The sequence below is a fragment of the Hydrocarboniphaga effusa AP103 genome (genome assembly GCF_000271305.1).
Taxonomy (GTDB): Bacteria; Pseudomonadota; Gammaproteobacteria; order Nevskiales; family Nevskiaceae; genus Hydrocarboniphaga; species Hydrocarboniphaga effusa.
On record NZ_AKGD01000003.1, the window covers coordinates 173,015 to 403,700 of the forward strand.

Consider the following 230,686-nt stretch of genomic DNA (forward strand, 5'->3'; position numbering starts at 1 on the left):
CCAATGAGAAGGACCCGGTGCCGTTGACGCAAGGCAAGGGCCTGTTCCTGTACTACCTCTCGAAGATCATCGCGCCGACGCGTACCGCTGGCACCATGATTCTGGTGAACGAAAGTGCAGGTACTGGCGCGACTGGTCGCGCCGCGTGGCTCTACGCACCAGCGCTCAAGCGCATTCGCCGTGCTCCGGCGGTTTGCTGCGACAACCCGTACGAAGGCACCGACGGTCAGCAGTTCTATGACCAGGTCGATATGTTCAATGGCGTGCTTGAGCGCTACACCTGGAAGCTGGTCGGCAAGCGCGAAATGATCGTGCCGTACAACAACTTCAAGGCCTCCCGCACCAAGTACGCGGAACTCGCCAAGCCGAACCATCTGAACACCGACGTGCCGCGTTACGAGTATCACCGCGTCTGGGTGGTCGAAGCTACGCTGCGTCCTGGCGAGCGTCACACCTACGCCAAGCGCGTGTTCTACATCGATGAAGATTCCTGGAGCGTGTTGATGGTCGACTGCTACGACGGCCAAGGCAAGCTGTACAACTTCCAGGAAGGTATGGCGGCACCGCAGGCCAACGTGCTCACGCACTTTACGGTTCCGGAAATCATCTATCACTTCGATTCCGGTCGTTACTTCGTAACGGCCCTGCAGGCCGAAGGTGCGCCGAACGACTACAGCGTGCGTTACCCCGAAGGCTTCTTCTCGGATAACGCTGTTCAGCAGCGCGCCTCGAAGTAAGAGCTCCCTCGAGATGGCTACGGGCTGACCTCTGTCAGCCCGTAGCACCTATCTGGAATCGCCCATGCACAGTGACTCCCGCGGCTGGTTCTCGACGTTATTCGTCAAGATCACCGAGCCTCTGATTTTCTCGAAGCGCCCCCTCACGCTCACCGTGATCGCGCTCATGACCCTGCTTCTGGGCCATCAGGCGTCGCAGCTCCAGCTGGACTCCGGCTATGAGAAGCAGTTGCCCAAAGATCATCCCTACATTCAAGTCCTGAAAGAGCATCAGCAGCAGTTCGGCGGCGGTAACTCCGTCCTGCTGGCCGTCTCACAGAAAGATCCCGCCAAGACGGTCTATGACGGATCGTTCCTCGACACCCTCAAGTCAGCGACCGACGCCGTGTTCTTCCTTCCGGGCGTCGACCGGACTCGTGTGAGCTCGCTGTTTACCCCCAACACCCGCTTCCTCGAAGTCGTCGAAGGCGGCTTCCGCGGCGGCAATGTCATCCCATCGGGATTCACGCCCTCCGGAGAATCGCTCGCGATCGTTCGCGACAATGTCGCCAAGGCGAGCATCGTGGGCCGCCTGGTGTCCAACGATCAGCGCTCTGCGATGGTCGTCGCCGAACTCGTCGACATCAACCCGCGAACCCAGGAGCAGTTGGACTACATCAAGACCGCGCACTTGTTCGAAGACATTCGTTCGCGCTTCACACGCGATACTCTTTATGAGCTCAGTCTCAAAGAAGATCATCCGCCGTTGAAGGCAGGCACGATCATCGCGCGCACTTACGAAGATCCTCGCGGGCTTCTGTTCCGCTTCAAACCGGTGGCCGGTTCGGCGACTGCAGACGATGGGGAAACCGTTGAAGGCCGTTACTTCGGCAGTTCGCTCGACGTCGCGTCCAAACCCAATCCCGACTACAACGCCAATGTCGATGTGCAGATCATCGGCTTTGCGAAGGTCATCGGCGACGTGGCGGATGCCTCGTTCGAAGTGGTGGGTTTCTTCGGTTTGACGGTCTTCCTGGTTTGGCTCGTGCTGAGCTGGTACATGGGCTCGTTCATCATCGCCCTGTATCCGCTGTCCTGCGGTCTGCTTGCCGTCATCTGGGAGCTCGGCATCCTGCACCTAGCCGGCTACGGGCTCGATCCCTTCGCGATTCTGGTCCCGTTCCTGGTACTGGCGATCAGCGTTTCGCACGGCATTCAGATCACCAGCTTCTGGCTGCTCGAAGTCGCCGACCATGGCCTGTCGAGCTTCGATGCCTCGCGGGCGACGTATCGCCGACTCGTCATTCCGGGCATCACCGCCCTGATCACCAACATCATCGGCTTCGGCACGATTCTGCTTATCCCGATCGGCATCGTGCAGGAAATGGCGATCAACGCCATGTTCGGTTTGGTCGCTGTGGTGGTGTGCAAGAAGATTCTACTGCCGTGTCTGCTGTCCTACGCCAAGATCGGCAACCCGGAGCGCTTCCGTCGCTATCAGAACGACCGCGATCGCAAGCTAAAGCCGGTGTGGTGGCACCTGTCGGTGCTGACGCTCAAGCCAGCGGCCGTCACCGTGCTGTTGCTGGCAGCAACCACTTGGGCCGGTGCCTGGTGGATTGCCCGCGATCTGCAGATCGGCGAGCTGCACGAAGGCGTGCCGGCACTGCGCCCCGACTCGCGCTACAACACCGACTCGGCCTTCATCGCCGCCAATTATTCGATCGGTGTCGACATCCTGCAGGTCTACGGCCGCACTCAGAAGGACGGCTGCATCGACTACGACGTGATGAATCGCATCAACCGCTTCGGTTGGTTCCTTCAGAACACGCCGGGCGTCGTATCGACCGCCTCGATGGCCCAGCTCGATCAAGTCGTCTGGGGCAAGTACAACGAAAGCAATCCGCGATGGACGCAGCTACCGCGATCACCTGATGGCCTGGTGCTGGCGGGTCAGCAATTCACCACATCGACGGGTTTGCTCAACGAAGACTGTAGTGTGATGCCGACGTATGTCTTCACCAAGGATCACCGCGCGACCACGATCGATGGCGTGATTGCGGCGATCAACCGCTTCAACGCTGATGCCAAGCCCGACGATCCCGTGCGGTTCGAGCTAGCGGGCGGCAATGTCGGCGTGCTCGCGGCGACCAACGACGTCATCAAGAAAACCGAGTTCACGGTGCTGTTCTGGCTTTACTTGGCGATCATCGTGTGCGTGGCTGCCTCCTTCCGTGGCTTGGCGGGCGTGATCTGTGTGGTCGTGCCCCTGGCGGCTGTGTCCGTGTTCACTTACGCGATCATGGTCTTCCTCGGCATCGGTCAAACTGTCGCGACGCTACCCGTAGCGGCCTTTGCGGCAGGTATCGGCGTCGACTACGGTATCTACATCTACTCCGTGCTCGAGGAGAACGTGCAGTCGAAGGGCATGTCGATGCGCGAGGCTTACGCCGACACGCTGCATCAGACCGGCAAGGCGGTGGTAGTGACCGCGCTGGCGCTGTCGGCGAGCGTCGCGACCTGGATGTTGTCTGGCCTGCAGTTCCAGATCGACATGGGCATCCTGCTGACGATCATGTTTCTCGCCAATGCCGCGGCGGCCCTGCTGATGCTGCCGGCGTTCTCGACGTTCCTCATCAAGCGCAGCACGCCCAAGTCGACGGAGGTCTACGCCTCATGAAACGCATTCTTTTGGTCAGTCTGATTGCCTTGCCGGCATTGTCTTCGACCTACGCTTGGGGAGTCGAGAGTGCGGCACAGCCTCCGAAGGGGGCGGGGGTTGTGCCGGCACTTCAGGTGGCGCACGCCGAACGCGGCCTGCTGCTGGACGTGGCTCAAGCGGGCAATCATGTCATCGCCATCGGCGGGTTCGGCTCGATCCTGCAGTCAACCGACGGCGCCAACTGGAAGCAAATCAACAGCCCAGTGGATGTAGCGCTGACCTCAATTCGCTTCGCCGACGAGCGCAATGGCTGGGCTGTCGGTCACGACGCCGTCATCCTGCATACCACGGATGGTGGAGCCACCTGGAAGCTCCAGAGCCGCGAGCCCGATCTGTACTCGCCCCTGTTCTCGATTGAGGTGATCAACAGCAACCAGGCCATCGCAGTCGGTGCGTTCGGCACAATCAAGCAAACGCAAGATGCAGGCGCCACCTGGACCGATGTAATGGCACCCGCGATCTCGGACGACAAGCTGCATCTCAACGCGATCACCAAGCTCAACGGTGGCAGCTTCGCGGTGGCCGGTGAGCGCGGGCTGCTGGGTTGGTCGGCCGACGGCGTCGCATGGAAGCGCGTCGAAAGCCCCTATGAAGGCTCGTTCTTCGGAATCGTTCCGTGGGGAGACAAGGGCGCGATCGCATATGGCATGCGCGGAAACGTCTACGTCGCGACCGATGCATCGACGGGGCCGTGGAAGAAGATCGAAACCGGCACCACGTCCAGCTTCTTCGGCAGCCAGCTGCTGCCGACCGGTGCCTTGATGCTAATGGGCAGCGACGGCCATGTTGCGATTCTGTCCAAGGACCTGAGCGTGTCGCGCTGGCCCGCGAAGACTGAAAAGTCGCCGAGCGGAACTGTCACCGGCGGTACGGTGTTGGCGGGCAAGGTCGTGTTGGTGGGCGACGTCGGCGCCTACAGCGCGACCTTGCGCTGAGCGGCGCCAGATGCATCTGACGGCTGATTCCATGCCTACGCGGAATCAGCCGTCGTATCCGTTTTCATCGTGGGATGTGCAGGTTCATTAGAGGAGACATCATGGCCATTCAAGAACTCGATTCAACCGAAGCCAAAGCCGTGTCGGGCGGCTTGATCCCGGTGGTCGATGGTTTGCTGAACTCGCTGACACCATTGCTGCAAACCCCGCTGGTCAACGGCCTCATCAACACCGGGATGGGCATGCTGAGCGGCCTCGTCAAAACGCTCTACAGCGGGTTGATTGTCAAACTCAAACGCAACTGAGATCACGCCCGCTGTTGACGCTCGCGGCGCGGGTCGGAAAGCCCGCCGCGAGTCCTGCCAGTCGCTGCAGATTGGCCGCCGATATAAACGCCAATGACGAGCTCCTCCTTGTCGTGGTCGGCGGTTCCTTTTTTCTGCCTGGACTGCATGGGATCATGCGGCGATCCTGAAAGATCGCCAGGAGCGGGAATAGTCGTATGGCCCTATACCGCAAGGCGGCGCTGGAGGCTCAGGCCGCGAACCCATACGGCAAGGTTCTGCTGACGCAACCCGCGTCGATGCTCTTTCCGACACTGTGCTGCGTCGTGTTCGCTGCTGCGTTAATTGCGTTTCTGGCCTTTGGTAGTTTCACGCGACATCAAACCGCACGAGGCCATCTGGAGCCTGCTTCCGGGCTCGCGAAAGTGTTCTCGCCTCATGCGGGCCTGGTCGTCGAACAGCGCGTGCAGGAAGGCCAATCCGTTGCCAAAGGCGACGTGCTGTTCGTTGTGTCCAGCGACTACGCCCCGGGCACCAACGGCTTCAAACCGCCGCGCAACGGTACTGACTACAGCGTGTCGAAAGTAGCCGAGCTGCGCGGTCAGCGGGTGCTGCTGGATGAGCAGATCGCGAGTCAACGAGCAAGGCTGAGCTTGAGCCGCCAATCCGTCGATACCTATCGCGACCTGCTACGTAAACACTATGTGTCGGCCGAGCAGTTGCAGGCGAAGCAGGCCGATCTGCTTGAGCAGGAAGGCCGGCTCAAGGCCCTGGATCGGGAGCGCTTGGCCTTGTCCCGCGCGCTCGCCGAGCAGTTCGTCTCCATCACCGCCACACAATCCGGAACCGTCACGGCCTTGTCGGTGGCGAACGGCCAGCACGTAGACCCGGCGCGACCGTTGCTCAGCATCGTGCCGCAGGACTCGCCCCTGCAGGTCAGTCTCTACGCGCCGAGTCGTGCGGTGGGCTTTGTGGCTGCCGGCGACGGCGTTCTGCTGCGCTTCGATGCCTACCCGTATCAGAAATTCGGACAGTACGGCGGCGTGGTGTCCTGGGTCTCCCGTACCGCGTTGTCGCCGCGCGAGATCGGCGCCTTGGGCGTCAGCCCGGAGTCGGTCGAACCGCTCTACGAGATTCGGGTGCAGCCCGACGCGCAGACCGTTCGAGCCTATGGCGCAACACACCCGTTGCAACCGGGCATGGCGGTGGAAGCCGACATCCGCATCGAGCGACGCCGCCTCTACGAGTGGATCCTGGATCCGCTCTACGCGCTGACGCGCAGTACCTGACGCCGATGCTCGATCACCTGTCGTTCGCGTTCGGGCAGCGTCTGCCGATGATGCTGCAGACCGAAGCGGCCGAATGTGGCTTGGCCTGCATCGGGATGATCGTGAGCTATCACGGCATGCGTTTCGACCTCTACACGCTTCGGCAGCGCTTCTCGATTTCGTTGAAGGGCACCACCTTGCACACCCTGGCCCAGCTGGCCGAGAGCCTGGGGATGATCGCGCGCCCGGTGAAACTCGAGCTGGATGATGTGCGCCAGTTGCGAACGCCCTGCGTGCTGCATTGGAACTTCAATCACTTCGTCGTGCTGAAGGCCTGCGATGCGCGCGGCGCGACGATCCACGACCCGGCCTTCGGCGTTCGTCGTCTCGGCTGGAAGGAGTTGTCGGATTCCTTCACCGGAGTCGCGCTGGAGCTGTGGCCCGGGTCGCGCTTCGAGCGGATCGCAACGCCACCCGCGATCCGCTTGCGCCAATTGATCGGGCCGGTCGTCGGACTGTACCGCGCACTGGGACAAACGCTGCTGTTGGCAGTGGGCGTGGAGGTTTTCGCGATCACCGCGCCGCTATTGCTGCAATGGGTCGCGGACTTCGTCCTGGTGTCCTGGGACAGAGCGCTACTGAACCTGCTGGTGATCGGATTCGCGCTGCATTTGTTCATGCAGCAGTTCATCGTCTTCGTTCGCGGATGGCTGCTGATGATCCTCGGTACGACCTTGAAGATGCAGTGGCACGCGAATGTGTTTTCCCACTTGTTGCGGCTGCCGCTGCCGTTCTTCGAGAAGCGCTATCTGGGCGACATCGTGTCGCGATTCGGATCCATCGAAACGATCCAGAAGACGCTCACGACGTCGCTGCTCGAAGCGATCCTCGATGGCCTCATGGCGGGGCTGACGCTGGTCTTGATGTTCGTGTACAGCCCGCGCCTGGGCGCAATCGCGCTCGGCACGATGGTTCTCTACGCAATCGGCCGCTGGCTCTGGTTTGCGCCGCTGCGCCACGCGACCGAAGAGCAGATCGTGCATGCCGCCAAGCAGCAGAGTCACTTCCTGGAGACGATGCGCGGAATCCGCACGATCAAGCTCTTTCAGCGGCAGCCCGAACGCCAGTCGGCCTGGCTGGGACTGCTCGTCGATCAGACCAATGCGGAGCTGCGCGCCAACAAGATCGCGATGGTCTACCACGCCTTCAACGGCGTGCTGTTCGGCATCGAGCACCTGGCCGTCATTTGGCTCGGCGCACATCTGGTGATGGAACAGCACTTCACGATCGGCATGCTGCTCGCGTTCCTCGCCTACAAGAGTCAATTCGATCTGCGCGTCAGCTCGCTGATCGACAAGGTCGTCGAGCTGCGCATGCTTGGGCTGCAGGGCGAGCGCCTGGCCGATATCGTGCTGACCCCGACCGAAGCGGATCACGGCACCGCCACTCAAATCGATAGGGTGTCTCTGCGAGCCCCGTCGATCGAAGTTCGGGGACTGCGGCTGCGCTACTCCGATGCCGATCCGTACGTGTTAGATGGCTTGTCGCTGTCCATCACCGCAGGAGAATGCGTGGCAGTCGTCGGCCCCTCTGGCTGCGGCAAGACCTCGCTGCTCAACGTATTGCGGGGCCTGATTCCGGCCACCGAAGGTCAGGTGCTCATTGGCGGTCGATCCCTGGAGCAACTCGGCCTGAATTCTTTGCGGCAGATGACCGCGTCAGTTCTGCAGGACGATGCGCTGTTCGCCGGCTCCATCGCGGACAACATCGCGTTCTTCGATCGGCACCCCGACCGCGAGCGCATTGAGCACTGCGCCCAGCTCGCGGCGATCGACGAGGAGATTAGCGCGATGCCGATGGCCTACGGCACGATGATCGGTGACATGGGCGCGGCGCTCTCGGGCGGTCAGAAGCAACGCCTGCTCCTCGCCAGGGCGCTTTATAAACAGCCGCGCATCCTGATCCTCGACGAGGCGACGAGCCATTTGGATCTGGCCTGCGAAGAACGCGTCAACCAAGCGATTGCGCAACTGCGCATGACGCGCATCATCGCGGCGCATCGACCGCAAACAATCGCCTCAGCCGATCGCATCATTCGTATCGAAGACGGCAAAGCCTTCGAGGCCGCGGCTGACGCGGAGAGCGAATCGTCCGCCGGTAGACCTTCGGCGTGAAGCGCCTCGGCCACTTCCAATTGCCAGTGACGCTGTGCCTGTGCCTGACCACAGCAAGCGCGCCGGCCCAGCCGACCACATCGAGCACACCTGCCGCACCATCACGCCGGGCTGAAGACCTCCCCGAAAGCCCCGACGCATTGGAGCTGGCGACCAGCCGATGCGGCCGCCCGGGGAGCGATTCGCCGCTGACCTTGCTGGACGCCACACGCAGGGCGCTCTGCGCCAATCCACGCACACGGCAGGCCTGGGCCAGTATCGAAGCGCAAAGGGCTGCTCTGGGGGCTCAGAAGGCCGAATACTGGCCCACGGTGACCGCCGGCGCGGCACTCGGTCGCGTCACGGCGGATTCGAGGTTCCCGGACAACGCGGACTTCAACTCCTCGTTCAGCGGCACGAGCAACGAGCTGCGGCTCGACGTGAACTGGCTGCTGTTCGATTTCGGGGTGCGGAATGCCAGCGTGAGCTACGAAGCCGGGCTACTGACTGCGGCAACCGCATCGCTCGAACGGGCCGTGCAAACGGTCTTCCTGGAGACGGCGGAAACCTACTTTGAGGCACAGGCGGCCTTCGCCGCTTTGAACTCGGCCACGCAAGCCGAACAGCTGGCACGCGAAGTCTTCGAGGTCGTCCAGACCAAGGTCGGCGCTGGAGTGGGGCTGGAATCGGACCGACTGCAGGCGCGCACCGCATGGGCGCAAGCCTCACTCGATCGGGTCAGCGCCGAACGCCGCTCCCGTGCGGCCCTCGGCGTGCTTGCCGTTGCCCTGCATTTTCGACCGAACGTGAGCCTGATCCTGGCGCCACTGCCATCGAACATCGTCCAGACGGCAGAAGCGCTTCCTGAAATTGAAGCCCTGATTGGACGAGCCTTGAATGCCAACCCCGGAGTCTTGGCGGCCAGGGCCCGGCTGGAGGCGGCGCGACGGGCAGAGCGGGTCGCGCAGGCCGCAGGACGTCCGAGAATCTCACTTGTCGCGGTGGGCGTGCGCAGCGACACGCCGGTGGATCGGGTTGCGACAAGACAGACGATCGAAACCACCAGCGTGGGGGTTCAGCTGAGCGTTCCGATCTTCGATGGTCATCGCCGGCGCTCGCGCATCCAACAATCGCATGCGGAGGCGCTCGATCGGGATGCCGAGCTGTTCTCGGCCAGCCGGCAGGTCGAACGAGACGTTTGGGACAGTTACGTAGGCATTCGTAGCAACTGGGATGAACTCGCGGTTTGCCGGGAACTGGTTGACGCCGCCGACGCGTCCTACGCGCTCGCGCTCGGACGCTACAAGAGCGGGGTCGGCACCATCCTGGAATTGATGTCCGCACAAGCCAGCCTCGCATCGGCGCGCACGCAGCAATCCGATGCGATCTCGCGAGAACAGTTGATGCGAGTACGCCTCGCGGCGGCGCTCGGCGTGATTGACTCGACACCGTAGCGAGCGTCGCAGAACGCGATCGACAATCTGGGGCACAAGCCCAGCTGCAGCAAGAAAAAACCAATCAAAGGGTAGGTGAGAACCGTGTCACCCTTGGCTACATTCGGACCCCAAGGCGCAATCGACAGGTCGTTCCGACCGCTCATCTCGTGACCTGAATCGTTCGAAGACCGCGAATAGCGGTGTTCGAGAGCATCCGATTGAGTTGGCGCCCGGGCCGAAGCCGGCTCGAACCATCGTCCACGCATCGCTCAGAGATCAGATAGTCCCGAATGGCAAGCTACAGTGCACCCGTATCAGAAATTCGCTTCGTCCTCGACGACGTTCTCGACATCGGTCGACTCAATGCGCTGCCGGCCTTCGCTGACGTCGGCCTCGATACGATTCATGGTGCGATCGAAGAGGCCGCCAAGCTGCTCGAAGAGCAGCTGGCTCCGCTGCATCGCAGTTCCGATCAAGGCTGCACCTGGGCCTACGGCGAGGTGCGAACGCCGACCGGCTATCGTGAGTTCTACGAGCGCTTTCAGCAGGGCGGATGGATCGGCATTTCGCAAAGCCCCGAGTACGGCGGCTCCGGCTTCCCCTACGTGGTCGGCAAGGTCATCGAGGAGATGACCTGCTCGGCCAATGTCTCGTTCGCGCTGTATCCGACCTTGACCACGGGCTGCTACGAAGCCATCGAGTCCTGCGGAGACGAAGAGCAGCATCGTCTCTATTGCACCAAGCTCGCGACCGGCGAGTGGGGCGGCACCATGTGCCTCACCGAACCCCAAGCCGGATCGGACGTAGGCGCCATCAAGACGCGCGCGCTGCCCGAAGCCGACGGTTCGTATCGGATCGACGGCAACAAGATTTTCATCAGCTCGGGCGAACACGATCTGACCGAGAACATCATTCATCTGGTGTTGGCGCGGCTGCCCGACGCCCCACCGGGTGTGCGGGGCCTGTCCACCTTCGTAGTGCCCAAGTTCCTCGTCAACGCCGACGGAACACCTGGAGAACGCAATTCAGTTCGGTGCGTGTCCATCGAGCACAAGATGGGCCTGCACGGCTCGGCGACCTGTTCGCTGGCCTTCGAAGCGGCCAAAGGATGGCTGGTCGGCAAGCCCGGTCACGGCATTCAGAACATGTTCGTGATGATGAACTTCGCGCGCATCGGTGTCGGCATCCAAGGCCTCGGCCAATGTGAGCTCGCCACCCAGAACGCCATCCGCTACGCCCGTGATCGCAAGCAGGGCAAGTCAGAATCCGGCAGCGAGCTGATCGTGGATCATCCCGATGTGCGCCGCATGCTGTTGCACATGAAGGCCATCACGGAAGGGGCGCGCGTGCTGGCATACGAGACCGCCACCTACGTCGATATCGCGCGCAATCATCCGGATCCCGCCGTGCGCGAAGAAGCCCAGGATTGGGTGGAGCTGGGAACGCCGCTGACCAAGTCTTTCTGCACCGACAGCGGTTTCGATCTCGCGTCGATGGCCCTCCAGGTCTATGGCGGTCACGGCTACGTGCAGGAGCATGGCATCGAGCAAATTGTTCGCGATGCCAAGATCTTCTGCATCTACGAAGGCACCAACGGCATCCAGGCACTCGACCTTGTGCGCCGCAAGCTGACCCTGCGTGAAGGCCGATTGCCGTCACGGTTTATCTCCGCCGTCCGCGGCGAGCTCGAAAGCAGCGAGGACTCGGTTTCATCGGATCGCCCCTGTCCACCGCGCTGGAAGCCCTGGAACACGCCACAACGGAAATTCAGAAGCTCGGCCTGCAAGGTGCGACCGACACCGCGTTTGGTAGCGCCGACTACTTGCGCGCGTTCTCGCTGACCTGGCTCGGATACAACTGGCTGCGCATGGCGAAGGCCGCCAGCAAGCAGCCGCAGAGCCTAATGGCGCAAGCCAAGCTCGCCACCGCCAAATACTTCGCAAGCCGCGTGCTGACGAGCGTTCCATCGCTCTGCGCCAACGCCACGATTCCGGCGGCGTCGTTGATGGCGCTGCCGGCCGAAGCGCTTTGAAACCCAACCGAAACGCATGCCGATTGCACAGCCCATGCGTTCGACGAGGTTGCACATAACGAAATCGCAGCGGTGCTGCACCCCAGCCCCAGCTGCCGTGCCTGAGGAGAGCCACTATGCGCAAGAGTGGAGCGGGTCCAAATGGACGTAAGAAAGCCAGTCAACCGGACGACAAGAAGGAAGTTCGCGAACTCATACGCGAGCGAGCACAAACGGATTGGTCGGTTCGCGGCGCCAACCCAGAGTTCATGAAGCGCATCGAGCCCTTCATCGATTTCACGCTGGACCGCTATTTCCAAGTCGAAACCAGCGGCTGGGAGCGCCTGCCGAGCGGGCCGTGTTTGCTGGCTGGCGTGCACTCAGGCACCTGGCTGACGATGGATGCCTGGTCGTTCGTGCTGTCGTGGTGGCGCCAGTTCGGCACCGACCGAATCCTGCATGGCACCGCACACGACGCTCTGATGGCCTTTCCTGGCGTCGGGCCGTTCTTCCGCAACGTCGGGGTCATTCCGGCCTCGCGTGAGCCCGTCACGGCCGCGTTGGCGGCGGGCAATAGTGTGATCGTCTGGCCGGGCGGCGAAGTCGATGCCATGCGCAGCTGGCGCCGCCGCAACGAAGTCGTTCTCGGCGGTCGCCGCGGCTTCGTCAAACAGGCGATCGCATCTGGCGTGCCGATCGTTCCGGTGGCCACCATCGGCGGGGCCAACACCGTCTTCGTGCTGTCCGAAGGTCGTTGGCTCGCCAAGCTGCTGCAGCTCAAGAAACGCGTGCGTTCGGAGAACGCCCCGATCGTTGCAGGACTTCCGTTCGGCATCTGGGTCGAGCTGCTGCCGTCGCACATTCCACTGCCGGCAAAAATCGTCAATGAAATCCTCGAGCCGATTCCGGTGAGCACCGATCCGAAGGCGATCGAAGACTGCGCCTACATTGACGAGATCTACGGCAAGGTCGAGCGTGCGATCCAAACTGGCGTCAATCGGCTGGCAGCGGGACGCGGCAAGTGGGTGCGCGGCCGATGACGGCATGCGGAAACCTCGAGCCGGGAGGTCTGCGCCGCTTGTCGCTTGTCGATGCGGCGTTCATCAATCTCGAACGCCGCGAGACGCCGATGCACGTCGCGGGCTTGATGATCTACGAGCTGCCGCCCGATGCCGCACCGGACTTCATCAAAAACCTGGTTCGTCGGTTCAGATCGCCAGTCAAACTGGGGGCTCCTTGGAATCAGGTACTGGCCAAGGCGCCGCTGTCGCGACTCGCACCCGCGATGACGGCCGTCTCTCAGATCGACTTCGACTACCACGTGCGCCATTCGGCGTTGCCGGCCCCCGGCGGCGAGCGCGAGCTCGGTGAACTGATCTCGAACTTGCATGGGGTCTGGCTCGATCGGTCCCGCCCACTGTGGACCTGCCACATCGTCGAAGGCCTGGAGCACGGCCGTTTCGCGATCTATCTGAAGATCCACCATGCGCTCGCCGACGGCGTGCGCTGCATGCGGTTCGTGGAAGCCTGTCACGCCATGACACCGGACCAAGCGATCCGCGCACCGTGGGACGGCACCCCCACGACCAAACGCAAGCCGTGCGCACCTGCCGATCCTGCGATGACGCCAAGGTTGGGATTAGGCGATGTCGCGGCCGCCGTCAGACATACGGCGACCTCGATGCGCTGGTCACGCGATCACGATCCTGAGCTCATCAGACCGTTCTCGGCGCCGCGCTCCAAACTCAACGGATACGTCACCAACGCGCGACGCGTGGCGACGCAGCAGCTGGAAATCGATCGACTCAAGCGCATCGCCAAGCACGCCGGGGTGTCTTCAAACGACGTCTACCTCAGCGTCATCGGAGCGGCCTTGCGCGCCCATCTGAGTGCGCAGGACGGATTGCCCGATCGCAGTCTGATCGCCGCTGTGCCCTTCAGCTTGCGACAACTCGGAGACGATGCGAACGGCAATCAGGTGGCCTTCAGCTGGGCCACCTTGGCTACCGACATCGACGAGCCGGCGGTCCGGCTGAATCGCGTTCACGCATCGACGTTCGCGGCCAAGCGTCACATCGAGGCGATGCCGGCACCGTTGCGTCCCTTGCTCACCGCAGCACTGGCGGCACCGGCCACGCTGGCCGGCGCCGCCGGTCTCACCCAGTGGTTGCCGCCGCCGATGAACCTGGTGGTCTCGAACGTTCCGGGACCCGCCTCGACGCTCTACCTCGGCGGCGCTCGCCTGGAGGCGCTGTACCCGGTCTCCATTCCGATGCAAGGCCAGGTTCTGAACATCACCGGCGTGAGCTACGGCCGGCATCTGAATGTGGGCTTCACGGGCAGCCGCGATGCACTGCCGCATCTGCAACGCCTCGCCTTGTTGTCCCGCACCGCGTTGGACGAGCTCGAACGCGCCTACGAAAACTAGAGACCCAGCACGGGAGGAGCAACGCATGATCCAAGACAACCAGTACCGCATGTCCACCGTTGCGCAGTTTGTCGGGAATGAACTCGGCGTAAGCGATTGGGTCGAGGTCGGCCAAGATCGCATCAACACCTTCGCCGACTGCACCGGCGATCACCAGTGGATTCACACTGACGTCGAGCGTTGCCATCGCGAAAGCCCGTTCGGGGCGCCAATCGCGCACGGGTTTCTGAGCCTGTCGATGCTGGCCAAGCTGTTGTTCGATGTCGGCGTCGTGCCGAGCGACGCCGGTCGCGCCATCAACGCGGGACTCAGCGAAGTCCGGTTTCGCGCGCCGGTGCGCGCGAACAGTCGCATTCGAGCACGCGTGAAACTGGAGTCCGCTGCACCGAAGTCCGAGGGCCGACTGCTGTTGCAGGTCTCCGCAGTGCTCGAGATCGAGAACGAGAAGGAACCGGCGCTACAAGCGCAGATCGCCGTCATGTTGTTGCCGTAGGAGGTGCCATGACCGACTCCACCGAACGGCTGGGCGCCCACAGTGCCGAAGCGATCCTGGGTCACAATCCCATCGTCGGCTTTCGCGCTCGCGATGTGCTTCGAGAAGGCATGCGAACCCTCCGGGTCGCCGCCGCGCAACCCTACCTGACCGTCAAAACCGTCGGCCATTTCGCGCAGGAGATGCGCAAGGTTCTGGCCGGCGCATCGAAACTCGAACCATCACCGCGAGACCGGCGCTTCTCGGATGCCGCGTGGAAGAGCGATTCGCGGTATCGCCATTGGCTCCAAAGCTGGCTCGCACTCGAGAAGTCCTTGGCGGAATGGGTGGAGGGCCAAGACCTCAAGCCGCACAGTCGAGCGCGGCTCGAATTCATGTTGTCGCTGCTGACCGATGCGATGGCCCCATCGAACTTTCCGTGGCAGCCTGAAGCCGTACGCCGCTTTCGTGACAGCGGCGGCCTGAGCGCGTTCGAAGGCCTGCGCAATCTGGCGCGCGACCTTCGCGAGAACAAAGGCTTGCCGGCGCAGGTCGACAAGCGCTCGTTCAAGGTCGGTGGCAATCTCGCGACCACCGCTGGCGACGTGGTGCTCCAGACAGAGGTGATGGAGCTGATCCAGTACCGGCCGACGACGCCTCAGGTACATGAGATTCCGGTGCTCATCGTGCCGCCGCAGATCAACAAGTTCTACATCTTCGATCTGACGTCGGAGAAGAGCGTGGTGCGCGGCCTGCTGGATGCCGGCCTGCAAGTGTTCATCGTCAGTTGGCGAAACCCCACGACCGCCTGCGCTGAATGGGGCTTGGCCGAATACGCGGCCGCGATCGACATGTCGATCGCCACGATCTGACAGCTGGCGCACTCGGCGCGCGTAAACCTGATGGGCGCCTGCGCAGGAGGCATCACGCTTGCCGCCTACGTCGCCGCACGGGCCGCGGCGCGCGATCTTCGCGTCAACACCCTGACGCTGCTGGTGAGTGTGCTCGATGTCGGTGAACTCGGCGAAACGCCATTGGGCCTGTTCGCAACGCCCAGTGCGATCGAAGCCGCACGTAAGAAATCCGCAAGGGCTGGTGTACTCGACGGACGGGCAATGGCGGCTGCTTTCGCTTGGTTACAATGACCTGATCTGGAACTACTGGATCAACAACGTGCTGCTCGGCAATGCGCCGCCGGCCTTCGACATCCTGTACTGGAACAACGACTACACCCGCCTGCCGGCGCAGTTGCACAGCGAATTCATGGATGTCTTCTTAAACAATTCGCTGAGCCAGAATGGCGCGCTGCGCCTGCATGGCGTGCCGGTCGATCTTCGTAGGATCACCTGCGACAGCTACGTGCTGGGCGGCACCACCGACCACATCACCCCGTGGAAGGCCTGCTATCGCAACACCCAACTGTTCGGCGGCAATCGCAGCTTCGTACTGGCCAACGCCGGACACATGCAAAGCATCCTGAGTCCGCCCGGCAGCAAGAAGGCCGAGTTCTGGACCGGCGGCACGCTCACGGAAACGGCGGATGCCTGGCGAGCGTCAGCGGAGCACCACGGCGGAAGCTGGTGGCCGCACTGGCATGGCTGGCTGCACGAACGATCCGGCACCTTGCGTGCAGCCCCCTCTTCATCTGGGAATGAGGACTATCCCGTTCTCTATAACGCACCAGGACGATACGTCTACGAATGAGCTCCGCTCGCCCCGAAAGAATCAAGAGCATTCGCCCCCTGCGCGCGCGCCTGGATCGTCATGCCGCGCCGGTCTCCAGCGGCGCGATCGAAGTCGGTTACCTGCATGTCGACGGTGTGCGTCTGCGTTACGCGCGCTCCGAGGGCACGGGCGATCCGATTCTGATGTGCAACGGCATCGGGGCGAATTTCGAGCTCTTAATGCCCTTCGTCGAAGCGCTCAAGGGACGTCGCATCGTACTGTTCGACGTGCCCGGATGCGGACAATCCGAGGCAAGCCTGTTCTGGCCGACCCTGAGGCGTTATGCGAATTTCGCGGTGGGCCTGCTGGATGCGCTCGGGCATTCCGGCGCCTTCAGCGTGGCGGGCGTTTCCTGGGGCGGCGGATTGGCCCAGCAGATTGCCCGCGATTATCCGGATCGCGTGCAGCATCTGATCCTGATGGCGACAAGTCCCGGCATCCTGATGGTGCCGGGCCGACTCTCGGCACTGCTGTTGATGATGTCGCCGATTCGCTACTTCTCGCCGCGATTCATGGCACGCAATGCGAGCACCATCTACGGTGGTGAAATGCAGGGTCATCTCGGCCGTGCGGCGCGCTACGCCTCGAAGGCTCGGCCACCAGCAGTCCACGCCTATTTTCAGCAGCTCTACGCGATCTTTCGCTTCACCAGCCTGCCGTGGCTCCACAAGCTCAAATGCCCGGCGCTGATTCTGTGCGGCGACGACGACCCGCTGATCCGTCCGTCCAACGCCTACATCCTCGCCGCATTGCTTCGCGACGCGCGCCTGCATTTCATCCGCGGTGGTGGGCACCTGTTTCTCGACATGCAGGCGGACGAAACCGCTCGGGTCATCGAACAGTTTCTCGTCGAGAAAACTCCAGGCGCCAAGCGATGACAGCGCAACCCGGGCTGCGCGCGAGTCACACTCACTGGCAAGCTAACGTCGGGCTCGTCGTGTCTCGCGCCAGTTCGACGAAAGACCGAAGCGCCCGATGAATGATTCACCGGAGCTCCGCGACATCGTCTACACCGGCTTGCAGCGCGCCGGCATCGATGTGTCGGCCGTCAGCCAGCGATTGCGGTACGAAGTCGCGCCGGGCGTCGAGCTTCAAACTCGATTCCCGCATGCCCAGCAGCCGGATTTTTGGCTGGCGGTGGAATCGATCGCTGGCGACGGTGATATCGGGCTGCACATCTGTCCGTACATGCCCGAGCTTCGAGCCGGCGTGTTGGCTTACGTCATGCTGAGCTGTCCGACCTACGCGGACGGATTCGACCTCTTTTGCAGGTCCTCGCGCTTGCTGTCCGATGCACTACAGCTCTCGATTCGCCGTTCGTCTCGCGACGCAGAGTTGTTGCTGCAGTCGACCGACGTCAGCGCACCGCAGATGCGCCACACCGAAATCTGCATGACGTTCGCGTTGGTTCGATTCTTTCGCCACGTCACAGACGGCGCGTTCAAACCGACCTCGGTTTCCTTGAGTTGCACGCAGCGTGCGCCGCTAAGGCACTACGAATCGGTGTTCGATTGCAAGGTCAGTTTCGGGGCAGAGCGCAGCACGATCGAATTTGAACGCGCGCTGCTCGATCGGATGTCGCCCCATCACATCGCTGAACTGTGGAAAGCGCATCGCAAGGAAATCGACAAGCGACTCCTTAAGTTGCATCGCGCGGATCTCGAAGAGCGAGTCCGGCAAGTCCTGGTGGCCTATCTCCCGCATCGACGCTGCAGCTTCGACCAACTCGCTGCCGAACTGCAGATTCCCAATCGCACCTTGCGCCTGAGGCTCGATGCGCTCGGCACCACCTTCTCTGATCTCCAGGAAGGCGAGTGCCTGCGCATCGCCAAGCGCATGCTCCGACGTGAGCGCAGCCGCCTGGAGGATGTCGCCGAAGCGGCGGGTTATTCGGAGCTGTCCGCCTTGTGTCGCGCGTTCAAGCGAAAGACCGGGCTCACACCCTCCGAGTACCGGGTGACCCGTGGAACCTACTGATACCGAGTCGCATCGCATCAATCGAAATGGCGACACGCAGAGACAACGGAGCACTGAATGAACATGATGTCGTCCCCCCCCTCGCGTCGCAAGCTGCGCTTCTGCCCAATCAGGACATACAACACATCTGCAATGACACACTGAAAACCTGCTCAGCCAATACTTCGAAAGGTGAAAGCCATGAGCGTTGTGATGGCCTCAATCCTGAAGCCTATCTGCGATACGTTCTCGAACGCATCGCAGATCACAGCACCAACAAGCTCGATGAGTTGCTGCCTTGGAATGTCGCCGATCAGATTGCACAACAGGTGAGTTTAAGGCGCTTAAAAATGCGATCACCTATTCGCCGACCGCAGTACCTGTTGGGTGTGGTTGAAGATTTCGCTCATTGCCGCAATGCGTCCGCGCAGTTCGCCGGCGAGTCCTAGCGCTTCGGCAGTCGCTCGACGTTCCTTTTCAATTGCCAGGTCGAGTGCGTCAGCGCGCTCCAGGGCGATTTTACGCTCCGCGTCCATCCGCGTCACAGCTTTGAGTGCGCGTTTTTCCGAGTCGCGCGAGGCGACCAACTCTCGGGCGAGTTCGTCGAGCTGCTTCTCATAGTCGCCGCCTTCCGACAGCGCGGCGTCACGTTCGGCTTCAGCATCGAGAATCCGATCTTGGCAAGCCGCTTCGATGGCTGCGATCCGCTCATCCGCAAGCCGCCCGGCAGCTGCCCAAGCGTTGAGGTTGGCAGCTTGAAACGCGTTAAGCACTTCTGCGGGAATGGTGGCGGCGATGCCTTCGGCCTTGCGACGCGATTCGCGCCAAGCGCGCAGGGCGGGGCAGATGTCCCGCAGGCTGCCATAGCCAATCTGGGCACGGACGGATTCGGCCGTGACTTTCCGGCCCTCGGCGACGATCTTGTCTGCTGCCGCCGGCACCAGATGGTTCCAGTCACTCATGGTTGGATTCCTTGGTAAGGATTACCGGTAATACCGGCATTACCAGCATCAATTCGAGGAAGGCGCTGGTCCTAGCCTGCATCTCGCGTCTCTGCGATTTGAGCGCTGCTATGGGCAAATCGATGCGCAGCAGTCGATGTGTCGATGCGCTTCTGTTCCGGAGAAAGTAGAGACGCGAGGTCGCGGCGGTTGTGGCTTGCTGCGCTCCACTGATCCAGCGTTGCCACGATTTCGGCGATGACGTAACGCGGAATTTTTCGAGCGCTGAACGGCGTGGCGAGATGGTCGAAAACGGCGCGCAAGCCGGTTGCCAATCGAAGATCGCGCAACTCCAGCCAGCGCAGGTGCGGCGCCAACAGCTCGATCGTCACCATCTCGTGACGAACTGCTAACGCGTACATCGGGCGGCGAACCTCTCCGACTGAGCGAAGCTTTCCGAGGTCGTGAAATAGATAACCCAGCTGCGCGAGATGCGGGGACCAAGCATCATCGGGAGCCAGGAAGCGCGCTGCTTCGGTAGCCAAGTCCAGCAACTCAGTGCTGTGGGCCAGCAGACCGCCGACAAACGCATGGTGATGCTGCACGCTGCCGCGGCACTTCAGGAACGGAATGCCAACCATTGGATCAAGCAGTGCCTCACGCAGAAATCCATTGAGCGGCGAAGGCAGCTCGCTTTCCAAGCGGGCCAAGCGGTCGAACGCGGGCAGTACGGCTTCCGGGCAACGGTGCCGCGGCAGCAGCGATGTGGCGCGTTCCACTTCATGGCTCGCCAGCCCTGCAAGGCACTGCACTTTCAGCTGAGGCTTGTTATCGAAAATCTGGACGCAAGCCAACACCGAGACGGGACAGGGTAGGGGCGGGATCACAACCGAATCGCGCGTCTCTGGCCACACGAAGGCCGTAACACGCCCGGTGGCATCTTCCAATGTGAGCTGAAGGCGCAACTGACCGCTACTGCCTTCTCTCTCCGAATATTCGGTTAGCAAGTAAGTGCCGTGGCCCGTCATCCCGGCCTTCAGGGGAAGTGTCGCAACGGTCCCGAGTTCAACGGTCTCGATCACCACGGCTGTGAGGCCTCGACCTGTGCCAGCAGACTCTCAAGCTGATGAGCCAGCTTGATTGTAGTCTCCGCGCTGCTCATCGACTCGGCGCAGCTGGGATCGGCCAGCTGCGCTTCGATCCAATCAACCAAGGCCTCCGCATTGGTGCGGCAATGATTGCTTGTGAGCCAGGGCACGAGATTCACGCCGTGTGGGAAGATGCCGTAAACGCGAGCCAGCTCCGAAGCCAGATGGCGAGCGAACTGCATACGAGCGACGTCTTCCAGTTCCATTTCAAGCTGGGCAAGGAGCTGCTCGTGAGTGAGCAAGCGCAGCGCTTCGGGACGAATGTCAGGAAGCATTCGACACCTCGGGATGCAGGGCGCCGGTGACGAACCGGTCGAAAGCCGAGCCGTCGCGGCGCGTGAGATTGGGCACGAAGCGCGAATAGGTCTTGAACAGCATCATCGTGTTGGCGTGGCCCAGCTGACGGGCGACCCACTCCGGGTTTTCGCCAGCAGCCAGCCACAGCGTCGCGCAGGTGTGGCGAGTTTGGTACGGCCGGCGCTTTTCGTAGCCCAGGAAACTTAGTAGTGGATACCAGACACGGTTGGTGAAATTGTCCGTGTCGATCGCTTCACCCTCGCGATTGCAGAACACGAGATCTTTGTCGCCCGTCGCCTTCTTCTGGGCGAGCAGGGAGTCGTACACCGGCTGGCTCATCTCGATTTCGCGTTGAGAGCCGTCAGTCTTGGTGTACTCCGCATCGCCGCGGACGATCGTTTCGCGGATCAGGATCTGCCGGCGCTCGAAGTCGATGTACTTCCACTTCAGGCCATTGATCTCACCGGTGCGCATACCGGTGAAGAAGCGGACGACCAAGTAGCTGCGATAATCCGCCCGAACCGTCTCAAGAATCTTGCGCACTTGATCCATCGTGAAGGGATGGATATCTACCCGCTGCTGCTTGAGTCGCTTGATCTTGTCGATGGGGTTGACGAAGTTATAGCGCTCAGCCGCTTCCGCCAGGATCTGGCCCAGGAGCTGAATCACGCGGTTGATCGTCTTGGCAGCCAGCGTGGTGTTGCCGTTGCGGCCTTTGGCTTGAGCCAATAACGCACGGAACTGCAAGATGTCTGACTTGCTGATCTCTCCGACCGGCTTTTCGCCAAAGGCCGGGATCAGGTGCCCGTTAACCGTCGATTCCACCGTCGCAAGATGCGAGCGGCGCCAGGACGGCTTGAACTCGGTCATCCAGGTCGGGGCGAAGTCGCGGAACAGCGGGGTCGGCGGTTTGGCGTCGATCGGAGGGATCGGCGCCTTCTCAAGCTTGGCTGTGAAGCGTTCCGACATGGCGCTGCCGGGGAACTGCCGGGCGTAGTCGAAGTTGCCGGTTGCGATGGCTGCTTCGATGGTGCCAAGCACCTTCTGCATCAGTTTCCGGTTCGCCGGGGTGTCCGCCAACTTGGTGTACTCGCGGCAGCGCACCCCCTGGTAGCGGAAATCGAAAAACAAGGCGTCGTTGCGAGAGTTGATACTACCCACGGCAAACACCTCCGTTCGCCATGGGGATCGAGATGGGGCTTAGTCCCGCATTTGCGAGCATGTCCTGTTCGATGGCTTCCCAGATATAAAGAATCTTTCGGCCGCCGAAGGGGCGGATGTAGTGCTTCCCCTCAAAAAGAACGGAATCTTTCAGCCGCTCCCTTATGGTGCGAGCGTCGTACTTGATGCGCCCGGAAAGCTCCTCGGTTGTCATATACGTCGTAGCCACTTACCCTCCTATGCAGCAGATCGGATGCATGTGTAGCGTAAAAACTACACGTGAAGCCAATTATATGCATCAAGAGATGCCTGTCAACTACATATGTAGCCGATAATAAACATGCCGATAAAATTCAAACTCAAGGAGCGGATCGCAGATAAGGAGTTCCGGGAGCGACGGGTGGTGCAATTGAAGGAGATCGCAGAGGCGACCGGGGTTCACAGGGTCACGCTCTCTAAGTTGGCTAATAACAAGGAGTACAACGTCGGCGTCGATACGATCGAAAAGCTGTGCGCGTACTTTCAATGCGGCATTGGAGAAATAGCTGAGTACGTTCCCGAGCGTTCCTGAAGGGGCGGGTGGTCTCAGTATCCGAAGGTCAATATTCGAGGGGCTGAAAAATCGATGGTCCCCGATAGTCTCGCCATGGTCTCAAGTTGGTCTCAGGCGGGTTTGGCGGACTTTAAAAAAGTTCTCGCTTATCTCGAAATGCCTCTATATACTCGCCGCCCCGGACGCCGCAGACGTGACCGGGGGAACTAAAGTTTCACCAGTTTCATCAAGGACGTAGCAAGTATTTCCTTGAAGCGGTGGTCTCTAGTCCTATATACTGATCGTCTGTCTGGTGCGGGGTGGAGCAGTCTGGCAGCTCGTCGGGCTCATAACCCGAAGGTCGTAGGTTCGAATCCTGCCCCCGCTACCAATTTTATCTGCGTTAGCAGTTGGACCAGGCCCCTCGAGGGCCTTTTTTGTTGCAAATGCGCTAAGGCGCACTGGAGGCTGTATTGCTGCGGGATCGACTGCAAGAATTGCTTGAGCCTGTGATCGAGGATCTGGGCTATGAGCTGGTGTTGTTGGAGTTCGCTCCTCAGACCGGCTCGGCATTGTTGCGTCTGTTCATCGACAGCGAAGAGGGCATCACGCTCGAGGATTGCGAAACCGTCAGCCGCGAGGTGGCCGGGGTACTCGACGTGAACGATCCGATCACCTCCGCCTATCAGCTCGAGGTGTCTTCTCCCGGCCTCGATCGGCCTCTCACCAAGCCGCAGCATTTTCTACGTTTTCTGGGTGAGGACGCACGCATTCAGCTGCTCGCCCCGCGCAATGGCCGCAAGCGTTTTTCCGGACGCATCGACGCGGCGACCGATTCCAGCGTGACTTTATTTACCGACCTTGGCGTCGTCGAGCTCGAGTATTCGACGATAGAACGAGCCCGACTGATCCCGGATTTCGATAAGGGGAAGCCGTGAACAAAAATATCCTGCTGATGGCAGACGTCGTTTCCAACGAGAAAGGCGTCGATAAGGACACCATCTTCGCGGCCTTGGAGGCTGCGCTGGCCTCGGCGACCAAGGAGCGCTACGGCGACGAAGCCGACGTGCGTGTTTCCATCGACCAGAACACCGGCGACTACGAGTCTTATCGTCGCTGGACCGTTTATGAAGACGACAGCGAAGACTTCGAGTTCCCCGAGCGTCAGATCAAGCTGACCTACGCGCGCAAGGACTATCCGAGCATCGAGCCCGGTGAAGTGATCGAGCAGAAGATCGAGTCGATCGATTTCGGCCGTATCGGCGCGCAGCGCGCCAAGCAGGTCATCGTGCAGAAGGTGCGCGAGGCCGAGCGTGCTCAAGTGGTCGAAGCCTACAAGCATCGCATCGGCGAACTGCTCACCGGTCTCGTCAAGCGCCTCGAGCGCGGTGCGGTGATCGTCGATCTCGGCGGCACCGCCGAGGCCATCATCCCTCGCGAGCACATGATTCCGCGTGAACCGGCGCGTCCGGGCGATCGCATTCGCGGTTACTTGTTCGAAGTCGGTCCGCAGGTGCGTGGCCCGCAGCTGTTCATGTCGCGTACGCTGCCGCAGTTTCTGATGGAACTGTTCAAGCTCGAAGTGCCCGAAATTGCGCAGGGGCTCATCGAGCTCAAGGGCGCGGCACGTGATCCGGGTCTGCGCGCGAAGATCGCGGTGCAAGCCAAGGACAAGCGCATCGATCCGGTTGGTGCTTGCGTCGGCATGCGCGGCTCCCGCGTGCAAAGCGTGAGCAACGAACTCGCTGGCGAACGTGTCGACATCGTGCCGTGGGATGAGAATCCCGCCCAGTTCGTCATCAACGCGATGGCGCCCGCCGAAGTCGAGAACGTGGTCATCGACGAAGATGCCCACAGCATGTCGATCGGCGTGATCGAAGAAAAGCTCGCGCAGGCGATCGGTCGCGGAGGGCAGAACGTGCGCCTGGCGTCCGAGCTCACCGGCTGGACGCTCAACGTGATGACGACGGGCGAGCTCGAATCCAAGAAGGATGAAGAGAACAAGGGCATCCTCGAAGTCTTCATGAAGGAGCTCGACGTCGACGAAGAACTCGCGGGCGTTCTCGTGGACGAAGGGTTCACGAGCCTCGAAGAAGTGGCTTATGTGCCACCCGAAGAGCTGCTGCAGATTGAAGAGTTCGACGAATCCATTGTCGAAGAACTGCGCAACCGGGCTCGCGACGTGCTGCTCACCAAAGCGATCGCCAAGGCCGAACAGGCTGCGTCGGTCAAGCCCGGAGACGATCTGCTGTCCGTCGATGGAATGGACGAAGAGACGGCTTACCGTCTCGCCGAGGCGGGCATCCTGACCGCCGAAAATCTTGCTGACCTGGCAACCGATGAACTGCTTGAAACCGTGGAGCTCGATGAAGCTCGCGCCCAGGCGCTCATCATGGCGGCCCGCCAGAAGCTCTACGCCTGATCGGAAACCGATAGGGCGCACACCACAAAACGAGTCGATTCATGTCCATGGTTACCGTTCAAGATTTCGCCGACGAGCTGAAGAGGCCGGTGGCTGAAATTCTGGCTCAGTTCAAGGAGGCCGGCGTCTCGGTCGAAAACGCTCGTTCGCAGATCAGCGCCTCCGACAAGGTCTCGCTGCTCAATTACCTGCGTACCAAGACGCGAGCGCCGGTGACGGCGCCTGCTGCGGCTCCGGCCAATCGCGGCTCGATCACGCTCAAGCGCAAGGAAACCACCGAGCTGCGTCTCGGCGGTGCTCGCGGTGCACCGGCCAAGACGGTCAGCATCGAAGTGCGCAAAAAGCGCACCTTCGTGAAGTCGGAGCTCGAAGAAACCACCGCGGCCGCAGCCAGTGCTGTCGCCCAGGCTGCCGAAGAAGCGGCCATCCTCGATGAGGAGGCTCAGGCGCTGCAGGCCGAGGCCGCCGAGCGCGCTCGCATCGAACTCGAGGAAGCCAAGGCCAAGGCGGCTGCCGAGGCCGAAGCCCTGCGCCTGCGCGAAGAAGCCAAACTTCAGGAGCAGGAGGCTGAGCTTGCGCGTCAGCGCGAAGCCGCCGAAGAAGCCGATCGTAAGCGCAAGGAGCACGAAGACCGGCTCAAGACCGATCCGATCTATCGCGCCAAGATGGACGCCGAGTCCGCCCGGCGCCGTGCGCAGGAAAACATCGCACGCGCTGCCGAAGCCGCGCGCCTGTTGCGCGAAAGCCCGCCCCCGGCGGCTCCGGCCACACCTGCTGTTGCGGCTGCTGCGGCCAAGAAGCCGCCTGCTGCTGCGGATACGCGCAGCAACGATCGTGATCGCGGTCGCGGCGGCCGTACCGAGCTGCATATCGCCGAAGGCAAGGGCGGCAAGCGCGACAAGAAGAAGCGCAAGCCCACTGGACAGGTGCGCGTGGAGAACGCGCACATGTTCGAGCGCCCGGTGGCGCCGATCGTGCGCGAAGTCGACGTACCCGAAGCCATCTCGGTCGGCGAACTCGCCAACCGCATGGCAGTGAAGGCGACCGAGCTGATCAAGATCATGATGAAGAACGGCATCATGGCCACGATCAACCAGACGCTCGATCAGGACACCGCGGCGCTGATGGTCGAGGAACTCGGCCACAAGGCGCGCTTGTCCAAGGCCACCGATGCCGAAGACAGCCTCGTGCAGGCCGTCGAAGGCGCCAAGCAGGATGGTCCGCAGGAGCAGCGCCCGCCGGTGGTCACGATCATGGGGCACGTCGATCACGGCAAGACTTCGCTGCTCGACTACATTCGCAAGACCCGTGTCGCCGCAGGCGAAGCCGGTGGCATCACGCAGCACATCGGCGCGTATCACGTGAAGACGGCCAAGGGCGTGGTCACGTTCCTCGATACGCCGGGCCACGCGGCATTCACGCGCATGCGTGCCCGCGGCGCGCAGATCACCGACATTGTCATTCTCGTCGTGGCTGCGGACGATAGCGTAATGCCGCAGACGCGCGAGGCCATCCAGCACGCCAAGGCCGCGGGTGCCCCGCTGGTCGTGGCCATCACCAAGATCGATAAGCACGATGCGAAGGCCGATCGCGTCAAGAACGATCTGCTCCAGGAAGAAGTGGTCGCCGAAGATTTCGGCGGCGACGTGCAGATGGTCGGCGTCTCGTCGGTCACCGGCCAGGGCATCGACGAGCTGCTCGACGCCGTTCTGCTGCAGGCCGAAGTGCTCGAGCTCAAGGCGCCGATCGATGTTCCGGCGCGCGGCAGCATCGTCGAGTCCTCGCTCGAAAAGGGCCGTGGCCCGGTGGCGACGGTTCTGGTTCGCGGCGGCACGCTGCGCCAGGGCGATGTGATCCTGACCGGCCCGCATTTCGGGCGCGTTCGCGCGATGTTCGACGAAGCCGGCCGTCCGGTGAAGGAAGCCGGTCCGTCGATTCCGGTCGCCGTGCTCGGTCTGTCGGGCGTGCCCGATGCGGGCGACGACGTGGTGGTGGTGGCGGATGAACGCAAGGCGCGCGAACTCGCGTTGCTGCGTGAGACCAAGCTGCGCGACCAGAAGCTCGCCGCCTCGCAGGCGGTGCGCATGGATCAGATCTTCGCGCAGATGGGCGATGGCAGCAGCGGCGACGCCAAGCAGCTCAATCTGATGATCAAGACCGACGTCCAGGGTTCGGCCGAAGCGCTCGCCGATGCGCTGCGCAAGCTGCCCAGCGCCGAGGTCAAGGTCAACGTCCTGGTGTCGAGCATCGGTGGCATCAGCGAGTCCGACGTCGATCTGGCGCTCGCGTCGAAGGCCATCATCATCGGCTTCAACGTGCGCGCGGATAGCCAGGCGCGCAAGCGCATCCAGGATTCGGGTGTCGACGTGCGCTACTACTCGATCATCTACGAGGTGATCGACGACGTCGCGGCAGCCATCGGCGGCTTGCTCGGAACCGAGACGCGCGAACAGATCGTCGGCATCGCCCAGGTGCGCGACGTGTTCCGCAGCTCGCTGCTCGGCAATATCGCTGGCTGCCTGGTCATCGAGGGCTCGGTGCAGAAGAGCCTGCCGATCCGCGTGCTGCGCAACCAGACCGTGATCTACGAAGGCGTGCTCGAATCGCTGCGTCGCTTCAAGGACGACGTCGCCAAGGTCGAGGCCGGTACCGAGTGCGGAATCGGCGTGAAGAACTACAACGATGTTAAACCGGGCGACCAGATCGAGTGCTTCCAGCGCGTCGAAGTACGTCGCACGGTGAAGGCGGAGGCCTGAGGCTTTGCCGAAGGACTACTCCCGCACTTCGCGAATCAATGTTCAGCTGCAGCGTGAGCTCGGTGAACTGATCCGTGACGAGCTGACCGATCCGCGCGTGACCAATACCACGGTCACGCGCGTCGATGCAGCGCCCGATCTGCGCAATGCTCGTGTTTTTATCAGCGTGATGGGTGACGACACGCGCGCAGAGCCTGCGGCCAAGGCGCTCAACCACGCGGCGGGCAAGTTGCGCTACGGACTTGGCGTGCGACTCAGCCTTCGGCACGTACCGCAGCTGCATTTCGTCGTCGATGCCCAGCTCGTGCAAGCGAGCAAGCTCAATTATCTGATCCGCGACGCGGTTCGCAACGACGAGGCGAATCACGCCTCGGAGCCCAAAGACGACGGCAAGCCGTCGGACGACCAGGGCGCATGACCCAGCGCGGTGAGCGTCGTCCGCCGCTGCGACCGGTGGACGGCATCGTGCTGCTCGACAAACCCTTGGGGCTCAGCTCCAACGATGCCCTGCAGCGCGTCAAGCGGCTGTTCCGCGCCGAAAAAGCGGGCCACACCGGCAGTCTCGATCCGCTCGCGACCGGGCTGCTGCCGATTTGCCTCGGTGAAGCCACCAAGCTGTGCGGCCTGTTGCTCGAGGGGGACAAGCACTATCGGGCCCGCGTCCACGTCGGAGCGAGCACGACCACGGGCGACGCCGAAGGCGATATCGAGCACCGATCCGATTGCAGCTCGCTCGACCGCTCGGCGCTGCTCGACGCGATCGAGCGTTTTCAGGGAGACATCGAGCAGATTCCGCCGATGTATTCCGCGCTCAAGCATCAGGGCAGGGCGCTCTACGAGCTGGCGAGAGAAGGCCAGACGGTCGCTCGCGAGCCTCGTCGCGTCACGATCCGCCGACTCGCTTTGCTGGAAGCCCGGCAGGACGAGATCGTCATCGAAGTGCTCTGCTCCAAGGGCACCTATATCCGCACGCTGGCCGAGGACCTGCTCGCGAGCGTCGGCCAGCGCGCACACCTGCTGGAATTGCGACGCCTCGGTGCAGCCCCATTCTCTGATCCGGCAGGCATGTTCACGCTCGATCGGCTCGGCGAGCTGGCCGAGCTCGGAATGCAGAGCCTCGATGGAATCCTGCTGCCGCCGGTTGCCGGCATCGCCGATTGGCCCCGAGTGCCGGCCGACGCCCCCGAGATCCAGCGGCTGAACAACGGTCAGCGTATTCGCCTGCAGGCTTCCGCCGCCCATGGGCGACTGGCGGTGCTGGACCTGTCGGGCAGGCTGCGCTTTCTTGGCCAGGTCGACGCCGCCGGTGTTTTCCACCCGGAGCGCCTGCTGCACGTTCGCGACTAGCCTGGGCGGCCGCGATTTACTTGTGACGCTCTTCGTAAGGGCGCTAGAATGGCGGACTTTAGTGCCGGAATCAGGCACGTCACACGACGCATCCGGGGTGCTTGAAAACTCCTGGAGCGTTCGTCTTTTGGAGCTTGTAAGCATGACCCTCAGTGTTGAACAAAAGCGTGAAGTGGTTGAGAAGTATGCTCGCGGCAAGGCCGATACCGGTTCGCCGGAAGTCCAGGTTGCCCTGATCTCCGCCCGTATCGCCGATCTGTCCGGCCACTTCGAGAAGCACTCGAAGGATCACCACTCCCGCCGTGGCCTGCTCAAGCTGGTCAATCAGCGCCGTAGCCTGCTCGACTACCTCAAGCGTAAGGACGAAGCGCGCTACACCAAGCTGATCGCCGATCTGGGCCTGCGCCGCTAAAGGCGCGCCAATCAATCAGCACCAGATGGGGTCATGAGGTGCTTGGAATCGAGGCCAAAAGCCGAGGTTCCAGGTACGGCATGACCCCATTGTCGTTGGCGCCGGCTGGCCCAACGGCTCCGAAACATTAAAAAAGCGAGCAAAAACATGGCAATTCATGCCACCCCAGCACCCGTTATCAAGAAGAGTTTCCAGTACGGCGACAAGACCGTTACGTTCGAGACCGGCCACATGGTTCGCCAGGCGACCGCCGCGGTCATCGTGTCGGTCGATCAGACCGTCGTTATGGTCACCGTCGTCGCCAAGAAGGAGGCCAAGGCCGGCCAGGACTTCTTCCCGCTGACGGTCGACTACATGGAGCGCACCTACGCAGGCGGCCGCATCCCGGGCGGTTTCTTCAAGCGTGAAGGCCGGCCGACCGAGAAGGAGACGCTGACCTCGCGCCTGATCGATCGCCCGGTCCGCCCGCTGTTCCCGGAAGGCTTCTACAACGAGATCCAGCTCGTCGCGACCGTGGTCTCGCTGAATCCGGAAGTCGATGGTGACATTCCGGCCATGCTCGGCGCCTCCGCCGCGCTCGCATTGTCGGGCGTTCCGTTCCAGGGCCCGATCGGCGCCGCCAAGGTCGGTTACGCCAACGGTCAGTACATTCTCAACCCGAGCAAAACGCAGCTGACGACCTCCCAGCTCGACCTCGTCGTCGCCGGCACTGCCGATGCGGTGATGATGGTGGAGTCCGAAGCCAAGGAACTCTCCGAAGACGTCATGCTCGGCGCCGTGCTCTACGGGCACACGCAGATGCAGGCCGCGATCAGGGCCATCAACGAACTCGTCGCCGAAGCCGGCCGCCCGCGCTGGAATTGGCAACCGACCGCCGAAGCCGCCGACCTCACCACTGCCATCGGCGCCTACGAGGCTCGCGTGGTCGACGCTTATGCGGTCACCGACAAGGGTGAGCGCTATGGCGCGCTCGACGCGATCCGCAAGGACGCCGTCGCCGCGCTGATCGCCGGCGAAGACGCCCGTTACGACGAAGGCAGTGTCAAGGACGCGTTCTTCAACCTCGAATCGCGCGTTGTGCGTAACCGCATCATCGACGGCCAGCCGCGTATCGACGGCCGTGACACGCGCACGGTTCGTCCGATTAGCATCGACGTCGGCGTGCTGCCGCGCACCCATGGTTCGGCGCTGTTCACGCGCGGCGAAACCCAGGTGCTCGCAGTGGCCACGCTCGGCACCGGCAAGGACGCGCAGCTCATCGACGCCGTCGGCGGCGAATATCGCGACACCTTCATGCTGCACTACAACTTCCCGCCGTACTCGGTGGGCGAAACGGGCCGCCTGAACGCGCCGAAGCGCCGCGAAATCGGCCACGGCCGCCTCGCCAAGCGCGGCGTCGCCGGCGTACTGCCGGACCTCGAGAAGGATTTCCCGTACGTCGTGCGCGTGGTGTCGGAAGTCACCGAATCGAACGGCTCGTCGTCGATGGCCTCGGTCTGCGGCTCCTGCTTGGCGCTGATGGACGCGGGCGTGCCGGTCAAGACGCCGGTCGCCGGCGTCGCCATGGGCCTGATCCTCGAAGGCAACCGCTACGCGGTGCTGACCGACATCCTCGGCGACGAAGACCATCTCGGCGATATGGATTTCAAGGTGGCCGGTTCGCGCAACGGCATCACCGCGCTGCAGATGGACATCAAGATCACCGGCGTCAATGGCGAGATCATGAAGCAGGCGCTGGCGCAGGCCCTCGAAGCGCGCCTGCACATCCTCGACCAGATGGATCAGGTGCTGCCAGCTCCGCGCAAGGAAATGTCGAACTGGGCGCCGCGCATCACCACGATCAAGATCCATCCGGACAAGATTCGCGAAGTCATCGGCAAGGGCGGCGTCACTATCCGCAGCATCACCGAGGAAACCGGCACCACGATCGACATCGACGACGACGGAACGGTCAAAGTCGCCGCAGTGGACAAGTCCGCTGCCGACGCCGCGATCGCCCGCATCCTGTCGCTCACGCGTGATGTCGAAGTCGGCACCATCTACGAGGGCAAGGTTGCCAAGCTCATGGACTTCGGCGCATTCGTCACGATCCTGCCGGGCAAGGATGGCTTGGTTCACATCTCACAGCTCGCCGACAAGCGCGTCGAGAAGGTGGAGGACGTGGTCAAGGAAGGTCAGGCTGTGCGCGTGAAGGTGCTCGAAGTGGACAAGCAGGGCCGCATTCGCCTGTCGATGAAGGCGGTTGATCTGGGCGAGTAAATTCGCCCTGCGGTTGCAAAAAAGCCCCGACGAGTTCGGGGCTTTTTTTTGGGTCTGCGTCGAATTCACATGGAATAGCGCATTGTGCGGCGCAACAAAATACACTGACGTACATGTCAATTAATACTTTCCGACTCAAGGATTTGCGCTCGCAATACCGCTCGTCGTCTAGGCCAATCCTGTCGGTAAAAATGCTTGCTTCACGTCGGGGGAGGGAGCAAAATCGTCTTAGCTTATCGCGGGGATTAACTAAACCAATGTGCCGGCACGACTGACACACCCGCAAAAAAGAACCCCCGGATTAACCGGGGGCAAGGTGCGAGAAAGGCGCTTGGCCTTTCTGGAGGAGACCCTAAACCCGGCAACGTCGCCCGATGTTGTCGGGTTTTTGCGTTGGGGCTTCGATAAGTTGAACTCTACGTACTAACTTACCTTTATGTCAATTAATTCGAGTTTGTCGGCTCGGGTTGATATTGATGCTGGAAATAAAGCACGGCCTGTGCCAAATCAATCCCCGGGCTTGGCTCTGCTCAGGTTTTTAAGAAATTCCTTTCGTACCGTGCGCCATATCGGCACTTGCCGGTCGGCAAGCTCCTTGAGCGCAGCCAGTGGCTGCTGCGCTTGGCCCAGCATCTGACGCAGTTGTTCGGTGAAATTGCCCTGCTGGTCGAGGAACAGCCGCATCGACAACTCAAGATAGCGACTGAAGCTGTTCTGCATCGGGTCGCCGTAGAAACGGATGATGAAAGTCAGCAGATCGCTCGTGAAGATCGGGTCGCCGCCTTCTTCTTGTTCCGCGATGACCTGCAGCAGAATGCTGCGCGTGATGTCCTCGTGGCTGCGCTTGTCCTCTACCTTGAAACGAACGCCTTGCAGCACGAGTTGGCGCACTTCTTCCAGGGTGATGTACCGGCTGATCTCGGTATCGTACAGCCGCCTGTTCGGGTACTTCTTGATGATTCGGATGTCGCTCATGGGCTCCACTGCTTATGTTGCAGTGCATTAAGGATAGCCCGCCGGGCCTCTCCTACAAAATGTTGATCACCAAGATGGGGCGCCGTGGGACGTTTTCGACGCGCCAGTGGGCCTGCGCCCAGGCGATCAGTTCGGGGACCTGCGCACGGCGCAGTGCCGGAGCGGGGGTCTGTCCGAGCAATTCGAGGCAGAGATGCAGGTTGCCCGCCGCGCTGGATTCCTCGATCGCACGCGCGTGATTCTGTTTGCTGAGCTTGCGATCGCCCGGGCTCGCCAATACCGGCAGGTGCCGGTAGTGCGGAACCTGCAATCTCAGCTGGTGCATGAGGTGAATCTGAAAAAAGGTAGAAGACAGCAGATCGGCACCACGAACAACCTCGGTGATCCGCTGCGCATGTTCGTCGACCGCGCAAGCAAGCTGATAGCCAAAAATGCCGTCGCGGCGGCGCACCACGAAGTCTCCGAGATCGATATCGAGCCGGCGACTCTGTGCTCCCTGGCTGGCATCGACGAACTGCAGGCTTTGATCGGGCATGCGCAGGCGCAGGGAACGGCCGTCGGGCGCCAGCTTCCGCTGTCGGCAGGCGCCGTTGTAGACCGCGCCGTCCGGGCCGGGCAGCGAGTTTTGCGCCAGAACAGCGCGTGTGCATTCGCAGGCGTAGACGAGTTCCCGGCGATCGAGCGAGTTCAGAGCGTCCGCATATTCGTCGCGATGCTCGCTCTGCCGTCTCGGCGCCTCATCCCAGAACAAGCCGTGAGCTTCCAGTTGCTTGAGGATGCGGGTTTCGGAGGCGGCATCGACCCGAGTGGTGTCGAGGTCGTCGATGCGCAGCAGCCAACTGCCGGCCTGGCGACGCGCCTCGAGGAAACTCGCAAGGGCGGTCAGCAAAGAGCCGAGATGCAGGGGGCCTGAAGGAGTAGGCGCGAAACGACCCCGGTATCGGGGCGCGGGCGAGCCGCTGAAAGGTGAGGCTTTGGTCATGAACGGCGAAAGTCGACGGCAAATATTCAGTCCGCTTCTTTACACTAGCGGATCAGAAAAATCTGACTTCACTCTCATGGACGTAAAGGTAGCCGACGATTCGGGCGTGCAAGCGCCCCGATCCCGGTCATTTATATGACGCTCCGGGCGCTGCTGCTCGACGTCGACGGTACCGTCGCCGACACCGAAACCTTCGGTCACCGGCCGGCTTACAACCGTGCTTTTCGCAAGCTGGGCCTCAAGTTTCGCTGGGGGCCGAAGCTCTATCGCAAGCTGCTGCTGCAGCCGGGAGGGCGTGAGCGCTTGCTCCATTATCTGCGGCGCTACACGCCGCAGCTCGGCGACCAGCAGGAGCGCTTCGACGAAGATCCGGGCCGCTGGATCGACGAGGTCCACGAACTCAAGAGCCGCTACTTCCGCAGCTATCTGCGCAAGGGGCGCGTGCCGATGCGTCCCGGTGTCGCCCGCCTGATTCGCGAAGCCAAGGCCTCCGGAATCAAGGTGGCGCTGGTGACCAATGCGAGTCCGGCCAGCCTCAAGGCCATGCTGCGTCATGGGCTCGACAAGAGCCTGTCCGAGCAGATCGACCTGATCGTCGGCAGTGGCGACGTCGCGCGCAAGAAGCCGGCGCCGGACAGTTACCTGCACGCGATGAACAAGCTCGGCCTGCAGCCCTGGCAATGCGTGGCGGTCGAGGATTCCGCGACCGGGCTCAAGGCGGCGACGGCGGCCGGCATTCCGACCATCATCACGCTGAACCCTAATACCGAAGCTGATGATTTTTCGCACGCGGCGCTCGTGCTCGATGGCCTAGGCGAACCCGACGCGCCCGCGACCGTGATCACCGGCCACCTACGACATCAGTACCTGACGCTCGAAGACATCGAGCGAATGCTCGAGGCCAGACTCAAGGCCGCCTGATCGCGGCCCTGTTCCGCAGCTCGTAATCGACGCGGCTTACTGCTTGATCCACTCACCTGGCGGCAGGATGACCGGCTCGGCCGGTTTCCAGCTGGCGGCTCTGTGCTCGGCGACCACGTTCGTGAAGATGCCGCCGCGCACGCCGAAATCGGCGGTCAGGCGGGCGAAGCGCGGCTGCATGAGCGTGACCAAGTCGTCGAGGATCTTGTTGGTCACGGCTTCGTGAAACGCACCCTGATCGCGGAAGGCCCAGATGTAGAGCTTGAGCGACTTGAGTTCCACGCAGAGCGATTCGGGAATGTATTCCAGGTACAGCGTCGCGAAATCCGGCTGGCCGGTCTTGGGGCAGAGGCAGGTGAATTCCGGAATCCGCATGCGGATCACGAAATCGCGGTCCGGGTTCGGATTGGGAAAGGTTTCGAGATCGGTGCTGGGCTTGGTGGTCATCGACAGGACCGGCGCGGCGGATGCGCCGTAGCAAAGATGGCCGCGTAATTTACACTATGGCCTTGGACGCCGAGGCCTGACCGGCGCCACAACCCGGACCCTCGAACTTCTTCTAAATGCGTCTATCCGGAATCAAGCTGGCCGGTTTCAAGTCTTTCGTCGATCCCACCCAGCTCCCGCTGCCTGCGAACCTGACCGGCGTCGTCGGTCCCAACGGCTGCGGCAAATCCAACATCATCGATGCGGTTCGCTGGGTGCTCGGCGAAGCCAGCCAGAAGCAGCTGCGCACGCAGGATTCCGAAGACGTCATCTTCAACGGCTCCAAATCGCGCAAGCCGGTCGGGCGCGCGATGGTGGAACTCACCTTCGACAACAGCGACGGCCAGATCACCGGCCCGTACGCGGCCTACAGCGAGATCGCGGTGCGCCGCGAACTGCTGCGCGACGGTAATTCGCAGTACTACCTGAACGGTCGCAAGTGCCTCAAGCGCGACGTCACCGACCTGTTCCTCGGTACCGGCCTGGGCGGCAAGAACCAGTACGCGATCATCGAGCAGGGCATGGTCTCGCGCATGGTCGAGGCCAAGCCCGAAGAGCTGCGTACCTGGCTCGAGGAGGCCGCCGGCATCTCCAAGTACAAGGAGCGCCGCAAGGAAACCGAGAGCCGCATCCGCCAGACGCGCGAAAACCTCTCGCGCCTGTCCGACCTGCGCGGTGAGCTGCAATCGCGCCTGGAGGTGCTGCGCAAGCAAGCGGCCAATGCCGAGAAGTACAAGGAATTCAAGCAGCAAGAGCGCGTTCTGAAAGCCGAGATCCTGGTTCTGCGCGAGCGCCTGCTGGTCGACCAGAGCCGCGGGCACGAACAGGGCATCGCCGATCTGGCGGCCGCGCTCGAAGCGCGTCGCGAAGCGCTGACCGAGGCCGAGGAAAAGCGCAGCCAATCCGAAGTCTTGCAGCGCGAACTTCAGGCCCGGCTTTCGGACGAGCAGACGCTCGTCTACGAAGCCGAAGCCAGGCTCGCGCGCCAGGAACAAGGGCTGCAGCACGCCCGCGAGCTCAAGAACCTCAAGCTGCGCGAGATCGAGCAGATCACGCGCCAGCTGTCCGATGTCGAGCGCCGTCGCCAGAGCGAACAGGCCCGGCTCGAAAGCCTGAACCGCGAGATCCAGTCGCTCGAAGCCCAGGCCGAGCAGGCCGAGCGCAACGTCGCCGAAACCCAGGAGCACCTCGTCCGCATCGAGGAAGAGGCGCAGGAACAGCAGCAGCGCTGGGACGAATTCCAGACGCGTTCGGAAGAGCCGCTGTTCCAGACCGAAGGCGAGCGCGTGCGCTTGCAGGGCCTCGAACGCGCGCAGTTCCAGATCGACGAGCGCGTGAAGCGCCTGGTCAACGAGCAAGGCGCGCTCAACGCCGGGCCGATCCAGATTTCGCTCGAAGAGGCCGATCTCGATCTCGAACAGCTGTCCGCCGAGCAGGCCGAACTGCAGGACCGCCTGCAGATTCTCGATCGCGATCTGCAGGTCCAGCGCGAGCAGCGCTCGGCGCTCGAAAGCTCGCTGCACGAGACGCGGCAGCTGCTGCAATCCGCGCGCGGCCGCCTGGCCTCGCTCGAAACCCTGCAACAGGCGGCGCTGCGCCAGGACGACGCCGATCTCGCCAACTGGCTGAAGTCGCGCGGCCATGCGCAGGTGCAGCGGCTCGCGCAGGTGCTCAATGTCGATTCGGGCTGGGAAGCGGCGGTCGAGCAGGTGCTCGAAGGCTGGTTGCAGGCGCCATTGCTCGGATTCGCTCCTGCGAGCTTCGAGGCGGCCAGCGAACTGCCCAAGACCGGCGCGGCGCTGATCTTCGATCGCGCGGCGACCGGGGGTAGGTAGTAGCCGGCCGGGCAGGGCTGGGTGCGTTATCCGCGTCGCGATTCCGATCGCAGCGGCGTGCTCGCGCGCGAACAGCTGCTCAAGCAGCTGCGCTCGCAGGTCGACGAACATCAGGAGCGCGTGAGCGAGGGCGAGCAGGCGCTGTCCGAACTGCGCGAGCGCCAGCAGAAGCAGGAATCCGAGCGCCGCGAACTCGCGCCGCGCTTCGAGGGCGTGCGCAGCCGGCATGCGCAGCGGCTGGCTTTTCGCCAGGCCCAGGCCGTGCGGCTCGAACAGACGCTCGGGCGCATCGAAGCGCTCGGCAAGGAAATCGACACGCTGCGTGCGCAGCGCGAGCAAGGCGCGATGGAACTCGAAGCGTCGCGCGCCAAGCTCAGCGAGCTCGAGGGAATTGCCCAGCGCCTGCGCGACGAGCGCATCCAGCTGCAGCAAAACCTCGCCAGGACGCGTGATTCCGCCAACCGGGCGCGTGCCGCGGTAACGCAGGCGCAGCAGTCGCGCAACCAGGTGCAGGTGGCGCTCGCCGGCAAGCGCAGCGCCGTCGGCGCGCTGAACCAGACGCTGCACGATCTGGCCGAAAGCCACGAGATCGTCGCCCACGAGCGCGAAGGCCGTCTGCGCGAGGCCGAGGAACTCGAAACGCCGCTCGAAGAACAATCCGGCGAACTCGAAGCCGCCCGGGCCGCCGTGCAGCAGGCGCGTGAATCGCAGCGCGCGGTGCGCGAAAAGCTCGCGGTCGCCGATGCGGCGATGCAGGCCGTGCACCAGGCGCTGCGCATGGCCGAGCAGAACAAGGACGCTTCGCAGGAAGCGCTGCAGCAGGCGCGGCTGGAGTTCGAAAACCTGCGCGCGCGTCGCGAAGGCCTGGATCAGCAGATCGCCGAGGCCTGCGAGGAAAGCGGCTTGGCGCGCGAGGCGATCGTCGCCGGCGTGACTGAGGACGCCAGGCTCGATGCTTGGGAAGAAAAACTCGCCTCGACCCTGCGCCGCATCGATCGCCTCGGCGCGATCAACCTCGCCGCGATTCAGGAGCTCGAAGAGGCCGACGCGCGCGAGAAGTATCTGTCCGACCAGAACGCCGACCTGACCGGCGCGCTCGACACGCTCGAAGAGGCGATCCGCAAGATCGACCTCGAAACCAAGGAGCGCTTCAAGCAGACCTTCGACCAGGTCAACGGCATCTTCATGGACCGCTTTCCGAAGCTGTTCGGCGGCGGCGAGGCTTATCTCGAACTCACCGGCGACGACCTGCTCGACACCGGCGTGCGCGTGATGGCGCGGCCGCCGGGCAAGCGCAATTCGTCGATCCAGATGCTGTCGGGCGGCGAGAAGGCGATGACCGCGGTGGCGCTGCTGCTCGCGCTGTTCCAGCTCAACCCGGCGCCGTTCTGCCTGATGGACGAAGTCGACGCCCCGCTCGACGATGCCAACGTGGTCCGTTTCTGCGGCATCGTCCGCGAAATGGCGCAAAATGTTCAGTTCATTATCATCACGCACAACAAGATCACGATGGAGCTCGCGGCGCATCTGCACGGCGTGACCATGCAGGAGCCGGGCGTATCGCGCCTGGTCAGTGTGGACGTGCAGCAGGCGGTCGATCTCGTCGGTGATGTCCCGCCGCGCCCGATCGCGGCCGAAATCCAACCGTTCCAGACCTGATGACGACCCTCCAGCAGCCAAGGACCAGCGCATGACCGCATTGCAGTGGGCATTGCTCATTCTGAGTGTCGCGATCGTCCTCGCGGTGGTGGTGATCAGCCGTCGCGAACGCCCGCAGCGTTCCTCGCGGCGCTCGTCGCGCTCATCGTCCGGAAGCCGTCGTGCCAGCGCACCGCCGCCGCCGCCGGCTCCGGTCGAGCAGGACGAGGTGCGCGAGCAGCTCGACATCTTCGATCCGCCGCGCTCCGAGCCGGTCGACGAAGAGCTGGAACCGGACGACGAGGTGGTGTCGGCTCCGCGCCCGTCCGCCGCGCCGCCGCGCCGCGCGCCCGAGCCGGTCGACGAACTGCCGCCCGAGCCGATTCCGGTGGCCAGCCCGCTCGCCTCGCCGCAGTACGACGAATACGGCGTCGGCCGTCCGCGCCGCCGTGTGATGCCCTCGCTCGAGTCCGAGCTGTCGCCGCCCGGCGCCACCGAACCCGCCGCCAACCCCGATGCGCCAATCGCGCCATGGCTCAAGACCAGCGCGCCGGCGACGCCGGTGGTTCCGCCGCCTCCGGCTCCGGTCGTGCCGCCACCGGCGGCGTCCAGGCCCGCGGCTCCGCGCATCGAGCCGAAGCCCGGGCCGCGCCTCGAGCCCAAGCCGGCGAGGCCGGCCGCCGCGGCGGTTCCGCAGAAGATCGTCTCGCTGCTGCTCGTCGAGCGCGATGGCGGGGCGATCGCCGGGACCAAACTGCATCCGGCGCTCAACGCGCAGGGCCTGCAGTTCGGCGCCAAGCAGATCTATCACCGGCTCGCGCGCAACGAGGCGGTGTTTTCGGTGGCCAGCCTGGTCAAGCCCGGCGTGCTGCTGCCCGAGGCGGCCGATCAGTTTTCGACGCGCGGCTTGCAGGTGTTCATGGTGCTGCCGGGTCCGGTGAAGCCGCTGACCGCGCTGCACGACATGCTCGCGACCACGCAGTCGCTCGCTCGCGCGCTCAACGCCGACGTGTTCGACGGCAGCAAGCAGCCGCTGAGCTCCGAGGCCATGCGCGCGCTGCAGGCCGATGTCGAGGAATGGGCGAAGACGGCTGGGCTTTAGAGGTCGGTGACGGTGGCCAGCGTCAAAAAACGCATCGCCGAGCTGCGGCAAGCGCTCGAAGAGCATAACTATCGCTATTACGTGCTCGACGATCCGAAGGTCTCGGACGCCGAGTACGATCGTCTGTTCGAAGCGCTGCGGAAGCTCGAATCCGAGCATCCCGAACTGCTCACGTCCGATTCGCCGACGCAGCGCGTCGGTGGCGCTCCGCGGCCCGGCTTCGAAGAGGTGCAGCACCGGCTGCCGATGCAATCGCTGCGCAAGTGTGCGGATGAAGGCGAGCTGCGCGATTTCGATCGCCGCGTGCGCGAGACGCTCAACGTGGAATTCGCGACCTACGCTGCCGAACCCAAGCTCGATGGCCTCGCGGTTTCGCTGACCTACGAAAATGGCGTGTTCATGCGCGGAGCCACGCGCGGCGACGGCACCACCGGCGAAGACATCACCGAAAACCTGCGCACGATCCGGCGCATTCCGCTGCGCCTGCGCGGCGACGCGCCGCCCGTGATCGAAGTGCGTGGCGAGGTCTACCTGCCGCTCGCGGGTTTCAAGCGCATGGTCGAGGAGGCCACGGCCAGCGGCGACAAGGTGCCGGTCAATCCGCGCAACGCCGCGGCCGGCAGCCTGCGTCAGCTCGACTCGCGCATCACCGCCAAAAGGCCGCTCGCGTTCTACGCTTACGGTGTCGGTTACAGCGAAGGCTGGAAGGCGCCGAAGCTGCATTCGCAGGCGCTCGAACAACTGCGCGGCTGGGGTTTTCCGGTTTCGGAGTACGTGAAGACGGTGCAGGGCGTCGAAGGCTGCATCGCGTTCTTCGAGGACATCGCACGCAAGCGCGCCAAGCTCGGCTTCGACATCGACGGCGTCGTCTTCAAGCTCGACGATCTCGCGGGACGTGAAGAACTCGGCAGCGTCTCGCGCGAACCGCGCTGGGCCTGCGCGTACAAGTTCGCGGCCGAAGAGGCGCAGACGCTGCTCGAGGGCATCGAATTCCAGGTCGGCCGCACCGGCGCGATCACGCCGGTCGCGCGGCTCAAACCGGTGTTCGTCGGCGGCGCCAACGTCAGCAACGCGACCCTGCACAACATGGACGAGGTCAGGCGCAAGGACGTGCGCGTGGGCGACACCGTGCTGGTCCGGCGCGCGGGTGACGTGATTCCCGAAGTGATCGGCGCGGTACTCGAAGACGATGCCGCTCGCGCCGCGCACCTGCAGCGCCCCGAACCCGAGATGCTCACGCAATGCCCGGTCTGCGGCGGCAAGGTCGAGCGTGTCGAAGGCGAGGTCGTCGCGCGCTGCGCGAACGGTTTGTCGTGTCGCGCGCAGCTGCATGGCGCCTTGATCCACTTCGTGTCGCGCAAGGCGATGGATGTCGAAAAGCTCGGCGAGAAACTGCTCGCGCAGCTGATCGACCAGAACATCGTCAGGTCGCCAGCCGACATCTACGACACGAGCAAGGTCAACGCCGATGTGCTGACCGATCTCGAGCGCATGGCCGAGAAGTCGGCGTCGAACGTGATCGCGGCGATCGAGGACAGCAAGAGCACCACGTTCCAGCGCTTTCTGTACGCGCTCGGCTGTCCGCAGGTCGGCGAAACCACGGCGCGCGATCTGGCTCGCCACTTCGGCACGCTGGACGCGCTTTACGCCGCGACCGAAGCCGACGCGCCGACCGAGCACGACGAGGCGCTCAAGGACAAGGACCGCTTCCCGCAGCTGCGCGCGGTGCCCGATGTCGGCCCGACCGTGGCCGCGCATGTGGTGCACTTCTTCAACGAGCCGCACAACCGCGAAGTGATCGCCAAGCTCGTCGAGGCGGGCGTGAACTGGCCGGCGCCGAAAGCGGCGGCGACGGGGAATCTGTCCGGCAAGACCTTCGTCATCACCGGCACGCTGCCGGGTGTTTCGCGCGAAGAAGCGTCCGCGCTGATCGAAGCCAACGGCGGCAAGGTGTCGGGCAGCGTGTCGAAGAACACCGACTTTCTGCTCGCGGGCGAGGCGGCCGGTTCCAAACTCGCCAAGGCCGAGAAGCTCGGCGTCGCCGTGCTCGATTGGGCGGCGCTGCAAAACCTCATCGAGAACGGCCTGTGATCGTGCAACCTCGCGCCCGTGCCGATGCATGGCCGGCGCGAGGCGTTTGCGGCAGAGTGCGGACATGATCGCCTGGTTCTCCCTGCTGAGTTCGATCGCGCGCATCGCCATTGCGGTCACGCTGACCTGGCTGTGCGCGCAGGCGCTGCCGATCTGGGATGCCTGGCAGGCCTTCGATGCGCTGCCCGATTACGACTACGCCCTGCAGGCCGATAGCCTGCGCAGCCAGCAGCGCTATTCCGAAGCCTTGCTCGTCGCCGAAGCCGGGCTTTCGGAGTCGAGCGACAGCTTTCGGCACGAACAGCTCGGTGAACTGCGCCAGCGCATCGTCGATGAGCGTGACGACTGGCGTCGCAGGCTCGCCGACGCCGGCCAGGGCGCCTTGACCGGAACCGGCAATACGCCCGAAGCGCTCGCGGGTGCGGTGGTCGCGGACCTGTTCGTGTTCGGCGACATTCGCGACCTGGTCGTGCAGGGCGGCAAGGGGCTGCAGGGGCAGGAGGTCGACGAGGTGATCGTCGGCCTGTCGGCGGTCGGCATCGCGCTGACCGCGGCGCCGGCTTTCGATCTGGGCACCGCGCTGCTCAAGTTCGCGCGCCGGGTCGGGGCGATGACCGATGCCTTCGCGCATCAGGTCGCGAGTCTTGCGCGCCAGGCGATGGGCAGCCGCAGCGTGCTGCCGCTTGCCGAAGTCGCCGAGGACGCGGCCAGGCTCGGCAAGCGCGCCGAGCCCGCGGCGACGATCGCGATCCTCAAGAACGTCGATGACGCCGCGGCCCTGAAGTCGGCAGCGCGCGTTTCGGAACAGCAGGGCGGCGCTTTCGCGCTCTGGGTCGGCGAGCGGCCCGCGATCGAACTCGCCCAGGCCGGCGCCGACGGCGAAGCCTGGCTGCTGCGCTCGGCGCGCAAGGGCAAGGCCGGCATCGAATACGCCGCGCGCGAACTGCCCGTGCTGGCCCGCACGCACCCGCTGCTCGGGCTAGCCAAGGGCATCTACAAAGGCAACGTCCCGCGCCTGCTCGACGAAGCGCTCAAGCGCCACACGCCGCAACTGCTCGGCTTCCTGTTCGGCTGGGTGGTGTTCGAGGGCTTGCTGCTGATGTGGCGGATCAACCGCTTCGACGATCCGGCGCCGGCGTCCAAGTCATCGTCCGACGACGAGGCCGCGCCGAGGACGCGTGCCGAGCCGTCGATGCGGGCCGAGTCGAATGCGCCTCCAACCCGGCCTTCGCGCAAAGAACCCAGCCTCTAGGCAGCTTCTGAGAACCAGCTCACGGCGATTGATCGGCGCGAATGTTAACTGTTGATCACGTCTCTGTCTTTGCGGCGTCCAGGTGTGAGCGGGTCGTTAGGCAGACGTCGTTTGGCAGAAGTGTTATTGGTTGCGCTGCCGATTGCCGATCAAATCTGACTTGGGGGAGTCGATGGATGCAGGTTCTTGGACGGCGCTGAGCGCCGAGCAGATTCAGTCCGTTCGTTTTGGTGGCGAGCGCGTTTATGCCGGGGCGCTTTCAGCGCTGACACCTGCGCTCAACGTCGGTGCCGGGGACGGTGCACGTATCCGCCGCTTGTTGCTGGCCCGATCACTCTTGCTGTCCGAGGGCATGGCGCCCGCACCGTACACGGCGGCCAGACAATGCGCCGCCACGCTCGGAGTGACCGAGCCCATCGAGATTTATCAGGCGGCCGGGGCGGAAAACGCGGCCATGCACCACTGCCAGTCCCCCGTGCTGCTTGAGATTCAAGGGCGCCTGCTGTCACTGCTCGACGACAAGACGCTCGCTGCGGTGATGGGGCACGAACTCGGACATTACCTCGCTCACGGAGTGCACCACCCGCATGCTGCAGCGGCGCATACGGCGCGTCGATTGTTGCTCAACGAGTCCACGCACGACGACGGGGTGCTGGATCAGGCGCGTCGCCTGAGCATGGCGATGGAGTTGACGGCGGATCGTTTCGGCTTGCTGGCCTGCCGCGATCTCGATGCTGCGCTGAGGCTCGAAATGGTGGTTGTCACCGGCTTGCCGGCCAGCGAGCTGACTTGGGATACCCAGGCTTATCTCGAGCAGAGCCGCAGCCTGATCGACAGCATGCTCAGCGATGGCGAAACCGCGCTCGGATACAGCCATCCGGAGCACAGCTTGCGGGCTTATGCGCTGTGGCTTTTCAGCGAGTCCGATCTTTACCGGCAGCTCACTGACGATGGGCCGGGAACCCGGCCCATCGCGGAAGTCGACGAGCAGCTCATGCGCGTGCTCGGGCATTCCGAAGTCGAATTCGGCAACGCCACTGTTTTCGAAGAACCGCAGATCGAAGTGCAGGAATGCGCGCTCGCGGCCTGCGTGCTGGTGGCCGCCGCCGACGGCGAAATCCACGATGCGGAAGTGCAGGCGATCGAGCGCGTGTTCGCGCATTTGTTGCCGGACTGGCGCGAGTTGCTAGACCCGGCCGAAGCGCTTGCGCGCTTCCAGCAACTGGCTCCGGTGCTGTACGCCACCGGGCCTCGAGCGCAGCGTTCGCTGTTTGCCTTGCTCACGCACGTTTTGGCGGCCGATGGCGAGTGCGCGCCCGAGGAGATCGATCAGATTCTCGCGATCGGTTCGGCGCTTGGGTGCATTGGCCTTTTTCGCAGCCTGTTGCCTTCGGTGCTTGCGGCTTCGACGCTGTCGGTCGATATCGTCACCGAGGAGCCGGTGCGGTCCATTCCAATGCCCGCCGAGGCCAGGCAGGCGCGAGCTGCGTTGAAGGTTTACCTCGATCGCGTCGTGCGCCGTGGTGGCGATACGGTAACCGTGCGGCGACTCATGCGCTTGATCGGGGCTCCGAAGAATTCGGAAGACGTGCGCCGGGAACTCGAAAGCGCGGCCCGTGAGGCTGGCTTGCTGATCCAGCCGGCGATCGGAGATGAGCTGGACGCACTGCTCAAGTTGCAACTTGTTGCGGGCCCAAGCGCGGAGGTCAAGCAGGCTCCTGTGCAGACCGAAGACCCTGGCAGCCCTGCCGCTCGCCTGCGCAGAGCCATCACCCGCATGCGCGACAAGCTCGTCTCGGGAGACGGTCGCAGCCCTTCGATCCGACTGAGGGTTCCACGAGCGGGGCGCGCCTTTGACCTGCATCAGCTGGAAGACGTTTCGAATGGGTTGGCCGAGCGAGCCTTGGAGTTCGTGACTTCTGGTGGTTCGATCGTGGTACTCGACGGCGCTGATGCCGATGCCCACGAAGGCTCGCACCGGGCCTTGAACTCGCTCGTTGCGCTCGATCGCGAGCGTCAGAGCCGAACCGAAGAAACCGGGGCGGACGAGCTTTATCTGGGTTATCCGTTCCTTACCGGAACCGTCAACGGCTATCTGTTGCGTGGCCCGCTGGTTCTGTATCCGGCCGTGATCCAGCGGGATCGCGGGCGAGTTCGCCTGGTGGCGACCGCCAACGAAACGCCGATCGCGAACCAAGCCTTGCTGCGGCTGTTGCTGCGGCAAAAGCAGATCCCGTTCCCCGAGACTCTCGTCGAAGAATGTGATGCCGCGGCGGAGAGCGGCCCGAAGATGGTCGTCGAAGTGCTCGATCGTCTAGGCATCAAGCTGGTTCCGACCTGGGGACAGCTGCTGCCTTTCAAGGACCGCAACCAGGAACTCAATGGCTGGATCGACGATCGCCTCGAAATCGAGGAGTGCGCGGTACTGGGGCTGTTCCCTCAGTCGAGCTCGGATTTGTTGCACGACTATGACGAGTTGCTGACTCATCTGCAGGAAGGCAAGTCGCCCGGTTCGCTGTTCGCATGCGCCGGCGAAGTGTTACCTGCCGAACTCAAGGCGTTGTTGCCGGCCGAACCGCATGCGCCGGTTCTGGATTCAGTTGGCAGCGCACCGATTCCGGCGATTCATGCCGATCCGGTGCAGCGCGCGGTGCTCGAAAAAGCGCGAGCGAGTCGGGCGCTGGTCATTGATGGCCCTCCGGGAACCGGCAAGAGTCAGGTGATCGTGAACCTGGTTGCCGATGCCTTGCTGCGTGGCGAAAAAGTGGCTGTGGTCTGCGAAAAGCGCGCCGCGCTCGACGTGGTCGTCAATCGTCTAGAAGCTCTGGATTTTCGCCATCTGCTGGCTCTGGTGCATGACGTTCACGAGGACCGTCGCTCACTTTATCAGCAGGTGGCGGCGCGCATCGAAGAAGAGATCCAGCGCCCACGGCCCTCGGTTTCGATCGAGGCGCTGCATGCCCAGCGGCTCGAGATCGAACGCGATCTGTCCACGTTTTCGGAACGTTTGCGTTGGAGCAAGTCTGGCGTTTCGCTCGGCCAGGCTTATGTCTATCGATCGAGCTTCGACGTGCCGGCGATGCCGCTCGATCTCGGCCTGGAGGAGATTCCGGCCGAGGCCATTGAAGCGTTTGCTTCTACGCTGCAGGCATTGGCTCCGTTCGCCGACTTGTGGCGGCCGGATTCGGTGTGGCTGGCGCCCGGCGATGAGCCCAAGCGCCCGAATCTCGACACTCTCGATTCGCGCCAATCGGCGATCTATCTCGAAGCCTTGCAGCAGGCACAGCGGAACCGGCAGAGCTTTGAAGAGGCCTGTGCAGCGGCCGACATGGCGCCGGATGCACACTCGCTCGTGCGGATCGGGGCGGCGAGAATCGGCATCGAGGCAGTGCTAGCGAGTGCAAAGCTTCGTGAAGCCGCGTCGGACTTTCGCGTTTTTGCGGATTTGCTGGGGGCTGTGGAATCGTCAGCCGAGGTGTTCGGCTCGGTCGAATCGACGCTGGAGTCCATGCGATCACTGGAGATTATCCTGGCGAACGCTGGGCTGGAATCGACGCGCGATACGCATCTCCTGCTCCGGCGCTCGCAGATGCCGCTGGAGCTGGCACGCGCAGCGCTCGCATCGGCCAGCACGCCGGTTGCGCGTAGCGCGCTGTCGGCTTGGTGCAAGAACGAGGATTCGTCCGCCATCACGCTCCAGATTCAGGCGCTGACGCAGGCCTGGCAGCAACACGAAGTTCATGTCCAGGGTTTTTCGACACCAGTGGATTGGAGCGATACCCCGCAGGCGATAGCTGCCGGTTCCGTGCTAGCCGCCACGAGCAGTAGTCCGCTGCGATTCTTCAAGCCGTCCTGGTGGAAGGCGAAGAAGCAATTCACGGAGCACTTGGCGCAGCAATGGCCTGAAAAGGCCGGTGCATCGCCAAGTGCCGATCTGTTCGATCAAATCGACAAGCGCCGCTCAGCCGCCAAGGGCTGGGTGACGATCAAATCGCTGGCTGCACTGATTTCGCATTCCTCAACGCCCGCCGACGCTACTGAGGCCAGCTTGGCAGTTCGGCAGATCGTGGCGGCTTGCGATCAGGCCGCTTTGATCGCGCAAGCCAAGATGGCGTTGCAAGGCCTGGGCTTGTGGCCGGCGCCGATGCTCGCCGTGGGGTGGGCCAGCTGGGGGCAGCGTGTCGAGGCTTGCCTTGCGGCATTGCCGGCGATCGCGGAGGCTGAAGAGCGCTATGTCGGTTTGCGCAAGCTGCTGCCGCGATCGGAATTGGCGATGAGCGTTCCGGCGCTCGAACAGGTGCAGCGCATCGCCAAGGGGGTGGTCGCGATCGCTTCGGAACGCATTGCTTTGCAGGCCGTGCGGTGCTGGCCCGAATCGACGCAGGAAGTCGCGGCGATCACCGCTTGGGATCGGCGGGTCAGCAGCTTGCTTGCCGTGCTTGCGGCTTCGGCCTCATTGAATGCCGTACTGAGTCCGGCTCAGGTGCTGTTGCCCTGGCTCGGCGCGGAGACATCCGCGGCGCAGTGGTCTTCTCGGGTCTCCGCTTGGCGGCAGCATGCGAGCCGGCTGGCCGAATCGGATCGCTTGCTGCTCGCTGCCCAGGCTCAGCATCGTTCGGCTCGCGGGCTGTTGGTCCAGCTTGCGCAAAGCGCCGATGTGACGCCGGGGCAATGGACGGAATCAGTGCTGAAGACCTGGGCCGCCGGTGTCGTCGCCGCGCTCGACCCGGTTCCGGACATCTCTTTGTCGGAACTGCTCGAACACGATGCGGAAAGCGAACACGCGGAGCGCTACCGCCGACACTCCGGTGAAGCGACCGACAAGATCGCTTCGCTGGTGCTCGCCAAGCAGGACGAAAACGGCTGGCTGCGTACGCCTGCGGCGGCCAAAGGTGCGCGGCGGACCGACGTGCAGGCGACCAAGGAAGCGATGCTCAAGGAGGCGCGCAAGCAGCGTGCGCTGCTGCCGTTGCGCACCTTCGTCCGCCGCTACGTCGGCCAGGGGCTGCTCGACGCGCTGCCGGTCTGGCTGCTGTCGCCAGAGACGATGGTGCAGCTGTTCCCGCGCGAAGCGTGTTTCGATGTCGTGATTCTCGACGAGGCTTCGCAATGCACGGTCGAAAACGGGCTGCCGGTCTTGATGCGGGCCAAGCGCGTGATCATCGCGGGCGACGAACGGCAAATGCCGCCGAGCAACTTCTTCAAGGCCACCAGCGACGACGAGGATTCCGTTGAAGCGCAGCAGGCTCCGCAGGACGTGCTGGACGCCGAGTCGTTGCTCGTGCTTGCACGCAGTCGCGTCGCACACGCCGGATTGGCCTGGCATTACCGCTGCCAGCAGGAGGAACTGATCGCATTCTCCAATCATGCGATCTATGGAGGCGGTCTCATGACGATTCCGTCCGTCATGAGCCGCAAAGCGCCCGCCGCTGTGTTCTGGCATGGCGTGCAGAACGCGCACTACGAGGAAGGTGTCAATCAGACCGAAGCGATCGCGGTGGTCGAACTGCTCAAGCGGCTCATGGAGCGGCTCAATCCTCCGACGATCGGAGTGGTGACGTTCAACCTCGCTCAGCGCAAGGTGATTCTCGACGCCATCGATCAGGTTCGTGCAGCGGATACGGCATTCGCGGCGTTGTACGACTCGCAGATGGCGCGCGAGCGCATCGACGAAAGACCGTTCGTGAAGAACCTCGAGAACGTGCAGGGAGACGAGCGCGACATCATCGTCTTTTCGCTCGGCCATGCGCCGCGCGAGCGCGTTAAGCGCAACGGCGGCAAGGAGCTTTATGTGCCTGCGCGCTTCGGTCCGGTTGGCCAGCGTGGTGGCGAACGCCGGCTCAACGTCGCGGTGTCACGGGCCAAGAAAGAGATTCACGTCGTTGCTTCGTTTGATCCCTCGATGCTCTCGGTGGCGACCAGCAAGAACGACGGGCCGCGCTTGTTCAAGGGTTTTCTGGAGTTCGCCAAAGCGATGGCGCTTGGGCATCGCAACGAAGCCGAGCGCGTGCTCGATCTCATGCGTGGGGCGCCGTTGAAGCGGTCGGCCCAGCTCGGGCTGGCCGAGTTGCCGATGTACGTTCCGCTCAAGGCTCAGCTGATGCTGGCGCTCGAACGAGAAGGCTTTCGCTGCGAACTCGATGTCGGCGCTTCGGGCTTTCGTGTGCCGCTGGCTCTGGTCAGTACCAGCGATCCGCACCGCTACTGCCTGGGATTGATGTTCATCGAAGGCGATCAGGCCGAAAGCCCGATTGAAGCCCACCTGCACGTGCCGGGTGTGCTGAATCAGCGTGGCTGGAAGCTCATGCGCATCAATGCGCGCGATTGGGGGCGGCAGCCGGCTGAGATCGTGCGGCGGATCAAGGCCGCGGCTACGGCCTGAAGCGGATAACGAAAGCCGGCCTGATCGGCCGGCTTTCGCACGAGAGCGGCTGGTGTCTCAGGTCACCACGTCCGGCGCCTTGCGCCCGGTGATCTCGCCGATCCTGATGAGCTGATCGGCGATCGCGGCCAGCGGGGCGAGCGCCTCGCCGGTCTTGTAGCCGAGCTTCTCCGCCGCCGTCTCGTAGCGCTCCAGGTACAGGCGCAGGGTCGCGCCCTTGGTGCCGGTGCCGGACAGGCGCAGGATCAGGCGCGCGGCCTCGCCGAAGACGATGCGGATGCCCTGCGACTTCGCCACGCTGCCGTCGACCGGGTCCTCGTAGCCGAATTCATCGGCCTGGCTGACGGTCCATTCGCCGAATTTCTGGCCGGCGAGCCGGGGCAGCGAGGCGATCAGCGTCTCCATGACCTGGTTGGCGACGGCGGTGGGCAGCTCGTCGTAGTCGTGGCGCGCGTAGTAATGGCGGCCGTACTGCTTCCAGTGGGCGTCGGCGATCTGCTGCATCGACAGACCGGTTTCGGCCAGCACGTTGAGCCAGGCGAGCACCGCCCAGACGCCGTCCTTCTCGCGCACGTGGTTGGAGCTGGTGCCGAAGCTCTCTTCGCCGCAGAGCGTGATGCGGCCCGAGTCGAGCAGGTTGGCGAAGAACTTCCAGCCGGTCGGCGTCTCGTAGCAGGCCAGGCCGCGACCCTTGGCGACCATGTCGAGCGCACGGCAGGTCGGCATCGAGCGGGCGACGCCGGCCAGGCCCTTCTTGTAGCCCGGCAGCTTGTCGAGGTGCGCGGCGAGCATCGCCAGCGAATCGCCCGGCGAGATGAAGATGCCGCGGCCGAGGATCATGTTGCGGTCGCCGTCGCCGTCCGAAGCGCCGCCGAGGTCGGGGGCGTGGTCCGAATACATCAGGTCGACCAGCGGCTTGGCGTAGATCAGGTTCGGGTCCGGGTGGCCGCCGCCGAAGTCTTCGAGCGGCGAAGCGTTCATTACGGATTTCTGCGGCGCCCCGAGCAGGTCGACGAAGATGCGCTGCGCGTACGGCCCGGTGACCGCGTGCATGGCGTCGAAGGCCAGCGAATGGCCTTTCTTGAACCAGTCGCGGATGCGGTCGAAGTCGAACAGGGTCTGCATCAGCGCGGCGTAGTCGTCCACGCAATCGACGACTTCGATGTCCATGTCGCCGAGTTTCTGGCTGCCGCGGCGATCGAGGTCGACCCAGACGTTCTCCTCGATCCGGTAGCGCGAGATGCTCTTGCTGGCCTCGTATATGCGGTTGGTCAGCGTCTCGCTGGCCTGACCACCGCCCGCGATGTTGAACTTGAGCCCAAAATCGCCGTCTTCGCCGGCCGGATTGTGGCTGGCGGTGAAAACGAGGCCGCCCGCGGCCCCGCTGATGCGGATCATGTGGCTCGACGCCGGGGTCGACAGAATGCCGCCCTGGCCGACGATGACCTTGGCGACGCCGTTGGCCGCGGCCATCGCGATCGCGGTCTGGATCGCCGTGCGGTTGTGGTAGCGGCCATCGCCGCCCATGACCAGGGTCTTGCCGCGCAGCGAGGTTTCGACGTCGAAGATCGACTGCAGAAAGTTTTCGAGATAGTGCGGCTGCTGGAACACCGCCACCTTCTTGCGAAGCCCCGCCGTGCCGGATTTCTGGTCGGAGAAAGGTTTTGTGGCGATTTCGCGAACGGGCATGGCGTTACGTGGTCCTATCGAAGTTGTGGGAGCGAGGCACTTTATTTCCAGTCACCTGACTCTAGCCCGCGTATGGGCCGACGGGAAGTTTGTTTTCCGCCTGTTGTGCCCTGAAGACGGTGCCCTTCTCCGCAATCGCCCCAGCCCTTGAATCAGCCCAGACAACCCTTATAGTCGGCCAATGCCTGCGATCTCTACTTCAAACCCTGCCGTCGTGGGTGGACAGACCCGGCGGCTCGCCCAGCTCCTCGACCTCTATGAGCGCAATTACAAGCTCATCGAGCGGCTGATTCCCGAGCTGGACCTGCCGTTCCAGGACGCGGTTTCGAACTCGAAGTCCGACCTGCCGCTGCATCTGTCGGTGCAGGAGCGCGATCGCTATACGGTCACGTTCAAGCTGACCTATGAGTTCATCGACGCCGACGGCGTGCGCCGCCACCCGGACATCTGGGTGCGCGTCTACCGCGACGCGGCAATGGCCGAGGCGCTCGAATGCAGCCACCGCCCGCCCTGGCAGGCCGAGGACGACGCCGATCCGAGCGCCTGGCGCTTCTTGAGCGAGCAGTGGAGGCGCAACCTCATGCTCGGCAAGTGGCTCGAATACCTGCTCGAGCACGGCCACGGCTTCACGCTGACCGCGCGTCCGCGCTCACGCTCGAAGTCCTCGGCGGCCTCGTCGGCGGCCTGAGCTTTGTCTTCCTCTCCCTCCGGGAGAGGCTGGGGTGAGGGATTCTGAGTACCAGCGACCCTGGGCGTTTCGGCGAATCCCTCATCCGGCGCTTGGCGCCACCTTCTCCGGGGGGAGAAGGCAAAAAACTAGAACTGCTGCCCCGACAGCCCGCGGCTGTCCGGCCCCAGCAGCCAGAGCAGCTGCGGCACCACCTTTTCGGGAAAATCGACCGGCGTCAGCGATTCGCTCGCGTAGCCCTTGCCGCGCAGCAGCGTGCGCATCGGCCCCGGGTGCCAGCTGTTGAAGCGCAGCCCGCTCGCCGACTGCGCCTCGTTGCCGAGCTCGAGCGCCCAGGTCTTGAACATCGCCTCACCGGCCGCCTTGGTCACGCCGTAGGCGCCCTGGTAGGGCTTGGGCGCACGACCGGCGTCGTCGGTCACGAACACCACCGATGCATCCTTCGAGGCTCGCAGCATCGGCAGGCACAGGCGCGTCAGCGTGTACGGGGCGGTCAGGTTGATCTGCAGCGTATCGAGCCAGTCACGCGGGGGCAGGTCTTCGAGCCGGATGAAGCTCTTGAAATGCGCGGCCGCGTGGACGATGCCGTCGAGACGGCCGAAGGTCTGCTCGATGGTCTGCGCGAGGTTCTCGTACTCGGCCCAGGTCGCGGTCATGAAATTGAGCGGCACGATCGCGGGCTGCGGGCCGCCGGTGGCTTCGAGCTCGTCGTAGAGCTTCTCGAGCTTGGGCACGGTGCGGCCGACCAGGATGACGGTCGCGCCGAGTCGGGCGAGGGCGAGCGAGGTGGCCGAGCCGAGGCCGCCGGTAGCCCCGGTGACGAGGATCACGCGGTCGCGAAAACTGTCGGGCTGCGGCGTGAAGCCGGCCGGAATGGCGTTGATGGACAAAGAAAAATCCTTAGGAAAGTAGGGCGCCGAGCTCGGCCACGGTGGCGGCGATCGCATCCGCGCCCCAGCGTTCGATCGGCGTGCCGGGGCTGATGTAGCCCCAGCCCGCGGCGATGCTGCGCATGCCGGCGGCCTTGGCCGCCTCGATGTCGCGCAGGTCGTCGCCGACGTAGACCGTGCGCCCGGCGGCCGCGCCGGTGCGCTGCAGCGCGAGATTGATCGAATCCGGCGCGGGCTTGGGCGCGGGTACGTGATCGGCGCTGATGACGCAGGCGGCGCGAGCGTAGAGCTGGAGCTCGCGCATCAGCGGGTCGGTCAGAAAGCTCGGCTTGTTCGTCACCACGCCCCAGCGCCGGCCGCGCAGCTCCTGGGCCAGCAGCATCTGGGCGATGCCCGGAAACGGCGCCGAACGCTGGGTCAGCCGGGCGCGGTAGTAGGCCAGGAAGGCGTCGCGCCGAACCGGGAATTCCGGGTGATCGGGCGTCAGCTCGAGCGCGACCTTGAGCAGCCCGCGCGCGCCGGCCGAGGCCACCGGCCGATACAGCACGTCGGCGAGCGGCGGCAGGCCGAGGTCGGCGCGAACCTGGTTGGCGGCGCCGCCGAGGTCCGGCGCGGTGTCGACGAGCGTGCCGTCGAGGTCGAACAGCACGAGGTCGAGATCGGCGATCGGCTTCATCAGGCGGGCTTGCGACAGTGCAGCAGGTAGTTCACGTCGATGTCGTCGCCGACGGTGGCCGACTTCAGCAGCGGGTTGTAGCGCAGGCCGCGCAGTTCGACGGCGGTGAGTCCGGCTTCGCGGCTCCAGGTTTCGAGTTCGGACGGCTTGATGAACTTGGCGTAGTCGTGGGTGCCGCGCGGAATCAGCCCGGCGACGAGTTCGGCGCCGACGATGGCGAGCGCATAGGCCTTGGGGTTGCGGTTGATGGTCGAGAACACCACGTCGCCGCCCGGCTTCACGAGCGTGGCGACGGCGCGGATCACCGAGGCCGGATCGGGCACGTGCTCGAGCATCTCGAGGCAGCAGACCAGGTCGAAAGCGCCCGGCATTTCGGCGGCCAGCGCTTCGGCCGCGATGCAGCGGTAGTCGGCCTTCACGCCCGATTCGAGCCCATGCAGCCGGCCGATTTCGAGCGAGGCCTCGGCCATGTCGATGCCGAGCGCACTCGCACCCTTGGCGGCGAGCGCTTCGGTGAGGATGCCGGCGCCGCAGCCGACGTCGAGCGCGCGCTTGCCGCGCAGGCCGCCCGCGACGCGCTCGATGTAGCGCACGCGCGCCGGATTGATGTGATGCAGGGCGGCCATCTCGCCGCGCGGATCCCACCAGCGCGAGGCGAGGGCGGAAAAGCGGCGGATTTCGCCTTCGTCGACGTTGCTCATGCGGCTATTGTCCCAGATGACAAGGGTCGGATGCATGGAGTCTGGAGAGAGGGGCAGGGGTGAGGGAGTGCGGCTGGATCGGATTGGCTCCGTCATCGACCTGCGCTCCCTCACCGGCGCTTCGCGCCGCCCTCTTCCGCAAGCGGGAGAGGGCAAGGCGTTTCAAGGGCGAATGATGTCGCGCCACTCGCGCGCCTTCGCCAGCAGCTCGTCTTCGACGAGCGTCTGCAGGCGGCCTTCGCTGAGCAACGCGCGGCCCGCGACGTAGACGTGGTCGACCTGCCGGCTGTTGACCGCGTAGGCCAGGTGCGAGAGCACGTTGTAGAGCGGCTGCGTGTTGACCGCGCTCATGTCGACGGCGATGAAATCGGCCGCCTTGCCGGGCTTCAGCGAGCCGATGGTGTCGTCCCAGCCGAGCGCGCGGGCGCCGTTGATCGTCGCGAGTTCGAGCGCGGTCGCGGCGGGCAGGGCGCGCGCGTCGCCGGCGACGGCCTTGGCGAGCAGGCTCGCGGTACGCAGTTCGCCGAACAAGTCGAGGTCGTTGTTGCTCGCCGCGCCGTCGGTGCCGATGCCGACATTGGCGCCGGCCTCGATCAGCCGATGCACCGGACAGAAGCCGCTCGCGAGCTTGAGGTTGGATTCCGGGCAGTGCGCGATGTGCACCTTGTACTGGCCGGCCTCGGCGATCTCCTCGTCGGTCAGCTGGGTCATGTGCACGGCGATCAGGTCGGGCCCGAGCAGGTCGAGTTCCTTGAGCCGCTGCCAGGGCCGCTTGCCGCTCTGCGCGACGGCCATTTCGACTTCGCCGGCGGTCTCGTGCACGTGCATGTGGATGCCGATGCCGAGTTCGGTCGCGTACTGGCGAATCTGCCGCAGCGGTTCGTCCGACACCGTGTACGGCGCGTGCGGGGCGAACACGGTTTTCACGAGCGCTTGGTTGCGCAGCCTGTCGTGCAGATCGAGCCCCTTGTGGATGTATTCGCCGGGCTGCGCCCAGGCGGTCGGGAAGTCGATGACGATGAGCCCGACGGCCGTGCGCATGCCGGCCGCGATCGCGGCCTCGGCGGTGGCCTCGGGGAAGAAATACATGTCCGAGAACGTGGTCTGGCCGCCGCGGATCATCTCGGCCATCGCCAGCCGCACGCCGTCGCCGCAGAACGCACGGTTCATGTGCTGGCCCTCGGCCGGCCAGATGTGCTGCTGCAGCCAGTCCATCAGCGGCAGATCGTCCGCCAGACCGCGCATCAGGCTCATCGCCGAATGCGTGTGCAGGTTCACCAGGCCGGGCATCACCGCGTGCCCGGGCAGGTCGAGCAGTTGCCTCGCCTTGTATTTCAGCCGCGCCTCGTCGGCCGGCAGGATCGAAACGATGCGGCCGTCGTGCACCGCCAGCGCATGATCGAGCAGCACGCTGCCGGCGGGCTCGATCGGCACCAGGTAGCCCGGGAGGACGAGAAGGTCGATGGATTCGACTTGGCCGACGATGTCAGGCGATTGCATGAGGTTCACGGGCTCGGAGGTAGAATGCGCCCCCAAATTCTAGCGATTCTGGCGACTGGTCTTTTACGGCTGGGCGCGGGCATCCAAGCTTAGGAAAACTTCATGACCGCGAGCAGTTCCGCGACGGGCATCCGCCCGATCATCTGGGCCGACGACCATCTGAAGCTCATCGACCAGCGCGTGCTGCCGAACGAAGAGCGCTGGGTCGACTGCCGCAGCGCCGCTGAAGTCGCCGACGCCATCCACGGCATGGCGGTGCGCGGCGCGCCGGCCATCGGCATCGCCGCCGCCTATGGCTTGGTGCTCGACGCGCTCGCCGGCCGCGACTACGAAGCCGCCGATCGCGTGCTGATGGAATCGCGCCCGACTGCGGTGAACCTGCGCTGGGCGCTGCTGCGCATGCGCGAGCTCAAGAGCCAGGGCGCCGACGCGAAGGCGCTGCTCGCCGAGGCGATCCGCATTCACGAAGAAGACCTCGCGCAAAACCTCGCGATGGGCGAAGCCGGCGCCGCGCTGCTGCCGCCGAATGCGGTCGTCATCACCCATTGCAACACCGGCGCACTCGCCACCGGCGGCCACGGCACCGCGCTCGGCGTGATCCGCAGCGCCTGGGCGCGGGGCCGGCTCTCGCAGGTCTACAACGGCGAAACGCGTCCGTGGCTGCAAGGCGCGCGACTGACCGCCTGGGAACTGCTCTACGAAAAGATTCCGGCGCGCCTGATCGCCGATGGCGCGGCCGCGCATCTGATGCAGCGCGAGAAGATCGATTGGGTCATCGTCGGTGCCGATCGCATCGCCGTGAACGGCGACACCGCGAACAAGATCGGAACCTATGCGCTGGCGGTCGCGGCCAGGCACCACGGCGTCAAGTTCATGGTCGTCGCCCCGAGCGGAACCTTCGACCTCAATTGCCCGAACGGCGCGGCGATTCCGATCGAGGAGCGCCCGCCGAACGAACTCACCGAATTCCGCGGCAGCCGTATCGCGCCGGAAGCCATGCAGGCCTGGAACCCGGTGTTCGACGTCACGCCCGCGAGCCTGATCGACGCGATCGTCTGCGAACGCGGCGTGATCGAGCAGCCGACCGAGCAGAAGATACGGGCGCTGTTGGGGTGAGCCGAAGCCCCTCACCCGGCGCTGTCGCGCCACGCGGGAGAGGGGACTGCATGAGTCCGCTGCGACTGTGGTGGAAGTTCAGCTGTTGATGTCCTCTCTCCGGTGTGCGGGAGAGAGTCCCTCGCGTTAGCGAGGGGAGAGAGGGGTTTTGGTCGCGCGGCTGGCGACGTCAACTGTCAACCAAGAGCCCCGCAAACTTCCTCAACGCCGCTCCCGCGCATACGGGTTGTAGTTGCGCGGCAGCGCTTCGCGAACCTCCGCACGCCGGGCCGCCATGCGCGCCCGGTCCTGTTGCGACAGGCTGTCGAGGCGCAGGCCGGCGTCGAGCTGGGCCAGCGCGCCGCCGTAGTCGCCGCGGTAGTAGAGGTAGTTCGCCATCTCGTAGCTCGCGGTGCCGGTGTCCTTCATGTCGCGCGCAGCGTTCGACAGCAGCCGGTAGGTTTCCATGCGCGTGCCGAACGATTGCTCGGTCGACAGCAGCAGCTGGCGCGCTTCGGCCGGCTTGCCGGCCTGGATCAGCGCCGAGGCGTAGCCGAGGATGGCCGGCGTGCTGCGCGGATAAAGCTCCTGCGCCTTCTTGGCGAGGGCCAGGCCTTCGGCCTGCTGGCCCGCGTAGAGCTTGAGCTCGCTCATGAGCAGCAGCAGGTTGACCTGCTTCGGGTTGGCGTCGAGCACCGGCTTGAGCACCGCGATGCCGCCCGGAAAGTCGCCGCTCTCGCGCAGCGACAGCGCAAGCCCGTAACGGTTGCCGGGCGTATCGCGGCCGGCCTTGAGTTCGGCGGTGTAGAGATCGATGCCGTCGGCCGGGCGGCCGAAGGTCAGCACGCGGGCGCGCTCGCGCATGAGCCCGTATTCGTAGGAGTTCTCGACCTTGCGCGTCTTCATCGAGGCCGCGCGGGCGCGCGCCTCGGAGATGCGCACGGTGTTGACCGGGTGGGTCAGCAGAATGTCCGGCACGCCCGAGCCGTAAAGGCGCGACTGCTGGGCCAGGCGCTGGAAGAAGCTCGCCATGCCTTCGGGGTCGAAGCCGGCTTCGTGCATGGTCTGGATGCCGATGCGATCGGCCTCGAGCTCGTTGGCGCGCGTGAAGTTGACCTGCTTCTGGTACAGCGAGCCCTGGCCGACGGCCAGCGCGGCAAGGATCACGTCGGGGTTCGCCGAGCCGGCGATGATCGCGGCCAGCACCGCGGCCCAGGTGGCGAAGGTTCCGACGCCGCCCTGGTCGGCCTGCGAGCGCGCGATGTGGCGCTGGATCACGTGCGTGAGTTCGTGGCCCATGACGCCGGCGACTTCGCTCTCGGTGGAGCTTGCGATCAGCAGGCCGGCGTTGAAGCCGATGTAGCCGCCGGGCATCGCGAACGCGTTGATGCGCGGATCCTTGACGACGAAGAACTCGACGTGCGGCGGCTTCTGCGCGGCCGCGGCGACCAGCCGGTAGCCGATCGTAGTCAGGTAATCGGTGAGTTCGGTGTCTTCGAGAATGTATTCGTACTGATACAGCTGCGACATCACGCTCGCGCCGATCTGGGCTTCCTGCGTCGGCGACAACGCGGCGTCGGCCGGTTCGCCCATCTGCGGCAGGTTCAGCGGCGGCTGGGCTCCGCTGCCGAGGCCGTCCGAGGGCACCGTGTCGATTATTTGCGCCGAGGCTGCGATCGAAACGGTCAACGCCGCGGCCAGGCCGGCGGATACGAGAGAGGCAATGGGGCGCATGCGCTAGCGGTTCGGGGCGGCCTGGGGTCGGTGAGATCGGTGGGTCCACCGTCTCTTATGGTAACGCCGCTTGGAAACCGGACGGAGCCCGAAGTTCGGTTCGCTGCAAAACTACTTACGACGGCTCACGAACCGTTGCGCGCAGCGCCCGCCGCGAGCGCCGCGAGTTCGGCGCCGGTGATGCGGAACATCGTCCAGTCGTCCAGTGGGCGCGCCCCGAGCCGGCGGTAGAAGCCGATCGCCGGCTCGTTCCAGTCGAGCACCGACCATTCGAAGCGCCCGCAGCCGCGCGCCACCGCCAGCGCCGCGACGCTCGCCAGCAGCGCCTTGCCGATGCCCTGGCCGCGAAACGCCGGGCGCACGAACAGGTCTTCGAGGTAGATGCCGGGCTTGGCCAGGAAGGTCGAGTAATTCGGGAAGAACAGCGCGAAGCCGGCCGGTTCGCCGCCGGAACGGGCGACGAGCACCTCGGCGGCGGGGCGTTCACCGAACAGACTCGCGCGCAAGGCGGCTTCGGTGGCGCTGACCTGGTCGGAGAGTTGCTCGTAGTCGGCCAGCTCGCGGATCAGGGCCAGGATCAGCGGCACGTCGTGCGCGGTCGCGGGCGCGATGGTCAGCGCTGCCGGGCCGCTCATGCTTGCCCGGCCCCGAGCTTGCGGCCGATCGGCCGGCCCATCGTCAGTGGCAGCGCCGGACGCAGCTCGGCGGCCCATTCGAGCGTGCCGCGCGGCGCGAGCAGGATCACCGTCGAGCCCATGTTGAAGCGGCCCATTTCGGCTCCGCGTTCGAGCCTGACGGGCTGCGCCGGCTGGTAGCGCGAAACGGTGTTGCCGCGCCGGTGCGGCGGGGTGACCAGACCGGACCAGACGGTTTCGATGGAGCCGACGAAGAAGGCCCCGACCAGCACCATCGCGAACGGCCCCAGCTCGGTATCGAAGATCGCGACCACGCGCTCGTTGCGCGCGAACAGGCGCGGCATGGCGCGCGCGGTGGCCGGGTTGACGCTGAACAGCCGCCCGGGCACGTAGACCCATTCGCGCAGCGTGCCGGCCAGCGGCATGTGCAGGCGGTGGTAGTTGTTCGGGGCCAGATAGATCGTGCAGAACTCGCCGTTCTCGAACGGCTTGGCCAGGTCATCGCCACCGAGCAGTTCGGCCGCCGTATAGCCCTGGCCCTTGGCCTGGAAGATGCGCCCGCCCTCGATGGTGCCGAACTGGCTCACGGCCCCATCGACCGGCGAAATCAGGGCCGACGGGTCTTCGTGCAGCGGCCGCGCGCCGGGCTTGAGCGCGCGCGTGAAGAACTCGTTGAAGCTACCGAAGCGCTCCACCTGCTCGATCTCGGCCTCGGCCAGGCTGATGCGGAAACGCGACATGAAGAAGCGGATGAACGCGTTCTTGAATGCCGGGTTGCGGATCCGCGTGATCTTGAAGATCAGCCAGGACAGGAAGCGCGTCGGCAGCACGCGCTGCAAAGCGGAGAACAGCAGGTCGCCGGTGCTGGCGTCGGTTGCGGCCATGATGGGAGCGGTGCCTTGAGTCGAAGCGGAGTCGGGAGGCTTAGTTGGAGCCGGGCGGCTGGTACTTGAGCACCTGCGGCGGGCGCACCGGGAACTTCACCACCGCGCTGGTGGTGTCGCAGCGCAGCTCGATCAGACTTTCGTCGCCACTCGCGAGCGGGCGCGAGGCCTGCATGAGCATCAGGTGATAGCTGCCCGGTTCGAGCCGCACGACCTGGCCGGGGTCGAGCGTCAGGGTCTCGACATGGCGCATGCGCGCCTGGCCGGCTTCGAGCGAGCTCAGGTGCAGCTCCACGCTGGCGAAATCCGGGCTGCTCGCGCCGGTGATCGTCAGCGGCGTCGTGCCCTTGTTGGAGAGTTGCGCGAAGCCGACCCTGGTCATCGCGCCCGGAGGCGCTTCGCGGATCCACGGGTCTTCGATTTTGAGGTTGGCGCAATTGGCCCAGGCGGCGGCCGGCAAGCCCAGTGCGAGCAGCGCGATCGAGGCGCGCCGGGTCGTGGTCATGATCATGTTGAGGAGCAGGGTCATGGCGAGCCTCCGGTGATGACTTTGGTCAGGTCGCGCGTGAGCGCGTCGATGCGGTGCGGAGGCAGGAAATATCCGGCCACCTGCGCCTGCGGATTGATCAGCACCAGCGCGGCCGAATGATCCATCGTGTAGGTCTCCGGCGTGCTGCCGGGCACCTTGGCGTAGACCAGGCTCAGGCTGCGCGTGAGCGAATCGAGATTATTGCCGCTGCCGGTCGCGCCGATGAATTCCGGGCTGAAGTAATGCGTGTAGAGGCCGAGCTTCTCGGGCGTGTCGCGCTCCGGATCCACCGAAACGAACACCACCTGCAGCGGGACCTTGGCTTCGTCGAGCTGGGCCTTGACCGCTTTGAGCACGGCGAGCGTGTTCGGACAGACGTCCGGGCAATAGGTGAAGCCGGTGAAGATCAGGCTCCACTGGCCCTTGAGCCGCGACTCGTCGAAGGCCTTGCCGCTGCTGTCGACGAGCTGGAACGGGGCGATCGTGCGCGGTTTTTCGAGCAGCGTGCCGGATTCGATTTCGACGGTGCGCGGGGCGAACGCGAACTGCGCCGCCACCAGGCCTGCCACGGCGGCCACCGCCGCGACCACGCCGATCAAGATGGATTTGGAAGCCGACATGAGGATCCTGAGTCGAGAAGCTGCGTCATCCCCGGTGGCTGCGGGCGCGTGGCCGTCGGGAACAGTTTAAAATTGCGGACTTACCCACCGTCCGTGACCTCTTTTGTCCGCCGATTATTCCATAGCGATGGTGCCCGCATGAGCCAGACCTCCGTTGGCGACGAGACGATCGCGCTCGAAACGGTGCGCGATCTCGTGCGCTGGGGCGCCAGCGAGTTCGCCCGACAAGGCCTGATTTTCGGCCACGGCACCGACAACGCGCTCGACGAGTCGTTTCACCTCGTGCTGCATGCGCTCAAGCTGCCGGCCGATCTGCCCACTCTGTATCTCGAATCGCGCGTCACCGCGAGCGAACGCGCCAGCGTCGTCGAGCTGCTGCGCAAGCGCGTCGAAACGCGCCAGCCGGCGGCCTATCTGATCGGCGAGATCCAGTTCTGCGGCCTGCCGTTCTACGTCGACGAGCGCGTGCTGGTGCCGCGTTCGCCGATCGCCGAACTCATCGAGGCCCAGTTCGAACCCTGGGTCACGCAGACGCCGACGCGCATCCTCGACCTTTGCACGGGCAGCGGCTGCATCGGCATCGCCTGCGCGGCGGCGATCGAGGACGCCGAGGTCGATCTCGTCGACATCGACGCGGGTGCGCTCGAAGTTGCCCAGCGCAATATCGACCGCCACGGACTCGGCGATCGCGTCAAGGCGATACGCTCCGACCTGTTCGCCGGTCTCGGCAAGCGCCAGTACGAGCTCATCGTCAGCAACCCGCCGTACGTGCCGACCGCCGAATGGCAGGCGCTGGGCCGCGAATTCCACCAGGAACCCAAGCTCGCGCTCGAAGCGGGCAGCGACGGCATGGACATCGTCGAGCGCATCCTGCGCGAGGCGCCGAAATACCTGTCGGCCAAGGGCCTGCTGATCTGCGAAGTCGGCGGCTCGGTGCCCGAGTTCGAAGCGCGCTGGCCCGACATTCCGGTGAGCTGGCCCGATTTCGAACGCGGCGGCGACGGCGTGTTCGCGATCTCCAGGGCCGACCTCGTCGGCTGGCTCAAGGGCCGCTGAGCGCGGATAAGGCCTTATGTATCAGCCGCGCCACTTCGAGGTTCGTGACCGTGAGGCGATGCTCGCGCTCGTTGCCGCGTATCCGCTGGCGACGCTGGTGATGTCCACGGACGATGGGCTGCAAGCCAATCACGTTCCGCTGTACGTACACATCGGCGAAGCCGGCGATCTGCAGCTGCACGGACACGTTGCGCGTGCCAATCCCCTGTGGCGCGATGGGCGTGCCGATCGCGAAGTGCTGGCCGTGTTCAATGGCCCGCAGGCCTACGTCACGCCGAGCTGGTATCCGAGCAAGCGCGAGCACGGCAAAGCGGTTCCGACCTGGAATTACAGCGTCGTTCATGCACACGGCTCGCTACGCGTGCACGACGACAGGCACTGGCTGCGCGCACAGGTCGATGAACTCACGAAGCGTCACGAACGAGCGCGCGATCCGGCCTGGTCGATCGACGACGCGCCGGCCGATTATCTCGACGCCATGCTGGGTGCCATCGTCGGCATCGAGCTGCGCGTGAGCCGGCTCGAAGGCAAGTTCAAGCTCAGCCAGAACCAACCGGCCGCCAACAAGGCCGGTGTGTTGGCCGGCCTGTCCGCCGAGGCCGCACCCCAAGCACGAGCCGTCGCCGACGCCATGCGCTCGATCACCCTGAATTCAACCTTGTCGTAGCCGAGATTGCGATGTCCGGAAACACGTTTGGCAAGTTGTTCTGCGTCACCAGCTTCGGCGAAAGCCACGGCCCTGCGATCGGCTGCGTCGTCGACGGCTGCCCGCCGGGGCTCGAACTGTCCGAAGCCGACATCCAGCCCGATCTCGATCGGCGCAAGCCCGGAACGAGCAAATACGTCACCCAGCGCAAGGAAGAGGACAAGGTCCGCATCCTGTCGGGTGTGTTCGAGGGCAGGACCACCGGCACGCCGATCGCGCTGCTGATCGAGAACACCGACCAGCGCAGCTACGACTACGCCAAGATTTCGCAGGTGTTCCGCCCGAATCACGCCGACTACGCCTATATCCAGAAGTACGGCATTCGCGATCATCGCGGCGGCGGGCGCAGCTCGGCGCGCGAGACCGCGGTGCGCGTGGCGGCTGGCGCCATCGCCAAGAAGCTGCTGCGCGAGAAGTTCGGCATCCGGGTGCGCGGCTATCTGTCGCAGATGGGCGATATCGAGATCGCGTTCAAGTCCTGGGACGAGATCGACCGGAACGCCTTCTTCGCGCCCGATGCCTCGCGCGTGCCGGAGCTCGAAGCGCTCATCGATACGCTGCGCAGCGAAGGCGATTCGATCGGTGCGCGCATCGAAGTGGTCGCGACCAACGTGCCGCCGGGCCTCGGCGAACCCGTGTTCGATCGGCTCGACGCCGATCTCGCGCACGCGCTCATGGGCATCAACGCGGTCAAGGGCGTCGAGATCGGGGATGGCATGAAGGTGGCCGCGATGCGCGGCACCGAGCATCGCGACGAGATGACGCCCGACGGCTTTCTGTCGAATCACTCGGGCGGCGTCGCTGGCGGCATCAGCACCGGCCAGGACATCGTCTGCGCGATCGCGATCAAGCCCACGTCGAGCATCACCACGCCGGGCAAGTCGATCGACAGCGAGGGCAAGGCCGTGGACATGCGCACGACCGGCCGGCACGACCCCTGCGTGGGCGTGCGCGCCACACCGATCGCCGAAGCGATGGTCGCGCTCGTGCTGGTCGATCACTGGCTGCGCAATCGTGCCCAGTGCGGCGACGTGGTGCCGGAAACGCCCCGCATCACCGGCTGATCGGAGCTCCACCCGAAACCGGCGAATCGACGACAGTGGCGGCGCGGCGAGGCCGCCGCTTCGAACCCGCCTTCAGCAGCGCGAACTCTGCGCCGAAAGCTCCGGACTGGTTCATGCCGTGCGGGCTTCAGGCGTACTGGCCGTCGGATCGCGGCGACTCCGCCTCGACGCCGAGGCCGGGCGGCAGACAGCTCTGTTCGATCGTGTCCTGAGGGTCTTCCGAGTTGCGCCGCGCGCTGGAGACTGTTGCAGTAGCCCGACGATCAAGGGACAAAACCTCGGGAGGGTTGCATGTCCGAATGGCATTTGCGCCCCGGCCGCCTGCGGCTGCGGGAACTGCGGCATCTGCTCAATGGCCAGGCGCGGCTGTCGATCGAGGCGGACGCCTGGGACGCCGTCGAAGCGTCCGCCTCGGCCGTGCAGGTGGCGGTCGCGCGCGGTGAGCCGGCGTACGGCATCAATACCGGCTTCGGCAAGCTCGCCAAGACCCACATCGCGGCCGACCAGCTTCGGCAGCTGCAGACCAACCTGGTGCGCTCGCATGCGGTCGGCACCGGTCCGCTGCTCGACGACGAGACCGTGCGGCTCATGCTCGTGCTCAAGGCCGCGAGCCTCGCGCGCGGCGCCTCGGGCGTGCGCAGGCTGGTCATCGAATCGCTGCTCGCGCTGTGCAACGCGGGCGTGCTGCCCTGCGTTCCGGCCAAGGGCTCGGTCGGCGCCTCGGGCGATCTGGCGCCGCTCGCGCACATGACGCTGGCGCTGATGGGCGAGGGCGAGGTGCGCGTCAACGGCGTGATCGGGCCGGCAGGCCAGGCTTTGCAGCGCGCCGGCATCAGCCCCTTGCAGCTCGAAGCCAAGGAAGGGCTCGCGCTGCTCAACGGAACCCAGGCGTCGACCGCGCTTGCGCTGCGCGGCCTGCTCGAAGCCGAAGACCTGTTCGCCGCCGCGGTGGTCGCCGGCTCCGTTTCGGTCGATGCGGCGCGCGGCTCCGATGCGCCGTTCGACGAGCGCATCCATCTCGTGCGCGGCCAGCCCGGGCAGATCGCGGTGGCGGCGGCGTATCGACGCCTGCTCGAAGGCAGCCAGATCCGGCGGTCGCACCTGGTCAACGACGATCGCGTGCAGGACCCGTACAGCCTGCGCTGCCAGCCGCAGGTCATGGGCGCCTGCCTCGATCTGCTGCACAACGCGGCGCGCACACTGACCATCGAGGCCAACGCGGTCAGCGACAACCCGCTGGTGTTCGTCAATGGCGCGGACTCCGAAGTGCTTTCGGGCGGCAACTTCCACGCCGAGCCGGTCGCGCTCGCGGCCGACACGCTGGCGCTCGCGATCGCCGAGATCGGGGCCTTGTCCGAGCGTCGCATCGCCCTGCTGATCGACGCGAGCCTGTCGGGCCTGCCACCGTTTCTCGTGCGCGAGCCCGGCCTGAACTCGGGCTTCATGATGGCGCACGTGACCGCCGCGGCGCTGGCGTCCGAGAACAAATCGCTCGCGCATCCGGCCAGCGTCGACAGCCTGCCGACTTCGGCGAACCAGGAGGATCACGTCAGCATGGCGACCTTCGCCGCAAGACGGCTGCTGGAGATGGCGGCGAACACGCGCGACATCGTCGGCATCGAGCTGCTCGCGGCCGTGCAGGGCATCGATCTCCACGCGCCGCTGCAAACCTCCGAGCCCCTGCAGCACGTGCGTGAAGCGGTCCGCGAGCGCGTCGCCTTCTACGATCGCGATCGCTACTTCGCTCCGGATATCGCGGCCGTGCGCGGCTTGCTGCTCGAGGAGGCGCTGACGCCGATGGTGTCGGAACTGCTGCCGAGCTGGGCGCCGGCCTGAGGCCCGCGGCGCTGCGGCCTCAGTGGAAGTCGCGGGAAAGCGACGGAATCTCGGACAGCAGGTAACTCACGTCGCGGAACTTCTCGACCATGACGTGGATGACGCCGCTGGTCGACTGCACTTCGCCGGTCACCACAGCGACGCGCGCGCCGAGCACTTCGGCGCGATGGTTCTCGACGAACTGCGGCCGCAGGATCAGGTTCACGCTGCCGGTTTCGTCTTCGATGGTCATGAACATCACGCCCTTGGCGGTCGGCGGCCGCTGGCGAAACATCACCATGCCGGCGACGCGCAGCTTGCTGCGGTCCTTGGCGTCGACGACATCCTTGGCGGTGCTCACCTTGCGCGTGCTCAGGCGCTCGCGCAGCAAGGCCAGCGGATGCTGGCGCAACGAAAGGCCCAGGCTGCGGTAGTCGTCGAGCACGTCTTCGCCGGGTGTCGGCGCGCGCAGATCGCCGGCGCCTTCGAGCTGCCGGTCCATGTGCAGCGCGGTATCGGTTTGATGCGCGGCGACGTTCCAGCGCGCCGCGTGACGATGACCACTGAGGCTTTCGAGCGCGCCGGCATTGGCGAGCACGAGCAGCTCGCGACGCGAAAGACCGGCCCTGCGCGCGAGATCGTCGGTGTTCTTGAACGCGCCCAGCCGGCGTGCGTCGGCGATGGAGGAGCTGGAAGTTTCCGACAGGCCTTCCACCTGCAGCAGGCCGAGCCGCAATGCGGGATGTTCGCTGCCTTCGACGCGTTCGAGCGTGCATTCGTAATGGCTGTGCTGCACGTCGACGGCGCGCACCTCGACGCCCGAACGCCGCGCTTCGGCAACCAGCATCGATGGCGGATAAAAACCCATCGGCTGGCTGTTGAGCAGCGAGCCGATGAAGGCCGCCGGGTGATGACACTTGAGATACGAGGACGCGTACGCGAGCAGCGCGAAGCTCGCCGAATGCGATTCGGGAAAGCCGTAGGAGCCGAAGCCGAGGATGCGTTGGTAGATTTCCTCCGCGAACTCGCGCGTGTACTGGCCCTGCCTGTTATTGAGCATGCCGTTGATGAGCTTCTCCTTGAGATGCTCGAGTCCGCCATGGCGCTTCCAGGCCGCCATCGAGCGGCGCATCTGATCGGCTTCTCCGGGCGTGAACTGCGCCGCGGTGATCGCGATCTGCATGACCTGCTCTTGAAAGATCGGCACGCCCAGCGTGCGCTGCAGAATGCCGTGCAGTTGCGACGGGTAGTAGCGATCGAAGTCGTTTTCAGGCGGCAGGCCCTGTTCCTTGCGCTGGCGCTGCTCCGCGCGCCGCTGCAGATACGGATGCACCATGCCGCCGGTGATCGGACCGGGGCGCACGATCGCGATCTGGATCACCAGATCATAAAAACTTTCCGGCAGCAGACGAGGCAGCATGCTTTGCTGCGCGCGCGATTCGATTTGAAACACGCCGATCGTCTTCGCCTGCCGGATCATCTCGTAGGTCGGCTCGTCGTCGCGCGGAATGTTCGCGACCGTGTAGCGCTTCGCCGGATCGAAGCCTTCGACGAGATCGAAGCATTTGCGCAGCGCCGTGAGCATGCCGAGCGCGAGTACGTCGACCTTGAGCAGGCCCAGCGATTCGAGATCGTCCTTGTCCCATTGAATGACCTGCCGGCCTGGCATCGCCGCGTTCTCGATCGGCACGAGCTCATCGAGCGGGCGCTGCGAAATCACGAAGCCGCCGACGTGCTGCGACAGGTGGCGCGGAAAGCCGGTGAGTTCCGAAGTCAGCCTGAGCCAATGCTGCAGGCGCGTTGCTTCGGGATCGAAGCCTTGTTCGACGAGGCGATTCGCGAGCTCTTCCTTCTTGTCCCACCAGGCCAGCGCCTTGCTGACGCGATCGATGTCCTCGGGCTCCATGCCGAGCGCGCGGCCGACATCGCGCAAGGCCGAACGCGTGCGATAGCTGATGACAGTCGCCGCAAGCGCACAGCGATGGCGTCCGTACTTTTTGAACACGTACTGGATGATTTCTTCGCGTCGCTCGTGCTCGAAATCGACATCGATGTCGGGTGGCTCGTTGCGCTCCTTCGACAGGAAGCGTTCGAACAGCAGCTGCTCTTCGGCCGGATTGACCGAGGTCACGCCCAGCGCATAGCAGACCGCCGAATTCGCCGCGCTGCCGCGACCCTGGCACAGAATGCCGCGCGCGTTGGCCTCGCGAACGATGTCCTCGACCGTCAGGAAGAAAGCTTCGTACTGCAGCTCGGCGATCAGCGCGAGCTCCTTGTCGATCTGATCGCGCACGGCGCGTGAGGCGCCCTGCGGCCAGCGTCGGCGCATGCCCCGTTCGGTCAGTGCGCGCAGATAGGACGTCGCGTCGTGGCCTTGCGGCACGAGTTCGGAGGGGTAGTCGTATCTGATCTGCTTGAGATCGAAGCGGCAGCGCCCGGCGATGCGCAGCGTCTCGTTGAGCATCGCCCGCGGATACAGCGTCAAAAGCTCGTCGAGGCTGCGCAAGCGCCGCTCCGCGTTCGGCAGCAGCGCCTTGCCGCATTCGGACACCGGCTTGCCGATGCGAACGGCGGTCAGCACGTCGTGCAGCATCTTGCGCGCGCGATCGTGGAACAGCACGCCGCCGGCGGCGACGCAACCTAGCCCGCTTGCTTGCGCCAGTTGCTGGCGATGCGCGAGCAGGGCTGCGTCGTCGGGGCCGCGATGCAGCTCGACGGCGAGCCAGGTTTGCGTGGTGCGCTCCGCGAGCCAGTGTCCGTGCTCGTTCGTGCTGTGCTCGTCGGCGAGCCAGAGCGCGAGGCAGCGATCGAGCGCATCGCAATCGCGCCGATGCAGTTCGTAGCGGCCCTTGGGCTGCGTTTGCCGGCCGCGCGTGATGAGCCGGCTGATCTGCGAATAGGCTTCGATATCGGGCGCGAGCAGCACGAACGACGGGCCGTCGCGCAAATGAAATTCGGCCCCGACGATCAGCGCGGGCTCCGGCGGCCATTGGCGATGCAGTTCATCGAGCGTGGAGGGAGTCGCTTCGCTGATGGCTTTTTCGCGTTGTTCCACGTAGGACCTGATCGCGTCGCGTGCCCGCACGATGCCGGCGAGCGAGCACTCGTCGGTGATCGCGATCGCCGCATAGCCGAGCCTGGCCGCGCGCGTGACGAGCTCATCCGCATGCGAGGCGCCGCGCTGAAAGCTGAAATTGCTCAGGCAGTGCAGTTCGGCATAGGCGGCGGGCGGGCTCATGACGCTATTGTCCGCCAGCCCGTTGCATCCGTGTGGCATGCGAAGCCGTATGATCGCGCGTCTTCAACACGTCGTCGGCCAGGCCGTCGACATCGACCGAGGTTCGCCATGGCTGTTTCCGCAATGTTGGGTGTGCGCCGCATCGCCGCGGCGGTTCTGCTGACCGGCTGCGTCGCGCTGCCGGCCTGGGCCAGCCTCGACATCGGCGCCGCCGCGCCGGATTTCACGACCGAGGCGTCGTTGAACGGCCAGCTGTTCACGTTCTCGCTTGCCGATGCGCTCAAGCAGGGGCCGGTGGTGGTGTATTTCTACCCGGCGGCGTTCACCAAGGGCTGCAACATCGAGGCGCGCAAGTTCGCCGAGGCGATCGACCAGTTCAAGGCGCTCGGAGCGCAGGTGATCGGGGTTTCGAAGGACAACATCGAGACGCTGCACAAGTTCGCGGCGAGCCCGAGCGAATGCAACGGCAAGTTCGCGGTGGCGGCCGACCCCGGGCTCAAGATCGCGGAGAGTTACGACGCGACCTTGCTGGTGTACCCGGGGCATGCGGATCGCACGTCGTATGTGATCACGCCGGATGGGAAGGTGCTGTATGCCTATTCGGCCTTGAGTCCGGACAAGCATGTCGAGAATACCTTGAAGGCCTTGCGGGAGTGGAAGGCGGCGCAGACGCGGGGGTGATTCGGTTGCGGGGCTTTTATTGCTGCTGCTGCAGCTGAGCGCTGAGGGTTTTGGCCTTCCCGGCCGGGGGTTACTTTCTTTTCTTTTTGCTCCCCGGCCGGGGGTTACTCACACTGCTTGGACTAGGCACACTGCCGAAGAGCGCTCCCTCACCCGGCGCTGACGCGCCACCCTCTCCCGCGCGCGGGAGAGGGGACAGCAAGCCGCAGCTGCGATCTGTTTTTGCTTTGCCGTTTGCCTTCCCGGCTTCCCTTGTGACGCATCGAGCATCGCCCGGCGAGGTCAAAAGTTCTTGGCGAAGAGCTGGCTCATCGCGAAGCTAACGAACACCGATCTCGCCCCCGGCATCACCAAACTCCAAGCCCTGCAAATACCACTTCCCATCGCGCCGATCCTGATAAACCCACAGGCTTTCACCATCGGCACCGGCGCTGCGGTAGTAATCGCGCTCCACCGGATCACCATCCCACCATCCGCCACTGATGCGCTCGGGCGCCGCCAATGGCGTACGCGGCGTCCACGGACGCGGATGCCGCAGCAGCCATAAGGGTCTCGGCGGCAAGGCATTCGCAGCGGCCGGTTTGAGCGATCCGTCCGGCGACCAGGCCCGCTCGGGCCGATGATCGTCGGCCAGCCCGGGCTGCCAGATCGCGGTATCGCCCAGGCGTGCGCGCAGCCGGTCGATCAGCCCGTTCCAGGCTTCGCCTCCACTGCTTTCGTCATCGTCGAACAAGCCGGCCTGCGGCGGCGCGAGCGCGGCGAAGCGGTCGGCGCTCAGGCGCAGTTCGGTGGCGGCGGCGCTCGGACCGCGTGCGGTCCAGCGTTCGCGCAACAGGCGGTGGAAGATGGCCGCGCTCTGCGTCGGCGCGGTGGTGCGCAGCACGAAGCGTTCGCCTTCGCTGCGTCGGCGCGCGAGCGTCAGCGTGAGCTGGCTCGTAGTGACCTGGCGGGCGCGCAAATAGGCCTCGAATTCGTCGAACAGCCGGCGCAGCGGAAACAGCAGGGCCTGCCAGTCGTCGATCTCGGCATCGAGGTCGAAGCGGCGCCGGTAACGTGCCGGCGGCACGAACCACGGACGCGGATCGGGCAACTGGCCGAACAGGCGCTGCAGGGCGCGCGGGAACTCCTGGCCCAGACGCGCCGCGAGCGCGGAAGCGCCGTGGCGACGCACGTCGGCGAGCGTCTGGTGGCCCGAGCCGGCGAGCACCGATTCGGCGGCCAGCGGCCAGCGCAGCATCGGGATCGGCAGCGGCGACAACTGCCGCGTCCAGTCGCCATCGCCATCGCCATCGCCATCGTCGTCATCGGTGATCGGCGCAAGCCCGGCGCGTGCGGCGACCGCGGCGGCTTCGAAGCTCGGCGCGATGCCGATGCGCGTGCTGTAAGGCAGCGGCGCGAGCAGCGCTTGCGCCCGAGCCATCAGCCCGTCGATGCCACCGAACAGTTTCAGGCTCGGGCCGACATCGACGCTGACCGCGAGCCAGGGCGTGTCGAACAGCCCGCGCGGGGCTTCGCTGACGATGGCGATGCGATCGCCGAGCCCGTAGGCGGCGAAGGCCACGGCCTGCAGCGCCGCGGCTTCGGCCGCGGGGTCGCGCGGCAGTACGCGCAGATCGGGAAAGCGCGCCTGCACGCTGCCGAGCGCTTCGCCGAGGCCGATGCGCGCCTGCGTGCCGCCGACCACCCAGCGCCGCGAGCCGTGCTGGGCGTAGACGACGCTGCGGCTCGCGTCCGCGTTCAAGGCTTCGAGCGGCAGCTGCGGCAGCTGGATGCAAAGCCAGAGGCTCATGCGGCCTGCCCGGCGAGCTTGAGACTCTGGCCGCTGCGTCCGCCGCGGGCCTTGAGGATGTCGATGCGCGGTCCGCCGGCTTCGGGCCGCAGGCCCAGGCGCAGGGCCGAGACCGAAGGCTGCTGGTGCGCACCGGGCGGACGCAGCAACAGGCCCAGCGGACCGCTGCCGGCCTGCTCGGCCGCGAGCTGCAGACGGCGCTGGACGCGCTCGTCGGCCGCCTCGCACCAGCCCACCACGGCGCCGAGCGCGCTGCTGCGCAGCAGCTGTTCGATGGCCCAGACGCCGTCGGCGGCCGACTCGGGCTGCACGATCCAGCAGCACTCGAGCGCGATGCCCGCGCCGGCGAGCGCGGGTGCATACGGCAGATGCGGCGGGGCGACCAGGGCGATGCGCTTTCCGGCCTGGCTCAGGCGCACGAGTGCCGGCAGCAGCAGTTTCCATTCACCGACGCCCGGCCGCGGCAGCAGGATTTCGCTGATCGCCCCGCGCGGCCAGCCGCCGCCGGGAAGCAGCGCATCGAGCGCCGCATGGCCGGTGGGCTCGGCCGAGATGCGCTGCGCCTTGTGTCCGAGCCAGAGGTCGGAGCGCTGCAGCAGGCTGTCGGGAAGCGGACGCAGGGGCACGGCAGAGAGACGGACGGCGACCGCGAAGGGTCATGGACGGATACGGTAGCGCCGCCGGCGCGCGGCGCAAACCGAGGCATACGCAGCTTCGGCGGAAGTGTCGGAATCGCTTCGGAAATTAGTTCGGAGTCGAGCCGAAGTGCTTGATCCGGCTCGCGTTTGTGATTTTTTGTTGGAAAGCGTCCGAAAAATCCGGGAGGGCTGGCTTGCGGCGCGTAGGGCCTGCGCTTGCCGTCGCACCGCCAGCTTGTTGACGCCCGCCCATCACCCGGCGGCGACAACACTTCGTCACCTTCGCCGCGGTGACAAAAAACCGCTGCTGAAGGGCGGCGAATCGCCCGCCAAGCCCTGGAACGGCGGTTGCACCTGCCGCCCGCCCGAAGGAATCGGTCCTTCGTGGCGGACACAACGGGTGTTGCCACGCGTATGAAGATCAAACGATTCCAGGCCACCACCATGCGCGAGGCGATGCGCCTGGTGCGCGAGGAGCAGGGGGGCGATGCGGTCATCCTGTCGAGTCGCCGCGTGCCGGGCGGCGTCGAGGTGGTGGCGGCGACCGATTACGACGCCGCGCTCATGCACAGCGCCGCGCGCCAGCGCAGCCAGGCCAGCCCCGACGGCGATCCGCCGCCGCCCGCGACGCAGGCGGTTCCGCCGGCGCTGCGCCCGAAGACGCAAGTCGTGGCCTCGCACCTCACCCCGCAGGCCTCGCACGCCGAAAGCCAGCCGCCGGCGATGCAGGCCGAGGCGCAGGCTCCGGCGCCGCAGAACTCCCCTGCCACCGCGATGGCGGCCGCCGCCGGCATCGAAGCCGCCGAGCAGCTCAACCGCGAAATCCAGACGCTGCGCTCGCTGCTCGAAGAGCAGCTCGCCGGCCTGCGCTGGGGCGACATGCAGAAGCATCGCCCGCGTCAGGCCGCCGCGCTGCGCGCGCTCGCCAACCTCGGGCTCGAACCTGAGCTCGCGCGCTCGATCGCCGAAGAACTGCCCGAAGGCTCCGACCCGGAGCGCGCCCGCTTCCTGCCGCTGGGCCTGCTGTCGCGCCGGCTCGCGGTCGATGCGAGCGATCCGGTCATGCAGGGCGGGCTGATCGCGCTCGTCGGCCCGACCGGCGTCGGCAAGACCACCACCATCGCCAAGCTCGCGGCGCGCTATGCGAGCGAGCACGGCGTGCGCGAGATCGCGCTCGTCACCACCGACCAATACCGCATCGGCGCTCAGGAGCAGCTGTTCACGTATGGCCGCCTGCTCGGCGTGCCGGTGCATGCGGTGACGGCGCAGGACACGCTGGCCGCGGTGCTGGCGCGCGTGGCCGATCGCGGCCTGGTGCTGATCGACACCGCCGGGCTTTCGCAGCGCGACAAGGCGCTCGCCGCGCAGAGCCAGCAGCTGAAGATGGCCGGGCGCGGGCTCAAGAGCTGGCTGGTGCTCGCCGCCAATGCGCAGCCCGGCGCGCAGCACGACATCGTCGAGCGCTTCGGCGGGCTGACGCTCGACGGCTGCGTGCTGACCAAGATCGACGAGGCGCACCGGCTCGGTGGCGCGCTGTCGGTGACGATGCGCCACGGCCTGCGCGTGAACTATCTCGCCAACGGCCAGCGCGTTCCCGAAGACCTGCTGCCGGCACGCGCCGACCGCCTGGTGCTGCACGCCACCCAGCTCGCTCGCCAGAGCGAGGCCCCGGTGGACGAATCCTTCCTCATCTCCAGCTTCAGCCAGACGGCGCAGGCCCATGCCCTCTAACTTTCATGATGCCCCCGCTCACGATGCACAAGACCAGGCCGCGGGATTGCGGCGACTGCGTCCCCTCAAACCGGTGCAGGTGCTGGCCGTCACCAGCGGCAAGGGCGGCGTCGGCAAGACCAACGTTTCGGTGAACCTGTCGATGGCCATGTCGATGGCCGGCAAGAGAGTGGTGCTGCTCGATGGCGACCTCGGCCTTGCGAACGTCGACGTCATGCTCGGCCTGCAGCCGAGCTACAACCTCGCCAACGTGCTCGCCGGCGAATGCACGCTCGACGACACCCTGGTCGAAGCCGCGCACGGCCTCTGCGTGGTGCCGGCCTCGAGCGGCAAGCGCCACATGGCCGAGCTGTCGCCGCTGCAGCACGCGGGCATCGTGCAGGCGTTCTCGGAGCTGCGCCGTCCGCTCGATGTGCTCGTCGTCGACACCGCGGCCGGCATCGCCGATTCGGTGATCACGCTGAGCCAGGCGAGCCAGCAGGTGATCGTGGTGGTGACGCAGGATCCGTCGTCGATCACCGATGCCTACGCGCTGATCAAGGTGCTCAACAAGGGCCATGGCGTGCAGCGTGTGCAGGTGCTCGCGAACATGGTCGCCAACGATGCCGAGGCGCGCGAAATCTTCGAAAGCCTGCGCCGCGTCGCCGAGCGCTTTCTCGACATCACGCTGAGCTATCTGGGCTCGGTGCCGCAGGACGAATGGCTGCGCCGCGCGGTTCGCCGCCAGCGCGCCGTCGTCGATGTGTATCCCAACTGTCCGTCGTCCGCGGCGTTTCACCAGCTTGCCAAGAAGGCGCTGACGTGGAGCTCGCCGACCGGCGCGCGCGGCAATCTCGAATTCTTCGTCGAACGTCTCGTTCAAAGGAGCGCGGGATGAGTCTCGCCACCGCCTACACCAGCATGAAGCCCGCGCGTGATGCCTCGGCCGAAGCCGCGCTTTTGCAGCAGCACGCGGACCTGGTCAAGCGCATCGCGTATCACGTCGCGGCGCGGCTGCCGCCGAGCGTCGACATCGACGATCTGATCCAGGCCGGCGTGATCGGGCTCATCGAAGCCTCGCGTCACTACAACGGCGAGCGCGGCGCTTCGTTCGAAACCTACGCGGGCATTCGCATCCGCGGGGCGATGATGGACGAGCTGCGCCGTGGCGACTGGGCGCCGCGCTCGGTGCATCGCCGCCATCGCGAAATCTCCGGCGCGATGAAGCAGATCGAACAGCGCGAAGGCCGCGAGGCGCGCGAGGACGAAATCATCGCCGCCCTGAACCTGACGCCCGAGGCGTATCGGGCCGCGATCCAGGACGCCGTGCAATGCCAGGTGCTCTCGCTCGACGAGCCGCCCGATGGCAGCGACGACCCGTTCGAAGCGCCCGATCCGAATTCGTCGCCACTCGAAGCCATCGAGCGCGACGAATTCCACAGCCGTCTCGCGCAGGCGATCGCCGCACTGCCCGAGCGCGAACGCCTGGTGTTGTCGCTGTACTACGACGAAGAGCTCAACCTGCGCGAAATCGGCGCGGTACTCGACGTCACCGAAAGCCGCGTCTGCCAGATCCACGGCCAGGCTCTGCTGCGCGTGCGCTCGCAGCTGCAGGAATGGGCCGGCGCTTCGGCTGCGATGCCGCTCAAGAAGGCCGGGCGTCCGCGCAAGAACGCGGCCGTCGGCGTCTCGGCCCGCGCCGCCTGATGTTTGCGATGGTTGCCGTAGCCGTCATTCCCGCCAAAGCGGGAATCCCGTTCGGCGCCAGCCGCACGAAGAAAAGCCTGGATTCCCGCCTTCGCGGGCATGACAAAACTCTCTGAAGAAAGCACCTGCCATGGACAAGAACGCCAAGATTCTCATCGTCGACGACTACTCCACGATGCGCCGCATCGTGAAGAATCTGTTGCACGACCTGGGCTACACCAACACCAGCGAGGCCGACGACGGCCGCACTGCCTGGCCGATGCTGCAGGCCGGCGATTTCGAGTTCGTGGTCACCGACTGGAACATGCCGGGCATGACCGGCATCGATCTGCTGCGCGCCATCCGCGGTGACGCGCGGCTCGCCAAGCTGCCGGTGCTGATGGTCACCGCCGAAGCGCAGCGCGATCAGATCATCGAGGCGGCGCAGGCCGGCGTGAACGGCTACATCATCAAACCGTTCACCGCGGTCACGCTCAAAGAGAAGATCGACAAGATCTTCCAGCGCGCCGCCGCTGCGGCCTGAGCCTGGCGATGAGTGCGAACGATCAGACGCGGGCCGCCGTCGAGCTCGCAGCCGGGCTGCGCGCGGCGCTCGCCGCGCTCGAAGCCGGCGACGAAGAAGCCGCGCGTGCCTTGCTGAGCGAGTTGCATCGGGCGGAGCGGCATCCGCTCGCCCAGGGCGTGGTGCGACTCGCGCACGAAGTCAGCGCCGCGATGCGCGAGCTCGACCTCGACAGCCGTATCGCCGGGCTCGCCCAGGGCGAGATCAAGGACGCCTGCACGCATCTCGATCACGTGGTGCGCATGACGGAGGACGCAGCGCATCGCACGCTCGATCTCGTCGAAGACAGCCGGCGCATCGTCAACGATCTGCACGAGGCCGGCGGCGCGCCGGTGGCCGATGCGGTGGAGCGCCTGCGCAGCAATCTGCTGTCGCTCGCGCTCGCGCAGGAATATCAGGATTTGTCGGGCCAGCTGATCCGCCGCGTGATCGCGCTCGTGCGGCAGGTCGAGAGCGCGCTGATCGATCTGGTTCGCGTGGCAGGGCCGATGCTCGCGTCGGCCGGCGAGGCCGATCTAAAGAATGGCGCTCGGCGGCCGATAGAGACGCATCAGCCTTCGCTCCCGTCTGAGTCGAGATTCGATCTCAAGGGGCCGGCGGCGGCGAACGCGGCGAGCCAGCAGGATGCCGATGCCTTGCTCGCGGATCTCGGCTTCTGACTCGGCGGCGACGCACACGGCTATACAGGCGATACGGGCGACATGGCCATCGAAATCGACAACGAGCTCAAGACCGACTTTCTGAACGAAAGCCTCGATCTGATCGAGCGCGTGTCGGAGCAACTCGTCGGCCTGGAGCGAACGCCGGACGATCGCGAACTGCTCAATGCGATCTTTCGCGGCTTTCATACGATCAAGGGCAGCGCGGGGTTTTTCGAACTCGATGCGGTGGTCGAGCTTGCGCATGCGGCGGAGGACTTGTTCGGCCTGCTGCGCTCGGGGGTTCGCACGCTGACGCCCGATCTGCTCGACGCGATTCTCGAGTCGCTCGACCAGCTGCGCGGCATGCTCGAACTGGTGGCGATGGAGGGCGTGCCGGAGCGCAGCGATGAGCTGGTGATGGTGTTGCGGCAGATGGCTTCCGCTGCAGGCAGCTCCTCTCTCCCGCATGCGGGAGAGAGTCCCTCGCGCAGCGAGAGGAGAGAGGGGCTGACTGAAAACGGAGTGTCTTCTCCGGTCTTTCCCTCTCCCGGTTCTTCGAACCACCCTCTCCCGCAAGCGGGAGAGGGGACAAGCAACAGCGATCCATTCTCCGACGACGAGTTCGAGGCGCTGCTCGATCAGCTGCAGGGCAAGCCAGCGTCGGTTTCTGCAACGCACACCAGCAGTACGCAACCGGCCTGTCTTTCCTCTCTCCCGCTTGCGGGAGAGAGTCCCTCGCGTAGCGAGGGGAGAGAGGGGCTGACTGAAAACGGAGTGTCTTCTCCGGGCGTGGTGAAGCCGATCCCGAGCGCCTCGAAATCCGCGTCGACACCCAGCGCCTCGATCACGTCATGGACCTGATCGGCGAACTCGTGCTCGTGCGCAATCGCATCAAGCGTCTCGGTGCCACTCCCGGGGTGGCGATCGGTGAACTGCGCAAGACGTTTTCCGAACTCGACGTCATCACCTCGGGCCTGCAGGCGCAGGTCACGCGCATGCGCATGCAGCCGATCCGCAGGCTGTTCGCCAAGTTTCCGAAGCTCGCACGCGATACCGCGCGCAAGCTCGGCAAGCAGGTCGAAGTCGAGCGCATCGGCGAGGATACCGAGCTCGACAAGACGCTCGTCGAAGCGCTCGGCGATCCGCTCATGCACATGGTGCGCAATGCGGTCGATCACGGGCTCGAAACGCCCGGGGCGCGCATCGCGGCGGGCAAGCCGGCCTGCGGGCGCATCGTGTTGTCGGCCGAGCAGGCCGGTGGCCAGATCGTCGTCACCGTGAGCGACGACGGCGCCGGCATGAACGCGGATCGCCTGCGCGCCAAGGCGCTCGAACGCGGACTGATCGGCGAGGCCGAGGCCGCGCGCATGACGCGCGAGGAATGCCTGCAGCTGGTGTTTCTGCCGGGCTTCTCGACCAAGGAGCAGATCAGCGATCTGTCCGGTCGCGGTGTCGGCATGGATGTCGTGCGCTCGAACATCGTCGCGCTCGGCGGCGTGGTCGCGATCGAATCCGAGCCGGGCCGCGGCAGCACCATTCGCATCCGCCTGCCGCTCACGCTCGCGATCCAGCCCGTGCTGATGATCGAGCGTGCCTCGCGCCTGTTCGCGCTGCCGCTGCAGGCGGTGCAGGACGTGTTCACGCTCGATGCCTCGCTCGTCGGCGCCAGCGACGACGGCTGGGAACGCGTGCCGTATCGCGACCACTCGCTGCGCCTGCTGCGGCTTGCGCGCTGGACCGGCGACGAGCACGACGGCGAGCGCGAGCACGTGGTCGTCGTCAACATCGGCAGCGAACGCTACGGCCTGATCGCCGGCAGCGTGCGCGGCCGCGAGGAGATCGTCGTCAAGCCGCTCGGACGCCTGCTCAAGGGCCTGTCGGGTATCGCGGGCGGCACCGTGACGAGCGAAGGCCGCGTCGCCCTCATCGTCGAACTTCCCGGCCTGTTGGCCGCCTACGAACGCGATCTGTCGAGGACTCGCTGATGGATATCCTGAGTCTGGTCGCCGCGATCCTGGCCTTCGTCGTGCTGATCGTCGGCACGATTCTCAAAGGCGCCAACCCGCTCGCGCTGCTGTCGCCCGCGGCTTTCGTCATCGTCATCGTCGGCACCTTGTCGGCGGTGATGATGCAGATGCCGCTGAAGACCTTTCTGCACGGGCTCAAGCTCGGAAAGTGGATCTTCAAGCCGCCGCAGCAGCAGCCGAACGATCTCATTGCGAAGATCGTCGAGTGGAGCAATGCGGCGCGCAAGCAAGGCCTGCTCGCGCTCGAGCCGAGCGTCGAGAGCGAATCCGATCACTTCACCAGGAAGGGCCTGCAGATGCTCGTCGACGGCGCCGAGCCCGACGTCATCCGCGGCACGCTCGAAGTGGAGCTCTCGGTATCCGAGCATCACGACCTGGCCGGCGCCAAAGTGTTCGAAGCCTTCGGCATCTATGCGCCGACGCTCGGTATCATCGGTGCGGTCATGGGCCTGATGGCGGTGATGGCCAACCTCGCCGATCCGTCCAAGCTCGGCCACGGCATCGCGGCGGCTTTCGTCGCGACGATCTACGGCATCGGCTCGGCGAACCTGTTCTTCCTGCCGATGGCGGCCAAGCTCAAGTCCGTCATCAGCGACCAGACGCGCGTGCGCGAGATGATCATCGAAGGCCTGATCGGCATCAGCCAGGGCGACAACCCGCGCAACATCGAGGTGCGCTTGCAGGGATACGTGCACTGAGGGGTTCGGCTCAGGCCTGCGCAGGCCTCGCCGGGCTTTTTTGCGGGCCTGCCGGCGCTACTTCGTTCGCAGAACCAGCGGCACCAGTTCCGCCTGCCGACGAACGCCCGTTTTCTCGAAGCAGCGGCGTAGCTGGGATCGAACGGTTTCGTAGCTCACCTGGTTTCGGATGGCGAATTCCTTGAGCGTTTCTCCGTCCGCGATCGCCTGCACCAGCCGGGCTTCGCCGGGACTGAGCTTGTAGGCCTTGCGAAGGGCGGCACTACGATCCACCGGATGCCCGTCGGGATCGGCGATGAACAGCAGTGCGACGGCGTTGAAGGCGCCCGCCAGCTCCTTGGGAAGCGGTTGCAGGGTCAGGATCAGCGAGCGACCCCGCGGCCTCGAAACGGCGATGCGCACGGGAGGCATGACGCCGGCGCCCGGCGTCCACAGCAGCGGGCTCGCGCATTGGGCCAGTGCGGCCGCCAATGCGGTTCGCGCCGGGCTCGTGGACACCAGCAGCCGGCCGTCCGCCGCCCGGTCCACGCCGCCCGCGGTGCGGATGAGCGCTTCCGCCGCCCGATTGGCCCGCACGACTCTGCCGCCGCGGTCCAGCAGCGCCACGGCGTCGGCCACGTGGTCGAGGGCCTCGGCCAGCGCCTCTTTCTCCTTTTGAACGCGCTGCAAACGGGTTTCGGCGGTGATCGCCCGACGCACGTGCGGGAGCAGCATGCCGAGCCGCTCGCGCACGAGTGCCTGCTGCGGGGCCCTGCTGCGGAAATGAGGGGCCAGGTAAGCCCAGGGTGCGTCCTCGGTCTTGCTGACGCAGCCCATGAGGCATTCGCCGCATTGAACGAGCGGGTGGTAATACTCCTGGAAAAACATCATCCGCTTGCGAGCCGGCGCATCCCAGAAGTCGATGTCCGCCACCACCTGGCCCTGCCGCATTTCCAACGCGATCGGGACGCGCGGCTGGACCTCCGCCCAGTTCGCCGCCATGTAGGTTCGGGTGTATTCCTCGACGGTTTGCGTATCGAGCCGAGCCTGTTCCCAGCGCGTGAGCTGCTGCAGGACCGGATCGGAGAACGTGAGGTCCGCGCACTCCGCGCCGAGGTAATCCGCGATGGCGGTCAGTGCCGACGCCCAGGTGGATTCGCCGAACGGCACTTGATGGATGCTTTCCAGAACGAACGACAACTGCTGTTCGAAGCGACGCGGCCCGCCCACCATCTTTGCTTCCCCCGAGAATCCCCTGAGGTAAACGGTATCACCGGATCGGCGATCGGCGTACTGCGTCCCTCGTACGGTTTCAGCGCAGGGCCCGGCCGTGTTCGGAAGGGTCTGCGCAAGCGGGTGAAGAATCCGGGCACGTCGAGAAAACCACGATCTGCGCAATGGAGCTCAAGATCGGGCGGGTTCGGCCGAAACGCTTCAAGCGATTGCCGATTCCCGCCCCATGGCCCGCAAGAAACCCCACGAAGACCACGTCAACCACGAAGCCTGGGCCATTCCGTATGGCGACATGCTCGTGCTGCTGCTCGCCCTGTTCGTGGTGATGTACGCGGTGTCGTCGGTCAACGAGGGCAAGTACCGCGTGCTCGCGGATTCGCTGCAGGCCGAGTTCAGCGGGGCGCCGAAATCGATCAATCCGATCCAGTTCGGCGAAAAGCAGCGCGGCGCCGAGCCCGACAGCCAGTCGAGCATGATGCGCCAGCGATCCGCGCTGACGGCCGGCGGCCCGGTGGCGAAGAAACCCGACGTGGCGCAGATGATCCAGGCGCGCCTGCCGATGCCGCTGCGCGCCTCGCCCGACACCATGACGGGCAGGGGCAGCGGGCGCGCGGTGTCCGAGCGCCAGGCGCTCGAGAAGATGGGCCAGGACATCGAGAACGCGCTCGGTGACCTGGTCCAGAAGAAACTCGTCCGCATCCGCTCGTCCGAGCAGACGCTAGAAGTGGAGATTCGCGCGGACATCCTGTTTCCGAGCGGCTCGGCCACGCTGTCGGACGAGGCCAGGCCGGTGCTCGGCACCGTCGCTGGCATTCTCGCCAGGTTCCCCAACCCGATGCGCGTCGAAGGCCACACCGATTCGATGCCGATCAGCACGCCGGTGTATCCGAGCAACTGGGAGCTTTCGGCCGCGCGTGCGGCGAGCGTGCTGCACCTGTTCGCCGCCAAGGGCATCAAGCCTTCGCGGCTGAGCCTGGCGGGCTTTGGCGAGTTTCGGCCGGTGGCGGACAACGCGGCGCAGGAAGGGCGCAACCGCAATCGCCGCGTGCTGATCGTGGTGCTGGCCCGCGGCGGCGAAAGCGTGCCGATGATGCCGACGGCCGAAGCGAACAGGCCCATGGAAAAAGACAAGATCGCCGCGACGACCCAAGGCATCGTTCAAGCCGAGCTGATGCCTTAGTCGTTTCGTTTTTCCCTCGCCTGCGTGAGGGAGAGGGAGCGCGGGTCGAAGAATGCGCTTGGATTCACGATCGTGCTCCCTCACCCCGAGCCCTCTCCCGCACGCGGGAGAGAGGCTTGCCGCATCACAGCGATCAGCGACCGGTCGCGCTCATCTGGCCGTGCTGATGCGTTTCGGCAGCACCGAGCTGATTGCTGCCGTTCTCGATCACGAGCGCGACCCGGCGGTTGGCCTGGCCGCGTTCGCCCCAGGCGCCCGGGGCGAGCTGCTTGTCCTTGTCGTCGCCATAGCTCACGGCGGTGACCTTGTCGGCCGGCAGGCCGCTGGCGACCAGATGCTCGCGCACCGCTTCGGCGCGGCGCTGGCCGAGCCGCTTGTTGTACGCGGCCGAGCCGGCGGAGTCGGCATAGCCTTCGACCGTCACCTTCATGTCGGGACGCTTGTTGACCACGCTGGCGACGTCGTCGAGCGCCTTCTCGTCCTTGGCGCGCAAGTCGGCTTTGTCGAAATCGAAGTGCGCCGTCATGTTCAGGATCAGCTTGTCCTGCAGATCGTTGATGGCGACTTCCTGGTTCTTGAGCTTGCCTTCGAGATCGCGGCCCAGCGCGGCGATCTGTTCGCGGTTCTCGGCGCGGGCGGTTTCGATGTTGCCGCGCAACTCGGCGACGGTGGAATCGAACTCGTCGCGTTTGACGTAGTTGTGGCAGCCCGCGAGCGTGAGTGCGGCCAGTCCGAGGGCCACGCTGCCGGCCCGTGCATGCATCTTCATCGTGCGATCTCCTTCGCTTGATGTGTGACTTCCTTGTCGCGTCCACCAGAAGCCGCGCGTGGCGGGCTTCCTGACACCTCACTGATCGCCGTACTCGGTGCGAAAGCGATCGATGCCGGTAAACGCGTGTACCCAACAGCAAACCCGACCGTAGGTTTGGGCGGATTAAGTTCAGCTGAATCCAAAAAAGGGTGGCGGGCTCAAGTTTTTGCCGATCCGACCGCTAAGCGTTCGAGACCGCATGCGCGAAATCGCGCCGGGGGTGAATCCATGCAGCTGCAGGGCAGGCGTCACGATGACGGCGACATCAGTCGCTGGGTCGGATTCTCGATCGGTGAGCAGGCGTTCGCGCTGCCGATCCACTGCGTGCGCGAGGTGAATCCGTCCGCGCGCTACGAGGCGGTGCCGGGGGCTCCGCGCTTCGTGCTCGGTGTCGCCGCGCTGCGCGGACGCCTCGTCACCGTGATCGACCTGCATGGCCGACTGCAGATCGAGCGGCCGGCCGACCGCGCACGCGATCCGGCGCACTGCCTGATCGTCGTCGAATCGGCCGGCGAGATGCTGGCCCTGCGCGTCGACGCGATCGGCGAGCTCTATTCGCTGCCCTCGTCGCTGATCAAGAAGCCGCCGGCGGTCGCCATTCCAGGCACCGACGATGCGGTCTGCGGATTCGTGAGCCGCGCGGCCGGCGAGCGCCACATGCTGAGCCTGCTCGCGCTCGATCCGCTGATCGATGCGGTGATGCCCGCATGCGTGCACTGAGCCCCCGCATCGAGCCGTCGACGACGGGTTTCCGCCGACTGCGGCCGGGCACGGCGCTTGCCCTTGCCGCTGGCCCTCGTTCGCTGTCCGGAGAACCCTCATGAGCCCAGCCAAGCTCGACACCGATATCGGAAACGCCGTCATCAAGCTCGATGCGAATCTCGGCATCGAACAGGCCGCTGCGCTGCACGAAACGCTCAGGCAACGCGTCGACGACGCCGAGCTCGTGCAGTTCGAGGCGTCTGAGCTGCAGCGCATCCACACCGCGGCGCTGCAGCTGTTCTGCCTGTTCTGCCGCGACCGCCGCCGCGCGGGGCACAGCGTCGAATTCCTGCGCCCTTCGGAAAGCCTGCGCAAGGCCGCGGCCTTGCTCGGTGCCACCACCTTGCTCCAACTCGCCAAGGCCCATCCATGAGCGACGCCTCGCATCGCATTCTCGCCGTCGACGATTCCAACTCCATGCGGCAGATGGTCGCCTTCACCTTGAGTTCGGCCGGTTTCGACGTGACCGAAGCCGAGGACGGTGTCGTGGCCTTGTCGATGGCGCAGACGCAGAAATTCGGCCTGGTGCTCGCCGACGTCAACATGCCCAACATGGATGGCCTGTCGCTCGTGCGCGCCCTGCGTGGCATGGCGGACTACAAGTTCACGCCCATGCTGATGCTGACCACCGAATCGACGCCCGAGAAGAAGGCCGAAGGCAAGGCCGCGGGCGCGACGGGCTGGATCGTCAAGCCGTTCAACCCCGATCAGCTGATCGCCACGATCAGGCGGGTTCTCGCCTGAGGCGATCCCCATGTCCATCGATCTCGCCCGTTTCCACCAAGCCTTTTTCGACGAAAGCTTCGAGCGCGCCGATGCGATGGAGCAGGCGCTGCTGCGGCTCGATGTGCAGGCCGACAACGGCGAGGTCATCCACGACATTTTTCGCGCCGCGCATTCGATCAAGGGCGGTGCGGCGACCTTCGGTTTCGCTGCGGTCGCCGGCTTCACGCACCACCTCGAAACGCTGCTCGACAGCGTGCGGTCGGGGCAGCGCGGCGTCGATGCGACGCTCGTCGAACTGATGCTGCGCGCAGCCGATCACGTGCGCGGCCTGCTCGTCGCCGCGCGCGACGGCGGTGCGTGCGACGAGGTGCTGGGCGCTTCGTTGCAGGCATCCCTGCAAGCCGCTCTGAATGTCGGGCCGGCCACGGTTGCGGCGCAGGCTGCCGGGCCTGCGCAAGCGACCACGGGCTGGACGATCCGCTTCGTGCCGCGGCCCGATCTGTTCCGCAGCGGCAACGACCCGCTGCGCATCCTGCGCGAACTCGCCGAACTCGGAACCCTGCATTCGGAGCTCGAATTCGCCGACGGGATTCCGGGCTTCGGTGCGCTCGACGCCGAGTCCTGCTACCTGGGCTGGAACCTGCGGCTCGAAACGCTGGCGAGCGAGATCGAAGTGCGCGAGCTGTTCGCCTGGGTCGAGGACGAATGCGAGCTGCGGATCGAGCCACTGGCTGTTGCGGCCGCAGCCGTCGAGCCGGTCGCGGTTGTTTCCGAATCCGCGACGCCGCCGGCGCCCGCCCATGGCGAGGACAAAGTCGTGCCGATCGGCGTCGCGGCTCCGGCGCGTCCGCAGCCGCAGCGCAGCGCGGCCGCCGCACTCGAAAGCTCGATTCGCGTGTCGACCAACAAGATCGACGGCCTCATCAACCTCGTCGGCGAACTCGTGATCACGCAGGCGAGCCTGTCGCAGTACGCCCAGGGACTCGATCCGCTCGGACACGAGCGCCTGCTGTCCGCCGTGCAGCAGCTCGAACACACGACGCGCCGCCTGCAGGAGTCGGTGATGTCGACACGCATGCTGCCGATCGATGCGGTGTTCAGCCGCTTTCCGCGCATGGTGCACGACCTCGCAACCAAGCTCGGAAAGCAAGTGCGCCTGCAGACGGTCGGCGAGGGCACCGAGCTCGACAAGAGCGTGATCGAACGCATCGGCGATCCGCTCACGCATCTGCTGCGCAACGCAATCGATCACGGCATCGAATCGATCGACGATCGTGTTGCCGCGGGCAAGCCGGCGCAGGGCACGGTGACCTTGCGCGCCGCGCATCAGGCCGGGCAGATCGTCATCGACATCGCCGACGACGGGCGCGGGCTGTCGCGCGCGCGCATCCTCGAAAAGGCGCGCAGCAACGGCATTGCGGTCGCCGACAACGCGAGCGATGCCGATGTGTGGAATCTGATCTTCGCGCCCGGGTTCTCGACCGCATCGGAAGTCACCGACGTCTCGGGCCGGGGCGTGGGCATGGACGTGGTCAAGCGCAACATCCTGAGCCTCGGCGGCCAGGTGGAACTGTCGTCGACCGAAGGCCAGGGCGCGACCGTGCGCATCCGCCTGCCGCTGACGCTTGCGATCGTCGACGGCATGAGCGTCGCGGTCGGAGAGGACACCTACATCGTGCCGCTGTCGTCGGTCGTCGAATGCCTGCAGCCGACGGTCTCGCAGATCAAGCGTATCGGCGTCGACGCGATGCTGGTCGCGGTGCGCTCGGAATACCTGCCGCTGCTCGATCTGCACACCTTGTTCGGCTTGCCGGGCGCGGGCCGCGACGCGCACGAGTCGATCCTCGTGATCGTCGAGGCCGAAGGCCGCAAGGTCGCCCTGCAGCTCGACGAACTGCTCGGCCAGCAGCAAGTCGTGATCAAGAGTCTCGAAGCCAATTACCGGCGCCTGCCACTGTTCTCGGGCGCCACCATTCTGGGCGACGGCCGCGTCGCGCTGATACTCGACATCGTCGAGCTCGTGCGCGGCGCAGGCCGCGCGATGGCCGCCTGAAGGAGTCGCCATGAGTCTTCCGCAAGCATCCGCAAGCGCAAACAGCAATGCCGCCAACGCCGGCGAGGGCGTGCGCGAGTTCCTCACCTTCACGCTCGGCAGCGAGGAGTACGGAGTGGACATCCTCAAGGTTCAGGAGATTCGCGGCTACGACACGGTGACGCGCATTCCCGATACGCCGGATTTCATCAAGGGCGTGATCAATCTGCGCGGCACCATCGTGCCGGTGGTCGACATGCGCCTCAAGTTCAAGCTCGCACAGGCCCAGTACGACGTTTTCACGGTGATGATCATCCTCACCGTGGCGCAACGCGTGGTCGGCATGGTGGTCGATGGCGTGTCCGACGTGCTGCAGCTCCCGGCCGAACGGATCTGCCCGGCGCCCGAGCTCGGTGGTCAGCTCGGAAGCCGCTTCATCACCGGCATCGGCACGCTCGATCAACGCATGCTGATCCTCGTCGACATCGAAAAGCTCATGAGCAGCCACGAAATGGCGCTCGTCGACGCTGCCGCTTTGCATTGATCCGCCGCCCGTCGCAGCGAATTCAGAACCAAGGAATCCCATCATGAAGAAGAAATCCTCCGCAGCGGCCAAGGCCTCCTCGAAAGCCAAGCCGAAAGTGGCGTCCAGGGCTGCGAGCCAGCCGAAAAAGAAGCTTGCCTCCAGGCCGGCTGCGCGGGCGAAGTCGCGCCCTGGCCCGGTCGGCGGCGCGAAGGCCAGAGCCGCGGGCGGTGGACATGCCGGGAAGCTCGCGCGCGAAGTCGCCGAGCTGCGTGCGCACATCGTCGCCATTCGCAGGCTGCGGGCTTATGCCGAGCTCAGCATGATCGGCGAGATCGTCGATCTGAACGACAACTTCGCGCAGCTGATGGGGTATGCGCGGGCCGATCTGCTCGGCCGCAACATCACCAGCTTCATGGAGGCAGGCTGGCAACGCAGCGAGGCAAGGGGGTTCTGGGAGCAGCTCTCGCGTGGCGAGTCGGTGGCCGGGCGCTACCTGCTGCAGGTCGGCGGCGGTCGCGAGATCTGCATGCAGGCCAATTTCAACCCGGTGGTCGAATCGGGCGCGCTGCTGCACATCGCGGTCTACGCCACCGATGTCACCGACCAGGCACGGCAGATGGCGGAATACGCCGGGCAGCTGCAAGCCATCGGCCGATCGCAGGCGGTCATCCACTTCACGCTCGACGGGCACATCCTCGAGGCCAACGACAATTTCCTGACGACCACCGGCTACCGGCTCGACGAGATCGTCGGACAGCATCACGCCATGTTCGTCGATCCGATGGAGCGGTCCAGCGCCGGCTACAAGGCATTCTGGGACAAGCTCAGTCGCGGCGAATACGATGCCGGCCAGTACCGTCGTGTCGCCAAGGGCGGCCGCGAGCTCTGGTTGCAGGCCTCGTACAATGCCATCCTCGATTCGTCCGGGCGGCCGATCAAAGTCGTCAAATACGCCAGCGATATCACCGCGCAGGTGCAGGCCAGTCACGCGCTGACCGCTGCGGTGGAACAGACGCAGGCGGTGGTGATGGCGGCAGGCGAGGGCGATTTGTCGCGGCGCATCCCGCTCGACGGCAAGGACGGCATGATCCGATCGCTCTGCGACGGGGTGAACACGATGCTCGACGGCATCGAGTCTGCGACGCATCGCGAGCGTGTTCAGGCCGCCGAGAATTTGCGCATCCGCATGGCGCTCGACAACGTCAACACCAACGTGATGATCGCCAACAAGGATCGCGAAATCATCTACGTCAACAAGTCGATCGAGCAGATGCTGCTGGTGGCCGAAGCCGATCTGCGCAAGCAGCTGCCGCAGTTCGATGCGCGGCGCCTGCTCGGAGCCAATATCGACGTGTTCCATCGCCACCCCGAGCACCAGCGCCATGCGCTCGACAATCTGCGCGACACCCTGCGTTCGCAGATCAAGGTCGGCGGACGGACCTTCACGCTGACCGTCAATCCGATCGTCGGTGAGGCCGGCGAGCGACTCGGTACGGTGGTGGAGTGGGCCGACCGCACTGTCGAGGTCAGCATCGAATCGGAGATCGGCGGCATCGTGCAGGCCGCGGCCAACGGGGACTTCAGCCGCCGCGTCACGCTCGACGGCAAGGAAGGCTTCTTCCGCCAGCTCGCCGAAAGCATGAATCACCTGCTCGAAACCAGCAGCAGCGGGCTCGACGAAGTGGCGCGTGTGCTGGGGGCACTGGCGCACGGCGACCTGACGCAGACCATATCGGGCGGCTATCAGGGAACCTTCGGCAAGCTGCGCGACGATGCCAACCAGACCGTCGAACAGCTCACCCAGATCGTGTCGCAGATCAAGACCGCCACCGACACCATCAACGTCGCCGCCCGCGAGATCGCCAACGGCAACAACGACCTTTCGGCTCGCACCGAGCAACAGGCCGCTTCGCTCGAAGAAACCGCATCGTCGATGGAGGAGCTCACGAGTACGGTCAAGCAGAATGCCGAGAACGCCAAGCAGGCCAACCAGCTCGCGATGGGCGCCTCCGAGGTGGCGCGCCGCGGCGGGTCGGTGGTCAGCGAGGTGGTGACGACGATGAACGCGATCAATGAATCGAGCAAGAAGATCGTCGACATCATCAGCGTCATCGACGGTATCGCGTTCCAGACCAACATCCTCGCGCTCAACGCGGCGGTCGAAGCGGCGCGTGCGGGCGAGCAGGGGCGCGGCTTCGCGGTGGTCGCGGCCGAAGTGCGCAGCCTCGCGCAGCGCAGCGCGGCTGCGGCCAAGGAGATCAAGGGCCTGATCGGCGATTCGGTCGAGAAGGTGGGCAACGGGTCCAAGCTCGTCGAGCAGGCCGGACGCACGATGGACGAGATCGTGACGAGCGTGAAGCGAGTGACCGATATCATGTCCGAGATCAGCGCGGCCTCGCAGGAACAGAGCCAGGGCATCGAGCAGGTCAACCAGACCATCACGCAGATGGACGAGGTGACCCAGCAGAACGCGGCGCTCGTCGAAGAGGCTTCGGCCGCGGCTCGTTCGCTCGAAGAGCAGGCTTCCGGGCTCGCGGAATCGGTCAGCCAGTTCCGGCTCGAGGAGGGCGCCGCCGCGGCCGCCAAGCCGCAGCCGCGGGTGGTGGCGAGTTCGGCGCCGCCGAGGCCGGCCGCCCGTCCGCCGGTGGGCAAGCCGGCGGCGGCCAAGCCTGCGCCGGGTCGATCGAACGGCGTGCACTCGCTCAACGGCAAAAGCAATGGCAAGGCGCACCCGATCGCGGGCAGCGGAGCGGAGCAGTGGACGGAGTTTTGAGACGTCTGGACTGAGTCATCAAATCGCTCTGTAGCGTACTGCACGGCCGTGTCCTCCCTCCCGCGTGCGGGAGGGAGCCTGCGCCGAAGGCGGGCAGTGAGGGAGCACGGTTTCAGTTTGCGCTCCGTTCGGAGTCTGCTCCCTCACCCGGCGCTGTCGCGCCACCCTCTCCCGCACGCGGGAGAGGGAGCTGCAAGGCTCAGTTGATTGAATCAGGACCAAGCCCATGTCCCTCACGCTCGACCGCGAATTCGACTTCACCGTCCGTGATTTCGAGCGCATCCGCAAGCTCATCCACGGCCGTGCCGGCATTGCGCTCGCCGACAGCAAGGAAGAGATGGTCTACAGCCGCATCGCACGCCGCCTGCGCTCGCTGGGGCTCGATTCCTTCGGCGATTATCTCGATCGCCTGGAGCGCGGAGGCGATGCGGACGAATGGCAGGCCTTCACCAATGCGCTGACCACCAACCTGACTTCGTTCTTTCGCGAAGCGCATCATTTCGATGTGTTGCGCGAGTTGCTGGCCCAACGTCCGCGTGGCCACAGGGCGCGCATCTGGTGCGCGGCAGCGAGCACCGGCGAAGAGCCTTACTCGCTCGCGATCACGGCTTGCGAAGCGCATGCCACGCTGGCGCCGCCCGTCGATATCCTGGCCACCGACATCGATACGCAGGTGCTCGCCACCGCCGAACGTGGCGTCTATCTGGTCGAGCGCATCGACAAACTGTCCGAGTCGCGGCGCAAGCGGTTCTTCCTCAAGGGCAAGGGCTCCGCGGAGGGCCTGTGCCGAGTCGCCCCGCCGCTGCGCGAGCTGCTGACGTTCCGGCCGCTCAATCTGCTCGATGCCGCGTATCCGATGCGCGGGCCGTTCGATGCGATCTTCTGCCGCAACGTCATGATCTACTTCGACAAGCCGACACAGCTCGCGGTGTTGCAACGGATGGTGCCGCTGCTGGCGCGCGACGGCCTGCTGTTCGCGGGGCATTCCGAGAGCTTTTTCCACGCGGGCGATCTGATCCGCCCGGTCGGTCGTACCATCTACCGCAGGGCGGACGCTTGATGCACGAGATCCGCAAGCTGCGAAGCGAGCAGGCGCCGGCCGAGCCCGCCGGCTACTACGACAGTCGCTTCTGCGCCCAGGCACTCAAGGTGCTGCCGGGCGAGTATCTGGTCACCGCGAACGACGTCATGCTGGTGACGGTGCTCGGCTCCTGCGTGTCGGCCTGCATTCGCGATCCGCTGGCCGGTGTCGGCGGCATGAATCACTTCATGCTCCCGCAAAGCGAAGGCGACACTCCGGAAAGCCGCTGGGCCAACGAATCGGCCCGTTACGGCGGCTATGCGATGGAAATACTCATCAACGAGCTGCTCAAGCGCGGCGCCGCACGCGGCCGGCTCGAAGCGAAGGTGTTCGGCGGTGGATCGGTGCTGCCGGGCTTCACGATCAACAACGTCGGCGACCGCAACGGCGCGTTCGTGTTGCGTTATCTCGAACAGGAAGGGATTCGCCTGGTGGCCCAGGACCTGTTCGATACCTGCCCGCGACGCGTGCACTACTTTCCGAAGACCGGCCGCGCGATGGTCAAGCGCCTGCCGACCGCGAACGACAGCGAGGTGCTGGCCAGCGAAGGCCTGTATCGCTCGCGGTTGAGGGCCGAACCCACGCAAGGCTCGGTCGAGCTGTTTTGAGGAGAACCACATGAGCGCACGAATCAAAGTGCTCGTGATCGACGATTCCGCGCTCATGCGCAAGCTGCTGACCGAATTGCTGACGCGCGATCCGCAGATCGACGTGGTCGGTGCGGCGCCCGACCCGTTCGTCGCGCGCGACAAGATCAAGGCGATGAACCCGGACGTGCTCACGCTCGATGTCGAGATGCCGCGCATGGACGGGCTCACGTTCCTCGAAAACCTCATGCGCCTGCGGCCGATGCCGGTGGTGATGGTGTCGTCGCTGACCGAACGCGGCGCCGAAACCACCCTGCAGGCGCTCGAGCTCGGCGCCGTGGACTTCGTCACCAAGCCCAAGATCGATCTCGAAGCCGGGCTGCGCGAATACGCCGACGAACTCGTCGCCAAGATCAAGGCGGCCGCCAAGGCGCGCGTGCGCGGTAGTGTCGGCGCACCGGTCGCACCGGCGCATGCGCCGGTGCGACGCAGCCTGTTGCGCACGACCGAAAAGATCATCGCGATCGGCGCTTCGACCGGCGGCACCGAAGCGATCAAGCAGGTGCTCGAAGACATGCCAGCCGATGCACCCGCGATCGTCATCGCCCAGCACATTCCGGCCGCCTTCTCGGGGCCGTTCGCGCAGCGCATGAATCGCAGCTCGGCGATGAGCGTCCGCGAGGCCCGTGACGGCGAGCAGATCGTGCCCGGGCACGTCTACATCGCGCCGGGCGACTGGCATCTGCGGCTCGCGCGCGATGGTGCCCGCTACGTCTGCAGACTCGATCAGAGCGCGCCGGAGAACCGGCATCGCCCGAGCGTGGACCTGCTGTTCAAGTCGGTCGCCCAGCAGGCGGGTGCAAACGCCGTGGGCGCGATCCTGACCGGGATGGGCGAGGACGGCGCGCGCGGTCTGCTCGCGATGCGCGAGGCCGGCGCGCGCTGTATCGTGCAGGACGAAGCGAGTTCGGTGGTCTGGGGCATGCCGGGCGTCGCGTTCAAGCTCGGCGCGGCCGAGCAGGCGCTCGACATCGCACTGATCGCCGATCGCCTGCTGGCGCTGTGCAGTGGCGAGCGTGCGGCGGCTTGAGCCCGGCTGGTACTCCTCTCCCGCGTGCGGGAGAGAGTCTCTCGCGTCGCGAGAGGAGAGAGGGCTCGTCCGGAAAGTGCGCGCATCTGCCGAGCTTCCCCTCTCCTGGTCCTTCGGACCGTCGTTGGCTTGACTCGGACAGGCATCGAGTCAGTCCTCGCCTGGGGCCAACGACCTCGCCGCACGCGGGAGAGGGGAATGAACCAAGCTGCATTCACCATTCAAGCTCCGCAGCGCGCGGCCGATAAACCACCCAGCCGAAGCCGCAGATCCCCCGGTCTCGAGGACCGTACGAATGACCAAGATCGACTCCATCCCCTCCGTCCTGGCACAGGTGCACGTGCCGGCGCTTGCGGGCTCGCTGGCGCTCGCCGTCGCGGCCATGACCCGCTTGCCGCCGTTCGCGGACGGGCTATGCGTGGCGGCCGCGGCGGCCGGCTGGGGCTACTTCTTCTGGCGCCGCAATCGCGAGCGGAGCGAACGCGCGCAGCAGCGCGGCGCGCTGAGCCGGCAGCAGCAGGATCACGATCGCCGGCTCGCGGAAATTCGCGAGGGGCTGGCCGGTGAAGTCGGTGGGCTTGCGCATGAGATCACGCGCGTACGCGGCCTCGTGCAGTCCGCGATTCGCCAGCTGACGACGAGCTTCGAGGCGATGAACCAGCACGCGCGACAGCAGAACGCGGTGGTCGCGCGCATTCTCGACCAGGCCGATGCCGATGGCGCGCAGAACGTCGGCGTGCGCCACTTCGCCGAACTCGCGGGCCGCCTGACCGGCGATCTCGTCGACACGCTCGCCGAAGCCGGCCAGCAGAGCCTGGCCAGCGTGCAGCAGATCGACACCATGGTGCAGCACCTCGACGCGATCTTCGAACTGCTCGGCGACGTGCGCTCGATCGCCGATCAGACCAATCTGCTCGCGCTCAATGCGGCGATCGAAGCCGCGCGCGCCGGCGAAGCGGGCCGCGGCTTCGCAGTGGTGGCCGAAGAGGTGCGCAATCTGTCGGAGCGTTCGAACAACTTCAACGAGCAGATCCGCAAGCGCGTCGCGAGCTCCAAGGAGGCGATCGCCAAGGTGCGCGAATCGGTCGGCGGCATGGCGTCCAGGCACCAGGACCGCAGCCAGCAGGCGCGCAGTGAGGTCAACCGCCTGCTCGAGCGGATCAAGGACATCAACCAGTCGCTCGGCGACGGCGTGCGCGAGGTTTCGACGAGTTCCGAGCGCATCGGCAAGGCGGTTTCCGAAGCCGTGCGCTCGCTGCAGTTCGAAGACATCGCCACCCAGGCGCTCGCGGCTGCGGACGCGCATCTGACGCGGCTGTCGTCGATCCACGACGAAGCCGGCAGCCTGCCGCTCGTGCGCGGAGCCGACGCGGTGCATGTGCCGAAAACCGCAGCTCAAGCCGCGCCGGTGATCGCGCCGGCCGCGGCCAACGCCGCGAACGCCGGCACGATGCCGGCCGGCATCAACGGCAACCTCGCGGTCGCCGACTGGCGCCAGCCGCAGCACAAGCCGGTGGCGCAGGTGTCGATGGAATCGGGGGCGGTGGAGTTGTTCTGAAGCCGGGCCGCTGGGTGGACGATGCCGCTATCCCAGCTCAGGACGGCTCGACGACCTCGGCCTCGTCCGCGCCGGTCGGCGCCGCCGGGTCGATCTTGCCGACCAGCTCTTCGTAGATCGGCCGCATGCGGTTGACGAGCAGGCAGAACAGCTCGGCGGTGCGCTCGGCGTCGTAGATGGCCGAATGCGCCTCGCGGTTGTCGTAGGGCAGGCCGGCGCTCACGAGCGCCTTGGCGAGCACCGTCTGGCCCAGCGCGACGCCGCCCAGGGTCACGGTGTCGAAGGCCGAGAACGGGTGGAACGGGCTGCGCTTGATGCCGGTGCGGGCGATCGCGGCGTTGAGGAAGCCGAGGTCGAAGTGGGCGTTGTGCCCGACCAGCACGGCGCGCGTGCAGCCTTGTTCTGAAACCGCCTGGCGGATCGGCTTGAAGATATGGCCGAGCGCATCGGACTCGTTGCGGGCCAGCCGCAGCGGGTTGTCGACCTTGATGCCGTTGACCTCCATCGAGGCCTTTTCCATGTTCGCGCCCGGAAACGGCTCCACGTGGCTGAACACGGTCTGCCGGGGCACCAGCCTGCCGCTCTCGTCCACGCCCAGGATCACCGCCGCGATTTCGAGCAGGGCGTCGGTATGGGAGTTGAAGCCCCCGGTCTCGACATCGACGACCACGGGCAAGAAGCCGCGGAACCGATGGCCGACGCGGGGCAGGGCAGGAGACTGGGGCATGGGCAGCAAGCGAAGAGGTCGAGTCGAATGATAGCGCTCTGAACGTGGGGACGGCTCGCGGGCGCACAAGCGCGATTTCGGTATTCGCGCGGCCTGCGCGAGCCCCGTGGCGCCATCGCAGGACGATATAATCCGCGCCCGCCGTCGCCGTACGCCTACTTCCACCGTCGTTTTCCACCGGTTTTCTCATGAGCAAGCCCCGCAAAGTCGCGCTCGCCTATTCGGGCGGCCTGGACACTTCCGTCATCCTCAAGTGGCTGCAGGACACCTATCAGTGCGAGGTCGTCACGTTCACGGCCGACATCGGCCAGGGCGAGGAGCTCGACCACGTGCGCCCCAAGGCGCAGCAGTTCGGGGTCAAGGAAATCTTCATCGACGACCTGCGCGAAGAATTCGTGCGCGATTTCGTGTTCCCGATGTTCCGCGCCAACGCGATCTACGAGGGCGAATACCTGCTCGGCACCTCGATCGCGCGCCCGCTGATCGCCAAGCGTCTCGTCGAGATCGCGCGCGCCACCGGCTGCGATGCGATCAGCCACGGCGCCACCGGCAAGGGCAACGACCAGGTTCGCTTCGAGCTCGGCGCCTACGCGCTGTGGCCGGAGGCCAAGGTCATCGCGCCCTGGCGCGAGTGGGACTTGAACTCGCGTGAAAAGCTGCTGGCCTACGCGGCCGAAGCCGGCATTCCGATCGCTAAGAAGAAGGACGGCGGCTCGCCGTACTCGATGGACGCCAATGCGCTGCACATCTCGTATGAAGGTGGCGGTCTGGAAGATCCGTGGTGGACGCCGGACGACAGCATCTGGCGCCTGACGACCAACCCGGAAGAAGCCCCGAACGAGGCCGAGTACGTCACCATCGAGTTCGACAAGGGCGACGCGGTTGCAGTCAACGGCGTCAAGGGCACGCCTTACGAAATTCTCGAAGTGCTCAACAAGCTCGGCGGCAAGCACGGCATCGGCCGTCTCGACCTGGTCGAGAACCGCTACGTCGGCATCAAGAGCCGCGGCTGCTACGAAACCCCGGGCGGCACCATCCTGCTCAAGGCGCACCGCGCGATCGAATCGCTGTGCCTGGACCGCGAGCAGGCGCATCTGAAGGACGAGATGATGCCGCGCTACGCCAAGCTCATCTACAACGGCTACTGGTTCTCGCCGGAGCGCCGCATGCTGCAGGCGCTGATCGACGACACCCAGGTGCGCGTCAACGGCGAGGTCAAGCTCAAGCTCTACAAGGGCGCCGTCTACAACGCCGGCCGCCGTTCGAAGGACACGCTGTTCGACGCCACGCTGTCGACCTTCGAGGACGATCGCGGCGCGTACAACCAGAAGGACGCGGAGGGCTTCATCCGGCTCAACGGCCTGCGCCTGCGCACGGGTGCCAAGCGCGACGCCCGCTGAGAGCTTGGCGCGGCGATCACGCCCTCTGGCGACCACTCGCTGATCCGGACGATCCCGCTGCGCGGGGCCCTCGTCCGGGCTCGGGTCGCTGCTTCATCCGGCTCAATGGCCTGCGCCTGCGCACGGGCGCCAAGCGCGACGCCCGCTGAGAGCTTGGCGCGGCGATCACGCCCTCTGGCGACCACTCGCTGATCCGGACGATCCCGCTGCGCGGGGCCCTCGTCCGGGCTCGGGTCGCCGCTTCATCCGCCTCAACGGCCTGCGCCTGCGCACGGGTGCCAAGCGCGACGCTCGCTGAGAGCTTGGCGCGGCGATCACGCCCTCTGGCGACCACTCGCTGATCCGGACGATCCCGCTGCGCGGGGCCCTCGTCCGGGCTCGGGTCGCCGCTTCATCCGCCTCAACGGCCTGCGCCTGCGCACGGGTGCCAAGTGCGTGCCCGCCGAGGAAGGACGCCAACAGGAAGCCCCCGGTACACCCGTACCGAGGGACTTTTGCTCGCGGCGAATGCCTACTGGGGCGCGAAGTCGCCGTCGACCGCCGCCTTCATCGATGCCCGCACGAGTTCGCCGCCCCCGACGATGTCGAGCTGGCCGAGTATCGCCTGGCGGCGGCGGTCGGCCGACTCGTACCAGCGCCGATAGTTGGCCATCTGCGATTCGTAGTCGGTATGCAGGCTCGCGAGGCGTGATTTGTCGGAGACCTGGGCCTCCATCATCTTCAGGTTGAACGAGCTGACCTCGAGCCGGTACCGGCGCTCGATCATCTGGATCTCGAGGCCGCGCAACTCGGCGAGCCTGGAATCGCCGGTCGGCAGATTGCCCTGGTTGTCCCAGGGCTTCATCTGGCCGTAGCCGGAGGCGACGCTGAGCTTTTCGGCCTGTTCGTATTCGTAAGCGCCGGCCGGCAGGCTCGTCAGCGTGGCGAGGCCCAGTACCGCGACGGCCGCACGGCGAAGGAGAGGCGATCGGTTCATGGGCGTTCCGGCGTGGCTCGATGTTGTCGAGACATCGTGAACCCCCGTGGGCCGGGCGCCCCATAGACAAGACAGTCGAAACGACCCGACTCGCCAGTCGGGCGATGATGCCTGCGAGGGGCGCCCGTCGCCGCCCCGCGGGCGAATGGTCAGCCTTGACCACAGCCCGCTGGGCCGATCTCACCGCCTCAGGGCTCTTTCCGGAGCGGCCCGAAGGCCGGCGGTGGGCGGCGCGCCTGGGTCGCCGATTCGAAGGCCGCGGCGATCTTGAGCAGCAGCGGTTCCGAGAACGGCCGTCCGGCGAAGTCGATGCCGACCGGCAGGCTGGCCCGCACCGGGCCGACCAGCCGGGTGCGATCGTCTCCGGCGAGCCGGTTTTCGCCGCCGCCGCCGCCACCTCCACGCCCCCAGGCTTCTTCGGGCGTCTGCGGAGCGCTCGGGTCGCGGATCAGGTCGTAGACCTCGGTGGTGAAGCCGGCCGGCACGGTGATGACCGGAAAGCCCTGGGCGCCCATGAAGGTCCAGACGCCGCTCGCGCTGCGTCCGTTGACGGGCGGGCCGCCCGGAGCGCCGAGCTTGGTCGGCGGCAGGTTGCTGGTCGGGTAGACCAGGGCATCGAGTTGCTGCTCGGCCATGCAGGCGAGCAGGGTCTGCTGCACCGAAAAGCGCAGCAGCAGGCGGTCGCCCATGTCGAGTTCCTGGGCCTTTTGCACGTTCTCGCGGCCCTTCAGGCGATCCGGGAAGGTCGGATCCTGATGGAAGCGGGCGTAGGTGATCAGGTCCGCATTGGTCTTGATTTTGGCGTCGCCGCGCTCGCGCAGGTAGAGGTCGATGAAGTACTTGCTCTGGCCGTCGCCGCTGGAGCTGCCGAACTCGCGCAGCGTGAGCTGCTGCGGCACCTGATCGGGATTCATCTTGAAGTCGATCAGCCTGGCGGTGTGATCGGCCGTCGGCTTGCCGTGCTCGTCGACCGGGAACAGCTCCGGAAAGCGCCGCGTGAACAGCTTGTTGCTGTCCTGCGGGGCGTACTTGCGGATGCAGGCGCCCAGCAAATCGCCCTGCGGCCCCGGATCGACCACGGTGGCCCCGAGCTTCGACAACTGCGCGATGCCGGCGTCGACGAGGTCGATGGTCTGCTCGTCGGCCTTGGTGAACAGCGACTTGTTCATGTACTCGCGCAGCACGCCGATGCGCAGGCCGTCGAGCCGCTGCGGCTGGGTGTAGCTCACGTAAGGCTGCGTCGGCATGCGGCCCACCGTGAACGCCGTGAGCTCGTCCTTGGGGTCGTAGCCGGCGATCACGTCGAGCACGCGCGCCGCGTCCGCGACCGTGCGGCAGATCGGCCCGACGCGCGTGTTGATGCCGATCTGCACCATGCCGTCACGGCTCACGAGCTCTTCGGTGGCGGCGATGCCCACCGCGCTCGCGGCGCTGGCCGGGCCGCGGATCGACGAGCCCGATTCCTCGGCAATGGCGCACATGACCAGGTTCGCACCGACCGCGGAGCCCGAGCCCGAGCTCGATCCGCGCGGGCTGCGCTCGGTGTCGTAGGGGTTGCAGAAGGTGCCGCCGTAGGAACTGCGCGGAATGCCGGAGGCGTATTCGCCGAGGTTCGACTTGGCGATCACGATCGCCCCGGCCTCACGCAGGCGCTTGACGAACGTGGCGTCGTCCGGCGGACGATCGTTGGCGTAGTCGACGTCCGCGCCCGAGGTGGTGCGCATGTCGAAGGTGTCGTACTGATCCTTGATCGCCATCACCACGCCATGCAGCGGGCCGACGAGCTTGCCGGTGCGGGCGAACGCGGCGTCCTGCGCGGCGGCGATCTCGAAGGCATCGGGCATCGCCGGATCGGCGTCCTTCTTGTCGGTGAGGCTGCGCGCCTTGCGCTTGTCGAAGCCCCATTTCTTGAGTGTGGCCGGACGCAGGTTGAGCGTCGCGAGCGAATTGATCTGGCCGGCATTCGGGATCGTGGTGATCGGACCGAGGATGCCCTTGGGCTGGCTAACACAGACGCCGTCGTAGGCCTTGATGCGCTTGAGATACAGCGAGACGAGCTCGGTGGAGCTGATCCGCTTGTCGAGAATCGCCTGCTGAATCTGCGGGATCGTCGCCTCTTCGAGATGAAAGCCTTTGTCGGCTGCGGACGCCGGGGCGGCCGTCGTGCCCGCTGCGATGCAGAAGGCCAGCAGCCAGCGCCAGCGGGAGTTCGCGCGGGGCGCGCTTCGATACCGATTGCTCATGGGCCATGTCCGATTGGGTAATGAGAACGCTCGCGGCCCTCATCAAAATGGCCGCTCGTGCTTTGCAGACGCGAGATGAGCGCTCATCCCCTACCGGCAGGTGGGGTTTGAGTGATCGCTGCCGTCATCAGCAACAGACGACGCGAACGATCTCCGAAGGAAGCACGATGAGCATGAGTGGATGGACCCTGCGATTCGCAGCGCGCTGCATGGCGCTGCTGTTGTCTGCATTGGTGATGACGGCCGCCGCGTTCGACATCGAAGAATCGACCATCGATGGCCTGCACAAGGCGATCAGGAGCGGCGAAACCAGCTGCTACGCCGCGACGCTGGCCTATATCGAGCGGGCTCGCGCCTACAACGGGGTCTGCACCGCGCTCGTCACCGCGGACGGTGCTTCGATCGCCGATGCGAGCGGCACGCTGCGTGCGCGCAGCAAGCTCGTGTTTCCGACGCAGACCGTGAAGGCCGCGAGCATCCTGCCCGATCTCGATCGGTTCAAGGGCAAGGTCGAATACGGCCACATGCAGGCGACGCTGTCGGAGCCCGGTGCGCAGCAGCAGTACGGCATGGTCGTCGGCATTCCGGGCAGCAACCAGGTGAGTGCGCTGTCGACGCTGAACCTGCGCGGCGAACGTTCCACGACTTGCCCGGCCGAATGCGATACGCCGCCGAGCCGCGGCGCGCTGCCGGCAAGCTGTCCGCGTGCCTGCGAAAGCTTGCGCGCGCAGCCCGATGCGCTCGAAACCGCGCGCTCGCTCGATGCGCGCTATGGCCGCAAGCCCGATCTCGCCAAAATGCCGATGTACTGCGTGTCGTTTTCGTTCAAGGACGTCTACGACACCCGCGACATGCGTTCGACCGGCGGCGCCGACGTGGCCTACGCGATGGACGTGCCGCGCGCCGATTCCACGGTCGTCTCCGAACTGCGCAGCAAGGGCGCGATCATCCTGGCCAAGGCCAATCTGGCGGAGTACAACGGCGGCGCCGGCGACCCGGGCGGCGATGCCAAGGCGGCGACGAAATCATTCGGTGCGGGCGCGCGTTCGACCTGGGGCGGAACCTCGTGCAACCCCTTCGATCCGACGCGCGAAACCGGCGGATCGAGCGCGGGTTCGGCCGCTTCGGTCGGCGCCAACCTGGTCGCCTGTTCGATCTGCGAGGAAACCGGTGGCTCGTGCCGCCAGCCGGCCTGGCGCAACGGCGTCACCGGCCTGGTCACCACCAAGGGCCTGATCGGTTACGGCGGTGCGATCGGCGCCGATCCGTATCTCGATCGCGCGGGCATCAACTGCCGCAGCGTGCGCGACACCGCGCAGGTGCTCGATGCGCTCAAGAGTCCGCGTCGCGGCTACTTCGATCCGCGCGACATCTACAGCGCGCTGCCGAGCGGAACCGCATCGGACACGCCTTATGCGGATGCGACCAAGCCCAGCAAGAAGGCCAAGCCGCTGGCCGGCATGCGCATCGGCATCGTGCGCGAATACATGGTCAAGCACAGCGCCAACGACGTGGCGATCAGCGATGCGATCAACGACGAAATCAAGCGCGTGCTCGGCGACGAGCTCGGCGCCACGCTCGTCGAATCCTATGATCCGAAATATCCGGACGATCCCAAGATCGCGAACATGCCGTACAACTTCCAGCACGCGCTGGCCGAAGTGCTGCCGCCCTTGATGCCCGAGCTGCTCGCGAAGAAGGACAAGCAAGGCAAGCCGGTGTTCACGCTGCCGGGCTACGACCTGAGCTCGCGCGATTACATGGTGAAAGCGGCGGAAGGCCGTGCGCCGTGGCCCGAGAACCTGAACCTGCGCAGCATCAACGACTCCGATTCGAGCTACGCCTTCAGCTATCACTTCGCGCAATACCTCATGCGCCGCGCGGACGATCGCGTGATCGACTGGGCCAGCCTCAACGCCAACGCGAGCTATTACGTGGAGACGCGCAAGGCGGCGATGAAGAACTGGGAGAACAAGATCGACATCGTCTCGCTCGGCAACACGCAGGACATCAAGATGCGCGAAGTCGGCCGACTGGCCGTGCTCAAGGTGTTGCGTCAGAACGACATCACGGTGTTCGTGAACCCGACCACGACGGTGCCCGCGGCACGCATCGGCTACGCGAGCCAGCCCGCCGTGAACAGCCGCCCGGTCGGCCGCTTTCCGACGAGTGCGAACCTGGGCATTCCCGAAATCACCGTTCCGGCGGGCTTCAACAGCACCGTCTACGAACCGAGCTTCGCGCTCAAGGCCGACAACAGCGACTACGAATCCGTCGCCAACGAAACCCAGGCGAGCACGAGCGCACAGCCGATGCCGATCGGCCTGTCGTTCTGGGCGGGGCCGGGCGACGAAGCGGTGATCCTCAAGGTCGCCGCTGCGTATGAAAACGCCACGCATCACCGCAAGGCGCCGCCGCTGTTGCCGAAGCTGGCGAAAAAATAAGACGGGCTTCGTTGTCCCTCTGCAATCGAAAGCCCAGGCCTTGAACCTGGGCTTTTTGCTGTCGAGAACACGATGCGCGTAGGGGCTCGTCGATTCCCGCGCGTCTGACTGCATATCTCCGCGACGGATTGCAATCATGCGCCTGCGTCATTCGAAGTCGATCGTTCGCCCGATCATTCCGCTGTTCGCTGCCTGCCTCGCGATGTTGCCGATCGGCGTCGCTCGCGCCGATTTCGCGGTCGAGGAGGCCACCATCGAGCAGATCCAGGCGGCTTATCTCAAGGGCACGACCACGGCACGCGAAGTCACCGCGGCCTATCTCGCGCGCATCGAGGCCTACGATCAGCAGGGGCCGATGCTCAACGCGATCATCACCGTCAACGAGCAGGCGCTCGCGCAGGCCGATGCGCTCGATGCGCAGCTCAGGAAAACCGGCAAGCTCAGCGGCCCGCTGCACGGCATTCCGTTCGTCGCCAAGGACAACATCGACAGCGGCGACCTGCCGACCTCGGGCGGCTCGGCATCGCTCGCGAACTTCCAGCCCGAGCGCGATGCGACTTCGATAGCACGCATGCGCAAGGCCGGCGGCATCCTGATCGCCAAGGCCTCGCTCGCGGAGTTCGCGAACGGAGGTTTCGACAGCATCAACTCGCGCTCGCCTGGCTATATCCGCAACCCCTACAACACCGCGTATGCATCGGGTGGATCGTCCGGTGGAACCGGTGTTGCGATGGCGGCGAATTTCGCGGTGCTGGGCTTGGGCACCGATACCGGCATTTCGGTGCGCGCGCCGGCGTCGATCAATAGCGTCGTCGGCCTGCGGGTTTCGCATGGACTCGTGAGTCTCGACGGCGTGATGCCGCTCAACGTGTTCTGGGACACCGTGGGCCCGATGGCGCGCACCGTGCGCGATACCGCGATCCTGCTCGAAGCCATCGCGGGCCCGGACGCGCGCGATCCGATCAGCCAGAAGAGCAAGGGCCATGTGCCCAAGAGCTATACGGCGGGGCTCAAGCCCGGATCGCTCAAGGGCAAGCGGCTCGGCGTGTTGCGGCAGATCGTGCCGGCCGACAATTCCGACCCGCGCGTCGTCGCGCTGATGGATCGGGCGATCGAAGACCTGCGCAAAGCCGGCGCGGAAATCGTCGATCCGTTCGCGATGCCGGAGTTGCCTGAACTCACCCAGGGCTGGACCGGCTTCACGCGCCTGCGCGACGACTTCGACGGCTATCTCGCGAAGCATCCGAACGCGCCGTACAAGTCGTTCAAGGACATCGTGGCATCGAAGCAGTATCTCGCTCCGCGATTCGAGACTGCGTTCACCCATCAGGCCAACTATCAATACAAGGCCGACGAAGACCCGACCACGCCCGCGAAGCAGAAGCGCAGCGAGGAAATTCGCCAGGCCTTCCTGAAAGCCTTCGATGCGGCCAGGCTCGACGCCATCGTCTATCCGCAATTCAATTTTCCGCCGAAGAAGAACGGCGACACCTACACGCCGCTCGGTCGCGATCAGAACCTGTACTCGTCGGTGACGGGGTTCCCGGCGCTCGTGGTGCCGATGGGCTTCGTCGCTCCGGGCCTGCCGATGGGCCTGCAATTCTTCGGCAGGCCCTGGAGCGAAGCGACCTTGTTCGAGATCGGCTACGGCTACGAGCAGGCCACGCATCACCGCGTGCCGCCGCCGACCACTCCGCCGCTGGCGGACAGTTTCGCGAGCAAATTCATCGGCACCTGGAAGCTCATCGCGATCGCCGATCGCGACCCCGGTACCGGCGTGCAAACGCCCGCCGAACGCGGCGCGGCCGACGGCCAACTCGTCTACGCCCCGAACGGACGCCTGTCGGTGCAGATCGTGCGTACTGGGCGCGACAAGATTCCGGTGGGTTCGGCCGATGGTTTCAGCAGCTATTTCGGCCGCTGGGAACTGCTGGTGGCCGAGGGCTGCATGGTGCATCACCAGGATGGCAACTTGAATCAATCGCGGATCGGCGAAGCCGGCAAGCGTTACTACGGATTCGATGCGCAAGGCCATCTATCGCTGACCACGCCGCCGAGCAAGCGGCCCGATGGCAGAGAGCTGTCTTCGGTGTTCGTTTGGGAGCGCATTCCGTGAAGCGGTCTGCATGGTCCGGTTTGTAGCGAAATGTCGTGATTTCCCACATAAGCCGCATCTCGGCCTGCTTGCGGATGCGCGCGCAGTACGCCTTGTGCTTGGCGTCTACCTCTCTCCGCCGGGTGAGACCGGACTTCATGGAAACCTCCTTCACTGTCCCGTAGTCGGATTGGCTGTGCGCACAGTGTGCGGAGCCGGAACATTCGGACGATCGTCCCAGCTAGCGTCTCTGCAGGCACCTGAGCCGACTCGTCAATTATCAGCCGCCTGCCGGCAGGCACCCCTTGCCGAAACGATGTGATCTGCTCCTCCTTCACTCAACAAATCTTGTAGATTTAGGGGACGCTAGGAGGGGAAAGATGAAGATTGCATCTGTTCGCGTAGAGAATTTCCGGAGTTTTCGCGATGAGACCATCTATCTGAATAGCTATAGCTGCTTTGTCGGCCCGAACGGAGCAGGTAAGTCCAACGTACTCGGCGCGCTGAATGTTTTCTTCCGAGAGCAGGGTAATTCCCCAACCGATGTAACGAAGCTGACGGAAGAGGACTTTTTTCACCGCGATACCACCATTCCGATTGAGATCACAGTCACATTTACGGACCTGAACGATGAGGCACGAGACGCGCTGAAAGATTACGTCCGACAAGGCTCTCTCACAGTGAAAGCAACAGCCGCGTTTGATAGCGAAACCGGCGTTGCGCAAGTCAAGCACTTCGGCCAGCGTCTCGGTATGGAGGCGTTCCGCAGATATTTCGAAACAGAAAAAGCTGGGGCGAAAGCGGCCGATCTAGCCGGCATCTACAACCAGCTGCGAGAGTCGCACCCCGAGCTAACCGCCGAAAGGTCGGGTCCGGCTCGTATAGAGGCGCTGCGAGCATTTGAGGCGGCCAATCCAGAGCGATGTACATTGATTCCTAGTGAGGATCAATTTTATGGAAGTAACAGCACCGGCAAGCTAGCTCGCTTTATCCAGTGGGTGTATGTGCCGGCCGTAAAGGACGCGACTGACGAAGGGTTGGAGGGACGCAACACTGCTTTGGGGCGCCTTATCGCGCGTGCGGTACGGAGCAAAACAAACTTCGACTCGCAGATCGAAGAGCTTAGAAAAGCTACATTGGAGAGCTACAAAAAGTTGCTCACCGCCAATCAGGAGGGCCTAACCGAGATCGGTGAGGCGTTGCAGCGTCGGCTAGGCTCGTGGGCTCACCCAAATGTTCGATTGGGAATCGAGTGGCTGAGCGACCCGGCGAAGTCCGTCGTCCTTCAGCAACCGGTTGCGGGAATAAAGACTGGCGAAGGCGACTTCCTTGGAAGTCTTGCGAGGATGGGACACGGCCTCCAAAGATCATACCTGCTCGCGCTCTTGCAGGAATTGGCCGCAGCTGATGACGCCACTGCACCGACACTGATTCTCGGGTGTGAAGAACCAGAGCTGTATCAGGGGTTCTACCCCGTTTCCACGGACGGTTTAGAAAGAGCTGAAAACTTCTGATCCTGCTTGGCGACTCTACGCCGCATTCTGGGGTTGTGAAACCGCTCGATATAGTTGAACAGATCAGCCTTGGCGATATCGAGCGTCGCGTACTTCGTGCGATGCACGCGCTCGCGCTTGAGCATGCCAAAGAAGCCTTCGCAGGCTGCGTTGTCGCCACAGTGTCCGGGCGCACTCATCGAACACAGCAGCGTGTTCTTCGTCAGCAGACGCTGATAGTCGCTGCTGCGAAACTGGCTGCCGCGATCCGAATGCAGGATCACCGACCAGCCGCCCTGCCGCTGCCAGATCGCCATCTCGACGGCACGCATCACCATCTGGCGATCCTGCCGATGGTGCATCGACCAGCCGATCACCAGCTTGCTGAAAAGATCGATCACAACACACAGATACAGCTTGCCCTCGTCGGTAGCGATCTCGGTGATGTCCGTCACCCACTTGGTTTCGGGTTCCAAGGCATCGAAATCCCGCTCCAGCAGGTTGCTGACGCCTGGTGGCGGCAGACCCGGATCGGCACGCTGGCCCCGGCGCTTCTTCCGAGGCCAGCCTTGCAATCCGTTCTTTGCCATCAGGCGCGCCACACGATTCAGGCTCGCCGTTTCGCCTTCCTCGGCCAGGTCTTCGTGCATGCGGGGAGCGCCCAGAGCGCCTCGGCTGTCTTCATGCATCGCGCGAATCCGGGTGAGCAGACGCTCATTGTCGAGTTGCCGCGGACTCGCTGAGCGACCGCTCCATTCGTAATAGCCACTCGGCGATACCTTCAAGCAGCGGCACATCAGGCGCACAGGAAACTCCTCGCGGCAACGCTCGATCGCCTGATATCTCAGGACGATGTCTTGGCAAAGAACGTCGCCGCTTCGCGCAAAAAATCCCGCTCCTTGGTCACGCGGGCCAGCTCGCGCTTGAGCCGGGCAACCTCTTCGTCGCGCGCCGTGCCAGTCCCAACGAAGGCCTTGGGCTGGCTTTCCAATTCCCGCTTCCAGCGCGTCAGCAGGCCGTCTCGTATCCCCAATTCCCGGGCAACCTGCGCGCAGCTGACGCCCGGCCGGCGGGTCTGCTCAACCGCTCCCCGCTTGAACTCCACGCTGAACTTCCTTCGCTTCGACATGAACACTCCTTTCGGCCAGTATCGACCTTCTCAGATGTGTCCGTGAAAACGGGGTAGAACCCCAGCATCCCCCGCAGGCCCGACATTTGTCCGGGGTACTTCAGCAGCTTGCAAATGGGAATAACCAGATTCTGGTGACGACCCATTCGCCGTATTTCGTAAGCGGGAACGGGTTCGAGAACATACGTTTAGTGAGGAAGCCATCGGCAAACGACCCTACTGCTGTCAGCGGCCTGAAGTTCGACGATCTATGCCAAACCATCCGTGATGCCCGAGGCGACAATCCATCGCGGCGAATCGAGGGGCTTGTTGCAAAGCTGCATCAAGCCTTGCAGCCCAATATCGCTGAAATGTATTTCGCCAGAGTCCCCGTTCTTGTTGAGGGATTGGAGGACATCGCCTACATCACGACTCATCTGATTTTGTCGGATCGGTGGGATGAGTTTCGGCGCTTAGGATGTCACATGGTCCCGGCGAACGGAAAAGACAAGCTCCTGCAGCCCATCGCCTGTGCGAAACACCTTCGGCTGCCTATCTTCACGATTTTTGATTCGGACTCAGATGTAATTCGTAACCGCGGCGCCCATGAATCTGACAATCGCGCAATTCTTCGTTTACTCGGTAAGGCGGAGGCAGAGCTTTTCCCTGTCATCCATGTCTGGGAAAGCAATCATGTTTATTGGTCGACCAATCTAGGGGAGGCCATCAAAGCGGACTTCGATTCCGCCGACTATGAGCGTTACCTCGAAACAGCACGAAGACACCATCCAGACGAAGGGAACTTGAACAAGAACAGCCTCTTTATTTCCGACTGGCTGTCCATCGCATACGATGAAGGCCGTTCGTCGGTGACCCTCCAACGCCTTTGCGATGCAATTTTGAATTTTGCTCGTTCAACTTAACTCGGCCTGGAACTGACTTTCGTCTTCGGCAGGCGGTCGGGACTGCCGAGGCTGCCTCAGACGGGTATAGGGTAAAAACGCGTCGCGATTCTCGATGCATCCGTCTCGGTCATCGTATCGTGGATGAACTTTCGCTTGCCACATAGCGCATGCAGTGAAGATTCGAGTCGTTGTATATCAACAATTCGGACAACCAATATTTCTATGTGTTGGCGCCACCAGTACGTGGCTTCCTTGCTATCCAAGGCCTCATTGCTCGCGGTATTAGTCGTTCGAGCTGTTCAAAGGTCCACGAAGGATTTGCGCGCATTACGAAGGAGCTTTGCGTCGTATGAAAAATTAACAGGAGGAAAATGTGGCGAAAAAACCGCTCGTGATCGCGAGGGAGCTTTTCGATGCCACCAACCGCAGGCTCAATACTCGAAGCGCTCACCGGCCAGTGCCGGCGTGGTCGCCGGCGGCACCAGATGGTGCGTGGCCTGTTCGTAGCTGTAGGCGTAGCTCAGCAGGCGCGGCTCGCTCCAGGCCGGGCCGAAGAAGCTGATCGTCACCGGCATCTTCTCGTTGGTGAGGCCGGCCGGCACGATCACGTCCGGGAACTGGGTGACGTTGGCGATGCTCGTGAGCGAAGGCGCGCCCTGGCGATCGACGACGTTGGCGACGTTCGGATCGATGATCTCGGGCTGGCGCGAGCGCGTGGGATAGACGATCGCGTCGAGCTGGTGGTGCTCGATGAGCCCCAGCACCGCGCCTTGCACGGCCTTCATGCCGTAGAGCTTGGCCGAGGTGTAGCTGATGTCGGTGATCGGCTCGCGTTCGCCGAGCGCCTTGAAGCGTGTGAACACCGATGGATGCGGCATGAACTCACCCTTGGGCTGTGTGAGCTTGATGCCGAGCGCGGCGAGCTCGGTGACCGTCTTCGGCAGGCCCGGCTTGAGCGTGCCGAGATAGGCGACGTAGTTGTCCTTCACCTCGGCGCGCATCGGCTCCATCACGTTGGCGCGGTTGTTGAGCGCCATCGCCGGATAGTGCAGGCCATCGACGACGATCGCGCCCTGTGCCTTGAGTTCGGCGAGCGCCGCATCGAAAACGCGATCGACTTCCGCATCGGTGCCCTGATGATCGCGGATCGCACCGAGCCGCACGCCCTCGAGCGCATCTTTCTTGAGGAACTGCGTGTAGTCCTTGTAGAACAGGCCGGCGCTCGTCGAAGTGAGCGGATCCTTCGCGTCGATACCGGTCATGTAGCCGAGTGCGAGCGCGGCGTCGTAGACGCTGCGCGCCATCGGACCGCCAGTGTCGAAGCTCAGCACGCAGGGCATGATGCCGCTGCGCGAGATCAGGCCGTTGGTGGGCTTGATGCCGACGACGCCGTTGGCCGACGACGGCCCGCGGATCGATCCGCCGGTGTCCGAGCCCAGGCCCAGCGGCGAAAACCAGGCCGCAAGGCCCGCGCCGGTGCCGCCCGAAGAACCGGCCGGATGGCGTCGCGGATCGTGCGGGTTGTGCGTCTGCCCGAGTCGAGACGAATAGCCGATGCCGCCATGCGCGAACTCGTCCATGTTGACCTTGGCGATGATGATCGCGCCGGCTTCGCGCAGCTGCCGGATGCTCGGCGCATCTTCGTACGGCACCGAATTGGCGAGCACGAAGCTGCCGCCGCTGGTCGGCATGTCGGCGGTGTCGTAGTTGTCCTTGGCGAGAATCGGAATGCCCATCAGTGGCGAACGCAGGCCCTTGCTCTTGCGCTCCTGATCGAGCGCGCGTGCGGTGGCGATCGCGTTCTTGTTGAGCGTGATGACGGTGTTGAGCGCAGGGCCTTTCTTGTCGTACGCGGCGATGCGGGCCAGATAGAGCGTAACGAGCTTCTCATAGCTCAGCGCGCCCGCATCGACCGCGGCCTGGATGTCTTCGACACCTGCGCTTTGCAGATCGAAAGTCTTGGCCTGCGCGACCGATGGAAACGCGAAGGCGATCGCGGCGCTGATCAGCAAGGGCCTGAAGCTGGAGCGCCGCAGGGATTTGCGGCCGAAATTTTGCAGATTCGGATGGACGAGTCGCATGGCAATGTTCTCAAGGGGTGAGAGATCAGAACTCGATCCGATCGCTCGGTAGCGAGGGTGTGTTCTTGGGCAGCACGCGCGCATGCGTGGCCTGCTCGAAGTCGTAGCCGTAGCCGAGCAGCTTGGGTTCACTCCAGGCCGGGCCGAAGAAGCTGATTGTCACCGGCAGTCCATCCTTGGTGATGCCCGCTGGCACGATCAGATCGGGATAGCCGGTCTGGTTGGCGATGTTGGTCGGGCTGTTGGCCGCGCCGGGCGGAGCCGCCGCCGGATCGATCGGCTGCGCCGGACGCGGGTTGGTCGCGTAGACGATCGCGTCGAGTTGGTTCGAACTCAGCACCGCATCGACCGAGGCCTTGACCAGTGCCAGGCCTTCGTTCTTCGCGACGAGATAGATCGGATCATCGAGATCGAGCGCCTGCGTCGCCGTGTAGGTCAGCGCGTAGGCTTTTTCGGGCTGGCGATACTTGGTCTTCGGATCGTTCGAAAGCCTGACGACGTCGTCGAAAGTCTTCGGAAATCCGGGCTTGAGCGTTCTGAGATAGTCGGTGACCTGCGCCTTGAACTCGCTCGCCATGATCAGCGAATAGCCCGGCTGCCGCATGCCGAGCATGTAGCTCGGATAGCGCACGTCGATCACGGTCGCGCCGAGCTTCCTGAGCGTAGCGATCGAAGCTTCCATCACGCGATCGACTTCGGCGTCCTGGCCGAAGAAATCGCGCGCCACGCCGATGCGCGCGCCTTTCAGTGAGCCGGTTTTGAGATACGGCGTGTAGTCGGTCTTGAACTGGGCGGCGCTCGGCTGCGTGGCGGCGTCTGCCGCATCGACGCCGGTCATCGCGCCGAGCGAGATCGCGACATCGGTGACGTTGCGCGCCATCGGTCCGCCGGTGTCGAACGAGAGCGCGAGCGGGATGATGCCGTCGCGGCTCAACAGGCCGCGCGTCGGCTTGAGCCCGGCGATGCCGTTGACCGACGAAGGGCTGCGGATCGAGCCACCGGTATCGGTGCCGAGTCCGAATTGAGCGAACGCGGCCGCAAGGCCAGCGCCGGTGCCGCCCGACGAACCCGCAGGGCCACGCGACAGGTCATGCGGATTGCGCGTCTGCCCGCCTGCGGTCGACGAGCCGTTCGGCACCGCACCGCGTTCGAGCACCAGCGGATCGGTGGCACCGCTGACGCTGCCGCCGCCACCGGCCCATTCGGACAGGTTCACCTTGGCGACGATGATCGCGCCCGCATCGCGCAGCTTCTTGACGACGAAGGCGTCATCGGGCGGAACACTGCCGAGCAGCAGCTGCGAGCCGCCCGTGGTCTGCAAATCGAAGGTGTCGTAGTTGTCCTTGAGAATCACCGGAATGCCGTGCAGCGGGCCGCGAATCTTGCCGGCCTTGCGTTCGGCGTCGAGTTTCTGGGCTTCGGCCTTGGCTTTCGGATTGAGCAGGATCACCGCGTTGATCGTCGGCCCTTTCTTGTCGTAGGCCTCGATGCGCTTGAGGTAGGCATCGAGCAGCTTTTGCGAAGTCAGGCCTTGCGAAAACGCAGCCTGTACTTCGGTGATGCTCGCGGTGCTGATGTCGAGCGTCGCTGCGTTGGCGGCGGGAAAGCTCAGCGCCAATGCGCAGGCGAGGGCGGTGGAAGCGAACAGACGCGAAGCGAGCATGGCGGCACCGATTGCGAGGATGTATCGATGCAGACGCGGTGCTGGAGGACGCACCCTACGTGAGCGATGCGGGCTTCGATTTATCGATTTACGTGTTGGAGCAATGCTTCATGCAACGAGCAGCAGCCGCTGTTCCTCTCTCCCGCGTGCGGGAGAGAGTCCCGCCGCAGGCGGGGAGTGAGGGAGCCCCGTTGGGGAGCGGCAATCTGCCCGAGCGTGCCCCGTTGGGGAGCGGCAATCATTGCGCGCGCTTCGGTAACTGATCACGTCGCTAGAGCACCGGCGTGTTCTTCGGCAAGCAGCTCGCATGCGTGGCCTGCTCGAAGTCGTAGCCGTAGCCGATCAGCTTGGGCATCGCTGCAGACGCAGGCGAGCGCAGCCGCTGTTCCTCTCTCCCGCGTGCGGGAGAGAGTCCCGCCGTAGGCGGGGAGTGAGGGAGCACCGTTGGGAACAGGTAATCTGCCTGAGCGTGTTTCCTCACCCGGCGCTGCTGCGCCCCCCTCTCCCGCACGCGGGAGAGGGGACAGCCAACATCGCGGCTCAGTAGCTGATCAGGTCGCTCTTGAGCGCTGGCGTGTTCTTCGGCAAGCGGCTCGCCTGAGTGGCTTGCTCGAAGTCGTAGTTCTAGACGATCAGCTTGGGCATCGCTGCAGACGCAGGCGAGCGCAGCCGCCGTTCCTCTCTCCCGCGTGCGGGAGAGAGTCCCGCCGTAGGCGGGGAGTGAGGGAGCGCTGTTGGGAAAGGCAATCTGCCCGAGCGTGTTCCCTCACCCGGCGCTGTCGCGCCACCCTCTCCCGCGCTGCGGGAGAGGGGACAGCCAAGGTCGTGCCTCACCTCAATAGCTGATCACATCGCTCTTGAGCGCCGGCGTGTTCTTCGGCAGGCGGATCGCATGCGTCGCCTGCTCGAAGTCGTAGCCGTAGCCGATCAGCTTGGGTTCGCTCCAGGCGGGGCCGAAGAAGCTGATCGTCACCGGCAGGCCGTCCTTGGTCATGCCGGCGGGCACGATCAGATCCGGGTAGCCGGTCTGGTTCGCGATGTTGGTGGGCGACAGGCCGGCCGCGCGCGCGGTGGCTTCATCGGGAATGATCGGCGTCGCCGGTTTCGGCGACGTCGGATAGACGATCGCATCGAGCTTGTACTTGGCGAACACCGCATCGACGCCGGCCTTGGTCGCGGCGAGCGCCTGGTTCTTCGTCGCCAGGTACAGCGGATCGTCGAGCGTGAGCGCAACCGAGTTGGTGTAGTTGAGCGCGACCGCTTTCTCGGGGCTGCGGTATTTCGTCTTCGGGTCGTTGACGCGGGCGACCACTTCGTCGAGCGTCTTCGGATAGCCGGCCTGGGTGGTCTTGAGATACTCGGCGAGGTCGTGCTTGAACTCGGCGCTGACCACGGTGTTGTAGATGCCCTGGCGGTTCTGCAGCACGAAGTCCGGATACTTCACGTCGAACACGGTCGCGCCGAGCTTTTTGAGCGTGGCGACGGACTGTTCGACGACCTGGTCGGTGCCTGCGTCCTGGCCGAGAAAATCACGCGCGATGCCGATGCGCGCGCCCTTGAGCGAGCCCTTCTTCAGATACGGCGTGTAGTCGGTCTTGAACTGGCTTGCGCTCGGCGTGGTGGCCGCATCGGCCGCATCGACGCCGGTCATCGCACCGAGCGAGATCGCGATGTCGGTGACGCTACGTCCCATCGGCCCGCCGGTGTCGAACGACAGGCCGAGCGGAATGATGCCGTCGCGGCTCATTAGGCCGCGCGTGGGCTTGAGCCCGACGATGCCGTTGGCCGAAGAAGGCCCGCGCACCGAACCGCCGGTGTCGGTGCCGAGCCCGAACTGCGCGAAGCCCGCAGCGATCGCAGCGCCGGTGCCGCCCGACGAGCCCGAAGGCCCGCGCGTGAGGTCGTGCGGATTGCGCGTCTGTCCGCCGGCCGAGCTGAAGCCGTTCGGCACGCGGCCCTTCTTGGCGATCTCTTCGGGCGCTCCGGAAACCGAGCCGCCGCTGCCGGCCCATTCGGACAGGTTCACCTTGGCGACGATCACCGCGCCGGCGTCGCGCAGCTTCTTGACGACGAAGGCGTCGTCCGGTGGCACGTGGCCCTCGAGCAACTGCGAGCCGCCCGTGGTCTGCAGGTCGAAGGTATCGAAGTTGTCCTTGAGCACGATCGGCACGCCATGCAGCGGGCCACGCACTTTGCCGGCCTTGCGCTCGGCATCGAGCCTGGCCGCCTCGTCCAGCGCTTTGGGGTTGAGCAGGATCACCGCATTGATGACCGGCCCCTGCTTGTCGTAGGCCTTGATGCGTTCGAGATAGGCGGCGACGAGCTTCTGCGAGCTCAGGCCGTTCTTGAACGCGGCGTCGATGTCGGGAATGGTGGCCTTGTCGATGTCGAGCGTGTAGGCCTGCGCATTCGCCGCGGTCAGCGAGAGCGCGGCGGCGAACAGGCTGGAAGCGGCGAGGCGTGAAAACCGGGAGACAGTGAGTTGAGGCACGGCGGATCTCGTCGTTGGAGGATGCCAATCAAGACGTGCTCCGATCGCCGCGCCCCTACGTGCGATGCCCGATCAATCTTCGAGCCGACGCGTCGGCTCAATACTCGAAGCGCTCGCCCGGCAAGGCCGGCGTCGTCGGCGGAAGCTTGCGGACCTGCGAGAGCTGCTCGTAGGCGTAGGCGAGCTTGAACAGCGTCGGCTCGCTCCACGGCCGGCCGAGAAACTCGATCGCGATCGGGCCGTTTTCCTTCTTCGTGTAGCCCGCCGGCACCAGCACCGCAGGCAGGCCGGTGACCGAGCTGAACGGATTGTCCTGGCCGTTGTTCGGCGAGAAGCCGGTTTCGATGTGGCGCGTCGCCGGCAGCGACTTGAACGGATGCACGAGCGCATCGAGCCGATACTGTTCCATCAGCTCGATCGCGAGCCGCTTGAGCATCTCCTGCGAATCGCGGCGCGCGAGAAACTCGGGCTGGTGCGTGAGCGAGTTGAACTCGCGGTAGGCCTTGACGATGCTCGGCTTGACCAGATCACCGCCCTTGGCGATGAGCTCGTCCATGTTGTGAATCACCGCGTCCGGACCAAGGCGGCGAAAGTACAGGTCGTACGAAAACTGTGCCTCGTAGTAGTTGGTGCGGGTCTCGTCGAGCAGCGGAAACAGATCGAGCCCGGTGGACACCGGATCGATGATGGTCGCGCCCGCGGCTTTCATCTGCGCGATCGCGGCCTCGATCATCGCGATGCCTTCCGCATGCTTTTCGCCCTTGCGGAACAGATCGCGAAACACGCCGATGCGCGCACCGCGCAGGCTGTCCTTCAACAAGCCCTGCGTGTACGAAGCCTTCGGCATGCGGCCCGGCGCATCGAGCGTGAGCAGGTCTTCGGCGTCGAAGCCGGCGACGACGTCGGTCATCGCGGCGACGTCGTAGACCGAGCGCGCCATCGGCCCGGCGCGCTCCTGCGTGAACGAGGTCATCACCTGTCCCGCACGCGGAATCAGGCCGCGTGTCGGCGCCAGCCCGACGAGGCTGTTGTTCGAGGTCGGATTGCGGATCGAAACACCGGTCTCCGAACCCAGGCCGATCTGCGCGAAGGCGGCGGCGAGCGCGGCGCCGGTGCCTCCGCTCGAATAGCCCGGAATCAGATCGAGGTTGTACGGGTTCGAAGTGCGCCCGAGCACGGTGCTCTGGTCGCCGGCTTTCGGAACGCCGAACCAGTCGCTCATGTTGACCTTGGCGAGGATCACCGCGCCCGCGTCGCGCAGGCGCTTGACCACGGTCGCATCGAGGATCGGCCGCGAGTTCTTGAGCGGCAGGAAGCCGGCCGACGTCGGCATGTCGCGCGTGTCGTACAGATCCTTGAGCACCACGGGCACGCCGTGCAGCGGCGAGCGTGGCCCCTTGGCCTTGCGCTCGGCATCGAGCTCGCGCGCGATCTTGACGGCATCCGGCTGCAGCGTGATCACCGCGTTGATCTTCGGCCCGCGCTTGTCGTAGGCCTCGATGCGCGCCAGATACAGCTGCGTGAGTTTTTCGGAGCTCAAGGCGCCCGCGTCCATCGCCGCATTGATGTCGGCGATGGTCGCGGTCTGCAGGTCGAACGTCGTGGCCTGGGCGAACTGAGGCCCAGCCAGACCCCACATCAGCGCGGCGGCCGCGCCGATGGCTTTCTTGGAAAGGCGCATGGCTCAGTTCGGCGAGAGCGACGCGGTCTGGCTCTGCTGGGCCGCGAGTTCGGCGGACAGGCTCTGCATCCAGTCACCGGCCTGGCGCCGGGCCTCGTCGTACTTCTGCGCCTGCTGCAGATCGCCGATCGCCGAACGCAGATCGTTCATGCGGTAATCGGCCAGGGCGACGCGAAACCAGACATCGCCCGGCTTCTTGAGCCCGCCTTTCTGCAGCGCGAGCTGCAGCATCTCCTTGGACTCCTTCCAGCGCTCCTGCTCGCCATACATGGCGCCGAGCTTGAAGTAATACTCGCCCTTGTCGGCCACGCTGGCGACCTTTTTCAGCGCAAGCTCGGCCTTCTCGGATTCGCGTGCGTTGATCCAGGCGTTGGCGATGGATTCGAGCGTCTTTTCGTCCTCCTGCACCTTGCCTTGCGCCAGCGCGTTCTCGAGCAGCTGGCCACCTTTCATCGGAACGTCGATCACCATGTAGATGTTGTACAGATTCATGAGGTCGGCCGGTCGCTGCAGAAAGCCCTGGCGTTCGGCCAGCGCCATCACCGCGAGCGATTGATCCTTGTCGTCCATTTCGAGCAGCACGCCCGACAACTGCTTCCAGTAGTCGGCCTTGTCGGGCTGCATGGCGATCAGCTCGAGCAGGGTTTCCGCCGCGGCCTGGTATTGCCTGAGTTCGTACTGCACGCCGAGCTTGAACTGTATCCAGTTCTCGCGCGGCTTCTTGCTCTGCGCGAGCGCGGTTTCGACTTCGGGCAGCGCCTGGTCGTAGAGCTTGCGCTCGGTCAGTGCGCTGGCGAGGAACATGTGCGCCTCGGGCGTCGGCACCGTGCAGCTCTGGGCCATGTACCGCTTGAGCGCGGCGATGCCCTTGTCGTGGTCGCCACCCGCCACGTAGAGCTGCCCGATATTGAACGTCAGCTGGTCGCTCTGGTTCTGCGGCAGCACGTCGAACGCGAGCGCGTTCTCGAACGCATGCGCCGCTTCCAGGAACTGCTGCTTGTCGCTGTAGGCGACGCCGAGGTTGTACTGCACGCTGGCCTTGTCGAACGGCTGGCCACGCGTCTCGAAGGGCTTGAGCTTGGCGATCGCCTCGTCGGGCTGCTTCTGCGCCACCAGTTCGCTCGCGCGGCGGATGGCATCGGAGGTGGCTTCGCCGAGCGTTCCGGATGCCTGCCGCGGCGCAAGGCACTCCGGGCGGTTGGCGATCTGCGGTGCGGTCGCGGCGCTCTCGGCGGCCTTGGCTGCCTGCGCGGCCTTGGCGGCTCGTGCGGCGGCCTGGCGCGCCTTCAACGCCTCGATCTTCGCCGCCTCCGAGCCCGCGGGCACCGGTTTTTTGGCCTCCTCCGCCGCGGTCGCCTGCATCGCGAACATCGAGACGGCGAGTGTGGCGACGCGGCACAACCGCCACTTCGAAAGATGATTGCCGTGGGAAGTCATCGGCTGCTCCGTGCGCGTTTGATGGCGCTCACTTGTTGATGGTGAATTCGATCTTCTGCACGCCGCGCTGCTCGACGGCCTTGCCGTCGACGGTCTTGGGCTTGAAGCGCCACTTGAGAACCGCCGTCACCGCGGAAGCGTCGAACAGGCCCTTGGGCTTGGCATCGACGACCTTGGCCGAGCGCACCGAACCATCGGGCGCGACGAGCAGATCGAGCTTCACGTAGCCCTCGATGCGATTGCGTCGCGCATCCTGCGGATACGCCGGGTTCACGCGCTGCAGCGGCACCAGTTCGCTGTCGAAGCCGCCGCTGGCCACGCCGCCACCACCGCCGCTGCCCGCGGACAGATCGAGGCTGCCGGGCACGGTGATCGCCGGGCCATCGCTGGCCGCTTCGGTGGCCACCGTCATCTTCGAAGCCGGTGGCGGCGCCTTCGGCGGTGGAGGCGGCGGCGGCTTGCGGCGCTCGTTCGGCGTGACCTGCGAATCGCGCTTGAGCCGCACGAAGTCGATCGTCGGCAAGGTTTCGGGCTTCTTCGCGCCGTGGCCCGAGACGGTGATCAGCGCGTGCATGCCGATGAACATGCCGAGCGAGAGGGCGAGCGAGGCGGCGAGCGCGGGCACCCAGCCCCGCGGCCGGCGCACGTCCTTCGAGCGCAGCATTTCGGCGAAAGTCATCGGCCGCGTCGGAACCAGCAGATGCTCGCTGTTGAGTTGCAGAGCCATGAGTGAGTGAACTCGTCGGAGAAAATCGTCAGGAGGGGAAAGTGCGATGCCGGCTTGCGATCAGCCCGGTGGCGGCGCGGCGGCGATCGACACTTCGGCGACGCCGCCGAGCTTGACCTGGTCCATCACCTTGGTCAGCACGCCGGTCTTGGACTCGCGGTCGGCGATGATCACCACGGTGTCTTCGGGACGCTCGATGTGCAGGCGTTCGATCGCGCTGCGGACATCGCGCACGTCGACCTTCTGCTTGTCCATCCAGACGTCGCCGTTGGGACGCACGGCGATCAGGATGTTGCCGTTCTCCTTGCTCTCGGCGGTCAGCGCCTCGGGACGCGTCACCGTGACGCCGGACTCCTTCACGAAGGAGGTCGTGATGATGAAGAAGATCAGCAGGTTGAGGACGAAGTCGAGCATCGGCGCGAGATCGATGCCGGTGTCTTCGCTTTCCTCGATGCTGTGTCGATGCGAACGCATGTCGGTTTCCTTGAAGTCGGGCGAGCAGGTCAGGTCGAGCTTTCGCCCGGTGCGATCGAGACGGCCATCACGCCGCCCTGGCGCACCTGGTCGATCACCGAAACCAGGATGCCGGTCGGCGCACCGCTTTCGGTGACCACCACCACCGCGTCTTCGGGGCGCTGCGCATGCAGGCGCTCGATGGCGGCGCGGACGCTGCGTTCGTCCGTGAGCTTCTTGTCGACGACGATGTCGCCGGCATCGTTGATGACGATGACGATGCTGCTCGACTCCTTCTTCTCGGTGCTCGACGAAGCATTGGGCCGGCTTACGGTGATGCCGACTTCCTTCATGAACACCGCGGTGATGATGAAGAAGATCAAGAGGTTCAGGACGAAGTCGAGCATCGGCGCGAGATCGATGCCGGTCTCCTCGACGTTGGCTTCCGACATGCGGCGGTTGCGCAGGCGCATAAAAGGCTTCCCGTGGTGTCAGCTGAGATGGGGGCGGGTTCAGAACAGGAACTTGTCGGCGAGACGCTCGGTCTCGTGACGGATGCGGCGGCGGAAGTAGTACACCGGGTAGAGGCCCGAGATGCTCACGGCCAGGCCCGTCAGCGTGCAGATCATCGCCTCGGACACGCCGTTGGCCATTGAGCGCGCATCCGCAGAGCCACGTGCGGCCATCGCGTCGAACACCGCGAGCATGCCCGACACGGTGCCGAGCAAGCCGAGCAGCGGACTCATCGGAACCAGCACGCGCAGCAGCTGGATGTTCGCGTTCATGCCGGCGTTGAGCGTCGAGATCATCGCCTTGCGGATCTGGTGCGCACTCCAGCTGTGACGCTCGGGGCGGGCGTTCCACTCCCGCAGCAGGCGATTCGCCTGCCGCGGGAGCACGCCGGTGAAGAACCAGAAGCGCTCGATCACGATCGCCCACATCAATACGCAGGCGCCGAAGATCCACAACACCACCGGGCCGCCGAGCGCACGCATCTCGCTCATGATGTGCAGCGGCATCGCGAGCGTCTCAAGCATGGCGGGTGGCCTCGAGACGGCCGGCCAGCAGACCGGTGCTCTGCTCGTCGAGAATCTGCAGGATCGACTTGGAGATCGACGACAGCCAGGCGTGGGCGAACAGCAGCGGAATCGCGATGCCCAGGCCCAGCACCGTCGCGATCATCGCCTGCGAGATACCGGCGGCCATCAGCTTGGGATCGGACGATCCGGATTCGGTGATCGACTGGAAGGTCACGATCATGCCGACCACGGTGCCGATCAGGCCGAGCAGCGGACCGGCCGCGACCGCGAGCTTGATGAAGGACTGGAAGCGTTCGAGCGCCGGCACTTCCTTGAGCACCGCTTCGGAGATGCGCAGCTCGACGATCTCGGCGTCCTCTTCGAGCTTGGCGTGGTTGCCCTGGAAGGTCGACAGCACGCGGCCGAGCGGATTGTCGGTGCGCGGCACTTCGATCGAGGTGAGCTGCTTGCGGACCTTGGAGCGGGTGATCAGCAGATGCACGAACTGGAAGAGCGCGAGCAGGGCCCCGATGACGCCGACCGCGATGATCACGTAGCCGACCGCTTCGCCATGATCGATGCGTTCCTTGAGGTTCGGGCGCTGTGAATAGATCGACAGCAGCACGCCGCGCGTCGGGTCGATGCTGGTCTTCACGTAGCCGGAGCGCGAGCTTTCGAGGCGCTTGGCGGCATCTTCGAACTTTGGCCCGGGTTGGCGTGCCATCGCGGCGAGCTGGCCCTGGCTCGGCAGATACTGCAGGTACTGGCCGTCCGAAACCGCCGTGAACGGTCCGACCCGCGTCACGGTGGCATCGACCGAGTCACCATTGGGCTTGACGATCTTGGTCTTGAACTTCACCACCTTGCCGCTCTCGGTCATCTCGCGCTGCAGCTCGAACCAGAAGCGCTCGAGCACCTGCGTCGACGGCAGCTCCTTGGTCTGCGCGAGGTTGACGATGAAGTCCGATCGCCCCGGAAACTGCGCGCTGATGATCGAAGAATTCACCACCGAAGAGAAATCGTTGGCGACCTGGCGCACGACACCGAACAGTTCGCCGAGATTGCCCGAGCGTGATTCGAGCGAAGCGCTCGCTTCGGTGATGGCCTTCTCGTTGACATCGAAGCTCGTGGTCAGGCCCGCGCCGCGCTTCTGCTCGTTGGCAAGGCGGGCCTTGGCTTCGGCGAGCAGCGCAGCCTGGTTGTCGAGTTCGCGTTTGAAGCGCGCTTCGCGCTCGGCATTGGCCGCCGCTTCGGCGGAGCGCGCCGATTCGGTCTCGGCGAGCAGTTCGTCGAGGTTCTTCGGGTCGGCCGCGGTGGCGAAGCCACTCGCGCTGGCGAAGCTCAGCGCGAGAACGGCACAGGCCAGCAGCTGGCCCAGCGCGGAATGTTGAGGTTTCTTCGGGCTATCCATCGAGGGTTTCATTACTTGGCCTCCATCGGAGAGGAAACGGCGACGGTGACGAAATCGGGTGCGGCCTGCTTCTTGGCGACCTTGATCGCGGCCTTGATTTCTTCGCGGAACGAGTTGTCGGAAACGAACTTCTTGGCGCTGGCATCCCAGTAGCCGGTCTCCATGCCGTCGAGCGTCTGGTACAGCAGCGAGACGCGTCCGGCGCGCAGGAAATCGACGGTCTTGTCGCCGACCTTGCCCGCGTACGACTCGAGCGTGCGGCCATACTCCATCTCGATCTGATAAGCCTCGACGATGCGGCGGTACTTCTCGGACAATGAAACGTCGGCGCGGGCCATCATGTCCTTGAGTCCCTTGATGCGCTTGGTGCGCTCTTCGGGAAGGAACGGCATGTCGAGCGAGACGAACTTCTCGAGCGTGGCCACCATGCGCGTGAGCATCGGCAGCACCTGATGCGCGGTGGTGTCGATCTCGCCGAGCTGCAGGTTGATCGCGTCGATCTCCTGCTGCTGCGAACCGACCTGCACGGCGAGCTGATCGTTGTAGGCCTTGAGCGTGTCGTACTCGGCGAGCGCCTGCCGGTACTCGGCGAGCATGCTGCCGGTCTGGTCGTCCATCCTGGCGACGTTCGACTGCGAGCTGCGCGCAGCCTGCACGGTCTTGGTCTGCTCGCCGATGACCGCCGTGACCTGCGCTTTCTCGGCGGCTCCGGCGGTGGTGGAGACAAGGGTGGGAATCGCCAGAGCGGCCGAGGCGGCCACGATCAGGCAAAGACGGAATCTGCGTGGGTCGGACATGAATCTTTCGCTCCTAGAATGAAATCTCTCAACCATTCGATGCCGCCTCATCAGAAATCCAGCTTGACGGTGAATTCGTAACGGACACGCGGCATCACCGAAACCAGGTTGGTGCCGGTGTCGCTGTTGCGGGCGCGGAAAATGCGCTCGTCGGTGATGTTGTAGCCGTTGACCTTGAGGTGCCATTTGCCGACGTCGTAGGTGACCGCACCATTGATGGTGGTCGACGACGGAATCTTCAGCATCTCGAGGCGATCGGAATACGTCGACGAGAACCAGTTGCCGCCGAGCAGCACACCGACGCCATTGCGGAAGCGGTAGTTCATGTTCAGGCCGAGCTGCGTCTCGGGCGAACCGTTGCGGGCGTTGTACTGCTCGAGGATCGCGGTCGGAATCGTCATCTGCACGCGGCCGCCGTAGAGGAAGGCTTCGGCCGGGTAGATCACGTTGCCGTTGTCGTCGAGCACGTCCTGGAAGCCCAGATCGCGACCGTTGAACTCGTAGGTGCCCGATTGCGGAATGATGTATTTGGCTTTGGCGAACAGGGCGTAGGCCTGGATCGACGCGTTCGGAACCGGCGACCACTTGAGCTCGGTTTCGATGCCCTTGGTTTCGGTCGAAGACACTTCGGCCGAGGCGGTCGGGTCCGACGCGCTACTGATGTCGGTACGCGTCTGCTTGAAGTGCGAGAGCGTGAAGAACAGCGTGTCCTGCAGCCAGCTGCCCTTGACGCCGTACTCGAGAAGTTCGGCCTCGCCGATGTGCCCGCCCGGCGCATTCACGGTCTCGTAGACGATGATGTTGTTGGCACCGTCGAGCGCGACGCTCGACAAGGCCTTGGTGATGTAGGGACGGATGCCACCCGGCAGCTTCTGCGAAAGGCTGACGCTCCAGGAGGTGCCGTCGTCCCAGCTGCGCGTGGTGCGCTGGGGCAGCCAGACGCCTCCGTTGACCGCGTTGCTGGCGTTTTCGTTGAAGCGGTCGTAGTCGTTGGCTTCGGCCTTGGAATTGTCCCAGCGTGCGCCGAGCACCAGGTTGGTGTTGGTGAAGAAATCGATGTCGAACATCGTGCCGACACCCATTTCGCTGAAGGTGCTGTCACGCACCACCGTCGTCGGCGCGCCGGTGTCGTAGCTCGGATTGTCGAGCCAGTTCCAGAAGATCGTGTTCGGATAGTGATTGCCGTTGTTGAACATCACGTCCTGGCGATAGTCGTAGTCGCCGCCGGAGCTGGTGATCTTGCCGAAGGTTTCGCGATAGTTGACCGAGGCCAGCGTGTTGATGCGCAGCCACTCGGGCAGCTTCTCGTCGGGGATGCGATAGGTCGCCGTGATCTTGTCTTCCCACAGGTGAATGTCCTGCTTTTCACCGTAGGGCAGATAAGAGTTCTTGTACGAATCGAGGAAGTCGTGGAAGAACTGGTTCTTGAGCTGGAAGTCCGGATCGGCGTCGTAGACCAGGTCGGCGTAGATCACGGCCAGGCGCGCGTTCTGTTCGGTTTCGAAAGCCCCGTTGCGACGCTGGTCGACCTTGACCTGCTGCACCGTGCGCGGGTCGAGCACGAAGCCGATCGGCAGCTGGCCGGAGGTCGGCACAGGTCCGCCGATGCCCTGGTTCCGCAGGTACCGGTCCGGATCGAGCGTGGGGTTGGCTTCCAGATAGTTGTACATCGTCTCCGGAATGCCCGCGATCTTCGGAAACTCGTCGGGCTGGCACGGCACGCCGTTGCACATCGGCCAGGCGAAGGTCTGGTTCAGCGGTCGGTTCGAGCCGCCGACATTGCCCTTGATCGGCGACATCTCATGGGTTTCCTTGAAGCCGATCGCGCCATCGCCGTTGCGGTCGAGGTTGATGAGCGGCTGGCCCGAGATGTAAACGCCATCGTCGAGCAGGCGCTGCGTCACGCGGTTCATGTAGGCGCCCGAGGTGATCGAGTTCTGCGCCTGCGTGCCGACTTCGAGCCGAAACGGGCCGATGAAATTGTCGAGCGTCGAAGTCGCCTGGATGATGCGCTGGGTGACACCGACTTTCTTCACATAGCTTTCGGAATCTTCGAGCAAACCATAGACGTAGTAGCCGCCGGTCTTGTTGCCGATGGTCATCGGACCGCCGGCGCCGGCCGAGATTTCGGACTTCATGTAGTCGCCGCCGACGACCTGCGCGAAGCCTTGCGCCTGCTCGAGATACGTGCCGATCTTGGCCCGGCCGGACTTGGGCGTGAGGTTGCTGTAGCCACCGATCTTGCCCATGCCGAAGATCGGCGAGGGCGGTCCTTTGATGACCTCGATCGAATCCATCGCCGCGAGCGAGGTGCGCGCGTGGCCCTGCATGTTGATGCGCTTCATGCCGCGGAAATACATGTCGGCCGCTACACCGCGCACGTTGATGCCGCCCTGCAGGCCGTAGCGCGTGGTGGTGAAAGTGCCCGGTACCACGCGCGTGAGATCGTCGACCGAGCTGATGCCGAGCAATTGGATCTGCTCGGAGCTGACGAACGAAACCGAGCGCGGCGTATCGAGGATGGGCTTGGCGAAGCCGATCGACGAGCCCGTGGTTTCATTCGCGATCGACGCCAGCGGGTCTTCGCTGACGACGATGTCGGTGAGCACGGCGGCATCGGATTCCGCCGATGAGCCACCCGCTTCTGTGCTCTGGGCATGTGCACTCGTCGCGAGAAACGCAGCGAGGGCGATCGCCAGATCGGTTGCTTTGAAGCCAAGCGCAGGCATGTTGCGCTTGCGCTCGTTTGGACTACGCATGAGCTCTCCTGTTTAGAAACCCCGCCAAGCACTTGCGTGCGGCCTGTCGAAGAATCAGACGTGAGCTTTTCGTGTTCCCCCTACCTGACAAGGAGGTAATGATTCGCGAACGAGGCGTGAGGCGTGAGGCGTGAGGCGTGAGGCGTGAGGCGTGAGGCGCAGGAACAAAGATGCTCGGTGACGCTCTTGCGCCTCACTCTTCACGAGCAGACATTCAGAAGCGATGCGATACCGTGAACTGGAAACGCCGATCGGGCATTGCGGAGACCGGAAGATCGGCCAGCGTGTCCCCGGTGCGCGCACGGAAGTAGCGTTCGTTGTTCAAGTTGAAGACGTCCGCGCGCAACTGCCACGGGCCACGATCGTAGAAGGCGCCGGCGTTGAATATGGTGGAGGCGGGGAGTTCGATCAGTTGCAATCGCCCGGCCGCGACCGCAGAGAAGTGATTCGCGCTGAGCGTGAATCCGAAACCCGAAGCCAGGCGCGCGGTCAGCGAGGCGCCGATCTGCACGTTCGGGTTGCCCTGCTTTTCGCGATAGGCCTCGACGCCGGGCGGCAACTGGATGAAGGCGCGGCCACCGAACAGAAAGGCTTCGGCCGGATAGACCACTTCGCCGGTGGCGGGATCGACGACATCCTGGAAGCCGAGCGAGCGCGCATCGATCAGCACCACGCCTCCACGGTTCGGCTCGTACAAGGTCTTCTGCGACAGCGCGTAGAACGAAGCGAACAGCTTGGGCGTCGGAACCCATTTGATCTCGCTTTCCCAGCCGCGCGTGACGGTGGACGAAGCTTCGACGGTGATGGTCGGGTCTTCCGGATTGTTGACGTTGATGCGGCGCTGTTCGTACAGCGCGGTGCTGAAGAACAGGTGGTCGTCGAGCAGGCTGGCCTTGAGTCCGAGTTCGCGCAGGCGAGATTGACCGATGTGACCGGCTTCGACGATGGCGTTGGATATGCGATTGGCGTTGTTGTCGAGCGTGAGGCTTTCCTGCGCGATCGTGAAGTAGGGACGGACGCCCGGCAGCACTTCGTGCGAAAGACTGAACGTCCACGACACGCCGTCGTCCCATCCGCGCGTGCGCGTCGACTGGGCGACGATCGCGCCCGGTTCGCTGGCGGTTCCGGTATTGACGTTGATCGTGCCGGCGTACTCGATGTTGTGCACTTCGGAGCCGTCGATGCGCCCACCCATCAGCAGGTTGGTCGAACGCGCGATGGCGACGTCGAGCAGCACGCCGAGGCCGAATTCGCTGAAGCTGGTCTTGCCGTGGTCGGTGTACGGAAAGCCGGTTTCGTAGCTCGAATCGACGAGACAGTTCGTGAACGTGGTGTTGGGCGTCATCCCGCCGCTGCTGTCCTGCCAGGTGTCCGCCATCGCATCGGTGCGGTGGGTGCTGAAGTCACCGAAGCATTGCCCGGTCGGAGACCTCGTATGGCGAAAGTTGATCGAGGCCAGGCTGTTGACGTCGAGCCAGGAGGGCAGCTGCGGCAGGCGGCGCGTGATCGTGAACTTCTCCTCGACGATGCGCGGCTTCTGCTCGGTGCCGAACGGTTGCTCCGAAATCTTGTACTGATCCATGCCGTCGAAGAACAGCTGGTTCTTCATCGTGAAGTCCGGATCGCGATCGTCGATCAGGTCGATGTAGGTGGTCGCGAGGTTGGCGTGCAGGTCGCGCTCGAATGCGGCGAAGCGCCGCAGATCGAGCTTGTCGTAGCCCACTGTGCGCGGATCGAGCATGAAACCCAGCGGCACGTAGCCGCTGCGCGGCAGCGGGCCGCCGATGCCCTGGGCGCGCAGCAGCCCGCCCGGATCGGCCTCCGGATGCGCCTGCAGGTACTGGAACATCGATTCGGGGATGCCCGAAACCTTGGGGAACCGGTCGACCGTCAGCGGCTTGCCATCGGCGTCGAGCGGCCAGTCCCAGCGCTGCGAGAGCGGCTGGTTGGAGAGCGACAGCGCGCCGCGCACGGCCGAGGCGGTGTTGTACTCGCGATACGAGATCGTGCCGTTGTGGTCGAGGTCGAGATCGATCAGCGGCAGGCCGCGAATGTAGCGCCTGCTGTCGGCGAGTTCCTGGGTGAAGCGGCCGATCAGCGCGCCGCCGCTGCGCGACTTCTGCGCGCTCAGGCCGGCTTCGAGCCGGAAGCGCGGCAGCAGGTCTTCGACGCTGACGCTGCCCTGCAGCATCGAGGCATCGAGCGGTACGCCGCGAGCATAGGTCTGGCTGTCGATGATCATGCCGAACAGGTGATATCCGCCATGCGCAGAGGCGATCTTCATCGGCCCCTGCAGCGACGCGCTCAAATCGGTCGCCTGGTAGTCGCCGACCATTGCGCTGACCCGGCCGTGCGACCGATCCAGATAACTGCCGTCGGCGGCCCGTCCTGAGCGCGGAATCATGTCGGTGTAGCCGCCGATCTTGCCCATGCCGTAGATCGGCGAGGGCGGCCCGCGGACCACTTCGATCGAATCCATCGCCGACAGCACGGTCGGCGCGTGTCCCTGCAGATTGAGGCGCTTCATGCCGCGGAAGAAGGTGTCCGCCGGCACGCTGCGCACGTCGATGCCGCCCTGGATGCCGAAGCGGGTCGGGGTGAAGGTGCCGGGCACCACGCGGACCAGGTCTTCGATCGCAGAGAGCCCGAAGCGATCGATGGTCTCCTGGCTGATCAGCGACACCGATCGCGGTGTCTCGAGGATGGACTTGGAGAAGCCGAAGCTCGTATTGGCGACTTCGATCGGCAGCCCGCGCAAGGGATCGGCGCTGACGCGGATGTCGCTGAGTATCACCACGCCGCCGTGCCGCGGGTCGTCGGCGGCCGGGGCCGCGACCGCCGGCGCGATCGACGGCGGCAAACCGGGCGGCTCGGTGGCCCTGCGAATGGCGACCGTGTGGCCGTTGATCAGCGTCCAGTGCAGGCCGGAGTCGTCGAGCAGCTTGCGCAGCGCTTCCTCGGCCCGCATGCGGCCGAGCGCCGCCGGCGCCATGCGGCCTTGCACGGTGCCGGCGTCGTAGACGATCTGCAGTCCGGCCTGCTCGCTGAAGCGATCGAGCGCATCGTCGAGGCGCCCTTGCGGAATGGAGAAATCGATGGTCGCCGCCAGGCCTTGCCGGTGCTCGGAAGCGTGCGGTGCCTGTGCATGCGTGGGCTTGTGCGAGGCGATCGTCGCGGCGGCAAGCGCGGTCGCCAGCACGTGCATCATGGGTCGGAATGGCCGGCCCGTCGTTGGACTCGACTTCGGTTTCAATGGCATCCCACGGTCGGCGCGCAGGGCGCGGCCGACTCAGTACCAACTTCCGCCCGTTGCTCGGCCGGATCTTCGGATACCGCTCGCTCTCGTCGCTCGCGATGCCCCTGCGCAGAGCCGCTTTGCTCCACGCTGGCGTCGCTGAACCGGGCATCGAAACTCGGCTTGAAGACCGTGGTTCAGTCGCCGCTTCCGTAGAGTCCGAACAGCAGAATTTCGTCGCCGCTTTCGATCGGCCTCAACGGCAGTACCGACGCGATCGCCGATGCGATCGAGCGGTTGTCTCCCGGAATGAAGTTGCCGCTGACGAGCAGCCGGCCCAGATCGGGATCGCCGAGATGGACCTGCACCCTGGAGTAGCGATTGATTTCGGTCAGCGCTTCGGACAGCGGTGTGCCACGAAACACCAGGCGGCCGTGGGACCAGCTCGTCACCACTTCGGAATCGACGCGGCGCCGGACCCAGCGGCCGTCGCGCTCCGGCGCGATGCGCAGCTGATCGCCGGGCTCCAGGCGCTCGCGGTGCCGATCGCGCGAGCCGAGGCCTTCGACCGCGACCGAGCCTTCGGTCAAGGTGACGGTGACGGTGTCGGCATCGTTCTGCACCTGAAAACGCGTGCCGAGCGCGGTGGTGCGGGAGCGGGCGGCCGAAACCGCGAACGGCCGCGTGCTGTCGTGCGCGACTTCGAACAGGGCGCGGCCCCTTTCGAGATCGATGCGGCGTTCGCGCGGCGTCAGCTCCACGCGCATTTCACTGCCGACATCGAGCTGCACGATGGAGCCGTCGGCAAGCTCGATGCGCCTGGCGGCATCGACCGCGGCGTAACGCTCGCCGGAAGGCGCCCCGTGATGCGGCTGCATTGCGCTCAAACCGATGACGGCCGCGACGACACCCGCCGCCAGCCCCGCGGGCAGGGTCCAGCGGCGCCGCTGCGGAGCGCGTCGGAGCTGCTGCGCGGTTCGTGGCGGCGCGGCCACGGCGACGGCCGGATCGCCCTCGGCGCCCATGGCGTAGGCTTCGTCGGCCATCGCCGCGAGTTCGGCATCGGCGTCGGCGAGCAGGCCGACACCATCGGAAAGCAGTTGGGTGGCTGCGAAGGCGTCCGCGTGCGACTCGTCCGCCAGCATCCAGCGCTCGAAATCGGCGCGGTCGCGGTCGGAACAGTCGGGCGCGCACAGCCGCGCGGACCAGCGCGCGGCTTCCTCCAGCGTTGCCTCGGTCGTTGTTGTGGTGTTCATCAACCCTGAGACGCGCCTCCCTGGCAACCCCCTACCTTCTTCAGACAAACGGCCAGTGCATGGCTGATGTGCTTCTCGACCATCTTGACCGAGATGCCGCAATGACGGGCGATCTCCGGGTAGGTCATGCCGCGCGCGCGGCTCAGGAGAAACACCTGCTTGCACTTGGGAGGCAACAGGCGGATCGCGTCTTTGAGCTGGGCCAGCTCCTGCTGGCCGGCAACCTGCCGCTCGGGCGAGGGCGTATCGGCGACCAGCTCGACGTCATCGACGCTGACCTGATCCGAGGCGCGGCGAACCTGCTCCGCGCGCTCCAGATCGTTGGCCACGTTGATGGCGATGCGAAACAGCATCGACGACGGCGACTGGATCTCGCGCGAGCCTTCGTACTGCAGCAGGCGGATGTAAGCCTCCTGTGCGACGTCGAGCGCGTCTTCGGGCCTGCGCAGACGCTGGCGCAGGAAATGGACCAGCGAATCGTGATAGCGGCGGATCGTGCTCTGGACCGACAACGCGTCGCGTGACAGCGACTGCGTGAGGTCGAACGCGATCTCCCCGCTGGCAATTACATCTTCTGGTCCGCCGCTCATCCCCAAGAATCCCTAAGAATCGCGCTTCTGGTTCGAGAACCGAAGACTCGAACCGGCTTGGTCCGTCGACTTCATCGTGGATCGTTGAACAGCTGCCGATCGCAGAGGGCATCGAGCAAATCCCATGCCGATGAGTAATGTGGATTGCAGTTTGAGCTGGATTTTTTTTGCTCAGAACGCCCCGATCCAGCGTGCGTATCGGTGATCGCAATCCACCTCGTGATTCAGACGGGACGCAAGCCCGAGCCCCTACCGTAACAGTTGCGTTTTCTTGCGTAGGCAAAAGACCGGAAAGCGGAAATCAGTGTCGATCGATCAAAACCAGTTCGTGCGTCGCAAGCTCGAGCAGCACCGAACGCAGCGCGCCGGACGGCACTTGCGGAAGCTGCTCGGCGAGCTCCTGCAGGCTGCTCGGGCTTCGACTAGACAAAAGCATCACGATGGCGCGGGCGATTCCGTCTATGCGCAGTTTTGAGCCATTGCCGACCAGCTCCAGCTGATCGCCGGTGGCGCACAGGCCCGCGACCAGCGCGATCCGGGTCGAAGGATGCAGCCGTGACGCCGCATCGCGTGACAGGAACAGTTCGGTATCGAAACCGGCGGAGCGGGTTTCGCGTTCGCCGCGCTCGGCGTGGAAACGCGCCAGCCACTCGGGTTTGGTCGCCTGCGAAAGCAGGGCCTGCAGGCTCGCGGCGACGTTCCCGCCTCCCGCAGCGGGCAGCAGGCTGCGGCGCGCGTCCATGAGTCCGGGCAACAGCTGCTGGCTCGCCCAGACGATGTAGTCCTGAACGGTTGGGGCATAGCTGCCGATCGAGAGATGAAAGCTCGGCTCGTCGCCCGGCAACACCTCGTGCCACCAGCCGCGCGGCAGATACAGCAGATCACCCGCCTGCAGCGTCACGTCGAGAAGGGGCTGGGCCGGACAGGGGAGAGGCGAACGCTGGCTGGTCTGGTCGGCGAGCGGCAGCGCGTATGTCGGCTCGAATACACGCCAGCGCTTGGAGCCGATCAGCTGCACGGCGAATACATCGTGAGTATCCCAATGACGGCCGAACGTGCCGGCACCTCCGATGCTCAGGTAGGCGTTGCCGCTGGTGGGCAAGCTGCAGAAGCGCGCGACATCGGAGCACAACCGCTGCATCGTGCTCGACTGATGTTCGAGCCGATTGAGCACCACGCTCGCTCCCGAATGCAGCTGCGCCCAGAAGCGCCGCTTGTGCAGGCGGCGACGGTGCAGGCCCATCGTGGCCGATTCGAGGGTGTATTGCGCTTGCGCAACCAGGCCGTTGCGGAAAAGCTGAAACCCCGCCTCGGTCGGTTCGATGTGGTGCAGCAGCTCGTCGAGATCGCGCCATGAAAAAGCGGGCGATTGCAGCGCGGCCCTGCGCAGCAGGGGCGCGCGCTCGAAATGCTGCCGCAGGAAGGCTTCAGTCGTCAGGCCGAAATCGAGCATCGGTGCACTTGGCGGTGGCGCATGCCTCGCACGATGCACGATCCGATCCCGAAAGCGGGGCTCGGCGCGCCGGCGTCAGGCGGGAATCACACGGGCATCGCGCCGGCTTCGATGGCGGCTTGCAGCGGCTTGCGCTTGCGGGCGCCGAGCAGCACGTACATCGCCGGAATCACGAACAGCGTCAGCACGCCACCGCCGATCAGTCCACCGATCACCGCGATGCCCATCGAGGTGCGGCTTTCGGCGCCGGCGCCGAGTGCGAGCGCGATCGGCAGGATGCCGAGGATGGTCGCGAGCGTGGTCATCAGGATCGGGCGCAGGCGCGCGGCGGCCGCGTCCTGCACGGCGGCCAGCGGGCTCGCGGCTCCGTCCTGCAGGCGCTGATTGGCGAACTCGACGATCAGGATGCCGTTCTTGGTGACCAGGCCGATCAGCATGATCAGGCCGATCTGCGAAAAGATGTTGAGCGTCTGATCGAAGTACCACAGCGCCGCGAGCGCTCCGGCCAACGCCAGCGGAACCGTCAGCAGGATCACGAACGGATCGACGAAGCTTTCGAACTGCGCGGCGAGCACCAGGTAGATCAGCAGCAGCGCGAGCACGAACACCCAGCCCAGCGAGGACGAGCTTTCGACGAAATCGCGCGCCTGGCCGGTCAGCGAGGTGGTGAAGCGCGTATCGAGCGTGGCCTTGGCCACCGCTTCGAAGGCTTCGATGCCGTCGGCGATCGTCGCATCGCCGGCGAGCGTGCCCGAGACGGTCGCCGAGTTGTAGCGGTTGTAGCGATAGAGCTCCGGCGGAGAACTGCTTTCGGTCAGGCTGACGAGATTGTCCAGTCGCACCGGAACGCCGGCGGCCGTCGCGGCGCGGTCGGGCAGCACCGCGATGCGCCCGAGATCGCGCGGGCTCGAGCGAAAGTCGCGCGTGAACTGGCCGATGACGTCGTACTGCTTGCCGTCGAGCACGAAGTAGCCGTAGCGCTGTCCGCTCAGCGCGGCCTGCAAGGTCTGTCCGATGTCGAGCACCGAAACGCCGAGCGTCTGCGCCTTGTCGCGATCGATGGAAAGGCGAACGTCGGGCTTGCTGAACTTGAGATCGGAATCGATGAAGGTGAATTCCGGACGCTTGCGCGCCTCGTCGAGAAAGCGCGGCAACGCATCCTGCAGATCGGCGAGCGTGGGTGCCTGCACCACGAAGCGCACGCCGGTTTCGCTCGAGCGGCGCTCGCCAATGGTGGCTTCCTGCGTGATGTTGACGCGCGCCCCGTTGAAGCGGCTTTGCAGTACGCGCAGCTCTTCGGCGATCTGTCCTTGGCTGCGCTGGCGATGCGCCTTATCGCTCAGGAACATGCGAATGAATCCGCTGTTGATCACACCCTGCACGCCATTGCCGCCGCCGGTGCCCGGAACCTGCGTCATCAGCACCTGCGCTTCGGGAACCATGGCGGTTGCGGCCTCGGTGAGGTCGTCCATGAAGCCCTGCATGTACTCGTAGCTGACGCCTTCGGCGCCGGTCGCGCGCAGCCAGATGCGTCCGCGATCCTCCAGCGGCGAGAGCTCGCGCGGAAGCTGCGTGAACAGCGCGACGATGATCGCGCCCGCGGCTCCGAGTATCGCCAGTGCGATCCAGCCGTGACGCAGAAAGCCCGCGAGCTTGCGCGCATAGCCGCTTTCGAGCCCCACGAAGAAAGGCTCGGTGCGCGTGAACAGCCAGCCGTGAGCCTGATGCGGCTTGAGCAGGCGAGAACTCAGCATCGGCGTCAGCGTCAGTGCGACGACGGCCGAGATCAGCACCGCGCCCGAAATGGTGACGCCGAACTCGCGGAACAAGCGACCCGACAGGCCCCCCATGAACAGCAACGGCAGGAACACTACGGCCAGCGTGACGGTGGTCGAGATCACCGCCATGAAGATTTCGCGCGTGCCCTGGATGCCGGCCTGCATCGGCGCCATGCCGTTCTCGATCTTGGCGTAGATGTTCTCGAGCACGACGATGGCGTCATCGACGACCAGGCCGATCGCGAGCACGATGCCGAGCAGGGTCAGCACGTTGATCGAGAATCCGGCCGCCGCCATCACCGCGAACGCGCCGACGATGGAAACCGGAATCGCGAGCACCGGGATCAGCGTGGTGCGCCATTCGCGAAAGAAGGCGAACACCACGAGCACCACGAGCACGAAGGCGATGAAGATGGTCTCGGACACTTCGAGCAGCGAGCGGCGCACGTACTCGGTGTTGTCGTAGGCGATGTCGATGCGGATGTCGTCCGGCACATCCTTCTCGATCTGCTCCAGGCGTGCGCGCAGGCCGTCGACGATGTCGATCTGGTTGGCGCCGGGCTGCTGCTTGAAGTAGAGCCCGGCGATCGGCTTGTTGCCCATCTTCAAGGCGCCGCGCTCGTTCTGGGCACCGAGCTCGGCGTAGCCGACGTCGCGCAGGCGCACGATGCGATCGCCATCGCGCTTGAGCACGAGGCGGTCGAACTCCGCGGCCGTGTTGAGGCGCGACAAGGTCTTCACGGGCAGTTCGATCGATTCGCCTTCGATGCGTCCCGACGGCAGCTCGATGTTCTCGCGCTGCAATGCGGAGCGCACGTCGAGCGGCGAAATGCCGTAGGCGACGAGTTTCTCCGGGTCCATCCACAGGCGCATCGCGTACTTCTTCTCGGCCGGCTGATCGACCGCCGCGATGCCCGGCACCGTCTGCAGGCGTTCCTTGAGCAGGTTCGCATAGGCGCCGAGTTCGAGCTGCGAGCGCGACTCGCTCGACAGCGCGATGCCGAAGATCGGCGAGGAATCCGCATCGGCCTTGTTGAGGATCGGCGGGTCGGCATCGGCGGGCAGGTTGCGCAGCGCACGCGAGAGCTGGTCGCGCACGTCGCTCGCGGCGGTTTCGAGATCGGTGTCGAGCGAGAATTCGGCGTTGATCTGGCTCGCGCCTTCGCGGCTCGTCGAGGTTAGCGAGACGATGCCGGCAACCGAGTTCACGGCTTCCTCGATCGGCTCGGTGATCTGTGCCTGCACCACTTCGGCGGCGGCGCCCGGATACGAGGTGGTGATCGAGATCGAAGGCGGATCGACGGCCGGATACTCGCGCACGCCGAGCTTGCCGATCGACAGCAGGCCGGCGAGCAGGATCAGGATCGACAGCACGATGGTGAGCACCGGCCGGCGGATGCTCAGCTCGGCCACGCCACCACCGCTCGCGAGCTTGTTCATGGCGCGCTGCGCAGCTTGGCCGCGGGGGCGACGGCGCCTGCGGCGGCGTTCGATGCCGGAGCGCCGCTGAGGGCGACGGCATCGATGGCAACCGCCTGGCCCGCGCGCAGGTTCTGCAGGCCCGAGGTGATGACGACATCGCCCGCCGCGAGGCCCGACAGGATCTGCACCGTGGTCGCGGTGCGCGTGCCGGTTTCCACCTTGCGACGCTCGGCGTGGCCGTCGCGATAGACGAACACGTTCTTTTCGTTGAGCCCTGGAACCACCGCGACCGCCGGCACCAGCAGCGCACCGGACAGCGTGTCGAGCACCAGCTCCACGTTCGCATAGGCGCCCGGGAGCAAGCGATGCTCCGGGTTGTCGGTCTGCGCGCGGATCAGGATCGAGCGCGTGCCCGAGTCGATGCGCGGATCGTAGGCGTAGATGCTCGCGTCGAAGCGACGTTCCGATCCGGCGACACTGAACTGCACCGGGCTGCCGATGCGGATACGGCCCGCATACTTCTCGGGCACCGAGAAATCGATCTTGAGCTTGTCGAGGCGCTGCAAGGTGGCGACACGCGTGCTCGCGCCGACGAAAGCGCCTTCGCTGACGTAGCGCAGGCCGATCACGCCGTCGAACGGAGCGCGGATCTCGGTCTTGTCGATCTGCGCGCGCGTGAGTTCGATCTCGGCCTTCTGCACGTCCACTTCGGAGGCGACGATGTCGTAATCCTCCTGGCGCACGAGCCCTTGCCTGATCAGCGGCGCGAGCCGGCGTTCGCGGGTTTCGGCGAGCGCGAGCTGATGCTGCGAGCGCGCGAGCGTAGCGCGCAGCTCCGCATCGTTGAGCTTGACGAGCAGGCTGCCCTTGGCGACGCGCGCGCCTTCGCGAAAGTTGATCGCGATGACCCGGCCGCTGGTCTCGGCCTGCAGCTCGACGCCTTCCTCGGGGATCAAGGTGCCGGTCGCGCTGAGCGTTTCGGTGAACGCCACCGGATCGATGCGCACGGCCGACACCTTGAGCGCCGTCGATACCGTGCCCGTCTTCTTCGGTGTCGCCGCCGCCGTTGTCGTATGCGGTTTCAGCAAGGGCGAGAGCTTGGGCCAGGCGAGAGCGCCGACGGCGCCGATCAGCAGCAAGGCGAGCAACACGGATTTCATCCGCATGCGAGGCTCCGGAGGCGCCTAAAGCGCGATCTGCATTTCCTCTCTAACGCTGGTGGGAGAGGGGACTGCAGAGTGGTGGTCGTGCTTCGCGATTTCCGCTGATGTTCCTCTCTCCCGCGTGCGGGAGAGAGTCCCGCCGCAGGCGGGGAGAGAGGGGCCATCTGAAAACCGAGCTCGCTGTCCGAGCTTCCCCTCTCCCGGTCCTTCGGACCACCCTCTCCCGCAGGCGGGAGAGGGGACGAGCGAGCGCAAACCAGGCTGTGCTGGAGTTCCATATCGATTCAATGCGTGTCGAACACGCGCTGGTACTCGGCGATGCGCGCCTTGATCGCCTTGAGCTCGGCTTCGGTCGGCTTGTACGGGTCGGCCGCGGCAGGCAGCGCGCCGAAGCGCATCAGGCAGGCCATCAAAAGCATGCGGGCCTTGGTCGAGCTGAGGTTGCTGCCTTCGATGAACAGATTGTCCGGGTTGCTTGCGAGATAGCCGATGGTCGGCCCGCGCGAAACCTTCACCACCGGAATGCCGCTTGCCGCCGCGAGTGCGAAAGCCGCGTCGTAGGCCGGAACGAAGCTGCCGCCCTGGTTGCCTTCGGCCGCGATGCCGCTGAGCGGCTCGCCGTCGAGCGCCTGGTCGATCTGCGCGAGCACGTCGACGGCCGCGTCGGCCTTGCGCGATTCGTCGACGATGGACCAGCGCGATCCCTTGACGATGACGACGTTCGGAATCGCCGTCGGCAGCAGCTCGCCCTTGGCGTTCTTGAGTGCCACGTCGATGACTTTGACGCCGCCCCGCGGATTGCGCTGGATGCCCTTGACCTTGGCCGGAATCAGCGTGCTGCGCACTTCGCTGCGATAGGTGTGCAGGCGGTTCGGCACGTAGGCCACGGTCAGCGGATCGGTGTCTCCGAGATAGCCGCCGAAGCCGCCGGTGGGTACGTAGCCGCCCGGACGCGCATCGCCCTTGGTGATCTCGCGCGCGGTGTAGAGCACGTCGTCCTGGATCGCGATCGCACCGAGCTGGTTCTTGCCCTGCGCGTCCTTCCAGACATCGGAGACGATGTATTCGACCGAGTTGATGATGTTGGCGTCGCCGTCCGGCGAGATCTTGCCGCGCGTGCGCTGGGCCGCGTTGAACACCAGCGGCTGCGGCGTGTCGATGAGCAGGTTCATCCAGTACGCCGAATCCTCGATGTTCGGCGAGCCTTCGAACCAGATGCCGCCCGCGTAATCGCCGCTGCCCATCGCCGATTGCACGACGTTGGTGGCTTTGGCGAGCGCGGCGCGCGTCGGCGAAGTGCCGTAGGCGCCGTACTGGAAGAAATCCACGCCGGGCTTTTCGGGCGCGATGTCGCCGCTGCCGACGTCGGTGCGCTGCGCGGCTTTCAGGCCCTTGGTGTAGCCGCCGGATGGCGCTGCGCGGTAGAAGTCGAAGCTCGCGAGCGCCTGCAGGTTCGCGCCTTCGCGCTCGATCTCTTCGAAGATGCGCGAGGCGTCCGGGTAGAACGTCTGCCTCGATTTGGCGAACACAGCGCCGGGCTTCGTCGCATTCGAATCCCAGGCCGAGCCGTCGACCTGGCGCGCCATGTACGGCAGCGGGTAGAGCCCATCCTCGGGCTTGAGTTCCACTTCGTAGACGGCCTTGTCCTCGGGCGAGCGACGCTCTTTGGAGAACGTGCCGCTCGCGTCGAGATAGCCATCGGGCGGGCCGTAGAGTTCGGCGACGTCGCGCTCCAGCGGATGCGCGGAGAATTGCTCGACGTAGACCTTCACCGGAGCCGCGAGCCGCTGCGGCCTGAGCACGTCGACGTTCGCTTCGTGGCCGTGCGCATCGATCAGCCCGGGCAGGCCGTATTTCTCGCGTGCCTTGATGCTGGTGACGAAGGGCTCGTTGTTCTGGATCGTCGCGGTCGGGCCCGAGAAGATCGCGATCTTCGGCTTCGCCGGCGCCTGGGTTTCGGCGCCGTAGGCATCGAGGCTGAAGACGCTGAGCATCGCGGCGATGCAGAGCAGCGTCGGCATCTTGTGTTCGTCGGGATTCATTTGGCGAGGCTCGCAACGGCGGGGCTCAGCGGCGGCACGCTGGCCGGCGCATGGCGGTAATGCGTGGCCTGTTGGTAGGCGTACGCATAGCGAATGATGCGGGCTTCGTCCCAGGCACGACCGAGAATCTGCAGGCCCACCGGCAGGCCTTCGCCGAGGTAGCCGCTCGGCACCGACAATGCCGGCCACTGCAGGCTGCTGCCGACGAAGGTGAGGCTGCTGCCGAGCGCGGTCGGACCTGCGTTCGGAGCGGGCTTGGGCTCCGCGATCAGCTGCGTATTGCGATCGCCATTGATCGCCGGCAGCTGCGCCCAGGTCGGAAAGACGAGCGCATCGACCTTGGCCGCATCCATCGCCTTGGTGAAGATCTCGCGATAGCGCTGCTCGTTGGCCGCGCCTTCGATGGTTTCGGCATCTTCGGCCACCGGCTTGGCGATCACGGCCACATCGAAGCCGGCCTGATGCAGCGGATGCAGCAGCTTGGACTTGGCGATCGCCTCCACCGACGGAAACGGAATGCCCGGATGCTTGGCGATGAACTTGGTCAGATCGTCCTTGAGCCGCGCCTGCGTCTGCGGCGGACGCGGAATCTGCTCGAAGCCTTCGACCTTGAAGTCTTCGATCACGGTGGCACCGGCGGCACGCAGCTCGGCGATGGTCTGGTCGAAGTGCGCGATCACGCGCGGATCGGCGACCTTGTCGGTGAACACCTGCCTGAGCACACCGAGCCGCGCGCCCTTGAGCGCATCGGGCTTGAGCACTGCGCGGTAGCTCTTGGCGATGTGGCCCTTGGCGCGCGCGGTGGCGGCGTCTTCGGCATCGATGCCGGCGATCACGTCGAGCAGGATCGCCATGTCTTCGACGCTGCGCGCCATCGGGCCCGCGGTGTCGCGCACGCTGTTGAGCGGCACCATGCCGCTGCGCGAAACCAGGCCCACGGTGGGACGCAGGCCGGCGAGCGCATTGTGCGCGGCCGGCATGCGCACGCTGCCGCCGGTATCGGTGCCGATGCCGACGACACCGAAGCTCGCCGCGAGCCCGGCGCCGGTTCCACCCGACGATCCGCCGGTCGCGAACGCGGTGTTGTACGGATTGCGCGCGTAGCCCGAGACCACCGAGTTGATGTTGTCTCCGCCGCCGCGTGCGAATTCCGACAGCGAGGCCTTGGCGATGATGATGCCGCCCGCCGCCTTGATCTTCGCCACCACCGGCGAATCGGCCGGCGGGTAGTAGTTCTTCCAGCCCTGGAAGCCCGAGGTCATCGGCATGCCGGCCGCATCGAGGTTGTCCTTGATCAGCACCGGAACGCCGTGCAGCGGGCCGACCGGCTTGCCGGTCTGCTTGAGCGCCGCATCGAGCGCGGCCGCGTCTTCGAGCGCCTTCGGGTTCACCGTGATCAGCGCATTGATCAGCGGGCCTTGCTTGTCGTACGCGGCGATGCGCGCGAGATGCGCCTGCACCACTTCGACGGCGCTGGCTTTTCCGCCGAGATACGCAGCCTGCAGTGCCGCGATGCTGGTTTCCTCGACCGGGAAGGCCGCTTGTGCGGCGGACGAGGCGGCGTAAAGCGCCGTCGCAGCGATCAAGCTGCGCGCCGCGCACAGCAATGCGGGGTTTCGCGTAAGAACCATGAGGCGAGGTATCCAGGCGGGTGTCGCAGAATCAGACGGGCTCCATTCGCCGACACCCCACCTCGACTCATCCCGCTGCATCGGTGCAGTGGGGTAAGGCCCCGATGTCCGCGTCTGATTGCAGACACACCTGCACACGATCCGACGATGAAGACTCCACGCGCGCTGTCGAAATTGCTGCCAGACAAGACCCGGCTCTGCTGTGCGGCCGCGCTGCTGTGCGCCGCATCCACGCTCGATGCGGCCGACAAGCGCTTCGTGCTCGAAGAGGCGACGATCGCGGACATTCAATCGGCGATGCAGTCCGGCGCCCTGAGCTCCGAGCGTCTCGTGCAGCTGTACCTTGCGCGCATCGCGGTCTACGAAGACGGCGGGCCGAAGCTCAACGCCATCCTCAGCTTGAATCCACGCGCAGCCGAGCAGGCTGCGGCGCTCGATCGCGAACGCGCGGCCAAAGGCCCGCGCGGTCCGCTGCACGGCATTCCGGTACTGCTCAAGGACAACGTCGACACTTTCGATCTTCCGACCAGCAACGGCTCGGCGATTCTCAGGAACGCAATCCCACCCGACGACGCGGCGATCGCCAAAGCCCTGCGCGAAGCCGGCGCGGTGATCCTCGGCAAGGCGGCGATGGGCGAGTTCGCCGGCGGCAGCTACAACTCGGTCGGCGGGCAGACCGTCAATCCGTACGACTTCAAGCGGCACACGGGCGGATCGTCGAGCGGCTCGGGCGCGGCGATCGCGGCGAACTTCGCGGTGCTCGCGGTCGGCACCGACACCAGCACGTCGGTGCGGGGACCGGCGGCCTACAACGGCATCGTCGGCCTGCGTCCGACCACGGGGCTGATCTCGCGCGACGGCATCGCGCCGAAGAATCTCAACTTCGATTCGGCCGGGCCGATGGCGCGCAGCGTCACCGACATGGCGCAGATGCTGAGCACCATCGCATTCAAGGATGCGGCCGACGAACTCGGCCTGCGCGTCTGGGACGAGATGGGGAAGCGCTATCCGGTCAAGAGCGGCCATCTCGATTTCACGCAGTATCTCGACGCCGGTGCTTTGAAGGGCAAGAAGCTCGGCATCGTGCGCGATTTCTTCGGCGGCGATCCGGAGATCGACGCCCTAGCCGAACAGGCGATCGCGCAGATGCGCAGGCTCGGCGCGACGACGGTCGACATTCGCCTGGATGCCTCCTTCGTCAAGCACTATCTGGGCGGGGGCAATCGCGACATCCGGCGCTTGTCGGACTATCGCTTCAGGGCCGATTGGGAGCGCTACCTGGCGACGTTCAAGGATCCCAAGCTGCCGAAGACCGTGGCCGAGATGGTGCGTCTCTACGAGACGGAGGTGATGAAGTCACCGCTGCCGGTCGAAGACAGCGTGATGCGCCTGCTCAAGACCTCGCTGACCACGTCGACCGACGCGCCCGAGTACAAGATCTTCCTCAACGAGACGATGCCGAAGGCGACGGCCGACAAGCTCGCCGTATTCGAGCGTTACGGCGTCGATGCGCTGGTGTTTCCGTACTTCAGCAGCTTCGCTCCACCGATCAAGAACCCGGTTTATGCGATCGAGGACAAGGCCTACGTGAGCTCGGAACTGCCGCAACCGGCAACCTTGTCGGGCTACAGCTCGGTGGGCTTTCCATCGGTGGTCGTGCCGATGGGCTTCGGCGGCCTGGGCCTGCCGATGGACATCACGATCTTCGGCAAGCCCTACGACGAACCCAAGCTGATCGGCATGGCCTACGCGTACGAACAGGCCACGCATCTGCGCAAGCCGTCGCCGCTCATGAAGCCGCTCAGCGGCGAGACGATTCGGTACTAGCGGTCACGAGGCAGGCGGCAAGCAACAAGCGGCAGCAAGCAAAGTACGCGATCTGCCCTCGTCACCTGGCAGCTTGCATCGGCCGTTCCTCTCTCCCGCCTGGCGGGAGAGAGTCCCCGCGTAGCGGGGGAGAGAGGGTTGCTCTGCAAGGTGAGCGCACTTTCCGGCCAGCCCCTCTCCCGGCGCTACGCGCCACCCTCTCCCACGAGTGGGAGAGGGGAACGGCGCAGCGAGTCCTGGTATCTGCACAGGCCGTCACCCCTCATGACGTCGCTCGCAGGCGAGACGATTCGGGATGGGTGATCGCAAAGCACGCGAGCCATTTCGTTCGCGTATCGGCGACAGCATAAAAAAGAACCGCAGCCCGGCCTGTGTTCCGGACTGCGGTCGATCTAAAGCAGTGGAGTCGCGATCAGATCGTCGGCTTCTGCCAGCCGCCGAATTCGCGCTCGATCTCGGACATGGCGGCGAGCACGATGTCCTCGCGCCAGGGCTGCGCGGTCAGCATCACGCCGAGCGGCATCTTCTCGGGCGAGGTGCCCGCGCGGACCACGCCGCTCGGCCAGCCCGCGATGTTGTAAGTGGTGGTGAAGCCGGTGCCGCGCTTGCCTTCGCCGTCACGCGAACCGATCACCGGCGCCGGTCCGGTCGAAGGCGGGCAGACGATCAGGTCGTAGTCCTTGACCCAGGCGATCATCTTCGCGCGCCAGGCGTCGCGCTGTTCGAGCAGTTCGGTGAATTCGGCCGTGCCGATCAGCGGATAGTCGAAGCGGCGATTCGGGCCCGGCACCGTGGTGTGGTACTTCTCGGTCAGGCGCTTCTGCCAGGCGTTGCCGTCGCCTTCGCGCAGCTTGGTCGAAATATCCGCGATCGCCATCATGTCCGGCGGCCGCGATGCGGTGACGCTGCAGCCGAGTTTTTCGAGATGCTTGACGCAGCGCGTGATGGTCTCGATGACTTCGGCGGTCGGCTTCGTCGCCTCGCCTTTGTCGTCGCTGCCCATGTCGGTGTACCAGGCCACGCGCAGTCCCTTGAGCGCGACCTTGCCCGGATCGGCCCAGGGCATCGGCATGATGATGGCGTCCTTGTTGTCGGGGCCCGCGAGGATCGGCATCAGCAACAGCAGGTCTTCGACGCGCCGCGCCATCGGCCCGCCTTGCTGATACGAATCGAACACGCCGCCGTAGTCGACGATATGACCGGTGCGCGGCACGCGGCCCGTCGTCGGCTTGATGCCGGCGATGCCGTTGGCATGCGCAGGCCCGCGGATCGAGCCGCCGAAGTCGGTGCCGATGTCGAACGGTGAGCCGCCGGCCGCGATGATCGCGCCGCCACCGCCGGTCGAGCCCGAAGTCGAGCGTGTCTGATCGTAGGGATTGCGCGACATGCCGTAGATGATGTTGACGGTGGTGCCCATGCCGCTGACGCCGCCGAGCGTGAATTCCGGCGTGTTGGTCTTGCCCATCAGGATCGCGCCGGCTCCGCGCAGTCGCGCGACCACGGTCGCATCCTTGTCGGGAATGAAGAAAGCGCGGCCCTGCGTGCCTCCGGTGGAGATCACCTCGGCGGTGTCCCACGAATCCTTGATCGTCATCGGCACGCCGTGCAGCGGCCCGCTGACCTGGCCCCTGGCGAGCGCCGCGTCGGCCGCATCAGCCTCTTTGTAGGCGCGATCGCGGCAGAACTGCACGACCGCGTTCAACTTGGGATTCACCGCGTCGATGCGTGCGTAGCAGGCGGTGAGCAGCTCGCGCGCGGAGATTTTCTTGTCGCGAATCATCTGCGCCATCGTCGTCGCCGAGGCGAACACGATCTCGCTGTCGACCGGCGTCGTGCTCGTGGTCGAAGCGACGCCCGCGCTGCCGGCGGGAACGGCCGCATCTTTGGACTTGCCGCAAGCGGCGAGCGCCGCGCTGGCCGCTGCGGCTCCGAACAACAGCGCGCGGCGCGAACGCGTCCTGCTGCTTGCCGTGCTGTCCTGCGCTGCGGATTCCACATCGGATTGCAGGTGCTCCGCAGGTGCTTCATCGCGATCAAAATCGTTCATGGCTCGCTGGTCTCAAGAATGGGGCTTCGTGGTGAGCGCAGCTCAGATCGTGGGCTTCTGATAACCGCCGGTGCCGGCTTCGACGAAGGCCGCAGCCGCGAGCGCGACGTCTTCGCGCAGCGGCTTGGCGATCATCTGCACGCCGATCGGCAGGCCTTCGGGCGAAGTGCCGGCGCGCACGACGGAACCCGGCCAGCCGGTGTTGTTGTAGGTGGGCGTGTAGCCGTAGTTGCCGGGCGGCGGCGTGAGTGCCTTGGGCTGATCGGGCCAGGGTTCGGCCGGCGTCGGGTTCACCGGCGCGATGATCAGATCGTACGGCGCGAACCACTGCGCGAACTTCGAGCGATTGGCGTCGAAGGCTTCGGCCAGGCGCGTGAATTCGGGCGTCGGCGCACGCGGCGTGTCGACGAGGCTGATCACCGGCGAGGCGGTCATGGTGCCGTACTTGGCGAGCATCCGCTTGACCCATTCGCGACCATCGGCGGTCGACAGCGCGTTGCGCAGTTCGTGCGATTCCTTGATCAGATCCTTCGGGCAATCTTCGACGACGCTGACGCCGAGATCCTTGAACAGCCCGACCACTTTCATCACCGCGGCGCGCGTCTCGGGCGTGCAGGGCTTGGCGCTGCCGTTCTCGACGTAGTACGCGATCCTGATCTTCTTGAGGTCGATGGACGAAGCCGGCGTCCACGGCGCCGGGAGAATCGCAGCGTCGAGATAATCGGGGCCCGCGATGATCGAGGTGATCAGCTCCAGATCCTCGCTCCAGCGCGCGAGCGGGCCGACGACCTGGAAGGCATCGAAATAGCCGCCGTAATCGACGATATGTCCGGTGCGCGGTACGCGGCCGGTGGTGGGCTTGAGCCCGGTGATGCCGCAGAAATGCGCGGGCCCGCGGATCGATCCGCCGAAGTCGGTGCCGATGTCGAACGGTGAGCCGCCGGCCGCGATGATCGAGGCGCCGCCGCCCGTCGAGCCGCCGGGCTGATAGCCGATCTTGTACGGGTTGTGCGTCTTGCCGAAGATCAGGTTCGTGGTCATGCCGGACAGCGTGAGTTCGGGCGTATTGGTCTTGCCCATGACGATGGCGCCGGCCTGGCGCACGCGCGCGACCACGGTCGCATCGCGCACGCCGACATATTCGGTGCGGCCGGTGGTGCCGCCGGTGCTGCGCACGCCCTGTGTCTCGAGCGAATCCTTGATCGTGCACGGAACGCCGTGCAGCGCGCCCATGCTCTTGCCCGCCGCGAGCATCGAATCGGCTTCGGCGGCTTCCTGCAGCGCGCGCTCGGCGCAGAGCGTGACCACGGCATTCAACTTCGGATTCACCGCTTCGATGCGCGCCAGATAGGCCTTGGTGAGCTCCACCGACGAAATCTGCTTGCTGCCGATCATCGCCGCGAGACGCGTCGCCGAGGTGTAGAGAATGTCGTCCGGAATGCTCGCTTTCGCGGCCTGCGCTTCGGCGCGCAGGGTTGCCGCAAAGCCGCTTGCCGCCACCGCGGCCGCGCCGGACTGGATCAGGAACTGACGTCGCGTGCTGCGGCCCAACCGCATCGCGCGCCTGTCGTTCGTTGCGCTCATCGACCCTCTCCCTTGCTCGTTGCCATCGAATGCTGATGTCGGACATCGACGCCACGCAGGCGCGTTCCGATGAATCAGACGACGGGCCTGCGGCTTCCCCTACCACCGCGCTTTCGCGCCCGGGCGAAACTTCGAGCGGCCCGCGCCGAACTGCGAACGACGAGCGGGTAGGGGACTGCGATTCGTAATCGTCCGATTCGTTGGATGCGGAAAAACAGCAGTGCTCATCGGGGAGGAATCGGGATGCCTACAGTTTCAACAGTTTCATTGTTCGAGCGGTCCGGCTGGCGCCGGAATCTGTTGTTGCTCGTGGCGATGGCTTGCGCGGCGGTCAGCGGCGCGGCACAGGCCTTCAAGCTCGAAGAGACTTCGATCGAGCAGATCCACGCCGGCATCCGCGCGGGCGAAACCACTTGCCAGCAAGTCGTCGAGGCTTATCTCGCACGAGCCAAGGCCTACAACGGCGTCTGCACCCGGCTCGTCACGGCCGATGGCGCGGCGGTCGACGCGGCGCTCGGCACGCAGCGCGCGGGTTCGCCGATCAAGTTTCCGACCGAGACCGTCGGCATTCGCACGCTGGTGCCGGACTTCGATCGCTACAAGGGCAAGACGCCGGACTACGGGCACATGGAGGCGACGCTGTCCGATCCTTCCGTGAAGCAGCAGTACGGCATGGTCGCCGGCATCGCGGGCGCCAGGCAGATCAACGGGCTCGACACGATCAACCTGCGCGGCGAGCGCTCGGTGAGCTGCAAGGCCGAATGCGATGCGGCGAGCGGCAAGCTGCCCGCGCAATGCCCCAAGGCTTGCGAGGCCTTTCGCAAGCTACCCGATGCGATCGAAACCGCAGCCGCGCTCGACAAGCAGTACGGACGCAATCCCGATACGCAGAAGATGCCGCTGTACTGCGTGCCGATGTCGTTCAAGGCCGTCTATGACGCCAAGGACATGCGCTCCACGGGCGGTGGCGACGTGAAGTACGCCACCGACTTCGCACCGCGCGACGGCACCATGGTGTCGCGCCTGCGTGATTCCGGCGCGATCGTCTACGCGCACGCGGTGAATTCCGAATACAACGGCGGCAGCGGCGACCCGGGCGGCGACGCCAAGGTCGAGAAGCCCAACTTCGGCACCGGCGGCGCGCGCGAAACCTGGGGCGGGGCGACCTGCAACCCCTACGACACCGAGCGCGAAACCGGCGGCTCCTCGGGTGGCTCGGGCACTTCGGTCGCGGCCAACCTGGTGGTCTGCTCGATCTGCGAAACCACCGGCGGATCCTGCCGCAATCCGGGCACGCACAACGGCGTCGTCAACTTCGTGCCGACCAAGGGCATGATCTCGTATGGCGGCGCGATCGGCGCCAATCCGTACCAGGATCGGCCGGGCATCCTGTGCAAGTCGGTGAAGGACGCGGCGACGGTGTTCGATGCCTTCCGCGATCGCAAGACCGGCGAATACTTCGACGAACGCGACCCGTATACCGCGCTGCCGCCTGCGTTCACGTCGAAAGCCTCGTACGTGTCGGCGATCACGCCGGCCGGTGCGAGCAAGCCGCTCGCGGGCCTGCGCATCGGCGTCGTGCGCGAGCTGTTCGTCAAGATCGCGCCCAGCGACGCGGCGATCATCGATGGCGTCGACGGCCAGCTCAAGGTGCTCAAGGATCTGGGCGCCGAACTCGTCGAGACCACCGATCCGCAGTTCAAGGACGATCCGACGATTCCGAACGTGAAGTTCGGCTTCCAGGAGGCGATGGCCGAAGTCATTCCGTTCCACATGCCGGAGGTTCTGTCGTGGAAGGGCGCCGATGGCAAGCCCGAATTCAGCGTGCCGGGCTGGGACGTGACGAGCCGCAAGTACCTCGTCGCCGCGGCGAACCACAAGGCCCCGTGGCCCGCGAACCTCAATCTGCGCCGCATCATGGGCAATCCGCCGGAAGGCCCGGACAGCGTCACCGGTTATACCTTCGCGTTCGACATGGAGAAGTATCTCAACGCACGCGGCGACGCCACCGTCTACGACTGGGCCACGCTCAACGCCAACGCCAGATACTTCACCGATGCCAAGCGCGCCTCGGCGAAGAACTGGGAGAACAAGGCGATCGATCCAAAGACCTACGACACCACGTACACCATGAAGCGCCGCGATGCGATGCGCATGGCGATGATCAAGCTCATGCGTCAGAACGATATCGACGTGCTGGTGAATCCGCCCCTGTCGACCTTGCCCGCGAAGATCGGTGGAGCCAACGAGCCGAATCGCGATCTGCGTTCGGGCTTCGGCTACGGTGCGCGCCTCGGCATTCCCGAAGTGTTCGTGCCGGCCGGCTTCGCGACGAGCATGATCGAGCCGAAGTATGCGCTGAGCGCCGATGGAACGCGCTACGACACCGTAGCCGGCACCAAGCCGACCGCACTCGCGAATCCGCTGCCGTACAACATCGCGTTCTGGGCCGCGCCGGGTGAGGAAGCGCTGCTGCTCAAGGTGGGTTCCGCGTATGAAGCGGCGACGCATCATCGCAAGCCACCGAAGGACTTCGGCCCGCGCGCGGGCGAGCCTTAAGCACTGCGCCGTTCCTCTCTCCCGCGTGCGGGAGAGAGTCCCTCGCGCCAGCGAGGGGAGTGAGGGAGCACCGCTGGGATTGTGCGTGCTATCGAAGCGTGATCCCTCACCCGGCGCTGTCGCGCCACCCTCTCCCGCACGCGGGAGAGGGGAACAGCAGCGACGAGCATCGCTTTCTAATCCGATCTCACCGAGCCAGGGAGAGCATCTTGAGCAGCTTTCATCGATCGTCTTGCCGGATCAGTGTCGCCATGGTGCTGGTCCTTTCCGCGGCGAGTTGCGGAAAGCCACAGGCACCGGAATCCGCCGCGCATGCGCCCGAGACGGAATCGGGCGGCATCAACGCCACGCCGAAGCAATTCCACGTCGAAGAAGCCACGATCGCGAGCATCCATGCGGCGATCCAGTCCGGCGAAACAACGTGCCAGCAGGTCGTGCAGGCCTATATCGATCGCGCACGCGCCTACAACGGCGTCTGCACCGCGCTCGTTACGGCCGATGGCGCGGACATTCCGGCCGCGACGGGCATGGTGCGCGCCGGCTCCGCGCTCAGGTTTCCGACGCACACGGTGAAGGCCTCGACCGTGCTGCCCGATCTCGACCAGTACAAGGGCCTGCCGCTCGATTACGGTCGCATGGAGCCGACGGTGTCCGACCCGAGCGTGATGGCGCAGATGGGCCTGCGCGTCGGCATTCCGAATGCCGGGCAGGTCAATGCGCTCGAGACCATCAACATCCGTGGCGAGCGCTCGGTGACCTGCAAGGGCAAGTTCGACGCGCATCCGTCGACCGGTCCGCTGCCGGCTGGCGCGCCGGCGGCCTGCGAGGAATTCCGCAAGCAGCCCGACGCGCTCGAACGCGCGGCCGAACTCGATGCGCAGTACGGCAGCAAGCCCGATCTCGCCAGGCTGCCGATGTATTGCATCACCACCGCGGTCAAGGACGTCTACGACACGCGCGACATGCGCAGCACCGCGAACAACGACGTGAACTTCGCGATGGATGCGCCGCCGTTCGACTCGACGATCATCGCGAGGCTGCGCGCGAAAGGCGCGATCATCTACGCGAAGTCGCAGGCGCACGAATTCAATGGCGGGCCGGGCGACCCGGGCGGTGCTTCGAAGCCCAGGACCAACATGGTGAGCGGCGGCCAGGCCTTCGGCTCCTGGGGCGGGCAGTCCTGCAACCCTTACGACACCGAGCGCGTCACGCGCGGATCGTCGGGCGGATCGGGCGCGGCGGTCGGTGCGAATCTGGTGACGGTGGGCATCTGCGAGCAATCCGGCATGTCCTGCCAGGGCCCGGCTTCGCGCAACGGCGTCACCACGCTGCTGACGACCAAGGGCCTGCTGCCCGACAACGGCGGCATCGGCTATCAGTGGTTCAACGATCGCGCGGGCATTCACGCGCGCACGCTCGCCGATGCGGTGCTCGTGCTCGACGCGGCGAGGGACGACGCGCAGGGCTATTACGACACACGCGATCCGTTCACCGCGCTGCCGAAGGCGCTGATACCCGAGCAGCCGTATGCGAAATCGGTGATCGACGACGCGGGCCTCGGGCGCGAAGCCAAGCCGCTCAAAGGCCTGCGCATCGCGATCCTGCGCGAGCACATGGTCAGGAAGACCGCGAACCACGAGGCGATCTCCGAGCAGATCGATCGCGAGATCAAGACCGTGCTGCGCGATCGGCTCGGCGCGGAGCTGGTCGAGACGGTGACGCCGGATTATCCCGACGATGCGGAGATCGACAATCTGCGCTACGGCTTCTCGGACGCGCTGTCGGAGATCCTGCCGCGGCTGATGCCCGAGATCTTCTCGCGACGCGACGCCAAGGGCGCGCTGGTGTTCGCGGTTCCGGGCTGGGATGTCACTTCCTACGATTACCTGCTCAAGCTGAGCCGCCGCGAGGCGCCGCTGACCAGGGCGGTGAACATCGTCAACTTCGCGAACTTCGGTGCCGAGCCCTGCCATTCCGCCCTGTGCGCCGACCTCGCGTTCGACGTCGACCGCTATCTGGCCGAGCGCGGCGATGCGCGCATCAAGGACTGGGCCGCATGGACCGCCAACGCCAAGTTCCGCGAGGACGAATCCCGCGCCGGTGCCGAGAACTGGGTGAACTTCAAGGGTCATTTCGCCGACGGCAAGAGCGACCGCCTCGCGCGCAGCTACATCGCGCGCCTGGCGCTCGAACGCGTCATGCGCGAGAACCACATCGACGCCTTCGTGCATCCCGAAAACACCGTGCCGACGCCGAAGATCCTCGGACCGAACGTCGGTGCGATCAGCCTCGACGGCATCACGCCGTTCTTCCAGGTGCCACGCATCGCGGTTCCGGCCGGCGCGACCGAAGTCGTCGTCGAGCCGCAGTACGCGCTCGACGACGATGCGCGCGATTACATCTCGGTGCTCAAGCCCGGCACGCCGCGCTCGAGACTGCCGCATCCGATGCCGATCTCGATCACCTTCTTCGCCGGCCAGGGCGCCGAGCCGGTGCTGATCAGGATCGGCACGGCGTACGAATCGGCGACGCATCATCGGTTCGCGCCGCCGGGGTTCGGGGCGGTGGACTGACGGTGCCCGCTGCCTGCGGAAAGCAGGTGGCGGGCGCGGGCAACGCTGATCCGGATCCATGTTGTGCAGGCACCCCAGGAACGCCACGGAATTTGGGGTTCGCCGCGCCCTTCAGCCCAGGTGCTTGCGCAACCAGAGATAGCTCGCGAATGCAGCGGCACACCAGAGCGCCACGATCACGGCAGCGGCGTAGTGGTTCGTCGGCCGGTTCGCGATTGTGGCGGCTTTGATGTCGGCATCGGCCAGGACTTGCGCCGGAATCATGCGGACGGCCAGCCACAGGCCCAGCGGAACGAGCAGCAGATCGTCCAGGTATCCGAGCACGGGAATGAAATCCGGAATCAGGTCGATGGGGCTCAGCGCATAGGCCGCGACCACCAGCGCCACCAGCTTGGCTGCGAACGGCGTTCTTGGGTCGCGCGCGGCGAGGTAGACCGCAATCACTCGCTGCTTGAGCGCAGTGGCCCAGCGCCGGAGCCTGGAGATCGCGCTCATCGGATCGGCTGCCGGCGAGGACGAGGACTAAGCATGGCGGTGGTCGCCGGGATCGCCATCGTGTCCGTGTCCATGTCCGTTTGCTGATAGCGAGCAGTTGTCCGCCGTTGCGCAGGGCTCGAATTCGCATTGCAGTGTCGTATGCGCGACATCGTGTTCGGAGCGCAGGCGCGCTTCCGTACGCCGCAGGAAGGCGTCCACCGGCGCGCCGGGCGCGAGTAGCACATGCGCGGCCAGGCTGACTTGCCCGCTTCCGAGCGCCCAGACATGCAGATCGTGCACGTCGCGGGCGTCGGCGTCCGATCGAATCGAAGCTTCGATCCTGTCGATCTCGACGCCCTCGGGAACGCCTTCGAGCAGTACGTTGGCGCTCGCCTTGAGCAGGATGTACGTGCGCGGCAACACCCACACCGCTATCAGCACGGCGATCACGGGATCGACCCAGGTCCATCCGGTCAGGTGGATCGCGGCGGCACCGACGATGACGCCGAGCGACCCGAGCATGTCGCTCCAGACCTCGAGATAGGCGCCCTTGACGTTGAGGCTTCTGGACCGGCCGCCACTGAGGATCCGCATCGCCGCGAGATTGACGATCAGGCCCAGGGTGGCGATTACGAGCATCGGAATCGACTGGACTTCGGGTGGCAACCGGAAGCGCTGCCAGGCTTCGTAGAAAATGTAGCCAGCGACCACGAACAGCATGCCGGCATTGAACGCCGCCGCGAGGATTTCGATCCGGCCATAGCCGAAGGTTCGCTGTCGATCGGCGGCCCGCTTGCCGATGCGGATCGCCAGCAGGGCGATCGCCAGGGCGAGGGTATCCGTGAACATGTGCGCGGCGTCGGAGAGCAGCGCCAGGCTGCCGGTCAGCCAGCCGCCGACCGCTTCGGCGATCATGTAGGTGCCCGTCAGGCCCAATGCGATCCACATCGAGCGTTCGTTGGCGCCGCGCCCGTGGTCGTGTCCTGCACTCATCGTCTTCTCCTTCGGATCGAGGCCCGGCCGCCGGAACGCTCCTGCGCCCCTGCGAACCCGCGGTGGGCCGGCCTCGGCATCGACCAGCGCTCCCCCGCGAGCCGCTTCGCAACGTCCACCGGACGACCCCCTTCGAAAAATAGTCCAGATGGCGCGCCTGTACTAAGCCGCTTCGGGAATCGCCGCCGGAGCGCCGTCATGACGCGTCTGTGCTCGTTTGCGCGGACGCGATCGCCGACCCGGTTCGCCGCTCGCGTCCATGCGCCAGGCGATACAAGCCCGGCAGTACGAGCAAGGTCAGGAGGGTGGACGAGATGATGCCGCCAATCACCACGGTGGCCAGCGGGCGCTGCACTTCGGCACCGGTGCCCGTGTTCAAGGCCATCGGGACGAAGCCGAGAGAGGCGACGAGCGCCGTCATGAGGACGGGACGTAGCCGCGTCAGCGCACCTTCGATGATCGCATCGTCCAGCCCGGCACCCTGCTCGCGCAATCCGCGGATGAAGCTCACCATCACCAAGCCGTTGAGTACCGCGACACCCGACAGCGCAATGAATCCGACCCCCGCGGAGATCGACAGCGGAATGTCGCGTATCCACAACGCGAGAACGCCGCCCGTGAGCGCCAGCGGCACGCCCGAGAAGATCACCAACGCGTCGCGCAGGTTGCCGAACGCGAGTACCAGCAGGCCGAGGATCAAGGCCAGCGTCACCGGCACGACGATCGCGAGTCTCCGGCTGGCCGACTGCAACTGCTCGAAAGTGCCGCCGTAGTCGATCCAGTAACCCGGTCGCAGCGAGACCTGGCGAACGGCGGCCTGCGCATCCGCGACGAAGCTGCCGAGATCACGGCCGCGCACGTTGGCGGTCACCACGATGCGCCGTTTTCCGTTTTCACGACTGATCTGGTTCGGTTCTGGCGCAACGATGAGCTGCGCGACTTCGGCCAATGGCACGGTGCCGCCGCTCGGAAGACTGATCGGCAAGCGATCGAGGTTGCGCAGATCGTCGCGCTGAGCCTCCGGCAGGCGCACGACGATCGCGTAGCGCGCATCGCCCTCGAACACCTCGCCCACCTCGCGGCCCCCGATCGCCGCCGACACCGCCGACTGCAGGTCGGCCAGCGCCACGCCGTAGCGCGCCAGGGCGTCACGCCTGGGCTGGATCGACAGCACCGGCAGCCCCGACACCTGCTCGACTTTCACATCTTCGGCGCCGGTGACGCCGCGCACGGCGGCCGCCAGCCGATTGCCCGAACGCCGCAGCACGTCGAGGTCGTCTCCGTAGAGCTTCACCGCGAAGTCCGAACGCACGCCGGAGATCAGCTCGTTGAAGCGAAGCTGGATCGGCTGGCTGAGTTCGTAGGCGTTGCCGGGAAGCTGCTCGAGCGCGGCCTGAATGTCGGCTTCGAGGTCGGCCTTGGACTTCTTCGGATCGGGCCATTGGTCGACCGGCTTGAGCATCACGTAGCCGTCCGAGATGTTCTGCGGCATCGGGTCCGTCGCCACTTCCGCGGTGCCGGTGCGCGCAAACGCCGTCAGTACTTCGGGGAACTGCAGCAGCCGCTGTTCGACCTGCTTCTGGAACTCCACCGATTGCGTGAGGCCGGTTGCCGGAATGCGCAGCACCTGGACTGCGATATCGCCTTCGTTCAAGTTCGGAACGAACTCGCTTCCCATGCGGCTCGCGATGGCTCCGCACGCCAGCACCAGCGCCACGGCGCCGGCAACGAAAGCCCAGCGCGCCCGCAGCGCGAATCGCAGCAGCGGCTGATAGCCGCGGCGGGCGAGATCGAGCACCACGTTGTGCTTCTCGCGCACGGGCCCGCGGAACAGCAGCGCCACGCCGGCTGGCACGAAAGTGACCGACAGCAAAAGTGCCGCCGCGAGCGCCATGACCACGGTCTGCGCCATCGGATGGAACATCTTTCCCTCCACCCCTTCGAGCGCGAAGATCGGCAGATACACGGCCGTGATGATGAACACTCCGAACAGGCTGGGACGGATGACCTCGGCGGTGGCTTCGTACACCCGCTTGAAACGATCGCGCGGCGCGAGCGGACGCGCGCCGGTGTTTTCCGACAATCGTCGCAGGCAGTTCTCGACGATGATCACCGCGCCATCGACGATGAGGCCGAAGTCGAGCGCGCCGAGACTCATGAGGTTGGCCGACACGCCGGTTTCGACCATGCCCGTGATCGTCATCAGCATCGCGATCGGAATCACCGCAGCGGTCAGCAGTGCAGCACGCAGATTGCCGAGCAGTACGAACAGAATCACCACCACCAGCAATGCGCCTTCGAGGAGATTCTTCTGCACGGTCGCGATGGCCTTGTCGACCAGCACCGTGCGATCGTAAGCCGGAACGGCTGTCACGCCTCCGGGCAGCGAGTCGTTGATCCGGTCGAGCTGGATCGCGACGGCTTTGGCGACAGCCCGGCTGTTTTCGCCCACCAGCATCACGGCTGTACCGAGAACCGTTTCGTGCCCATCGCGCGTTGCGGCACCGGTGCGCAGCTCCTTGCCGAGCGCGACTTCCGCGACGTCGCCAACGGTGATCGGCAAGCCATCGCGTGTCGCCACGACGATGCGACGCAGATCGTCGAGTCCTGCGACCTGACCCGGAATACGAACGAGCAGCTGCTCCCTGTTGCGTTCGAGATAACCCGCGCCCCGATTGGCGTTGTTGCGCTCGAGTGCTTCGGCGACCTGATCCATCGTCAGGCCGTAGGACAGCAGGCGCCCCGGATCGGGTAGCACATGAAACTGCTTGGCGTAGCCGCCGATGCTGTTGACTTCGGTCACGCCCGTAACCTGCAGCAGCTGCGGGCGTATCACCCAATCCTGCAGCGATCGCAGCGCCATCGAGTCGTAGGGCCTGCCGTCTGCCTGCCGCGCGTTGCCGTCGGCCTCCACCGTATAGAGAAAGATCTCACCGAGCCCCGTTGCGATCGGCCCCATGGCGGGTTCGACTCCGTCGGGCAAACGGCTGCGCGCCTGTTGCAGACGTTCGTTGACGAGGTTGCGCGCAAAGTACAGGTCGGTGCCGTCTGCAAACACGACGGTGACCTGCGAGAGTCCGTAGCGGGACAGCGAGCGACGATAGTCCAGGCCCGGCAAGCCGGTGAGGGCGGTTTCGATCGGGACGGTGATGCGTTGCTCGACCTCCAGCGGTGTGTAGCCCGGAGCCTGCGTGTTGATCTGCACCTGCACGTTGGTGATGTCGGGCACCGCGTCGATCGGCAGGCGTTGATAGTTCCAGGCGCCCAGGGCGATCAGGGCCAGCATCAGCACCATGACGACGCCGCTTCGGCCGATCGAGAATCGCAGCAGTTTCTCAAGCATGCTCGAGCCCTCCGGCGATGGCGGTGGCGGCAGGTCGAGCGTGCGTGTGGCTGCCGGAGATCCGGTCAGTGGTCATGTTCGGCCTCTCCCTTGCCCAGTTCCGCCTTCAACACGAAGCTGCCTTCGCCGACGACGGCGTCACCGGCGGCGAGGCCTTGCAGCACCTCGACGACGAGTCCGTCGCTGCGGCCGACCCTGACCGGGCGCGCGACGAATCCTTCGGCGGTATCGACGAACACGGAGGTACCGCCTTCGAGCTCCTGCAAGGCAGCCGCGGGCACCACCAGCGCGGCATTCGATTCGCCGATGGTGACTTGGCCGCGCACGTAAAGCCCCGGGGACCAGAAGCCATCGGCGTTGTCGAGCAGCACGCGAGCCGTGAGGCTTTGCGTGTTCGAGGCGCCCAGCGGTGAAACGAACACGATCTTGCCTTCGCGTACGGGGCCGCCATCGGCGGTCTGCACGCGCACGGCCTGGCCCGGCTTTACGCGGCTGCGATCACGTGGGAACAGCGCCAGTTCGACCCACACGGTGCCCAGATCGGCAACCGTGAACAGCGACGCCTGCTCCGCCTGTTCGCCAGGGTTGGTGGCGCGCTCGGTCACCACGCCGCCGAGCGGACTGACGATCGGGTACACCTGCAGGCTTTCGTTGCTCTCGACCGTGGCCAGCGTCTGGCCCTGCCGCACCGTGTCGCCCACCTTGGCAGCGACGGAGCGCACCACGCCCGGAAAGCGCGCGGTAACGCTGCGGATGCGTTCGGCGTTGGGCCTCACCACACCGTAGAGCTGCAAGGTTTCGCGGAGGGTGCCCGGCGCTGCCGGCGCGATCGCGAGCTTGGCGGCTCGTCGAGCTTCGGGGCCGAGTTTCACGACTTCGCCGTGCTCGCCGGATTGGCGGTCACCGTCCTGGTGCTGGCCGCGAGTGCGGCCTTGCTCGTCTTCGTGGTCTTCGGGAGTGGAGGAGCCGCAGGCCGAAAGCGACAGCAGACCCGCCAGCAGCGCGGAAAGGAGAATGGGATGGCGCATGGTGCGATGTCCTTCAGCGACTCAGGCCGTTGCCGGTGAGTCGTTCGATTTCGATGAGGGTGAAGTGGTATTGCGCGGCCGCTTCGATCGCCTCGCGCTTGAGCTCCAGCAGTTCGCGCTGGGCATCCACCAATTCGAGATAGCTGTAGCGGCCGCGCTCATAGGCGTAGTCGGTGTGGGCGAGCGCCGACTCCATGCGCGGCAGGGCCTTCTCGCGAATCAGCCCGACCTGCCGCTGTCGATCGAGCAGCTCGCGGTAGTAGCCGAACAGCTGGGTGCGCGCCTTGATCAGGGTGGCTTCGCGCTCCGCCGCCGCGCCCTCGCGTCGAGCTTCAGCCTCTGCGATCAAGCCCTGGTTGCGATCACCGACCGGCAGCGGCATCTGGAACGAGAACACCAGGCCCGTGTCGCGGGTCTGCTCGAGCCGACGTACGCCAGCCCCGATCTGCAAGCCCTGCCGACGGCCTGCGATGGCGAGCGCGATCTCGGCATCGCGCAGCCGGGCTTCCGACAGATAGCGAGCCAGATCCGGCGTCGCTTCGAGTGCGGCGAGCAGCTCGTCGTAGGAGCGCATCGTCGGCAGCCGGTAGAGATCGGCCGAAGCGGAGACGAAGTCCGGCTTGCTCGCCGCCCAGCTTGCGGCCAGCGCATAACGCGCGGTTTGCAGCTCGTGCTCGGCGTGGGCGTCGTCGTTCTGCGCACGCTGCAGGGCCACCGCAGCGCGGTCGCGTTCCGCCAAAGGCGACTTCGCGGCGGCGACCCGCTTTTCCACTGCGGCTGCGGTTTTCTCGGCGAGCTCCACCGCAAGGTGGGTGAGCTGATGCTGCTCCTGCTGCGAGGCCAGCGAGACGAAGCGGCGCGCGGTTTCGGCAATGGTGTCGAGCCGCCGGATGTCGCCTTCGGCTTGCAGGCCATCGCGTTCGCGCCGGGCGACGTCGATGCGCCGCTCGCGGAGCCCGCCGAGTTCGATCACCTGGCTCAGCATCAGCGTGAGCTCGGCGTATTGGCCGCCGCTGGCCAGCCCGGTGCCGAGCACGTTCTCGACTGTGCCGGAAAGCGTGGGGTTGGGACGCAGGCCCGACTGCGTGATACGACCGTCCTGCGCTTTCAGGGTATAGGCGTAGGCGGCCAGATCGGGGTTGGATTGCAGCGTGCGCGAAATTGCTTCGCGCAGCGTGATGACGGGCTCTTGGGCCCTGACCGAAGTCGAGGCGCCCAAGGCCAAAAGCGTCGCAGCAACCGGCAGGCTGCGACCCAGACGGGTGAACATGGAAATCTCCAGGACAGCATGAACGACCGCCCGAGACGGGGCGGAGCAGGGTTCAGGTCAGGGAGATCGACGGCGGGCCGCGCAAGGGCGGCGTGAAATAGGAAGGCCGAACCGCTGCCGTAGCGGGTGGGCCTTGCGGAACGATGCTGCTGAGCCAGCCGGCGGCAGCCGACAGGGTGAGTCGATCGGGACCGGGCAGTGCCACCGGGTCGAGGTCCGCGAACGACGGCGAGCTGGCGATGGACGCGACCAGATCGACCTCGCGGTCATCGGCATGATCGCTATCGTGTGACTCGCCGAACAGGAGGCCCGCATCCGCGTAGTGCGGCTGCTCGTGCCCGCCCGGCTGCTGTTCGAGCCCTGCGCAAACATGGACGTGCACCCCCAGCAGCCTCGTGATGACGAGGCCCAGGCAGAACATCCAGGTGGCGAGCAGGCGGGACATGCGAGCGACAGGGTAACAGGTCGAAGCGGCCGTTTAGCGAATCAGGGGTGCGTTGCCCCGAGTGCAGGTTTTTTGCGCGCGAATGATGGACCGCGCCTTTCTTGCGGCCAGCAAGGGGAGCGAAGGTCGGGGGCAGATGAAGTCGTGTGCTTGTGGCGACTCTGTGTGTGGGCTGCTTTGTGCCATGAGCGGTCGTTTAACGTTTGCGTCCAGACCGCAAGCCGTCGCGCTTGCAAAGCTGGCTAGGCGATGCCCATGGTCGATAGGCTTAGTTGGAGCCACTTATGCCGAGGCTATTAAGGGTCGCAGTGCTGAGCGTTCCGTCGACCTTGATGCCGTTGTCGGCCTGGTACGCTTTCAATGCGCTCTTTGTACTGGACCGGCCAGAGTTTCGTAGCCACTCAAGAGCCGTGTAGCGCGTATCGCCGTTCATCCTCTCGCGCTGACAGACAGCGGTCCGTAACCAAGTCCCGGCTGTCGCTATATCCCCGGCATCCGCCATCCGCCCGTCTGCTTCTCGATATGCGCGAGCGCGGCGAGCACGATGTCGTCGCGCCAGGGTTGCGCGACGACATGGATGCCCAGCGGCAGGCCCGGCGAGTCCTTCGATGTTCCCGCGCGCACGACGCCGGCCGGCCAGCCGGTGGTGTTGTATTCGCTGGTCATGCCGCCGTAACCGGCGCCCCATTCGGGCGGCATCAGGTACTCGCTAGTCACTTTCTGCGGTGCGCGCCAGGTCACCGGGCACAGGATCAGGTCGTATTGCTCGAACCAGGCGAGCTGCTCGCTCTTGATCGCGTCCATCTGTTCGCACAGGCGCGTGAACTCGCTGCTCGGCAGTTCGCTGCCCTTGATGTTCAAGCCCGGTGAAGGCTGCGTGGTGCCGTGCTTGCGCATGAGGCGGCGCATGAACTCGCGGCCGTCGGCGCCCGAGAACGCGGCGCGCGCATCGGCGAGTTCCTTGAAGCGTGGAGGCCGATCCTGCCTGGCCTTGCAGCCGAGCTTGGTGAAATAGCCGACGCAGCGTTCGATCATCGCTTGCACTTCGCGGCTCACGCGGATGCTGCCGTTGTCGATGTACCAGGCGATGCGCAGCTTGCTCAGATCCACTTGCGCCGGATCGCCGAGCGGGACCGGGGCCATCGCGGCGTCGGAATCATCCGGGCCCATGATGATCGGCAGGATCAGCGACAGATCGGCGACGCGTCGTGCGAGCGGGCCGATCTCCTGAAAGTTATCGAAAGGCCCGCCATAGCCGACGATATGCCCGGTGCGCGGCACGCGTCCGTAAGTGGGCTTGATGCCGGCGATGCCGTTGGCGAACGCGGGGCCGCGAATGCTGCCGCCGTAGTCCGAGCCGATGTCGAAGTACGCCCCCGCGGCCGCGACGATGGCGCCCGCACCGCCCGACGATCCCGAGCACAGATAGCCTTCGCCGTAAGGGTTGTAGGTCTGCCCGTGCAGCAGGTTGTAGGTTTCGCGTGCACCGCCGCCGAGCGTGAATTCCGGCGTGTTGGTCTTGCCGAGCAGAATCGCGCCGGCGGCGCGCACGCGGGCGATCGCGGTGGCATCGCGCCCGGGCACGAAATCCTTGCGGCCGAGCGTGCCGCCCGTGGAGACCACGCCGGCCGTGTCGAACGAATCCTTGGCCGTGAACGGCACGCCGTGCAGCGGCCCGAGCAGCCTGCCTTGCGCGAGCAGGGCATCGGCCTGACCGGCTTCGGCGTAAGCGCGGGCACGGCATTGGGCGACCACCGCGTTGATGCGCGGGTTCACCGCATCGATGCGCGCATAGCAGGCATCGACGACTTCGCGTGCGCTGACTTTGCGCGCGCGAATCATCGCGGCGATTTCGCTGGCCGAATATTCGATCAGCGCGTGGGGCGCAATCGGCTCCGCGCTCGCAGGCGCGATGCTTCCGAGCGCGCCGATGCTCGCCGCAGCAATGCCGGCGCCGAGCAGGTCGCGACGTTTCATCGGTAACGGCGAGCGCATGGCGGCGCGCTCAGATCGGCGGCTTCTTCCAGCCGCCGCTGCGGCTTTCGAGATAGCTCGCGACGGCCAGGCAGATGTCCTCGCGCCACGGCGCCGCGACCACCTGCAGGCCGATCGGCAACTTGCCGTCGGCCGACGATCCGCAGCGCACCACCACCGATGGCCAGCCGCTCGAATTGAACACGCCGGTGTACGGCCAGCCGCCGTCCTTGCCCGCCGGCCAGGTCGGGCCTTCGGCATCGATCGGCTGCGCCACCTTGTTCGAAGTCGGGCAGATGAAGACGTCGTACTGCTTCATCCAGCCGAGCATGCGCGACTTGGCTTCGTCGTGCTGCTCCCAGGCTTCGACCATCGCCGCGCTGCTGATCGGCTTGGCGTTGGCCATCGCCTCCTTGCGCGAAGGCGAGAAGTTCACCGTGCCCCATTTGTCCGCGAGCCGCTTGTAGAAGGCCCAGCCGTCGCCGTTGGTGAGCGTGTTGCGTGTCTCGCGCAGGGTTTCGAACTGCGCGAGCGGCGCATCTTCGGTGACCGATTGCGTTGCGCCTTCGAGCCACTTGGCGACCTGGCGCACAAGGTTCTTGGTGTCGTCGTCGGTGGCCCAGCGGCCGATGCCGCCGTTGTCGGCGCAGAACGCGACCTTGAGTTTCTTGAGCTCGACCTTGGCCGGATCGGCCCACGGCACCGGTGCGCAGCTCGCGTCACGAAAATCCGGGCCCGAGATGATCGGCGTGATCAGCGTGAGGTCTTCGACGCGACGCGCCATTGGCCCGAGCTGCTGCCACAAATCGAAGATGCCGCCGTAGTCGACGATATGGCCGGTGCGCGGCACGCGAACGCTGGTCGGCTTGATGCCGGCGATGCCGTTGTTGTGCGCGGGCCCACGAATGCTGCCGCCCCAATCCGAGCCGATGTCGAAGGCCGAACCGCCCGCCGCGACGATCGCGCCGGCGCCGCCCGAAGAACCCGCCGTCGAGCGCGTCAGATCGTAGGGGTTGTGCGAAGAGCCGTAGAGCAGGTTGCTCGAGGTGCTGATGCCCGCGAGGCCGCCGAGCGTGAACTCCGGCGTATTGGTCTTGCCGAGCAGGATCGCGCCGGCCTTGCGCACGCGCGCGGCGACGGTCGCGTCTTTCTTCGGCACGTACTGCTGGCGGCCGTAGGTGGCGCCGGTGGAGATCACGCCTTCGGTGTCGATCGAATCCTTGAGCGTGATCGGCACGCCGTGCAGCGCGCCTTTCCAGTCACCGCGCGCGGCGGCGGCGTCGAGCGCCTTGGCTTCGGCGCGTGCGCGGGCGTAGCAGTTCATGACCACTGCGTTCATGAGGTCGTTCACCGCGAGCTGGCGCGCGATGTAGGCCTCCACCGCTTCGGATGCGGAGACCTTTTTCGCGCGGATCAGTCCGGCGAGCTTGGTCGCCGACATGTAAATGATCTCGTCGCTCGTGTCGGCCGATTGCGCGGGCGCCGACATCACCGCAGCGTTGGCTGCCGCGGCGAGCCCGAGCAACGTGCGCCGGCTCAGGCTTTCGCGGTTCTGCGGATTCGGAACCAGATGCTGGGAGACGAAATTCTGCGGGTGCTGCGGCGTGCCATCGTTCATCGGATTGCTCGGTGCGTTGCGGCAGGAAAGAGGGAAGGGTTCAGAGCGTCGGGGCGTGATAGCCGCCGGTCTGCTTCTCGATCATCGCGAGCGCGGCGATCACGACGTCGTCGCGCCAGGGCTGGGCGACCACTTGAATGCCGAGCGGCAAGCCGGCCTCGTCCTTCGATGTCGTCGCGCGTACGACGCCCGCGGGCCAGCCCGTGGTGTTGTACTGGCTGTTGTAGCCGCCGCCGGGATTCGGCCCATTGGGTGGGCGCGTGAATTCGGGCGGCACCGGCTTGGGCGCCGTGGCGCTGCTCGGGCAGACGATGAGGTCGTACTGCTCGAACCAGGTCAGCTGTTCGCTCTTGATCGCGTCCATCGCCTCGCAGGCCGCGGTGAATTCGGCACTGCTGATCTCGTCGCCATCCAGCCGCAGGCCCGGCGAGGCTTGGAGGCTGCCGTGCTTCTTGAGCAGCCGACGCATGTTGTCTCCGCCGCTGGCGCTGCTGAAGCGCCGACGCGCGTCGGAGAGCTCCTTCATCTTCGGCGGCATGTCCTGCGTGACCTTGCAGCCTGCGCTCTGGAAGTAGCCGACGCATTGCGTGACCATCGCCTTGATCTCGGCGCTCGGCTCGGTGACGCCGTCGCTCAGGTAATACGCGACGCGCAGCTTCTTGATCTCGACCTTTCCGGGATCGCCGAGCGGAACCGGCGCCATCGCCGCATCCGAAGCATCGGGTCCGGCGACGATCGGCAACAGTAGCGCGAGGTCTTCGACATAGCGCGCCATCGGACCGGTCTCCTGGAAGTTATCGTAGGCGCCGCCGTAGCCGACGATGTGCCCGGTGCGCGGCACGCGTCCGTACGTGGGCTTGATGCCGGCGATACCGTTGAAGTTGGAAGGCCCGCGAATGCTGCCGCCATAGTCCGAGCCGATATCGAAGTACGCGCCGCCGGCCGCGACGATCGCGCCCGCGCCACCCGAAGAACCCGCCGGCGAATACCGCTGGCCGTAGGCGTTGTAGGTCTGCCCGTAGACGAGGTTGTAAGTGCCGCGCGCACCGCCGCCGAGCGTGAACTCGGGCGTGTTGCTCTTGCCCAGCAGAATGCCGCCGGCTTCGCGCAGGCGCGCGACCACGGTGGCGTCGGCGCCCGGCACATATTGCTTGCGGCCGAGCGTGCCGCCGGTGGAAACCACGCCGCCGGTGTCGAACGAGTCCTTGATCGTGAACGGCACGCCGTGCAGCGGACCCTTGGTCTTGCCGGCTGCGAGCATCTTGTCGAGCTCGGCCGCTTCGGCGTAGGCGCGTTCGCGGCAGGTGAAGACTACCGCGTTGAGCGTGGGATTCACTTCGTCGATGCGCGCATAGCAGCGCTTGACGAGTTCGGTGGCGCTGATTTCGCCTTTGCGCAGCTTGGCAGCAACGGCGGTGGCCGACAGCGTGAGCACGTCGCCGGACGCGAGCGCAGCGAACGCAGGCGAAAATTGAGCCAAGGCCAGCGCGCCACCGGCGGCGGTGACGCTGCTGCCGAGAAATCGTCGGCGCGAAAGCGAGGGTGTCGTGTTGGGCTTGAACATCGTCGGCGGGCTCCGTCGTGTTGGTGTTCTGCTGGCCATGAGTCAGACGCGCGGGGCATGCGAAACCCCACGCCGTTCGTCATGAACAGCGCTGTTCGGTTCGATAGGGAATGCGAAAAAAAAGGCCGCCGGCCGTTTCACTGGAGAGTGGAAGGAGCCGGCCGGCGGCAGGGGCTGGGAAGCTCGGCTCGGACACTCGTGACATCCGGGCCCAGCGTCCACTGACGCTGCAGGAAGTTCAGCGCCCTTTGGGCGCAGGCGCCCAAAACGGGTTCTTGTCCTTGAGGAACAAGCTTTTCGGAATCATCGCGTGGATGCCCTTGGTGTCGTCGACCACTTGCGTCACGCGAAAATCGATGCCGATGCTGCCGAGCGCGAACGCGCGTTCGAACGGCAACTGCTTGGTCTCGGCGAGGAAAGCATTGGTTTCGCGGATCGCCATCGTCATCGCGTTGTCGAGATCCGGGTCGAGGCCGAAGCTGATGTAGTGCGTCGGTGTTTCGGCACGCGGAACCTTGAGCCCGGTGTTCTTGTGCAGGATGAACTGCAGCACCGCCGTGTTGGCGGTCTCGATCGCGTTGACGGTGATCTCGCCATCGCCTTGCGCCGCGTGCGCATCGCCGGTGTAGAACAGCCCGCCCGGATGAAACACCGGCAGGAACAGCGTGGTGCCGTCGACGAGTTCCTTGCAGTCGAGATTGCCGCCGAACAGGCCCGGCGGACCGCTGCGGCGATTCGCACCTTCGCTGGCGGCCGGAAGCGTGCCCATCACGCCCATGAACGGCGCCAGCGGAACCGCGATGTCGGGCATGAACTGTCCGATCGTGCGCTTGGCATCGAAGCCGACGACGAAGCTGAAAGGCTCTCTGACGTCATCCGGAATGCCGCCGCGTCCGGGCCGTCCGCCGACGGTGCCATACGGAATGCGCGGCACCACCGACTTGATGCGCACTTCGAGCGTATCGCCGGGCATCGCACCTTCGACCGCGATCGGGCCGACGATCAGATGGCCGCTTTGAATGCCGGCCTGGCGCGGTGTTTCCTTGACGACGCGGACGATCTCCTGGATCGCAACGGTTTCTTCGGCATTGAGCTTGATGCCTTGCTTGGCGATCCAGCTCATCGCGTCTTCGTCGCCCCAGCGATTGCCGCCGCCGGTGTCGATGCGCACGGTGGCGCCCGACTTGACCGTGAGAATGGGCTTTTTGTCGGCCGGATAGTTGCCGATCACCGAGTTGTCGGGTGTCAGCTTGACGTGATGCTCGTAGGCCGGCATCGCGGCGCTGCTCGCACCGCAGAGCAGCAACAGGCACAGCGCGAGCGGGGCACGGCGCAGGCGATCAGTATTCATTGAAGATTCTCGTGATTTCGTTGATGTCGCTGGTCTTGGTGAGCGCGAGTTGCAGCAGGATGCGAGCCTTCTCGGGCTTGAGGTTGTCGCCCGGAACGATCTTGGCATCACGCCTGCGCGGTGTGTCCTGCACACGGCCGCCATGCGTGCGCGCGGTGGCGACCACGATCACGCCCTTTTCCTGCGCGCGCTTGATCGCATCGTTCTCGCTCGCGGTCGGGCTACCGGCGCCGGTGCCTTCGACGATGATGCCCTTGGCGCCGTTGGCGACCATCGCATCGATCAGGTAACCGGGCGCTTCGCGATACGCGTAGGCCACTTCGACGACTGGCAGACTCGGATAAGCCTTGCCGGCGAACTCGGAGCCATCGGTGTGGCGGCGCACGGGCTCGCGGTAGAACACGATGCGATCCGGATCGGCGTAGCCGAGCGCGCCGACATCGACACCGATGAAGGTGTTGGTGCGATACGCGCTGGTCTTGTCGACATCGCGCGCCGTATTGATGAGCTGGTTCATCGCGTGCAGCACGCCCTTGCCCCAGGCTTCTTTGGACGCGGCCACGCGCACGGCGTCGTAGAGATTGCGCGGGCCGTCGCCCGACAAGCCCGTCCACGGACGCTGCGATCCGACCAGCACGATGGGCTTGTCGGTCTTGACCACCAGGTTCAGGTAATACGCGGTTTCGGCCATCGAGTTGGTGCCGTGCGTGAGCACGATGCCCTTGATCTTCGGATCGCGCACGAGCTCGTTCATGCGCTTGGCGATGCGCGCCTGATCGTCGTAGCTCGCGGGCTCCTTGGCGTCTTCGGCAGGACGCTCGTCGTCGATGACGATGTTGGCGACGCCGCGCAGCTCGGGCAGGTCGTCGACCCAATCCTGCGGATCGACGCGCTTGTTTTCCTTGCCGCCGTAATTGGTGACGTTGAGGCGCGGCGTGCCACGGCTCGCGATGGTGCCGCCGTAGGACATCAGCACGATGGTCGGCAGCCTGGAGACATCCGCCGGCATCGCCGGCGGTGGTGCGTGGCGCGGAATTTCCTGCGCGAATGCGGCGGAGCAGAGCAGCGCGCCAGCGAGATTCAGTGCGGCGACGAGTGAAAGATTGCGAGTCATGATCTGTTCTCGTCCCGATCAATACTGGTTGAACATGCGCTGGATTTCCTTCGGATCGCTGGTCTTGGTCAGCGCCAGGCGCAGCAGGATGCGCGCCTTCATCGGCAGCAGGTTGTCGGAGGTCACGCGCTTTTCGGCAGCGGCTTTCTCGCTCTCGACGACGCGGCCGGAACCCTTGCGATCGCTGCTGACGATGAGCACGCCTTTTTCCTGCGCGCGCTTGATCGCGTCCTTGTCTCCGCCCGTCAGCACCAGGCCTTTGGCTCCGGCGGCGACGAAGGCATCGATCGCGGTGCCGTCGTCCTCCTGGTAGCCGTAGGTGATGTCGACGCGCGGCAGCGTGCTGAGCTTGGAGACATCGAACTCCGACTTGCTCGTGTGCCGGTACGTGGGCTTGCGGTAGAACACGATCTGGTCGGAATCGGCATAGCCGAGCGGGCCGAGATCGCGCGCGACGAAGGTGTCCGTGCGATAGGTGTTGCCCTTGGTGGTATCGCGCGCCGCGTTGATCTCGTCGTTGAGCAGGATCATCACGCCCATGCCGCGCGCCTTCGGCGAGCCGGCCACGCGCACTGCGTTGTAGAGATTGAACGGGCCGTCGCGGCTGACGGCGGTGAACGGCCGCATCGCCCCGACCAGCACCACCGGCTTGTCGGACTTGACGACGAGGTTGAGGAAATACGCGGTTTCTTCGAGCGTCGCGGTGCCGTGCGTGACGACGGCGCCGGCCGACTCGGGCTTGGCCAGCCAGGCGTTGATCTCCTTGGCGAGCCTGAGCTGGATCTCGGTGTTCACGCTCGGCGAGCCGACGTTGGAGATCTCCATGTATTCGAGCTGCGCCACTTCCTTGAGCTCGGGCAGATCGTTGACGAGCTGCTCGGGCGTGACCTTGCCGTCGCTGTATTCCATGAGCTTCTGGCGATGCGCGCCACGGCTCTGGATGGTTCCGCCGGTGGTGAACAGGCGCACTTTCGGCAGCGGGCCTGCGCTGCTCTGTGCGGACGCGGGTGCGGATGCCAGAGCGGTGGCGATCAGGGCCAGGCTCAACAACAGGTTTCGGATCATGTGAGAAGGCTTGGTTGCAAGCGTTGATGTGATGAGTCGGTGGAGGGCGGACAGCGGGGGCCTGTCGGCACCGCGTGGGCGGAGCCGCCTCGATGGAAGGCAGAGGTTTCGGTGCGGGGCGCAGCGGCGGCGCGGTGAGGCGCTAGTGCGGCACGCTGCGCTCCGGTTCGATCTCGCGCAGCCAGGCCGCGAGTAGCCGGCGCCCACCGTCCGCGTTCATCTGCGGGCGCCCCGCATGCGCAATCGGATCGCCGCTGTCGAGCGCCAGCTGCAACCAGTTGGCCGCTTCACGCACGTGATCGCGATGCTCCGCGAGCCCCGATGCGTCGGGGCTGCGATGCGCCAGCGTGGGCAGTACCAGATGCTCGAGCCGCGATTGGTTGTAGATCAGCAAGGCCAGCTTGGCCTGCCGGTCCGCACTCGGATGCAGCTCGACCAGGCGCCGTTCGATCGGCAGTTGCCCGTTCATGAGCGCGAAGGCGGAGCGTGCTTCGCTCGCGGCGCCGTTCGCCTGTCCGGATTGCGAAAGTTTCTGTGCCTGAAGCAGATGCGCGAGATAGTCGCTCTGCGCACCCTGCCAGACCGAGACGGCGCCGACGCTCAGTACCCCGAGCGGAATGCCGAAATAGGCCAGCTGCCGCAGCGCGACGCGCGAGGCCGGAGCTTGGTCGCGGGTCGTCGATGGCTGCGTGTTCGCAAGCGCGGGCAAGGCCAGTGGGCCGCGATTGTCCGGCTGGCGCAGCTTCCAGATGAAGCCGTCGAAGTAGTAGTGCATGAGCGTCGAGGTCAGGCCCAGCGAGATCAGCAGGGCCATGAGCCAGCGGCTGTCCCAGTTCGTCGTCAGCAGCTCGCCATAACCAAGACACAGCGCGACGTAAGCGGCGCCGATGATCCAGCCTCCGCGTGCATGCACGCGCAAGAACCAGCCGGCACGCGCGCGCTGCGGCTGCGCGGCGAGGCCGCGGTTGTAGCGCCAGACGATCGCCAGATATTGCGTCATGTGCACGATGCCAACGGCCGCGAAGCCGGCCTTGAAACTCCAGCCCGGAGCGAGTTTTTCGATCAGTGCGTTCGGCGTGTACGTGAGCAGCATCACGCCGAAGCTGCTCGCGAACAGCGCGAGCTTGCTGCGGCTGACGAAGTAGTGGTGGCGCCTGCACCAGAGCAGGTACACCGCATACGCCGCGGTCGCCGCGAGCGCGACGAACAGGCTCAGCTGCTGCAGCGCGGAGATCATGTGCGGCGGAAACGCGAGCAGCAGCGGCAGGCCGGCGCTCTGATACAGGTCTTCGAGCAGGCCCGCGAGCCATTCGCCCGCGGCGAGCATGATGGCGATGAACCAGCTCGCGCACAGCAGCAGGTCCATGCGCGCGGCGAGCTTGCGCGGAGCCGCGTTGTGGCGATCGTAGAGGCGCATGAAGCCGTAGTGCTGCATCAGGAAATGCCACGGGTCCCAGATCACCGCGAGCAGGAACACGTACAGCAGGTTTTCGATCGGCAGGTCGTGCGTGATAAGCCAGACGCCGGCCGCCATCGACAGCGAGAACGGCAGCAGCGGGGCGATGACGAAGGTGGCGCGATGGCGGCGGAACAGTTCGACATCGCCGTAGATGCGGATGAAGGTCGGCAGATGGTGCGCAACCGTCATGACGATGTGCGTGGTGACGATCAGGGCGGTCGCCGCAACGGCGCCGAGCGTTGCGAACATGATCAGCGCAACGGCCAGCACGAGCAGCGGCGCAAGAATGATTGCGGCCATGTCCTGGGCCGGATCGAGGATCCAGTTCTGCCGGGGCGCCCGCTGCGCCGGGGCGGCAGTCAGCGGCAGCGCATCGACCAGGCCCTGGCTGTTGGCCATCTCACGTCCTTCGCGTCGGGTTCCTAACTTCTGACGAACGCCGAAGCGGTCACCCTACGTGTGCGCGGAATGCCTCGTTCAGCGCACCGACGCCATGCGCTGCAGCGCTTGCCTGATCGCCTGCCACGAAGGCCCTTCCGGCGCCACCGGATCGAAGTGGCCGCTGCCGATGCGGATCAGCCGGGCCTCGTCGCCGGCCGCCTGGGCCGCTTTGACGTAGCGCTCGACCGAGGCGGAATCGACGATGGGATCGCGCTCGCCCTGGATCAGCCATTGCTCGGCCTGCAGCGGCAGCAGCTCGATCGGCGAGACCTGCGAGTAGCGTTTCGGCACGGCCTGCGGCGAGCCGCCCATGAGCGGTTCGACCGAGCCGTGGCAGCTGTCGGCCGGGCCGTTGCGGTACTGGGCGAGGTCGGTGATCGCGGCGAGGCCGATCACGCCGCGGATCGGCACCGCGCCGTCCGCATGCAGCGGGCTGCCGAGCCCGAGACGCGGGCGGCTCGCGGCCCAGAGGGCGAGCTGGCCGCCGGCCGAGTGGCCGAGCGTGACGACGCGGCCCAGGTCGAGCGCGCGCGTCGTCGCCAGGCCGCGCAGCTGGTCGATCGCGGCGCCGACGTCGTTGAACGTGTTGGGCCAGCCACCGCCGTCTTCGCCGAGCCGGCGATATTCGATCGTCCAGGTCGCGTAGCCTTCGGCGCTCAGCGCGGCCGCGAGATGGCGCATGTAGGCGTAGTCGAAATCGGCGAGCCAGCAACCGCCGTGAATCAGCACCACGACCGGGGTGGGGCCTTTCGCCTCGACAGGCAGCCGGAGCTCGCCGAACTGCGAGGTTTCGGGGCCATAGGCGATGCGTTCGCCGGCCGGCGGCAGCGGCCGCGCAGCGAGTTCGGACCAGCTCAGCAGGGGCGGCTCGGATGCGGTTTTCGGCGGCGTGGCCGGGTGCTGGACGCAGGCTGCGCAGATCGAGGCGAACAGCAGTACGGGTACGGGCAGGTGCTTCACGTGACTTTGGCTCGCAGCTGGAATTCCTCGCGCTGCCACTCGCCCGAGCGCAGCACCTCGGCGAGCGCGGACACCGCGTCCCAAACATCGGTGTATCGCAAATACAGCGGCGTGAAGCCGAAGCGCAGGATGTCAGGCGCGCGCACGTCGCCGATCACGCCGCGCGCGATCAGCGCCTGCATGACCGGCCAGGCCTGCGCATGCCGCAGGCAGACCTGGCTGCCGCGTCGCCCGGGCTCGCGCGGCGTGACGAGCTGGAGCCCGTGGCCGGCGCAGTGCTGTTCGACGAGCTCGATGAACGCTGCGCTCAGCCGCAGCGATTTCTCGCGGATCTGCGCCATCGGAGCTTCGAGCATCAGGTCGACCGAGGCTTCGAGCGCGCTCATCGACAGGATCGGCGGCGTGCCGACGAGCAGGCTCGCGATGCCCGCCGCCGGCGCGTAGTGGCCTTCGAACGCGAACGGGCGCTCGTGGCCGAACCATCCGGTCAGCGGCGAGCGGACCTGCGCGTGCAGGCGCTCGGCGACATGGATCCAGGCCGGCGCGCCGGGCCCGCCGTTGAAATACTTGTAGCCGCAGCCGACCGCGAAATCGGCCCCGCAGGCCGCCAGCTCGATCGGCAGCGCGCCGGCCGAATGGGCGAGATCCCAGAGCATCAGCGCTCCGCAGTCGTGAACCTTGCGCGTGATCGCGGCCATGTCGAACAGCTCGCCGGTGCGATAGTTGACGTGGCTCAGCGAAACCACGGCGACGTCCTCGCCCAAGGCCGAATCGAGCCGGTCGAGCGCCACCGTGCGCAATTCGACGCCGTCGCCGAGCCAGCCCGACAGCCCCTGCGCCATGTACAGGTCGGTCGGGAAGTTGTCCGCATCCGAGACGATCACACGCCGGCCCGGCCTCAGTTTCACGGCCATCGCGAGCGCCTTGAACAGGTTTACCGAGGTCGAATCGCAGGCCACGGTTTCGCCGGGCGCGGCACCGATGAGGCGGCCGATCTTGTCGCCGAGGCGCTGCGGCAGATCGACCCAGCCGTGCCGGTTCCAGCTGCGCACGAGGTCTTGCGACCATTCCTGGTCGACGACCCGACGCATGCGCTCGGCGCTGGCCTTGGGCATCGCCCCGAGCGAATTGCCGACGAAGTAGAGCTGCCCACGCGGCAGCGCGAAGCGCTCGCGGAACGGGGCGAGCGGGTCGGCGCGATCGAGGGCTTCGAGGTCGGGGCGCGTGGTCATGTCGGTGTGTTCAAGGTCATCGTGGCTTATACGCCTACAATGCCGCGAACGGATGCTCGACAGACTGAACCCAGGGATCGCATGAGCAAACTCACGCCGCAGCAGGGCACCATCGTCGCCAACGGCCTGGAGTTCGCGTTCCTCGAACTCGGCGAAGGTCCGCTGGTGCTCTGCCTGCACGGTTTTCCGGATCGCGCCGAGAGCTTCGTGCCGCTGCTGCGCGCGCTCGCCGACGCGGGCTATCGGGCGGTGGCGCCGTATCTGCGCGGTTATGCGCCGAGCGGCTTCGCGCCGGACGGCGACTACGGCATCGGCATGCTCGCCCAGGACGTGATCGCGCTGATCGACCATTTCGGCGCCGACCGCGCCAGCGTGGTCGGGCACGACTGGGGCGCGGTCGCCGGCTACGCGGCGGCGAACCTGCGGCCCGACCGGGTCGATCGCCTCGTCACCGCGGCGGTTCCGCATCTGCGCCGCTTCCTGCTGCGGCCGAGCTTCGCGCAGCTGTCGCGCTCCTCGTACATGCTCGCGTTCCAGTGGCCGAACGCCGAGCGCAAGCTCATGCGCAACGACTTCGCCGATCTGGAGCGGCGCATTTCGCGCTGGTCGCCGGGTTGGATGTTCGCCCAGCAGGACTGGTGGATCGCGCTCAAGAGCGCGTTTCGCGAGCCGCGCCGGCTGTCCGCGGCGCTGGCGTATTACCGGGCACTCGGACGGCTCGTCGTCGATGCCGATCTGTGGCGACTCGCGACGGCGCCGGTCAGCGTGCCGACGCGCGTCATCTACGGCTCGCGCGACGGCTGCATCGGCGCCGAGATGTTCGCCAACCAGGATCACCTGTTCACCGCCGGGCTCGATCTGCAACGCGTCGAGGCTGGGCATTTCATGCATCAGGAGCGGCCCGAGGAATTCGCCCGGCTGGTGCTCGAGTTCCTGCGGCCCGAAGCGGCCGCCTGATCCAGGCCAGTTCGCAGGGCGGGCCCAGACCGGCCGTCATCGCTCGGGTCTACCGCAGCAGCGGCGGGTCTCGACCGCCCTATTCCGAGGGCGCTTCTTCGCCGCCGAGGCCACCGAACGCGAGCTGGCTCGCGTGCTCGCGCAGGTCCGCCGGCCAGCCGGCGATGAGGTCGCCGAAGCGCTGCGCGTCGTTGGCGAACAGGGCGCGGGTGGCCTCCTCGTAGCCGGGCAGATCGCCTGCCAGCGCGAGCATGAAGTGATAGGCGCGCTCCTGCGCCCGGCGCTGCCGATCCTTGTCGCCATTGGCCCGGCGTGCGGCTTCGACGAGTTTGCGCAGCGCCACCGACGCGCCGCCGGGCTGGGTCGCGAGCCAATCCCAATGCCGCGGCAGCAAGGTCACTTCGCGGGCGATGACGCCGAGCCTGGGGCGCCCACGGCCCCGCGCTTCGGCTGCGGGCTCGCGGGTGGCGAAGCGGGCCGCGACCTGCTGGTCGGAGCCGCGCGTATCGACTTCGACCGTTTGGCCGGTCCGGTCGTCGAAAGTCAGTACCGAGGCGGCGGCATTGGACTCGATCGCCTGCTTCACCGCGAGCGCGTTGGCCTGCAGCGAGCCACTCGCGATCCGGCGATGGCCGTCGAAACTCGTATAAGTAAGTACAGGGGCCACTTTTTGCTCCGGGTAAAAATTTCGGAGCGGATATTGCCCGGGTGAAAATGTCCTGTCAATTACATCCGGGTGTAAATGAGCGTTGCCGACGTTCCCGCATTTGAGGCCGGGAAAGTCGATGAGCCTGCGCCGCTCGAGCGGCTACGGGCTCAGCACGTGGGCGCGCCGTTCAAACATTTGTTGGGCGCGGACGGCGGACCGGAGTGCCTAGAGTGTGGCGGATGCTTTCAGGGATGAAGTCGTGCGCAGATTCGGCGGGTGTGGGGCTGGGTGCGGGATATCGATCGGACTGGTGTTTGCGGGTCTGCTCGCGACCTTCGCGACCTTCGCGACCGCCGCGCAGGACGAGCCGCTGGAGACGATCGCAGTGAGTCTGCCGGTCGAACAGGCGCCACCGGGTCGCAGCGAGGTATCCAATGCCGCCGTGCTCGAAGAAGTGGTGGTGACCGCGCAGCGGCGCGAGGAACCGCTGCAGGACGTGCCGGTGTCGGTCAGCAGTTTCAGCGCGGAGCAGCTGCAATCCGCCGGCGTGGTGAGCACCAGTGATCTGGGGCGCATCACGCCGGGGCTGCAGTTCACCGACATCATGGGCGCGAGCAATATTTTCATGCGCGGGGTGGGCACCGATTCGTTCGTGCTCTCGGCCGATCCGAGCGTCGCCACCTATGTCGACGGCGTTTACGTGCCGGCGCAGCTCGGCTTGCTGACCACGCTCGGCGGCGTCGAGCGCATCGAAGTGCTCAAAGGTCCGCAAGGCACCTTGTTCGGGCGCAATTCCACGGCCGGCGCGATCAACGTGGTGTTCAAAACGCCCGGCGCGGAGCGCGAGCTGTCGATGATGGCCGAGCGGCGCAACTTCAACGGCACGCTGCTGCAAGCCTATGCGGCGACGCCGATCGGCGATGATTTTTCCGTCGGCGCGGCCTTGCAGTGGGTCGAGCAGGATTCGTATTTCCGCATGGCCGGCGAGCCGCTGGGCTTGCTGGAGCTGCCGCCTGCAGGTGGCGTGCCGGGCGACCGGATTCGCGCCGGGCGCATCAAGCTGCGCTGGACTCCGCGTGACGATCTCGATGTCGTCGTCGCCGGTTTTCGCACGATGATGTCCGGCACCAGCAGTACGGTCGCGGAGCTGCGCGATCCGAGCCTGCTCGCGACGCTGCTCGGCATTCGTGCGGGCCAGACCGATTACGAGCTGCATCGCAACGAGCCGATCGAAGCGGCGGTGAACCACAGCTCGATCAGCGCCGACCTGCGCTGGCAGGCGCGGCTCGCCGATGTGCGCCTGATCGCCGCGTATCAGAAGCTCGTCACCGTCGATGGGCTCATCGACTACGACTACTCGCGCAAGGACATCATCTCGTTCAACTCGGGCAACTCGCCGACGCGGCAGACAACGGCGGAGCTGCAATTCGCATCGAACGACGCAAGCGCGTGGTCCGACCGGCTCGACTGGATCGCCGGCCTTTACTACCTGCATGCGCAGGCCGGTTTCGATCCGGTGGACGCGGAGTTCTTCGGCAGCGGCATTCCGTTGCCGATCATCAACCAGATGCCGGGCTTGCAGGACCTGCTGTCGCCCTTGGCCTTGGGCTTGCAGGCCGCGGCTTACAGCGTGCTCGAAACCAACAGCTACTCGGCTTACGGACAAGGCACCTGGCACTTCGACGATCGCTTCTCGATGACCGTGGGCTTACGCTACCAGGACGAAAGCCGATTCCTGATCAAGCAGAAAACCTCGGTGTTTTCGCCATTGCCCGATCACACCGAACTCACGCCGCTGAATTTCAACGCGCCCGAAGTCTGGCAGGACAGCACCTCGCAAAAACTCTCTTTGCAATGGAAGACCGGCGTGGACAGCCTGCTGTTCGTGTCCTATGGCAAGGGCGTCAAGAGCGGGACGTACAACCTCGGCAATCTGTTCGTGCCGCCCGAGTACGTGCAGCCCGAGCGCGTGCAGAGCTACGAGATCGGGCTCAAGTCGCTGCTGCTCGATCGCAGCCTGCGCTTGAACGCGGCGCTGTTCTGGAGCGAGATCGAAGATCCGCAGACCTCGTTCATCGCCATCTTCGGCAGCGGATCGATCATGCTCGAAAACGCCGGCCATGCGCGCTCGCGCGGAGCCGAGCTCGAATTGCAGGCGCTGCCGATGCCTCGGCTCGATCCGGGCTTCTCGCTCAAGCTGAGCGCCTGCCTCGTCGATGCCCTCTACACCGACTATCGCCACGCCAGCGGCTACGATCCGACCACGGGTTTGTTTCGTCGCAACGCCTTCGATCTGAGCGGCAACCAAGTGCCGCGCTCGCCGCGACTGAGCGGCAATCTGGGCCTGGTGCAGAACATCGAAGTGGGCAGCAACGGCGAGATCGAGATCGGTGCCGATGTCTATTACAACGGCGGCTTCTATTACACCTCGCAGAATTTCGAGAGCGGGCAGCAGAAGGCGTATTCGCTGCTCAACGCGCGCATCGGGTATCGCTATCGGCCCTGGGGGCTCGGTATCACCGCGTTCGGCATCAATCTCGACGACGAGACCTACAGCTACGCCGGCATCACCGCCGATTTCGGAACCGCGATCACGCTGGCTCCGCCGCGTACGTACGGTCTACGGTTGAATCTCGATTTCTGAGACTTGGGGGGAAGTGGATGGAACGCGATGCGATTTTCTGGCCGATGCTGGCGCTCGTTGCGCTGACATTGGGCGTGCTGCTGATGATCCCGTTTCATCGCCTGCGCTCGGGCTTTCGCGGCGAAGTGTGGTTCGACGACTTCAAGCTCGGCGAATCGGAGCGCGTGCCGGACCGCGTGCGCCTGCCCAATCGCAATTACATGAACCTGCTGGAACTGCCGCTGCTGTTCTACGTGTTCTGCCTGGCCAGCTATGTTCGTGGCCAGGTCGACGAGGCGGCGGTGACGATGGCCTGGATCTACGTCGGGCTACGCGTGCTGCACAGTGCGGTGCATTTGAGCATCAACCATGTGCCGCTGCGCCTGATCGCGTTCGCTGCGAGCAACGTCGTGCTCACGCTCATGTGGCTGCGATTCGCGCTGGCGCTCGCCGCGTCATGAGCCCTTGGTGCTTGGTGCTTGGGGTGCGCGACGCGCCGTAAACCACCATCAAGCAATTCAGCCGCTCAATTCGGGCGCCTGCTCGACAGCCGCTGCGCGGCACCCAGCCGGTTGCTCACGCCGAGCTTCTGAAACAGTTTCCACAAATGCCAGCGCACGGTTTGTTCGCTCAGGTGAATGCGCTGGGTGATCTGACGGTTCGACAGGCCTTCGAGCAGCGCAGCGCCGATCTGTTCTTCGCGCGGCGACAGCGGCTCGGCCGGCGCCCCGGCTTCGGCGGCCGCTTCGACCGCCACTCCGGTGAGCCGGGCCAGTCGCAACAGTCGCTCGTCGCGGTTGCCGGATGCTTCGAGCAAGCCGCGCAAGGCATCGCCGAACATCGGCTGCAAGGCAGGCGCGAGCGAGGCCAGCGAGCCCAGGCGCTCTCGCAGCATGGGCGCGGTGATCAGCCGGGTGACGCTGCGCCGGGCCTGTAGCGAATTGCCGGTGTGCTGTTCGACGCGCGCCTTCATGAGCAGCGCCATGAACAACCGGCTTTCCTGTTGGCGGTCCTCGGCCTCACGCACCATTTTGCGAAGGGCCGCGAGCGCGATCGCCGACGGATTGCGCTGGGCCAAGGTGAGCAGCTTGAGCAATGCCAGCACGTCCGGCGGCCCGTCGATGCCGCTGTAGTCTCCGCAGACGGCGGCGACGCGCACGCGTTCGAGCGTGAGCAGCTGGTCCCAGAAACGCCAATCGCCCGCGGGTCGTTCGAGATCGGGCCGGGCGAGCAAAGCCGCAGCCTGGTGCGCGCGTCCAAGCGCCATCAGCGCGCGTGCGGCGACGAAGCGGTCGATCAGCAACATCACCGGCAGGCGCGGCGAAGGACGCCGGCCTTCGATGCGGTCCATCGCGTCGGCCAGCGCGGCTTCGATGTCGCCGCGTTCGAAAGCCGTGAAATTGCGGGCCACATCGAGCGAGGCTCGCGTCTCGGGCGCCTGCGCCAGCCGCGGGGCCGCTTCGTCGAACGCGGCATCGAGCAGGGCGGCGGCGTCGTTCACGCGGCCGCTCAAGGCCTTCATGCAGCCGGCGCAGACGGCGGCCGAGACCATGCCGTGTTCGAAGCGCACGCGACGAAAGATGCGCAAGGCCGCGAGCGCTTCGCGTTCGGCCTCGCGCGTGCGATCGAGCATGGACAACGCGAGCGCTTCGTTGACGGCGACGGTGGCGAACTCGTGGTCGGGCGCGCGCGCAAAGCGCGTTCGCCAATCGTCCGCGAGTCGCAAGGCGTCTTCGGAGCGACCGCCGAACGCGGCCTGCGCCACGCGCATCATGGCGATCCAGCTGTACATGCCGTCGCGCGGATCGGGCCGGTCGAACGGCGCGCGCTGATGCTCGACGAGAAAGCTGCGGTTTTCGCGCAGCAGGGCCGGAACACGTTGCTCGAGTTCATCGAGCCGCAGCGCGGCGATGCGCAGGTGCAGCTGCATGGTCAGCGCGTAGATGCTCGCGGCTTCGAGCTGTGGCCAATGCCGGTAGCGCTGGCTGCCGATGCGCTCGATCGCCTCGAAGAAGCCCTCGAACTCGGCTGCGCCGCAGACCATGCCGACCCAGCCATGAGCGAGCAGTTCGGCGGCCAGATCGTCGAGCCCATGATCCAGCGCCAGCCTCACCGCCTGGCCGACCCGATCGCGCGCGAGCAGGCCGCGGGCCTGGGCTTGGATGTCGGCGGAGGTCATCAGGCTCATGCGGAAATCGCCAGCAAGAGCCGTGCACGAATCGCAGAAAGCAAAACGGCGCCGGAGTGCCGGCGCCGTTTGTACAGCTTGCTTCCGATGCTTGAGTCAGCGTCTTACTTGACGGTGATCGTGATCACTTCCGACTGCACGCTCGGGTTGAACGGCTGGTGCTTCCAGTCGCCGAGCACGAGTTGCAGCTTGTGCGTGCCGGGCTTGAGCGCGAGCTGGGTTTCGGTCTGCCCCGCGCCGAAGTGCTTGATCTGGTCGGTCATCGGCAGCGGGGCGGCGAAATCGACCGTCGGCGCATCGATCAGCAGGTGATGGTGACCGACGTTGGCGACGTCCTTGATACCGGCCGGGGCGACGCCCATACCGGACAACCCGAAGACGACGGTCACCGGGCTGGTGACGGTGTCGCCATCCTTGGGCGAGATGATGTAAGCCCTGGCGCCAGCCGGCGATGCGGTCGGCAGGTTGAGCTTCTCGGCCGCGTAGTTGCCGGCCTGCTGCTTGGCCATGTTCTTGTAGTCGGCGTACTTGTCGGTCTTCTCGGCCGCCAGCACGGGCGTGGCGAGCAGCGTCAGCAGCGACAGCGTGGCGAAGTAGGACTTCATCCGGCACTCCTTGGATCGGGGTTGGGGGGAATTCGGTGGGGGACGTGAGAAAGGCATCATACCGATGCCGGCCGGCGCAGGTCGCAGACCCGCCCTGAAGGGCGTGCGGAAGCACCCCGATGTCGGACCGGTAATTTTGTCAATAAGCGGACATCTGTCTATACTGCACCCCACTTGTGTCAGGCGCCCACCGGTTGGCGCCACGAGCAAAGCCCCAAACCACGGGCCTGCTCACTCCACGCAAGGCTCGCGGTCCGCTCCTTTCGCGGCTTCCTCGATACCCACTCATTGCGGCCTGAACCGGTTCGCCCACGCATCAGTCGTGGCCCAGGCGCGTTCAGGAGTTACCAACTACATGCTGTTCACCGATCTGGGCCTCGACGAAGGCCTGCTGCGCGCTGTTGCTGCCGAAGGCTATACCCAGCCGACGCCGATCCAGGCGCAAGCCATCCCGGTCATTCTGCAGGGAGGCGATCTGCTCGCCGCCGCGCAGACCGGCACCGGCAAGACCGCGGCCTTCACGCTGCCCTTGCTGCACCGACTCATCCAGCGCCGCGCCCAAGGCGTTTCCGGCGCGCCGAAGAAGCCGCTCGCGCTGGTGCTGACGCCGACTCGCGAACTTGCCGCGCAGGTCGCGCAGAGCGTGCGCACCTACGGCGGCCATCTGCCGCTCAAGACCACCGTGATCTTCGGCGGCGTGAGCATCAACCCGCAGATCGACGTGCTGCGCCACGGCGTCGACATCCTCGTCGCCACTCCGGGCCGCCTGCTCGACCACGTCGGCCAGCGCACCATCGATCTGTCGGCGGTCGAAATGCTGATCCTCGACGAAGCCGACCGCATGCTCGACATGGGCTTCATCCACGACATCAAGCGCGTGATCGCAACGCTGCCGAAGCAGCGCCAGAACCTGATGTTCTCGGCGACGTTCTCCGACGACATCCGCAAGCTCGCGCACGGCTTCCTCAACAACCCCGCCACCATCGACATCGCCCCGCGCAACGCCGCGGCCGACACCGTCGAGCAGCGCGTGGTCTACGTCGACAAGGGCCGCAAGAGCGAGCTGCTGTCGTACCTGATCTCGAGCGGCAACTGGCAGCAGACGCTGGTCTTCACGCGCACCAAGCACGGGGCCAATCGTCTCGTCGAAAAGCTGCAGAAGTGGAACATCAGCTCGGCCGCGCTGCACGGCAACAAGAGCCAGAACGCGCGCACCAAGGCGCTCGCCGAGTTCAAGGCCGGAACGGTCCGCACACTGGTCGCCACCGATATCGCGGCGCGCGGCCTGGACATCGAGCAGCTGCCACACGTGGTCAATTTCGAGTTGCCGAACGTGCCGGAAGACTACGTGCACCGCATCGGCCGCACCGGTCGTGCGGGCGCGGGCGGCGAGGCGATCTCGCTGGTTTCGGCCGACGAGATGGACGAGCTCAAGGCTATCCGCAAGCTGCTCAGGAAGGAGCTGCCGGGCTTCATGGTCGAAGGCTTCGAACTCGGCAGCAAGAGCCTGAACCCGGAGCCCGAAGAAGCCCCGCGTCCGCCGATGCAGCCGCGTCACGGCCAGCGCCGCGGCGGCGGTCAGGGGCAGCGCAGCGACCAGCCGCGCCGAGCCCACGGTGGGGGTGGCAACGGTGGCGGTCAGCGCCAGGCCGAGGGCCGCGATGGCCGCGGTGGCGAGCGCCGTCATGGCGAGCAGCGGTCGGATCGGCGCTCCGAAGCGCGTCCGGGTGGGCGTTCACATGGGCGTCCCGACGGCCGCCCGAACGCGAACGGCCGTCCAGGTGGTCGCCCGCCGCAGCAGAACACGGCTCCGCGGGCGCAGATCGACGACGACAACATCGGCAATACGCGTCTTCCCGAACCGGTGTTGCAGGACGAAGGCCTCGAGAGCGGGCCCAGCATCAACGTGAACCGGGCTCCCGAGTGGGATCACGCTCATCGCCCGTTCCGCGGTCGCGGTGGCCATGGCGGCGGTGGCGGCGCTCCTCGTGGAAACGGTGGTGGCGGACAGCGCCGCGGCAATGGCGGTGGCCAAGGGCAGGGGCGTCCGCAGGGTAGTAACGGCGGAGGCGGCCAGGGCCGCCCTCGCGGCGAGGCGGATGGAAACCGTGCCGATGGCGGCAACTCGCGTCCGGGCGGTGGCAATCGCGGCAACTACCGCGGCCCGCGCTGAGCGAACGCGCCAACAGAAAAATGGCGGCCCGATGGCCGCCATTTTTCTGTCCGCCGCAGGGGTGGGCCAGCGCGGAAGCGCGCAAGCCCCCGGTCGGGCTTCAGCTCGGCATCACTTCGCGCACGCCATCGGGCGAGCCCAGAATGAGTCGATCCGCCGGACGATGCGCGAACAGGCCCACCGTCACCACGCCTGGAATCGCGTTGATCGCCGTCTCCAGCGCTAGCGGCTGGGCGATCTGCAGGTCGTGCACGTCGATGATCGGATTGCCGTTGTCGGTGACCACGTTCTCGCGCAGCACTGGACGGCCACCGAGCTTCACGAGTTCGCGCGCGACGAAGCTGCGCGCCATCGGGATCACCTCGACCGGCAGCGGGAACTTGCCGAGCGTCTTCACGAGCTTGGATTCGTCGGCGATGCAGACGAAGGTCTTGCTCGCTCCCGCGATGATCTTCTCGCGCGTGAGCGCCGCGCCGCCGCCCTTGATGAGCTGCAGCTGGTAGTTCGACTCGTCGGCACCGTCGACATAGACCGACAGCGGGCCCGCGCTGTTGAGTTCGATGACCTTGAAGCCATGCTTGAGCAGGCGCTGCGTGCTCGCTTCGGAGGAGGACACGGCGGCCTGGATGTCGAAATGGCGCTCGGCGAGCAGATCGATGAAGTGATTCACCGTCGAGCCGGTGCCGACCCCCAGCATCTCGCCCTGGACGACGTACTTGAGCGCCGCTTCGGCGGCCTTGCGCTTGGCCAGATCCTGACTCATCGGATTTCCTTGGGATGTGTTGTTGTGACGTTGTTGAAGGGATATGAGACGGTCTTACGAATAGTCGCGCTCGCCGAACAGCGCGGTGCCGATGCGCACCAGCGTGCTGCCTTCTGCGATCGCGGCTTCGAGATCGTCCGACATGCCGGCCGAAATCGTGTCGAACTTCGCCGCAGCCTCGTCCGGCAGTGTGGATTTTATCTCGTCGAACAGCCGGCGCAGGCGCGCGTACGGGGCCCGGGCGTCCCGTTCGTCTTCGGCCGGAGCCGGAATCGCCATCACGCCGCGCAGGGCCAGCCGCGGCAGCGCCGCGATGGCCCGGCAGAGTTCCCCAGCCTCGGCCGGTCCGCAGCCCGATTTGCTCGCCTCACCCGAAATATTCACCTGCACGCAAACCTGCAGCGGCGCGAGTTCGGGTGGGCGCTGATCGGACAGTCGCTGGGCGATCCTGAGCCGCTCGATGCCGTGCACCCAATCGAACTGCGCCGCGATCTCGCGCGTCTTGTTCGACTGGATCGGCCCGATGAAATGCCAGCAGGCGCCGCGATCGCGCAGGGCCGCGATCTTGGGCAGCGCTTCCTGCAAATAGCTTTCGCCGAAATCGCGCTGGCCGGCGGCGAGCACTTCGCTCATCGCCTGCACGGAAAACGTCTTCGATACCGCGAGCAGCCGAACCGAGCCGGGCGCTCGTCCACAGGACTCGCGCGCGGCGTCGATGCGGCCCAGCACGGCGGCCAGGCGCTCGCTCGCGGGGGCAGTCGTCGAGTCATTCGGATGGGCGGTCGGATCGGACATCGGCAGCGGAGCGGCTTGAAGTTGCGGGGGCGAATTATTGCCGATAGTGTCCTTGCAACGCTTATCGCCCCCAAAAAGACGTTCGACGACCCGCATGGATATCGCGCAATTGCTGACTTTCGGGGTTCGCCAGGGCGCGTCCGACCTGCATCTGTCGGCTGGCGTCGAACCGATGATCCGCGTCGATGGCGACGTGCGCCGCATCGATCTGCCGCCGCTCGATCACAAGCAAGTTCATGACATGGTCTACGACATCATGAACGACAAGCAGCGCAAGGCTTACGACGAGTTTCTGGAGACGGATTTCTCGTTCGAGATCCCCGGGCTCGCGCGCTTTCGCGTGAACGCGTTCAATCATGCGCGCGGTGCCGGTGCGGTGTTTCGCACCATTCCGTCGAAGATCCTCACGCTCGACGAACTCAAGGCTCCGTCCATCTTCAAGGATCTGGCCGATACGCCGCGCGGGCTGATCCTCGTTACCGGGCCGACCGGCTCGGGCAAGTCGACCACGCTGGCGGCGATGGTCGATCACAAGAACGAAACCGAACACGGGCATATCCTGACGATCGAGGATCCGATCGAGTTCGTGCATCAGTCGAAGAAGTGCCTCATCAACCAGCGCGAAGTGCACCGCGATACGCTCGGCTTTTCGGAAGCGCTGCGCTCGGCGCTGCGCGAAGACCCCGACGTGATCCTCGTCGGCGAAATGCGCGATCTCGAAACCATTCGCCTTGCGCTGACGGCCGCGGAAACCGGCCATCTGGTGCTCGGCACGCTGCACACGTCGTCGGCCGCCAAGACCATCGATCGCATCGTCGACGTGTTCCCGGCGGCCGAAAAGGAAATGACGCGCGCGATGCTCTCCGAAGGTCTGCGTGCGGTGATTTCGCAGACGCTCATGAAGAAGAAGGGTGGTGGCCGCGTCGCCGCGCACGAGATCATGATCGCCACGCCGGCGATCCGGAATCTGATTCGCGAAAACAAGATCGCGCAGATGTATTCGTCGATCCAGACCGGCCAGCGCGACGGCATGCAGACGCTCGAGCAATGCCTGCGCGAGCTCGTCAAGCGCGGCCTCGTCGATGCGAACGAGGCCAAGCGCAAGGCCAACAAGCCGCTGGAGCTGGCGTGACGACGGCCGAGAGACGGGAGACGAGAGACGTGAAACGAAAAAGCCAAAACTCTTGCCGAGACAGCCGCTGCGTCTTGCGTCTCCGGTTCCCCGTCTCCCGGTAAAAGCCATGGAACGCGAACACGCGATCAAGCTGGTCCAGCAACTGCTCATGCTCATGAAGCAGCGCAACGGCTCGGATCTGTTCATCAGCGCCGGCTTTCCGCCCGCGATCAAGCTCGACGGCGCGCTCACGCCGGTGATGGACGAGCCGCTGAGGGCCGAGGATTCCGCCGCGCTGATGCGCGCGATCATGAACGATCGCCAGCTCAAGGAGTTCGAAGCGACCAACGAGTGCAATTTCGCGATCGCCCCGCCCGCGATCGGGCGCTTTCGCGTCAACGCCTTCGTGCAGCAAGGCCGCGTCGGTGGCGTGCTGCGCACGATCAATACCACGATTCCGACCTTCGACGACTTGCAGCTGCCGGAGCAGCTCAAGGACATCGTCATGGCCAAGCGCGGGCTGGTGCTGATGGTCGGCGCGACGGGCTCGGGCAAGAGCACCTCGCTCGCGGCGATGCTCGGTTATCGCAACGCGAACTCGAAAGGCCACATCATCACGATCGAGGATCCGGTCGAGTACGTGCATCCGCACGACGGTTGCATGATCACGCAGCGTGAAGTGGGCGTGGATACGCAAAGCTGGGAGATGGCGCTCAAGAACACGCTGCGCCAGGCGCCCGACGTGATCCTGATCGGTGAGATCCGCACGCGCGAGACCATGGAGTACGCGATCAACTTCGCCGAAACCGGCCATCTCGTGCTGTCGACCTTGCATGCCAACAGCGCGAACCAGGCGCTGGATCGCATCATCAATTTCTTCCCCGAAGAGAAGCGCGAGCAGTTGCTGATGGATCTGTCGCTGAACCTGCGCTCCATCATCAGCCAGCGTCTCGTGCGCAAGGCCGGCGGCGGACGCGCGGCGGCGATGGAAATTCTGATCAACTCGCCGCTGATCTCCGATTTGATCTTCAAGGGGGAAGTGCATGCGATCAAGGAAGTCATGGCGCGCTCGAACGAGCAGGGCATGGTGACTTTCGATCAGTTCCTGTATCGCCTTTTCGAAGACGGCGTCATCGGCATCGAAGAAGCGCTGCGCAATGCCGATTCGCAGAACGAGCTGCGCCTGCGCGTGAAGCTCGAATCCAAGCGGGCACGGCAGAACCTGCAGGAGGACGAAGGCGTACTGAGCCTGCAGATGAAGACCGAGTCCGGCCAGAAGCTGCGCCCGTAGGATCGTCGATCGCATGCAAAGCCTGCTGCCTTATCTGAAGCTGGCCTTCGAGCGCCAAGGCTCGGATCTGTTCTTCACGCCGGGCGCTCCGCCGATGCTCAAGATCGAAGGCGAGATGCACGCCGTCGGTCGCACGGTGATGACGGGCGCGATGCTCGCCGACATTTCGGCCGAGCTGCTGACGCCCGACCAGCTGGCGCGCTTCAGTGCCGAACGCGAACTCGACTGCGCTCTCGAAGCCGGCGAGTTCGGGCGTTTCCGGCTGAACTTGTTCTTTCAGCGCAATCAGGTCGCCTTCGTGCTGCGGCACGTCAAGGCCAGGGTGCCGCGACTCGACGAGCTCAACGTGCCCGAGGTGCTCAAGTCGCTGGTCATGCACAAGCGCGGGCTGGTTCTCGTCGTCGGCGCCTCAGGCTCGGGCAAAAGCACAACGCTCGCTGCAATGCTCAATCATCGCAACGAAGAAGCCAGCGGCCACATTCTGACGATCGAGGACCCGATCGAGTTCGTGCATCCGAACCTGCGCTCCATCGTCAACCAGCGCGAAGTCGGCCAGGACGCGCTGAGCTATGAGCGCGCGCTAGTCGGTGCGATGCGCGAGGCGCCCGATGTGATTCTGATCGGCGAAGTGCGTACGCGCGAAACCATGGATTCCTGCGTGCAGCTCGCCAACACGGGGCATCTGGCGCTGTCCTCGCTGCATGCCAACAACGCCCCGCAGGCCTTGCAGCGCATCGTCAACCTGTACCCGCAGGACCGGCGCGATCAGCTCTATCTCGACCTGTCGCTGACCCTGCGCGCAATTGTTTCGCAGCGCCTCGTGCGCCGTCGCGACGGCCGGCGCTGCGCCGCCGTCGAAGTGCTCGTCAACACCCCGCTGATCCAGGATCTGATCGTCTCGCGGCGCATCGACGAAGTCCGCACGGCCATGGAGCAGAGCAGCAGCCCGGGCATGCAGACTTTCGACCAGTCGCTCTACCGGCTCTACAAACAAGGTCTCATCGAGCTCGACGAGGCGCTCGACAATGCCGATTCCAGGACCAACCTGGAGGCCAAGATCAACTTCGGCGGCTGATGAATCGGCTGCCGTACCCGGCATCTCGCGGCAGGGCGGGGCGCGAAATGCTGATCGGACACCGTGCCGGGCTCGAAAGAAATCTTGCTTTTTGCGGGGGCACTCCCCTAAAATTCGCGCCCTTCGAGGTTTCCCGTTGTCATGGCGTTGCCGCTGTAGGGCCGCGTCGGGAAACTGAACTATAACGACCCACGTACCGTGGGCTAACTGAGATTGAACGATGAAGACCTTCATGGCGAAGGGCGAAACCGTCAAGCGCGAATGGTATGTCGTGGATGCCGACGGCAAGACGCTGGGCCGACTGGCCTCCGAAATCGCGCGTCGCCTGCGCGGCAAGCACAAGCCCGAATTCACCCCGCACGTCGACACCGGCGATTACATCGTCGTGATCAACGCTGCCAAGATCCACGTCACCGGCAACAAGCTCGACGGCCAGAACGGCAAGATCTACTGGCGCCACACCGAACACCCGGGCGGCATCAAGAAGACGGCTCTGTCCGACCTGTTGGCCAAGCATCCAGAGCGCGTGCTCGAGAAGGCCGTGAAGGGCATGCTCCCGCGCGGCCCGCTGGGCTACGCGAACTTCCGCAAGCTCAAGGTGTACGCCGGTGCCGAGCACCCGCACACCGCGCAGCAGCCGCTGCCCCTCAACATTTAATCGGTCTGAACGAACATGGCTACCACCCAGAATTACGGTACCGGCCGCCGCAAGACCGCCGCGGCTCGCGTCTTCCTCAAGCCGGGCTCCGGCGCGATCACCATCAACAGCAAGTCGGTCGAAGATTATTTCGGCCGTGAGACCAGCCGCATGCTGGTCCGTCAGCCGCTCGAACTCGTCGACGCGCTGACCCGCTTCGATATCTATGTGACGGTTTCCGGTGGCGGCCCCTCGGGCCAGGCCGGCGCGATCCGTCATGGCATCACCCGCGCCCTGATCCAGTACGACGAATCGCTGCGCAAGACGCTGCGTGACGCCGGCCTGGTCACTCGCGACGCGCGTGAAGTCGAGCGTAAGAAGGTCGGTCTGCACAAGGCCCGCCGCGCTCCGCAGTACTCCAAGCGTTAATCGCGGTACTCGCCAAGCTCTTTCTGCTGTTGCAGAAAGAGCTTGGGAAGAGCGTGCAAGGGCTGTAGAATCGCGCGCTCCGCAGGTCCCTGCTGGGGGATCGTCTAATGGTAGGACCCGGGATTCTGATTCCCGTTATCTAGGTTCGAGTCCTAGTCCCCCAGCCAATATCCAAACCCTTCGCAATCGTCAGCTTGCGAAGGGTTTTTTGTTTCTGGCCCGACTTCAGGGCGCGCAGATGACGGCAAGCCGACGCTGCGCCTATGCTCAGGGCTTGTTCGCTTCGGTTGATCGATTCGCCATGCAGGCGTCACGTGCCCGTCGGTTTTCTATGGCCATCTGCCTTACGGCCATGGCCTTGTCGGCCTGTGCTGCCAAGCCGGTCATTGCGCCCGAACAGCCACCTGTGCCGCCTCTGCCGCTTGACTGGCGGTTCGCGCCACTCGCTTCGACACCCTTGCCGCCGCCCAGCACCCAGACCGTGCTGCCGCTTTGCTCGCCGGGCCGGCCAGCCGGGACGGTCGACTGCTCGAACGACGCGCTTGGGCCGCGTATGAGCTTCGATCAGTTGCAGAACTGCGCGACCCAGGCGCTGACGCTGCGCCGGGAGTCGATGCGGCTGATACAGCTCAATGGCGCGCTCGCGGTTCAGCGCAACGCCATCAACCAGCGTGGGGCCGCGATGGCGGCCGGCAACCGCCTGCCTCATGCGGTGGCTCAGCAATTCGAGCGGGAGCGCCTGGCGTTCAACGCGCAGGCGGATCAGTTCGGTCGCCAGGTGCTCGCGATCGGCCAGCTGCGGTCCACTTACGAGCGGAGCTGCTCGCGCCGGCCTTATCGCCGCTCGGACCTCGCAAGCCTGTCGCCGGAGCTGCAGATCGCGATGCGCATGGGCCTTGACGATGTGACCGTGCCGATGCTCGCTACGAACGAGGCGCCGTTTGCGGCGTCCGATGCGCAGCCCCGGCCGAACCCGTCGCCGGATGCCGGCCCGCAGCTGCAGCGGATCTCGCGGTGACCGAACGCATGCTCGAACGGTCTGGGGCAGCCTACGCCTTGCCCAGAAACACCTCGACGTCCTTCACGAAAGCCTCGGGGTCGACCGGCTTGGCGAGATAGCCGTCGAAGCCGGCTTTGAGGATGCGATCGCGGTCACCGACCATGGCCAGCGCCGTCACCGCGACCACCGGCAGATCGGCGGTGCCCGGGTCGTTCTTGAGCCTGGCCAGCACTTCGTAGCCGCTGGTTCCGGGCATGTTGATGTCGCAGAGAATCAGGTTCGGCCGTTCGCGCTGGGCGATCTCGATGCCGCTCGCCCCATTGGTCGCGGTGAGCGGCTGGTGCTGAAAGGCTTTCAGCACGTACTGCATCAGGTGCAGGCTGGCCGGGTTGTCTTCGATCACGAGGATGCGTGCCATGGCTCAGGCTTCCGGAAGGGCAGTGGGTAGGAACAGGGTGAAGACGCTGCCTTCGCCGTAAGTGCTCCGGCACTCGATGCGGCCGCCGAGCAGCGCGGCGAGTTTCTGCGACAGGTGCAGGCCCAGGCCGCTGCCTTCGCGTGCACGCGCGGTGTCGCCGCCAAGCTGGGCGAACGGTTCGAACAGGCGAGCCACTTCCTCGGTCCGGATGCCGATTCCGCTGTCACGCACGGCGATCTCCACCTGGCCGCCGTGCCGCACGAGGCTCACGACCACACGTCCATGCTCGGTGAACTTGATTGCGTTGTTGGCGAGGTTGATGACGATCTGCGATAGCGCCCGGCGATCGGCCCTGATGTGCAGCGGCTCGGCCGCCTCGAGCTCGAAGTCGAGCGCCTTGGCCTCCGCGAGCGGGCGCAGGGTGGCGGCCACTTCGTCGAGCACCGCGCGGCAATCGACCGGCTCCAGGTGCAGCTCCACCTTGCCCGACTCGATCTTGGCGAGGTCGAGCAGATCGTTGATCAGCGAGAGCAGATGCGCCGCGCTCGACTTGATCAGTCGCAGCTGCTGGTCCTGCTCGTCGGTGAGCGGGCCGGGCAGGCGCATCAGCAGCATGCTGGTGAAGCCGATCACGGCGTTGAGCGGCGTGCGCAACTCGTGCGACATGCTGGCGAGAAAGCGGTCCTTGGCGAGGATCGCGTTGTTGAGCTCGACGTTGCGCTCCTGCAAGGCATGCTCGATGCGCTTGCGGTCGGAGATGTCGCGGATCGCGCTCGACACCAGCACGCCTTCCTCGGTTTCGAGCGGCGACAGGCTGATCTCCACCGGAAACTCGGTGCCGTCGCGGCGCAGCCCGAACAGTTCCAGGCCCGCGCCCATCGCCCGCGGCGCCGGGTGCGCGAAGAAGTTGCCGCGCGCTCTCGGATGCGCGTCACGGAAGCGCAGCGGAACCAGCACGTCGACGCGCTGGCCGAGCAGCTCTTGTCGCGGATAGCCGAACAGGCGCTCGGTCTGCGAATTCACCAGCACGATCTCGCCGTTGCGGTTGACGATGACGATCGCATCGGGTGCCGATTCGAGCAGGCCGCGGAATTTCTGCTCGGCCCGCTTGCGGTCGGAGATGTCGCGAATCGCGCTCATCACCAGCATGCCTTCCTCGGTCTTGAGCGGCGACAGGCTGATTTCGACCGGGAACTCGGCGCCGTCCTTGCGCACGCCATAAAGCTCCAGGCCGGCGCCCATGGTGCGGATGCGCGACTGCGAGAAGTAGCTCGACCGGTGGCCGACATGGGCGCCGCGATAGCGCTGCGGCAACAGGACTTCGATCGGCTGCCCGCGCAGCTCGCCGGGCTGGTAGCCGAACAGGCTTTCGGCCTGCTTGTTGGCGAGCACGATGCGACCGGTCGGATTGACCATGACGATTCCGTCAGGTGTGGAATCGAGCAGGTCGCGAAACTGCGCCTCGACCATCTTGGCGTCGCGCTGCAGCTTGAGCAGCGTGATGTCCTTCTTGGTCGACAGCACGTAGTCGGTATTGCCTTCGGCGTCGTGAATCGCCTTGCTCGAGATGTCGACGTAGACCAGCGAGCCGTCCTTGCGGCGGCGCAGCGATTCGTACTGGCACAGGCCGTTGGCCAGCGTCTGCCGGTGGATGTTGCGCTCTTCTTCCTTGCGATCGGCCGGGACGACGAGATCTTCGAGCAACTGGCCGACCGCCTCGCCATCGGTGAATCCGAAGATCGCCTCGGCACCCTTGCCCCAGTAGCGCACGCGCCCGTCGGGCAGCGTGAGAATCACCGCGTCGGGTGTCTCGCGCAGCACCAGGTCGTCGAACGACCGCTTCGCCGGGTCTCGATCCATTTCGCTTTCGCCTCTTCACGACACCCGGTCCGTGGGCGATTCAATTGCTCACTTCATATGGGAATTCCGGCGACGAAAACGAATCAGCCGACACATGGTCGCCATGTGCCGGCTGAGCGTTGCGTCGTAGCGGGTTTCGGCGCCGTGGCGGGCGCCGGAGCGCCGCCTCAGCTGCGTGCGAACTGCGTCGTGAAGGCCTGCGTGAACGCGCCGAGCTGATCGTCCGGCAGGTGGTTGATGCCCGCCGCGGCCGCACGGCCGCCGCCGGTCGGGAACTGGCGGCACAGCTCGTCCGCGCCTTTCTTGCGGTTGAGAGGGGCGCGCACGCTGATCAGATAGCCTCCGCCGGCCTTCTCGGTGAGCACCGCGTGGGCGCGATCCGGGAACAGGTTGACGAGGTCATTGCTGTAGACGCCGCTGACCCGACGCGCCCAGGGCTCGTCGGGCAGCACGAGCAGTGCGGCGTCGTCGGTGGAGCCGGCGATCGGCTTCGTCGATTCGGCCCTGCCCATGTCGGTCTTGTAGCCGTCGGCGAGCTTTTCGAAATGCTCGCGCGCATCGGCGATGAAGCCGAACGGCGATTCATGGCGGCTGACGAGCCGGAACAGCGCGTCGGGCGCGAAGTGCAGGTCTTCGATGCGCTCGCCGTAGCCGTTGTAGTTCAGGTAGGTGCCGAGGTCTTCGAGCTGGCCGAGTTGGGTCGGCGTCAGCGCGAGCGGCTTGGCGACCGTCTCGGCGGACTTCCTGAGGTTGTCGCCGTAGGCGCCGACCACGGCCCAGGCCACGAAGCGATTCTGCAGCTCGCCGTTGACGAGCAGGCTCGTGCAGACGTCGGGCGCTTCGTTGATGTGCGCCTTCAGGCGCGGGCTCTGCGGAATGTCGCCGGCGAAGTGGTGATCGACGTAGAAGACGTCGGCTCCGGCTTCTAGCACTTTGATCAGCGCAGCGCGGTTCTTGTCGAGCGACACGTCGAGCACCGTGACGGTGTCGCCGGCCGCGGCAGTGACCTGTTCGAGCAGCTCGATGTCGCGCTTCACGCCGGTGACGAGCCTGGCGTCACGCGGATGGGCGAGATGCAGCTGGGTCAGCGCGCAAATGCCGTCGGCATCGCCGTTGAAAACGTCGATGTAGGCCATGTTGGGTTCCCCTCGGATTTCTTTTGAATCCCTCTCCCGCGCACGGCGGGTGAGGGAGACAGACCTCAGCCCTGCTTGGCGTCGAGGATCTGGTAGTAGTTCATCAGCACCTTGGCCACTTCCGGACGCGAGAATTCCGGCGGCGGGGCGATGCCCTGGCCGAGCATCTGGCGCACCTTGGTGCCCGACAGCGCGATGAAGTCTTCCGGCGTGTGATCGGGCGCTTCGCGCATCATCACCACGCGGCCGAGCTTCTTGCTGAAGGCGGTGTTGTCGGCGCGGAAGATCTGGATCTTCAGCGCATCGGCGGGCACGCGCTCGTCAAAGATGGTCTGCGCATCGAAGGGGCCGTAGAAGTCGCCGACGCCCGCGTGGTCGCGGCCGACGATCAGGTAATCGGCGCCCATGTTCTGGCGGAATACCGCGTGCAGCACGGCCTCGCGCGGGCCGGCGTAGAGCATGTCGAAGCCGTAGCCGGTGATCATCACAGAGTTCTTCGGGAAGTAGTGCTCCACCATCGTGCGGATGCAGGCGTCACGCACGTCGGCCGGAATGTCGCCTTCCTTGAGCTTGCCGAGCAGCATGTGGATCACGATGCCGTCGGCCTGCAGGCGCTCGGCCGCCATGCGGCAAAGCTCCTCGTGCGCGCGGTGCATCGGGTTGCGCGTCTGGAACGCGACGACCTTCTTCCAGCCGCGCGTTTCGATCTCCTTGCGGATCTCGACGGCGGTACGGAAGGTGTCCGGGAATTCTTCCGGGAAGTAGCTGTAGTTCAGCACCTGGATGGGGCCCGAGACCACGGTCTTGCCGAGCTTCAGGAAGGTCTGCACGCCCGGATGCTTGGCGTCGAGGTTGCCGAAGATTTCCTTGGCGATGAACTGCAGTTCCTCGTCGCTGAAGGTCTCGACGGCCTGCACGTCCTGGATCGCGATGATCGGGTGACCCTCGACGTTCGGATCGCGCAGCGCGAGCTTGCCGGGCTTGATGCCGGCTTCGCTGGTCAGGTTGAGGATCGGCACCGGCCAGAACAGGCCCGAGGTCGTCTTCAGATCCTTGGCGACGGACAGCGCGTCGGCCTTGTTCATGTAGCCCGCGAGCGGGTTGAAATAGCCGGCGGCGAGCATCACCGCGTTGGCGGCGGCAGCGGAGTTGAGCAGCAGGCTCGGCAGGCTCGAAGCTTCGGCGAGCAGTTCTTCGCGCTGCGACTTGTCGGCGACGTAGAGCGGATTGAGCGTGTCGGAGCCGTGGGGCTTGATCGTCATGTGTGAGTCTCGATTCGTTTGATTTGTCATTCCCGCGCAGGCGGGAATCCAGTTCTGGAAGCTCTGCGCAACGGTCGGGGCTGGACTCCCGCCTGCGCGGGAATGACGGCCCTCATGGAGCGTCTTTAGAGGACGCCGCGCTCTTTGAGCAGCTTGAGCAGCACGTCGACTTCCTGCTCCAGGCTCAGCTCATGGCTCGGCAGCACCAGTTCGGGGTTCTCCGGCGCTTCGTAGGGATCGCTGATGCCCGTGAAGTTCTTGATCTCGCCGGCGCGGGCCTTCTTGTACAGGCCCTTGGGATCGCGCTTCTCGGCTTCGGCGAGCGGCACGTCGACGTAGACCTCGATGAAGTCCATGCCGCCGGCCTCGTGCAGTTTGCGCACCACGTCGCGATCGGCCTTGTACGGCGAAACGAAGCTCGACAGCACGATTACGCCCGAATCGACGAACAGCTTGGCGATCTCGCCGATGCGGCGGATGTTCTCGGCGCGGTCTTCGGCCGAGAAGCCGAGGTTCTTGTTGATGCCCAGGCGCACGTTGTCGCCGTCGAGGCGATACGACAGGCGGCCCTGCGCGAACAGCGCCTTTTCGAGCGCGACCGCGACGGTGCTCTTGCCCGAGCCCGACAGGCCGGTGAACCAGATCGTGGCGCCTTTCTGGCCCAGCAGCTTGGCGCGGTCGGCGCGGGTCACTTCGCCCTCGTGCCAGTGCACGTTGGTGGCTTTCTGTTCGGTCATGGGTGTCCTTCGTTGCGCCCGTCGGCGGGCTGTCGTGAATGCGGTGGATCGAAACGCCGGTGATTCTAGGCGCCTCGCTTCCATATTGAAAATGCAATATAACCATGCAAAGCATCACTTTTATTCATGTTTGAATGAACCTGAATCATCTATCGATATTCCAGGCCGTGGCCCTGAGCGGCAGCATCAGCGGAGGAGCCCAGCGCCTGCACATCAGCCAGTCCGCGGTCTCCAAGCAGCTCGGCGAATTCGAGGGCACCTTGGGACTCACGCTGTTCGATCGGCTGCCGCGCGGCGTGCGCGCGACCGAGGCCGGACGCCTGCTGCTCGGCTACGCGAATCGCCTGTTCGCGATCGAGGCCGAGGCCGAGCGCGCGCTCGGCGATCTCAAGCAGCTCGCGCGCGGGCGCATCGCGATCGGGGCGAGCCGCACCATCGGCGCCTACCTGCTGCCGCCGCTGCTCGCCGAATTCCGTCGCCGCCATCCGGACGTGGGGCTTTCGCTGCGTGTCGAGAACACCCAGGCCATCGAAGCCAAGCTGGTCGCGGGCGAGATCGACATCGGCTTCGCCGAGGGCGTGGTCGGCAGCGAGCTGGACTACAAGCTGTTCGCGCAGGACGACCTCGTGCTGATCGCGGCGCCGACGCACCCGCTCGTCGCGCGCGCTCCGATCCCGGTTGCCGCGCTCGCAGATCACGCGCTGCTCATGCACGAGGAAGGCTCGGGCACGCGAGCGGTGACCGAAGGTGTGCTGCGCGCGCGCAAGCTCGACATTCGCCCGGCGATGACGCTCGCGAGCAGCGAGGCGCTCAAGCAAACGGTGGCGACCGGCGTCGGCGTGGCGTTTCTGTCCTCGCTGGCGATCCGCACCGAAGTCGCGGCCGGCATCCTGAGCGTTGTGCCGGTGAAAGGTCTGCGTATCCAGCGGCCGCTGTACCGCGTGCAATTGCGCAATGCCTGGCCGAGCCCGGCGCTCGAAGCCTTTACGCAGCTGCTCGAGGAGCACTGAGCCGGTCGGTCGGCGCTCCGGTACGCGATTCATTCCTCGTTCGCCGGCGCTGGTCATAGTTCGCCGATCCAAAAGACGATCGATGTCTGCAAGGGAGCTTCGATGAAACATCTCGCCTCGCTGAGTCTGATTCCGGCCCTCGTCGCCGCCAGCGCCTTGAGCGCCTGCGGAGGCAGTGCCTCACTGCCGATCGAATCCGGATACGGGGCCAATCCGACGCTGCCGGAGCCGAAGAAGTCGCTGATCCCGGTCGTCGAGATCGCCAAGGCCAAGGGCTGGCCTGCGAACGGCAAGCCGATCGCGGCCGAAGGCGCGACCGTGGCGGCGTTCGCGCAGCAGCTCGAGCATCCGCGCTGGCTCTGCGTGCTGCCCGACGGCGGCGTGCTGGTGGCCGAAACCAACGCGCCGCCCAAGCCCGAGGACGAAAAAGGCCTCAAGGCGCGCATCCAGAAAATGGTGATGAAGCGCGCAGGCGCCGGCGTGCCGAGCGCCAATCGCCTCACGCTGCTCGTCGATTCCGATGGCGACGGCATCGCCGACCAGCGCTCGGTGTATCTCGAAAATCTCAACTCGCCGTTCGGCATGGCCGTGGTCGGCGATTCGCTGTACGTCGCCAACACCGATGCGGTGCTGCGCTTTCCGTACGTGGCCGGCGCCAGGCAGATCACCGAGCCAGGCAGGAAGATCGTCGATCTGCCGGCCGGGCCGCGCAACCATCACTGGACCAAGAACCTCATCGCGAGCGCGGACGGCAGCAAGCTCTACGTCACCACGGGCTCGAACAGCAACGTCGGCGAGAACGGCATGGAGGCCGAGAAAGGCCGCGCCGAAATCTGGGAAGTGGATATCGCGAGCGGCGAATCCCGCGCCTTCGCGACCGGCCTGCGCAATCCGAACGGCCTGGCCTGGGAGCCCACGAGTGGCGAACTCTGGACCATCGTCAACGAACGCGACGAAATCGGCAGCGACCTGGTTCCCGACTACATGACTTCGGTGAAGGACGGCGCGTTCTACGGCTGGCCTTATTTCTATTACGGCGATCACGCCGACGCGCGCATTCCGGTGCCGGACAACGTGCGCCTGAAAGCCGCGACGGTGCCCGATTACGCGCTCGGTCCGCACACGGCCTCGCTAGGCCTGGCCGCCGCGAAAGGCTCGTCGCTGCCGGCTTTCAGCGAAGGCATGTTCATCGGACAGCATGGCTCCTGGAACCGCCGGCCGCGCAGCGGCTACAAAGTGATCTTCGTTCCGTTCGCGAACGGCAAGCCCAACGGCATGCCGGTCGACGTGCTCGCCGGCTTCGTCAACGCCAAGGGCGAGGCGCAGGGCAGGCCGGTGGGCGTCGCGCTCGACGGCAAGGGCGCGTTGCTGGTGGCCGATGACGTCGGCAACACGATCTGGCGCGTGACCGCGGCGCCTGCGCCGAACGAGATTCCGGCCGACGAGGCGCAGCCGGCTTCGACGACGGACATGTGATTCGACTCGCCGCGCTGCGCGTCGATGCACGGCGCGGCGAGTCGAGGTTTCGGCTCAATACTTGTAGAAGCCTTCGCCGCTCTTGCGGCCATAGCGGCCGGCCGCGACCATTTCGCGCAGCAGCGGAGCGGGGCGGTACTTGGTATCGCCGAAATCGCGATAGAACACTTCCATCACCGACAGCAGCGTGTCGAGACCGACGAGATCGGCGAGCGCGAGCGGGCCGATCGGATGTCCGCAGCCTAGCTTCATGCCGGTGTCGATGTCCTCGGCCGTCGCCACGCCTTCCTGCAGCGTGAAGATCGCCTCGTTGATCATCGGGCACAGGATGCGATTCACCGCGAAGCCCGGGCTGTTGCGAACCCCGATCGGCGCCTTGCCGATCGCGCGCGCGAATTCGGCGATGCTCTCCTGCGTCTGCTGCGAAGTCGCCAGTCCGCTGATGACTTCGACGAGCTGCATCAGCGGAACCGGATTGAAGAAATGCAGGCCGACGAAGCGATCCGGGCGCGTGGTGCTCGCGGCGAGTTCGGTGATCGAGATCGACGAGGTGTTGGTCGCCAGGATCGCATCGGCCCGCATGACGCCATCGGCCTGCTTGAGGATGCGCTTCTTGATCTCGAGGTTTTCGGTGGCCGCTTCGATGACCAGATCGGCCGTCGCGAGCTGGCCGTAGTCCGTGGTCCTGCTGATGCGGGCCAGTGTGGCTTCACGCTCGGCCGCGCTGATCTTGTCTTTCTTGACGAGCTTGTCGAGGCTCGCGGCGATGCTCGCCAAACCGCGTTCGAGCGCTGCGTCGTTGATGTCCACCATGATCACGTTGAGGCCCGCCGCCGCGCTGACCTGCGCGATGCCGTTGCCCATGATGCCGGCGCCGATGACGCCGATGGTCTTGCTCATTTCTGTCCCTTGCTTGTTCGTTACGTTGTTCGTTGCGCTGGCCCGGCAGCCTGATTACATGTTGCGGCGATAGCGGCCGCCGACTTCGAACAGTGTCTGGCTGATCTGGCCGAGCGAGCAGACGCGCACCGCGTCCATCAGCACTTCGAACAGATTGCCGCCGGCCACCGCCACATCGCGCAGGCGCTGCTGCATCGCCGTCGACTGATCCGCATTGCGCGACTGGAACTCGGCCAGGCGCTTGAGCTGGCTCTGCTTCTCGTCGTCGGTCGAGCGCGCGAGTTCGATCTCCTGCAGCGCGTCGTCGCCGTTCGGGTTGCGGAAGGTGTTGACGCCGATGATCGGCAGCGAGCCGTCGTGCTTCTTGTGCTCGTAGTACAGCGATTCTTCCTGGATCTTGCCGCGCTGATAGCCGGTTTCCATCGCGCCGAGCACGCCGCCGCGAGAGGCGATCGCCTCGAATTCCTTGAGCACGGCTTCTTCGACCAGATCGGTCAGCTCGTCGATGATGAAGCTGCCCTGCAGTGAGTTCTCGTTCTTGGCGAGGCCGAATTCGCGGTTGATGATGAGCTGGATCGCCATCGCACGGCGCACCGATTCCTCGGTCGGCGTGGTGATCGCCTCATCGTAGGCATTGGTGTGCAGCGAGTTGCAGTTGTCGTTGATCGCGAGCAGGGCCTGCAAGGTCGTGCGGATGTCGTTGAAGTTCATCTCCTGCGCGTGCAGCGAGCGGCCGGAAGTCTGCACGTGGTACTTGAGCTTCTGGCTGCGCTCGTTGCCGCCGTAACGGTTCTTCATCGCCACCGCCCAGATGCGACGCGCGACGCGGCCGATTACCGTGTATTCCGGATCCATGCCGTTGCTGAAGAAGAAGCTCAGGTTCGGCGCGAAGCTGTCGATGTGCATGCCGCGCGCGAGATACGACTCCACGTAGGTGAAGCCGTTGGCGAGCGTAAACGCGAGCTGGCTGATCGGGTTCGCACCGGCCTCGGCGATGTGATAGCCCGAGATCGACACCGAGTAGAAGTTCTGCACCTTGTGATCGACGAAATACTGCTGGATGTCGCCCATCATCTTGAGCGCGAATTCGGTGCTGAAGATGCAGGTGTTCTGGCCCTGGTCCTCCTTGAGGATGTCGGCCTGCACGGTGCCGCGCACGGTCGACAGCGTCCTGGCCTTGATCTGCGCGTACTCTTCGGAATTCGGCTCACGCTGGCTCTTGCTCTTGAACGCCTCGACCTGCTGATCGACCGCCGTGTTCATGAACATGGCGAGCAGCATCGGCGCCGGGCCATTGATCGTCATCGACACCGAGGTCGTCGGCGCGCACAGATCGAAGCCGTCGTAGAGCACCTTCATGTCGTCGAGCGTCGCGATCGAAACGCCCGAGTTGCCGACCTTGCCGTAGATGTCCGGGCGCAGGTCGGGGTCTTGTCCATAGAGCGTCACCGAGTCGAAGGCCGTCGACAGGCGATGCGCCGGCATGCCCTGGCTGACGTGCTTGAAACGGCGATTGGTGCGGAAGGCATCGCCTTCGCCCGCGAACATGCGCGTCGGGTCTTCGCCCTCGCGCTTGAACGGGAAGGTGCCGGCCGTGAACGGAAAATAGCCCGGCACGTTCTCGCGCATCAGGAAGCGCAGGATTTCGCCTTCGTCCTCGAAACGCGGCAGCGCAACCTTGCGGATCTTGGTGCCCGACAGCGATTCGGTGGTCTGGCGGGTGCGGATCTCCTTGTCGCGGATCTTCACCACGTCTTCGTCTTGCTGATAACGCGCAAACGTCGCCGGCCAGGCTTCGAGCGCCTGCTTGGCCCAGGTCGTCAGTTCGCCGTTCTTGGCGTCGATCAGCTTGTCGAAGCCCGAGGGCTTCTCGCCGCTGGCTTCGAACAAGGCCTTGGCGGTGATCAGCGACTGGCGCTCGCGCGCCGCGCGCGACTGGCGCGCGATTTCCTTGTGATAACCGCGCACGGCATCGGCGATTTCGGCGAGATAGCGCACGCGATCCGGCGGCACGATCGCGCGGCCGGCCGACGAGGACTTCACCGTGACTTTCGGCAGCTTGCCGTCGGCGAGCTTCAGGCCGATGTCCTTGAGCTTGACCGCGATGGCCTGGTACAGCGCCGTCACGCCGTCGTCGTTGAAGCGCGAGGCCATGGTGCCGTAGACCGGCATTTTCTCGGTGCTTTCCATGAAGCGCTCGCGATTGCGCTGGTACTGCTTGCGCACATCGCGCAGCGCATCGTCCGCGCCCTTGCGATCGAACTTGTTGATCGCGACGAAATCGGCGAAGTCGAGCATGTCGATCTTCTCGAGCTGCGAAGCCGCGCCGAACTCGGGCGTCATCACGTACAGGCTCGTATCGACGAACGGCACGATCGCCGCGTCGCCCTGGCCGATGCCCGAGGTCTCGACGATCACCAGATCGAAGCCCGAGAGCTTGCAGGCGGCGATGACTTCCGGCAGCGCGGCCGACAGCTCGCTGCCGGTGTCGCGCGTCGCGAGCGAGCGCATGAAGATGTTGTTCTTGCCTTCGGTCCACGGCTCGATCGCGTTCATGCGGATGCGGTCGCCCAGCAGCGCGCCGCCGGTGCGCTTGCGCGACGGGTCGATGGAGATGATCGCGACCTTGAGCGCATCGTCCTGGTCGAGGCGCAGGCGCAGCACGAGTTCGTCGGTCAGCGAGGACTTGCCGGCGCCGCCGGTGCCGGTGATGCCGAGCGAGGGCGTCTTGATGCCGGCGGCCGCGTCGCGGATCGCCTGCTTGACGTCGTCAGAGTAGGCGCCGTTCTCGATCGCGGTGATCGTGCGCGCGAGTGCGCGGCGATCGCCCGAACGCAGCGCGGTGACCGCGTCCTCGGCCTTCGGGGAGAACTGCGTGAGATCGTAATCGCAGCCCTGCATGACGTCGTTGATCATGCCCTGCAGGCCCATGATCGCGCCGTCTTCGGGGGAATACAGGCGCGTCACACCGTATTCCATGAGTTCCTTGATCTCCTTGTTGACGATCACGCCGCCGCCGCCGCCGTAGACCTTGATGTTGTCGCCGCCGTTGGCGCGCAGCAGGTCGATCATGTAGCGGAAATATTCGTTGTGGCCGCCCTGGTAGCTCGTGATGCAGAGGCCTTGCACGTCCTCCTGCAGCGCCGCGTTGACGATCTCGCCGACCGAGCGGTTGTGACCCAGGTGGATCACCTCGGCGCCAGTGCTCTGCAGGATGCGGCGCATGATGTTGACGGTGGCGTCGTGGCCGTCGAACAGCGAGGCGGCGGTGACGAAGCGGACCTTGTTCTTGGCCTTGTAGGGAACCGGTTTGGCGTGCATCGAGAGGTCGGTCATGGCGAGTCCATGGCGGGCAGGGTGTCAGCCTCGCAGTTTAGAAACCCGCCGCCCTGCGGCGAATGTCGGAAAGCGCCATCCGTCTTGGCCGATTCGGTCACCCGGCCCGCGCGTCGCAACTGACTGACGCCGCTGAGGAATTAGGGGCCGGGCGAACAGCGTTTCCGTGTTCCGTCAACTACCCAAGGTAATGCCCGCGTAAGCGGGCAGCTTGCATCCGTTGCCAATCAGCGAGGCTTGAGCGCCTCGCCCTCGAAGGCCACGCCACTCCAGCCGGAGTGCATGAAGTTGCGGATGTTCTGGTGATCGACGGCATCGGGATGCTGCAACACGTCATCGCGGTAATAGCGGCCGAAGCAGGCCAGTGTCTCGGCTTGCGATAGCCCTTGCAGCCTGGCGAACGCGAAGATCTTGCAGGAGCCGCCGTTCTGTCCGGCCGCGTTGTGGAGCTCGCCGTTGCGGAACGCGGTCGGCGCGTAGTGGTAGGCGCTTTCGATGGCGGCGATGGTGTCGGCGAACTCGATTCGTTCGGGTGTCGCGCGCAGGCGCTGGAGGAAGTCGGGCAGGGCCATGGAGCTTTGGGGAAGGGTGAAAGAGGGCACGCAGTTTAGCCCGTTGCCTGCGCAGCAGCGGTGCTGCAACCGCAGCAGCCAGCTGGATCGCAGTCAGCACAGAGCCGATCCGGGCGAGCCGCAATGGCGGCTCATCAATGCGAAAAGTGCAGGTGGAATAAGGCTTCCCGCGCAAGCGTCCTGCAACGGTATGGCCCTTGCTCCCATTGCCCCGAAAACATTTTCCAAGCCTCCCAAGGAGGGGCAATGAACGGGTCCATGAAGAAGGCTGCGGTTGGTTCACTGGCGGTTGCAACGATGCTCGCGGCGGCGGGCTGCTCGAAGAAACAGCAGGATCCGGTGCAGGCGGCCGCGCAGGCGCTCGATATCGCCAACACCCAGTCGATCGAGTACGCCGGAGCGGGCAGCTGGTATCAGTTCGGACAGGCGCCGGCGCCGTCGCTGGCCTGGCCGCAGTACGAGCTGAGCCAGTACGTCGCCGACGTGAATTTCGAGACTTCGAGCGCGCAGGTGCAGATCGCGCGCAAGCAGCTGGTCGAGCCCAACCGCGTGCGGCCGGTCGCGGTCGAGCAGAAGCCGCAGCAGTTCGTCAGCGGTGACGTGGCCTGGAACCTCGCGGTGCCGAACAACACTGCTCCGGGCACCGCGCCGACGGTGAGCCCCCAGTTCGCGGCGGTCGAAGAACGCCAGGCCGAAATCTGGGCGACGCCACATGGTTTCCTGAAGGCCGCGATCGCGAACCACGCGATCGCCAAGGCCATCGACGGCGCGACCGAAGTGTCGTTCACGCTCGATGGCAAGTACCACTACGTCGGCATTCTCAACGCCAAGAACGAAGTCGAGCGCGTGCAGACCTGGATCGACAATCCGATCCTCGGCGACACGCTGGTGGAGACGCGCTACTCGGCCTACAACGACTTCGACGGCGTGAAGTTCCCGTCGCACATCGAGCGCACCCAGGGTAGCCACAAGGTGCTCGAACTCGACGTCAAGCAGGTCAAGCGCAACCCGAGCGTCGACATCGCAGTGCCGATCGAAGTGGCGCAGGCCAAGGCCGTGCCAGTGGTCGATACCGAAATCGCCAAGGGCGTGCACTACCTGACCGGCGGCTCGCACCACAGCGTCGCGATCGAGCAGAAGGATCACGTCGTCGTCGTCGAAGCGCCACTCGACGAGGCGCGTTCGCTGGCCGTCATCGCCAAGGTCAAGGAGGTGATCCCGAACAAGCCGATCAAGTACCTGATCAACACGCATCAGCACTTCGACCATTCGGGCGGCCTGCGCAGCTATGTCGACGAGGGCTCCACCATCGTTACGCACGAGGGCAACGTCGAGTTCTACAAGACGGCCTGGGCGGCTCCGCACTCGATCCATCCGGATCGTCTGTCGGAATCGAAGAAGACCGCGAGCTTCGAGCCTTTCACAGCCAAGCATGTGCTGAGCGACGGCGCGCGCACGATCGAGGTTCACGAGATCGCGGGCAATACGCACAACGACGCATTCGCGCTCGTCTACCTGCCGGCCGAGAAGATCCTGATCGAAGCCGACGCCTACACGCCGCTGCCTGCGGGCTCGCCGGCTCCGGCGAACGCGAACCCGTACTCGGTCAACCTCTACGAGAACCTGCAGAAGCTGTCGCTCGACGTCGAGCAGATCGCGCCCCTGCACGGCCCCGGCGCAGTGGCCTTGAACGATCTGAAGCTGGCGATCGGCAAGTCCGATTGAGTCGCCCGGATCCGGGTGCATCCGATATTGCGATGCGCCTGGGTCCGGATGGGCGAGGGCCTATAATCGCGGCCCGTTTTCGCCGGTTCCGCCGTGTCCAACGATGTTTCTTCCGCCGCCCCGCGGCCGTCCGCCGCGCAGCTGAGCGGCCTGCTGCTCGCGAGCGTGGGCGCGGTGTTCTTCTCGGGCAAGGCCATCGTCGCCAAGCTGCTCTACCAGCACGGCAGCGATGCGGTGACGGTGATCGGCCTGCGCATGCTGCTGTCGGTGCCGTTCTTCATCGCGGTGGCGATCGCCACCTGGCGCAGTGGACCGAAGATCGGCGCCAGCGATTTCGCGCGCATCGTCGCGCTCGGCCTGCTCGGCTACTGGGCGTCGAGCATGCTCGACTTCATGGGCCTGCAATACATCAGCGCCGGGCTCGAGCGGCTGATCCTGTTCCTGACGCCGAGCTTCGTGCTGCTGCTGGGCGTGCTCGCGTTCAAGCGCAAGGTCAGCCGCATGCAGTGGTTTTCGCTGCTGTTCGCGTACGCCGGCATCGTGCTGGTGTTCTGGCACGACGTGAACCTCGGCGGTTCGGCGGTGATTCTCGGCTCGGGCCTGGTGATGGCGAGCGCGCTCTGCTACGCGCTGTATCTGCTGCTGTCGGGCGAAGTGGTGCGCCGCATCGGGCCGATGCGCCTGGTCGCCCTGGTGATGCCGGTGTCGTGCGTGGCCTGCCTGATCCAGTACGCGCTGCTGCGTCCGTGGCCGACGCTGTTCATGCAGTCGGCTCCGGTCTGGGGGCTTTCGCTCGTCAACGCCACCGCCTGCACGGTTTTGCCCGTATTCCTGACCATGAGCGCGGTCGCCCGGGTCGGGCCCGGAACGGCGGCACAGGCCGGCATGATCGGGCCGGTGTCGACGGTGTTTCTGGCTTACTGGCTGCTCGGAGAGCCGATCGGTGTTCTGCAGATGGCGGGAACGGGGCTCGTTCTGGCCGGAATCTGGTTGTTGTCCAGGCAAAAAGCGCCTGCCGGCCGGTAAAGACTATTGGGTCGCCCGGCGACGCTCGGTAGACTGACCGTGCTTCCAGTTGGCCCCTCATCCCTCTCTGGAGAGAGATGAGGGGCCGGGGTACTTTGCTCAGCCGACCAGTTGCCAGATCATCCAGGCCATCAGCAGCACCTGCGCGAAATAGAAGGTGGCGCGCAGCAGCACCTGGATGAAGCTCGTGCCGGTGAGGTGAACCAGGCTTTGGCCGACGCGTGCATACAGCACGTAGGCGGCCAGCGGATCGACCGCGTCGGCGCGGTTCATCAGCATGGCCATGGCGACGATGGCCGCGAACACCGGCAGGTTTTCGACTGCGTTGAGATGCGCATGCTGGGCGCGCACCAGAATCGCCGGATCGGTATTCGGCTTGCCGCGCGTCCATGAATCGGCCGGCTTCTTGAACAGCATCACCGGTGGCACGCGCGGCACCACGTAGATCATCGCAAGCAGCAGCGTCCAGGCGGCGAACAGCAGTACGGCGACCATTGCAGTCACGTTGTTTCTCCCCTTGTTGTGGCAGTGTGTTTTTCGGATCGGGACGAGCCCGAGGCGAGCATAGCGCCCCCAGGCGCGACTGCGGACTTGCGGCAGCGCCAGTGGTCGTGGACGATTACGCCCTCCCCACGTTCACTTTTTCGTTCGCCATGAGTCTGTCACTGCGCGACCAGCTGTTCGCTGCCGGTCTGATCAACGAAAAGCAGGCCAAGCAGGCCGGCAAGCACCAGGGCCAGCAGCGCCGCGAACAGGCCAAGAACCCGGCCGCGGCGGCCGCCGAGCAGCAGCGCATCGCCGCCCTCCAGGCGGCCGAGGCCGCCAAGGCGGCGCGCGATGCGGAGCTCAACCGCATCGCCCAGGAAAAGCTCAAGCAAAAGGAGATGCGCGCCCAGATCAAGCAGCTGGTCGAGCAGAACCGGCTGCCGATGCCCGAGGGCGAGGACTACTACAACTTTATCGACGGCAAGAAGATTCGCCGCATTCCGGTCAACCCGGCGCTGCGCGCGCGCTTCGGCAAGGGCGAGATCGCGATCGTGCGGGCCGATGGCCGTTATCACATCGTGCCGGCCGCGATCGCCGAGCGGGTGCGCGAGCGCGATCCGCACTCGGTCGTCGCCAAGCCGGAGGCGGTCGAAAGCAAGCCCGTCGACGACAACGATCCATACAAGGATTTCGTGGTGCCCGACGACTTGATGTGGTGAGCCGGCAGCGCGGACCTGACGGGCGCTTCATGGCTTGATAATTGCTTCATCGTGATCTACCCACCGACGGGAGATCACGAATGCGATCACGCATCCGTAGCCGCCGGTCGCGGCTCATCATTGGCAGCTGGATTCTGTTGCTGGCGATTTCGCCGGGCGCGAATACGATCGCGCAGACCCCGCAAGGGCAGGTGCGCAACAGCGTCAACCCGAACCGGGTCATCTACACCCCAACCAACGGCCAGACGATCTACCTGGATCGCTGTGCGCTGTGCCACCAGCCCGACGGCAAGGGCAAGACCGACGGCAGCAACGGCTTTCCGCCGCTGACCGGGCTCTCCGAATGGATGAGCCTGCGCGAAGGCCAGCTCTACGTGGCCCACGCGATCATCTATGGGCCGTATTGGGGCGATGTGCTCGTCGGCGACCAGTACTACTTCGGCATGATGCCCCGCTTCGGCCCGCGCTTCACCAACGAGCAGATCGTCGCGGTGATCCGCTATGTCGCCGAAGAACTCAACACGCCGCTTCCGGGCTACAAGCCGATCACCGTGCAGCTGGTCGAGGAGGCGCGCAGGCTGCCGGACACGATGGACGCGGTGCGCGAAGAGCGCTCGATGCTGCCGTTTCGCTGAGCGACTTCGGGATTCATAGCGTGTTCAAGCGGGCCGGTCGAGCGTAGCGTCCGTCGTCGCGCCCGCCGTTCCTGGCGCCCTGCCGCGACCCCAGGAGAAGACTATGCACCGATCTTTGAAGATGGCCGGCCTGGCCTTGCTCGCCGGTTTGGCGGCCTGCTCGGGGGGCGGCTCAGACGATGGCGTGGACGATGGTCCCGGTATCCCGACCGGTCTCAACAAAACCTCGGTCGCCCGATTCAATCAGCCCTGGGCGATGAGTTTCCTGCCCGATGGCCGCATGCTGGTGACGGAGCGCCGCGGAACCTTGCGCCTGGTGACTCAGGATGGAACCAGTTCCCGAACGGTCTCCGGCGTGCCCGCAGTGTCTTATGGGGGGCAGGGAGGATTGGGCGACGTGGTGCTGCATCCGCGTTTTTCCGAGAACGGTTGGGTTTACCTGAGCTATGCCGAGGCCGGCGAGCGCGGTACGCGGGGCGCTGCGCTGGCTCGCGCCAGGCTCGAACTCGCGTCCGACGGTGGAGCCGCGCTGCGCGATCTGCAGGTGATCTGGCGCCAGACCCCGAAAGTCGGCGGCACCGGGCACTACAGCCACCGCCTCGCGTTTGCCCCGAATGGCGATCTGTTCCTGACTTCGGGCGAGCGCCAGCTCGGTAGCCCCGCCCAGGATCTCGCGCAGAACCTTGGCAAGGTGCTACGGCTCAAGGACGACGGCACGCCGGCGGACGGCAATCCGTTCGCCGACCAGGGCGCGGTCGCGGCCCAGGTCTGGAGCTATGGACATCGCAACCTGCTCGGCATCGCCTTCGACACCGACGGCCGCCTGTGGACGCACGAGATGGGACCGCAGGGTGGCGACGAGCTCAACCGCATCGAGCGCGGCAGCAACTACGGCTGGCCGATCGTCTCCAACGGCAACAACTACGATGGCTCCGACATTCCCGATCACGACACGCGCCCCGAATTCAACGCGCCCGAGGCGAGCTGGAACCCGGTCATCGCCCCGGCCGGTTTCATCATCTACAGCGGTTCGATGTTTCCGTCCTGGCGCGGCGACGGCTTCATCGGCGGGCTGGTTTCGCACGGGCTCGTGCGCATCGACTTCGATGGCGACAGCGCCCGCGAGGCCGAGCGCCTCGATTTCGGCGAGCGGATTCGCGAGGTGGAGCAGGGCCCGGACGGGGCGATCTGGGTGCTCGAAGACGGCGATTCGGCTCAGCTGTTCAAACTCACACCCAGCGGGTAACCGGGCTCCCGGGCTCCCCGCGGCTCGCGAACTCGGGCCTGGCGGCCCGCTGCCGCCCGGCATCGGCGCGAAGCGGCGCGGCATGCGGCTCGATGCGCGGCGTGCCGCTCAAGGGCCGATTCACATCCGGTAAACCTCAGCATGCGGGGTTCGACGGACCCACCCGATGACCGCAGTCATTGGCTTTGGCGGTAGCTTGAGACGGCCGGGCACTGATCGTGGCGGAGTGAACCCGGCAAAGCGCGAGTCATCTTTCTGGTGATTGTTCTATTGATAGGACGGACAGTCGTAGTTGAGGCGGCTTATCTCGGCTTTGTTCCGCGTTTACTTTGATCGCAGGTTTCAAACGTCCCCAGCGGACCCGCAATCGAGGTGATCGCCATGACCCGCACGCAATTCGGCGCTTTCAGGTTCAAGCTCGCATCGGGGCTGCTGGCCGCTCTGCAGCTGAGCGCTTGTGCGAGCACCGGCCATCCGTCATCGGCACTGCCTTACGAGGCTGCAGCCGAGCCGACGACCCGGCAAACCGTCTGCCGTATCTGGGGCAATGCCGATGATGCTTCCTACTGTGCCCCGGCCGCCATCGGTACCGAGGTATCCCGCCGCAACTGATATCGGGAGGCCGGGGCCGAGCGCTCCGCCGTCGGAGCCGCCTCAGTCCGGCTGCGGCAACAGCGGACCGATCTGCTCACCCAGAAAGCGCAGAAACTCCTGCACCGCCGGAATGTTCTGCCGGCGCGAGAAGTAGGCGGCGTGGATCAGGTCGTGCTCGGCCTTCCAGTCGGGTAGCAGGATCAGCAGCCGCCCGTCGGCCAAAGCGTCCTCGCAGAGCAGCTGCGGCAGCTGCACGAGCCCGACGCCGGCGATCGCGGCTTCGCGCAGCACCGTCATCTCATCCGTGATCAGGCGCGGGTGATGCTCGACGCTGACCGGCTCAGGGCTCGAGCCCGCTTCGGAGCCCGGCCCGCTGAGCTTCCAGAAATAGCGACCGTCGGCCGAAGTCTGCGCCAGGCTGGGGAAGCCTTGCAGGTCGGTGATCGTCTGCGGTGTTCCGATCGATTCGACCAGCGACCGGCTGGCGACCAGGTAACGCCGCGAAACCCCGAGCGGCTTGGACACCAGTTCGGCCGATTGCGCCGCTGCGGCTCGCGCCCGGATCGCCACATCGATGCCTTCGGCGATCACGTCGACCCGCCGGTTGGTGGCTTCGAGTTCGATCTGCACTTTCGGAAACCGCGCCTGGAACGCCGGCAGTGCGAGGGCGAGCGCGCCCTGGGCGAGCGAGATCGGGCAGGAGATCCGCAAGCGCCCGCGCGGCTCGGCGACGCCGCGCTCGATGAGTTCCTGCGCGGCCTGTGCCTCGATGACCATCGCCTTGCAACGCGCCAGAAAGTCTTCGCCGATCGGCGTCAGGTGCAGCCGGCGTGTCGAGCGCTGCATGAGCCGGGCTCCGAGCCGCTGTTCGAGCTCGGCGATGCGCCGCGACAGCCTGGACTTCGGAATCTGCAGCACCCTTGCGGCAGCCGAAAAACCACCGCGCTGGGCCACTTCGGTGAAGTAGTAGAGATCGTTCAGATCTTCCATCGGTCATCGTTCCATCACTGTTCTGCAGGTGGAACAGATTGTCGTGATCTGGCCGGCTTATCAAGGAATTGTCCCGAATCTATCTTGCTCGCCACGCAGCAACATCCATCCAACTTTGAGGGAGACCGCCATGACCACCGCAACCGCCGCCGCCGCCGCGAGCAGCTACAAAAACCGTCCGATCCGCCAGCCCTACATCAGCAACGCCCTCGACGTCGCCGGCCGCGCCGGCTTGGCCGCCATCTTCCTGATCTCGGGCTTGTCCAAGCTCGGCCAGTACGCCGGCACCCAGGGCTACATGGAGGCGATGGGCGTTCCGGGCGCGCTGCTGCCGCTGGTGATCGTGGTCGAAGTGCTCGGCGGCGCGGCGATTCTGGCCGGTGCCTATACGCGTTGGGCCGCTTTCGTCCTCGCCGGCTTCAGCGTCGTTTCGGCACTGATCTTCCACGCCGATTTCGCCGATCAGGTGCAGGGGATCATGTTCTGGAAAAACATCGCGATCGCCGGTGGCTTCCTCGGCTACCTCGTCCACGGCACCGGCGCCTGGAGCGTCGACCGCCAGCTTCGCAAGGTTTGAGCGCTTCTGGCTTCACCCATGAAAACGCCGCCGAAAGGCGGCGTTTTCATGGGGGTCTCGCACGGGGCGATTCACCTTAAGCCGCCGCGGCCCGGCGCGCTTTCTCGATGCGGTCGTAGGCCGCGGTGATCGCCCGCGTCTTCTGCTCGGCCATCGCCCGCATGCTTTCGGGCAGGCCCTTGCCGGCGAGCTTGTCCGGATGGTTCTCGCTCATGAGCTTGCGATAGGCGCGCTTGAGCTCGGCGTCGCTGGCGGCCGGTGCAACGCCGATCACGCGGTAGGCATCGTCGAGCGCCGAAGCCTGCGACGCACTCGACGCGCCGCCGCCCGCGTAGCCGCCGCCACCGCCGCGCAGCATCGCCTCGAGCGCCTGCAGCTCGGTTTCGGACAAGCCCAGGCCGCGTGCCACGCGCAGCAGCAGCGCGTGCTCGGCCGGGTGGATCTGGCCGTCGGCCGCGAGCGCGGCGAGCTGCATCTGCAGGAACATCTGGTGCAGCACGCGCTGGCCGCGCGCGGCGGCGGCGAAGCGGGCGACTTCGGCGTCGAGATCGAAGCCCGGCGACTTGCCGCGATTGAACGAGACCTTGGCGGCCTCGCGCGCCTCGCCCGACAGCCGCAGCTGGTCGAACAGCGCTTCCACGGCGCGGATTTCCTCGGCCGAGACGCGGCCGTCGGCCTTGGACATGGCGCCCATGACCGCGAAGGTGGAGTCGAGGAACAGCGATTGCACCTGATTGATCTTGCCGACCGCGAAGCGCACGAGCAGCAGCGGAAGCAGGCGACCGAGCGCCAGACCGATCAGGGCGCCGATGAGCAGGCCCCGCCAGCCGCCAGACAGCAGGCCGATGAAGCCGCCAAGCCAGATGAGGAAGTTCATAAGCCGCTTATGGTAACGGCTGTGACGCCCGCGCAGGATTTTCGCGCCGCGGATGGCCTCCGTCGCCCGCTCGGCATCGGCTCTCGGCCCGGTCCTGTCGCATTCCCCATTTGGGCAATGACCGCTCGCGGGCGTCTGGCTAAGTTGCCCCGGTTTTCACGCCGCGAGGGCGCAGCGTCGCTGTGCGCTCCTGCTGGCTAATCCGATAACGAAGGAGGGGGCTCATGTCATTCATCAGAACCATGCGGGCGCGGATCGGCGTTGCGCTGGCGGCGATCGCCGTCGCGGCCTGCGGAGGCGGCGGCGGAGGAGGCAGCGATGCTCCGGACACGGCCGCGCCGCGCGTCACGCTGACCGCCACGCCGCAGACCGTCGAAGGCGGCGCCTTCGTCGCGCTCGCCGCGAGCGCCGTCGATGCGGCGGGCGCCGCGCTGACGCCGAGCCTGTCCTGCGATCGGGGCACCCTGCAGGGTTCGATGCTGCTGACTCCCACCGTCACCGAAAACGGCAATGTGGTCTGCACCGCGACCGCCACCGATGCGGGCGGTCGCAGCGGCACCGCGCGCGTCACCATCGCCGTCACCGCGACGGCGGCCTCGCTGTCGCTGGGCGAAGGCCAGCAGCGGCTCGTGCCGGGCCAGGTCGCGGTGCTGTTCGCCGATGCGCTGCCGCTCGAAAGCGAAAGCTACGAGGCGACGCTCGGCAGCCGCGCGGTGACGCTGCACAACGCCGGCACCGGCCTGCTGTGGTTCGAAGTGCCGGCCGACGCCGCCGCCGGCAACACCACGCTGCAGGCCACGCTCAATGGCCGCCCATGGCAGTTCGACGTCGAGCTGGGGGGCTCGGCGAACGTCGCCAACCCGCGCGCGATCGTGCGCGCCGCGCTCGAATCCACGGCCGCCGATCTCGCGCAGCTCGAAGCCGACGACGGTGCGGGCATGAGCGCCGCCGAACTCGAGGCCTTGCGCGCGCGCCGCGCCGACGTCGCCGACTCGCTGTCCCTGCTCGAAACCACCGACGACTCCGTGCTCGGCGCGGTCGCGCAGCGGCTGATCGCCAACGGCTACGCGCAGGGCGACACCGCCACGGCGACGGCCGGCCTGTCGGCGGCCAAGGCGTTTTCGGCCTCGGCATGCGCTTCGGCGATCGCCGGGGCGAGCGGGGGGCTCGCACGACTGGCCGCCGTGGTGGTGCTGGCCGGAGTCGGGCTCGAAGCCGTCGTCGTCGGGCCGGACCCGGCCTCGCGCATCATCGGCGCGGTCCTGGCCGGCGGCGGCTTCGTCTATATCTGGAAGCAGGCCGACCAGGGCTCCGCGCTCCAGAACGGCCTGAGCGCGATCCGTGGCAATTGCAGGGTGGAGTTCAGCTTCACGCTGTTTCCGGCATCGGCGCCCGACAACGACGACGATGCGCGCGCCGCGAACCTCATGCGCGTCAAGGCGCTGACGGCCAAGGCCACGCAGAAGCTGGCCTTCGAAAACGGCGAGCCGCTCTACTTCCGTCCGCAGAGCCTGCTGCGCATCCACGAGAGCCAGCTGGCCACCGTCAGGAGCCTGTTCAACCGCATCAGCTCCACGATCGCCAAGCTGCCGCTGGTTCCGGCGCCGCTGTCCGCCGTGCTCGAAGGCCTGCTGACCGAGGAAACCCAGGACGTGCCGGCCGGCAGCATCGGCATCGGCTCGATCTCCTCGGGCGACGTCGCGGTCGGTGGCGAGGCGTCGGCGGCCGGCGAGCTGCTGCGGCTGGAGTTCTCGGCGGCGAACGCGCCGCGCGAGGAAGTCGACTTCAGCTTCACGCTGACGCGTCCCGATGCCGAACCCAAGCCCTTCGAGGCCACGTTGTCGATCGATCTGCCCGAGGCCGAGGACGCGGCGATCGAGGTCATCCAGGGCGTCGCCGCCGGCTCCACCCTGACCACGGTCGGCGCCGATACGCTCGAGGTCGTGAACGCCCCGGCGCACGGCAGCGTTCGCATCGAAAACGACGGCGACTTCGTCTTCACGCCGGCCGGCCAGTATTTCGGCCCCGACCAGTTCAAGTACCGGGCGCGCAACGAGAACGGTTACTCGCGCGTGGCCACGGTCGCCGTCAACATCAAGCGCAAGTTCGATGGCGCATGGAGCCTGCAGATCGACCGCTCGTTGACCTCGAGCAACCCGCGCGGCCTGTGCTCCGAAGAGGCCGACACGACCGAAACCGTCGGTGTCTCGAAGATCACCGATACGCATTACCAGGCGAGTTACGCGGGCCAGACCATCAATCTGAACATGGGCTCGGTGGACGACGCGGGCGGCCTGTCGGGCTCGCTGAGCGTGACCTATCCGGACGGCCCGGAAGACAAGGGATCGACCACCGAGTCGCTCAGCGTGCGGATTCCGGACAGCACGCATTTGTCCGGCACGCTGACCTGGAACTATTCCGGCCCCAACGGCAGCTGCTCCGGCAACAGCGTGATCACCGGAACGCGTCTCCCGGGATCGTTCTGAGCGAGCGACGGACCCGGCCGGCGGCCGGGTCCGTCAGAGCTGCGCCAGGCGGCTCACGAGTTCGGCCTGCCGCCGGACGCCGCACTTGGACATGGCGGTCTTGAGCTGCGCGCGGATGGTGCCGACGGCGACCGTGCGCACGGCCGCGATTTCCTCGGGAGACTGGCCCGCGGCGATGCGCACGGCGACTTCGGCCTCGGCCGAAGTCAGCCCGTACACGGCCTGCGCGAGCGTCTGCATGCGCTGGGTCCGGCTGGCCTGCTGCATGCGTCCGACCACCAGCACGCGCGGCGTGAACGTGAACTCGTGCGCGAGCCCGGGCAGGCGGACCACTTCGAGCACGAGCGCCTGGGGTGACGCCTTGCCGCGCAGCACGACGGTCGAGGCGGCCGGCGCGCCGGGCACGGCGATGCCCAGCGCGGCGGCGTCGATGGCCTTCGACAGCGCCGCGGCATCGTCCTTGCCGGCGGCCTCGAGTTGCCCGCGCCGCAGATGCAGCGGGCCATTCGCGCCGACGAGGTCTTCGGCCGCGGGCGTCATCGCCTGCACGCGACCGCGGCCGTCGCAGACGAAGGCGATCATCGACAGTCCCTCGAAAGCCCGGCTCAGCAGCCGGGCGCCCTGGTTCTCGAGCGCCATCTGGGTCCGCACGGCGACGCGCACGTGCGGCGCGAGCGTGGTGAAGACGGCGCGCTGTTCGTCGCTGATCGGGCCATTGGCGCGCGAGCGCCCGACCGCCAGCCCGATCACGGTCGCGTCGCGCCGCTCGAGCGTGGTCAGGCAGATGTGCGGGACGTTCCAGGGCAGCAGGAACTCGTGATACCAGGCATTGCGCCGGTAGTCTTCGGCCGACATGAAGTCGGGATCCGCGAGCACCTGCAGCACCGGCGCCGAAACCCCGGCGCGGACGTAGGGGTTGATGCGCGGATCGCCGCCGCCATCGGCCGCGAAAGCGGTCAGGAAATCCGGGTCGATGTTCGTCATGAGGTTGAACGGAACCGCCGCGTCCGACCCGAGGCCGATCAGCTCCCCGGTCTGCGATCCGGTCGCCTCGGCCAGGCCTTCGAGCGCCCCGTACCAACCCTGTCCGTCGAGCGCGGCGGTCTGGAAAGCGTCCGCCAAAGCCTGTATCCGAGCCTCGTCCCAAGCCACCATGCGCCGCATGCCCCCGCTGTGATTGCGCCGGGCCTTTCCTGGCCCAGGGGCAATCCGGAACTCATCCGCCGTAATCGACAGAGGGCCGCCGTCCTGGCCAGGCGCCGGCAGGTTACTTCAGTAGGCCTATGACAACAATGGGAAAATCGGCGTCGGACCGGCTTGTCGAAGTCCTGCTCCGCAATCGCGGCGAGCGCCGCCTTCAGCTCTTCCGGCTCGCGATCCACTGATCGACGCGGCGTTCGAGCAACTCCAGCGGCAGCGCGCCGCCGCCGAGCACGGTGTCGTGGAAGCCCTTGATGTCGAACTTGTCGCCGAGCTCGGTTTCGGCCTTCCTGCGCAGCTCCTGGATCTTGATCATGCCGACCTTATAGGCGGTGGCCTGGCCCGGCATGATCAGGTAGCGGCGCACTTCGGACTTGACCGCGGTGAGCGGAATCGAGGTGTTGGCGTCGAAGAATTCGACGGCCTGCTGCTCGGTCCAGCCCTTGGCGTGCAGGCCGGTGTCGACCACCAGGCGCACCGCGCGCCACATCTCCGAGCTCAGGCGGCCGAAATCCGAATACGGGTCCTGATAGGTGCCGGGCATCTGCTTGGCGAGCCATTCGGCATACAGGCCCCAGCCCTCCTGGTAGGCGGTGAAGCCGGCCTGGGTGCGGAACAGCGGCACGCTCGTGAGCTCCTGCGCGATCGATATCTGCATGTGATGGCCCGGCAGGCCCTCGTGATACGCGATCACTTCGAGCTCGGTCTTGGGCATCGCGTTCATGTCGGACAGGTGCGCGTAGTAGACGCCCGGACGCGAGCCGTCCGGAGTGCCCGGAAAGTAATGCTGGGCCGCGCCGTCCTGCTCGCGGAACGGCTCGACGCGCTTGACCACGAGGTCGGCCTTGGGCAGCACGCCGAAGAAATCGGGCAGCGACTTTTTGATGTTCGCGAGATCGGCCGTCGCGGTATCGATGTAGGCCTGGCGGCCGGCGTCGGTATTCGGGAAGCGGAACTGCTTGTCGCTGTCGATGAACTTGAAGAAGGCCTCGAGATCGCCCTTGAAGCCGACCTTGTCCTTGAGCGCCGTCATCTCGCCGCGAATGCGCTCGACTTCCTTGAGCCCGAGCTCGTGGATCTGATCGGCGGTCATGTGCGTGGTGGTGTTGTCGGCCAGCGCGAACTCGTAGTACGCCTTGCCGTTGGGCTGCGTCGTGCCGACGCCGCTGGCGTTCTCGGGCGCGTTGACCATGTCGGCCTGTTCCCAGGCGATCAGGCGCTCGTAGCCAGGCTTGAACCTGTCGACCAGCGCGGTCCTGGCGAGCGCCTGCAGCTCGTCGCCGCGCTTTTTGTCGATCGCGCCGGATTTCACGAGCTCGGCGATCTTGGCCTTGGCGTCGGCCCAGATCGCCGAATCCTTGCCGGGGCCGAACGGCGCGCCCGCGATGACTTTCTTCGATTGGTCGATCACGCCTTCGAACGCGAACTTCGGCGGACGGATTTTCTGTTCGGCCGCTTTCTTGGCACGCTCGACGAGCTGGTCGAGCCCGACCGGTGCGGCCTCCAGGCGCGCGATGTAGGCGAGCATGTCGGATTCGTTTTCCACCTTGTGGAAGCTGATCAGCAAGGTCGGGATGAACGACTGCGCGCCGTTCATCTGGTCGAAGACGTAGCCGTTGAGGCGGAAGGCTTCGCCGGCCGCGAGCTGCTCGCTCTGGTACTTCCAGATGTCGTACGACATCTTCGCCTCGTCGCTGAGCTTGGCGTAGGCGAACTGCGACTGCAGCTCGTCCAGCGTGCCCTTGCGCCAGGCGCGCTTCTTGTCGTCCGCGTCCTCGGACATGTCGTCGAATTTGTCGTACTGCTCCTTGCGCCCGAGGAAAGTCAGCGCGATCGGGCTGAAGGCCAGCTCCTCCTCGTACTTCTTGCCGAACCACTCGTTGATGCGATCGGTCTCGGCCTTGATCTCCTCGGCCGTCGGCGCGGCGGTCGCGCTCGCCTGGGGCCGGGCCGCGGGCGGCTCGGCGCTCTTGCCGCAGGCGCTCAGCGCCAAAGCGGCCGTGAAGGCGAGCGTGGCGGCACACAGCGCGGTCGGGGCCAACGGAAGGGCAAGGCGCATGAGGGGTTCTCTCCGGGATTCTGGACGGTGGCGCGGCCGGCGGCGGCCGCGCAATGCCGCAGCTTAACGGCGCGCCCGATCGAGCGAATCGGGGATTTCCCTCTTGTGCGTGACTCGGGTCGCGCGGATCAGCCGGCCGGAATCGTGACGATCGGCGCCTTGCTGCTCTGGCTCGTCTCGGCGAGCGCGATGAGGTTCTGCACCACCGAGAACGCGAACTTGGAATCGAAATCCCGGCGGTCGATCCAGTAGCACTGCGCCTGCGGGCCATTGCCGTAGACGATGCTCGCATAGGCGTCGGGCGGAGCCTGCCTGCCGACGTGGACGATGATCGTCGGCCGCGTTTCGACTTCGAGCAGGCGCACGGTCGGGGTCGTCGCGCCGGCGACGATATCGGCCTCGGGCACTTCGATCTGCGCGCCGATCTCGGTCAGGATGCCGATCACCGAGCGTGTGACGATGCCCACCTTGGCGCCGCGCTCGGGCACGGCGCCGTAGACGATCTCGAATTCCCTGGTGCCGTCGGCGATATGCAGCAGCTTGCGCGCCGTGACCGCATCGGCGGTCACGGCGTCGTCGTCGCTGCGTGTCGGATCGATCGCCAGAAACACGCGGTTGCCGCTTTCCGCGCGCTCGAAGCGCACCGTCAGCGCGCCCTTGAGCTGCAGGCGCCGCAGCGTGTGGATCAGCTCGAAGAAGCCCAGCGAGCCCGAGTTGTTCGCACCCGACAGCGCCGCGCTGTTCTGCAGATCGCCGATCGACTGCGCGACGATGCGCAGCAAGAGGTCGATCGGCACGCCGCTTTGCACGAGCGGCAGCACCAGCGCCGGCGCGAGCGGGCGGATGTAGCCGGCCGCGAACTCCTCGCCCGTGGTCGGCGTGAACGTGAAGGTCGGATGGTTCGAATAGCCGATCGACGCACCGGCCGTGCCGGCGGTGCCGCTGCCTTCGATCGTGCTGCCGGTGAGGCTCGCGTTGGCCGAACCGTCGAACGAATACGCGGCGATGACCTGGGTGACCGGCAGGAACGAAGGCGTGTCGGCGTAGCGCAGGTTGACGATGTTCGAGAGCGTCTGCCGCTTCTGCGCGCGATCGAGCGAGCGCGCGTAGTCGACCTGATCGTGCTCGAGCCGCTGGCTGCCGAGCGTTGCGCAGCCGCTCGTCGTCACCGCCATGCACAGCACCGCGCCCCAGGCGGCGTGCTTCGTCCCTGCCACTCCCGCCATGCCGTCACACTCCTTGTAGCCTGTACGTTCCGTCGTACCCGCTCATCCATGAACCCGTCGTTCCCGTGAACGCGGGAATCCAGTCTGGCAGGCCTACATGAACGACACCGAATGCCTGCATCCGCCAGAGCGTGATTCAAAACCGCATTTGAGGTACTGACCTCCATCGATGCACCACAAGGCTGCATCGTCAAAGCTTGCGACCTGCATTGATGGAGCTCGGTACGTCCACCGATGCATCAAATAGCTGCATGCATGAAGCTCTGGTTTGCGCGGGAGCAGGTCTCGAGCTCAAGGCATGAAGGTCCAGACCTTCGGTGTTAAAGGTAGCCACCCGTTCCCGCGCAGCTCCAAGGTGCATCGATGCAGCTCCGCTGCTTCTGCCGTGCACCTGAAAGGGTCACACGTGGAGCTGAAGAGCTTCACGGGTGAAGGTCCACGGCTACTGGGGCGCAGAAGCGCCCTTCGCCTTCATCATTCGTCCGCACCCGGCGTAGGGTCGCCTTTCTTGCTGCGCTTGCGCTCCCAGCGAACGGAAATCTGGTTGAGAAGATCTTCCAGACCCTCATCCTTCCCCGCAATGCTCAAATAGCGATAGCCGATGGCGCTCGCAACCATGACATCGCTGCCCAGCGCCATCTCGGTGTCTTCACCGATTCGCACGAGTTTGGTCAAACGCATCAGGCGCGGGCGCAAAGCATCCACATTGGCCAGATCACTCTGCATCTCCACCACGTCCAGGCTCGGCGGCACCACCGCAGGGTTCTGCTGTAACAGCGTGAGCGTCTGGCGACAGAACGGCTACGACTTGTCGCCCATCTTCCGAATCGACTGCCGCACGTCAGGATCGAGCGTGATGAACGATGCGAATGCCTGTTCGATCGTCGCGAGCGACGCGTCGATATCGGGAAGGCTGGGGATGAAGTTGGGAAGGGAGACGAAAGTTTGTGACATGGAAGGCCCTTTGGCTAAAGAAATGCGGAGCGAATCGCGCGGGCGACTGCAAAGCCATCCTAGCGATAGTAAGACGTCACAAAAGTGAAATAGAGCTCAAAATGAACTCCGCAGATTCAAATGTGGATGCACGCAGCACGTAAGCTGCGATTCTGAGGAAATAATGCTGCTCTTCGTCGAGGTCTAGCTTTTGACTAGCTCTTCGGTAGCCACCTGTAATTTCTTACAGGTTACAGACGCACTGGACTGGGATACGTTGATCCACGGGGAACGGCGAGCGTGTAAGTGCAGGCAATGTGACATTGAAAAGTGGGGAAAGGGGATGCGTAACATGAGTGGGTGTTACCGTTGGCGACCGCTGCATAGCCTGTTGGTCGGATGCACGGTGCTACTTTCCGCCACTGCGAGTGGGGCGGGCCCGTCGGGAATTCGAGAGATTAATTCAGTCCACATCGAAGGCGGTGATTTCGTTTCGGTGGAGCCGACGGTGCCTTTTGACAATCCGGATGGCTGTGGATCATCTACGCGAGCATTCTTCATGGCGAGTGCTCCTGGATACCGAGAGAAACTGAGTCTTGCGTTGAGTGCTCAGGCGACGGGACAGAAAATCAATGGCTGGCTTAACGGCTGCGTGAATACGCCCTGGGGATATTCGGTCCCGGCGTTGTTCTCAATCGCCGTTACTAGATGATGCTCGGGCTGTTTTAAGCGTCTAAGCAGAGGGTACTGGTGGACCGGGATCGGGGGCTGGTGTTCTCTAGGCCAGCTAAAAGTTAGCAGTTCGAATCGGTTCATTCGATCGTTTTTTAAGATTTCTGCCCACCGCATCTGACGGTGGGTCAGGGGAGAGGTAAATGGGGATGGTTAAAGCCGTCGCTTCGGTGAAGCGCGCTCGCGTTCTGATATTCGCTCTGCTGTCTTTCATATGGTTCTGGACGAATCCGGCCAACGCCGATGTTCCTCCGCAGTACCAAAATGGGCTTCATGACGCCGGTTACGAAGTCTATAGCGGCGATTACAACGGTGACGGCTATCCCGATTTGCTGTTGCGCGCCAAGCACCAATTCGTGCTGGTTGATTACGAAGTTCCGTTTCCTGTGCTGCTGCGCTGGCGCCAAAGCTTCATGGTGCTCTCCAATCCGGATGGGACTTATTCGATCGTTCTGAGCCCCAGTGCGGCTGTTCTTTCCAGCTCCGTTTGGCAGCCTGATACCCATGACTTGATCTTTGGCGATACCGACGGCGATGGTTCGCTGGAGTTACTGCTTCGTTCTCATGCGGCCAACGGCGTAAACGTCATCATCACTACGTCTCCGACTGACGGCACGCCTCAGTTGCGTCAGCGCGTAAACGCTGCCGATATCGGCATCGATATGGGTGGTGCAGGCCTGGATGCTGATCTGCTCGATACCAATGGAGATGGGCGTGCCGATCTGCTGGTCGGTACGCGGTACGGTCTAGTGCTGCAAATTTCAGAAGCTTCCAGCTCTGGCGCATTTGCTCCCGCACCATCGAATGGCGGCAGTGGTCCTACGCAGGGAACGGAAGTCGGCAGCACGGCGGGCGCTTTCGAAGTCACCCCCTCGGGCTCGGCCAGCTACACAATCCCGATCACGATCCCGCCCGGATTAGGCGGTATCGAGCCCAAACTTGCCATTTCCTTTGACAGTCAAGGTGGCGACGGCCTGCTCGGTCCGCGCTTCGCTATCTCGGGCCTATCTATCATTTCGCGTTGCCCTGGGACTCCATCGCAGGATGGCGCATATAGCCCGGTGGCCTTCAGCAGTTCTGATCGCTATTGCCTGGATGGCGCCCGGTTGGTTGCTGTCCCAAGCAATACAGGACATTTCAGAACAGAATTGGATTCGCTCAGCGATATCGAGAAGTTCGGTTCGTCGGCCGATAACCCTGATCGCTGGCGTGTTCGTAATAAGGCCGGCCTCATCATGGAGTTCGGTGGCGCTGTGACGTCCTGCGGCACGTCCACCAGCAAAATTCTGCACCCGAGCTACAGCAACAAGACTGCTACTTGGTTGCTCAGCAAGGTATCGGATACCGCTGGCAACTGGATGGAGGTTTGCTACGACTACGATTCTAGCAATGGGGAAAGCTGGCCCCGGGTTATCAACTACACCGGCAACAGCCTGGGCGACTCCCCATTTGCATCAGTGAAGTTCGTGCCCAAGGCTCGTATCGGTGTGCAGCAGGTCGCTTACAGCAAAGGTTGGAAGACGACCCGCACACGGGTTATCGATCGCATTGAAACCTCATTCGAAGGGCGCCGGATTCGCACTTATAAGCTGTTCTATACCGCATATGGAACAGCACAGCGGGACACGCTGACGGCTGTCCAAGAGTGCGGTGGAGAGGCGTCTTATGAGAAGTGCCTGCCAGCGACGAGCTTCGCGTGGAATGCAGCGCCCGAAGGTTTCTCTCCGACCTCAACGGTCAACTACGCGGCGATTAATACGGACTACCAGCATTTCACTGGTGATCTCGATGCTGACGGCAAGACCGATATCGTCTCAGCCAAGATGCAAAGCTCGGGGCAGCTCAAAGCTGCTGTGCTTCTGAGCACTAGCGCGAATGCCTCCGCTGTTTTCACAGTTGGGGCCGAAGTCAACGTTCCCCCAACAAATTCAAACTTGGCGGGTGCCAGTCTGGCTGCCGGGGATTTCAATGGCGATGGCCGGCTCGATATCGCAGCGGTCAAGGTGACGTCTTCAGCTCAGTACGTTGAGATGTACACAGGGAATAGCAGTGCTACTACGCCATTCAGTGGTATGCAACTCCAGTCGATTACCACTAATAGATTTTCGAAGACTCCGTTCCAAATCTTTTCCGCGAATGTAAATGGTGACTCGCGTGATGACTTGCTCCTCGTCTATCTGTCTCAGACCGAGGGCATCTATATCCAGGCATTGACGGGAAATGCCTCCTCTTTTTCTGCGCTTCCCGTTGCACGTCCAGTCACATCTCTGGACAGCGCCTATTACAGAGCTAGTGTCGGCGACTTCAATGGCGACGGATTTTCCGATGTGGCCGTTCACAGGCTGCTCGCGAGTGCGTTGACCATTACGGTTTATGCTGGAAATGGAGCAGGAAGCTTTACTTCATTAGGCGTGAAGAACCTGGCTGTTTCTGCCAACCATCTCCAAGCTGCCGATTTCAACGCGGATGGAGTTACTGATTTAGTTCTGGTCAAGAACGGAAGGACAACATGCGTTGATTCTAAATGCCTTGAAGTCATTACAACTTCTGATGTGATATATCCGGTCATTTGCGATGGGCAAGGCGGGTTTACCATCTCTCCGGGATATGTATCTGACTTTGTGAGTGCAACTGCCACTAATCCTCTAGTGATAGGAGATTTCAACTCCGACGGGATTACTGATGCAATCTCGTGGGTTAGTTATAGCAGTTCGTTTCTGATGCTTACTGGTAAGCCGAATGGAACATTTGCAGAAAGCACAATCCAAGTCGGTACTAGCACCGGTACAGATCGATCTGTATTAAGCGGGGACTTTGACGGCGACGGTAAGGCCGATGTTGCAACCTACCTCACTAATAGCAGCACGAGGCGAGTCGAATTGGCCACGGCCCAGCAAGGCTTGCCAAGCTGGCTATCCTCCATCACGAGCGGTATTGGGGCGCGCATTGAACTGAGCTATGCACCGCTCACCGACTCTTCGGTCTACAGCCATCCCGGCCAAGTTTGCGGCGGAACTGTAACGAGGGTCTTATGCGGCCCCATTAGTGTCGTGTCCGCGAGCCGGATCAGTGCTGGCTCCAGCATGCGGGAAGTGAAATACACGTACGACACTGCCTATGCAGACATTGGCGGCCGTGGTTTCCAGTCTTTTGCCAAGACAAGAAACATTGATCAGACAACGGGGATCGTGGAGGAGTCCACATTCCTGACCAGTTGGCCGCTTTCAGGACTGCTGCAGAAAAAAACCGTTCTGCCTTCGGCTTCGTCTTCATCGAAAGTTTCGGAGACGACGGTCGAATACGAAGCAAGGGCGACGGTCAGCGGCACCACCACGCCGGCTGTCCAGACCGTTCAGCCGATCTATACCACCACGCAAAACTGGGAAGCAGGCGCGTTTGCCAATAGTACGGCCCACGTCACCACGGTCGACAAATCCATTTACGGAAGCTCGACGCCGTTCTATCAGGACGCGACCACGGTTGCGCATTACACCTGTGCAGGCAATCAAACGCGCACCGCGTGTGAAGCAGCTCCCGACTTCTCTACCGTCACTGTCAACGAATACAAGCCAGCGGATACCACAAACTGGATTCTGGGCCGGCTGAAAACCTCGACCGTAACGCATGGCGGAGCCGGCCTTGCGAGCATTGCCCGCTCGAGTTCGTTCGACTACGACCTGGCAACCGGCTTACTTAAAGAAGAGACCGTCGAACCGAACGCGCCGGCCGACAAGCCTTACTTGAAGTCGTTGACGACACATGTGCGTGACTCGACCGGCAACATTTATCAGGAAACCGTGCAGGCCAACGCGCTGGCGAGCGTGATCGCTACGGCGCCTACGCTGCAGTCGCGATCCGTCAATTACATATTCGATGCCGGCACCCCTAACTACCGGCGCTTCAAGAATATGAGCTGCAGAGGACTCGGTCAGACCGAATGCAGCTCTTCGAGCTATGACGGTTCAACCGGCCAGCCGATATCGGTTTCCGATGCCAATGGCCTGACCAAGACCTACGGTTACGACATCTTTGGACGAGCCAAGATCGAGTCGTTCGAAGACCCGGGTACTGGTATCCAACAAGCCAAGCTGATCACGCGACGCTGGTGCCAGAACAACTGTGCCGTTTCGAGCGCGGTTTACGCCATCGAAACCACGGACAACACCGGTGGCTTCTCGGCGATTCAATACGACCGTGATGAGCGCGAAGTCGCTCGTCTTGCCAAGGCAGCCGACGGACAGATCTACAAATCGCTGACGATTTATGACTCCGCGGGGCGCATCTATGCCAAGAGTTTGCCATTCGTTGGCACTGCGCCGAATTGCGCGGTAGCGGGTACATCAGGCTGCACACAATACACATACGACGTACTGGGCCGCGTCACGATAGAAACCAACCCCGCTGGCAAAACGCGCAAGGTCGAGTACAAGGGGCTGACCACGGTCAGCTATGACGAGCTCAACCGTGCGACCACGCAACTCAACAATTTGCTAGGCAAGCCTGTCACCGTTACCGACGCCATCGGCGGCAAGATCGACTACGGCTATGACGCGACCGGCAACCTGACCAGCACGCTCGATGCGGGAACCGACGGTACCAACGGACGCGCGACGACGACCTTGGAGTACGACCTGCGAGGGCGCAAGACCAAGCAGATCGACCCCAGCTCCGGCACTTGGCAATACGCCTACGACGGCTTCGGCCAACTGTTCCGGCAGGAGGATGCCAAGGGCCAAGTAGTGCGCATGAGCTATGACGACCTGGGCAGGATGGTGCTGCGCAAGGAACCGGAGTTTCTGACGCAATGGCGATACGACAATAACGACACGGGCCAAAGCTGGAAGGGGGCTCTGTTCTGGGTGGAGCAGCGCGTCGATTCCAATGGCAACGGCGTTTTCGAACCCAGCGACAGCTTCGTCTACAACCGCATTTACACCTACAACAGTGCAGGCCTGCCGCAGACGCAGACCGAATCGCTAGCGGGCCGTGGTACCTACGGGTATGCCTACAGCTACGACGGGGCGGGTCGCCTCAAGCAGCTTACGTATCCCTCAGGCTTCAGGATCCAGAACCGCTACAACATTAATGGAGCGCTAGACCAGGTCTCTCGTCTCAATAGCGACGGCAGTGAAGGCACCGCCTACTGGCGTGCGGACAGCTGGGACAAATGGGGCAAGACGCTAAATGCCGTCTACGGCAATGGTCTGACGACGATTTATACGCGTGACCCGCAACTCGGTCGCTTGACGGATATCAGTACCGGCACTGGTAGCGTGCAGAAGCTGCATTACGACTGGAACGATGCTGGCAGTCTCACGGGCCGACAGGACAGCCGGACCTCACTCAACGGGCACAATCAGAGTGAAACCTTTAAGTACGACAACCTGGGCCGCTTGAGAACCGTCACGCTGGGGATCACCGGCGTTTTAAGTCCGACCCAGATACAGGCTGCGACTTATTACAACAACGGCAATCTCAATACCAAGACCGGCACGGACGGTATCGGCACCATTGCTTATGACCCCGCGCACCCGCAATGGCTTTCCACGAGTACGACCAGTGGCAAGGCCTACATTCACGACGGTAACGGCAACCTCAAGACCATCACCACCAACGGGGCAACCACCTCGTCGTACACCTGGGCCAGCTACAACTTGCCAACCCAGCTGAGCCGCAGCGGCAAGACCGTGAACTTCACCTACGGTCCGGACCGCCAGAAGCTCACGCAAACCATCGCCTTGAGCGGCAAGACCATTGTCTACGCCGGTGATCTGTATGAAGACAACATCACCGGCAGCAATCACGAGAAAAAGCACTACATTCCGACGCCGGATGGCGTGGTGGCTATTTATACAGAGACCGGTAGCAGCACCAAGACCGAGTACCTGCACAAAGACCATCTAGGCAGCGTCGACGTGGTGACCAACACCAGCGGTCAGGTACTCGAACAGTTGTCATATGACGCCTTCGGCAAGCGGCGATCCTCGAGCTGGCAAAACGCCCTGAATCCCACGCCGACCAATTTTCTATCGGTGAAAGGGTTCACGGGGCACGAGATGCTGGACGAGGTGGGGCTCATTCATATGAATGGGCGCGTCTATGACCCGCTGATTGGACGGTTCATTAGCGCAGACCCAACACTGACCAATCCGTTGAGCACGCAGGGCTATAACCGCTATGCATATACCGAGAACCAGTTTCTAAATGCGACCGATCCGAGTGGGTATTCATGGCTTGGAAAGAAGTTGAAGAAGATCGGAAATTGGATAGATGACAACTGGCGAACGTTGGCGGCGGTTGCAATTGCGATAGCTGCTCCCTACACAATTTCGTATTTCGGATTGCAGGGAGTGGCGGCTTATGCAACAGCAGCCGCATTCGGTTTTGCTGGAGGAATGGTTGCAAGTGGAGGGGATTTACGCGCAGGGCTACTCGGCGCTGTAAGTGCTGCGGCCTTTTATGGGATTGGGCAGAGTCCGATTGGTAAGAATGCCTCGTGGGGAAAATGGGGCACCTTAATGGCGAAAGGCCTCGCACACGGCGCGGTCGGAGGCATCTCTACCGAAATTCAGGGCGGTAACTTTGCAAAAGGTTTTTTATCAACAGGAACGGCGGCATTCTTAGCTCCAGGTATTGATTTGGCTGCTGACGGGAATTTTGCGATCGGAGTTATTGCTTCTGCAATCGTAGGTGGAACAGTATCCGAGATTGGTGGTGGGAAGTTTAGTAATGGCGCAATAACAAGTGCATTTAGCTATGCGTTGAATCAAGCTGTGCACGATAAAATAACAAACCAAGAAGTCAAAAATATCATAAATGAAGCCGATAGAATACTGAAAGTGCTCGACTCAGATGGCATTGAGGGTATGCTGCGTGAGTTCCCTCATTTGGGGGGGCTATCTCCAGAGGATCAGCAATTAACTTTAATGTCCCTTTCGATTGACATAGCAACTTATAAGGTAGAGGCCGCTGCTTTGCTATCTGCAAGAATAGCGTACGATAATCATGGCATAGCTAGTTTAGCTGGTGCCAAGCTTTATCAAATACTTACAAAGCCTTTTTCTGTCCTTTTTAATTTATCATCTACTCAAAGATATTTATCGCCGGAAGCTTCAAGATCAGTTGGTTTCGCATGTGGAAATAGGAGCTGCGATCTTTATCTGGGGGGCGATAAAGTTGATATAACAAGTCTAAGGAATTAATGTGAAGAAAGACTCGGTGCTGTCCGCTTTTTTTTATTTTATGCTTGTGCCGCTAGTTAGTCATGCGGATCCTGTTTTGGAGAATGATTTTGGCTCGCTTGCGGTTGCGAAAGAGCAAGCAGGCTGTCATGAGGATGAAAGAAATAAAAATATAGCAATCAAGATCGACAGTAGATTTTTTCATGTTTCAAATGACTTTGTATTTCGGGGGCTCGATAACGGATTTGCTAGGTTTGTTAAAGGCGACGCATCTGTGCCGAATGAGTTTGCTATCTTAATGATCGGGCTATCTGAATCTTTTGATCGAACATATAGGCAGGATGAAAAAATAATTAAAATACCTGACGGTGAGGTTAGGTTTTATTCGCAAAAGCCCGATGGCGGAAAAATAATTATGTATCAAATGGTTATTCACACGGGGAAGCAGGCTCTTAGTGTTGTGTCGGCCAATAAAAAATTAGTGGACAACACCTTTTTTTGTAGCGTGATTATAGGTAGTGAGTGAACGTAGATTATGGATGTGAGCAAATATTAAGCGAGTATAATTCGGATAAAATTCGGGATCGAGTAATAAGCGAGCGTAACCTGGATGGAGATGGGTGGTGTGAAAAACACTGACGGATTCCGATGGCGCCAGGGCCTTTAGTTTTGCTCGAAAGTGAGAATAATAAGTGACTAGCAATCGAGTGTGTCGCATATCGCTTCTTGCCCTCGCGATGAATTTGTTTATTTTTTTCGTGCAGAGCGCTAGCGCTTGGGCTCTCGAAAACACTGTTGCACATGTGGTGCGTCTAGAAGGCACATTTATGCCGTCGTATATTAAATTTCAGTTGGATGGTGGAACCAGCACTTGTGGTCCCTATACTTGGCTTACATGGCAAAAGGATGCGGATAACAATAAAGCAATCTATGCCACATTATTGGCTGCTCTTAGTTCAGGTAAAAGAATAGAGCTGTATCTCAATAATGGAGATACATCTTGTACAGGCCAGTATATCCATTTTCTGGAGTAGAAATGGGTTGAAATTTTTGGCTTGGAATAAGCTTGCATTAGAAGCAATCTTTGGAACGTCATCGTCTTGTATGCAACTGAGGTCAGCCCAATGCACCACCTGAAATCGTGCCTATTTTTATTGGGATCCGTGCTTCCATTTTCTTGTGTGGCCGCCGTTTATCAAGGCTATATATCGAATATAAGCGCATCGAATGGAAAAATTTACATTGTCTTATCTGATGGTGGATTTCAGGGTGGTAATAGTGGCTCGTGTCCTCTTTCGCCGTCAACAATGTCTTTTTCGATTGATCCCAATACGGCTATCGGCCGCGCTCAGATTTCCCTTGCGCTTACAGCATATTCGGCCAAGAGTTTGGTATGGACAACTGGAGACGGTATCTGCGCTACCGGCTCTATTTATGGAGCAGCCGCCGAGGGACTTTCGTATATTGATCTTAAAACATGAAGAACCTATTGAGTTTATGAAGGAAAAATCGCGCGCACGGAATGAAACTGTGGCATGGTTATGGTGATTTTGTTTTTTTGTGCAGAAAGAATTTTGGATTTTGGAATAAATGGCGGCACGGACTACTGGGAATTAAAGGGGTGGTATGTCACAAGCTAGAAGCAGCAAGTTTTTAAGTGTTGGATTTGGGGCGATTTTTATACTGTTCTCTATTGAGAGCTTCGCATGGACTGCGCAGGGCGACGCTACGATTACAAGAATTGTTTCATGGGAAAGCGTCGATCGCATGCAGTTCCAAAGATCGGATGGAGTTTGGTGTTACGCTCCGGCGTCCGACAAAATCAACCAGACACTGATTCTAAGTCTGTACTTGGCGGGGAAATCGGCTGAGATTTACTGTTATGACGCAGAGGAGTTCCAAAATTCAGGAATGCCTCCTGCTCATAAACTTCATAGAATTCAGGCTCAATGACGAGAAAAACTCGATAGAGATAAGATTCTATCGATATTGATTTTGTGAAAATTGAAAGGGTTTTTCAAGTTTTGCCGGTGGTATTATTATATTAAATATGATTTAACGATAAAAATCTGAATAATTTAAATTGTCATATATAAATTATATTCTTAAAATCAATATAATGAGTTCACCGAAAGGGTTGCTAATGTTTAGGTTTTTATTCATACTCTCCTTTCTTAATGTTTCTATTGTCTTGCCTGCACATGCTGCTATTGATTATGAAAAGGAAATACTAAAGTTAGGGGTGCAAGCAACTTCGTCGGGAGACCAGATATATTTTACCGTGGTGGGTGGACTTTCTTATGCCTGTCCCACCCAGCACATCTACTCCCCACTGTCTTCTAATTTTGGCAAGGCTGCTTATGCGCAATTGTTGGCTGCAAAAACAGGTGGCAAAAAACTTTCGCGCATGCATTGAGAGCTTCCGCTTCGCGAGCGATGGCATGTTCGGCGTCTCGCAACCCCGGATGAACCGCGCTGGATCGCCGTCGCGGCCTCGCGCGGCACTCGCTCAGACGTTCGGGGCAAATTCCTCGGCCCCGGCGCGATACAGCCGCCAGCTGCCCTTGCCGGCGAGCTTGGCGACGTACATCGCCTCGTCGGCCTGGCGCATCACGGTGGCGGCGTCGGGGCTGTCGTGGCGGATCAGGGCGATGCCGATCGAGGCGCGGATGCGGAACGGCTTGCCCTGGATCGTGAAGGTCTCGCCGAGGCTGGCGATCAGCGCGTCGGCGAGTTCGTAGGCTTCGGCCGCCACCTCGATGCGATCGAGCAGCACCGCGAACTCGTCACCGCCGATGCGGCCGGCGGTCGCGCCCTCGATCGGCACCAGCGCCGACATGCGCCGGGCCGCGTACTTGAGCAGCTCGTCGCCGAAGGCGTGGCCGTAGCGATCGTTGATGAGCTTGAAATCGTCGAGGTCGATGTAGAGCAGGGCGCCGAGCTGGTGCGGCGAGCGCGCGGCGCGCACCACGCGCTGTAGCGATTCGTTGAACAGGCGCCGGTTGCCGAGGCCCGTGAGGGTGTCGTAGTTGGCGAGCTGGGCGAGCTTCTGCATCGCGAGCTGCCGGCGATTGGTCTCGACCGCGAACTGGTCGAGCACCGCGTTGTAGAACACCGCGATGCGCGCCGCTTCGGTTTCGGGCTCGACATCGACGCGCGTGGAGAAATCGCCACGCCGGGCCTGGCGGTCCATCTGCACGATCAGATCGAGCACCGCGCTGCTCGCTCCGTGCTCGGCGATGTTGAGCCCGATGCGCTCGTCCTGCGCGCTCACGCGCAGCGGCAGCACGAGGTTGAGCAGTCGCAGCACCGTGTACGAAAGCCCGAGCGAGAACACGCCCACGCTGACGACGCCGATGGCCTGCGTGCCGAGCTGCTGCCAGCGGCCGACGCCGTCGCCCCAGCTGCCGTCGGGCGCGCAGAGCGCCACCGCGAGCGTGCCCCAGATGCCGCCGAACAGATGCACGGGCACCGCCCCGACGGCGTCGTCGATCCGCAGGCGCTCGAGCCCGAGCGTGCCGACCACGCAGACCATGCCGCCGACCGCGCCGACGAACAGCGCGGCCGGCGGCGTCAGCAGATGACAGCTCGCGGTGACCGCGACGAGCCCGGCGAGCACGCCATTCATGATGCGATCGACCGCCGGGATGCCGAGCAGCTTCCAGGTCAGCAGCGTCGCCGCGAGGCCGCCAGCGCCGCCCGCGAGCGCGGTGTTGACGATGATGGCCGGCACCTTCGGCGTGAGCGCCATCGCGCTGCCGCCGTTGAAGCCGAACCAGCCGACCCAGAGCAGGAACACCCCGAGCGTCGCCACCGGCAGGTTGTAGCCCTCGATCGAGCGCCCTTGGGCGCCGAAGCGGCCGACGCGTGGCCCGATGATCAGCAGGCAGGCCAGCGAGACCCAGCCGCCAACCGAGTGCACGACGGTCGATCCGGCGAAGTCGATGAAACCGATTTCGGCGAGCCAGCCCGCCACCGTGTGATCGAGCGCGCCCCCCCAGGCCCAGTGACCGACGATCGGATAGACGATCAGCGAGACCAGCACCGCCGACCAGCAGTAGGCCGCGAAGCACATGCGCTCGGCGACGGCACCCGAAACGATGGTCGTGGCAGTGCCGCAGAACGCGACCTGAAAGAAGAACATCGTCGACAGCCAGGTGCTGGTCGGTCCGAACAGCATCTCCGGCTCGGTGCCGATGAGCCCGTACCAACTGGCTCCGAACATCAGGCCGAAGCCGGCCAGCCCGTAGAGTACCGAGGCGATGCAGAAATCGATGAGGTTCTTGAACGCGACGTTGATGCTGTTCTTGGCGCGCACGAGGCCCGATTCGACGCAGGTGAAGCCGGCCTGCATCAGCACCACCAGCACGGCGCAGGACAGGACCCACAGAAGGTCGACGGGTTGGTGCGTACTGGCCATTGAACAAAAAGCGATTCGGCGCGCGGGCCGCGAGAACGCGCCATTATCGGGCGCGCGCCCGGTGTGCCGGGGGCGCTCGTCCGGCCAAGCGCGCCGTTCATCAACTGCCCGCAAGAATCACAGCAGCGGGTCGGCGCGTATTTCTGGTTTCTCGCGATGCGGGGTGAGGCTAGACTGCGGGGCCCCGTCGATTTCCGGAGCTGGTCTGTTGCGCAAGTCCCTCGTTGCATCCGCCGTGATGTTGTCGCTCAGCGCTGGCTGCGCCAGCTACGTCACCCCGGGCGGGCCGGTGAAGCTCGCCGAGATCAGCCGCGTCGGCGACGACATGGCTTCGCGCCAGCCGTCGCCGAAGTTCCCGGCGAGCATCGGCGTGGTACGCGTGCAGGCCCCGCGCTACGCCTCGGCGAGCACGCGCGGTTACGGCAAGGGTGTTTTCAGCCTGGTGACCGCGCAGGAGCTCATCGGCGATCCGCAGCTGGCGGCCATCGGCGGCTGGGCTTCGGTCGGCAAGGTGCAGACGCTCGACACCAGCCTGCTGCCATCCAAGTTCGATTCGCTGGACGACCTGCGGCTGGCTGCGGCCAAGTTGCAGATCGACGTGCTGCTGGTGACCACGGTCGATACGGTGTTCGAGGCCGGCGGCAAGACTTTCGGCCCGTCGTCGGATTTCAAGCTCGGCAAGTCCGACACCGACGCGGCGATCCGCTCGACCGCCTCGGCGGTGTTCGTCGACGTGCGCACCGGTTTCAGTTACGGGCAGGCCGAAGCCGGCGCGCGCGCCGCGGACCTCGCAGCGGCCGGGAATTCCGAAAAGTCGCTCGACAGGCTGCGCCTGCAAACCGAGCGCCAGGCCTTCGAAGCGTTTCTGGTCGAAGCCCAGACCACCTGGGCTGGCATCGAGCGGCGGTACAACTGAGGAAGCCGGGAAACGACAGACGACAGACGGGGAACGCAAAAGCGGGTGAGCTGGTCTTGCCATGGCCCGCAACCGGAATTCCGCTCGCCGTCTCCCGTCTCCCGTCTCCCGTCTCCCGTCTCCCGGCGTTCATCCAGCCTGACGCAAACTGAATTGAAGACCCCAACACCGATTGCCATGTCTCTGCGCGCGAGTCTGTTCCGAGCGTTTCTGCCTTTCTTCGCCCTGCTGCTGAGCGGCGCCGCCCAGGCCGCCGGGCCGGCGCCGTTCGATCTGGTCGGGCCGACGCTCGACATGGTCGTCACGCGCGGCAAGACCATCCTGCCGGCTTCGGAAGTGCCGAACCTGGCCGAAGGCGACCGCATCTGGGTGAAGCCGGAGTTTCCGAAGTCGCAGTCGGCGAACTATCTGCTCGTGATCGCGTTCCTGGCCGGCTCGACCAATCCACCGCCCGAGAGCTGGTTCTTTCCGTGCAAGACCTGGACGGGCAAGTGCGCCAAGGAGGGGCTCACGGTCACGGTGCCCAAAGGCGCCCAGCAGGCGCTGGTGTTCCTGGCGCCGGAGACCAATGGTGATCTCAAGGGCATCGTCGCGGCGGTGCGGGGCAAGCCGGGTTCGTTCGTGCGGGCGACGCAGGATCTGAACCAGGCCACGCTCGACCGCTCGCGCCTGAACCGCTATCTCGACGCGATCCGCGTGCTCAATCAGGGCGACCCGGCGGTACTCAAGCAAACCGCGCCGCTGCTCGCGCGCAGCCTGGCGATCTCGGTCGACGAGAAGTGTCTCGACAAGATTCCTCAGCTGCAGGCGGCCTGCCTGACGCAAGGGCAGGAGGCGCTGATCCTCAACGACGTGCACAGCACCACGCTGGCGCAGGCGCTCACCTCGGGCCCGGCGGCCGACCTCGTGATGGCCGCGAGTTCGACGCCCGAGCTCGGCTACGGCATCTACAGCCCGTACATCGCCTCGGTGCTCGACATGGTGCGCATCTTCGATTCGTTCAGCACCGCGCAGTACTCGTACATTCCGGCGCTGACCTCGCACAAGGGCGACAAGCTCGAACTCACGCTCAATACGCCGCCGTCCTTCAGCAACCCGAAGTCGGTGATGGTGGTGGCGCTGCCGGCGATCGAAAGGCCGCAGCTGCCGCCGCTGCACGCGGTGAACCCATCGGACATCTACTGCGCGAGCCGCAACGACCTCGTGCTGCCTGTGCAGGGCGCTCCGCTGGCCTTCTCGACCAATTACGCACACGACATCGTGCTCGCGGTCAGCGGCAAGGACGGCAAGACCTACCGGCTGCCGGCGCGCGCCGATGCGGCCGAAGGCGGCTACGTGGTCAACACCGCAGCGCTGCAGTCGGTCAACCTCGGCGACACCGTGCGCGCCTCGCTGCAGGGCTATTGGGGCTTCGAGCCCTACACCGGCCCGGGCTTCTCGCTGCGCAACGCCAAGGCCAACGCCTGGTCGCTCGCCCAGGGCGACCAGGACGCGCTCGTGGTCGGCCGTCCGGACACCATTCACCTGCGCACCGATGCGGTCAGCTGCGTCGACAACATCATGCTGCGCGATCCGGCCGGCAAGGAGCTCAAGGCCGAGTGGAAGGCCGTCAAGCCCGGCGAAGTCGAGGTCAAGCTGCCGCTGACCGACGCCCAGCCCGGCGCGATGACCTTGCTGATCGGCCAGTACGGCGTATCGACGCCACACCCGATTCCGATCCAGGTGTTTTCGAGCGCCGCTCGTCTCGACAGCTTCGTGCTGCATGCCGGTGACTCGCAGGGCGTGCTCAAGGGCAGCCGGCTCGACGAGGTCGCGAGCCTGGCGATCGGCTCGGTGGTGTTCACGCCGGGCGAGCTGTCGGCCCAGGGCAGCAACGATGCGCTTGTGATGATCGCGCAGGACGCCTCGGCGTCGGCGGCGCTCAGGCCCGATCGCGGCATCGCGGCGCGCGTCACGCTCAAGGACGGCCGCGTCTCCAAGGTCAACGCCACGGTCGATGTGCCGCGCCCGAGCGTGACGATGATCGGCAAGAGCGTGCGGCCCTCGCAGTCGAGCACCGAAAGCAATATCCAGCTCACCGACCAGGACGTACTGCCGCAGGATGCCAAGCTGACCTTCTCGGTTCGCGCGCAGACGCCGGCCGGTTTCGGCCGCGACCAGGCGATCGAAGTGGCGACCGAGGACGAGGGCTTCAGCACCAGCCTGTCGATCGGCAACGGCGGCATTCGCCTCGAGAACAGCAAGGTCGCGCTGATCACGCTCGATCCGGCGAAGGCTTTCGGTTTTTCGGCCTTCGGTCCGCTCAAGTTCCGCGCGGTCGCGGGCGGTGTCGCCGGCGACTGGCAACCGCTCGCCACGCTCGTGCGCCTGCCGGCCCTGCGCGAACTCAAGTGCCCCGAGGACACCGCGCGCGCCTGCCGGCTCAGCGGCAACGACCTGTTCCTGATCGAGGCGATCTCGGGCAGCCCGCAGTTCGACAAGCCGGTGCAGGTCTCGCACGGCTATCCGGGTTCGAGCCTGCCGGTGCCGCACCCGACCGCGGGCAAGCTCTACGTGAAGCTGCGCGACGACCCGAGCGTCATCAACAGCGCGACGCTGACCGTGCAGCCGCTGCCGCCGACGCCGGAGGAGCTCGAAGCCGCGGCGGCGAAGCAGGCTGCGACTCAACAGACGCAGCAGCAGGCCCAATCGCCGCCGCCGACACCGGCCCCGAATGCGGAAGCGCCTACGCCGCCTGCGCCGGCCGCTGCGCAGCCCTGAGCTGAAGCTTCGAGTTCGAGGCTTCACGCGAAAAGACCGGCGCAAGCCGGTCTTTTCGTTTCTGTGGCCACCTGATCGAGTTCAATCGTGCAGCTGGATCGTCGCCTTGATGTGCTTGAGCTGGGCGACGAT

General features: G+C 64.8%; 182 protein-coding genes, 2 tRNA genes and 1 pseudogene (2 of these 185 cut by a window edge). 95 read left to right on the plus strand and 90 right to left on the minus strand.

All coding sequences use genetic code 11. The annotated features are described in order from the left end of the window. The 7 genes from WQQ_RS17280 to WQQ_RS17310 form a co-directional block, all read left to right on the plus strand. Nucleotides 1-737 carry the 3' portion of a DUF1329 domain-containing protein gene (locus WQQ_RS17280; RefSeq protein ID WP_007186522.1) on the plus strand. 619 nt of this gene lie to the left of the window's left edge, so 737 of the gene's 1,356 nt are visible here — the last part of the coding sequence; the start codon falls outside the window, past its left edge; its stop codon occupies nt 735-737. 64 nt (nt 738-801) lie between these two features. Continuing rightward, complete coding sequence (locus WQQ_RS17285) at nt 802-3,396, plus strand: efflux RND transporter permease subunit (RefSeq protein WP_007186523.1); 2,595 nt, start codon at nt 802-804, stop codon at nt 3,394-3,396. Next, on the plus strand, nt 3,393-4,373 hold the full coding sequence (locus WQQ_RS17290; protein ID WP_083844629.1) for a WD40/YVTN/BNR-like repeat-containing protein: 981 nt from the start codon (nt 3,393-3,395) through the stop codon (nt 4,371-4,373). Before WQQ_RS17285 ends, WQQ_RS17290 begins: the two co-directional genes overlap by 4 nt. Before the next feature lie 101 nt (nt 4,374-4,474). Further along, complete coding sequence (locus WQQ_RS17295) at nt 4,475-4,678, plus strand: hypothetical protein (RefSeq protein WP_007186525.1); 204 nt, start codon at nt 4,475-4,477, stop codon at nt 4,676-4,678. Nucleotides 4,679-4,875: 197 nt separating this feature from the next. Beyond that, nucleotides 4,876-5,946: an HlyD family secretion protein gene (locus WQQ_RS17300; protein ID WP_007186527.1), complete on the plus strand. Its 1,071-nt coding sequence runs from the start codon at nt 4,876-4,878 to the stop codon at nt 5,944-5,946. Between the two features lie 5 nt (nt 5,947-5,951). Further along, nucleotides 5,952-8,099, plus strand: a complete 2,148-nt coding sequence (locus WQQ_RS17305; protein WP_007186528.1) for a peptidase domain-containing ABC transporter — start codon at nt 5,952-5,954, stop codon at nt 8,097-8,099. Further along, complete coding sequence (locus WQQ_RS17310; protein WP_083844630.1) at nt 8,096-9,532, plus strand: TolC family protein; 1,437 nt, start codon at nt 8,096-8,098, stop codon at nt 9,530-9,532. Before WQQ_RS17305 ends, WQQ_RS17310 begins: the two co-directional genes overlap by 4 nt. A 296-nt stretch (nt 9,533-9,828) precedes the next feature. Here WQQ_RS17310 and WQQ_RS25420 read toward each other — a convergent pair whose 3' ends face one another. Next, the gene (locus tag WQQ_RS25420) at nt 9,829-9,990 is read right to left on the minus strand and encodes a hypothetical protein (protein ID WP_192812994.1); all 162 of its coding nucleotides are present in this window, start codon (nt 9,988-9,990) and stop codon (nt 9,829-9,831) included. Here WQQ_RS25420 and WQQ_RS17315 point away from each other — a divergent pair. The 11 genes and pseudogenes from WQQ_RS17315 to WQQ_RS23865 form a co-directional block, all read left to right on the plus strand. Continuing rightward, nucleotides 9,970-11,355, plus strand: a complete 1,386-nt coding sequence (locus WQQ_RS17315) for an acyl-CoA dehydrogenase family protein (RefSeq protein WP_494546129.1) — start codon at nt 9,970-9,972, stop codon at nt 11,353-11,355. The genes WQQ_RS25420 and WQQ_RS17315 overlap by 21 nt on opposite strands. Continuing rightward, nucleotides 11,259-11,546, plus strand: coding sequence for an acyl-CoA dehydrogenase C-terminal domain-containing protein (locus WQQ_RS23860; protein ID WP_237715090.1), 288 nt, complete (start codon nt 11,259-11,261; stop codon nt 11,544-11,546). Before WQQ_RS17315 ends, WQQ_RS23860 begins: the two co-directional genes overlap by 97 nt. 248 nt (nt 11,547-11,794) lie before the next feature. Next, entirely contained in the window at nt 11,795-12,565 is a 771-nt protein-coding gene (locus WQQ_RS17320; protein WP_202800700.1) for a lysophospholipid acyltransferase family protein, read from the plus strand. Continuing rightward, the gene (locus WQQ_RS17325) at nt 12,547-13,953 is read left to right on the plus strand and encodes a wax ester/triacylglycerol synthase family O-acyltransferase (RefSeq protein ID WP_050997740.1); all 1,407 of its coding nucleotides are present in this window, start codon (nt 12,547-12,549) and stop codon (nt 13,951-13,953) included. Before WQQ_RS17320 ends, WQQ_RS17325 begins: the two co-directional genes overlap by 19 nt. 25 nt (nt 13,954-13,978) lie before the next feature. Continuing rightward, entirely contained in the window at nt 13,979-14,446 is a 468-nt protein-coding gene (locus tag WQQ_RS17330) for a MaoC family dehydratase (RefSeq protein ID WP_007186534.1), read from the plus strand. An 8-nt stretch (nt 14,447-14,454) separates the two neighbouring features. Further along, the gene (locus WQQ_RS24750; RefSeq protein WP_007186535.1) at nt 14,455-15,297 is read left to right on the plus strand and encodes a hypothetical protein; all 843 of its coding nucleotides are present in this window, start codon (nt 14,455-14,457) and stop codon (nt 15,295-15,297) included. A 30-nt stretch (nt 15,298-15,327) separates the two neighbouring features. After that, nucleotides 15,328-15,570 carry a hypothetical protein gene (locus tag WQQ_RS24755; protein WP_007186536.1) on the plus strand — a complete coding sequence of 81 codons (243 nt, stop codon included), beginning with the start codon at nt 15,328-15,330 and terminating at the stop codon, nt 15,568-15,570. Continuing rightward, nucleotides 15,521-16,129: an alpha/beta fold hydrolase gene (locus WQQ_RS24760; RefSeq protein ID WP_007186537.1), complete on the plus strand. Its 609-nt coding sequence runs from the start codon at nt 15,521-15,523 to the stop codon at nt 16,127-16,129. Before WQQ_RS24755 ends, WQQ_RS24760 begins: the two co-directional genes overlap by 50 nt. Beyond that, complete coding sequence (locus WQQ_RS17340; RefSeq protein ID WP_007186538.1) at nt 16,126-17,028, plus strand: alpha/beta fold hydrolase; 903 nt, start codon at nt 16,126-16,128, stop codon at nt 17,026-17,028. The genes WQQ_RS24760 and WQQ_RS17340 overlap by 4 nt, the downstream gene beginning before the upstream one ends. 139 nt (nt 17,029-17,167) lie before the next feature. Further along, complete coding sequence (locus tag WQQ_RS17345) at nt 17,168-18,127, plus strand: AraC family transcriptional regulator (RefSeq protein ID WP_192812996.1); 960 nt, start codon at nt 17,168-17,170, stop codon at nt 18,125-18,127. Between the two features lie 185 nt (nt 18,128-18,312). After that, nucleotides 18,313-18,417 (plus strand): annotated as a pseudogene (locus WQQ_RS23865) (transposase domain-containing protein); the annotation flags it as partial. A 45-nt stretch (nt 18,418-18,462) separates the two neighbouring features. Here the strand turns inward: WQQ_RS23865 and WQQ_RS23230 are convergent. The 5 genes from WQQ_RS23230 to WQQ_RS17370 all read right to left on the minus strand — a co-directional run bounded on the left by WQQ_RS23230 (nt 18,463) and on the right by WQQ_RS17370 (nt 21,882). Beyond that, nucleotides 18,463-19,068 carry a DNA-binding protein gene (locus tag WQQ_RS23230; protein WP_007186540.1) on the minus strand — a complete coding sequence of 202 codons (606 nt, stop codon included), beginning with the start codon at nt 19,066-19,068 and terminating at the stop codon, nt 18,463-18,465. A gap of 71 nt (nt 19,069-19,139) precedes the next feature. Then, entirely contained in the window at nt 19,140-20,132 is a 993-nt protein-coding gene (locus WQQ_RS17355) for a hypothetical protein (RefSeq protein WP_040454790.1), read from the minus strand. Next, nucleotides 20,126-20,470, minus strand: a complete 345-nt coding sequence (locus tag WQQ_RS17360; protein WP_007186542.1) for a hypothetical protein — start codon at nt 20,468-20,470, stop codon at nt 20,126-20,128. The genes WQQ_RS17355 and WQQ_RS17360 overlap by 7 nt, the downstream gene beginning before the upstream one ends. Beyond that, nucleotides 20,460-21,653: an Arm DNA-binding domain-containing protein gene (locus WQQ_RS17365; protein WP_007186543.1), complete on the minus strand. Its 1,194-nt coding sequence runs from the start codon at nt 21,651-21,653 to the stop codon at nt 20,460-20,462. Before WQQ_RS17365 ends, WQQ_RS17360 begins: the two co-directional genes overlap by 11 nt. Continuing rightward, the gene (locus WQQ_RS17370) at nt 21,646-21,882 is read right to left on the minus strand and encodes a hypothetical protein (RefSeq protein ID WP_040454792.1); all 237 of its coding nucleotides are present in this window, start codon (nt 21,880-21,882) and stop codon (nt 21,646-21,648) included. The genes WQQ_RS17365 and WQQ_RS17370 overlap by 8 nt, the downstream gene beginning before the upstream one ends. A 111-nt stretch (nt 21,883-21,993) precedes the next feature. On the opposite strand from WQQ_RS17370, the gene WQQ_RS17375 reads away from it, so the two are divergent. The 9 genes from WQQ_RS17375 to pnp all read left to right on the plus strand — a co-directional run bounded on the left by WQQ_RS17375 (nt 21,994) and on the right by pnp (nt 31,381). Further along, nucleotides 21,994-22,224: a helix-turn-helix domain-containing protein gene (locus tag WQQ_RS17375; protein ID WP_040454794.1), complete on the plus strand. Its 231-nt coding sequence runs from the start codon at nt 21,994-21,996 to the stop codon at nt 22,222-22,224. Nucleotides 22,225-22,499: 275 nt separating this feature from the next. Beyond that, nucleotides 22,500-22,576 (plus strand) — tRNA-Met (locus WQQ_RS17380). A gap of 82 nt (nt 22,577-22,658) precedes the next feature. After that, nucleotides 22,659-23,123 (plus strand): ribosome maturation factor RimP, encoded by a 465-nt coding sequence (rimP, locus tag WQQ_RS17385; protein ID WP_237715084.1) that lies wholly within the window; start codon nt 22,659-22,661, stop codon nt 23,121-23,123. Further along, nucleotides 23,120-24,607 carry a transcription termination factor NusA gene (gene nusA, locus WQQ_RS17390; protein ID WP_007186546.1) on the plus strand — a complete coding sequence of 496 codons (1,488 nt, stop codon included), beginning with the start codon at nt 23,120-23,122 and terminating at the stop codon, nt 24,605-24,607. The genes rimP and nusA overlap by 4 nt, the downstream gene beginning before the upstream one ends. Before the next feature lie 41 nt (nt 24,608-24,648). Further along, nucleotides 24,649-27,363 (plus strand): translation initiation factor IF-2, encoded by a 2,715-nt coding sequence (gene infB, locus WQQ_RS17395; RefSeq protein WP_007186547.1) that lies wholly within the window; start codon nt 24,649-24,651, stop codon nt 27,361-27,363. A 4-nt stretch (nt 27,364-27,367) separates the two neighbouring features. Continuing rightward, complete coding sequence (gene rbfA / locus WQQ_RS17400) at nt 27,368-27,781, plus strand: 30S ribosome-binding factor RbfA (protein WP_007186548.1); 414 nt, start codon at nt 27,368-27,370, stop codon at nt 27,779-27,781. Continuing rightward, complete coding sequence (gene truB / locus WQQ_RS17405; protein ID WP_007186549.1) at nt 27,778-28,710, plus strand: tRNA pseudouridine(55) synthase TruB; 933 nt, start codon at nt 27,778-27,780, stop codon at nt 28,708-28,710. The genes rbfA and truB overlap by 4 nt, the downstream gene beginning before the upstream one ends. Nucleotides 28,711-28,852: 142 nt before the next feature. Next, the gene (gene rpsO, locus WQQ_RS17410) at nt 28,853-29,122 is read left to right on the plus strand and encodes a 30S ribosomal protein S15 (RefSeq protein ID WP_007186550.1); all 270 of its coding nucleotides are present in this window, start codon (nt 28,853-28,855) and stop codon (nt 29,120-29,122) included. A gap of 147 nt (nt 29,123-29,269) precedes the next feature. Further along, nucleotides 29,270-31,381 (plus strand): polyribonucleotide nucleotidyltransferase, encoded by a 2,112-nt coding sequence (gene pnp, locus WQQ_RS17415; RefSeq protein ID WP_007186551.1) that lies wholly within the window; start codon nt 29,270-29,272, stop codon nt 31,379-31,381. A gap of 507 nt (nt 31,382-31,888) precedes the next feature. On the opposite strand, the gene phaR is transcribed toward pnp, so the two are convergent. Both phaR and gluQRS read right to left on the minus strand, forming a co-directional pair. Further along, nucleotides 31,889-32,356 (minus strand): polyhydroxyalkanoate synthesis repressor PhaR, encoded by a 468-nt coding sequence (phaR, locus tag WQQ_RS17420; RefSeq protein ID WP_007186553.1) that lies wholly within the window; start codon nt 32,354-32,356, stop codon nt 31,889-31,891. 52 nt (nt 32,357-32,408) lie between these two features. After that, the gene (gluQRS, locus tag WQQ_RS17425) at nt 32,409-33,338 is read right to left on the minus strand and encodes a tRNA glutamyl-Q(34) synthetase GluQRS (protein WP_040454797.1); all 930 of its coding nucleotides are present in this window, start codon (nt 33,336-33,338) and stop codon (nt 32,409-32,411) included. Between the two features lie 135 nt (nt 33,339-33,473). On the opposite strand from gluQRS, the gene WQQ_RS17430 reads away from it, so the two are divergent. Then, entirely contained in the window at nt 33,474-34,259 is a 786-nt protein-coding gene (locus WQQ_RS17430) for an HAD-IA family hydrolase (protein ID WP_007186555.1), read from the plus strand. 36 nt (nt 34,260-34,295) lie between these two features. Here WQQ_RS17430 and queF read toward each other — a convergent pair whose 3' ends face one another. Next, on the minus strand, nt 34,296-34,706 hold the full coding sequence (gene queF, locus WQQ_RS17435; protein ID WP_007186556.1) for a preQ(1) synthase: 411 nt from the start codon (nt 34,704-34,706) through the stop codon (nt 34,296-34,298). Between the two features lie 116 nt (nt 34,707-34,822). Between queF and WQQ_RS23235 the strand changes: the two genes are divergently transcribed. From WQQ_RS23235 to WQQ_RS17460, 6 genes are all read left to right on the plus strand, one after another. Continuing rightward, nucleotides 34,823-36,580 (plus strand): chromosome segregation SMC family protein, encoded by a 1,758-nt coding sequence (locus WQQ_RS23235; protein ID WP_007186557.1) that lies wholly within the window; start codon nt 34,823-34,825, stop codon nt 36,578-36,580. 345 nt (nt 36,581-36,925) lie between these two features. Continuing rightward, a complete protein-coding gene (locus WQQ_RS23240) occupies nt 36,926-38,239 on the plus strand; it encodes a coiled-coil domain-containing protein (protein ID WP_436198061.1) in 1,314 nt (437 codons plus the stop codon). Between the two features lie 31 nt (nt 38,240-38,270). Then, nucleotides 38,271-39,320: a cell division protein ZipA gene (locus WQQ_RS23245; RefSeq protein WP_007186559.1), complete on the plus strand. Its 1,050-nt coding sequence runs from the start codon at nt 38,271-38,273 to the stop codon at nt 39,318-39,320. A 6-nt stretch (nt 39,321-39,326) separates the two neighbouring features. After that, nucleotides 39,327-41,411, plus strand: a complete 2,085-nt coding sequence (ligA, locus tag WQQ_RS17450) for an NAD-dependent DNA ligase LigA (RefSeq protein WP_007186560.1) — start codon at nt 39,327-39,329, stop codon at nt 41,409-41,411. 64 nt (nt 41,412-41,475) lie between these two features. Further along, nucleotides 41,476-42,663, plus strand: coding sequence for a hypothetical protein (locus tag WQQ_RS17455; RefSeq protein WP_007186561.1), 1,188 nt, complete (start codon nt 41,476-41,478; stop codon nt 42,661-42,663). Between the two features lie 172 nt (nt 42,664-42,835). After that, a complete protein-coding gene (locus tag WQQ_RS17460) occupies nt 42,836-49,045 on the plus strand; it encodes an AAA domain-containing protein (protein ID WP_007186562.1) in 6,210 nt (2,069 codons plus the stop codon). Between the two features lie 57 nt (nt 49,046-49,102). On the opposite strand, the gene WQQ_RS17465 is transcribed toward WQQ_RS17460, so the two are convergent. Then, nucleotides 49,103-50,734 carry an alpha-D-glucose phosphate-specific phosphoglucomutase gene (locus WQQ_RS17465; protein WP_007186563.1) on the minus strand — a complete coding sequence of 544 codons (1,632 nt, stop codon included), beginning with the start codon at nt 50,732-50,734 and terminating at the stop codon, nt 49,103-49,105. 214 nt (nt 50,735-50,948) lie between these two features. On the opposite strand from WQQ_RS17465, the gene WQQ_RS17470 reads away from it, so the two are divergent. Beyond that, a complete protein-coding gene (locus WQQ_RS17470) occupies nt 50,949-51,422 on the plus strand; it encodes a DUF1249 domain-containing protein (protein ID WP_007186564.1) in 474 nt (157 codons plus the stop codon). A 128-nt stretch (nt 51,423-51,550) separates the two neighbouring features. Here WQQ_RS17470 and WQQ_RS17475 read toward each other — a convergent pair whose 3' ends face one another. From WQQ_RS17475 to WQQ_RS17490, 4 genes are all read right to left on the minus strand, one after another. Further along, entirely contained in the window at nt 51,551-52,312 is a 762-nt protein-coding gene (locus WQQ_RS17475) for an SDR family NAD(P)-dependent oxidoreductase (RefSeq protein WP_007186565.1), read from the minus strand. Nucleotides 52,313-52,322: 10 nt separating this feature from the next. Next, nucleotides 52,323-52,988, minus strand: coding sequence for an HAD family hydrolase (locus tag WQQ_RS17480; protein ID WP_007186566.1), 666 nt, complete (start codon nt 52,986-52,988; stop codon nt 52,323-52,325). Next, on the minus strand, nt 52,988-53,689 hold the full coding sequence (gene ubiG, locus WQQ_RS17485; RefSeq protein WP_007186567.1) for a bifunctional 2-polyprenyl-6-hydroxyphenol methylase/3-demethylubiquinol 3-O-methyltransferase UbiG: 702 nt from the start codon (nt 53,687-53,689) through the stop codon (nt 52,988-52,990). The genes WQQ_RS17480 and ubiG overlap by 1 nt, the downstream gene beginning before the upstream one ends. Nucleotides 53,690-53,851: 162 nt before the next feature. Beyond that, entirely contained in the window at nt 53,852-55,189 is a 1,338-nt protein-coding gene (locus tag WQQ_RS17490; RefSeq protein ID WP_040454971.1) for a TRZ/ATZ family hydrolase, read from the minus strand. A gap of 102 nt (nt 55,190-55,291) precedes the next feature. On the opposite strand from WQQ_RS17490, the gene mtnA reads away from it, so the two are divergent. Continuing rightward, nucleotides 55,292-56,305: an S-methyl-5-thioribose-1-phosphate isomerase gene (mtnA, locus tag WQQ_RS17495; protein ID WP_007186570.1), complete on the plus strand. Its 1,014-nt coding sequence runs from the start codon at nt 55,292-55,294 to the stop codon at nt 56,303-56,305. A gap of 201 nt (nt 56,306-56,506) precedes the next feature. Here mtnA and WQQ_RS17500 read toward each other — a convergent pair whose 3' ends face one another. The 5 genes from WQQ_RS17500 to WQQ_RS17520 all read right to left on the minus strand — a co-directional run bounded on the left by WQQ_RS17500 (nt 56,507) and on the right by WQQ_RS17520 (nt 60,686). Further along, on the minus strand, nt 56,507-58,018 hold the full coding sequence (locus WQQ_RS17500) for a M48 family metalloprotease (protein ID WP_007186571.1): 1,512 nt from the start codon (nt 58,016-58,018) through the stop codon (nt 56,507-56,509). A gap of 125 nt (nt 58,019-58,143) precedes the next feature. Beyond that, on the minus strand, nt 58,144-58,653 hold the full coding sequence (locus WQQ_RS17505) for a GNAT family N-acetyltransferase (protein ID WP_007186572.1): 510 nt from the start codon (nt 58,651-58,653) through the stop codon (nt 58,144-58,146). Then, nucleotides 58,650-59,537 (minus strand): archaetidylserine decarboxylase, encoded by an 888-nt coding sequence (asd, locus tag WQQ_RS17510; protein WP_007186573.1) that lies wholly within the window; start codon nt 59,535-59,537, stop codon nt 58,650-58,652. The genes WQQ_RS17505 and asd overlap by 4 nt, the downstream gene beginning before the upstream one ends. Before the next feature lie 40 nt (nt 59,538-59,577). Further along, the gene (locus WQQ_RS17515) at nt 59,578-60,066 is read right to left on the minus strand and encodes a copper chaperone PCu(A)C (protein ID WP_007186574.1); all 489 of its coding nucleotides are present in this window, start codon (nt 60,064-60,066) and stop codon (nt 59,578-59,580) included. Continuing rightward, on the minus strand, nt 60,063-60,686 hold the full coding sequence (locus WQQ_RS17520; protein WP_007186575.1) for an SCO family protein: 624 nt from the start codon (nt 60,684-60,686) through the stop codon (nt 60,063-60,065). The genes WQQ_RS17515 and WQQ_RS17520 overlap by 4 nt, the downstream gene beginning before the upstream one ends. A gap of 138 nt (nt 60,687-60,824) precedes the next feature. On the opposite strand from WQQ_RS17520, the gene prmB reads away from it, so the two are divergent. The 4 genes from prmB to hutH all read left to right on the plus strand — a co-directional run bounded on the left by prmB (nt 60,825) and on the right by hutH (nt 65,348). Next, on the plus strand, nt 60,825-61,742 hold the full coding sequence (prmB, locus tag WQQ_RS17525) for a 50S ribosomal protein L3 N(5)-glutamine methyltransferase (protein WP_007186576.1): 918 nt from the start codon (nt 60,825-60,827) through the stop codon (nt 61,740-61,742). Between the two features lie 16 nt (nt 61,743-61,758). Then, nucleotides 61,759-62,409: an FMN-binding negative transcriptional regulator gene (locus WQQ_RS17530; protein WP_007186577.1), complete on the plus strand. Its 651-nt coding sequence runs from the start codon at nt 61,759-61,761 to the stop codon at nt 62,407-62,409. A gap of 11 nt (nt 62,410-62,420) precedes the next feature. Beyond that, nucleotides 62,421-63,512 carry a chorismate synthase gene (gene aroC, locus WQQ_RS17535; RefSeq protein WP_007186578.1) on the plus strand — a complete coding sequence of 364 codons (1,092 nt, stop codon included), beginning with the start codon at nt 62,421-62,423 and terminating at the stop codon, nt 63,510-63,512. A 291-nt stretch (nt 63,513-63,803) separates the two neighbouring features. Further along, nucleotides 63,804-65,348 carry a histidine ammonia-lyase gene (hutH, locus tag WQQ_RS17540; RefSeq protein ID WP_007186581.1) on the plus strand — a complete coding sequence of 515 codons (1,545 nt, stop codon included), beginning with the start codon at nt 63,804-63,806 and terminating at the stop codon, nt 65,346-65,348. A gap of 19 nt (nt 65,349-65,367) precedes the next feature. Here hutH and WQQ_RS17545 read toward each other — a convergent pair whose 3' ends face one another. Next, a complete protein-coding gene (locus WQQ_RS17545; RefSeq protein ID WP_007186582.1) occupies nt 65,368-68,565 on the minus strand; it encodes an error-prone DNA polymerase in 3,198 nt (1,065 codons plus the stop codon). A gap of 108 nt (nt 68,566-68,673) precedes the next feature. On the opposite strand from WQQ_RS17545, the gene WQQ_RS17550 reads away from it, so the two are divergent. Continuing rightward, nucleotides 68,674-69,246 (plus strand): peroxiredoxin, encoded by a 573-nt coding sequence (locus tag WQQ_RS17550; protein ID WP_007186583.1) that lies wholly within the window; start codon nt 68,674-68,676, stop codon nt 69,244-69,246. A 319-nt stretch (nt 69,247-69,565) separates the two neighbouring features. Here the strand turns inward: WQQ_RS17550 and WQQ_RS23250 are convergent, their stop codons facing one another. Both WQQ_RS23250 and imuA read right to left on the minus strand, forming a co-directional pair. After that, nucleotides 69,566-71,035: a Y-family DNA polymerase gene (locus tag WQQ_RS23250; RefSeq protein ID WP_007186584.1), complete on the minus strand. Its 1,470-nt coding sequence runs from the start codon at nt 71,033-71,035 to the stop codon at nt 69,566-69,568. After that, a complete protein-coding gene (gene imuA, locus WQQ_RS17560; protein WP_007186585.1) occupies nt 71,032-71,661 on the minus strand; it encodes a translesion DNA synthesis-associated protein ImuA in 630 nt (209 codons plus the stop codon). The genes WQQ_RS23250 and imuA overlap by 4 nt, the downstream gene beginning before the upstream one ends. Nucleotides 71,662-72,087: 426 nt before the next feature. Between imuA and flhF the strand changes: the two genes are divergently transcribed. The 8 genes from flhF (at nt 72,088) to WQQ_RS17600 (ending at nt 79,018) form a co-directional block, all read left to right on the plus strand. Then, nucleotides 72,088-73,404: a flagellar biosynthesis GTPase FlhF gene (gene flhF / locus WQQ_RS17565; RefSeq protein ID WP_007186586.1), complete on the plus strand. Its 1,317-nt coding sequence runs from the start codon at nt 72,088-72,090 to the stop codon at nt 73,402-73,404. Then, the gene (locus WQQ_RS17570) at nt 73,394-74,281 is read left to right on the plus strand and encodes a MinD/ParA family protein (protein WP_040454804.1); all 888 of its coding nucleotides are present in this window, start codon (nt 73,394-73,396) and stop codon (nt 74,279-74,281) included. The genes flhF and WQQ_RS17570 overlap by 11 nt, the downstream gene beginning before the upstream one ends. Then, the gene (locus WQQ_RS17575; RefSeq protein ID WP_007186588.1) at nt 74,278-75,090 is read left to right on the plus strand and encodes an RNA polymerase sigma factor FliA; all 813 of its coding nucleotides are present in this window, start codon (nt 74,278-74,280) and stop codon (nt 75,088-75,090) included. Before WQQ_RS17570 ends, WQQ_RS17575 begins: the two co-directional genes overlap by 4 nt. Nucleotides 75,091-75,220: 130 nt before the next feature. Continuing rightward, complete coding sequence (locus WQQ_RS17580; protein WP_007186589.1) at nt 75,221-75,613, plus strand: chemotaxis response regulator CheY; 393 nt, start codon at nt 75,221-75,223, stop codon at nt 75,611-75,613. Between the two features lie 8 nt (nt 75,614-75,621). Next, complete coding sequence (locus WQQ_RS17585; protein WP_007186590.1) at nt 75,622-76,311, plus strand: protein phosphatase CheZ; 690 nt, start codon at nt 75,622-75,624, stop codon at nt 76,309-76,311. Nucleotides 76,312-76,353: 42 nt separating this feature from the next. Then, the gene (locus WQQ_RS17590) at nt 76,354-77,154 is read left to right on the plus strand and encodes an Hpt domain-containing protein (RefSeq protein WP_007186591.1); all 801 of its coding nucleotides are present in this window, start codon (nt 76,354-76,356) and stop codon (nt 77,152-77,154) included. Continuing rightward, entirely contained in the window at nt 77,145-78,278 is a 1,134-nt protein-coding gene (locus WQQ_RS17595; RefSeq protein WP_007186592.1) for a chemotaxis protein CheA, read from the plus strand. The genes WQQ_RS17590 and WQQ_RS17595 overlap by 10 nt, the downstream gene beginning before the upstream one ends. Further along, entirely contained in the window at nt 78,278-79,018 is a 741-nt protein-coding gene (locus tag WQQ_RS17600; protein WP_007186593.1) for a flagellar motor protein, read from the plus strand. The genes WQQ_RS17595 and WQQ_RS17600 overlap by 1 nt, the downstream gene beginning before the upstream one ends. Before the next feature lie 57 nt (nt 79,019-79,075). Here WQQ_RS17600 and WQQ_RS17605 read toward each other — a convergent pair whose 3' ends face one another. Next, nucleotides 79,076-80,197: a helix-turn-helix transcriptional regulator gene (locus tag WQQ_RS17605; RefSeq protein ID WP_192812997.1), complete on the minus strand. Its 1,122-nt coding sequence runs from the start codon at nt 80,195-80,197 to the stop codon at nt 79,076-79,078. A gap of 259 nt (nt 80,198-80,456) precedes the next feature. On the opposite strand from WQQ_RS17605, the gene motD reads away from it, so the two are divergent. Then, nucleotides 80,457-81,410 (plus strand): flagellar motor protein MotD, encoded by a 954-nt coding sequence (gene motD, locus WQQ_RS17610; protein ID WP_007186595.1) that lies wholly within the window; start codon nt 80,457-80,459, stop codon nt 81,408-81,410. Between the two features lie 133 nt (nt 81,411-81,543). Here the strand turns inward: motD and WQQ_RS17615 are convergent, their stop codons facing one another. Continuing rightward, nucleotides 81,544-82,179: an OmpA family protein gene (locus WQQ_RS17615; RefSeq protein WP_007186596.1), complete on the minus strand. Its 636-nt coding sequence runs from the start codon at nt 82,177-82,179 to the stop codon at nt 81,544-81,546. A 270-nt stretch (nt 82,180-82,449) separates the two neighbouring features. Between WQQ_RS17615 and WQQ_RS17620 the strand changes: the two genes are divergently transcribed. The 10 genes from WQQ_RS17620 (at nt 82,450) to WQQ_RS17665 (ending at nt 93,356) form a co-directional block, all read left to right on the plus strand. After that, nucleotides 82,450-82,941: a chemotaxis protein CheW gene (locus WQQ_RS17620; RefSeq protein ID WP_007186597.1), complete on the plus strand. Its 492-nt coding sequence runs from the start codon at nt 82,450-82,452 to the stop codon at nt 82,939-82,941. 100 nt (nt 82,942-83,041) lie between these two features. Next, nucleotides 83,042-83,356 (plus strand): STAS domain-containing protein, encoded by a 315-nt coding sequence (locus tag WQQ_RS17625; RefSeq protein ID WP_007186599.1) that lies wholly within the window; start codon nt 83,042-83,044, stop codon nt 83,354-83,356. After that, on the plus strand, nt 83,353-83,727 hold the full coding sequence (locus WQQ_RS17630; protein WP_007186600.1) for a response regulator: 375 nt from the start codon (nt 83,353-83,355) through the stop codon (nt 83,725-83,727). The genes WQQ_RS17625 and WQQ_RS17630 overlap by 4 nt, the downstream gene beginning before the upstream one ends. 10 nt (nt 83,728-83,737) lie before the next feature. Next, the gene (locus tag WQQ_RS17635; protein ID WP_007186601.1) at nt 83,738-85,762 is read left to right on the plus strand and encodes a chemotaxis protein CheA; all 2,025 of its coding nucleotides are present in this window, start codon (nt 83,738-83,740) and stop codon (nt 85,760-85,762) included. Nucleotides 85,763-85,772: 10 nt separating this feature from the next. After that, entirely contained in the window at nt 85,773-86,285 is a 513-nt protein-coding gene (locus WQQ_RS17640; protein WP_007186602.1) for a chemotaxis protein CheW, read from the plus strand. A 43-nt stretch (nt 86,286-86,328) separates the two neighbouring features. Further along, on the plus strand, nt 86,329-89,040 hold the full coding sequence (locus WQQ_RS25130) for a methyl-accepting chemotaxis protein (RefSeq protein ID WP_007186603.1): 2,712 nt from the start codon (nt 86,329-86,331) through the stop codon (nt 89,038-89,040). 226 nt (nt 89,041-89,266) lie between these two features. Continuing rightward, complete coding sequence (locus WQQ_RS17650; RefSeq protein WP_007186604.1) at nt 89,267-90,100, plus strand: CheR family methyltransferase; 834 nt, start codon at nt 89,267-89,269, stop codon at nt 90,098-90,100. Beyond that, a complete protein-coding gene (cheD, locus tag WQQ_RS17655) occupies nt 90,100-90,729 on the plus strand; it encodes a chemoreceptor glutamine deamidase CheD (RefSeq protein ID WP_007186605.1) in 630 nt (209 codons plus the stop codon). The genes WQQ_RS17650 and cheD overlap by 1 nt, the downstream gene beginning before the upstream one ends. A 10-nt stretch (nt 90,730-90,739) precedes the next feature. After that, entirely contained in the window at nt 90,740-91,798 is a 1,059-nt protein-coding gene (locus WQQ_RS17660; RefSeq protein WP_007186606.1) for a protein-glutamate methylesterase/protein-glutamine glutaminase, read from the plus strand. Nucleotides 91,799-92,093: 295 nt separating this feature from the next. Further along, entirely contained in the window at nt 92,094-93,356 is a 1,263-nt protein-coding gene (locus WQQ_RS17665; RefSeq protein ID WP_007186607.1) for a methyl-accepting chemotaxis protein, read from the plus strand. A 37-nt stretch (nt 93,357-93,393) separates the two neighbouring features. On the opposite strand, the gene rnt is transcribed toward WQQ_RS17665, so the two are convergent. Beyond that, a complete protein-coding gene (rnt, locus tag WQQ_RS17670; RefSeq protein ID WP_050997742.1) occupies nt 93,394-94,083 on the minus strand; it encodes a ribonuclease T in 690 nt (229 codons plus the stop codon). 188 nt (nt 94,084-94,271) lie between these two features. Here rnt and WQQ_RS17675 point away from each other — a divergent pair, with 188 nt between their 5' ends. Further along, on the plus strand, nt 94,272-95,483 hold the full coding sequence (locus WQQ_RS17675) for an argininosuccinate synthase (RefSeq protein ID WP_007186609.1): 1,212 nt from the start codon (nt 94,272-94,274) through the stop codon (nt 95,481-95,483). A 511-nt stretch (nt 95,484-95,994) separates the two neighbouring features. Here the strand turns inward: WQQ_RS17675 and WQQ_RS17680 are convergent. Together WQQ_RS17680 and WQQ_RS17685 are read right to left on the minus strand one after the other, a co-directional pair. Then, entirely contained in the window at nt 95,995-96,459 is a 465-nt protein-coding gene (locus WQQ_RS17680) for a hypothetical protein (RefSeq protein ID WP_007186610.1), read from the minus strand. A gap of 188 nt (nt 96,460-96,647) precedes the next feature. Continuing rightward, nucleotides 96,648-98,702 (minus strand): amidase, encoded by a 2,055-nt coding sequence (locus tag WQQ_RS17685; protein WP_007186611.1) that lies wholly within the window; start codon nt 98,700-98,702, stop codon nt 96,648-96,650. A gap of 167 nt (nt 98,703-98,869) precedes the next feature. On the opposite strand from WQQ_RS17685, the gene WQQ_RS17690 reads away from it, so the two are divergent. The 3 genes from WQQ_RS17690 to WQQ_RS17700 all read left to right on the plus strand — a co-directional run bounded on the left by WQQ_RS17690 (nt 98,870) and on the right by WQQ_RS17700 (nt 104,755). Next, nucleotides 98,870-101,146: an amidase family protein gene (locus tag WQQ_RS17690; RefSeq protein ID WP_007186612.1), complete on the plus strand. Its 2,277-nt coding sequence runs from the start codon at nt 98,870-98,872 to the stop codon at nt 101,144-101,146. Between the two features lie 136 nt (nt 101,147-101,282). Beyond that, complete coding sequence (locus WQQ_RS17695; RefSeq protein ID WP_007186613.1) at nt 101,283-103,262, plus strand: amidase family protein; 1,980 nt, start codon at nt 101,283-101,285, stop codon at nt 103,260-103,262. 359 nt (nt 103,263-103,621) lie between these two features. Then, nucleotides 103,622-104,755, plus strand: a complete 1,134-nt coding sequence (locus tag WQQ_RS17700) for an AAA family ATPase (RefSeq protein WP_050997743.1) — start codon at nt 103,622-103,624, stop codon at nt 104,753-104,755. On the opposite strand, the gene WQQ_RS17705 is transcribed toward WQQ_RS17700, so the two are convergent. Beyond that, a protein-coding gene (locus WQQ_RS17705) for an IS3 family transposase (RefSeq protein ID WP_085943087.1) occupies nt 104,710-105,863 on the minus strand; the annotation gives its coding sequence in 2 pieces (ribosomal slippage) (nt 104,710-105,626 and nt 105,626-105,863; 1,155 coding nt in all). The two genes, WQQ_RS17700 and WQQ_RS17705, sit on opposite strands and share 46 nt — an antisense overlap. A 134-nt stretch (nt 105,864-105,997) precedes the next feature. On the opposite strand from WQQ_RS17705, the gene WQQ_RS17715 reads away from it, so the two are divergent. After that, nucleotides 105,998-106,765: a TOPRIM nucleotidyl transferase/hydrolase domain-containing protein gene (locus tag WQQ_RS17715; RefSeq protein ID WP_157534760.1), complete on the plus strand. Its 768-nt coding sequence runs from the start codon at nt 105,998-106,000 to the stop codon at nt 106,763-106,765. A 413-nt stretch (nt 106,766-107,178) separates the two neighbouring features. On the opposite strand, the gene WQQ_RS17720 is transcribed toward WQQ_RS17715, so the two are convergent. The 21 genes from WQQ_RS17720 to WQQ_RS17815 all read right to left on the minus strand — a co-directional run bounded on the left by WQQ_RS17720 (nt 107,179) and on the right by WQQ_RS17815 (nt 137,836). Further along, nucleotides 107,179-108,828, minus strand: a complete 1,650-nt coding sequence (locus WQQ_RS17720) for an amidase family protein (RefSeq protein WP_007186615.1) — start codon at nt 108,826-108,828, stop codon at nt 107,179-107,181. A gap of 25 nt (nt 108,829-108,853) precedes the next feature. Beyond that, nucleotides 108,854-110,491, minus strand: a complete 1,638-nt coding sequence (locus WQQ_RS17725; RefSeq protein WP_007186616.1) for an amidase family protein — start codon at nt 110,489-110,491, stop codon at nt 108,854-108,856. 271 nt (nt 110,492-110,762) lie between these two features. Continuing rightward, the gene (locus tag WQQ_RS24425) at nt 110,763-110,933 is read right to left on the minus strand and encodes a hypothetical protein (protein ID WP_007186617.1); all 171 of its coding nucleotides are present in this window, start codon (nt 110,931-110,933) and stop codon (nt 110,763-110,765) included. A 393-nt stretch (nt 110,934-111,326) separates the two neighbouring features. Then, complete coding sequence (locus WQQ_RS17730) at nt 111,327-112,982, minus strand: amidase family protein (RefSeq protein WP_007186618.1); 1,656 nt, start codon at nt 112,980-112,982, stop codon at nt 111,327-111,329. 97 nt (nt 112,983-113,079) lie between these two features. Further along, on the minus strand, nt 113,080-114,663 hold the full coding sequence (locus WQQ_RS17735) for an amidase family protein (RefSeq protein ID WP_007186619.1): 1,584 nt from the start codon (nt 114,661-114,663) through the stop codon (nt 113,080-113,082). Between the two features lie 3 nt (nt 114,664-114,666). After that, nucleotides 114,667-116,100: a tetratricopeptide repeat protein gene (locus WQQ_RS17740; RefSeq protein ID WP_007186620.1), complete on the minus strand. Its 1,434-nt coding sequence runs from the start codon at nt 116,098-116,100 to the stop codon at nt 114,667-114,669. 28 nt (nt 116,101-116,128) lie between these two features. Continuing rightward, a complete protein-coding gene (locus WQQ_RS17745) occupies nt 116,129-116,827 on the minus strand; it encodes an energy transducer TonB (RefSeq protein WP_007186621.1) in 699 nt (232 codons plus the stop codon). 60 nt (nt 116,828-116,887) lie between these two features. Beyond that, complete coding sequence (locus WQQ_RS17750; RefSeq protein WP_007186622.1) at nt 116,888-117,301, minus strand: ExbD/TolR family protein; 414 nt, start codon at nt 117,299-117,301, stop codon at nt 116,888-116,890. A 29-nt stretch (nt 117,302-117,330) separates the two neighbouring features. Beyond that, nucleotides 117,331-117,753: an ExbD/TolR family protein gene (locus WQQ_RS17755; RefSeq protein WP_007186623.1), complete on the minus strand. Its 423-nt coding sequence runs from the start codon at nt 117,751-117,753 to the stop codon at nt 117,331-117,333. A gap of 39 nt (nt 117,754-117,792) precedes the next feature. Further along, nucleotides 117,793-118,317: a MotA/TolQ/ExbB proton channel family protein gene (locus WQQ_RS17760; RefSeq protein ID WP_007186624.1), complete on the minus strand. Its 525-nt coding sequence runs from the start codon at nt 118,315-118,317 to the stop codon at nt 117,793-117,795. Further along, nucleotides 118,310-119,722, minus strand: a complete 1,413-nt coding sequence (locus WQQ_RS17765) for a MotA/TolQ/ExbB proton channel family protein (protein ID WP_007186625.1) — start codon at nt 119,720-119,722, stop codon at nt 118,310-118,312. Before WQQ_RS17765 ends, WQQ_RS17760 begins: the two co-directional genes overlap by 8 nt. Further along, nucleotides 119,722-120,507, minus strand: coding sequence for a DUF3450 domain-containing protein (locus WQQ_RS17770; protein ID WP_007186626.1), 786 nt, complete (start codon nt 120,505-120,507; stop codon nt 119,722-119,724). The genes WQQ_RS17765 and WQQ_RS17770 overlap by 1 nt, the downstream gene beginning before the upstream one ends. A gap of 50 nt (nt 120,508-120,557) precedes the next feature. Beyond that, nucleotides 120,558-123,266, minus strand: a complete 2,709-nt coding sequence (locus tag WQQ_RS23260; RefSeq protein WP_007186627.1) for a TonB-dependent siderophore receptor — start codon at nt 123,264-123,266, stop codon at nt 120,558-120,560. A gap of 214 nt (nt 123,267-123,480) precedes the next feature. Further along, nucleotides 123,481-126,474: a TonB-dependent siderophore receptor gene (locus WQQ_RS17780; protein ID WP_040454813.1), complete on the minus strand. Its 2,994-nt coding sequence runs from the start codon at nt 126,472-126,474 to the stop codon at nt 123,481-123,483. 224 nt (nt 126,475-126,698) lie between these two features. Continuing rightward, a complete protein-coding gene (locus WQQ_RS17785; protein ID WP_007186629.1) occupies nt 126,699-127,757 on the minus strand; it encodes a FecR family protein in 1,059 nt (352 codons plus the stop codon). Continuing rightward, nucleotides 127,757-128,347 carry an RNA polymerase sigma factor gene (locus WQQ_RS17790; protein WP_007186630.1) on the minus strand — a complete coding sequence of 197 codons (591 nt, stop codon included), beginning with the start codon at nt 128,345-128,347 and terminating at the stop codon, nt 127,757-127,759. The genes WQQ_RS17785 and WQQ_RS17790 overlap by 1 nt, the downstream gene beginning before the upstream one ends. A gap of 301 nt (nt 128,348-128,648) precedes the next feature. Next, nucleotides 128,649-129,800 (minus strand): cupin domain-containing protein, encoded by a 1,152-nt coding sequence (locus WQQ_RS23265; protein ID WP_007186631.1) that lies wholly within the window; start codon nt 129,798-129,800, stop codon nt 128,649-128,651. A gap of 86 nt (nt 129,801-129,886) precedes the next feature. Then, complete coding sequence (locus WQQ_RS17800) at nt 129,887-133,018, minus strand: efflux RND transporter permease subunit (protein WP_007186632.1); 3,132 nt, start codon at nt 133,016-133,018, stop codon at nt 129,887-129,889. Continuing rightward, nucleotides 133,015-134,166, minus strand: a complete 1,152-nt coding sequence (locus WQQ_RS17805) for an efflux RND transporter periplasmic adaptor subunit (protein ID WP_007186633.1) — start codon at nt 134,164-134,166, stop codon at nt 133,015-133,017. Before WQQ_RS17805 ends, WQQ_RS17800 begins: the two co-directional genes overlap by 4 nt. Before the next feature lie 281 nt (nt 134,167-134,447). Continuing rightward, complete coding sequence (locus WQQ_RS17810) at nt 134,448-136,205, minus strand: asparaginase domain-containing protein (RefSeq protein ID WP_007186635.1); 1,758 nt, start codon at nt 136,203-136,205, stop codon at nt 134,448-134,450. Next, on the minus strand, nt 136,202-137,836 hold the full coding sequence (locus tag WQQ_RS17815) for an amidase (protein WP_007186636.1): 1,635 nt from the start codon (nt 137,834-137,836) through the stop codon (nt 136,202-136,204). The genes WQQ_RS17810 and WQQ_RS17815 overlap by 4 nt, the downstream gene beginning before the upstream one ends. A gap of 147 nt (nt 137,837-137,983) precedes the next feature. On the opposite strand from WQQ_RS17815, the gene WQQ_RS17820 reads away from it, so the two are divergent. Further along, nucleotides 137,984-139,663, plus strand: a complete 1,680-nt coding sequence (locus WQQ_RS17820; protein ID WP_007186637.1) for an amidase family protein — start codon at nt 137,984-137,986, stop codon at nt 139,661-139,663. A 412-nt stretch (nt 139,664-140,075) separates the two neighbouring features. On the opposite strand, the gene WQQ_RS17825 is transcribed toward WQQ_RS17820, so the two are convergent. After that, complete coding sequence (locus WQQ_RS17825; protein WP_007186638.1) at nt 140,076-141,710, minus strand: amidase; 1,635 nt, start codon at nt 141,708-141,710, stop codon at nt 140,076-140,078. Between the two features lie 42 nt (nt 141,711-141,752). Then, on the minus strand, nt 141,753-143,294 hold the full coding sequence (locus WQQ_RS17830) for an amidase (protein ID WP_007186639.1): 1,542 nt from the start codon (nt 143,292-143,294) through the stop codon (nt 141,753-141,755). 243 nt (nt 143,295-143,537) lie between these two features. On the opposite strand from WQQ_RS17830, the gene WQQ_RS17835 reads away from it, so the two are divergent. Both WQQ_RS17835 and WQQ_RS17840 read left to right on the plus strand, forming a co-directional pair. After that, the gene (locus WQQ_RS17835; RefSeq protein WP_157534761.1) at nt 143,538-145,853 is read left to right on the plus strand and encodes an amidase family protein; all 2,316 of its coding nucleotides are present in this window, start codon (nt 143,538-143,540) and stop codon (nt 145,851-145,853) included. A 251-nt stretch (nt 145,854-146,104) separates the two neighbouring features. Next, entirely contained in the window at nt 146,105-148,426 is a 2,322-nt protein-coding gene (locus WQQ_RS17840) for an amidase family protein (protein ID WP_007186642.1), read from the plus strand. Between the two features lie 111 nt (nt 148,427-148,537). Here the strand turns inward: WQQ_RS17840 and WQQ_RS17845 are convergent, their stop codons facing one another. From WQQ_RS17845 to kynU, 16 genes are all read right to left on the minus strand, one after another. Continuing rightward, a complete protein-coding gene (locus tag WQQ_RS17845) occupies nt 148,538-148,921 on the minus strand; it encodes a YkvA family protein (protein ID WP_007186643.1) in 384 nt (127 codons plus the stop codon). A gap of 27 nt (nt 148,922-148,948) precedes the next feature. Further along, a complete protein-coding gene (locus WQQ_RS17850; protein ID WP_007186644.1) occupies nt 148,949-149,896 on the minus strand; it encodes a cation diffusion facilitator family transporter in 948 nt (315 codons plus the stop codon). A 196-nt stretch (nt 149,897-150,092) separates the two neighbouring features. Next, nucleotides 150,093-153,239 carry an efflux RND transporter permease subunit gene (locus tag WQQ_RS17855; RefSeq protein WP_007186645.1) on the minus strand — a complete coding sequence of 1,049 codons (3,147 nt, stop codon included), beginning with the start codon at nt 153,237-153,239 and terminating at the stop codon, nt 150,093-150,095. Between the two features lie 65 nt (nt 153,240-153,304). Then, nucleotides 153,305-154,267, minus strand: a complete 963-nt coding sequence (locus tag WQQ_RS17860; RefSeq protein WP_007186646.1) for an efflux RND transporter periplasmic adaptor subunit — start codon at nt 154,265-154,267, stop codon at nt 153,305-153,307. A 13-nt stretch (nt 154,268-154,280) separates the two neighbouring features. Next, nucleotides 154,281-155,537: a TolC family protein gene (locus WQQ_RS17865; protein ID WP_050997748.1), complete on the minus strand. Its 1,257-nt coding sequence runs from the start codon at nt 155,535-155,537 to the stop codon at nt 154,281-154,283. Nucleotides 155,538-155,589: 52 nt separating this feature from the next. Further along, the gene (locus WQQ_RS17870) at nt 155,590-155,982 is read right to left on the minus strand and encodes a hypothetical protein (RefSeq protein WP_007186649.1); all 393 of its coding nucleotides are present in this window, start codon (nt 155,980-155,982) and stop codon (nt 155,590-155,592) included. Nucleotides 155,983-156,250: 268 nt separating this feature from the next. Continuing rightward, nucleotides 156,251-156,484 (minus strand): peptidoglycan-binding domain-containing protein, encoded by a 234-nt coding sequence (locus tag WQQ_RS25290; RefSeq protein ID WP_040454818.1) that lies wholly within the window; start codon nt 156,482-156,484, stop codon nt 156,251-156,253. Further along, entirely contained in the window at nt 156,463-157,959 is a 1,497-nt protein-coding gene (locus tag WQQ_RS17880; protein ID WP_237715086.1) for an amidase, read from the minus strand. Before WQQ_RS17880 ends, WQQ_RS25290 begins: the two co-directional genes overlap by 22 nt. Before the next feature lie 28 nt (nt 157,960-157,987). Next, the gene (locus WQQ_RS17885) at nt 157,988-159,574 is read right to left on the minus strand and encodes an amidase (protein WP_007186652.1); all 1,587 of its coding nucleotides are present in this window, start codon (nt 159,572-159,574) and stop codon (nt 157,988-157,990) included. A gap of 40 nt (nt 159,575-159,614) precedes the next feature. After that, nucleotides 159,615-161,138 carry an amidase gene (locus tag WQQ_RS17890; RefSeq protein WP_007186653.1) on the minus strand — a complete coding sequence of 508 codons (1,524 nt, stop codon included), beginning with the start codon at nt 161,136-161,138 and terminating at the stop codon, nt 159,615-159,617. A 238-nt stretch (nt 161,139-161,376) separates the two neighbouring features. Continuing rightward, entirely contained in the window at nt 161,377-162,489 is a 1,113-nt protein-coding gene (locus WQQ_RS17895; protein WP_007186654.1) for an acetamidase/formamidase family protein, read from the minus strand. Then, nucleotides 162,479-163,603 (minus strand): asparaginase, encoded by a 1,125-nt coding sequence (locus WQQ_RS17900; RefSeq protein ID WP_007186655.1) that lies wholly within the window; start codon nt 163,601-163,603, stop codon nt 162,479-162,481. The genes WQQ_RS17895 and WQQ_RS17900 overlap by 11 nt, the downstream gene beginning before the upstream one ends. A gap of 18 nt (nt 163,604-163,621) precedes the next feature. Then, complete coding sequence (locus WQQ_RS17905) at nt 163,622-164,668, minus strand: type II asparaginase (RefSeq protein ID WP_007186656.1); 1,047 nt, start codon at nt 164,666-164,668, stop codon at nt 163,622-163,624. 142 nt (nt 164,669-164,810) lie between these two features. Next, nucleotides 164,811-166,526, minus strand: a complete 1,716-nt coding sequence (locus WQQ_RS17910; RefSeq protein ID WP_007186657.1) for a hypothetical protein — start codon at nt 166,524-166,526, stop codon at nt 164,811-164,813. Nucleotides 166,527-166,604: 78 nt separating this feature from the next. Further along, on the minus strand, nt 166,605-167,528 hold the full coding sequence (locus tag WQQ_RS17915) for an alpha/beta hydrolase family protein (protein WP_007186658.1): 924 nt from the start codon (nt 167,526-167,528) through the stop codon (nt 166,605-166,607). Next, a complete protein-coding gene (kynU, locus tag WQQ_RS17920) occupies nt 167,525-168,760 on the minus strand; it encodes a kynureninase (protein ID WP_007186659.1) in 1,236 nt (411 codons plus the stop codon). Before kynU ends, WQQ_RS17915 begins: the two co-directional genes overlap by 4 nt. 81 nt (nt 168,761-168,841) lie before the next feature. Between kynU and WQQ_RS17925 the strand changes: the two genes are divergently transcribed. Then, on the plus strand, nt 168,842-169,717 hold the full coding sequence (locus WQQ_RS17925; RefSeq protein WP_007186660.1) for an alpha/beta fold hydrolase: 876 nt from the start codon (nt 168,842-168,844) through the stop codon (nt 169,715-169,717). Nucleotides 169,718-169,796: 79 nt separating this feature from the next. Here the strand turns inward: WQQ_RS17925 and WQQ_RS17930 are convergent, their stop codons facing one another. After that, nucleotides 169,797-170,384, minus strand: a complete 588-nt coding sequence (locus WQQ_RS17930) for a DUF2239 family protein (protein WP_007186661.1) — start codon at nt 170,382-170,384, stop codon at nt 169,797-169,799. A gap of 292 nt (nt 170,385-170,676) precedes the next feature. Here WQQ_RS17930 and WQQ_RS17935 point away from each other — a divergent pair, with 292 nt between their 5' ends. Further along, a complete protein-coding gene (locus tag WQQ_RS17935; protein ID WP_007186662.1) occupies nt 170,677-173,010 on the plus strand; it encodes a TonB-dependent receptor in 2,334 nt (777 codons plus the stop codon). A gap of 17 nt (nt 173,011-173,027) precedes the next feature. Then, a complete protein-coding gene (locus WQQ_RS17940) occupies nt 173,028-173,450 on the plus strand; it encodes an MAPEG family protein (protein ID WP_007186663.1) in 423 nt (140 codons plus the stop codon). Nucleotides 173,451-173,515: 65 nt separating this feature from the next. Here the strand turns inward: WQQ_RS17940 and WQQ_RS17945 are convergent, their stop codons facing one another. Both WQQ_RS17945 and WQQ_RS17950 read right to left on the minus strand, forming a co-directional pair. Continuing rightward, nucleotides 173,516-175,177 carry a helix-turn-helix transcriptional regulator gene (locus tag WQQ_RS17945; RefSeq protein WP_040454820.1) on the minus strand — a complete coding sequence of 554 codons (1,662 nt, stop codon included), beginning with the start codon at nt 175,175-175,177 and terminating at the stop codon, nt 173,516-173,518. A 104-nt stretch (nt 175,178-175,281) separates the two neighbouring features. Continuing rightward, on the minus strand, nt 175,282-175,686 hold the full coding sequence (locus WQQ_RS17950; protein ID WP_050997770.1) for a DUF4399 domain-containing protein: 405 nt from the start codon (nt 175,684-175,686) through the stop codon (nt 175,282-175,284). Nucleotides 175,687-176,137: 451 nt separating this feature from the next. On the opposite strand from WQQ_RS17950, the gene WQQ_RS17955 reads away from it, so the two are divergent. Next, on the plus strand, nt 176,138-177,955 hold the full coding sequence (locus WQQ_RS17955; protein WP_007186666.1) for a DEAD/DEAH box helicase: 1,818 nt from the start codon (nt 176,138-176,140) through the stop codon (nt 177,953-177,955). Nucleotides 177,956-178,055: 100 nt separating this feature from the next. Here WQQ_RS17955 and rpiA read toward each other — a convergent pair whose 3' ends face one another. Next, on the minus strand, nt 178,056-178,718 hold the full coding sequence (gene rpiA / locus WQQ_RS17960; RefSeq protein WP_007186667.1) for a ribose-5-phosphate isomerase RpiA: 663 nt from the start codon (nt 178,716-178,718) through the stop codon (nt 178,056-178,058). Nucleotides 178,719-178,772: 54 nt separating this feature from the next. Then, a complete protein-coding gene (locus tag WQQ_RS17965; protein ID WP_007186668.1) occupies nt 178,773-179,513 on the minus strand; it encodes a YggS family pyridoxal phosphate-dependent enzyme in 741 nt (246 codons plus the stop codon). A 94-nt stretch (nt 179,514-179,607) separates the two neighbouring features. Here WQQ_RS17965 and WQQ_RS17970 point away from each other — a divergent pair, with 94 nt between their 5' ends. The 7 genes from WQQ_RS17970 to WQQ_RS24430 all read left to right on the plus strand — a co-directional run bounded on the left by WQQ_RS17970 (nt 179,608) and on the right by WQQ_RS24430 (nt 185,077). Next, nucleotides 179,608-180,645: a type IV pilus twitching motility protein PilT gene (locus tag WQQ_RS17970; protein WP_007186669.1), complete on the plus strand. Its 1,038-nt coding sequence runs from the start codon at nt 179,608-179,610 to the stop codon at nt 180,643-180,645. A 109-nt stretch (nt 180,646-180,754) separates the two neighbouring features. Further along, on the plus strand, nt 180,755-181,918 hold the full coding sequence (locus WQQ_RS17975; protein ID WP_007186670.1) for a PilT/PilU family type 4a pilus ATPase: 1,164 nt from the start codon (nt 180,755-180,757) through the stop codon (nt 181,916-181,918). Nucleotides 181,919-181,931: 13 nt separating this feature from the next. Continuing rightward, on the plus strand, nt 181,932-182,993 hold the full coding sequence (locus WQQ_RS17980) for a PilT/PilU family type 4a pilus ATPase (RefSeq protein ID WP_007186671.1): 1,062 nt from the start codon (nt 181,932-181,934) through the stop codon (nt 182,991-182,993). A 220-nt stretch (nt 182,994-183,213) separates the two neighbouring features. Continuing rightward, nucleotides 183,214-183,651, plus strand: a complete 438-nt coding sequence (gene rplM, locus WQQ_RS17985) for a 50S ribosomal protein L13 (RefSeq protein WP_007186672.1) — start codon at nt 183,214-183,216, stop codon at nt 183,649-183,651. 15 nt (nt 183,652-183,666) lie between these two features. Then, a complete protein-coding gene (gene rpsI, locus WQQ_RS17990; protein WP_007186673.1) occupies nt 183,667-184,059 on the plus strand; it encodes a 30S ribosomal protein S9 in 393 nt (130 codons plus the stop codon). Nucleotides 184,060-184,152: 93 nt separating this feature from the next. Next, nucleotides 184,153-184,226: transfer RNA gene (locus WQQ_RS17995), tRNA-Gln, on the plus strand. A gap of 41 nt (nt 184,227-184,267) precedes the next feature. After that, nucleotides 184,268-185,077 carry a hypothetical protein gene (locus WQQ_RS24430; RefSeq protein WP_157534762.1) on the plus strand — a complete coding sequence of 270 codons (810 nt, stop codon included), beginning with the start codon at nt 184,268-184,270 and terminating at the stop codon, nt 185,075-185,077. A gap of 31 nt (nt 185,078-185,108) precedes the next feature. Here WQQ_RS24430 and WQQ_RS18005 read toward each other — a convergent pair whose 3' ends face one another. The 5 genes from WQQ_RS18005 to cysC form a co-directional block, all read right to left on the minus strand. Beyond that, nucleotides 185,109-185,477: a response regulator gene (locus WQQ_RS18005; RefSeq protein ID WP_007186676.1), complete on the minus strand. Its 369-nt coding sequence runs from the start codon at nt 185,475-185,477 to the stop codon at nt 185,109-185,111. A 3-nt stretch (nt 185,478-185,480) separates the two neighbouring features. Beyond that, a complete protein-coding gene (locus WQQ_RS18010) occupies nt 185,481-187,337 on the minus strand; it encodes a PAS domain-containing sensor histidine kinase (protein ID WP_007186677.1) in 1,857 nt (618 codons plus the stop codon). Nucleotides 187,338-187,504: 167 nt separating this feature from the next. After that, a complete protein-coding gene (locus tag WQQ_RS18015; protein ID WP_007186678.1) occupies nt 187,505-188,473 on the minus strand; it encodes a hypothetical protein in 969 nt (322 codons plus the stop codon). A gap of 65 nt (nt 188,474-188,538) precedes the next feature. After that, nucleotides 188,539-189,735, minus strand: coding sequence for a sulfate adenylyltransferase (gene sat / locus WQQ_RS18020; RefSeq protein WP_007186679.1), 1,197 nt, complete (start codon nt 189,733-189,735; stop codon nt 188,539-188,541). A gap of 125 nt (nt 189,736-189,860) precedes the next feature. After that, entirely contained in the window at nt 189,861-190,472 is a 612-nt protein-coding gene (cysC, locus tag WQQ_RS18025; protein WP_007186680.1) for an adenylyl-sulfate kinase, read from the minus strand. A gap of 134 nt (nt 190,473-190,606) precedes the next feature. On the opposite strand from cysC, the gene WQQ_RS18030 reads away from it, so the two are divergent. After that, nucleotides 190,607-191,482, plus strand: coding sequence for a LysR family transcriptional regulator (locus WQQ_RS18030; protein WP_007186681.1), 876 nt, complete (start codon nt 190,607-190,609; stop codon nt 191,480-191,482). A gap of 102 nt (nt 191,483-191,584) precedes the next feature. Continuing rightward, the gene (locus WQQ_RS18035; protein WP_007186682.1) at nt 191,585-192,958 is read left to right on the plus strand and encodes a PQQ-dependent sugar dehydrogenase; all 1,374 of its coding nucleotides are present in this window, start codon (nt 191,585-191,587) and stop codon (nt 192,956-192,958) included. Nucleotides 192,959-193,012: 54 nt separating this feature from the next. Here WQQ_RS18035 and WQQ_RS18040 read toward each other — a convergent pair whose 3' ends face one another. From WQQ_RS18040 to WQQ_RS18050, 3 genes are all read right to left on the minus strand, one after another. Beyond that, the gene (locus tag WQQ_RS18040; protein ID WP_007186683.1) at nt 193,013-193,858 is read right to left on the minus strand and encodes a 3-hydroxybutyryl-CoA dehydrogenase; all 846 of its coding nucleotides are present in this window, start codon (nt 193,856-193,858) and stop codon (nt 193,013-193,015) included. A 54-nt stretch (nt 193,859-193,912) separates the two neighbouring features. Then, nucleotides 193,913-197,194 carry a fused isobutyryl-CoA mutase/GTPase IcmF gene (gene icmF / locus WQQ_RS18045; RefSeq protein WP_007186684.1) on the minus strand — a complete coding sequence of 1,094 codons (3,282 nt, stop codon included), beginning with the start codon at nt 197,192-197,194 and terminating at the stop codon, nt 193,913-193,915. A gap of 227 nt (nt 197,195-197,421) precedes the next feature. Next, nucleotides 197,422-197,766, minus strand: a complete 345-nt coding sequence (locus WQQ_RS18050; RefSeq protein WP_007186686.1) for a HopJ type III effector protein — start codon at nt 197,764-197,766, stop codon at nt 197,422-197,424. A gap of 258 nt (nt 197,767-198,024) precedes the next feature. Between WQQ_RS18050 and WQQ_RS18055 the strand changes: the two genes are divergently transcribed. Together WQQ_RS18055 and WQQ_RS18060 are read left to right on the plus strand one after the other, a co-directional pair. Next, nucleotides 198,025-199,491 carry an MBL fold metallo-hydrolase gene (locus WQQ_RS18055; RefSeq protein ID WP_007186687.1) on the plus strand — a complete coding sequence of 489 codons (1,467 nt, stop codon included), beginning with the start codon at nt 198,025-198,027 and terminating at the stop codon, nt 199,489-199,491. A gap of 93 nt (nt 199,492-199,584) precedes the next feature. Next, complete coding sequence (locus tag WQQ_RS18060) at nt 199,585-200,517, plus strand: DMT family transporter (RefSeq protein WP_007186688.1); 933 nt, start codon at nt 199,585-199,587, stop codon at nt 200,515-200,517. Between the two features lie 99 nt (nt 200,518-200,616). Here the strand turns inward: WQQ_RS18060 and WQQ_RS18065 are convergent, their stop codons facing one another. Beyond that, the gene (locus WQQ_RS18065) at nt 200,617-201,012 is read right to left on the minus strand and encodes an MAPEG family protein (protein ID WP_007186689.1); all 396 of its coding nucleotides are present in this window, start codon (nt 201,010-201,012) and stop codon (nt 200,617-200,619) included. 158 nt (nt 201,013-201,170) lie between these two features. Between WQQ_RS18065 and WQQ_RS18070 the strand changes: the two genes are divergently transcribed. The 4 genes from WQQ_RS18070 to WQQ_RS18085 all read left to right on the plus strand — a co-directional run bounded on the left by WQQ_RS18070 (nt 201,171) and on the right by WQQ_RS18085 (nt 204,215). Beyond that, nucleotides 201,171-201,722, plus strand: a complete 552-nt coding sequence (locus WQQ_RS18070) for a DUF2058 domain-containing protein (protein WP_040454824.1) — start codon at nt 201,171-201,173, stop codon at nt 201,720-201,722. 80 nt (nt 201,723-201,802) lie between these two features. Further along, complete coding sequence (locus WQQ_RS18075; RefSeq protein WP_007186691.1) at nt 201,803-202,357, plus strand: c-type cytochrome; 555 nt, start codon at nt 201,803-201,805, stop codon at nt 202,355-202,357. A gap of 103 nt (nt 202,358-202,460) precedes the next feature. Continuing rightward, nucleotides 202,461-203,603, plus strand: a complete 1,143-nt coding sequence (locus tag WQQ_RS18080; protein ID WP_007186692.1) for a PQQ-dependent sugar dehydrogenase — start codon at nt 202,461-202,463, stop codon at nt 203,601-203,603. Nucleotides 203,604-203,984: 381 nt separating this feature from the next. Next, a complete protein-coding gene (locus WQQ_RS18085; protein ID WP_007186694.1) occupies nt 203,985-204,215 on the plus strand; it encodes a hypothetical protein in 231 nt (76 codons plus the stop codon). Between the two features lie 42 nt (nt 204,216-204,257). Here the strand turns inward: WQQ_RS18085 and WQQ_RS18090 are convergent, their stop codons facing one another. Beyond that, nucleotides 204,258-205,187 (minus strand): LysR substrate-binding domain-containing protein, encoded by a 930-nt coding sequence (locus WQQ_RS18090; protein ID WP_007186695.1) that lies wholly within the window; start codon nt 205,185-205,187, stop codon nt 204,258-204,260. Between the two features lie 130 nt (nt 205,188-205,317). Here WQQ_RS18090 and WQQ_RS18095 point away from each other — a divergent pair, with 130 nt between their 5' ends. Beyond that, nucleotides 205,318-205,764, plus strand: a complete 447-nt coding sequence (locus WQQ_RS18095; RefSeq protein WP_007186696.1) for a DoxX family protein — start codon at nt 205,318-205,320, stop codon at nt 205,762-205,764. Between the two features lie 76 nt (nt 205,765-205,840). Here the strand turns inward: WQQ_RS18095 and djlA are convergent, their stop codons facing one another. Further along, nucleotides 205,841-206,641, minus strand: a complete 801-nt coding sequence (gene djlA, locus WQQ_RS18100) for a co-chaperone DjlA (protein ID WP_007186697.1) — start codon at nt 206,639-206,641, stop codon at nt 205,841-205,843. Nucleotides 206,642-206,865: 224 nt separating this feature from the next. Here djlA and WQQ_RS18105 point away from each other — a divergent pair, with 224 nt between their 5' ends. Then, nucleotides 206,866-209,127, plus strand: coding sequence for an Ig-like domain-containing protein (locus WQQ_RS18105; RefSeq protein WP_007186698.1), 2,262 nt, complete (start codon nt 206,866-206,868; stop codon nt 209,125-209,127). Nucleotides 209,128-209,160: 33 nt separating this feature from the next. On the opposite strand, the gene WQQ_RS18110 is transcribed toward WQQ_RS18105, so the two are convergent. The 5 genes from WQQ_RS18110 to WQQ_RS24435 all read right to left on the minus strand — a co-directional run bounded on the left by WQQ_RS18110 (nt 209,161) and on the right by WQQ_RS24435 (nt 214,566). Beyond that, nucleotides 209,161-210,249 carry a helix-turn-helix transcriptional regulator gene (locus WQQ_RS18110; RefSeq protein ID WP_007186699.1) on the minus strand — a complete coding sequence of 363 codons (1,089 nt, stop codon included), beginning with the start codon at nt 210,247-210,249 and terminating at the stop codon, nt 209,161-209,163. A gap of 235 nt (nt 210,250-210,484) precedes the next feature. Beyond that, the gene (locus WQQ_RS18115) at nt 210,485-212,386 is read right to left on the minus strand and encodes a DUF885 domain-containing protein (protein ID WP_007186700.1); all 1,902 of its coding nucleotides are present in this window, start codon (nt 212,384-212,386) and stop codon (nt 210,485-210,487) included. Nucleotides 212,387-212,514: 128 nt separating this feature from the next. Beyond that, on the minus strand, nt 212,515-213,612 hold the full coding sequence (locus WQQ_RS18120; protein WP_007186701.1) for a hypothetical protein: 1,098 nt from the start codon (nt 213,610-213,612) through the stop codon (nt 212,515-212,517). Nucleotides 213,613-214,086: 474 nt separating this feature from the next. Beyond that, on the minus strand, nt 214,087-214,368 hold the full coding sequence (locus WQQ_RS23270) for a hypothetical protein (RefSeq protein WP_007186703.1): 282 nt from the start codon (nt 214,366-214,368) through the stop codon (nt 214,087-214,089). Between the two features lie 45 nt (nt 214,369-214,413). Next, nucleotides 214,414-214,566: a hypothetical protein gene (locus WQQ_RS24435; RefSeq protein ID WP_007186704.1), complete on the minus strand. Its 153-nt coding sequence runs from the start codon at nt 214,564-214,566 to the stop codon at nt 214,414-214,416. Between the two features lie 854 nt (nt 214,567-215,420). On the opposite strand from WQQ_RS24435, the gene WQQ_RS18130 reads away from it, so the two are divergent. From WQQ_RS18130 to WQQ_RS24040, 4 genes are all read left to right on the plus strand, one after another. Further along, a complete protein-coding gene (locus tag WQQ_RS18130; protein WP_007186705.1) occupies nt 215,421-222,479 on the plus strand; it encodes an FG-GAP-like repeat-containing protein in 7,059 nt (2,352 codons plus the stop codon). Nucleotide 222,480: 1 nt separating this feature from the next. Further along, nucleotides 222,481-222,984, plus strand: coding sequence for a hypothetical protein (locus WQQ_RS24440; protein ID WP_157534764.1), 504 nt, complete (start codon nt 222,481-222,483; stop codon nt 222,982-222,984). A gap of 598 nt (nt 222,985-223,582) precedes the next feature. Continuing rightward, the gene (locus tag WQQ_RS24445) at nt 223,583-223,939 is read left to right on the plus strand and encodes a hypothetical protein (protein ID WP_157534765.1); all 357 of its coding nucleotides are present in this window, start codon (nt 223,583-223,585) and stop codon (nt 223,937-223,939) included. 638 nt (nt 223,940-224,577) lie between these two features. Next, on the plus strand, nt 224,578-224,874 hold the full coding sequence (locus WQQ_RS24040) for a hypothetical protein (RefSeq protein WP_157534766.1): 297 nt from the start codon (nt 224,578-224,580) through the stop codon (nt 224,872-224,874). A gap of 93 nt (nt 224,875-224,967) precedes the next feature. On the opposite strand, the gene WQQ_RS18135 is transcribed toward WQQ_RS24040, so the two are convergent. Next, nucleotides 224,968-226,878, minus strand: coding sequence for an ammonium transporter (locus WQQ_RS18135; protein WP_050997749.1), 1,911 nt, complete (start codon nt 226,876-226,878; stop codon nt 224,968-224,970). 208 nt (nt 226,879-227,086) lie between these two features. On the opposite strand from WQQ_RS18135, the gene WQQ_RS18140 reads away from it, so the two are divergent. Together WQQ_RS18140 and WQQ_RS18145 are read left to right on the plus strand one after the other, a co-directional pair. Continuing rightward, entirely contained in the window at nt 227,087-227,794 is a 708-nt protein-coding gene (locus WQQ_RS18140) for a hypothetical protein (protein WP_007186707.1), read from the plus strand. A gap of 177 nt (nt 227,795-227,971) precedes the next feature. Continuing rightward, complete coding sequence (locus tag WQQ_RS18145; protein WP_007186708.1) at nt 227,972-230,554, plus strand: hypothetical protein; 2,583 nt, start codon at nt 227,972-227,974, stop codon at nt 230,552-230,554. An 81-nt stretch (nt 230,555-230,635) separates the two neighbouring features. On the opposite strand, the gene WQQ_RS18150 is transcribed toward WQQ_RS18145, so the two are convergent. Continuing rightward, on the minus strand, nt 230,636-230,686 hold the 3' end of the coding sequence (locus WQQ_RS18150) for a DUF817 domain-containing protein (RefSeq protein ID WP_007186711.1). 846 nt of this gene lie beyond the right edge of the window; only the last 51 of its 897 coding nucleotides appear in the window; the start codon falls outside the window, past its right edge — the gene reads right to left on this strand; its stop codon occupies nt 230,636-230,638.

Coding starts and splice junctions, on each gene's coding strand:
- WQQ_RS17285 (WP_007186523.1), top strand. CDS start 802: ATGCACAGTGACTCCCGCGGCTGGTTCTCGACGTTATTCGTCAAGATC.
- WQQ_RS17290 (WP_083844629.1), top strand. CDS start 3,393: ATGAAACGCATTCTTTTGGTCAGTCTGATTGCCTTGCCGGCATTGTCT.
- WQQ_RS17295 (WP_007186525.1), top strand. CDS start 4,475: ATGGCCATTCAAGAACTCGATTCAACCGAAGCCAAAGCCGTGTCGGGC.
- WQQ_RS17300 (WP_007186527.1), top strand. CDS start 4,876: ATGGCCCTATACCGCAAGGCGGCGCTGGAGGCTCAGGCCGCGAACCCA.
- WQQ_RS17305 (WP_007186528.1), top strand. CDS start 5,952: ATGCTCGATCACCTGTCGTTCGCGTTCGGGCAGCGTCTGCCGATGATG.
- WQQ_RS17320 (WP_202800700.1), top strand. CDS start 11,795: ATGAAGCGCATCGAGCCCTTCATCGATTTCACGCTGGACCGCTATTTC.
- WQQ_RS17330 (WP_007186534.1), top strand. CDS start 13,979: ATGATCCAAGACAACCAGTACCGCATGTCCACCGTTGCGCAGTTTGTC.
- WQQ_RS24750 (WP_007186535.1), top strand. CDS start 14,455: ATGACCGACTCCACCGAACGGCTGGGCGCCCACAGTGCCGAAGCGATC.
- WQQ_RS24755 (WP_007186536.1), top strand. CDS start 15,328: ATGGGCGCCTGCGCAGGAGGCATCACGCTTGCCGCCTACGTCGCCGCA.
- WQQ_RS17340 (WP_007186538.1), top strand. CDS start 16,126: ATGAGCTCCGCTCGCCCCGAAAGAATCAAGAGCATTCGCCCCCTGCGC.
- WQQ_RS23230 (WP_007186540.1), bottom strand. CDS start 19,068: ATGAGTGACTGGAACCATCTGGTGCCGGCGGCAGCAGACAAGATCGTC.
- WQQ_RS17360 (WP_007186542.1), bottom strand. CDS start 20,470: ATGCTTCCTGACATTCGTCCCGAAGCGCTGCGCTTGCTCACTCACGAG.
- WQQ_RS17375 (WP_040454794.1), top strand. CDS start 21,994: ATGCCGATAAAATTCAAACTCAAGGAGCGGATCGCAGATAAGGAGTTC.
- infB (WP_007186547.1), top strand. CDS start 24,649: ATGTCCATGGTTACCGTTCAAGATTTCGCCGACGAGCTGAAGAGGCCG.
- truB (WP_007186549.1), top strand. CDS start 27,778: ATGACCCAGCGCGGTGAGCGTCGTCCGCCGCTGCGACCGGTGGACGGC.
- rpsO (WP_007186550.1), top strand. CDS start 28,853: ATGACCCTCAGTGTTGAACAAAAGCGTGAAGTGGTTGAGAAGTATGCT.
- pnp (WP_007186551.1), top strand. CDS start 29,270: ATGGCAATTCATGCCACCCCAGCACCCGTTATCAAGAAGAGTTTCCAG.
- phaR (WP_007186553.1), bottom strand. CDS start 32,356: ATGAGCGACATCCGAATCATCAAGAAGTACCCGAACAGGCGGCTGTAC.
- gluQRS (WP_040454797.1), bottom strand. CDS start 33,338: ATGACCAAAGCCTCACCTTTCAGCGGCTCGCCCGCGCCCCGATACCGG.
- WQQ_RS17430 (WP_007186555.1), top strand. CDS start 33,474: ATGACGCTCCGGGCGCTGCTGCTCGACGTCGACGGTACCGTCGCCGAC.
- queF (WP_007186556.1), bottom strand. CDS start 34,706: ATGACCACCAAGCCCAGCACCGATCTCGAAACCTTTCCCAATCCGAAC.
- WQQ_RS23235 (WP_007186557.1), top strand. CDS start 34,823: ATGCGTCTATCCGGAATCAAGCTGGCCGGTTTCAAGTCTTTCGTCGAT.
- WQQ_RS23240 (WP_436198061.1), top strand. CDS start 36,926: ATGGAACTCGAAGCGTCGCGCGCCAAGCTCAGCGAGCTCGAGGGAATT.
- WQQ_RS23245 (WP_007186559.1), top strand. CDS start 38,271: ATGACCGCATTGCAGTGGGCATTGCTCATTCTGAGTGTCGCGATCGTC.
- WQQ_RS17455 (WP_007186561.1), top strand. CDS start 41,476: ATGATCGCCTGGTTCTCCCTGCTGAGTTCGATCGCGCGCATCGCCATT.
- WQQ_RS17460 (WP_007186562.1), top strand. CDS start 42,836: ATGGATGCAGGTTCTTGGACGGCGCTGAGCGCCGAGCAGATTCAGTCC.
- WQQ_RS17465 (WP_007186563.1), bottom strand. CDS start 50,734: ATGCCCGTTCGCGAAATCGCCACAAAACCTTTCTCCGACCAGAAATCC.
- WQQ_RS17480 (WP_007186566.1), bottom strand. CDS start 52,988: ATGAAGCCGATCGCCGATCTCGACCTCGTGCTGTTCGACCTCGACGGC.
- ubiG (WP_007186567.1), bottom strand. CDS start 53,689: ATGAGCAACGTCGACGAAGGCGAAATCCGCCGCTTTTCCGCCCTCGCC.
- WQQ_RS17490 (WP_040454971.1), bottom strand. CDS start 55,189: ATGCAATCGCCTGACATCGTCGGCCAAGTCGAATCCATCGACCTTCTC.
- mtnA (WP_007186570.1), top strand. CDS start 55,292: ATGACCGCGAGCAGTTCCGCGACGGGCATCCGCCCGATCATCTGGGCC.
- WQQ_RS17500 (WP_007186571.1), bottom strand. CDS start 58,018: ATGCGCCCCATTGCCTCTCTCGTATCCGCCGGCCTGGCCGCGGCGTTG.
- WQQ_RS17505 (WP_007186572.1), bottom strand. CDS start 58,653: ATGAGCGGCCCGGCAGCGCTGACCATCGCGCCCGCGACCGCGCACGAC.
- asd (WP_007186573.1), bottom strand. CDS start 59,537: ATGGCCGCAACCGACGCCAGCACCGGCGACCTGCTGTTCTCCGCTTTG.
- WQQ_RS17515 (WP_007186574.1), bottom strand. CDS start 60,066: ATGACCCTGCTCCTCAACATGATCATGACCACGACCCGGCGCGCCTCG.
- WQQ_RS17520 (WP_007186575.1), bottom strand. CDS start 60,686: ATGTCGGCTTCCAAATCCATCTTGATCGGCGTGGTCGCGGCGGTGGCC.
- prmB (WP_007186576.1), top strand. CDS start 60,825: ATGAGCCAGACCTCCGTTGGCGACGAGACGATCGCGCTCGAAACGGTG.
- WQQ_RS17530 (WP_007186577.1), top strand. CDS start 61,759: ATGTATCAGCCGCGCCACTTCGAGGTTCGTGACCGTGAGGCGATGCTC.
- aroC (WP_007186578.1), top strand. CDS start 62,421: ATGTCCGGAAACACGTTTGGCAAGTTGTTCTGCGTCACCAGCTTCGGC.
- hutH (WP_007186581.1), top strand. CDS start 63,804: ATGTCCGAATGGCATTTGCGCCCCGGCCGCCTGCGGCTGCGGGAACTG.
- WQQ_RS17545 (WP_007186582.1), bottom strand. CDS start 68,565: ATGAGCCCGCCCGCCGCCTATGCCGAACTGCACTGCCTGAGCAATTTC.
- WQQ_RS17550 (WP_007186583.1), top strand. CDS start 68,674: ATGGCTGTTTCCGCAATGTTGGGTGTGCGCCGCATCGCCGCGGCGGTT.
- WQQ_RS23250 (WP_007186584.1), bottom strand. CDS start 71,035: ATGAGCCTCTGGCTTTGCATCCAGCTGCCGCAGCTGCCGCTCGAAGCC.
- flhF (WP_007186586.1), top strand. CDS start 72,088: ATGAAGATCAAACGATTCCAGGCCACCACCATGCGCGAGGCGATGCGC.
- WQQ_RS17570 (WP_040454804.1), top strand. CDS start 73,394: ATGCCCTCTAACTTTCATGATGCCCCCGCTCACGATGCACAAGACCAG.
- WQQ_RS17575 (WP_007186588.1), top strand. CDS start 74,278: ATGAGTCTCGCCACCGCCTACACCAGCATGAAGCCCGCGCGTGATGCC.
- WQQ_RS17580 (WP_007186589.1), top strand. CDS start 75,221: ATGGACAAGAACGCCAAGATTCTCATCGTCGACGACTACTCCACGATG.
- WQQ_RS17585 (WP_007186590.1), top strand. CDS start 75,622: ATGAGTGCGAACGATCAGACGCGGGCCGCCGTCGAGCTCGCAGCCGGG.
- WQQ_RS17590 (WP_007186591.1), top strand. CDS start 76,354: ATGGCCATCGAAATCGACAACGAGCTCAAGACCGACTTTCTGAACGAA.
- WQQ_RS17595 (WP_007186592.1), top strand. CDS start 77,145: ATGGACCTGATCGGCGAACTCGTGCTCGTGCGCAATCGCATCAAGCGT.
- WQQ_RS17600 (WP_007186593.1), top strand. CDS start 78,278: ATGGATATCCTGAGTCTGGTCGCCGCGATCCTGGCCTTCGTCGTGCTG.
- motD (WP_007186595.1), top strand. CDS start 80,457: ATGGCCCGCAAGAAACCCCACGAAGACCACGTCAACCACGAAGCCTGG.
- WQQ_RS17615 (WP_007186596.1), bottom strand. CDS start 82,179: ATGAAGATGCATGCACGGGCCGGCAGCGTGGCCCTCGGACTGGCCGCA.
- WQQ_RS17620 (WP_007186597.1), top strand. CDS start 82,450: ATGCAGCTGCAGGGCAGGCGTCACGATGACGGCGACATCAGTCGCTGG.
- WQQ_RS17625 (WP_007186599.1), top strand. CDS start 83,042: ATGAGCCCAGCCAAGCTCGACACCGATATCGGAAACGCCGTCATCAAG.
- WQQ_RS17630 (WP_007186600.1), top strand. CDS start 83,353: ATGAGCGACGCCTCGCATCGCATTCTCGCCGTCGACGATTCCAACTCC.
- WQQ_RS17635 (WP_007186601.1), top strand. CDS start 83,738: ATGTCCATCGATCTCGCCCGTTTCCACCAAGCCTTTTTCGACGAAAGC.
- WQQ_RS17640 (WP_007186602.1), top strand. CDS start 85,773: ATGAGTCTTCCGCAAGCATCCGCAAGCGCAAACAGCAATGCCGCCAAC.
- WQQ_RS25130 (WP_007186603.1), top strand. CDS start 86,329: ATGAAGAAGAAATCCTCCGCAGCGGCCAAGGCCTCCTCGAAAGCCAAG.
- WQQ_RS17650 (WP_007186604.1), top strand. CDS start 89,267: ATGTCCCTCACGCTCGACCGCGAATTCGACTTCACCGTCCGTGATTTC.
- cheD (WP_007186605.1), top strand. CDS start 90,100: ATGCACGAGATCCGCAAGCTGCGAAGCGAGCAGGCGCCGGCCGAGCCC.
- WQQ_RS17660 (WP_007186606.1), top strand. CDS start 90,740: ATGAGCGCACGAATCAAAGTGCTCGTGATCGACGATTCCGCGCTCATG.
- WQQ_RS17665 (WP_007186607.1), top strand. CDS start 92,094: ATGACCAAGATCGACTCCATCCCCTCCGTCCTGGCACAGGTGCACGTG.
- rnt (WP_050997742.1), bottom strand. CDS start 94,083: ATGCCCCAGTCTCCTGCCCTGCCCCGCGTCGGCCATCGGTTCCGCGGC.
- WQQ_RS17675 (WP_007186609.1), top strand. CDS start 94,272: ATGAGCAAGCCCCGCAAAGTCGCGCTCGCCTATTCGGGCGGCCTGGAC.
- WQQ_RS17680 (WP_007186610.1), bottom strand. CDS start 96,459: ATGAACCGATCGCCTCTCCTTCGCCGTGCGGCCGTCGCGGTACTGGGC.
- WQQ_RS17685 (WP_007186611.1), bottom strand. CDS start 98,702: ATGAGCAATCGGTATCGAAGCGCGCCCCGCGCGAACTCCCGCTGGCGC.
- WQQ_RS17690 (WP_007186612.1), top strand. CDS start 98,870: ATGAGCATGAGTGGATGGACCCTGCGATTCGCAGCGCGCTGCATGGCG.
- WQQ_RS17695 (WP_007186613.1), top strand. CDS start 101,283: ATGCGCCTGCGTCATTCGAAGTCGATCGTTCGCCCGATCATTCCGCTG.
- WQQ_RS17700 (WP_050997743.1), top strand. CDS start 103,622: ATGAAGATTGCATCTGTTCGCGTAGAGAATTTCCGGAGTTTTCGCGAT.
- WQQ_RS17720 (WP_007186615.1), bottom strand. CDS start 108,828: ATGCGACTCGTCCATCCGAATCTGCAAAATTTCGGCCGCAAATCCCTG.
- WQQ_RS17725 (WP_007186616.1), bottom strand. CDS start 110,491: ATGCTCGCTTCGCGTCTGTTCGCTTCCACCGCCCTCGCCTGCGCATTG.
- WQQ_RS17735 (WP_007186619.1), bottom strand. CDS start 114,663: ATGCGCCTTTCCAAGAAAGCCATCGGCGCGGCCGCCGCGCTGATGTGG.
- WQQ_RS17740 (WP_007186620.1), bottom strand. CDS start 116,100: ATGACTTCCCACGGCAATCATCTTTCGAAGTGGCGGTTGTGCCGCGTC.
- WQQ_RS17745 (WP_007186621.1), bottom strand. CDS start 116,827: ATGGCTCTGCAACTCAACAGCGAGCATCTGCTGGTTCCGACGCGGCCG.
- WQQ_RS17750 (WP_007186622.1), bottom strand. CDS start 117,301: ATGCGTTCGCATCGACACAGCATCGAGGAAAGCGAAGACACCGGCATC.
- WQQ_RS17755 (WP_007186623.1), bottom strand. CDS start 117,753: ATGCGCCTGCGCAACCGCCGCATGTCGGAAGCCAACGTCGAGGAGACC.
- WQQ_RS17760 (WP_007186624.1), bottom strand. CDS start 118,317: ATGCTTGAGACGCTCGCGATGCCGCTGCACATCATGAGCGAGATGCGT.
- WQQ_RS17765 (WP_007186625.1), bottom strand. CDS start 119,722: ATGAAACCCTCGATGGATAGCCCGAAGAAACCTCAACATTCCGCGCTG.
- WQQ_RS17770 (WP_007186626.1), bottom strand. CDS start 120,507: ATGTCCGACCCACGCAGATTCCGTCTTTGCCTGATCGTGGCCGCCTCG.
- WQQ_RS23260 (WP_007186627.1), bottom strand. CDS start 123,266: ATGCGTAGTCCAAACGAGCGCAAGCGCAACATGCCTGCGCTTGGCTTC.
- WQQ_RS17780 (WP_040454813.1), bottom strand. CDS start 126,474: ATGATGCACGTGCTGGCGACCGCGCTTGCCGCCGCGACGATCGCCTCG.
- WQQ_RS17785 (WP_007186629.1), bottom strand. CDS start 127,757: ATGAACACCACAACAACGACCGAGGCAACGCTGGAGGAAGCCGCGCGC.
- WQQ_RS17790 (WP_007186630.1), bottom strand. CDS start 128,347: ATGAGCGGCGGACCAGAAGATGTAATTGCCAGCGGGGAGATCGCGTTC.
- WQQ_RS23265 (WP_007186631.1), bottom strand. CDS start 129,800: ATGCTCGATTTCGGCCTGACGACTGAAGCCTTCCTGCGGCAGCATTTC.
- WQQ_RS17800 (WP_007186632.1), bottom strand. CDS start 133,018: ATGAACAAGCTCGCGAGCGGTGGTGGCGTGGCCGAGCTGAGCATCCGC.
- WQQ_RS17805 (WP_007186633.1), bottom strand. CDS start 134,166: ATGCGGATGAAATCCGTGTTGCTCGCCTTGCTGCTGATCGGCGCCGTC.
- WQQ_RS17810 (WP_007186635.1), bottom strand. CDS start 136,205: ATGAATCCCGACGAACACAAGATGCCGACGCTGCTCTGCATCGCCGCG.
- WQQ_RS17815 (WP_007186636.1), bottom strand. CDS start 137,836: ATGGTTCTTACGCGAAACCCCGCATTGCTGTGCGCGGCGCGCAGCTTG.
- WQQ_RS17820 (WP_007186637.1), top strand. CDS start 137,984: ATGAAGACTCCACGCGCGCTGTCGAAATTGCTGCCAGACAAGACCCGG.
- WQQ_RS17825 (WP_007186638.1), bottom strand. CDS start 141,710: ATGAACGATTTTGATCGCGATGAAGCACCTGCGGAGCACCTGCAATCC.
- WQQ_RS17830 (WP_007186639.1), bottom strand. CDS start 143,294: ATGAGCGCAACGAACGACAGGCGCGCGATGCGGTTGGGCCGCAGCACG.
- WQQ_RS17835 (WP_157534761.1), top strand. CDS start 143,538: ATGCCTACAGTTTCAACAGTTTCATTGTTCGAGCGGTCCGGCTGGCGC.
- WQQ_RS17840 (WP_007186642.1), top strand. CDS start 146,105: ATGGTGCTGGTCCTTTCCGCGGCGAGTTGCGGAAAGCCACAGGCACCG.
- WQQ_RS17845 (WP_007186643.1), bottom strand. CDS start 148,921: ATGAGCGCGATCTCCAGGCTCCGGCGCTGGGCCACTGCGCTCAAGCAG.
- WQQ_RS17850 (WP_007186644.1), bottom strand. CDS start 149,896: ATGAGTGCAGGACACGACCACGGGCGCGGCGCCAACGAACGCTCGATG.
- WQQ_RS17855 (WP_007186645.1), bottom strand. CDS start 153,239: ATGCTTGAGAAACTGCTGCGATTCTCGATCGGCCGAAGCGGCGTCGTC.
- WQQ_RS17860 (WP_007186646.1), bottom strand. CDS start 154,267: ATGCGCCATCCCATTCTCCTTTCCGCGCTGCTGGCGGGTCTGCTGTCG.
- WQQ_RS17865 (WP_050997748.1), bottom strand. CDS start 155,537: ATGTTCACCCGTCTGGGTCGCAGCCTGCCGGTTGCTGCGACGCTTTTG.
- WQQ_RS17870 (WP_007186649.1), bottom strand. CDS start 155,982: ATGTCCCGCCTGCTCGCCACCTGGATGTTCTGCCTGGGCCTCGTCATC.
- WQQ_RS25290 (WP_040454818.1), bottom strand. CDS start 156,484: ATGGCGGATGCCGGGGATATAGCGACAGCCGGGACTTGGTTACGGACC.
- WQQ_RS17880 (WP_237715086.1), bottom strand. CDS start 157,959: ATGAAACGTCGCGACCTGCTCGGCGCCGGCATTGCTGCGGCGAGCATC.
- WQQ_RS17885 (WP_007186652.1), bottom strand. CDS start 159,574: ATGAACGATGGCACGCCGCAGCACCCGCAGAATTTCGTCTCCCAGCAT.
- WQQ_RS17890 (WP_007186653.1), bottom strand. CDS start 161,138: ATGTTCAAGCCCAACACGACACCCTCGCTTTCGCGCCGACGATTTCTC.
- WQQ_RS17895 (WP_007186654.1), bottom strand. CDS start 162,489: ATGAATACTGATCGCCTGCGCCGTGCCCCGCTCGCGCTGTGCCTGTTG.
- WQQ_RS17900 (WP_007186655.1), bottom strand. CDS start 163,603: ATGACTCGCAATCTTTCACTCGTCGCCGCACTGAATCTCGCTGGCGCG.
- WQQ_RS17905 (WP_007186656.1), bottom strand. CDS start 164,668: ATGATCCGAAACCTGTTGTTGAGCCTGGCCCTGATCGCCACCGCTCTG.
- WQQ_RS17910 (WP_007186657.1), bottom strand. CDS start 166,526: ATGGCCAACAGCCAGGGCCTGGTCGATGCGCTGCCGCTGACTGCCGCC.
- kynU (WP_007186659.1), bottom strand. CDS start 168,760: ATGACCACGCGCCCCGACCTCGAAGCCCTCGATCGCGCCGACCCGCTC.
- WQQ_RS17925 (WP_007186660.1), top strand. CDS start 168,842: ATGAGCAAACTCACGCCGCAGCAGGGCACCATCGTCGCCAACGGCCTG.
- WQQ_RS17940 (WP_007186663.1), top strand. CDS start 173,028: ATGGAACGCGATGCGATTTTCTGGCCGATGCTGGCGCTCGTTGCGCTG.
- WQQ_RS17945 (WP_040454820.1), bottom strand. CDS start 175,177: ATGAGCCTGATGACCTCCGCCGACATCCAAGCCCAGGCCCGCGGCCTG.
- WQQ_RS17950 (WP_050997770.1), bottom strand. CDS start 175,686: ATGGCCAAGCAGCAGGCCGGCAACTACGCGGCCGAGAAGCTCAACCTG.
- WQQ_RS17955 (WP_007186666.1), top strand. CDS start 176,138: ATGCTGTTCACCGATCTGGGCCTCGACGAAGGCCTGCTGCGCGCTGTT.
- rpiA (WP_007186667.1), bottom strand. CDS start 178,718: ATGAGTCAGGATCTGGCCAAGCGCAAGGCCGCCGAAGCGGCGCTCAAG.
- WQQ_RS17965 (WP_007186668.1), bottom strand. CDS start 179,513: ATGTCCGATCCGACCGCCCATCCGAATGACTCGACGACTGCCCCCGCG.
- WQQ_RS17970 (WP_007186669.1), top strand. CDS start 179,608: ATGGATATCGCGCAATTGCTGACTTTCGGGGTTCGCCAGGGCGCGTCC.
- WQQ_RS17975 (WP_007186670.1), top strand. CDS start 180,755: ATGGAACGCGAACACGCGATCAAGCTGGTCCAGCAACTGCTCATGCTC.
- WQQ_RS17980 (WP_007186671.1), top strand. CDS start 181,932: ATGCAAAGCCTGCTGCCTTATCTGAAGCTGGCCTTCGAGCGCCAAGGC.
- rplM (WP_007186672.1), top strand. CDS start 183,214: ATGAAGACCTTCATGGCGAAGGGCGAAACCGTCAAGCGCGAATGGTAT.
- rpsI (WP_007186673.1), top strand. CDS start 183,667: ATGGCTACCACCCAGAATTACGGTACCGGCCGCCGCAAGACCGCCGCG.
- WQQ_RS18005 (WP_007186676.1), bottom strand. CDS start 185,477: ATGGCACGCATCCTCGTGATCGAAGACAACCCGGCCAGCCTGCACCTG.
- WQQ_RS18010 (WP_007186677.1), bottom strand. CDS start 187,337: ATGGATCGAGACCCGGCGAAGCGGTCGTTCGACGACCTGGTGCTGCGC.
- WQQ_RS18015 (WP_007186678.1), bottom strand. CDS start 188,473: ATGGCCTACATCGACGTTTTCAACGGCGATGCCGACGGCATTTGCGCG.
- sat (WP_007186679.1), bottom strand. CDS start 189,735: ATGACGATCAAGCCCCACGGCTCCGACACGCTCAATCCGCTCTACGTC.
- cysC (WP_007186680.1), bottom strand. CDS start 190,472: ATGACCGAACAGAAAGCCACCAACGTGCACTGGCACGAGGGCGAAGTG.
- WQQ_RS18030 (WP_007186681.1), top strand. CDS start 190,607: ATGAACCTGAATCATCTATCGATATTCCAGGCCGTGGCCCTGAGCGGC.
- WQQ_RS18035 (WP_007186682.1), top strand. CDS start 191,585: ATGAAACATCTCGCCTCGCTGAGTCTGATTCCGGCCCTCGTCGCCGCC.
- WQQ_RS18040 (WP_007186683.1), bottom strand. CDS start 193,858: ATGAGCAAGACCATCGGCGTCATCGGCGCCGGCATCATGGGCAACGGC.
- icmF (WP_007186684.1), bottom strand. CDS start 197,194: ATGACCGACCTCTCGATGCACGCCAAACCGGTTCCCTACAAGGCCAAG.
- WQQ_RS18050 (WP_007186686.1), bottom strand. CDS start 197,766: ATGGCCCTGCCCGACTTCCTCCAGCGCCTGCGCGCGACACCCGAACGA.
- WQQ_RS18055 (WP_007186687.1), top strand. CDS start 198,025: ATGAAGAAGGCTGCGGTTGGTTCACTGGCGGTTGCAACGATGCTCGCG.
- WQQ_RS18065 (WP_007186689.1), bottom strand. CDS start 201,012: ATGGTCGCCGTACTGCTGTTCGCCGCCTGGACGCTGCTGCTTGCGATG.
- WQQ_RS18070 (WP_040454824.1), top strand. CDS start 201,171: ATGAGTCTGTCACTGCGCGACCAGCTGTTCGCTGCCGGTCTGATCAAC.
- WQQ_RS18075 (WP_007186691.1), top strand. CDS start 201,803: ATGCGATCACGCATCCGTAGCCGCCGGTCGCGGCTCATCATTGGCAGC.
- WQQ_RS18080 (WP_007186692.1), top strand. CDS start 202,461: ATGCACCGATCTTTGAAGATGGCCGGCCTGGCCTTGCTCGCCGGTTTG.
- WQQ_RS18085 (WP_007186694.1), top strand. CDS start 203,985: ATGACCCGCACGCAATTCGGCGCTTTCAGGTTCAAGCTCGCATCGGGG.
- WQQ_RS18090 (WP_007186695.1), bottom strand. CDS start 205,187: ATGGAAGATCTGAACGATCTCTACTACTTCACCGAAGTGGCCCAGCGC.
- WQQ_RS18095 (WP_007186696.1), top strand. CDS start 205,318: ATGACCACCGCAACCGCCGCCGCCGCCGCGAGCAGCTACAAAAACCGT.
- djlA (WP_007186697.1), bottom strand. CDS start 206,641: ATGAACTTCCTCATCTGGCTTGGCGGCTTCATCGGCCTGCTGTCTGGC.
- WQQ_RS18105 (WP_007186698.1), top strand. CDS start 206,866: ATGTCATTCATCAGAACCATGCGGGCGCGGATCGGCGTTGCGCTGGCG.
- WQQ_RS18115 (WP_007186700.1), bottom strand. CDS start 212,386: ATGCGCCTTGCCCTTCCGTTGGCCCCGACCGCGCTGTGTGCCGCCACG.
- WQQ_RS18120 (WP_007186701.1), bottom strand. CDS start 213,612: ATGGCGGGAGTGGCAGGGACGAAGCACGCCGCCTGGGGCGCGGTGCTG.
- WQQ_RS24435 (WP_007186704.1), bottom strand. CDS start 214,566: ATGTCACAAACTTTCGTCTCCCTTCCCAACTTCATCCCCAGCCTTCCC.
- WQQ_RS18130 (WP_007186705.1), top strand. CDS start 215,421: ATGGGGATGGTTAAAGCCGTCGCTTCGGTGAAGCGCGCTCGCGTTCTG.
- WQQ_RS24445 (WP_157534765.1), top strand. CDS start 223,583: ATGCACCACCTGAAATCGTGCCTATTTTTATTGGGATCCGTGCTTCCA.
- WQQ_RS24040 (WP_157534766.1), top strand. CDS start 224,578: ATGAGTTCACCGAAAGGGTTGCTAATGTTTAGGTTTTTATTCATACTC.
- WQQ_RS18135 (WP_050997749.1), bottom strand. CDS start 226,878: ATGGCCAGTACGCACCAACCCGTCGACCTTCTGTGGGTCCTGTCCTGC.
- WQQ_RS18145 (WP_007186708.1), top strand. CDS start 227,972: ATGTCTCTGCGCGCGAGTCTGTTCCGAGCGTTTCTGCCTTTCTTCGCC.